This is a genomic window from Streptomyces sp. NBC_00433 (genome assembly GCA_036015235.1).
Lineage (GTDB): Bacteria > Actinomycetota > Actinomycetes > Streptomycetales > Streptomycetaceae > Actinacidiphila.
Window position 1 is genome coordinate 5,966,936 of the sequence record CP107926.1, and the last position, 165,565, is coordinate 6,132,500.

Here is a 165,565-nt window from a genome sequence, read left to right on the forward strand (position 1 = left end):
TGGCGGCGCCGTGCGGCAGGCGCACGGTGCGGCGGTACGCGCCCGCACGCCATTCCTCGACGCCGGGGACCGCGGTCGCCGCGAGGTGGCCGAACAGGTTGTCCGGGGTGAGCGGGCGGCGGAAGGGCAGCCGCAGCGCGATGGAGCCCGCCGTGGCCGCCGGACGGCCCTTGGCGACCCTGGCGCGCAGGTCGCCCGGCGCCAGGGCGAAGACTTCGCGGACCGTGTCGTTGAAGGTGCGGATGCTGGAGAAGCCGGCCGCGAAGGCGATCTCTCCCATCGGCATGGTGGTGGTCTCGATGAGCAGCCGGGCAGTCTGAGCGCGCTGGGCGCGGGCCAGGGCGAGGGGGCCGGCGCCCAGTTCGGCGAGCAGCTGGCGCTCGACCTGGCGGGCGCTGTAGCCGAGCCGGGTGGCGAGTCCGGGAACGCCGTCGCGGTCCACCACGCCGTCGGCGATCAGCCGCATGGCACGGGCGACCAGGTCGGCGCGCTCGTTCCACTGCGGTGAGCCGGGGCTGGCGTCGGGGCGGCACCTCTTGCAGGCGCGGAAGCCTGCCTGCTGCGCCGCGGCGGCGCTCGGGTAGAAGGTCATGTTCTCGACCTTCGGGGGCACGACCGGGCAGCTCGGCCGGCAATAGATGCGGGTGGTCAGCACCGCCGTGAAGAACCACCCGTCGAATCGGGCGTCCTTCGACTGGACGGCGCGAACGCAGGCGTCGAAGTCCGTATGCACCCCTCCAGCATCGTCCCTCGTCATGGTCCTGGTCTGGCGAGAAAACGACATCGAGGTCGGGGTGCCGACCGGACCCCTGCCAGGGCCCGGCAACGGCGGTGGTCAGTCGGAGACGCTGCTCTCCGGTACGAACTGCAGGTCGTCGTATTCCGGGTGCCTGGTGAGCCATCCGGCGATGAACGGGCAGATCGCCAGTACGCGCAGCCCCTGGGCGCGGGCGTCGTCCAGGGCGGTACGGGCCAGTGCCGAGCCGATTCCGCGGCCCTCGTGGGCGTCGTCCACCTCCGTGTGGATGAAGGCGATCACCTCGGGTGTGCGGATGTACGAGGCCGTACCGGCCAGCTCATCGCCGAGCTTGGCCTCGTAGCGGCGGGCCTGCGGGGCGTCGGCGACGGTCACTGCCGCACCGTCGTCCATTGCGCCGGGATTCGTCACGACCTGTAGCCCTCCACCGTCGAGGACGGTCGGACCCGGGCGGCGCCGGGGTCCTCGCCGGCCTCCGACAGGGCGCGGCGCTGCCGCAGCAGGTCCCAGCACTGATCGAGTTCGTGTTCCAGCGCGGTCAGGCGCGCGCGTTCGTCCGAGCCTTCCGGTCCGGCGTCGGCGAGCAGGTCGCGTAGCACCTTCTCGTCGGCGACCATCTTGCTGATGCGGCCGAGTATGGCCTGCTCCGCACTGGCGTCGTGGGGCTGTTGCACGGGGGACACCTCCCAGGGGTCGCTGTCTTCCACTCTTGCAGGTCGCCGGGCGCGGCGCTCCCGGTACGGGACGCCGGCCGTCCTCAGCCGGCCGCTGCTGGTCCTGGCGGCACGTCCCGCGGCCCGGGGTGCGCCGCGCCGGCTCCGGGGCCCTGCGCGGCCGCCTGGCGGCGCAGCCAGGCGTCGATCTCGATACGCACCCGGCGCTCCATGGCCAGTGACATCTCGGCGTCGACGATGTCCTTGGCCAGGGGGCGGAGGCGCTGCATGGCGTCGGAGATGCGCTGGGCCTGCTCGGGGGGCACATCGTCCAGCGGCCCGAGTACGTGGTTCTTGACGACCTGGGTGAACAGTTCGGCAATGGCGTCGACGTGGCCGCGTACCTCCTTGCCCGCGGCAAGGACCGCGGCAAGCGGTACGCCTTCGTGCACGAGCGCGGCCGACACGTCGAGCAGGCGGCGGCTGGTGTGCAGGGCGCTCTCGCCCGCCACGGAGATGTAGCCGATCTCCAGCGCCGCGGTCAGGTTCTCCGGGCTGGCGTGCTCGCCGAAGTAGTCGGCCAGTTCCTGCGGGGTCAGGACGACCGGGGTCTCGTCGGACCAGGGGGCCGCGAGGGTGCCGCCGAGGCCGAGCAGCTCGGCGACGCCGTTCAGGGTGCGGCCGTTCTCCCACGCGGTGATCAGCTCCGCGATGCCGCCGAGGGTGTGGCCGCGCTCCAGCAGTGCGGCGATCGTCCGCAGCCGGGCGAGGTGGCTCTCGGAATACCAGGCGATACGGCCGTCGCGGCGCGGCGGCGGAAGGAGGCGGCGCTCGCGGTAGAAGCGCAGGGTCCTGACAGGTATGCCGGCCGCTTCCGCCAGTTCCTCCACCCGGTATTCGCGTGCGCCGGGTTGTCCGCCGGAGCGTGCGCCGGCGTCATCCGCTGAGCTGCTGTCGTCCACGCGGTCGTTCACCCGCCCAGCCTATGTGCTGGCGTAAGGGGCTTCATCCTGGTGCGGCGCTCCTTACCCTGCATCAGACCGCGTTTCCTCGGGCGGGCGGCGCACATTGACGGCCCGTGCGCCGTGCGTGCCCGGCGCATTCGCGGGCGCGTGCCTCGCATCGCCGGCCGGCGGGACCGGGCACGGACCGGGCGCGGTCCGGCCGGCGGGACCGGGCCGACCCCTACCGCAGGTAACCTGCCGTGCCCTACAGTCCCAACGGTGCCAGTGATTAATGGCAAGGTGTGCTGCGGTACGAGGGGGACCGGTCGCGGCCCCCGGCCGCGGACGGCCGGCGGAAGGAAAGGCGGTGCCATGGACGACGACAACCGCGAACACGTGCGGGTAGCGGTGATCGGGTCCGGATTCGGCGGTCTGGGAGCCGCCGTACGGCTGCGGCGCGAGGGGATCACCGACTTCGTGATCCTGGAGCGTGCCGATGCCGTCGGCGGCACCTGGCGCGACAACAGCTACCCGGGCTGCGCCTGCGACGTGCCCTCGCACCTCTACTCGTTCTCCTTCGCCCCCAACCCGGACTGGCCGCGCGCCTTCTCCGGGCAGCAGCACATCCGGGCGTATCTGGAGCGGGTCACGGACACCTTCGGGCTGCGTCCGCACGTGCGTTTCGGCGCGGAGGTGCTGCAGGCGCGCTGGGACGCCGCCACGCGCCGCTGGGAGGTGACCACGGCGGCCGGCGAGCTGACCGCGGACGTCCTGGTGTCGGCGACCGGCCCGCTGTCCGATCCGAAGATCCCCGACATCCCCGGTATCCAGGACTTCCCCGGGCGGGTCTTCCACTCCTCGCGCTGGGACCACGACTACGACCTCAAGGGCAAGCGCGTCGCCATGGTCGGCACCGGGGCGTCGGCGATCCAGATCGTGCCGTCCATCCAGCCCGAGGTCGGCAGCCTGACCGTCATCCAGCGCACCCCGCCGTGGGTGATGCCGCGCGTCGACCGCGCGGTCAGCGGTGCGGAACGCTGGCTGCACGGCAATGTGCCGAGCACCGCCAAGGCCAGGCGCGGGCTGCTGTGGCTGATCAGGGAATTCCAGGTCGGCGCCTTCGTCAAGCGGCCCCGGTTGATGAAGGCCGCGGAGCGCATCGCCCGCAGCCATCTGCGGCGGTCGGTCAAGGACCCCGCACTGCGCGCCCGGCTCACCCCGGACTACACGATCGGCTGCAAGCGGATCCTGCTGTCCAACACCTACTATCCGGCGCTCGCGCAGCCCAACACGGAGGTCGTCACCGCCGCGCTCACCGAAGTGCGCGGTTCCTCGGTGGTCACCGCCGACGGAACCGAGCGCGAGGTCGACGCGATCATCTTCGGCACCGGCTTCCACGTCACCGACATGCCGATCGGCGACCGTGTCATCGGCGCCGACGGGCGCACCTTGGGCGACCACTGGAAGGAGGGGATGGCGGCGCTGCGGGGCTGCACGGTCGACGGCTTCCCGAACCTGCTGCTCATCATCGGCCCCAACACCGGCCTCGGTAACAGCTCGATGATCCTGATGATCGAATCATCGCTCAACTACGTCGCCGACTACATGCGCGCCCTGGAGCGCACCGGCGCCGCGGCGATGGACGCCAAACCCGCCGCAGTGGCCGCGTGGAACGCGGAGATGCAGCGCCGCGCCGCGCGCACGGTCTGGAACACCGGCGGATGCAAGAGCTGGTATCTGGACGCGAACGGGCGCAACACCACGGCCTGGCCGGGCACCACCGCGGAATTCCGCCGTGCGACCAGGCAGTTGAAAATCTCCGAATACGATCTGATCGCACCCGCCGCGGGTGACGATTCGCCGGTGGGCGACGATCGTACGATCCGGGCGGAGGCCGTGTCATGACGCTCCCTTACGAAGCGGTGGCCGCGCGACGCACCCTTCAGGTGGTGTCGGCCGACGGAACCCGTATCCATGTCGAGGAATTCGGCCGCGCCGACGGTCCGGCCGTCGTCCTGGCGCACGGCTGGACGTGCTCGATCCTCTTCTGGGCGCCGGTCGTACGGCTGCTCTCGTCCGACTTCCGGGTGATCGCCTACGACCAGCGCGGTCACGGCCGCAGCGCGGCGCCGCTCACCCGCACGGGTTACGGCACCGGCGTACTGGCCGATGACCTGGAAGCCGTACTGGAAGCGGTGCTGCCCGCGGGCGAACGGGCGGTGCTGGCCGGGCACTCCATGGGCGGTATGACGATCATGGCGGCGTCCGGGCGGGCCGCCGTCACCAGCCGTACGGCCGCGGTGCTGCTGGCGAGCACCGGCAGCGGTCGGCTGCTCGGTACGACCGAGGTGCTGCCGCCGCGGTTCTCGCCCCGTTGGTTGCGGCGGTTCTTCCACCGGCAGTTGCTGACCTCCCGGCTGCCGCTCGGGCCGATCACCCCGATGTCGCGCGGGGCGTTCGCCTACGGCGTCCTGGGGGCCGCTCCGACCAGGGAGCAGGCGGCCTTCACCGCGCGGATCGTGCACGCCTGCAAGACCAGGCAGCGGGCCGCGTGGGGGCGGGTGCTGTCCGTTCTCGACCTGGACGTGGAGATCGCCGCGCTGGACGCGCCCACCGCCGTGCTGGTGGGCACCCACGACAAGCTCACGCCGAAAGCGCACGCCCGCGGCATGGCGAAGGCGCTGCCGCGCTGCGTCGGCCTGACCGAACTGCCCGGGCTCGGCCACATGACGCCGATCGAGGCCCCGGACGCCGTCGCGTCCGCCATACGTGAGCTGGCCGCCGCCCACGCGGCGCCGTCTTCCGAGGCTGACGCGGATGTCGACACCGTCACCGGACAGGGTGACCCCGTAGTCGAGGAGAAGAGCGCATGAGCCGATCATCGGTGCGGGGTCAGGTCGTCGTGGTGACCGGTGCCGCCCGCGGGGTGGGTGAGCTGCTGGCCCGCAAACTCGCCGCGCGCGGCGCCCGGCTGGCGCTGGTCGGGCTGGAGCCGGACGAACTCAAGCAGGTCACCGCGTCTTTGGGCGGCGACGCCGCCTGCTGGACCGCGGACGTCACCGACCGGGCCGCCATGGCCCGGGTCGCCGGTGAAGTGGCCGCGCACTTCGGCCGGATCGACGTCGTCGTGGCCAACGCCGGTGTGGCGACGGGCGGTCCGTTCCTCGAATCCGACCCCGACGCCTTCGACCGCGTCATCCAGGTCAACCTGCTGGGCAGTATCGCCACCGCCCGCGCCTTCCTGCCCGCGCTGCTCGAATCCCGCGGCTATCTGCTGCAGATCGCCTCGCTCGCCGCGATCACGCCCGCGCCCATGATGGCGGCCTACTGCGCGAGCAAGTCGGGCGTGGAGGCCTTCGCGCACAGCCTGCGCGCGGAAGTCGGCCACCACGGCGTCGCAGTGGGCGTCGGATATCTCAGCTGGACCGACACCGACATGGTACGCGGCGCCGACGAGGACGACGTGCTGCGGGAGTTGCGCGCACGGCTCCCGTGGCCGGCCAACTGCACCTATCCGCTGGAGCCGGCGGTGGAGCGCATCGCCGCGGGTATCGCGCGCCGTTCGCCGCATGTCTATGCGCAGTGGTGGCTGCGCGGCATGCAGTCGGTACGGGGCGCGCTGCCGTCGGTCGTCGGCGGGGCCCTCGGGCGGCGCGAAATGCGGCGGGCGGCGCCCGCGCTGGCCCGCAACGCGGGAACGCACCGGGGTCTTGTCGGGCGGGGAGGATCCGCTGACGAGTCGGCCCGCGCCGCCGGCCATCACGTTCCGTAACAGCAAAGTGCCCCTGACCTGGGGCGATTGGCAGTTGATTGCCCCAGGATGCGCTGGTTGTTCCCCCATGTAAGTCTGGTCGAGGCCGCATCCCCACACACACTCCAGGAGGAGTAATCATGGGCGGTATGGACGACATCAGGAACAAGGCGAGCGAGTACGCCGACAAGGCCAAGACGGCCCGCCGTCAGGGCTCTGAGCAGGCCGACGAGGGCATGCAGCGCGCGGGGCGGGAAGCCTCCGAGCGCTCCGGCGGCCGTCTCGACGAGCCGGCCCAGCCCGGCCAGGAGCGGGCTCGTCGCATGGGCGAGGACTCGAACGACGAGCCCCAGGACGACTGGAGCTGACGTCGCGCCTTGAGATATTCGCGCGAATACCGTGACACAGGGAAGGGGCGCCCCTCGGGGCGCCCCTTCTCCGCTGCCAGGACCGGCCCGTGACGCCTAGAGCGCGATCGTGCGCAGGCGTTCTCGGCTGAGGTGATCGGCCCTGCGGGTGGTTTCCGGAAGCCGGTATCGGGGCGCGAGCCGGAGGGTATGGGCGCAGGCGTGGTCCAGGCCGATCGCATGGCCCACCGAGACGAACACCGGTTTGACGCCCGGCTGCGTCCGCAGCGCCCGGCCGACGACCTCACCGTCGTCCGACGTCAACGCGGCCCCGGCGCCGCGCTCTTCGCCGACCTCCTGGTGGCCGAAGACGAACGGGGTCTTCGCGACGCCGAAGCACGGAAGTCCGGTCAGCACCCCCATATGCACCGCCAGGCCGGCCCGGCGGGGATGTGCGACGCCGTAGCCGTCGCACACCAGGAGATCCGGTCTGCACGTCAGCTTCTCCAGCGCCGCCATGACCGGGGGCAGTTCACGGAACGCCAGCAGTCCCGGTACGTACGGGAAGGTCACCGTCCCCTCCACCAGGGCGACCTCGACGGTCTCCAGCGTCGTCGCGTCCAGCACCACGGCCGCCGCCACGAGGGCGTCGCCCCGCGTGGCATAGGAGACGTCCACGCCCGCAACCAGCCGTACATTGCCGGGCGCAGGGCCCGGCGACGTCAGATCCGCAAGGCCGCGCATCCGCTCCTGCTCGGCCAGGGCCTCGTCCACCGACCGCGGCCAGGCCGCCCGCGCACCGCCGCTGCTGTGAGTGTCCATTGCCGGGAGGCTGCCACGTTCGCGGTCCGGCCGGCCGGCCGGGGCGCCGGAGGGGCCTCAGCGCGGCGTCGCGGGCGGGCGCGGGGGGAGCGGCGGGCGGGCGCGGTCGGGGCGGGTGGAGAGGTCGGGAGGGGTGGCCGCGGGGTGCTGGGAGAGCAGCGCCAGGGCGGTGCGTACGGCGACGTCGAGTTGGCCGTGGCGGCCCTCCGCCCAGTCCAGGGGCGTACGGAGGCACTCGATGTCGGGTGCGACGCCCTGGTTCTCCACCGACCAGCCGTAGGCGTCGAACCAGGCGGCGTTCATCGGCACGGTGATCACGGTGCCGTCGCCCAGGCGGTGCCGGCCGGTCATGCCGACCACGCCGCCCCAGGTGCGCAGGCCCACCACCGGGCCGAGGCCGAGGAGTTTGAACGCCGCGGTGATCATGTCGCCGTCGGAGGAGGTCGCTTCGTCGGCGATGGCGACGACCGGGCCGCGCGGTGCGTTGCCGGCGTACGAGACGGGTTGGGCATTGCGGGTGAGGTCCCAGCCCAGGACGGTGCGGGTGAGCTTCTCGATGACCAGTTCGCTGATGTTGCCGCCCGCATTGCCGCGGACGTCCACCAGCAGGGCGTCGTAGGCGACTTCCTTGCGCAGGTCGCGGTTGAACTGCGCCCAGCCCGAGCCGCCCAGGTCCGGGATGTGCAGATAACCGCACCGGCCGCCGCTGAGCCGGCGTACGACCTTGCGGCGTTTGGCGACCCAGTGCTGGTAGCGCAGCGGGCGGTCGTCGATGAGCGGGACGATCGCCACACGGCGGGGTGCGCCGCGGCCGCCCGGCGGGCGGAAGGTCAGCTCCACGGTGGTGCCGCCGGCGCCCGCGAGCAGCGGGAAGGGGCCCGCGTGCGGGTCCACCGGGCGGCCGTCGACGTGGGTGAGGACGGCGCCCTCGCGGATGCCGGTGCCCGCCAGCGGGGAGCGGGCCTTGGAGTCCGACGACTCGCCCGGCAGGATGCGGATCACCGTCCAGGTGCCGTCCTTGTTGTGCTGGAAGTCGGCGCCGAGCAGGCCGATGGGGCGCTGGTAGTGCGGCGGGCCCTCGTTGCGGCGGGCGGCGGCGACATAGGCGTGGGAAGTGCCCAGCTCGCCCAGCACCTCGCGGAGCAGGTCGGCGAACTCGTCGGGCGTGGCGACCCGGTCCACCAGCGGGTGGTACTGGTCGAGGACGGCCGGCCAGTCCACGCCGCACATGTCCGGCGCCCAGAAGTAGTCGCGGATCAGGCGGCCCGCCTCGGCATAGGACTGCTGCCATTCGGCACCGGGATCGACCTCGTGCAGGATGCGGCGCATGTCGACATAGACGGTGGTGTCGTCGTCGCCGCGTTCGTTGGCGGGCAGTACCGCGAGTTCGGCTTCGTCATATACCGCGAGGCGGCGGCCGTCGCCGCTGACGGCGTACCAGTCCATGTGGTGGACCAGTTCGGTCTTCTTGGACTTGGCCAGGTTGAAGAACTCCAGGCTCGGGCGGGAGGAGGGGTCGGTGGGGTTGACGAACGTCTCGCCCAGGGCGCCGGAGATCGGCCAGCGCATCCAGACCAGGCCGCCCTGCACCGGTTCGAGCGACGAGTACTTCGACGCGGGTACGGGGAAGGGCGTCACCCGGCTGGGCAGGCCCTCCGCCTCGACGACGACCGGGCCGTCGCTGTCGCCGCCGCTCTCGCCCGGGTCCAGGCCGCTGCCGCTGGCGCTGCCGACCGGGCCGCCGTCGACGGGCAGGGCGAAGGGCGACGGTGTGGCCGAGTTGAGCGGCACGAGATACGGGCGGCAGCCGAGCGGGAACGACAGGTCGCCGGTATGGACGTCGTACACCGGGTCGAAACCGCGCCAGGACAGGAACGCCAGATAGCGGCCGTCGCGGGTGAAGACCGGCTGCTCGTCCTCGAAGCGGCCGTTGGTGACGTCGATGATCGTGTGGTCGGACAGTCGGGCGATCTTGACCGAGCGCAGGGAGCGGCCGACGCCGGGGTGGGACCAGGTCAGCCACGCAGAGTCGGGGGAGAAGGCGAGGTCGCGGACCGGGCCGTTGGTGGAGCGGACCAGTTCCTTCACCGTGCCGGGTGGGTTCCGGTCGTCGACGTCGACGTCCGCCGTGGCGGAGTCGGTGTCGTCGTAGCGGGTCGCGCCGCCGTCGGAGCTGGTGTCGGTGGCCACTCCGGTGGTGACCAGCAGCAGGCCGCCGTCGTTCGAGGCGACCGCCAGGGTGCCGCCGTCGGGTGACGACACCAGTTCCAGCACGCGGCCGAGGCGGCCCACGGCCAGACGGGTGACCGCGTCGGAGGTGTCGCCGGGCGGCGGGCCGCTGTCGTTGCCGCCGGCCGCGTCGAGGCTGATGGCGCCGTCGACGTAGGCCACCCGGGTGGAGCCGGTTCTGACCGTGTGATCATCGCCCGGCGCAATACGATGATCGCCCGCTTTCGTACGATCGTCGCCCGCCGGAATACGATCATCGCCCCCCGCCGTACGCGACTGCGCGCCGCCCACCGGCACCGTGTCCGGCGCCGCGTCCGCCGGGGTGTCGGACGGCTCGGCGATGTCCAGGGCGGCTTCCACGGCGACAGCGGTTTCGGCCGCCTCGGCGGCCGTCTCGGGGCCGCGGCTCAGGGCGCGGGAGGCGCGGCCGGGGAGGGGCGCCAGCTCGATGCCGTCCTCGCCCCCGGCGTCGGTGACGTAGCCGACCAGGCCGGTGTCGCCCAGCATCGCGGGCAGCCGCACGCGGGCGCCCGCGGCGTCGGCGATGGTGCGGGCCGGCCCGTCGCGGTGGGTGAGCCAGTACAGGCTGCCGCGTACGCACACGGCGCTGGCGCGGCCGCTCGGGTGGATGGCCAGGCCGTCGACGTTGGAGGCGGCCGGCACCTGGTACGGGCGGCGGCCGCTGCGGGCGCCGCCCAGGCGCATGTCGAGGCGGCGCGGGACGGCGTCGGGCGAGGCCAGGTCCTCGGCCAGCCACAGGTCGCCCGCGCACTGGTAGACGACCCGCTCGCCGTCGGTGGCGGCATTGCGGGCGTAGAAGTCGGCGTGGTCGGTGTGGCGGCGCAGGCCGGTGCCGTCGGGGAGGCAGGAGTAGAGGTTGCCGACGCCCTCGTGGTCGGACAGGAAGGCGATCCGGCCGGCCACGAACATCGGCGACGCGAGGTGCCCGTCGATGTCCGGCACCAGGCGCTCGCCGTGCAGCCACAGCCGCCCGGTCGCGCCGCCGCGGTAGCGCTTCCACGCGTGCGGTTCGTGCGGCGGCGTGCCCGTCAGCAGCAGGGTGCGGCGCTCGCCGCCGGCTTCGCCGGAATCGTCGTCGTCGCGCACGGCGATGTCCGACACCGGCCCCCAGGGCAGCGGTCCGCCCGGGCCGCATTCGACCGGCACGCTGTGCGCCCAGGTGTAGTACGAGAACGGCTGCCCGTAGGAGGAGACCGCCAGGACGTGGCCGTCGGGAGTCCATGAGCACACCCGGGTGTCGGCGCCGCCCCAGTACGTCAGCCGGCGTGCGGTGCCGCCGTCGGACGGCACCAGGTACACCTCGGGGTCCAGGCTCCGCCAGGTCGTGAAGGCGATCGTCGCACCGTCGGGCGACAGCCGCGGCGGCCCGACCCGCGTACGGTCGGCCGTCACCCGCCACGCGCGCCCGGGCGAGCCGCCTGGCGGCCCCAGCGGAGCCACCCAGATGTCGTCCTCCGCCGCGAAGCAGAGCATGCCGCCGTGCAGGTGCGGAAACCGTAGGTACGCGCCGTCGCTCACCCCACCCATGTTTCGGGGCGCCCGCACCGCCAGCAACTTTTCACTCACGTGCGCCCCCGAAGTGCCTCAGCGCACCCCGCCGGCCGCCGGGGCGTACGGTCCCGTGGAGGCCCGGGCGATCGGCGGCGGGCCCGTGTCCGGGAGGCGGGGTGCGGGGAGTGGAAGCTGAGGTCATCGCGACGCGGCGGCTGACGCTGCTGCCGTTGGCGGCGCAATATGCCGAGGAAATGGCCGAGGTGCTGGGCGACTGGGACCTGCACGCCTTCATCGGCGGCATGCCGATGACCGCGGAGGAATTGCGGGCGCGGTACGAGCGGCTGGTCGCGGGGCCGGGGGACGCCGGGGTGTCGTGGTGCAACTGGGTGGTGCGGCTGCGTTCCGCGGACTGTCTGACCGGGACGGTGCAGGCGACGGTCACCGGTGGCCAGGCGGAGATCGCGTGGGTGGTGGGCATCCCGTGGCAAGGGCGGGGGATCGCGATCGAGGCCGCGCGCGGGCTGGTCGGGTGGCTCGGCGGGCAGGGGGTGACGACGGTGGTCGCGCACGTCCACCCCGACCATCGGGCGTCCGCCGCGGTGGCCGCGGCGGCGGGGCTCACCGCCACGGACGAATGGCACGACGGTGAGATGAGATGGCAGCTGATCGTCGGATGAGTCGGGAATGTGCCGGCTGCGGCAGCCCCGGAGCAGGGTGCGGGGGCGCTGACCTGGCGGGGGTGGCTCGCGTAACGTGCATTACCACCGAGTAGGTCGTGGCAGTGGGCGCGGGAGCAGGAGGCGGGCGGATGGCACTGGACGCGGACGTCGTCGTGGTGGGTGCGGGTCTCGCGGGGCTGGTGGCCACCGCCGAGCTGGCGGATGCCGGGCGGAAGGTGATCCTGGTGGACCAGGAGCCGGAGGCATCGCTCGGGGGGCAGGCCTTCTGGTCGTTCGGCGGGCTGTTCTTCGTGGACTCGCCCGAGCAGCGCCGGATGCGCATCAAGGACACCACCGAGCTGGCGCTCCAGGACTGGCTGGGAACAGCCGGTTTCGACCGGCCCGAGGACCACTGGCCGCGGCGATGGGCACAGGCTTACGTCGACTTCGCCTCCGGCGAGAAGCGCGCATGGCTGCGCGAGCGGGGGCTGCGGCTCTTCCCGGTGGTCGGCTGGGCCGAGCGCGGCGGTTTCCTGGCGACCGGTCCCGGCAATTCGGTGCCGCGTTTCCACATCACGTGGGGTACGGGTCCCGGGGTGGTCGAGCCGTTCGAGCGGCGGGTGCGGGAGGCGGTCGCCCGGGGGCGCGTCGAACTGCGCTTCCGGCACCGGGTGACCGGGCTGAGCGCGACCGGCGGCGCCGTCGACGGTGTGACCGGTGAGGTGCTGGTGGCCAGCGACGCGGAGCGCGGGACGGCCAGTTCGCGGGAGGTCGCGGGTGGATTCGCGCTCAAGGCGCAGGCCGTCATCGTCACCAGCGGCGGTATCGGCGGCAATCACGACCTGGTGCGCGCGGCCTGGCCGGAGCGGCTCGGCATACCCCCGAAGAAGCTGCTGTCCGGTGTGCCCGCGCATGTCGACGGGCTGATGCTCGGTGTCGCGGAGTCGGCGGGCGCCTCGGCTGTCAACGGCGACCGTATGTGGCACTACACCGAGGGCATCGAGAACTGGAACCCGATCTGGGCCAGGCACGGAATCCGCATTCTGCCCGGCCCCTCGTCGCTGTGGCTCGACGCGACCGGAAAACGGCTGCCCGTACCCTATTTTCCCGGCTTCGACACGCTTGGCACACTAGAACACATCATGCGCACCGGGCACGAATACACGTGGTTCGTCCTCACGCAGAAGATCATCGAGAAGGAGTTCGCCCTTTCGGGCTCCGAGCAGAATCCCGACCTCACCGGGCGCAGTGTGCGGGAGGTTCTCAAACGCGCGCTGCCAGGGGCTCCCGGGCCGGTCGAGGCCTTCAAGCGCAACGGGGTCGACTTCGTCGTGGAGAGCGAACTCGGCGCACTTGTGCGGGGCATGAACGCGCTTACCGGGGAGGGCCTGGTCGACGAGGGCGCGCTGCGGCGCGAAATCGAGGCGAGGGACCGGGAGATCGCGAATACGTACACCAAGGATCTGCAGGTCACCGCGATTCGCGGGGCGCGGAACTATATCGGGGACAAGCTCATCCGTACGGCGTCGCCGCATCGGCTGCTCGATCCGAAGGCCGGGCCGCTCATCGCCGTGCGGCTGAACATTCTGACGCGGAAGTCATTGGGCGGCCTGGAGACGGACCTCGAAGGGCGGGTGCTCGCGCCTCCCGAGGCCGGCCCGGGATCGGGCGCCGGGCGCGGTGAGCCGCTGGGCGGGCTTTACGCGGCCGGGGAGGCGGCCGGCTTCGGCGGCGGCGGGATGCACGGCTACCGCTCGCTGGAGGGGACCTTCCTCGGCGGGTGCATATTCTCCGGGCGGCAGGCGGGGAGGGCCGCGGCGGCAGCCACCGCATAGCCGTGCGCCCGCGGGCGGCGGCGACCGGTCGGACGCCGCCCGCCGCTTCGGGGCGCGAAGCCGGGCGCGGTGGCGGCGGGCGGGGGCGTCGGATGGAGCGGGGCGCCAGTCCGCCGCGGACGGGCGTGACCTGCGGGGACGGTGGGGACCGGGGGTAACCCGGCCTGGCCCGGAGTGCCTTGTCGTGTTTCAAGCATTGACAGGAGCAGGAGGGCTCCGCACTATGGGAGCGCTCCCACGTTAAGAGCGTGTAACCGAACACTGAATCACCGCACCACCTCCCATGACCTCTCGAAGCCGATTCGAAGGCCCATCCCCCCAATGGAGGTTGTTCGCACATGGCAGTCCCGATAGTCCGACGCAGAACCGCGGCACTGGCCGCAGGCCTGATGGTCGTCGCGTCCGGCGGTGTGGCCGCTGCTCTCAGCACCACGTCCGCCTCTGCGGCCACCGCCGGGTGCTCGGTCACCTACAGCGTGAGCCAGTGGGACACCGGCTTCACCACACAGGTGACGTTCACCAACACCGGTGCGGCCCTGACCAGCTGGAAACTCGGCTGGAGCTTCGCCGGCAACCAGCAGATCACCCAGGCGTGGAACGCCACCGTCACCCAGAGCGGCAAGGCCGTCACCGCGGCCAACATGTCCTACAACGGTACGGTGGCGACCGGCGGGACGGCGACCTTCGGCTTCAACGGGTCGTACAGCGGCACCAACACCTCGCCGACGGCGTTCACTCTGAACGGTGTGGCATGTGGCGGTGGCAGCACGACCGGTGGCAGCACCACTGGCGGTAGCACGACCGGCGGCACCACCACGGGTGGCACCACGACCGGCGGCACCACGACCGGCGGCACCACGACCGGCGGCAGCACCACCGGAGGTAGCACGACCGGTGGCACCACCCCGCCGCCCGGCCAGAAGGTCGACAACCCGTACGTCGGGGCCAAGGGCTACGTCAACCCCGAGTGGTCCGCGCTCGCCGCCGGTGACGGCGGCCAGTCGATCTCCAAGCAGTCGACCGCGGTCTGGCTCGACCGGATCGCCGCGATCAACGGGGTGAACGGCGGGATGGGCCTCAAGGCCCACCTGGACGCGGCAGTGCAGCAGGCCGCGGGTCAGCCGCTGACCATCGAGCTGGTCATCTACGACCTGCCGGGCCGCGACTGCTCGGCGCTGGCCTCCAACGGCGAGCTGGGCCCGACGGACATCGGCCGCTACCAGAGCGAGTACATCGACCCGATCACCGCCCTTGAGGGCAGCTCCGCCTACTCGGGCCTGCGGATCGTCAACATCATCGAGCCCGACTCGCTGCCGAACCTGGTCACCAACGCGGGCGGCACGGACGGTTCGACTGCCGCGTGCGCGACGATGAAGGCCAACGGCAACTACGAGAAGGGCGTCAGCTACGCACTCGCGAAGCTGGGCGCGCTCGGCAACACGTACAACTACCTCGACGCCGGCCACCACGCCTGGCTCGGCTGGGACAGCAACCTCGGCCCCTCCGCGCAGGAGTTCTACAAGGTCGCCACGAGCAACGGCGCCAGCGTGGCCGACGTGCAGGGCTTCATCGTCAACACGGCGAACTACAGCGCCACCGTCGAGCCCAACTTCAAGGTGACCGACAACGTCAACGGCACGACGGTGCGGCAGTCGAAGTGGGTCGACTGGAACAACTACGTGGACGAGCAGTCCTACGCGGTCGGCCTGCGCAACCAGCTGGTCTCCGACGGGTTCTCGTCCAGCATCGGCATGCTGATCGACACCAGCCGCAACGGCTGGGGCGGCTCCTCGCGTCCCACCGGACCGGGCGCCACGACCAGCGTGGACACCTACGTGAACGGTGGCCGCATCGACCGCCGCATCCACGCGGGCAACTGGTGCAACCAGTCGGGTGCGGGCATCGGCGCACGGCCGACCGCCGCTCCCGCGTCGAGCATCGACGCCTACGTGTGGGTCAAGCCTCCGGGTGAGTCCGATGGTGCGAGCCAGGCCGTCAGCAACGACGAGGGCAAGGGCTTCGACCAGATGTGCGACCCGACATACGGCGGCAACGCACGGAACGGCAACAACCCGACAGGCGCCCTGGCCAACGCGCCGCTGGCGGGCCACTGGTTCTCGGCCCAGTTCCACCAGCTGATCGCCAACGCATACCCGCCGCTTTCGTAAGCACCTGAACAGCGGATCCCCCCACCGGGCCCGTTCGGGGCCGCGCCTGGGTCACCTCGACCCGGACCGCGGTCCCGTGACGGGCCCGCGGCATGTCCCGGGACCGTCCAGGACCCCGCCCCGCCCGGTTGTCGGACCCCTCGTGCACCATTGAGGTGGAAAGGTCGCGGCGGTCGGGGCGAAGGGAAGGGGGGCGGGTTCATGGACGTCACCGAGGTGTACGGAGCGGTGGAGCCGGGGTACGAGCCGGTCCGCGCCGCCTTCGCGGGGAATTTCGCGCGGCGCGGGGACAGGGGCGCGGCCGTCGCGGTCTACCGGGACGGGCGGAAGGTCGTCGACCTGTGGGGCGGCACGGCGGCGCCGGACGGGGGCGTGCCCTGGCGGGAGGACACCGCGCAGACCGTGCGGTCCGCGACGAAGGGCGTGGCCGCGGCCTGCCTGCTGCTGCTCCACCAGCGCGGGCAGCTGGACCTGGACGCGCCCGTCGGGGCGTACTGGCCGGAGTTCAAGGCCCGCGGCAAGGAGCGGGTGACGGTACGGGACGTGCTCGCGCACCGGGCCGGGGTGCCCGCGCTGGACGTGCCGCTCACCCCCGGGCAGGCGCTGGACGGGACGTCGGGGCCGCGGGCGGTGGCCGCGCAGCAGCCGCTCTTCCCGCCGGGCGCGGAGCACGGCTACCACGCGCAGACCTTCAGCTGGCTGGCCGGCGAGCTGGTGCTGCGCGCCTCGGGGCGGTCGGTCGGCCGCTTCGTGGCCGAGGAGATCACCCGGCCGCTGGGCCTGGACCTGTGGATAGGCCTGCCGGCCGAGCGGACGGGCCAGGTCGGCAGGATCGCCGACATCGAGGTGCCCGAGCCCGCGGTGTCCGGCGGGCTGCGCACCCGGGCCAAGCAGTCCGTCCACGACGCCTACGCGGACCCGGACTCGCTCACCCGGCGTGCCTTCGCCGCGATCACCCCGCTGCCCGACGAGAACGACCCCGCCTATCAGGCCGGGGAGCTGGCGGCTTCCGGCGGCATCGCCACCGCCCGGTCGCTCGCGCGCTTCTACGCGTCGCTGGTCGGCGAGGTGGCGGACGGCCCGCGGCTGTTCGCGCCCGCGACGGTGACCGCGGCCAGGACCCCGGAGTCGGACGGGCCGGACCGGGTGCTGGTGGTCAACACCCGCTTCGGACTCGGCTACATGCTGCACGGCCCGGCGTCGCCGCTGCTGGCACCCGGGTCGTTCGGGCACCCGGGCCGCGGCGGCAGCCTGGCCTTCGCCGATCCCGGTACGGCCGTCGGCTTCGGCTACGTCACCAACGGCATGCAGCGCAACGTCACGGCGGATCCGCGCGCCCAGGCCCTGGTCAGGGCGCTCAGGGAGTGCATACGCTGACGCGATGCGAGGACGCTTCGAGGACTTCGGTGTGATCGTCACGGGCGGGGCACGCGGTATCGGTGAGGCCACCGCGCGGCGGTTCGCCGCCGAGGGCGCCGGAGTGCTGATCGCCGACATCGACCAGGAAGGGGCCGAGCGGACCGCCGGGTCGATCCGGGCGGCCGGCGGCCGGGCCGAGGCGTGCGGCTGCGACGTCGCCGACCGCACGTCGGTGGACGCGGCCGTGGCGCGGGCGGTGGAGGCCTTCGGGACGCTCGACGTGCTGGTCAACAACGCCTACCGGTGCGGCGAGCACCGCCCCGACTTCACCGACGAGGACGACGAGGAGTGGCGGCTCGACCTCGACGTCACCCTGGTCGGCGCGGTGCGCTGCACCCGGGCCGCGCTGCCGCACCTGGCCGCGGCGCCCGACCGGCGGGGCGCGGTGGTCAACATCGGCTCGGTCAACGGCATCTCCTACTTCGGCAACCACTCCTACAGCGCGGCCAAGGCGGGCCTGATGTCGCTGACCCGCACTCTGGCGGTGCATGCCGCGCCGAGCGGAGTGCGCGTCAACCTCATCGCCCCGGGCACCATCCGCACACCGGCCTGGGAGGGCAAGGAGTCGGTCCTGACCGCGGCCGCGCCGCTCTACCCCCTCGGCCGGATCGGCGAGCCGGCCGACATCGCGGCCGCCGTCACCTTCCTCGCGTCCCGCGACGCGGCCTGGATCACCGGCGTGACGCTGCCCGTCGACGGCGGCATCCTGCTCAGCAACCCCGGCTTCGCGGACGCGGTCGAGGCGGTCACCGAACAGTAGCCGCGCTCGCGGGCATGCGCCCGTGACATCCACCCGGTCCGGGCTCGTAACGGCCCCTCGCCCGTAACCGCGCCCCGCCCGTAACAACACCCGGCGCCCGCGCCCGACGCACCCGCCGGGTGGCGTAATTGCGCCGCGCCCCCCGCCCGACGGCGGCGCCGCGTGCCGGCCGGTGCCGAGCGCCGGGGGCTCGGGCGGCAGGACGGGGGCGGGGAAGGCCGGGCGGGGCCCACGGGGAGCCGCACGACGACGCCTCCATGGGGTGACGGGACGTCACAACACCCTCACCAGAGGGCACTTGTCTCTCAGCCAGATGGCTAGGATGATCAGGAAATCCCTTCCCACGGCGGGTGCGCGCGTCGGGTTTCGACCACGCCGACCGCTGTGCGCATCCCGGCGCGCACGTATGTGTGCTTCCGGGATCCGATGGGCTGCCCCGGTCTGATCGGCCTCCCCGAATTCCTGAGGATCTGATGACGAGTCACATATCGGGAGCGGTGTTCTGGCCTGTCGCCGTCGTCGCGCTCGTGGCCCTGGTGTTGTGGGTCCGGCAGGCGGTCGCGACGGCCCGGCTCGGCAGACGGCTCGCCGCCGCCGAGCAGCAGGTGCGGGACCGCGAGGCGGAGGTGCGGATCCGTGACGCGGAGGTCGCGCATCTGATCGACGTGCGCCTGCCCGCCGTGGAGCTGGGCGGGCGGCGGCCCCAGCAGGGCCTGCGGGACGGCCGGCTGGCCGGGACGGTCTACGCCGACCGGATGGACCAGGTCGTGAACCGCTTCGTCGGCACCGTGGAGAAGGCCAGGGTGCGGGCCGACCAGTCCGCCAAGGCCACCCTCAAGGCGGCGATGCGCTCGGTCCAGGCGCTGGCCAACGAGCAGCAGCTGTCCATCTCCGACATGCAGGACCGGCACGACAGCCCGTACGTGCTCCAGGACCTCATGGAGATCGACCACGCCAACTCGCAGTTCGGCCGGCGCGCGCAGGCCATCGCGGTGCTCTGCGGGTCGTGGCCGGGGCGGCAGCGCGCGGCCTCGCCGCTGATCGACGTGCTGCGCGGCGCCAAGTCCCGTATCCGCGACTACCAGCGGGTCGAGATCGGCCAGAGCCCGGACGTCGACGTGGTCAGCCGGGCCGTGGAGCCGGTCGTGCTCGCGGTCGCCGAGCTGCTGGACAACGCCACCCGCCACTCGCAGCCGAACACCAGCGTCGAGGTCACCCTGCGGCCCGCACACAACGGCACCACGATCGTCATCGACGACGCCGGCGTCGGCATGGACGAGCTGGAGGTCTCGATCGCCGTCGAACGGCTCGACGGCGGCGAGAACCTGGACATCAACCGGCTCGGCGACCCGCCGCAGTTCGGCTTCGCGGTGATCGGCGTGCTCGCCGCCCGCTACGGCTTCTCGGTGTCGGTGGACACCAGGTCGCCCTACGGCGGGGTGCGGGCCGTGCTGTTCCTGCCCAAGGCGCTGCTGGCCACCGCGGGGACCGCAGCGGCCCCGGTGGCCGCCCGCGCGGCGGCGCACCTGCGCGCGTCGGCACCGGCCGAGCTGCCCGTACGCACACCGGTACGCGCCGCCGCCGTACCGGCCGCCGCAGGCCAGGCGCCCGCCGCCGAGCCCGCGCACGAGCGCGCGCCCGGCGACGACGACATACCCGAGACCCCGATCACCGGCGCCACCGCGGGCGGCCTGCCGAAGCGGCGCAGGCGTGAGGTCGGCGAGGACCAGCTCGCGGCCCGGCACGCCCGCACCGCGGAGCCCGCAGACGAGGACACCGGGCCGATCCGCACCCCCTACGAGACCGCATCCCGGATGGGTGCGTTCGCCCGTGGCACGCGCTCCGGGCGCGCGGAATCCGCCGACGACGAAGGGACGACTCAGGAATGAACGACCATATGGCCAACGAACTGGGCTGGATGCTCGACGAGGTCCTGAAGGTCCCGGAAGCGCGGCACGCCATCCTGCTGTCCGCGGACGGCATGCTCAGAGCCCACTCCAAGGGCATCGGCAGGGACGAGGCGGAACGCCAGGCCGCGGCCCTGTCGGGGCTCCAGTCCATCAGCCGAAGCACCGCGGAATTCTGCGGCAAGGACGGCTCGCCCTGGCAGCAGACCCTGGTGGAATTCGCCGACGGCTACGTCTTCCTGGTCGCGGCGGGCGCGGGAGCGTATCTGGCGGTCTCCGCCACGCAGGACGTGGACATGGAGATGGTCACCTACCGCATGCAGAAGCTCGTGGACAGGCTCGGCAAGGAGCTGACCAGCCCGCCCCGCCAGGACGCGGCGAACTTCCGGCCGGGCACCACCGTCCCGTCATGACCCCGCCGCGCAGGCGGGAGGAGGGGCTCGTGCGCGCCTACGTCGTCACCGACGGGCGCGCCCACCCGACACGCAACACCCTGGACATCGTCTCGCTGGTGAACGCCGTGCCCGGCCGCTCACTGGCCGGGCTCACCCCCGAGCGGCGTGCGGTGATGGAGCTGTGCCGGGGCGGAGCCCTGTCCGTCGCCGAGGTCGCCGGCTATCTCGCGCTGCCGATCAGCGTCACCAAGGTGCTGATCAGCGACCTCATCGACAGCGGCCACATCATCGCGCGGGCCGCCATTCCCAAGGCGCAACTCCCCGACGTCCAGCTTCTGCAGGAGGTGCTCAATGGGCTCCGCGCCCGCCTCTGACCGCGCCCTCGTCCCCCCGGGCGGCACACCCTCCTACGTGGCCGACTCGGTCAGGACCGCGGCCAAGATCCTCATCGTGGGGCACTTCGCGGTCGGCAAGACGACCTTCGTCGGGACCCTGTCCGAGATCAGGCCGCTGCGGACCGAGGAGCCGCTGTCGCAGGCCGGCGCGCACATCGACGACCTGGCCGGCGTCCCCGACAAGACCGCGACCACCGTGGCCATGGACTTCGGCCGGCTCACCCTCAGCGACAGCCTGGTGCTCTACCTCTTCGGAGCGCCCGGCCAGAAGCGCTTCACGCGGCTGTGGACCGACATGCTCCAGGGCGCGCTCGGCGCCCTGGTGCTCGCCGACACCCGGCGGCTCCACCAGTCCTTCGACGTGATGGGGCTGCTGGAGGAGTTCGGCATGCCGTACGCGGTCGCGGTCAACCAGTTCGACGGGGCGCCGCACTTCCCCGAGGAGGAGATACGCGAGGCGCTCGACCTGCTGCCCGACACGCCCCTGGTCGGCTGCGACGCCCGCGACACCGCCTCCTCCACCAAGGCGCTGATCGCCCTGGTGGAGCACCTCAAGGCCCGCCCCGCCCTCGCACACCAGGAGTCCTGACCAGGATGACGTCCCCCACCGCGCCAGAGTCCGTACCGAACCCGGAGACCGCCCCGGCCGGGCCGCCCTCCCCGCCGCCCGGCTGCCCCGCCCACGCGGGCGGCGCCAGGCGCCTCTACGGGCCGGAGCACGCGGCCGACCCCAAGGCGACCTTCGCGGCGCTGCGCGCCCAGGGCAGCGTCGCGCCCGTGGAGATAGCCCCCGGCGTCGACGCCACCCTCGTCCTGGGCTACCAGAGCGCGCTGGAGGTGCTGCGCAGCCCCGAGCGCTTCTCGAAGGACCCGCGCAACTGGCGGGCGCTGGCCGACGGCACGGTGCCGGGCGACAGCCCGGTGGTGCCGATGATGATGTACCGGCCCAACGCCCTGTGGTCCGACGGCGAGGCGCACGCCCGCTACCGCGGGGTGATCACCGACAGCCTCAGCCAGGTCGACTCCAACGCGCTGCGCGGCTACGTCGAGGAGAGCGCCGACATCCTCATCGACCGCATCGGCGCCCGCGGCCACGCCGACCTGCTCGGCGAATACGGCGCGCTGCTGCCGCTGCTGGTCTTCAACCGGCTCTTCGGCTGCCCCGCCGACATCGGCGACAAGCTGGTCGCCGGCATGTCCGGCATCTTCGACGCCGACGCCGACTCGGAGAAGGCGAACCGGATCCTCGGCGAGGGCATGGCCGAACTCGTCGCCCTCAAGCGCGGCGAGCCCGGCGCCGACGTCACGTCCTGGATGATGGCGCACCCGGCGCAGCTGACCGACGAGGAGATGCTGCACCAGCTCATCCTGCTGGTGGGCGCGGGCACCGAGCCCGAGCAGAACCTGATCTGCAACTCGCTGCTCCTGCTGCTGTCCGACGACCGCTTCGCCGGCGACCTCGCGGGCGGCAGCATGCCGGTCGACGAGGCATTCGACGAGGTGCTGTGGGCCGACCCGCCGCTGGCCAACTACGCGGTGCACTACGCGCTCCAGCACACCGAGGTCGACGGCGTCGGGCTGTCCCCCGGCAGCCCGATCCTGGTCAGCTTCACCGCCGCCAACACCGACCCCGTCCTCAGCGGCGAGCGGCGCGGCGGCAACCGCGCCCACCTGTCGTGGAGCGCGGGCCCGCACACCTGCCCCGCCAAGAGCCCGGCCCGGCTGATCGCGTCGGTCGCGGTGGAGAAACTGCTCGACCGGCTGCCGGACATCGAACTCGACTGCGAGGTGGAGCAGCTGGAGTGGCGGCAGGGGCCCTTCCACCGGGCCCTGGTCGCCCTGCCCGTCGTATACCCGCCGATCACCGTCACCGCGCCGGCCGCCGCGGAAGAGACCCCTGGAGCCACCGGATGGACAACCGAGCGCACCCCGCAGACCCCCTCGTCATCGACCCCGCAGGGCGTGACATCCACGGCGAGGGAGCCCGACTCCGCGAACGCGGCCCCGCGACGCTGGTGGAGCTTCCTGGCGGGGTCCAGGCGTGGGCGGTGACCGACCAGGCGCTGCTCAAGGAGCTGCTGACCGACCCGCGGGTCTCCAAGGACCCGCGGCAGCACTGGACGGCCTGGGCGAACGGCGAGATCACCCCTGACTGGCCGCTCTTCACCTGGGTCGCGGTCACCAACATGTTCACCGCCTACGGGGGCGACCACCGGCGGCTGCGCAAGCTGGTGTCGACGGCCTTCACCGCACGCCGCACCGAGGCGATGCGCCCCTGGATCGAGCAGCTGACCGCCGACCTGCTCGACGGCCTCGCCGCGACACCGGCCGGCGAGCCGGTCGACCTGCGGGAGGCGTACTGCTACCCGATCCCGATCCAGGTGATCAGCCGGCTCTTCGGCGTCGAGGACGAGGAGACCGGCAAGGAGCTGCGGCGGCTGGTCGACAACATCTTCAACACCGCCATCAGCGCGGAGGACGCCGCCGCCACCTTCGCCGGCATCCACCAGGTGCTCAGCGGCCTGGTCGCGCTCAAGCGGGAGACGCCGGGCGACGACCTCACCAGCGTGCTCATCTCCGCCCGCGAGGAGGACGGCTCCCGGCTGACCGAGGGCGAACTCGTCGACACCCTGATCCTGATGATCAGCGCGGGCCACGAGACCACCGTCAACCTGCTCGACAACGCTGTCCACGCCCTGCTCACCCACCCCGACCAGCTCGAACTGGTCAGGTCCGGCAAGGCGAACTGGAGCGACGTGATCGAGGAGACGCTACGGGCCGAGGCGCCGGTCGCCAGCCTCCCGCTGCGCTACGCGGTCGACGACGTCGAGGCCGGCGGGGTGCGCGTCAGGAAGGGCGAGGCGATCCTCGCGTCCTACTCGGCCGCCGGCCGCCACCCGGCCTACCACGGGCCGACCGCCGACCAGTTCGACGTCCTGCGGGTCGACAAGGAGCACCTGGCCTTCGGCTACGGCGTCCACCGCTGCCTGGGCGCCCCGCTGGCCCAGCTGGAGGCCGAGATAGCGCTGCCCGCGCTCTTCGCCCGCTTCCCGGGCCTGGCGCTGGCGGCGCCCGCGCAGGAGCTGGAGCCGGTCGCGTCGTTCATCTCGCACGGCCACCTGCGGCTGCCGGTGCTGCTGGGCTGAGCCCCCGGCATACGGGTGCCCCCGTCCGCGGTCGCCGCGGGCGGGGGCACTGCCGTGCCACGGCGGCTACGAGGCGCGCAGGACGTCCGCGACGATCGGGCCCGCGGACTTGTTGCCGTGGTCGCCCTCCATGACCATCGCGGCGGCCGCCACATGACCGCTGTAGGCGGTGAACCAGCCGGTCGGCAGGTCGTTCTCGTTCTCCTCGGCCGAGCCGGTCTTGGCGCCGTAGGGGCTCTTCACGCCGGTGAGCAGGCCCGCGGCGGTGCCGTCGGTCGCGGTCAGGTGCATCATCGACATCAGGTTCTGCCGGACGGCCGAGGGCAGCGGGGTGGCGCCGAGGTGCTGCCGGTTCTCTATCAGGCCGGTGTCCTGCAGGATCGACGGCTGGTGGAATGCGCCGTCCCGGACGGTGGCGGCGACCGACGCCATGTTCAGCGTGTTCATCAGCACCTGGCCCTGCCCGATCATCTCCGACGTCATCTCGTCGCCCGTGCCGCCGGGGATGCTGCCGTCGGTGGTGCCGGTGCCGGTGTACCAGGGGCGGGCGTCGCCGACGAGCCCGAAGTACTTCTTGCCGACGTCCGTCAGCGAATCCGGGGTCAGGTACTTCGAGAGCCGGATGAAGCCGGTGTTGCAGGACCGGGAGAAGTCCCAGGCCAGCGTGGCGTCCAGCTTGTCGCGCGTCACGTTGTGGTACGCCTTGCCGCCGGTGGCCGCGTATCCGTCGACGCACTGCGACTTCGACTGGGGCGTGAAGTGCTGCGGCGAGAGCATCAGCGCCGTCGCCGTCACGATCTTGAAGGTCGAGCCGGGCGGCTGGAGGGACAGCGCGTAGTTCGTACCCCCGGGCGGGTTGGCCGCCATGGCGAGGATCGAGCCGTCGCCGGTGTCCAGCGCGGTCACCCCCGACTGGCCGTACTTCTTGACCGCCTTCTCCGCCGCCGCCTGGATGCCGGCGTCCAGCGTCGTCTTGAGCTTGGCGTTCTTGCCGGGCGCGACCGAGTAGAGCGTCTTGACGAGGTTGCCGCCGTCGTCGGTCACATAGGTCTCGATGCCGGCGGTGCCGCCGAGCTTCGCGTTCGCGTACCGCTTGCGCAGGTCGGTGAAGACGTCGGTGAGGCCCGGATACTGCGCCGCGGTCATGGTCTTGCCGTGCCGGTCGACCAGGTCCAGGTCCGGCGACGTCGCGAGGCCCGTGACCAGGGACAGTCCGTCCTTGAGGTCGGGCTCCAGGACGCTGGGCGCCCACTTGACGGCCGGATCGCCCACCGTGTCGCGGCCGACGGCCAGGGTCGAGCCGTACGTCCAGACCTTCGGCGCCAGATTCTGGTAGGTGATGGTCGCCTGCACCGTGAACGACACGGTGGTGCCGGCCGCGCCCGCGGCCGCGGTCGAGTCGGTCGTGCTGTCCGTCGGTGTGGCCGTCGCCGTGACCTTGGTGATGCTCGCCTTGTCGCGGTATTCGGCCAGCGCCGTCGCCGCCGTCCCCGCGGAGTCCGTCAGCTTGGCGGCCTTCGCGTCGTCACCTGACGACCAGGCGGCCAGGAAGTCCGCCGCGGTGCCGGTGACGTCCTTCGTGCTGAGCGGCTCGTCCCTGCTGGTCGTGGCGGCCGGCTCGGTGCCGGTGCTGCTGCCGTCCAGACCCGTGTAGATGTTGTAGGCGCCGTAGCCCGCGACGCTCACCATGCAGATGAAGACCGCGCTGATGACGCCGGTCTTGACCCCCCGTGCCACAGGCACCGAGACCCCCTCTTCCCGCCCCCTGAACGCGTTCAAATGAGCGCGCTCCCAGCGGCACTCTACCCGGGTCCCCTGTGGGTTGCGGCGGGGTCACACCCAGGAGTCGAACCACATCCTGGCCTGCCAACCGCTGTAAGGGATGGTCATGCCGGTGTAGATGGGGAAGAAGTAGATGAAATTCCAGATGATCAGCAGGACCAGGGTGCCCGCGCCGACCGCGCCCCACATCCGGCGCCCCTCGCCGGTACCCGGCGGGCCGAGGAAGGCGCCCACCATCATCGCCACCGCCAGGCACAGGTACGGCACGAAGGCGACCGCGTAGAAGTAGAAGATCGTGCGGTCCTGGTAGTGGAACCACGGAAGCAGGCCCGCGCCCAGCGCGCCGAGGATGGCCCCGGCCCGCCAGTCGCGGCGCAGGATCCAGCGGTAGACCAGGTAGAGCAGCGCGAAGCAGGCCGACCACCACAGCAGCGGGGTGCCCAGCGCCAGGATCTCCTTGGAGCAGCCGCCCGCGCTGTGGCAGCCGTCCTGGCCGAGCTTGGGCGACTCGAAGTAGTACGACACCGGACGGCCCAGGACCAGCCAGCTCCACGGGTTGGACTGGTAGGGGTGGGGCGTGTGCAGCCCCACATTGAACTGGTAGACCTCGTATTCGTAGTGCCACAGGCTGCGCAGCGACCCCGGGATCCACGACCACGTGCCGCCGCGGCCGTCGGCCCAGTGCCGGTTGTAGGCCTTGTCGGACATGAACCAGCCGGTCCACGTCGCCAGGTAGGTGAGCAGCGTGACCGGGATCATGGTCAGCACCGACCAGCCGAAGTCCTTGCGCAGCATCGCCAGCCACGGCTGCCGGGCGCCCGCGACGCGGCGCGAGCCGATGTCCCAGGCCAGCGTCATGATCACGAAGAACGCCAGGAAGTAGAAGCCGTTCCACTTGCTCGACGCGGCAAGGCCGAGGCAGACCGCCGCGGCGATACGCCACGGGCGCCAGCCCATGCCGACCCGTCCGCCGACGTGCCGGTCGGGGCCCGCCCAGCCCGACTCGTCCACCGGCAGCGCCCGCGCCAGCCGCGCTCTGGACCAGTCGCGGTCCACCAGCAGGCAGCCGAAGGCGGCCAGGGCGAAGAACATGATCACCAGGTCGAGCAGCGCGATCCGGCTCATCACGAATTCCAGGCCGTCCACCGACATCAGCACCCCGGCCAGGCAGCCCAGCGCGGTGGAGCGGAAGAGCCGGCGCCCGATGCGGCAGAGCATCAGCACCGCCAGGGTGCCGAGCACGGCCATCATGAAGCGCCAGCCGAAGGGGTTCATCCCGAACATCCACTCGCCGACCGCGATCACCCACTTGCCGGCCGGCGGGTGCACCACGTAACCGGGGGCGTCGGACAGCGGGATCGTCTGGGGGTGCCCCAGCAGGTCCGGGTTGGTGATCTTGGCGTCCGGCCAGGTGCCCTCGTAGCCGAACTGGAGCAGCGACCAGGCGTCCTTGGCGTAGTACGTCTCGTCGAAGACGACCTCGCGGGGCGTGCCCAGGTGCCAGAAGCGCAGCGCGCCGGCGAAGACCGCCACCAGGACCGGGCCGAGCCAGCCCGAGATCCTGGCCAGCAGGTACGACAGCTCCTGGCCGGCGCCCAGCGAACGCCACAGCCGCGTCCCCGGCTCGGGGAAGGGCGGCACCAGGCGCTCGCGGGTGTCGGTGCGCGGCCTCTCCGCATAGCCGAACCTGCGCAGCCGTTGCGCCCAGGGGCTCGGATGCGGCTGTGCCAGAACAGCCTCGGCGGCCCGGTCCTGCGTCGCGGTCTCACTCGTCACCGGCCCATCGTAGGGAACGCCTCTGAAAATGTGATGAGGTCGGCGCCCGGCCGCCCCTGTTTGTCCGTAAACCCGTGCGCCGGCTGTGCGGCCCGCACGGGACGCCGCCAGGGGGAGACCGGGCGGCCGCAGCGAGTGGGAAGCTAGGGCGGTGACCACGCAAGCCGCAGGCGTCCTCGTACTGGCCGGAACCCCCATCGGCGACCCCGCGGACGCCCCGCCGCGGCTCGGCACCGAGCTGACCGGCGCCGACGTCATCGCCGCCGAGGACACCCGGCGGCTGCGCCGGCTCACCCAGGCGCTCGGTATCGAGCCGACCGGGCGGATCGTGTCCTACTTCGAGGGCAACGAGACGGGCCGCACACCGGAGCTGGTCGAGGCGCTGGCCGGCGGCGCGCGTGTGGTCCTTGTCACCGACGCCGGGATGCCCTCCGTCTCCGACCCCGGCTACCGGCTGGTCGCCGCCGCCGTCGAGCGCGGCATCACCGTCACGGCGGTTCCCGGGCCCTCCGCCGTCCTGACCGCGCTCGCCGTCTCCGGGCTGCCCGTCGACCGCTTCTGCTTCGAGGGCTTCCTGCCCCGCAAGGCGGGCGAGAGGCTGGCCCGGCTGCGCGAGGTCGCCGCGGACCGCAGGACGCTCGTCTACTTCGAGGCCACCCACCGTATCGACGACACGCTCGCCGCCATGGCCGAGGTCTTCGGCGCCGAACGGCGCGGCGCGGTGTGCCGCGAGCTGACCAAGACCTACGAGGAGGTCAGGCGCGGCCCGCTGGCCGAACTGGCCCGCTGGGCGGCGCAGGACGGTGTACGGGGCGAGATCACCGTCGTGGTCGAGGGCGCTCCGGCGCCCGGGCCCGCCGACCTCGACCAGGCCGAGATCGTCCGCAGGGTCGCGGCGCGCGAGGCCGCGGGTGAGCGCCGCAAGGAGGCCATCGCCGCGGTCGCCGCGGACGCGGGGCTGCCCAAGCGCGACGTCTTCGACGCGGTCGTCGCCGCCAAGCACGGCTCGGTATGAGGCCTACCCCCGGCCTGTCCGGCGGGTTCCGTACGGCTTCCGGGCTCCGTACGAGCCGAGTCGCGCGCCCTAAACCGCGCGCATGGCAAAGCGACACCGGCCAACTCCCACATAGACCCCAAATCTGGCTCAAGAGTCGGACACGGCTGCTGCGGCGGCTGCCTGCGGGGCGTTCGCTGGGGAGTGGAAGTCCCGATCCGGGCGCTGTGCCCGGAGGGCGCGCAGGAGCTGCACATGAGCGACACCATTGGTAGCGGACCGAAGCCGCCGGCCGCCGCCGACCCGGGCGCGAACGTCGTCCACGAGGCCTATTCGTTCGCCTGCATGAACTGCGGGCACGGCTGGGAGCAAGCCTACGAGATCGAGCACCACGTCGACACCTTCGGCCGCGGCTACGTCACCTACCTCGCGGACGGCACCCAGGTGCCGTCCCCGCTGACCCACCCCACGTGCGACAACTGCGACGGCCACCGGGTGCGCATCATGACCCCGGGGCGGGTCGCGGGCGTGGCAGCCGTACGGCCTGCCCCGCGCCGGGCGCCGGCCCCCGCGTCGCCGCACCACTGGTCCGCCCTGCACTTCCTGCACCGCAGGCACGAGCCCAAGGCCGACGAGGGGGGCAAGGCAGGGGAATGAGCCCCGCCGCCGGTACATTGCGGGCGGGTTCCTGGGCGGGTGCCTAGGCGCAGGCCCGCGGGACCGGGTCCCTAGGATCGGGGGCATGCCAGACAGGGACAGCAAGAAGCCGACCGCACCGCCCCCGGCGCCCGAGCCGCTGCGGGTGGCGGTCGCCGACTCCCACACCCACCTCGACATGCAGTCCGGCAGTGTCGCCGACGCCGTCGCCCAGGCCGCGGCGGTCGGCGTCGACACGCTCGTCCAGGTCGGCTGCGACCTCGCCGGGTCGCGCTGGGCCGCCGAGACGGCCGCCGCGTGGGACCGCATCTGGGCCACGGTGGCGCTGCACCCGAACGAGGCGCCGCGGGTGGCGGCCCGCGCCTCCGGGGGAGGCCGGGCCGGGCTCGACGCCGAGATCGACGCCATCGACGCGCTCGCCGCGCTGCCGCAGGTCCTCGGGGTCGGCGAGACCGGCCTCGACTACTTCCGCACGGGGCCCGAGGGGGTCGAGGACCAGCAGCACTCCTTCCGCCGGCACATCGCCATCGCCAAAAGCCACGGCAAGGCACTGGTCATCCACGACCGGGACGCGCACGCCGATGTGCTGCGCATCCTCGCGGAGGAGGGCGCGCCCGCCACCGTGGTCTTCCACTGCTACTCCGGCGACGCCGAGATGGCCAAGGTGTGCGCCGAGCACGGCTACTACATGTCCTTCGCCGGGACCGTCAGCTACAAGTCCGCGCAGAACCTGCGGGACGCGGCCGCCGTCGCCCCGCGCGAACTGCTGCTGGTCGAGACGGACGCGCCCTTCCTGACCCCCGTGCCGCACCGCGGGCGGCCCAACGCGCCTTACCTCATCCCGGTCACGCTGCGCGCGATGGCCGCGGCCAGGGGGGACGACGAGGACCTGCTCGCGGCGGCCGTCGCCGCCAACACCGCACGGGCGTTCGGTTACGACACGTGAGGTGAAATGCGGTGTTCTGCCGCTTTTAGGCTTTAAGGTCCGGCACCGTGAGCATTCACCTCGCCGGACACGCGCGCAGGCTCGTACCGCAGACACTCGTCGTGGCGGTGCTCGCCGGCAGCGCCGGGTCGTATGTCGTGGCCGACAAGACCGTACGGCTCAGCGTCGACGGCCGGGTGCGGACCGTCCACACCCTCGCCGCTGACGTCGCCGGCGTCCTGCGCCGCCAGCACATCGCGGTCGGCGGCCACGACATCGTGGCGCCCGCGCCCGGGACGCCCCTGCACGACGGCGACGCCGTCGCCGTACGCTACGGCCGCCCGCTGACCCTCACCTTCGACGGGCGCCGCCGCCGCGTCTGGACCACGGGGACCACCGTCGCCGCGGCCCTGCGGCAGCTCGGCGTCCGCGCCGACGACGCCTTCGTCGACGCCTCCCGCGGCGCCGCCATCGGGCGGCTCGGGCTCGCGCTGTCCGTCCGCACGCAGCGCCGCGTCACCGTCGTCGCGGACGGCCGCGCGCACATCGTGCGCACGCACGCGCTCACCGTCCGCAAGGCCGTCGCGGACGCCGGCCTCGTCCTCGGCCCCGAGGACACGGTGTCGCCTGCCATGGACGGCTTCCCGGCGGAAGGCCTCGCCGTGACCGTCGTACGCGTGCGGACCTCGCGGGCCACCCGCCGCGAGAGGGTGCCCTACCGCGTCGTACGCCGCCGCGACCCGTCCCTGCCCCGCGGGTCCACGGCGGTGTCCGTGCCGGGGCGCTCAGGGCTGCGCGAGGTCCGCTACGCCGTACGCACGGTCGACGGCGTGGCCCGCTCCACCCGCGTCCTGCGCACCGCGCTCGTCCGGGCGCCCGTCGCCGAGGTCCTCCGCGTCGGCACATCCGCGCCCACCCCCCGCCTGGACTGGCACGGGCTCGCCCTGTGCGAGTCCGGCGGGCGCGCGCACGCCGTCGACCCCACCGGGCGCTACGGCGGCCTCTACCAGTTCGACGTCCGCACCTGGCGCGGCCTCGGCGGCCGGGGGCTGCCCCAGAACGCGGACCCTGCGGAGCAGACGGCTCGCGCCAAGCGCCTCTACGCCTCGCGCGGCGCCTCACCCTGGCCGACGTGCGGCCCCCACCTCTTCCCGCGACGCGGCGCCTCCCCACGCACCAGGTGATCGCCCCTTGCGGTGTGCCTTCGCCTGGGGGTACCCCCACGCGCCCCCGGGGTGATTGGCACTTGCGGTGGCATTGCTTACTGCGCGCCTCTTCGAAGGGGCGCGCAGTTCCCCGCGCCCCTTCGGGCCTGCGCACTCCTACGCCCAGGCGTTGCCTCTGCCGCAGAGGGTGACCGTTTTTCAGGGGCGCGGGGGACTGCGCGCCCCGCCCCCACCGGACCGCAACGGTGAACGCGACAGGACGAGGCTGTCACCCAGGGGCGCGTGGGGGTACCCCCAGGCGAAGCGCTGGGGGAGAACTGCGAGACCAGCACCCACGCAGCGGCACCGTCGAGTCCGTGACAGCACCCCGCAGGGAGTGGTGCGGGCCGGTTGCCGGGGGAAGCGCGGGGTGGGGGAGCGATTAGCCTAGGGCGCGTGAGTGGGACTGGGAGCGACGCCCTTTTGGGCCCCGCGGACGTCAGGGAGCTGGCCGCGGCGCTCGGCGTGCGGCCGACGAAGCAGCGCGGGCAGAATTTCGTGATCGACGCGAACACCGTACGGAGAATCGTGCGGACCGCGGAGGTCGGGCCCGACGACACGGTCGTCGAGGTGGGCCCCGGGCTGGGCTCGCTGACGCTCGCGCTGCTGGAGGCGGCCGCGCATGTGACGGCGATCGAGATCGACGACGTGCTGGCGGCGGCGCTGCCCGCGACGGTGGCGGCCCGGCTGCCCGCCAGGGCGGACCGTTTCGACCTGGTCCACAGCGACGCCATGGCGGTGACCGAGCTCCCGGGCCCGCCGCCCACCGCCCTGGTGGCGAACCTGCCGTACAACGTGGCCGTGCCCGTGCTGCTGCACATGCTCGCGACCTTCCCCGGTATCGAGCGCACGCTCGTGATGGTGCAGTCCGAGGTCGCCGACCGGCTCGCCGCCGGGCCGGGCAACAAGGTCTACGGTGTGCCGTCGGTGAAGGCGAACTGGTACGCCGACGTCAAGCGGGCCGGGGCGATCGGGCGCAGCGTCTTCTGGCCCGCGCCCAACGTGGACTCGGGGCTGGTGGCGCTGGTGCGGCGCGACCCGCCGCGTACGTCGGCGAGCCGCCAGGAGGTCTTCGCGGTGGTCGACGCCGCTTTCGCGCAGCGCCGCAAGACGCTGCGGGCCGCGCTCGCGGGGTGGGCCGGGTCCGCCGCGGCCGCGGAGTCCGCGCTGGTCGCCGCCGGGGTGTCCCCGCAGGCCCGCGGTGAAGCACTGACGGTCGAGGAATTCGCCGCCGTCGCAGAACACAAGCCGTAGCCCGTCGCCGTAGATGAGGAGCCCCCGCCCGTGAGCGCCGTCACCGTCCGCGTGCCCGCCAAGGTCAACGTCCAGCTCTCGGTCGGCGGCCGCCGCCCCGACGGCTTCCACGACCTGGCCACCGTCTTCCTCGCGGTCGGACTGTACGACCATGTCAGCGCCGCGCCCGCGGAAGGGCTGCGGATCACCGCGGCCGGGCGGGACGTGGCCAGTGTGCCGCTGGACGCGACGAACCTCGCCGCACGGGCGGCGGTCGCGCTCGCCAAGCGCTACGGCGTCGAGCCGGATGTGCACCTGCACATCGACAAGGACATTCCGGTGGCCGGGGGCATGGCGGGCGGGTCCGCGGACGCGGCGGGCGCGCTGGTCGCGTGCGACGCGCTGTGGGGTCTCGGGGCGCCCCGCGAGGAGCTGCTCGCGCTGTGCGCGGAATTGGGCAGCGACGTGCCCTTCTCGCTGGTCGGGGGCGCCGCGCTCGGGACCGGGCGCGGGGAGATCCTCACCCCGCTGGAGGTCGGCGGCGAATTCCACTGGGTCTTCGCGGTCGCGGAAGGCGGGCTGTCGACGCCGGACGTCTACCGGGAGTGCGACCGCCTGCGGCGGGCCGGCGGGGGGAGCGACCTGGCCGCGGACCTTCCGGCGCCCGGCGCGGACCCGGCGCTGGTGGCCGCCCTGCGGGAGGGCTCGGCCGCCGCGCTGGCCGACGCGCTGTCCAACGACCTCCAGGCCGCGTCCGTCTCCCTGCGGCCCGCGCTCGCCGACACCCTCGCGGCCGGCCGCGAGGCCGGCGCCCTGGCGGCGCTCGTCTCGGGCTCCGGCCCGACGTGCGCCTTCCTCGCCCCCTCCCGGGCCGCGGCCGACGCCCTGGCCGCCGCTTTCCCCTCCGGGGCCCACCCGGCCCTCTCCCCGGCCCCGGGCGCCACCCTCCTGTGACCCCGGCCCTCGCCGGGGGATCGGGAGTGTGAAGGGGCCCGGGCCGCCGGGCGATTAGGGTGAGGGGGAGATGATTCCCTGCGCTTGGAGAGACCCGAAGTGGCCGTCAACCTGGTCAACGTCGAAGCCGTCGGCAAGACGTACGGCACGAGGGCGTTGCTGGACGCCGTGTCCCTGGGGGTGTCCGAGGGGGACCGGATCGGGGTCGTCGGGCGGAACGGGGACGGCAAGACGACGCTCGTGCGGATGCTCGCGAAGCTGGAGGAGCCGGACGCGGGACGCGTGACGCACCAGGGCGGGCTGCGGCTCGGGGTGCTGACGCAGCACGACAGCCTGGACCCGGCGGCGACCGTGCGGCACGAGGTCGTGGGGGACCGGGCGGACCACCAGTGGGCGGGCGACGCCCGGATCAGGGACGTGCTGACCGGGCTGTTCGGCGGGCTGGACCTGCCGGGCTTCCCGGCCGGGCTCGACACGGTGATCGGCCCGCTGTCGGGGGGTGAGCGCCGGCGTATCGCGCTGGCGAAGCTGCTGATCGACGAGCAGGACCTGATCGTGCTGGACGAGCCGACCAACCACCTGGACGTGGAGGGCATCGCCTGGCTCGCGGCGCATCTGCGGGCCCGCAGGTCCGCGCTGGTGGTCGTGACGCACGACCGCTGGTTCCTGGACCAGGTGTGCACCCGGATGTGGGATGTGCAGCGCGGCACGGTCTATGAGTACGAGGGCGGCTACAGCGACTACGTCTTCGCCCGCGCCGAGCGCGAGCGCATCGCGGCGACGGAGGAGACCAAGCGGCAGAACCTGGTCCGCAAGGAGCTGGCGTGGCTGCGCAGGGGCGCCCCGGCGCGTACGTCGAAGCCGCGGTTCAGGATCGAGGCGGCGAACGCCCTGATCGAGGACGTGCCGCCGCCGCGGGACAGCGCGGAGCTGATGAAGTTCGCCAACTCGCGGCTCGGCAAGACCGTTTTCGAGCTGGAGGACGTGACGGTCACGGCCGGCCCGAAGCAGTTGCTGCGGCACATCACCTGGCAGCTCGGCCCGGGTGACCGGGTCGGCCTGGTGGGGGTGAACGGCGCGGGCAAGACCTCGCTGCTCAAGGCGCTGGCCGACGCGGCGGTGAGCGACGGCGACAAGCAGCCGGCCGCGGGCCGGGTCGTGGTGGGCAAGACGGTGCGGCTGGCGTACCTGTCGCAGGAGGTCGCCGAGCTCGACCCGACCTGGCGGGTACTCCAGGCGGTGGAGGCGGTACGGCAGCGGGTCGACCTGGGCAAGGGCCGGGAGATGACCGCCGGGCAGCTGTGCGAGAAGTTCGGCTTCACCAAGGAGAAGCAGTGGACGCCGGTCGGCGACCTGTCCGGCGGTGAGCGGCGCCGGCTGCAACTGCTGCGCCTGCTGATGGACGAGCCGAACGTGCTCTTCCTCGACGAGCCGACCAACGACCTGGACATCGAGACGCTGACCCAGCTGGAGGACCTGCTGGACGGCTGGCCGGGGTCGATGGCCGTGATCAGCCACGACCGGTATTTCCTGGAGCGCACCACCGACCGCACCTTCGCGCTGCTCGGCGACCAGACGCTGCGGATGCTGCCGCGCGGCGTGGACGAGTATCTGGAGCGCCGTCAGGTGATCGCGGAGGCCGCCGCCCCGCCCGCGCCGCCGGCGAAGGAGAAGCCGGCCGGCGACACCAGGGCGGCGAAGAAGGAACTGCAGCGGATCGAGCGGCAGTTGGACAAGGTCGGCGACAAGGAGAAGGTGCTGCACGCGCGGATCACCGAGAATGCCACCGACTTCGCGAAGGTCGCCGAGATCGACGCGGAGCTGCGGGCCCTGCGCGAGGAGCGCGAGGACCTGGAGATGCGCTGGCTCGAACTCGCCGACGACGCAGGGCAGTAGGGGTGGGCTGACGGCGGGGGAGAACCTGTGGCAGGGCGGTAACGGAACAGCGGCGGCCCACGGGGGCAAGGGTGCCGGGGTGATAGAAATAATTTCCGCCAACCCGACCCCGAAGTCAGTTCGAAGAGGTCTCGCTCATGTCGCAGCCGCCCCCGCCGCCAGGCAACCCGCCCGAGTTCGGGAAGTCGTCCGACGGAGCGGTACCGCCCCCGCCGCCGCCCCCGCAGGCGCAGCAGCCGCAGACTCCGCTCCCGCCGCAGGGCTACGGCTACCCGGCGCAGACCCCGCCGCCGCCCCCGGGCGGCGGTTACGGCTACCCGGCGGCGGGCCCGCCGGCCGCCGCCGACAACCCGTACGCGCAGCCGGTGCCGCCGGCGCAGAATCCGTACGCGCAGCCGCCCGCCCAGGCGGCCTTCCCGCCCCAGGCGCCGCCGCAGGGCCCGCCGCCGCCCCCGCAGTACGCGGGCGCCCAGCCCCCGCCGCCCTATCCGGGCCAGCCGCAGTATCCGGGCCACCCGCAGTACGGCCAGGTGCCGCCGCAGGGGCCCTACGGCTACCCGGCCCCGCAGCAGTATCCGGGCGCTCCCGGCGGGCGGTCGAACAACAAGCTGCTGGTCGTCGTCGCGGCAGTGGTGGCCGCGGTGCTGGTGATCGGCGGCGGCGTCTACCTCGCCACCAAGGGCGGCGACGACCCCAAGCCGGGCCCCAAGCCGATCGCGCAGAGCAGCAGCGACGGCCCGACCACCGCGCCGCATTCCGGCCAGTTGCAGTTCGGCTGGGACAAGCCGGCCGACAAGGTCGCGGAGAAGGACAACCTCAAGACGGTCTTCGGGATCTGGTTCACCGACAAATACGTGGTGAAGCAGGAGATCGACAAGGTCGTCGCCTTCGATCTGGGCACCGGCGACCCCGCCTGGACACTGCCCGCCGCCTCCCGCGGCGACTGCGCGGCGGCCAAGGACACGTACCAGAACCTGGCGGCGGTCCAGTACGGCCCCAGCTGCAACCAGGTGATGGTCTTCGACCTGGCGACCGGTGTGCAGAAGTGGTCGGTGAACCTGCCGGGAGCGACCGGCGGCAAGACCGACTTCGACTACTCGCAGATGGCGATCAGCGGCGACACGGTCGGCGTCGACTGGCTCAGCGGGTCCATCGGCTACCGGCTGTCCACCCAGGCGGTGCTGTGGCAGGGCGGCAACGGCGACTGCGAGGACGACGGCTATGCGGGCGGCAGCCAGTTCGTGGTGATCGTCAACTGCGACTACAAGACCTACAAGGTCCAGGCCATCGACCCGGAGAACCACGGCAAGTCGAAGTGGTCGTGGGAGGCGCCGACCGGCACCGAGGTCAACGCGATCGTGTCCACCGACCCGGTCGTGGTGGTGCTCGGCACCGAGAACAGCAACAGCACCGACGTGGTCACCCTCGCAAACGGCCGCATGCAGTCCAGGATCTCGCTGGGCACCGACAAATACGACGTCTCCCTCGGCGACAACGGCGCCCAGGACGTGCACAACATCCTGGTCAGCAAGGACACCGTCTATCTGACGCTGCGCAGCCAGGGCGACAGCAAGGGCCAGGTGCTGAGCGGCATCGTCGCCTTCAACACCAGTGACGGCAAGCAGAAGTGGGTCGCCAAGCCGGCCGACAAGCAGGACATCGTCGGCCTGGACTTCGTGGACGGCCAGGTGCTCGCCCTGGAGCCGCCGGACTACGACGTGGCGGGACAGTTGGTCACCATCGACCCGGCGAACGGCGCGATGAAGAAATACGCGGGCTTCGCCGACGGCGCCTCGGACCATGTCGACATCTCCGACCTGGAGAACTACCCGTACTGGCACGCCGGCCACTTCTTCGTGGCGTGCCACACCGTCTACGAGGGCAACGACGACCAGAAGTACCTGGTCGAATTCCACTGACCGCCCCGCGGGTCCCGGTGATCCGCAGTTGAACGACCCGCGCGCCCCCTGTCGGCAGGCAGTCCGGAATTCCCGGAAATTTCTGCCCGGTTCGGGGCGCGCGCCCATGGGGCAAGCGTGTAACTTCGCGGCCTGGGCTCATACCGTTCGGGGGAGCGGTTGGGACCGGTTCGGGAGCGGTATGCACAGGGAACGGGGGCGGCGGCGGATCGGACCCCCGGGGGGATGGGGGATTGCCGACATGGGCGTACGCCTCGTCGTGGTCGATGACCACCGGCTGCTCGCCGAGGCGTTGGCCTCGGCGCTGAAGCTGCGCGGGCACCGGGTACTGGCCGCGTCCGCGCCCGCGGGCGGGGCGGCGGAGCTGGTGCTGACGCGGTCGCCCGAGGTGTGCCTGTTCGGTACGGCGGCGCCGGCGGAGCCCGGCGCCTTCGACGCGGTCGCCAGGATCAGGCGGGAGCGGCCCGCCGTCGCGGTGGTCGTGCTGGGCCCCGTCCCCGACCCGCGCGGCATCGCGGCGGCCTTCGCGGCCGGCGCGTCGGGCTACGTGCGCCACGACGAGCGTATCGAGGGTGTGGAACGCGCCATGGCCAAGGCGCGGGCCGGCGAGGTCGCGGTGGCGCAGCCGCTGCTCCAGGGCGCCTTCGCCGAGCTGCTCAACCCGGCGCGGCAGCCGGACGACGAGGGTATGCGGCTGCTCGAACTGCTGACCCCGCGCGAGGTCGAGGTGCTGGTGCGGGTCGCCGAGGGCGAGGACACCCGGCTGATCGCCGCCGGGATGCGGATAGCACCGAGCACCGCGCGTACGCATGTGCAGCGGGTGCTGATGAAGCTGGGGGTCGGCTCCCGGCTGGAGGCGGCCGCGCTGGCCGCCCGGACGGGCCTGCTGGACCGCGCGGCGGCCCCGGGACGGCGCTGAGCCCCCTTCCGGACGGTGCCGGGCCGCCCTTCCAGGGCGGCGTGACCCGGCCGGGACCGCGCTGACCGGGCCGCCGTCGGCCGTCATGTGACGTGCGGGACCGGTCCACTCAGTCATCTGTTCGGCTTTGTTTGGTTGTGCCCGAAACGGACACCGCGCCCCGTGCAGCTTATGAACTCAACTTCACCCGCCCTCGCGCATTGACTGCGCTGTTCTGTCATGATTCATTGTGTGCGGTTATGTTGGGTGATTGTGGTGTGAGGGGTCTGCAGGGTGAAGAAGACGACGACCCGGCTCGCGGACGGCCGCGAACTGATCTACTACGACGCTGACGAGACGGCCGACGCCGTCGTCCGCGACGCCGTCGACCGCCGTCCGCTGGAGCCCGTCGCCACCCACTCGGAACTGCGCCACGACCCGCTGCTCGGCGACACCGTGGCCATCGCCTCGCACCGCCAGGGCCGCACCTACCACCCGCCGGCCGACGAGTGCCCGCTGTGCCCGTCCAAGGAAGGGCGGCTCAGCGAGATACCCGACACCGACTACGAGGTCGTCGTCTTCGAGAACCGCTTCCCCTCGCTGGCCGGCGGCGCCGGGCGCTGCGAGGTGGTCTGCTTCACCTCCGACCACGACGCCTCCTTCGCCGACCTCACCGAGGCCCGCGCCCGCCTGGTGCTCGACGCCTGGATCGACCGCACCCGAGAGCTGTCCCAACTGCCCGGCGTCGTCCAGGTCTTCCCGTTCGAGAACCGCGGCAAGGAGATCGGCGTCACCCTCGGCCACCCGCACGGCCAGATCTACGCCTACCCCTTCGTCACCCCGCGCACCTCGCTGATGCTGCGCACGCTGGCAGAGCACCGGGAGCGCACCGGCCGCAACCTCTTCGACGACGTCCTCGCCGACGAGACCGCCGACGGCCGGCGGATCGTGCTGGCCGCCGAGCACTGGACCGCGTTCGTCCCGCACGCCGCCCACTGGCCCTACGAGGTGCACCTCTTCCCGCGCCGCCGGGTGCCCGACCTGCTCGCCCTCGACGAGGACGCGCGCGCCGAATTCCCGCGCGTCTACCTGGAGCTGCTGCGCCGCTTCGACCGCGTCTTCGGCCCCGGCCAGCCGCCCACGCCGTACATCTCCGGCTGGCACCAGGCGCCCTTCGACGCCCCCGCGCGACGCGACTTCGGACTGCATCTGGAGCTTTTCACGATTCGCCGCACATCGGGCAAGCTGAAGTATCTTGCGGGGTCCGAATCGGGCATGGGCGCCTTCATCAACGACGTGCCCCCGGAGGCCGCCGCGCAGCGACTGCGAGAGGTAGCGAGCCAGTGAGTAAGAGCCCCAGGAAGCTGCTGGTCACCGGCGGAGCCGGATACGTCGGTTCGGTGGTCGGCGCCCACCTGCTGGCCGCAGGGCACCGGGTGACCGTCCTCGACGACCTGTCCACGGGCTTCCGCGAGGCTGTGCCCGACGGCGCGGACTTCGTGGAGGGCCGGGTCCAGGACGCGGCCAAGGTGCTCGACGGCTCCTACGACGCGGTGCTGCACTTCGCCGCGTCCTCGCAGGTCGGCGAATCGGTCGCCGACCCGGCCAAATACTGGCGCAACAATGTCGGCGGCACCCTCGAACTGCTCGACGCCATGCGCGGGTCCGGGGTCCGCACGCTGGTCTTCTCCTCCACCGCCGCCACCTACGGCGAACCCGCGTCCATCCCCATCACCGAGGACGCCGTCACCGCCCCCACCAACCCCTACGGCGCCACCAAGCTCGCCGTCGACCACATGATCGGCGGCGAGTGCGCCGCCCACGGCCTGGCCGCGGTGTCGCTGCGGTATTTCAACGTGGCAGGCGCCTACGGCGCCTTCGGCGAGCGGCACCAGCCCGAGTCGCACCTGATCCCGCTGGTGCTCCAGGTCGCCCAGGGCCGGCGGGACGCCGTCGCGGTCTTCGGCGACGACTACCCCACGCCCGACGGCACCTGCCTGCGCGACTACATCCACGTCGCCGACCTCGCCGAGGCGCACCTGCTCGCGCTGGACCGCGCCGCCGCGGGCGAGCACCTGATCTGCAACCTCGGCAACGGGAGCGGATTCTCCGTCCGCGAGGTCATCGACACCGTCCGCCGGGTCACCGGGCACCCCATCCCCGAGACCGCGCGGCCGCGCAGGGCAGGCGACCCCGCCGCCCTGGTCGCCTCCGCGCAGCGGGCGCACGACCGGCTCGGCTGGCGGCCCACCCGCACCGACCTCGCGGACATCGTCCGCGACGCCTGGAACTTCGCCCAATCCCTCGGGGAGGACGCACGATGACGGACCTCGGCACAGCCTTCAAGGATGTCCACGGCCGCGCGCCGGAAGGCTGCTGGGCCGCGCCCGGCCGGGTGAACCTGATCGGCGAGCACACCGACTACAACGACGGCCATGTGCTGCCCTTCGCGATACCGCAGACCACCAGGGCCGCGGTCGCCCGCCGCGACGACGGCCTGCTGCGGGTGCACTCCGCCGACATGGACGGCGGTGTGGTCGAGCTGCGGATCGACGACCTCGCCCCCGGCGCCGCCGCCGGCTGGGCCACCTACCCGGCCGCCGTGCTGTGGACGCTGCGCGAGGCGGGGCACCCCGTCGGCGGCGCCGACATCCACTACGACAGCACCGTGCCCGTCGGCGGCGGCCTGTCGTCCTCCGCGGCCCTCCAGGTCGTCACCGCGCTCGCCCTCGGCGACCTGCACGGCGTCGAGATGAGCCGCCAGGAGACCGCGCTGCTCTGCCAGCGCTCGGAGAACGTGTACGTGGGCGCGCCCGTCGGCGTCATGGACCAGACCGCCTCCGCGTGCTGCGCCGAGGGGCACGCCCTGCACCTCGACGTACGCGGCCTCGAACAGCGCCAGGTGCCGCTCGACCTGGCCGGCCAGGACCTGACGCTGCTGGTCGCCGACACGCGCGTCAAGCACGCCCACGCGGACGGGGCCTACGCCTCGCTGCGGGCCGGCTGCGAAGCCGCCGCGGCCGCGCTCGGCCTGGCCGCGCTGCGCGACGTGCCCTACTCCGGCCTGAGCGCGGCGCTCGACGCCCTCCCCGACGAGCGGCTGCGGCGCCTCACCCGGCATGTCGTCACCGAGAACCGCCGCGTCGAGGACGTCATCGCCCTCCTGGACGCCGGGCGCATCCGCGACATCGGCCCCGTCCTGACCGCAGGCCACATGTCCCTGCGGGACGACTTCCAGGTGTCCTGCCCCGAACTGGACCTCGTGGTCGACACCGCGCTCGCCTGCGGCGCGCTCGGCGCCCGTATGACCGGCGGCGGCTTCGGGGGCTCCGCGATCGCCCTCGTCCCCACCCCGGAGGTCCCCGCGGTCACCGCCGCCGTCCAGTCCGCCCTTCCGGCGGCGCGCGTCTTCGCCTCCACTCCCTCCGGCGGTGCCCACCGCCTGTCCTGACGCGCGGTCAGCCGCACCAGGCCGCGCCTTGCCGAGCCGGCCCGGGTGAAGCTCCGGACCGCCTCTTCGGGCAGGTGGCGGCCCGTGCGCGGGCGGCGGCCGCCTCGTACGATTCCCCGCAGCCCAGGGGGACGCCGCCTCGTGCGGCGGGGCCGGCGTCCCGCGGCGAAGGGGCGCGGGTCCTGCCCGGACGGGCAAGTTCCGTCAAGACGGCGCCAATGTGCGGGGAAACCCCTACGCTTTTCCCACAGCGCCGGTGGGGGCCGGCGTTCATCAGGGGGCGAGACGCACGGGATTCGGCACCCGTGCCCGGGGCGGCGGCCTCGACGCGGGTGCCGGGTCCCAGGCGATGACGCCCCGCCACTGGGGGAGTGCCGTACAGCGGGAGTGGTGTCCGTGGGACGAATCCGCGTGCTCGTCGTCGATGACCATCGCATCTTCGCCGAGTCGCTCGCCGCCGCACTCGCGGCGGAATCCGACGTCGACGTGTCAGCAGCCGGCAGCGGGCCCGCCGCCCAGCGCTGCCTGGACCGGGCCGCGGTCGACGGACGGCGTTACGACGTACTGCTGGTCGACGCCGACCTGGGCACAGGTCCGCGGGACCGGCCGCAACTGGCGGCCGTGCCCTCGCTGTCCGAGCAGCGGCGGCCCGAGCCGCGCGACCCCGTCATCGACGGCCTCGCGCTGGTCGAGAGGGTCCGTGCCGAGCACCTGGGCACCCGTACGGTGGTGCTGGCCGAGCGCGACGACCCGCACCGCGCGGCCTGCGCGCTGCAGGCCGGGGCGTCCGGCTGGGTCGCCAAGGACTGCTCGCTGTCCCGGCTGCTCGCCGTGGTGCGCGGGGTGCTGCGGGACGAGACGCATCTGCCGCCCGCGCTGCTGACCGGTGTGCTGCGGGAGCTGACCGCGGCCCGCAGGCACCGCACCGAGAGCGAGCAGCTGGTCGAGTCGCTCACGCCGCGCGAGCAGGAGGTGCTGCGCTGCATGGTCGCGGGCCTGGGCCGCAAGGCGGTCGCCGAGCGGCTGTTCCTGTCCCCGCACACGGTCCGCACGCACATGCAGAACGTGCTGGGCAAGCTCGGCGTGCACTCGACGCTCGCGGCCGTGGCGCTGGCCCGGCGGGCCGGCGTGGGGCCGGTGGAGCTGGTCCCGTCAGGTGGGGACGTTGTCGAAAGGCGCGGTCAGCTGTCGTAGCAGCGCCGCGAGCTCTGCCCGCTGGGCCTGGCTCAGCTCGCCCAGGATCGCGCGCTCCTGGGCGAGCAGCCCGGCCAGCGCGCGGTCGGCGCGGTCTTGGCCGGCCGGGGTGAGCCTGACCAGCACCCCGCGCCGGTCCGAGGGGTCGGGGAGCCGCTCGACCAGCCGCTTCTCGGCGAGCCTGTCGATCCGGTTGGTCATCGTGCCCGAGGTGACCAGCGTCTGGGTGAGCAGCTGACCGGGCGAGAGCTGATACGGGGTGCCGGCCCGCCGCAGCGCGGTGAGCACGTCGAATTCCCACGGCTCCAGGCTGTGCTCCGAGAAGGCCAGCCGGCGGGCCCGGTCCAGGTGCCTGGCCAGCCTGCTCACCCGGCTGAGGACCTCAAGCGGTTCGACGTCGAGGTCGGGGCGCTCTCGGCGCCATGCAGCGACCAGCCGGTCGACCTCGTCCTCCATGGGATCAGTGTAATAGGTCTGTCGATATGAAGTCTCTTGACATCAAGATATCGATGGGTGGAGCCTTGAGACGGGGGGTAGAACCTCCCCCTCCGTTTCGGCAGCGGTTCCGTACCAGCCAGGGAGTACGAACGATGCACGCAGCACCGACGTGGGACCCGCACCAGTACCTCCGGCACGCCACCCACCGCACCCGGCCGTTCCTCGATCTCCTCGCCCGCATCACCGAGCTGCCGGGTGGCGGCTCACCCCGTATCGCCGACGTCGGCTGCGGACCCGGCAATGTCACCGCGCTGCTCGCCGGCAGATGGCCGGCGGCCCGTATCACCGGCCTGGACAGCTCCCGGGAGATGCTGGCCACGGCCGCGCAATATGCCGGGCCGACCCCCGGCGGCGGCACCATGGACTTCCGCCGGGCGGACGCCGCCGAATGGACGCCGGACGAGCCCTACGACCTGATCGTCTCCAACGCCGCGCTCCAGTGGGTGCCAGGACACGCCGACCGCTTCGGCGACTGGCTCGACCACGTCACCCCGGGCGGCATCCTCGCCTTCCAGGTGCCCGGCAACTTCACCGCGCCGAGCCACGCGCTGCTCGCCGAGCTGTGCGACACCCCGCAGTGGCGCGGCCGGCTCGACGGGCACGGCCGCCGCTATGTGCACATCCTCAGCCCCGCCGACTACCTGGAGCGCCTCACCGTGCTCGGCTGCGAGGTCGTGGACGTCTGGGAGTCCACCTATGTGCAGCTGCTCCAGGGCGAGGACCCGGTCCTGGAATGGACCAAGGGCACCGCCCTGCGCCCGGTGCTCACCGCGCTGGACGGCGACCCGGGCGCGACGCGGGAATTCGTCGCCCAATACCGCGACCTGCTGCGCAAGGCCTATCCGCCGGGCGCCCACGGCACGGTCTTCCCCTTCCGCCGGATATTCGCCGTCGCCCGCACCGCCACACCGGCGGCCGCGCGGTGATCACCGCCCTGGACCACGTCCTGCTCGCGGCCCCACCGGGCAGCGAGCCGCGACTGCGGGCGTATTACGCGGGGGTGCTCGGCATGACCGAGATCCCCAAGCCCCCGGGCCTGGCCGCCCGGGGCGGCTGCTGGTTCACCGCCGGCAGCGTCGTCCTGCACCTCGGCATCGAGGACCCGCACCGCCCGGCCCGCAAGGCCCATCCGGGCATACGCGTCACCGCCATCCACGCCTTCGCCGACCGCCTCACCGCGCACGGCGCCGCCGTCGTCTGGGACGACGGACTCCCCGGCCACACCCGCTTCTACTCCGACGACCCGGTGGGCAACCGCCTGGAGTTCCTCGAACCCGACCCGCCGCCTGCCGCGTGACCCCCGTGCCTGCCGCCGCGCCCGCCAGGGCCGGAGGCGGGCCTACAGGGTCAGGAAGGCGCCGGTCAGCAGGGCCGCGCCGAGGCCGGCGACGGTCCATGCGGTGCGGCGCATGCGCAGCCCGCCGGCCAGCACCACGGCCGCCAGCAGCAGGGCGCCGCCGAAGGGCACCCAGGCGAAGAGGACGCCGCCCCAGCCGGCCCTGACCACCTTGTCGGTGCCGGGCTCGACGGCGACGGGTATCTTCGCGCCGGTGGTGTGCCGGATCGGCAGGCTTATGGTGACCCGGGCGCGGGCGGTGGCGGTGCCCTCAGGGGCGAAGGGCCCCGTGCAGGTGGAGTCGTCGCAATTGACCAGGGCCATCGTGCCGTGCTCGCGGCCCTTGGTGAGCATCACGTGCTGCGCGGTCCGCCAGGAGTCCCACGCACCGGACACCAGCAGCAGCGCCACCGCGGCGGCCACGCCGACCACCCGGGCCAGCAGCACCAGCCCCCAAGCGCCTTCCGCCATCCGGCGGGAACGGCTCCGTTCGACCATGCGGGCGATCTTTGGCCATCGCGTGCCGTCCGGTCAAACCCGGCGGCCCGAGCCGGGGTCAGCTGTTGTACGTGCCCTGCGCGCGCTCCAGGCCGTCGGCGATCAGCGCCTCGACGGCGTCGGCCGCCCGGTCCACGAACCAGTCCAGCTCCTTGCGCTCGGCCGCCGAGAAGTCCTTGAGCACGAAGGCGGCCACGTCCATCCGCCCGGGCGGCCGGCCGATGCCGGCCCGTACGCGCAGATAGTTCGCGCCCAGCGACTTGGTCACGGACTTGAGCCCGTTGTGGCCGTTGTCGCCGCCGCCGAGCTTGAGCCGCAGCGCGGCGTACGGGATGTCCAGCTCGTCGTGCACGGCGATGATCTGCTCGGTCGGCACCTTGTAGAAGTCCTTGAGCGCGGTCACCGGGCCGCCGGACAGGTTCATGAACGTCATCGGCTTGGCCAGCACCACCCGGCGGCTCGCGGGCCCCGGGGGGCCGATCCGGCCCTCCACGACCTGGGCCTGCGCCTTGCCCGAGCGCTTGAAGTGCCCGCCGATCCGCTCGGCGAGCAGGTCGGCGACCATGAAGCCGATGTTGTGCCGGTTCGCCGCGTATTCGGGCCCCGGATTGCCCAGGCCGGCCACCAGCCAGGGCGCTGTGCTCTCGCTCATCCACGTCTCCAGGTCTCGGGGCCCACGCCCTCGCACGGTGAACGCAACTCCGCCGCCGCACCCCGAAGGGTACGGCGGCGGCCGGGAGTCGCCTGGCGGCGACGCCGGATCAGGCCTCCTCGGCGGCGGCTTCCTCGGCGGGAGCGGCCTCCTCGGCGCCTTCCTCTTCCTCGGTCTCCTCGACGGCCTCGGCCTGCGCGGCCACGACCTGGATCACGACGGCGTCCTCGTCGACGGCCAGCGTGGTGCCCTTCGGCAGCGCGATGTCCTTGGCGAGGATGGAGGCGCCGGCCTCCAGGCCCTCGACGCTGACCGTGACGCCCTCGGGGATGTGGGTGGCCTCGGCCTCGACCGGCAGGGTGTTGAGCACGTGCTCCAGCAGGTTGCCGCCGGGGGCCAGCTCGCCTTCGGTGTTGACCGGGATCTCGACGGTGACCTTCTCGCCGCGCTTGACCGACAGCAGGTCGACGTGCTCGATGAAGCCGCGCAGCGGGTCGCGCTGCACGGCCTTGGGGATGACCAGCTCGGACTTGCCGTCGATGTCCAGCGCGATCAGGACGTTCGCGGTGCGCAGCGCGAGCAGCAGCTCGTGGCCGGGGACCGAGACGTGCTTGGGGTCGGCGCCGTGGCCGTAGATGACGGCGGGCACCTGGTCGGCACGGCGGATACGGCGGGCGGCGCCCTTGCCGAACTCGGTGCGCTGCTGGGCGGCGATCTTGACCTCGGACATGAGGTTCACTCCTCGTGATGGCAGACGGTACGGTCGCCCGGCCCCGACGGGCCGATCCACGGTTCACGAGGAGCGCGTCGATAACGGAGCCGGGTCCGGACCGACAGACGTCCGGGGCCTCCCTCGCCGAGCAACGCGCACAGCGTAACCGGCGGGGAGGCCCCGGACGAAATCGATCTACGGCGCAGGACCGGCAGACGTACCGATTCTGCGGCGGACTCTAGAGCGAGTCCTCGAACAGGCTGGTCACCGAGCCGTCCTCGAAGACCTCGCGCACGGCGTTGGCGATGGTCGGCGCCATCGACAGCACGGTGATCTTGTCGAGGTTCAGCTCGCCGGGGGTCGGCAGGGTGTCGGTCAGGATGAACTCGCTGACCCTGGAGTTCTTCAGCCGGTCGGCGGCCGGACCGGACAGCACACCGTGGGTGGCGGTGACGATGACGTCCTCGGCGCCGTTGGCGAACAGCGCGTCGGCGGCGGCGCAGATCGTGCCGCCGGTGTCGATCATGTCGTCGACCAGGACGCAGACCCGGCCCTTGACGTCGCCGACGACCTCGTGGACCTTCACCTGGTTGGCGACGTCCGGGTCGCGGCGCTTGTGCACGATGGCCAGCGGGGCGCCCAGGCGGTCGCACCAGCGGTCGGCGACCCTGACCCGGCCGGCGTCCGGCGAGACGACGGTCAGCTTGTTGCGGTCGACCTTCGCGCCGACGTAGTCCGCCAGGATCGGCAGTGCGAACAGGTGGTCGACCGGGCCGTCGAAGAAGCCCTGGATCTGGTCGGTGTGCAGGTCGACGGTGAGGATGCGGTCGGCGCCCGCCGTCTTGAACAGGTCGGCGATCAGCCGGGCCGAGATCGGCTCGCGGCCGCGGTGCTTCTTGTCCTGCCGGGCGTAGCCGTAGAAGGGCACGATCACGGTGATGCTGCGTGCCGACGCCCTCTTCAGGGCGTCCAGCATGATCAGCTGCTCCATGATCCACTGGTTGATGGGGCGGGTGTGGCTCTGGATCAGAAAGCAGTCCGCGCCGCGCGCAGACTCCTGGAACCGCACATAGATTTCGCCGTTGGCGAAGTCGAAAGCCTTGGTCGGCACCAGCTCGACTCCGAGTTCCGTTGCCACCGCCTCCGCCAGATCGGGGTGGGCGCGGCCGGAGAAGAGCATCAACTTCTTCTCACCGGTCGTCTTGATCCCGGTCACTGCACCGTCTCCTTGGTGTTCGACTGGTGTTCGACACAGCGACGCCCAGAAGTGGGCGTGCTGGCGGAATTGTGTGCACCCCACACGGTACGCCCCCTCTGGCGCATCCGTGCACCTCGGAGGGGCCGATGAGACGGCCCTCACTCAGCCGTTCGCCGCGTCGCTCCCGGTCGGCTTGGCACGCTCCGCGGCCTGCGCCGCGGCGCTGCCCGGGCGCTTGCGGGCGACCCAGCCCTCGATGTTGCGCTGCTGCCCGCGGGCCACCGCGAGCGACCCGGCGGGCACGTCCTTGGTGATCACCGAGCCGGCCGCCGTGTAGGCGCCGTCGCCGACCACGACCGGTGCGACGAACATGTTGTCGGAACCGGTCTTGCAGTAACTGCCGATGGTGGTGTGGTGCTTGGCCTCGCCGTCGTAGTTGACGAAGACGCTGGCCGCGCCGATGTTGGTGTGCTCGCCGATGGTGGCGTCACCCACATAGCTCAGGTGCGGCACCTTGGTCCCGTCGCCGATCGAGGCGTTCTTCATCTCGACGTAGGTCCCGGCCTTGGCGCCCCGGCCGAGCTTGGCGCCGGGCCGCAGATACGCGTACGGTCCGACGTTCGCCTCCGGGCCGACCTCGGCCTCCTGGGCGACGGTGTTCGAGATCCGGGCGCCCGCCCCGACCACCGTGTCGGTGAGCGTGCAGTTCGGGCCGACCTCGGCGCCGGTCGCCACCGTGGTGCGGCCGAGCAGCTGGGTGTTGGGGTGGATCAAGGTGTCGGGTTCGAGCACCACGTCGGCGTCCAGCCAGGTGGACACCGGGTCCACGATGGTGGCGCCGTCCAGCATGGCGCGGTGCAGCAGCCGCTCGTTGAAGACCCGGCGGGCCTCGGCGAGCTGCACCCGGTTGTTCACCCCGGCGATCTCCCGGTGGTCCGCCGCCGTGTACGCGCCCACCCGGTGGCCGGCCTCGCGCAGGATCGCCAGGGTGTCGGTCAGGTACTCCTCGGCCTGCGAGTTGTCCGTGGTGATCCTGGTCAGCGCCTCGGCGAGCAGCGCGGCGTCGTAGGCGTAGACACCGGAGTTGACCTCGCTGATGGTCTGCTGGTCGGGGGAGGCGTCCTTCTGCTCGACGATCGCCTTGACCTGGCCGTCGGTCAGATCCCGCACGATCCGCCCGTAGCCGGTCGGGTCGGGGACCTTCGCGGTCAGCACCGTCACTGCGTTGCCGTCTGCCTGGTGGGCGGCCACCAGGGTGGCCAGTGTCGCCGTGGTCAGCAGTGGGGTGTCGCCGTAGGTCACCACGACCGTGCCGTCCAGCTTGGCGCCCTGCCTGGCGAGCTCTTCGAGGCCGACGCGGACCGCGTGCCCGGTGCCGTTCTGCTCCTCCTGCACGGCGGTCAGCGCGGCCGGGTCGGCCCCCGACAGGTGGTCGACGACCTGCTCGCGCCCGTGCCCGACGACCACGACCAGATGCTCGGGGTCCAGTTCGCGGGACGCGGCGACCACATGGCCGAGCAGGGAGCGGCCGCAGATCGGGTGCAGGACCTTGGGGGTGGCCGACTTCATGCGAGTGCCCTCACCCGCGGCGAGGACGACGACGGCGGCCGGGCGTGTGGCGCTCACGGGGGAGACTCCTGGGCTTCGAGTGCGGGACACCCGCAGGATACCGAGGGCTTCCCGCCCGTGAACCACGTGCTGCTCCGCCGCCAGGACTCGAACCCGGACTTAAGGCACCAAAAGCCCCAGTGCTGCCATTACACCACGGCGGATCAACTCGGCCTTCCCGATATCGGGTCGGGGAGACCGGTCGGTCGAACCCATCATGCCGTACCCGGCGGGGTGGACGCGACGGAGATCCGGGGTAGAGATCGTTCGGCGGGCGACCGACACGGTCCTGTCGTCCGCCGTGCGCCGCTGCAATACTTACGGCGGCGTAGGTTACGGACGTAACCGCAGATAACCGCCCCCCACTTCCATATCCGCGAGGGACAGACATGACCACACAGACGGACGTGATCACCGAGTCCCGGGAACCGGATCCCGGGACGTCAGGACAGGAACCGCAGTCCAGTGCCACCCGAGGTGGCGAGAGCAAGCGCTCGATCGAGCAGATCGCGCTGCTGCTCTTCATCTGCATCCCCTTCGTGGCGCTGGCCGCCGCAGTGCCGCTGGCCTGGGGGCGCGGCATGAGCTGGCTCGACCTCGGCCTGATGGTGGGGATGTACTACCTGGGCTGCCACGGCATCACCATCGGCTTCCACCGGCACTTCACCCACGGCTCCTTCAAGGCCAACAGGCCGCTGAAGATCGCGCTGGCCATCGCGGGCTCCATGGCCGTCGAGGGCCCGATCGTGCGCTGGGTCGCCGACCACCGCAGGCACCACAAGTTCAGCGACGCCGAGGGCGACCCGCACAGCCCGTGGCGCTTCGGCGAGACGCTGCCCGCGCTGATGAAGGGCCTGTGGTGGGCGCACATGGGCTGGCTCTTCGACGAGGAGCAGACCCCGCAGAACAAATACGCCCCCGACCTGATCGGGGACCCCGCGATCCGCCGCATCTCCCGCGACTTCTGGATGTGGACCGCGCTCTCGCTGCTGCTGCCGCCGCTGGTGGGCGGCCTGGCCACGATGTCGTGGTACGGCGCCTTCACGGCGTTCTTCTGGGGTTCGCTCGTTCGGGTGGCTCTGCTGCACCACGTGACCTGGTCGATCAACTCCATCTGCCACGCGGTCGGCAAGCGCCCCTTCAAGTCGCGCGACCGCTCCGGCAACGTGTGGTGGCTCGCGGTGCTCTCCTGCGGCGAGTCGTGGCACAACCTCCACCACGCCGACCCCACCTGTGCCAGGCACGGAGTGCTGCGCGGCCAGGTCGACTCCAGTGCCCGGATCATCCGCTGGTTCGAGATGGCGGGCTGGGCGACCGACGTCCGCTGGCCGACCCCGGAGCGGATCGCCGCCCGGCGCCGAGAAGACGTCAGTGAAGCGGCATGATTGATCCGTGAGCGACGGCAGAGACGACAGGGCGACGACGACCCCCAGGGCCCCCTCGGGAGCCACCGCGCGCCCCACGCGCCGGGTCCGTATGACCGGCAAGGAGCGCCGTGAGCAGCTGCTCGACATCGGTCGGACGCTGTTCGCGGAGCGCGGCTTCGAGGGGACGTCCGTCGAGGAGATCGCCCACAAGGCCGGCGTGTCCAAGCCGGTGGTCTACGAGCACTTCGGCGGCAAGGAGGGCCTCTACGCCGTCGTGGTCGACCGGGAGATGAGCCGGCTGCTCGACATGGTCACCGGCGCCCTCACCGGCGGCCACCCGCGCGAACTGCTCGAACAGGCCGCCTTCGCACTGCTGGACTACATCCAGCAGTACACCGACGGCTTCCGCATCCTGGTCCGCGACTCGCCGGTCACCCAGTCCACCGGCACCTTCGCCTCGCTCATCGGCGACATCGCCACCCAGGTCGAGGACATCCTCGGCCACGAGTTCAAGCAGCGCGGCTTCGACCCCAAGCTCGCCCCGATGTACGCCCAGGCCCTGGTCGGCATGGTCGCCCTGACCGGCCAGTGGTGGGTGGACACCCAGCACCCGGACAAGGCCGACGTCGTCGCCCACCTGGTCAACCTGTCGTGGAACGGCCTGTCGGGCCTGGAGCCCAAGCCGCGGCTGATCGGCCACCGCAAGAACTGACCGCCGTGCGGTACACCGCCGCCCCGGACCCCCCAGGGTCCGGGGCGGCGCCGTGCGCGGGGCCGGTGTCAGCCGGTGTTGCGCAGGCCCGCCGCCACGCCGTTGACCGTCAGCAGCAGGGCGCGGGACAGCAGTGGGTCCGGCTCCTCGCCCTTGGCGGCGGCCGCCCGCTGCCGGGCCAGCAGGGTGACCTGGAGGTAGGAGATCGGGTCGAGGTACTGGTCGCGGATGTGGAAGGTCTGCGCCAGGACCGGGCTCGCGGCCAGCAGCTCAGACTCGCCGGTCAGCCGCAGCACCTCGCGCACCGTCAGCTCGTGCTCGGCCTCGATCGCCTCGAAGACGTGCCGCAGCTCGTCGGGCACCAGTGTCTCGACGTAGTGCCGGGCGATCCGCAGGTCGGTCTTGGCCAGCGTCATCTCGACGTTGGACAGGAAGTTGCGGAAGAAGTGCCACTGGCCGTGCGCCTCTTCGAGCACCGAGTCCAGACCGGCCTCGCGGGCCGCCTTCAGGCCCGAGCCGACGCCGTACCAGCCGGGGACGATCTGCCGGGACTGCGTCCAGCCGAAGACCCACGGGATGGCCCGCAGGCCGTCAAGGCCCGCACCGGAGTCCGGGCGGCGGGACGGGCGCGAGCCGAGGTGCAGCTCGCCGAGCTGGTCGACGGGGGTGGAGGCGAAGAAGTACGGCGGCAGGTCGGGGTCCTCGACCAGCTTGCGGTAGGCGCCGTGCGCGGCCTCGGACACGATGTCCATCGCCGCGTCCCAGCGGGCCAGCGCCTCGTCGGACTGCCGGGGGGAGGTGTGCAGCGCCGACGCCTGGAGCGTGGCGGCGACCGTCAGCTCCAGGTTCTCCCGCGCCAGCGAGGGGATCAGGTACTTGTCGGAGATGACCTCGCCCTGCTCGGTCACCTTGATCTCGCCCTCCAGGGTGCCCCAGGGCTGGGCCAGGATCGCGGTGTGCGAGGGGCCGCCGCCCCGGCCGACGGTGCCGCCGCGGCCGTGGAAGAGCCGCAGCCGCACCCCGTGCCGGTGCGCCACGTCGCGCAGCCGGCGCTGGGCGCGGTGGATCTCCCACTGCGACGTGGTGATGCCGCCGAACTTCGAGGAGTCGGAGTAGCCGAGCATCACCTCCTGCACGTCGCCGCGCAGCGACACCAGCCGCCGGTAGGACGGGTCGGACAGCATCTCGTCCAGCAGCTTGTCGGCGATCTTCAGCTCGTCGGTGGTCTCCAGCAGCGGCACGATGCCGATCCTGGCGACCCCGGTGTGCAGGTCGATCAGACCCGCCTCGCGGGCCAGCACCGCCGCGGCGAAGACGTCGTCGGAGCCCAGGCACATCGAGATGATGTACGACTCCATGACCTCGGGCCCGAAGCGCTCGAAGGCCTCCCTGATGGTGTGGAAAACGCCGAGCGTCTTGGCGCCCGCCTCGTCCAGCGGCGCCGGGGTCGGCGCCAGCGGGCGGCGCGAGCGCAGCTCCTTGGCGAGCAGCTTGCGGCGGTAGTCGCGCGGCATGTCGGCGTACCGCCAGGACTCCTCGCCGAGCCGGTCGAAGAGCTGGCCCAGCGCGTGGTGGTGGGCCTCGGCGTGCTCGCGTACGTCCATCGTCGCCAGCTGCAGGCCGAACGCCGACAGCGTGCGGATCGTACGGTCCATCCGGCCGTCGGCGATCAGGCCGCCGCGGTGGGCGCGCAGCGAGGACTGGATCTGCTGGAGGTCGTCGAGCAGCCCCGAGGTGCCCAGGTAGTCGCGGCCCGGGATGTGCGGGGTGCCCGCGGCCAGCCGCTCGCGGGTGTTGATCAGCTTCTGCCGGATGCAGGTGGCCTTGAGCCGGTAGGGCTCCTCGGCGTTCAGCCGCTTGTAGCGCGGGCTGATCTCGGGCAGCGCCACCAGGTCGGTGGCGAGCGAGTCGAGCAGTTCGCTGCTCGCGCCGGAATTGCGGATCGAGTTGGACAGCGCGCCGCGCAGGAAGTCGACCAGCTCCAGCGCGTCGGTGATGCCGTGCTCGTGCTGCAGGATCAGCACGTCCCAGGTGACCTCGGGCGTCACGTTGGGATTGCCGTCCCGGTCGCCGCCGATCCAGGTGCCGAAGGTCAGCGGGCGGGTCTGCGGCGGCAGCGGCACACCGACCCGCTCCAGCTCTGCGGCCAGCTCCTCCAGGACGTCGCCGACCGCGCCCGCGTGCAGCTCGTCCAGGTAGTAGATGGCGTTGCGCGCCTCGTCGGCCGGCTCCGGGCGGACCACCCGCAGCTCGTCGGTCTGCCACAGCAGGTCGATGTTCTCGGCCAGCCGCAGGTCGGCGCGGCGGCGGTCGCCGGTGCTGCCCTCGCCGTGGCCGTCCTTCTCCAGCAGCTCGGCGATCCGCCGCAGCTTGTTCAGCACCGAGCGGCGGGCCGCCTCGGTGGGGTGCGCGGTGAAGACCGGCCGCACGTTGAGGTTGCGGACCGACTCGCGTACGTGCTCGGGGTCGCCCTCCTTGAGCAGGTCCGCGGTCTGGGCGAGCAGCCCGCCCTCGACGGCGCGGCGGGAGCGCAGCTCGCGGCCGCGGTGCACCTGCTCGGTCACGTTCGCCAGGTGGAAGTAGGTGGAGAAGGCCCGGACCAGCTTCGCGGCGGTCTCCAGGTCGGTGTCGCCGAGCAGTGCGGCGGCGGCCTCCCCGTCGCTGCGGGTCAGGGCGCGGACCTTCTCGACGAGGTCGAGCAGTTCCTGGCCCTCCTGGCGCACCAGGGTGCCGCCGAGCAGCTCTCCCAGGCGTCGGATGTCGGCACGCAGGGCGGTACTGCTTGCGGTACTGCTGTCCGGGGCGGTGTCGGCGCTGCTCACAGGTGCGGCTCCTTGTGCAGGGGAAGTGGACGGCGTACTCGCGGACCGCGCTGTCCGGCCGTCCAAGGATAGGTCGCGGTAGCTGCGGCGAGACGGCCAGCCCATCAGGCGGACAGCGCGTCCCGGCTGCGGGAGCCGGCCGGGCGGACGTCGGGCGACCTGCCGGTGGCGCCCCGGTGTCCGGCCGGTATGCGGCCGGTGCGCCGGTGCGGACACCGCATACGCTGGACGCCATGAGTACGACGGGGGCGCACGTACCGGACGACGGAGCCGGAGGAGCCGCGGCGGTCGCCGTCGCGGTGGCCGCGGCACGGCGGCCCGGCTGGTGGTGGTGGCAGCGGCGGCGCGGTTTCGTCCTGGACGTGGCGCTGGCCTCGGTCTCCGCGATCGAGTGCGCCTTCGAAGGTGCGACCTTCGCCGACCGCACCGGCATCCTCCCCAGCGCCGGGGCGCTGCTCGGTGTGCTCGTCGGCGCGGTCCTGGTGCTGCGGCGGCGCTGGCCGGTCGCGGTGGTGCTGGTCAGCATCGCCATGACGCCGGCCCAGATGGGCTTCCTGCTCTCCCTGGTCGGCCTCTACACCCTGGCCGCCTCCGAGGTGCCGCGCCGGATCACCGCCGCGCTGGCCGGGATGAACGGCTTCGGCACCATGCTCGTCGCCTTCCTCCAGTTCCAGGACAATCTGCGCGACCCCGACAGCAGCAGCTCCCTCCACATGCCGCTGACCCTGGTCGTCGCCGCCCTGATGGCCCTCGGCCTGACCGGCCCTCCGGTGCTGCTCGGCCTCTACGTACGCGCCAGGCGCCGCCTGGTGGAGAGCCTGCGGGAACGGGCCGACGGCCTGGAGCGCGAACTGGAGCTGCTCGCCGAGAAGGCCGCCGAGCGCGCCGAGCGCGCCAGGGCCGAGGAGCGCACCCGGATCGCCCGCGACATGCACGACGTCGTCGCGCACCGGGTGAGCCTGATGGTCGTGCACGCCGCGGCGCTCAAGGCGGTCGCGCTCAAGGACCCGCAGAAGGCGTCGGCCAGCGCGGAGATGCTCGGCGACATGGGGCGGCAGGCGCTCACCGAACTGCGCCAGATGCTCGGTGTGCTGCGCACCGCCTCCGCGCCCGCGCCGGTGCTTCCCGCGATGCGCGCCGAGCCCGACGCGGAAGGTCCGAGCCTGGACCGGCTCGCCGCGCTGGTCGAGGAGTCCCAAGCCGCGGGAATGGGCGTCGAACTGACCGTCGAGGGCTCCCAGCGGCCCTGCGGCGCCCGTATCGAGGCCACCGTCTACCGCGTGGTGCAGGAAGCCCTCACCAACGTCCACAAGCACGCGGCGGGGGCCGACGCGGTCGTACGCCTGGCCTACCGCGAGGCCGAGGTCGCGGTACTCATCACCAACGGCCCCTCCGACGGCACCCCGCAGGCCGCCCTCCCCAGCGGCGGCCACGGCCTGCTCGGCATGAAGGAACGCGTCACGGCCCACGGCGGCGGCTTCGCCGCGGGCCCCACCGCGGACGGCGGCTTCCGCGTCTCGGCGATGGTGCCGCTGCGCAGCGGCTGAGCCTTCCGCCCGGCCGGGCGGGGGGCGGTGTCAGTCCTCGGCCGGCGCCCCGCCCCGCCCGGTGAGCGAGGCCAGCGTCGCCCGCACATGCGCGAGGTGGGACCGGATCTCGTCGCGGTGCTCCTCGTGCTCGCGCAAGCACCGCTCGCTCTCCCGCCGCACCCGATCCTCGTGCACCCGCGCCTGCGCCAGCATCGAGGCGGCCCGCTCCTCGGCCTCGTCCTGCTGGGTGCGCAGCGCCTCCTCCGCGGCGGCCCGCTCCTTGTGCGCCGCGTCCAGCCGCCGCTCCGCGTCGGCGAGGAGGTCGCCGAGGCGGCTGTCGACGCCGGCGTCGCGCTCGCCCAGCTCGTGTTCGAGGGTGTCGAGGCGCTCCTGCCGCTCCTGGTCGGCCTCGGCCACGCTGCGTTCGACGTCCTGCCTCATCGCGTCGAGCGTCTGGCCGGCCTCGCCCCTGACGACCTCGGCCTCGGTGCGGGCCTGGCCGAGGATCTCGGCGGCGCGGCTGCACGCCTCGTCGAGCATCCGCTCGGCCTGGTCCTCCGCAGCGGCGAGCCGGGCCGAGGCGGCGGCGCGCGCCTCGTCCTGGAGGGTGCGGCGGGCGGTCTCCGCGGCGTCCCTGGCATATTGCGCCTCGACCTCGGCGCGCTCCCGCACGGCGGCGGCCTCTTCCTCGACCAGCCGCATCAACTCCTGGGCGCCGGGGCCGAGCTCGTCGAAACTCTCCGGCGGCAGGGCGCCGACCTGCTCGCGCAGGGCCGCGCACTCGGCGTCCATCTCGTTGGCGAGGACGGTGAGCCGGGCGGCCCGCTCCCAGGCGGCGTCGCGGTCCTCCGACAGCTCTTCGAGGAATCGGTCGACCTGGTCCGGGCGGTAGCCGTGGCTGCGCCCGCGCGCCTGTTCGAAGCCTGTTGACGATGCGGTCGTGTTGCTGCTCATCCGTCTGCCCCTTTTACCGCTGGCCTGCCGCTGCTGCCTCTCGCCGTTCCCTCGTATCTATTTATGGCTTATGACCGAATTGTACGAGCTACGACACTCCGAACTGTTCTCCTACCCGGAAAACGCCGGAGGGCCGGGCGCAGGGGATGTACACCCCTGCGCCCGGCCCTCCGCCTCTACGGCGTGAAACGGTCCGGTTGTTGCCGCCGTCGGTCGGACGGGACCGTCGGACAGGTCTCGGGCGTGTCCGACAAATCCCGTCCGGCTGGCGGCGCCTGGCACGCACGCCCTAGAGCAGCCCGTCCCACATCTGCTCGATCAGCACCGACCACCAGTTGTCGGGCGACGCGATCGCCGCCGGGTCCTGCGCGGCCAGCTCCGCCTGGAAGTCCACCGTCCAGTGCCCCGCCTGCTCGGGCGTGAGCCCGATCCGCAGCCGCCACATCCGGCCGAGCAGCGCCAGGCTGCGGGCGAATTCGGGCAGGCTGGAATTGACGAACTGCGGCGCCGCCGGCGGCGAACCGGCAGGACCCGCCTCCAGCGGCAGCGCCACGATGTGCGCGGTGCCGTACTGCACGCACAGCTGGCGCCCGAAGTCGTTGCCCATCACCAGGTACGAGCCCGCGTCCGCGGCCGGCTGCACACCGCGCGAGACGGCCAGCTCCGCCAGCGTCGGCACCGGCTGGCCGGGCTGCGCCTGCGCCCAGAAGAACGGCCCGAAGTCCACCGGCAGCCCCGCCCACATCAGGGTCTGCGCCACGATGTCCGGCACCCCCTGCCGGGAGACGGCCCGCTGCTCGAAGCGGAAGACACCGGGCGGCCCGAAGGCGCCGGCGAGCTCCTGCCCGATCACGTCGAGCCCGACCGGCGGCACCCGGAGCACCGTGTGCGGGTCCGGCATCGGCACCCGCTGCGGCTGCGGGCGGGCCGGGGCCCCCGCCACCTGGTGCAGCTCGCCCTGGTGCGTCAGCAGGTGCTGTACGCCCTGCCGGCGGCTCGCGTGGTCCCGCCCGTAGGGCGCGGTGTGGCTGATCCGCACCTGCGGCCAGGTCTCCCTGATCATCCGGGTGCAGTAACCGCCGGGCAGGTCGCAGGACTCCAGTTCGGTGTGCAGTTCGAGCACCTGCTCGGGGCGCACCCCGGCCGAGCGCAGCTCGTGCAGGATCTGCCACTCGGGATGCGGGGTGCCGGGCGCGGAGCGCCGGATGATCTGCTGCTCGCTGCCGTCCTGGCCGCGGTAGCGCAGCACCGCCATGTAGCCGGGCCCCACCGTCGGCACACCGCCAGGCGGCTGCGGATAGCCGTAGGCGGGCGCGGGCGGCGGCGGTGCGGCAGGACCGCCCGCATAGGGCGGCGGCGGGGGCTGGGGCGCACCGGCGAACGGGCCGGGCGGCGGGGGCGGCGGGCCGCCCGGACCCGGCCCGCCGACCGGGGGCCCGGCCATCATGGTGGCCGCGTAGTGCGGGTCGTTGGCCGCCGGGGGCGGCGGGGGCGTCGGACCGCCCGCGTAAGGCGGCGGGGGCGGGGGCTGGGGCATGCCGCCGCCGGGTGCTCCCGGGAAGGGCGCGGGCGGCGGGGTGCCGGGCCCGGCCATCATGGTCGCGGCGTAGTGCGGGTCATTGCCCGCCGGGGACGCGGGTGCGCCGGGTCCGCCGCCTGCGTAGGGCGGCGGCGGGGGCGGGGCGTCCTGGCCGCCCGCATAGGGCGGCGGGGGAGGCGTACCGCCGCCGGGCATCCCGGCGAAGGGCACGTGCGGCGGGGTGCCGCCGCCGGGGGCCGCGAGCATGGTCGCGGCGTAGTGCGGGTCGTTGGCCGCCGGGGGCGGCGGGGGCGTCGGACCGCCCGCGTAAGGCGGCGGTGGCGGGGGCTGGGGCGTACCGCCCTGCGAGGAAGGCGGAGCCGGCGGCACACTGCCGCGGACCGCCTTCGCCGTCTCCAGCCCCGAGATGTCCGCGGCGCCGCTCGGCATATTGCCGGCGCTCGCACCCGCGGGCGGCGGGGGGAGGGGGACACCGGGGCCGCTCGGCGGGGGATAGGCGGAGCCGCCCACCGTGTGCGGCACCCCGCCATGCGCCGGGAGAGGTGCCTGCCGGTCCTGCTGCTCGGACCGGGGCAGGCCGCTGCCGCCGGGCAGCAGCTTGGTGCGCGCCTCGGCGGAGTCGGGCTGCGGCGGCTCCTGGCGCAGTTCGGCGCCGCTGAGCGGCGGCGCGAAGACGGTGGCGGGAACCGGCACGGACTCGCCCTCGCCGGAGTCGCTGACCGTCTTGCCCGCCCAGCTGCCGCCGTCCTGCTGCCCGCTCTGCTCGGGCACGGCGGCGGGCCGGCGTACGTAGTCGACGCCGCCGGGACCCTCGGACGCGGCCGCGGGCTGCCGCCCCTCGGACTCCTGGGGCGTGCTCTGCGCGGCGGCGGGCCGCCGGTAGTCGATCCGGCCTACGGAATCCCCGGTGCCCGACGGGGTCGCCGCACTGTCCGAGCCGCTGTCGCCGTCACCCGCGCTGTCGGACCTGCGGTCCGGGATGCCCATCCGGTCGGCCGCGTCCTGCAGCCACTGCGGCGGGCTCAGCAGGAAGGACGTCGCCTCCAGATCGATGCGCTGGGGCGGTTCGGGCGCCGCGTCGTTCGGCACTGCGCCGTACTCCTCCTCGTAGCGGCGGATCAGCTCGCCGATGGGCAGGGCGGGCCACAAGGTCGCGTCCCCGCTGTCGCGGGCGATGACCACCCGTATGTCGCCGCCGTCGTCCGCCGACGGGCCGCCCTCGCGCGGCTCCGACCAGATGACGAAGCCGAGGTCGAACTCGCGGACCCGGACGTCGCGGTGCTCGTACGGCGGCACATCGCCGTTGATCCAGTGCTCCGCGCGCTCCTGCGCCTGAGCGAAAGTCACCATGTCCGGCTCACCCCTCCACCGCGGCGGCGGTGGCGAAACCACCGTCGACCATCAGGTTCGCGACCGTCTCCAGCTCCGGCGGATTGCCCGCGAGCCGCAGCAGGAAGGCGTCGATCGAATCGCCGCACGGCAGCAGCAGTTCGGCGACCCGGTCCGCCGGGCTGTCCCAGCGGTCGCCGTCGCGCGCGTCGTCGTAGGCGCAGAACCACACCGAGCCCGCGCCCGGACCCTTCACCCGCACCGCGAGCAGCCCGCCCTGGACGTAGCCGATCGCCAGGTAGTCCTTGGTGAGGTGGTCGCGCAGGCACTTGTTGACGTAGACCAGGTCGTTGGCCGCCGCGGTGTCGCGGACGGTGAAGAACGGCTGGTCGATCAGCAGCCCCAACTCCGGGTCGAGCGCCACCCCGCGCGGCGCGCAGCCGCCCGCCGCCTTCAGGAAGGCCCGGTAGGACCCCGGCAGCCGGTAGCCCAACTCCTCCTCGACGTCCCGCACCTGCGCCTCGCTGACCGCCACCGGGTCCTTCGGCAGCGCGAAATGCACCGGCCGGGTCTCCTGGAGCGGGCGGGTGCCGCGCTTGGCGTGGTCGGCGACGGACCCCGCGAGCCCGCCGTGGTGCCGCAGCAGCGCCTTGACCTCGGCCGGGACCAGTTCGAGCCGGCGGCCGCCCGCCACGTGGTGCCAGGTCCAGCCGTGCGGAGTGGCCACCGGGGGCAGGCTGCCCCACAGTTCGTGGCCCGCGGCGTGCAGCGCGGCATTCGCCGAGACGTAGTCGGTCAGCCGCAGTTCGTCGATACCGAAGCCCTCGGGGGGCTCGGCTATCTCGGCCGCGGCGCGGGCGTACGGCGAGAAGTCGGGGTGCCCCTCGTCGTCGATCCACACCCCCTGCGGGTGGCGGCCGGCCCGTAGCGGGTCGGGGAAGTGCACGACCTGCCCGGCGTAGGCCGCGTTCGGCGGCGCGGTCCGACCCCCCGCTCCGGGGCCGGGAGGCGCTGCCCCCAGCCCTTGCCGACCTGTCGTCATGACTGCTGCCCCCTGGTGCGTACGGGTGATGACGACAGCCTAGGGCCTGAGGTCATCAGCTGTCGCAAGTGCGCTGACCGGCGATTGTGCCGGTCCGCGCGGGCCTGTCAGTTGCCCTTGGCCGCGGTGCGGAGTTTGGCGACCTGCTCGACCGGGATCGTGCGGCGCAGGGACGCCGGCTTGTGGTCGGCGCGCACCGTCTCGAAGGCCGCCGTCGTGTCGCCGGCCCTGATCACGGTCACCAGCACCTGGCCCGCGGCGCCCTTGGCGGTGTCGCCGATCGTGTACGAGGCCTGCTGGTCGCCGAGCCCCGCGTCGGCGGCCGCGGGCTTCACCTCGAAGTGCGTGGTCACCCCGCCGCGCGTCACCGCGTAGTCGTGGCAGGCGGCGAGAGCCGCGGTCAGGTCGTCCAGGACCGCCTTCGCGTCGCCCACCTTGTACGAGGCGATGACGGTCAGCGAGATGGCCTTCGCGCCCTTGTCCGGGTCCGTGGTGTCGGTGACCATCGCGCCGGTGTAGACCTGCCGCGGGTGCTTGGGCTGGCTGGTCCACTGGTCGACCACCGGCTGGCAGGCCGGCACGTCGGCCTTCGCCGCGGCGCCGAGCAGCAGGTCCTTGCTGCCGGCCGGCAGCACCTGGACGTGCGGCAGGTCGGAGGAGGTCAGCAGGGCCGACGTCAGCTTGGCGATGGGCACGGCGCCGGAAGCCACCGGCCCCGGCTTGTCGCCGCCACCGCCGCCGCAGCCGGTCGCGAGCGCGAGGGCGGGCAGCAGCGCGGCGGCGGCCACGGCCCGTCTACCGGTCAGTAGGCGATGGTCTGCGCGTATCGGCATCGATGCGATCCCCTGTGTCGTGTCCGTCCCCGGCGTCCCCTGGGCGACGGCGATCCCACGGGCGGCGGCCCGTTGCCGCGCGACTTTACGGCAATCGGGCCGCCACATCCGCTGTGGGGCTGCTCACAGGTCCTGCGGTCTTCCGCCCCTGCTTCCTCGCCTGCTTCGCTGCCTCTTCCTGCCGCCCGTGCTACTTCCTCGCAGCGAGCGCCGCCTTGAGCTTCTCGCTCTGCTTGCGCACCACGTCGATCGGCAGCGGGCCCGCGCCGCCGCTGGACTTGACCGACAGGTACGCGGTCACCGTGTCGCCGGTCTGCACGACGGCCACCAGCGCGGCACCGGTCTTCTTGTCCGCCGCGTCGTTCATCAGATACGACACCGACTCGTCGCCGGTCGGCACCGCCGGGCCCTTGCTGACGGTGAACGGCGTCTTCGTGCCCGTGCTGTCGACGGCGGTGAAGCCCGTGCAGCCGGCGAGCGCGGTCTTGACCGAGTCGATGACCTTCTTCGCGTCGCCCGGCGCGTGGCTGGCCACCAGCATCTGGTTGATCACCTCGGGCGTCGCGCCGGTGGTCGCCGTGGTCTTGGCGAAGGCGGCGCCGATGAAGGCCATCCGGTGGATCTTCGGATTGCTGCTGGTGATGTCGGCCAGCGGCTGGCAGGCCGGCTTGTCCGCGGTCAGCGTGGAGGTGTCGGAGGAGTCGGCGGTCTGCGACGGCTGGATGGTCCAGCCGGGCACGTCGGAGTCCGTGACCAGGGCCTTGCTGAGCTGCTCGGTGGTCAGGGGCGCCTTGCCGCTGAGTATGTTCGACGTGCCGTCGGGGCCCTTCGAGGCGTCCGGTGAGGGGGAGTCGCCGGAGGAGGAGCAGGCGGCGGCGAGGAGCAGCGCGGGGAGCGCGGCGGCGGCCAGACGGAGCCGGGTCTTGTGCATCGAGGTCACATTCCCTGGTTCGGCGGTGTGGGGGGACCCGCGGGAGCGGGCCGACTGCCGATCCTCCCTGCCGCGGTGCCCCGCGTCCATGCCGGGCCCTGACGCTGTGTCCCGCCTGTGCGGCGCCTGCGGACGGCGGGCCCGCCGGCGTACATATGCGCGATATGCGCGAGACGCGGCAATGTACGCAGCCGACGGCGGGCGCCGCTGTGTACGGCGCCCGCGCGTTCATGCGCTTCGGATGTGCCGTTCATGTGTTCGCCGTGTACGCGCTGTGCCTGCTGTGTCGGCGTTCGGTCACCCGACGGTGACATGGCCCACACACAATGGGCGCGGCGCCGCGTTCCGCTTCCCCATCTCGTGGCCCGTTTGGCACTCTGATCAACGTACGGGGGATCGCCCGCCCCGGCGGGCGGACGGAGGGATGCACGTAAAACATGACAACTCAACTGCCGCCGGCAGGGGCCGCCGACCCCAGGCTGAACTGGAGCGCGCCCCGGCACCGCGAGGGACCGCCGCCGCTGCGGCACCGCAGGGACGGCATCCTGCCCGCGGTCGCCGCCGCGCTGTCCATCCGCGACGAGGTGCTCACCTGCACCGGAGCCAAGGGCGACCAGCCGCCCGTCCTGCACCCGATCGTGCAGGAGTTCCTGGACGCGCTGCCCGCCGTCCAGCGGGAGCGCTTCACCGGCCGCTGCGCGGAGCCGGTGCTCATTTCACGCCATCTCGCCGCGGTCGAGGCGCAGCGGGGCAAGCGGGCCTCGCGCCGCCCGCTGACCCAGAGCGAGGCGCGCAAGGCGCTGCGCGGGGCGAAGCTGACGGCCCGCCGGATACGCGAGGACGGCGACCCCGCGCACGGCGCGTACGCCGCCCCGTGCCGCTCCTGCGCACCGCTGCTCGCGCACTTCGGTGTGCGGGCCGTCGACCCGTCGGCAGAGGGGGAATGAACGACCCGATGGCAGTCAGTGTGCGTTTCCCGGTCGGCGTCGACGCCGCGCTGCGGGCCGGCGGCTGGGAGCCCGGCCGGTGGGACATCAAGCAGGCCGAGGAGTGGGCGGGCCTGCTGCGCGACCATGTGTCGCCCGGCGGGCACCGGCACGCCGTCTTCCCGGCGGCCGTCGAGGCGTGGGCCGAATTCGGCGGCCTGGCCTACCCGCCCGCCTCGGGCCCCGGCCGGCAGGTCGCGCCCAGCGCGGTCACCGTCGACCCGCTGGTGGGCCTGCACATGGCGCGTACGTTCGCCGACCTCGGCAGGGCGCTGGAGACCGAGGTCAGCCCGCTCGGCGAGGAGCCCGGCTCCGGCGCCCTGCTGGCCATCGACGCCGAGGGCCGGGTCTACAGCATCGACCACGCGGGTGACTGGTACGCCGGCCCCGACATCGACCTCGCGCTGGCCGCCCTGATCGGCGGCGGCCGCACCGTACGGCTCACCCTCGCGGCCGGCTGAGCCGCTCCCGCACCCGCGCTGAGCCGGGCGGCGACCCCCGCCCCTTACTCCGGTAGGAGCCGGGGCCGTTCGTCCCCTAGGGGGAGGCACCTACTTTCGGCGTCCCCAGGTTCGTACCGGCGGATGACGCTCCCGCCTTATGCGCTCCATACGGTCATAGGGCGGGGTGGGGATACCCCCACCGCAAGACGGAGACCTTCCCCATCGCCCCGCCCGGCCGGCTCCGGCAGGCTGGTGCCACAGCAGCAGCGCGACCCACGACACCACCGACGACACGCAATGACACACACGACACAGGAGACACAGTGACAACGGCAGTGACGATTCCCAAGTCCGGGGGCAACGGAGAACGTTCGGCTGTTGCCGCTGCGGGGCGCTCCGTGACGAAGTCCTACGGCGCGGGCGAGACCAAGGTCGTCGCGCTGGACGCGGTCGACGTCGACATCGCCCGCGGCCGCTTCACCGCGATCATGGGCCCCTCAGGATCCGGCAAGTCCACCCTCATGCACTGCCTCGCCGGACTCGACACGGTCACAGAAGGCCGGATCTGGGTCGGCGACAGCGAGATCACCGGCATGAAGGACAAGAAGCTCACCCAGCTGCGCCGGGACAAGATCGGCTTCATCTTCCAGTCCTTCAACCTGCTCCCGACCCTCAACGCGGCGGAGAACATCACGCTGCCGATGGACATCGCCGGCCGCAAGGTCGACCGCGAGTGGTTCGACCGGGTCGTGGAGACCGTCGGCCTGGCCGGCCGGCTCAAGCACCGCCCGACCCAGCTGTCCGGCGGCCAGCAGCAGCGCGTGGCCGTCGCCCGCGCCCTGGCCGCCCGCCCCGAGATCATCTTCGGCGACGAGCCGACCGGAAACCTCGACTCGCGGGCCGGCGCCGAAGTGCTCGGCTTCCTGCGCCGCTCGGTCGACGAACTCGGCCAGACCATCGTCATGGTCACCCACGACCCGGTCGCCGCCTCCTACGCCGACCGCGTCCTCTACCTGGCCGACGGCCGGATCGTGGACGAGATGGCCAACCCGACCGCCGAGTCGGTCCTGGAGCGCATGAAGTCCTTCGACGGTCGCGGGAGGACCTCATGACCGTCTTCAAGACCTCGGTGCGCAACTTCTTCGCGCACAAGGGAAGAATGGCCCTCTCGGCGATCGCCGTCATGCTCTCGGTGGCCTTCGTCTGCGGCACCCTGGTGTTCACCGACACCATGACCGCCACCTTCGACAAGCTCTTCGGCTCCACCGCCTCCGACGTCACCATCAGCGCCAAGAAGATCGACGACCGGCAGGCCACCGGGATGCCGGACGCCGTCCCCGCCTCGCTCCAGCAGAAGCTGGAGAAGGTGGCGGGCGTCGCGAAGTCCGACCCCGACGTCACCAGCGAGGACGTCACCGTCGCCGACGCGAACGACGACAAGATCAGCCCGTCGTCCGGCGCCCCGACCATCGTCAGCAACTGGGACCCGACCGAGACCAAGGCCGTCGAGGTCTCCTCCGGCCACATCCCGCAGGGCTCCGACCAGGCGGTGCTCGACGCCGACACCGCCAAGAAGCACGACCTGAAGATCGGCGACACGCTGCGGATCATCGCGGCCCCCGGCGACTTCAAGGTCACCATCTCCGGCATCGCGACCTTCAAGACCACCAACCCGGGCGCGGCCGTCGTCTACATCGACACCGCCACCGCCCAGGCCAAGCTGCTCGGCAACACGTCGGAATACACCGGCTTCGGCCTCACCGCCGCCTCCGGCACCACCGACGACCAGCTCAAGCAGAACGTCAAGGCGGCCATCGGCAGCGGCTACACCATCGACACCGCGGCCGAGACCAAGAAGAAGGACCAGGACGACCTCGGCGGCTTCCTGAACTTCATGAAATACGCGATGCTCGGCTTCGCCGGGATCGCCGTCCTGGTCGGCATCTTCCTGATCGTCAACACCTTCTCCATGCTGGTCGCCCAGCGCACCCGGGAGATCGGGCTGATGCGGGCGCTCGGCTCCAGCCGCCGGCAGGTCAACAGGTCGGTGCTGATCGAGGCGGTGCTGCTCGGCATCACCGGCTCGGTGCTCGGCATCGGCGGCGGCATCGGGCTGGCCATCGGGCTGATGAACCTGATGGGCAAGGTCGGGATGAAGCTCGACACCTCCGAGCTGACCATCAAGGCCACCACCCCGGTCGTCGGCCTGGCCATCGGCGTCATCGTCACCGTGGTCTCCGCCTACATCCCGGCCCGCCGGGCGGGCAAGATCTCCCCGATGGCCGCGCTGCGGGACGCCGGGACCCCGGCCGACGGCAGGGCCGGACGCATCCGCGCCGCGATCGGCATCCTGGTCTGCGCGGCCGGCGGGCTGGCCCTGATCGGCGCGGGACAGGCCGACAAGGCCTCCTCCGGGGGCAGCCTGCTGGGCCTGGGCGTGCTGCTCACCCTGGTCGGCTTCGTCATCGTCGGCCCGCTGCTCGCCGGCGTCATCGTCCGGGCGGTGAGCGCGGTGGTGCTGCGCTTCTTCGGCCCGATGGGACGCCTCGCCGAGCGCAACGCGCTGCGCAACCCGCGGCGTACCGGCGCCACCGCCTCCGCGCTGATGATCGGCCTGGCCCTGGTGGCCGGCATGTCGGTGGTCGGCTCGTCCATGGTGGCCTCCGCCAACGACCAGCTCGACAAGTCGGTCGGCGCGGACTTCATCGTCCAGGTCGGCAACAACGGCAACCAGACCCTCACCCCGGCCGCCGAGAAGGCGCTCAGCTCGACCAGGAACATCGAGCACTTCACCCACTACACCATCGTGAACGCCAAGCTCACGCTGCCGAACGGCAGCACCGTCAAGACCGACCTGAGCGCGGCCGACCCGACCTACCCGCAGGACCTGGAGCTCAAGACCGTCCAGGGCAAGCTCACCGACGCCTACGGCAAGGACGCGATGTCCGTGCCCGAGGGCTTCGCCAAGGACCACAAGGTCAAACTCGGCGACGAGCTGACCGTGCTCATGACCGGCGGCAGGCCCGCCCACCTCAAGGTCGCCGCGATCACCAGCGACGACACCAGCATCGAGCACGGGTCGATGTTCACCAACATCGCGACCGCCCGCAGCTACCTGCCCGCGGACAAGATGCCCGGCGACTTCATGATGTTCGCCAAGGCGGTGGACGGCAAGGAGAAGGAGGCTTACGCCTCGCTCAAGGCGTCCGTCAAGGCCTACCCGCAGATCGACGTCCGCGACCAGGCCGACTACAAGGACCTCATCCAGAGCCAGGTCAACCAGCTGCTCTACATGATCTACGCGCTGCTCGGCCTCGCGATCATCGTCGCCATCCTGGGCGTGGTGAACACCCTGGCCCTGTCGGTGGTCGAACGCACCCGGGAGATCGGCCTCATGCGGGCCATCGGCACCTCGCGGCGCCAGCTGCGCCGGATGATCCGACTGGAGTCGGTCGTCATCGCCCTCTTCGGCGCCCTCGTGGGCCTCGGCCTCGGCCTCGGCTGGGGCGCCACCGGCCAGCGGGTCCTGGCCTCCCAGGGCCTGGGCATCCTGCAGATCCCCTGGACGACGATCGTGGTCGTCTTCATCGGCTCCGCGGTGGTCGGCCTCCTCGCCGCCCTCCTCCCGGCCTTCCGGGCGGGCCGCATGAACGTCCTGAACGCCATCGCGACGGACTAGCGCCGCCGCACACCCCCGCACCCCCGTGCCCGCCTGGGCGCGGGGGTGCCTGTGCGTTCCGGCGCGCGCGGTTCCCCCGCGGCCGGCGCAAGGCCGCCGCCTTGCGCCGGTCCGGCGGTGAAGCCGGGCCGGAGGCCGTACGCTGGAGAGACCCCCGGCCCGTGACACGTGTCGGGCGGTTCGCGTTGCCTGCGGAAGCAAAGGGGGCGGCGCCCCCCTACGCACACCCCGGGACGGAACCCTGTATGAGTCTCAACGGTCTGGTCGACGCAGCCCTCGCCGACAGCGCCCTCGCTGAGGCGGTCCAGGCCGCGGTCTCCGGATCGCGGCCGCATGTGGACCTGGTCGGCCCGCCGGCCGCCCGCCCGCTGGCCGTCGCGGCACTCGCCGCCAAGGCGCACCGCACCGTGCTCGCCGTCACCGCCACCGGGCGTGAGACCGAGGACCTGGCCGCGGCACTGCGCTCGATGCTGCCGCCGGACACCGTGGTGGAGTATCCGGCGTGGGAGACGCTGCCGCACGAGCGGCTGTCGCCGCGCAGCGACACCGTCGGCCGCCGGCTCGCGGTGCTGCGCCGCCTCGCGCACCCGCGGGCCGACGACCCGTCGGCCGGCCCCGTGCAGGTCGTGGTCGCCCCGATCCGCTCGGTGCTGCAGCCGCAGGTCAAGGGCCTCGGCGACCTGGAGCCGGTCGCGCTGAGCAGCGGCGGCAGCGCCGACCTGGGCGCGGTCGTCGACGGCCTGGCGGCAGCCGCGTACGCCCGCGTGGAGCTGGTCGAGAAGCGCGGCGAGTTCGCGGTGCGCGGCGGCATCCTGGACGTCTTCCCGCCGACCGAGGAGCACCCGCTGCGGGTCGAGTTCTGGGGCGACGAGGTCGAGGAGATCCGCTACTTCAAGGTCGCCGACCAGCGGTCGCTGGAGGTCGCGGAACACGGGCTGTGGGCGCCGCCCTGCCGCGAGCTGCTGCTCACCGACGACGTCAGGGCGCGGGCCGCCGAGCTGGCCGTCCAGCACCCCGAGCTGCGCGAACTGCTGGACAAGATCGCCGAGGGCATCGCGGTCGAGGGCATGGAGTCGCTGGCCCCGGTGCTGGTGGACTCCATGGAGCTGCTGCTCGACGTGCTGCCCGCCGGGTCGATGACCGTGGTGTGCGACCCGGAGCGGGTGCGGACCCGGGCCGCCGACCTGGTGGCGACCTCGCAGGAATTCCTCGAGGCGTCCTGGGCGGCCTCGGCCGGCGGCGGCGAGGCGCCGATCGACCTCGGCGCCGCGTCGCTGTGGCCGATCGCCGATGTCCGCGAGCGGGCCCGCGAGCTGGGCGTGCCGTGGTGGTCGGTGAGCCCCTTCGCCGCCGACGAGGCCGGCGACCTGGACGGCGACACCCTCAAGCTGGGCATGCGCGCCCCCGAGCTCTACCGCGGCGACACCGCACGGGCGCTTGCCGACACCAAGGGCTGGATCGCCGACGGCTGGCGGACGGTCTACGTCACCGAGGGCCACGGCCCGGCCGCCCGGGTCGCCGAGGTGCTGGCGGGCGAGGGCATCGCGGCCAGGCTCGACATCGAGCTGACCGAGCTGGCGGCCTCCGTGGTGCAGGTCGCGACCGGTTCGATCGAGCACGGCTTCATCGACCCGGGGCTGCGGCTCGCGGTGCTGACCGAGACCGACCTGTCGGGGCAGCGGTCCTCCACCAAGGACATGGGCCGGATGCCGTCCCGGCGCCGCAAGACCATCGACCCGCTCACCCTGGTCGGCGGCGACTACATCGTGCACGAGCAGCACGGCGTCGGCCGCTACGTGGAGATGGTGCAGCGCACCGTCCAGGGCGCCACGCGCGAATACCTGGTCGTCGAATACGCCCCCGCCAAGCGCGGCCAGCCGGGCGACCGGCTGTTCGTGCCCACCGAGCAGCTGGAGCAGATCACCAAATACGTCGGCGGCGAGGCCCCGACGCTGCACCGGCTGGGCGGCGCCGACTGGACGAAGACCAAGGCGCGGGCGAAGAAGGCGGTCAAGGAGATCGCCGCCGACCTGATCAGGCTGTACTCCGCCCGGATGGCCGCGCCAGGCCACACCTTCGGGCCCGACACGCCCTGGCAGCGCGAGCTGGAGGACGCCTTCCCCTACGCGGAGACCCCCGACCAGCTCACCACCATCGCCGAGGTCAAGGAGGACATGGAGAAGTCCGTGCCCATGGACCGGCTGATCTGCGGCGACGTCGGCTACGGCAAGACCGAGATCGCGGTGCGGGCGGCCTTCAAGGCGGTGCAGGACGGCAAGCAGGTGGCCGTGCTGGTGCCCACGACGCTGCTGGTGCAGCAGCACTTCGGCACCTTCTCTGAGCGCTACGCGCAGTTCCCGGTCAACGTGCGGGCGCTGTCCCGCTTCCAGAGCGACTCCGAGGCCAAGGCGGTGCTCGAAGGGCTGCTCGACGGCTCTGTGGACATCGTCATCGGCACCCACCGGCTCTTCTCCGCCGAGACCCGCTTCAAGGACCTCGGCCTGGTCGTCGTGGACGAGGAGCAGCGCTTCGGCGTCGAGCACAAGGAGCAGCTCAAGAAGCTGCGCGCCAACGTCGACGTGCTGACCATGTCCGCCACCCCCATCCCGCGCACCCTGGAGATGGCGGTCACCGGCATCCGGGAGATGTCGACCATCACCACCCCGCCGGAGGAGCGGCACCCCGTGCTGACCTTCGTCGGACCGTACGAGGAGAAGCAGATCGGCGCCGCCATCCGGCGTGAACTGCTGCGCGAGGGCCAGGTCTTCTACATCCACAACCGGGTCGAGTCCATCGACCGGGCCGCCGCCCGGCTGCGCGAGATCGTGCCGGAGGCGCGGATCGCCACCGCCCACGGGCAGATGGGGGAGACCGCCCTGGAGTCGGTCGTGGTCGACTTCTGGGAGAAGCGCTTCGACGTGCTGGTCTCGACCACGATCGTGGAGTCCGGGATCGACATCCCCAACGCCAACACCCTGATCGTGGAACGCGGCGACACCTTCGGCCTGTCCCAGCTGCACCAGCTGCGAGGCCGGGTGGGCCGCTCCCGCGAACGCGGCTACGCCTACTTCCTCTACCCGCCCGAGAAGCCGCTCACCGAGACCGCGCACGAGCGGCTCGCCACCATCGCCCAGCACACCGAGATGGGCGCCGGCATGTACGTCGCCATGAAGGACCTGGAGATCCGCGGCGCGGGCAACCTCCTCGGCGGCGAGCAGTCCGGCCACATCGCGGGCGTCGGCTTCGACCTCTACGTGCGCATGGTGGGCGAGGCCGTCGCCGACTACCGCTCGGCCCTGGAGTCGGGCGGCGAGCCGGAGGAGACGCTGCTCGAGGTCAAGATCGAGCTGCCGGTCGACGCCCACGTCCCGCACGACTACGCCCCCGGCGAGCGGCTGCGCCTGCAGGCCTACCGCGCCATCGCCGCCGCCAACTCCGCTGAGGACGTCACCGCCGTCCGCGAGGAGCTGGTCGACCGTTACGGCCCGCTGCCCGAGCCGGTGGAGAACCTGCTGCTGGTGGCCGGCCTGCGGATGCTGGCCCGCAAGGTCGGCGTCACCGACATCACCCTCCAGGGCGCCAACGTCCGCTTCGGCCCGGTCGAGCTGCGCGAGTCGCAGGAGCTGCGGCTGTCCAGGCTCCACCCGCGTGCCGTACTCAAGCCCGCCACCCACCAGGTCCTGGTGCCCCGCCCGGCCACCGCCCGCATCGGCGGCAAGCCGGTGGTGGGCCGGGAACTGCTCGAGTGGACCGCGGACTTCCTGACCACCGTCCTCGGCACGTAACCCCCGCACATCCCTCTCCTCCCTTCCCTGCCCCGTCCCTGCCCTCTCGGACCTCGCCCCCGGCCGGCGACCGCCGCCCCGCCCGCGGTTACAGTGCGGGCGTGACGATCACCGGTGCGGGGACGAACGTACGGCCGCTGGCTCCCGGGCAGCGCGCCCGGCTGCTGGTCGGCGACATCGACGGCGGTGAGCCGCGCTTGGTGCACGAGACCGCGGACAGCGCCCTGGAAGCGCCGAACTGGTCTCCCGACGGCCGCTGGCTGGTCGTCAACCAGGACGGCCTGCTGCTGCGGATCCCCGCCGACGCCGCCCCCGGCGACGGTGTGCTGCCCGAGGTCATCGACACCGGCGGCATCACCGACGCCAACAACGACCATGTGCTCTCGCCGGACGGCGCCACCATCTACCTGTCGGCCGGCGACGGGCACATCCACGCGGTGCCCTTCACCGGCGGCCCGGCCCGCCGGGTCACCAACGACCGCGGCCCCGGCCCCTTCCGGCACTTCCTGCACGGCGTCTCACCGGACGGGCTGACCCTCTCCTACGTCGGCGTCGAGCCCTACGGCGGCGACGAATGGGGCTACCGCAACATCTTCACCCTCCCCTCTACAGGCGGCCCCGACACCCGGCTGACCGACACCCCGGCCCCCGCCGACGGCCCGGAATTCACCCCTGACGGCGACTGGATCCTCTTCAACTCCGAGCACGGCGCCGCCACCCCGGGCCACGCCCAGCTCTTCCGTATGCGCCCCGACGGCTCCGACCTGACCCGCCTGACGTCCGACGAACGCGTCAACTGGTTCCCCCATCCCTCCCCCGACGGACGGCACATCCTCTTCATCAGCTTCCCGCCGGGCACCGAGGGCCACCCCGCCGACCGCGACGTCGTCCTGCGTCTGCTGGGCCCCGACGGCGGCACCCCCCGCGACCTGCTCGCCTTCTTCGGCGGCCAGGGCAGCCTCAACGTCAACAGCTGGTCCCCCGACAGCCGCCACTTCGCCTACGTCGACTACCCGGTCGACCTCCCGCTCGACGGCGGTCCGGCCGGCACCCGGCCTGCCTAGTCCGCCTAGTTCCGGCGCAGGATCACGTAGCCGTCCTGGTTGGCTATCTCCGTGTAGGTCGCGCCGGGGTGCAGCGACGTGCCGTAGGTCATCGGGTCCGTCACCCACCCGCTGGAGTTGTCCAGCGCGATGTACTGCGGCACCACCCCGTTCGTGCCGCCGACCCAGTAGACGGTGGTGCGGTGCACCAGCCGGCTGAGCGGCCCGACGTTGGCCTCCACGGTGGCGCCGTCGGGTATCAGGTCGAGGACCTTCTCCACCGACTTGGTGCGCGCGTCGACCTTGTAGGTGTCGGTATGGCCCAGCGACGCCAGTGGCAGCGACAAGGTCAGCGCCATCGCGGCGCCGACCGCCGCGGCAGGCACCCCCGACGCGTACGACCGCAGCCACGGCCGCGGGCTCTGCCGGGACCGGTCCGCCGCGTCCACCAGGGCCAGGAAGATCACCGGCATCAGCACCGCGCTGTAGTGCCAGGCTGTGCCCCAGTTCTCCGGGTAGTGCGACAGGAAGCGCCACCCGATGGTCGGCAGCGCCGCCACGATCAGCGGTGACCGCAGCGCCAGCAGCCCGCTGGTCGGCAGCAGTATCCACAGCAGGGTCCGCAGCGCGGTGCCGGACGGGATGCGCCCGGTCATCGTGCCGTCGCCGTTGATGTGGTTGAACGCGTCGTAGCCGGGGCCGTGGAAGGCGGGGATCAGTACCCCGATGGCCAGCGCGGACGCCGCCACTCCGAAGCCCATCAGCCCGATCGCCCATGGCCCGTAACGCTCTGCGTCGCTCAGCGGCGCCTCCACCTGGTCACCTCCTTCCGGTGTGCTGCCCTGCTCGGTCCCGTCCGGTCCGACCCCGTCGCCCGCGGGTCGGCCGCCTGCGCTCTGCTCATCCGGCGCGGCCGCCTGCGCCGGGACGGACGCGTCCGGCTCCGCCGACTCCCTGGTGCGCCACCAGACGATCGCGCCGATCGTCGCGGCCGTGACGCCCATGTCCTCCTTGACCAGCACCAGCGGCAGCGCCCACCACATTGCCGCCGCCCAGCGCTTGCGGATCACCGCCTCCAGCGAGAAAGCCAGCAGCGGCATGGCGAAGGCGATCTCGTGGAAGTCGAAGTCGACGGCCCGCTGCACCCCCCACGACAACCCGTACGCCGCGCCCACCGCCAGCCCGCGCCCCCGCCCCAGCAGCAGCGCGGCGCCCCGGGTGACCGGGACCACCGACAGCGCGAAGAGCAGCGCCTGGGCGACCAGCAGCGTCGCCGGGGTCGGGAAGACCCGGTAGAAGGGCGCTATCAGCGCGGTGACCGGGCTGAAGTGGTCGCCGAGCGCGTTGAAGCCGGGGCCTTTCAGCTGAGTGGTCGGCGCGTGCAGGTGCGCGTAGCCCTTCACGGCCTCCTCGAAGATGCCCAGGTCCCAGGACATCGTCAGCATCCGGCGATACCGGACCAGCGACAGCAGAACGTACGCGACGAAGAAGACGGCACCCAGCAGATACGGGTCGAGCCGCGCCCCCGCGATCCGCAGTCGCAGCCCCGCGAGGCCGGTGGAGCCCGGCGAGGCGACACGCGGCGCGGCCTCGCCGCTCTTGTCCGGTATGACGGCCTCGGCCCTGTCCATCGTCGTCCTCCAGAGGAAGCGGGGTCGGGTCTGCGGGAAAAGATACGGGACGACGCTGTCCGCGCGGGACCCGTGGGACGGACGAGCCTGCCCGCCCCGAAACGGGCCCCCTCCCCGGCGCGGCCTCCGCCCCCGCCCACTCCGCCTCGCCCGCCCTGGTGGCTCCGGGGGCGGCGAAGTGGCGGCGGGGCGCGGCCGCAGGCTCAGCCGGTCTTCGTCCAGGTGCCGCAGTCGGCCGTCTTGAAGAAGGCGTCCTTGGCGGTGATGGTGACCACGGCCTGGCCCGTGACGTTGTCGTTCGCCGTGATCGAGTCCACGTCGTGCAGCGCGTCCTTGGTGCGCTCCCAGTAGCAGGTCTCGCCGCCCTTGGACTTGTAGGTGCCGGCGGCTATGTCCGTGCCCACCTTGTACATGCCGTCGCCCATCGACGTCTTGGGCGCGCTCGGCTTGTCCACCCCGGCCGGATACCAGTCCTTGCAGTCCGTCGAGGTGAAGACCTTGTCGGTCGGCTTGATCGTCACGTAGCTGCTGCCGGCGACCGTGTCGTTGGCCAGGATCGAGTCGGTGTCGTTCTTGGCGTCCTTGGCCCGCTCCCAGTAGCACATGCCGTCGTCGTCTCCGCTCGTCCGGTAGGTGCCGGGCTTGATGTCGGCGCCCACCTGGAAGGTGCCGTCGCCCTTGAAGGCCGGCTTGGCCGCGGGCTTGCCCTCCTTCTTCTTTGCGGGCGCGGACGCGGGGGCGGACGAGGCGGCGGCGGTCGCTTTGCCGCTGGTCGAGTCGGCCGAGGAGGCCGAGTCGTCCGCGGGACCGCAGGCCGCCGCGCCGATCGCGAGGACGGCGACGACGGTGCCCGCGGCGGCGAGGCGGACGAGAGAGATCGTGGACATGGGAATTCCCCCCTGTGCTCGGCGGGCCCGGTGGCCCTGTGAACCGTTGTCACCATGACAGCATTTCTCTGTGAACCGAGTCAACAGCAAAACTCGAATGAGTGATGTTCACGTCGTGAAGGGGTCCGCCCACGGTCGCTGGGTATGCTCGCCAACACGAACACAGAGATCGCGGACGAACCGGGGGAAGGAGAGGACCGTGCCCGAGCACGCGAGTGAGGTGACAGCGGCGGGAATCGCCAGGCTGGCCGGTGTCGGAAGGGCCGCCGTCAGCAACTGGCGCCGACGCCACGACGACTTCCCCAGGCCCGTCGGCGGGTCCGACACCAGTCCCACCTACGAGCTGTCCGCCGTCGAGCGCTGGCTCCGCGAGCAGGGCAAGCTCCCCTCGGTGCCGCTGCACGAGCGCCTCTGGCAGCGGGCCGACAGCCATCCCGACGGGGTGCCCGCCGCCCTGCGCATCGCGGGATCCCTGTTGATGATCATCCAGGGCGACCCCGCCATCTCCGTCAGCTACACCGCCGCGACAGACGACGAGCTCGCCGCCCGGCTGCCGGCCGAGATGGAGTCGGCCCTGGCCGCGCGATTCGGCCCCGAGCACCCCGTGCGGCTGCCCGACAGCCTCGACGACGCCGTGCCGCTGCTGCGCACGACCGCGAGGTTCGCCGAGGACACCGGCCCGGCGCAGACCTACGAGTTCCTGTTCGGCCGCTATCTGGACGCCAACCCGAGACAGTTCACCCTCACGCCGCAGGGCCCCGCCGAGCTGATGGCCGCGCTCGCCGGCGAAGGCCCCGGCCAGGTGCTCGACCCCGCCTGCGGCAGCGGGGCCCTGCTGCGCGCCTCGTCTCCCACCGAGTCCGTGCACGCGCAGGAGATCGACCCCGAGCTCGCCTCGCTCACCGCGCTGCGGCTCGCGATGTCCACCGACCCGGCCGTCGGCGTCCGGGTCAGATCGGGAGACAGCCTGCGGGACGACGCCTACCGCGAGCTGGCCGTCGACACCGTGCTCTGCCACCCGCCGTTCAACGACCGCAACTGGGGGCACGACGAGCTGGGTTACGACCCGCGCTGGGAGTACGGCTTCCCGGCGCGCACCGAATCGGAGCTGGCCTGGCTGCAGCACTCGCTGGCCCACGTGCGTGACGGCGGCACCGTCGTGATGCTCATGCCGCCCGCCGCCGCGTCCCGCCGTTCCGGCCGCCGGGTCCGTGCCGACCTGCTGCGCCGCGGTGCGCTGCGCGCGGTCGTGGCGCTGCCCGCCGGAGCCGCGCCGCCACACGGACTGCCGCTCCACCTGTGGGTGCTGCGCAAACCGGAGCCCGAACGGCGGCCCGCCGGGGAGCTGCTGGTGTTCGACGCGGCCGGAATACCGGGACACGGTGCGGAGAAGGCGCCCTGGTACGCCGTCAGTGCCGCGGTCCTCGACGCCTGGACGGCCTTCGACCGGTACGGATCGGTGCCCGACCGCCCCGGGGTCAACCGCACGCTCCCCGTCATCGAACTGCTCGACGACGACGTGGACGTGACGCCCGCACGGCATCTGCCGCCGCCCACCGCGGAAGGCGGCGCGGCCGCGCTGGAATCCGTGCGGGACCGGCTGGCGATGACCCTGCGGCGCACCGCGGAAATAGCCCCCGCCCCTCCGGCGGCCGGTGAGCCCGCCCGCTGGCCGACCACCACCGTCGGCGAACTGGCCCGGGCCGGCGCCCTGCTGATGCGGGCAGGCGGCGGAGGCACCGCCCGCGCGGACGGCTCGGCTGCCGCCCATGCCGTGCTGACCGAGCACGACGTGGTCGTCGGCAGCGGTCCGACGGGCCTGCTCCCGCCGGGCCGGCCGGACGGCTCCGCCGAGGAGCCGGCGCTCGTCGAGGAGGGCGACGTGGTGGTGCCGGTCCTCGGCGGCGGCGCGGTGGCCCGGGTGGTGGACGGTGCCTCGGCCGGCGCCGCCCTGGGACGCAACGTGTATCTGCTCCGCCCGGACGCCACCGCCCTCGACCCGTGGTTCCTGGCCGGATTCCTGCGCGGCACCGCCAACAACCGCCAGGCCAGCAGCTTCGCTTCGACGTCCACCCGGCTCGACGTGCGCCGCCTCCAGGTGCCGCGGCTGCCGCTGGCCGACCAGCGGCGGTACGGCGAGCGCTTCCGCACCCTGGCGGCCTTCGAGGAGACGCTGCGCCAGGCGACCCAGCTCGGCGACCAGCTCGTCCAGGGCCTCTACGACGGGCTGACCGATGGGACGGTGCGGCCCGGATAGTTGTCCACAGGCCGTCGACGAAGCGGCGCCGCCTGTCTGTTGTGGCCGATACGCTCTCGACTAGTCATCCGCTTCGACGACCAGGAGCACCAGATGTACGGCCCCGGCATCGCCCCGCCGCAGCCCCGCCCCTCCAGTCAGGCGGCGGCGATCTGGCTGCGCGTGCTCTTCACCGCGCTGCCGGTGCTGTCGATCGGCTTCCTCGCCTGGGGCTCGCTGCTGCGGCTGGCGATCGTGCGGCGGAACCCGCTGGACTGGGCGCTGATGGTGTTCGACATCGTCGCGATCATCGTCGGCTATCTCCTGGTCGGGCTGGCCGACGACAACACCGACAGCTGGCAGTCCAACGCGGGCACGCTCACCGTGCTGGTGTGCATGTTCGGCACCCCCGCCTATTTCCTCGTCATGGACATCAGGCGCGGGCACACCCGGCCGGCCGGCTACGCGGTGCCCACCGGCTATCCGCCGAATCCGTACGCGACCGGGTACGGCCCGATGCCCGGGCCGGTGCACACGGGTCCGGTGCACGGCGGCATAGCCCAGTCCACGCCGATGCCGAACCAGACCCCGAGGCCGAGCCAGACGCCCATGCCCTCGCAGACCCCAGCGCCCGCGCAGCCGCCGGCGCCGCGGATCGACCAGGTGCGGGCCGAGCTGGACGAGTTGAGTGACTACCTGCGCAAGGAGGAAGGCCGGTGATCGGTCGGCTCATCGCCGGCCGGTACGAACTGGCCACCGTCATCGGCCAGGGCGGTATGGGCCAGGTGTGGACCGCCTACGACCGGCGGCTGGATCGTCGGGTCGCGGTGAAGCTGCTGCGGCCCGACAAGGTCGCCGGCGGCGCGGACGCCGACGAGCTGCGCCGCCGGTTCGACCGGGAGTGCCGGGTCACCGCCCAGGTCGACCACCCGGGTCTGGTGACGGTCCATGACGCGGGGGCGGACGGCGACGAGCTGTATCTGGTGATGCAGTACGTGGAGGGCGCCGACCTCGGCGACCATCTCGCCGAGCACGAGCCGTACCCGTGGCCGTGGGCCGTGGCGGTGGCCGCGCAGCTGTGTGCCGTGCTGTCGGCGGTCCACGCGGTGCCGATAGTCCACCGCGACCTCAAGCCGCGCAATGTGATGATCCGGCCGGACGGCACGCTCACCGTGCTCGACCTGGGAGTGGCGTCGGTGATGGACACCGACACGACCCGGCTGACGCACACCGGTTCGCCGATCGGCAGCCCGGCCTACATGGCGCCTGAGCAGGCGATGGGCGGCGCGGTCGGGCCGCGCACCGACCTGTACGCGCTCGGGGTGCTGCTGCACGAACTGCTCAGCGGCAATGTCCCGTTCGCGGGCACCACGGCGCTCGGGGTGCTGCACCGGCACCTGTACGAGGCGCCCGTGCCGCTGCGCCAGCTGCGTCCCGAAGTGCCCGAGCCGCTGGAGTCGCTGGTGCTGCGGCTGCTCGCCAAGGACCCGCAGCACCGGCCCGCCGGCGCCCAGGACGTCTACCGCGAACTGGCCGCGCTGCTGCCGCCGCCGGGTTCCGCGCACCGGCCGCCGGGCCCGCTCGACCCGACGCGGCCCTTCCTGCGGCCCCAGGCGCCCTGGCCCGACCAGGTCGCGGCACCGGCCCCCGCCGTGCCCGCACCGCCGCCCCCGCGGCCGGCACACGCGCCGAAGGGCGCCGACCTGGCGATGGCCGTCGACGAGGTCAAGCGGCTGCTCGACGCGGGCCGGATCACCCAGGCCGTCGACCTGCTCGGCGGCATCATCCCGGCCGCCGCGGACAAGCACGGCGAGCACTCACCGGTCCTGCGCGCCCTGCGCAAGCAGTATGCGGCGACGCTGATGGAGGACGGGCAATATCGCCGGGCGCTGCCCGAACTGCGGCGGCTGTCGGACGAATTCGCCTCGCAGTACGGCGGCGCCGACCGCCAGGCGCTGCAGTTCCGCTACGAGGCTGCGCAGTGCCTGGAGCACCTCGGCGACCCCAGGGCCGCGCTGGCCGAATACCGGGTGCTGCTCCCGTACTTCGAGCGGTACGCCGCCACCAGCCCCGGCACGCCGCTGGACATCCGCCGCAGGACCGCCCACCTGCTGCTGTCCGTCGGCGACCGGGCCGCCGCCCGCGACGTCCTCACCCGGCTCCTCTACGACGCGGGCCGCGTGCACGGCCCGCACCACCCCTTCCCCGCCGAGATCCGCAGGACGCTGGCCTGGCTCGGCCAGGTCCAGGGCTAGGTCCGGTCCGGTCCAAGGCGTGGGTCCGGTCCGAGGGGGGCGGGGCGCGGGCAGAGCGCCGGTCACTCGCGGCGCAGCACCACATAGCCGCCGGCGTCGGCGACGAGCGAGTAGCGGGCCCGCGGATGCAGTTGGAGGGCGTAGCCGACCGGGTCCTGCAGCCAGCCCGAGCGGTTCTCGAAGGCCAGGTAGTCCGGTGCCAGGCTGCCGGTCTGGCCGACCCAGTAGACGGTGGTGCGCCGCACCAGGCGGCTGAGCGGGCCGACGTTCGCCTCCACGGTGGCCCCGTTCGGGATCTCGGCGAGCGCCCGCTTGGCCGCCCTGGTGGGGCCGTCGACCTGGTAGGCGGCCCGGTGGGTCAGTCCGGCCACCGGCAGTTGGGCGCTCAGGGCGAGCGCGGCGCCCAGCATCACCGCGGGCAGCGCGCGGACGGACGAGCGTAGCCACGGCGGCGTCCAGCGGCCGGGCCCGGCGGCGCCGATCGCTGCGGCGCGGTCCACCGCGGCGAGGAAGACCACCGGCATGAGCACGGCGTTGTAGTGCCATGCGGTGCCCCAGTTCTCCGGGTAGTACGACAGGAAGCGCCACCCGAGTGTCGGCAGCACGACCAGCAGCAGCGGTGAGCGCAGGGCGAGCAGTCCGCCGGCCGGCAGCAGGATCCACAGCAATGTGCGCAGCGCGGTGATGGGCGGGACGTGGGAGGTGAGCGTGCCGTCGCCGTTGATGTGGGTCAGCGCGTCGTAGCCGGCGCCGTGGAAGGCCGGGATGAGCCAGCTGACCTCCCACGCCGAGGCGACGGCCCCGAAGGCGGCGAGGCTCAGCGCCCAGGTGCGCACGGCGCCACCGCCCTTCGGGCCGCGCATCGTCTCGCGGCCGGCCCGCAGCCACACCACCGCGCCGATCATCGCGACCGCTGCGCCCATGTCCTCCTTGACCAGCACCAGCGGCACCGCCCAGCCCATGGCGGTGCGCCAGCGCCGCCGCAGCACGGCCGCCAGGGAGAAGGCGAGCAGCGGTACGGCGAAGGCGATCTCGTGGAAGTCGAAGTCGACCGCCCGCTGCACACCCCAGGACAGCCCGTACGCGGCCCCCAGCGCCAACCCGCGCCCGCGGCCCAGCAGGCGGCCCGCGGTGCGCGTGACGGGCACGACGGAGAGCGCGAAGAGCAGCGCCTGCGCCACCAGCAGGGTCACCGGGGTCGGGAAGAGCCGGTAGAGGGGCGCGATCAGTGCGGTGATCGGGCTGAAGTGGTCGCCGAGTTCGTTGAAGCCCGGCCCCTTGAGATCGGCGACGGGGGCGTGCAGACGGGCGTAGCCGCGTACGGCCTGCTCGAAGATGCCCAGGTCCCAGGACATCGTCTCCATGCGGCGGTAGCGCGACAGGGACAGTGCCGAGTAGAGGGCGAGGAAGCCCGTGGCGAGCAGCCACGGGTCGAGACGGGCCGGCAGCCGCAGCGGGCGTGCCGCCGCGACCGGCGCGGTCCGGCGCACAGGCGCGGGCGCGGCAATGTCCCGCGCCCCGGACTCCTGGGCCGGCAGTACGGCCTCCGCACTGTCCCTGTCGCCGTCCATGTGCGGCTCCTCCTTCGCGTCGGCCGCCCCGCCGCACTCCACGGCTTGACCGTTTCGCCCCGATTAGGGGTGTTGCCAGCTTGGCGATGACGACGGCCGGTGCCGGCCGCGGCACGCCGACAGCGGTCCGCTCGTCGCAGCCCGCGGCACGAGTGGCACCGCGGGAGCCGTACTCTCCGCCGATGGGGGAAGGCAGTTGACGAACTGTTCTTCCGCTCTTCGGACCGGCCCGCCGCCCCGGCGGGCCGGTCCGCCGACACCCGACCCGGCCCCGGGGCTCCCGGACGATCTTTGAGAGGCGCAGATGGCGCAGACGGCGTACAAGAACACCGGGACCGCCCGCACCCTGGTCTGCACGGCGGCCCTCGCGCTCGCCCTGGGCGGCACCCTGGCGGGCTGCAAGGACCCGACGGTCGGCGCGGGCACCAGCAGCGCCAACCCGCCCGGCGCGGGCGCCCCGAGCGGCCACGGCGGCGGCAAGGGCAGCGCACTGGCAGCGGTCGGCGGGCTGACGGTCAAGGGCCGGGCGCCCAAGACCGGTTATTCGCGGGACCGGTTCGGCCCGGCATGGGCCGACACCGACCACAACCACTGCGACACACGCGACGACATACTCAAACGCGATCTGCGCCAGACGTCGTTCCGCGACGGGGCCAAGAAGTGCATCGTGACCGGGGGCACCCTGGCCGACCCCTACACCGGCAAGCGGATCACCTACACCCGTGGTGCGAGCAAGGTCGACATCGACCACGCCGTCGCCCTGTCCGACGCCTGGCAGAAAGGCGCCGCGCAGTGGACGGACGACAAGCGGCGGGATTTCGCCAACGACCCGCTCAACCTGCTGGCGGTCGACTCGTCCACCAACCGCCGCAAGAGCGACGGCGACACCGCGACCTGGCTGCCGCCGAACACCGCATACCGCTGCGCCTATGTGGCCCGGCAGGTGGCGGTGAAGAAGAAGTACGGCGTATGGGTGACCTCCGCGGAGCGCGACGCCATGCGCAAGGTCCTCAACGGCTGCCCCGACGAGCCGCTGCCGACCGGCTGATCCGCTGCCCCGGCGCCTCCCCGGCCCGGCCGCCGGCGGCTCCGGCGGGGCTTCCCGCGGCAGCTGTGGGGATCCTGTTGGGCGTAGTGCTGGATATCGGCGGCCAAGGATCAATATCCTCGTGCTCGATCATCACATCAGCATCGCGAGGCTTGTTCCCTGCCGGGAGGCACCCATGGTCCGCCGCCGCACCGCCGTCTCGATCGCCGCAGCCGCGCTGCTGCTGGCATCGCCCGCCCTCACCGCGTGCGGGTCGGGGCCGGCGCAGCCAGGTGCCGCGGCGGTGGTCGGCGACCAGCGGATCACCGTGTCCACGCTGGAGAGCAAGGTCAACCAGGTGCGGGCGGCGCAGGCCGCCTCCCCGCAGGCGGACCAGCTGATCTCGGCGGGCGGCAAGCTGTCCTCCCAGACGCTGAGCATGCTGGTGCAGAACACCGTCATCGAGCGGGCCGCCTCCGACGCCGGGGTGACGGTCAGCGACGACGAGGTGCAGCAGCAGCACGCGGCCGCGCTGCAGCAGTTCGGCGGGAACGAGCAGGCGCTGGACGCGGCGCTCCTCCAGCAGTACGACATCGTGCCGTCCGGCGCCGACAGCTTCTTCCGTACGAACGCGCTGGTCGGCAAGCTGATCGTGAGCCTGGGCTTCCAGCCGGGCAGTGACGGCGGGCAGACGGCGGTCGTCGACGCCATCGCCAAGACCGCGGACCACCTGGGTGTGAAGATCAACCCGCGCTACGGCGCCTGGGACTCGAAGAAGGCCATCATCGGCGACGCCACCGACCCGTGGGTGGTCACCAGGACGCCGAGCGAGGCGGCGCCGGCGGCGTGACGCCGTTGTCCGACCGTCGCGGTACGTTCGAGGTGTGAACGACGTCGACGACACCGCGGGCGGCCCCGGCCGGCTGATCCTGCTCACCACCAGCCACCGGGTCGCGCCCGGCCAGCTGTCCTGGCCCGCGTGGCAGACGCTGCGCGACGCCGACCGGGTGCTGTGCGCGGACCCCGACCACCCTCAGCTGCCGTTCCTGCGTGAGGCGGGCGTGGGCGTGGAGGTGGCGGCGCCCACCGGCCGGGAGCTGGCCGAGGCGACAGCGGGCGGCCGTACGGTCGTCTACCTGCCCGCGGGCGGCGGCGAGGGCGACCGGGCCGTCACCGACGAGCTGGCCAGGCTCGGCGGCTCAGGGCGGGTCGCGATGCCCGACCTGGAGCTGCTGCCCGGGTCGTACGACCTGCCGGGCGCGCGGCTGCTCGACCTGGTGCAGGTGATGGACCGGATCAGGGCCGAGTGCCCGTGGAGCAGCCTGCGCACCCACCAGGACCTGGCCACATACGGCATCGAGGAGATGTACGAGCTGGTCGAGGCGATCGAGGAGGGAGACCGGGAGGCGGTGCGCGAGGAGTTGGGCGACGTCCTGCTCCAGGTGGCCTTCCACGCGGCGATCGCCGAGGGCGACCCGGACGAGCCGTTCGGGATCGACGACGTGGCCGCGGGCCTGGTCGCCAAGCTGGTCCACCGGCACCCGCACATCTTCGGCGACGAGGTGGCCGAGACTCCCGAGCAGGTGCAGGCCAACTGGATACGGCTCAAGGGCGTCGAGAAGGCCCGCGACTCGGTCACCGACGGCGTCCCGCCGGCCTCCCCGGCGCTGGCGCTGGCCGCCAAGCTCGCCGGCCGCGCGAGAGGGGCGGGCCTGCCGCTGCCGGTCGCCCCGCGGGCCCCGCTCTACGACGACGAGGCCGCCCTCGGCGACCACCTGCTGGCCGAGGCCGCCGCGGCCCAGGCGGCCGGCATCGACCCGGAAGCGGCGCTGCGGCACGCGGCACGCCGCTATCGCGCGGCCTTGCGCGAGGCGGAGGCGGGCGCCGGGACCGGTGGCGGCGGCGGGAGAGCGGCGGCCGGGGAGGACGAGCCGGAGCGGTAGGCCGGTTCACGTACGGTCGGGGGATGACCGACCCCGCCGCCATGCCCGAGCTGTTCACCTGGGAATTCGCCACCGACCCCTACCCGGCGTACGCCTGGCTGCGCGAGCACTCCCCGGTGCACCGTACGACGCTGCCGAGCGGAGTCGAGGCCTGGCTGGTCACGCGGTACGCGGACGCCCGTGAGGCGCTGGCGGACCCGCGGCTGAGCAAGAACCCGGTGCATCACGCGGAGTCGCCGGGAGCGCGCGGCAAGACCGGTATCCCGGGCGAGCGAAGCGCGGACCTGATGACGCATCTGCTCAACATCGACCCGCCGGACCACACCAGGCTGCGCCGCCTGGTGTCGAAGGCCTTCACCCCCCGCCGGGTGGCCGGCTTCGGGGTGCGGGTGCAGCAGCTGACGGACCGTTTCGTCGACGGCTTCGCGGCCCGCGGCGAGGCGGACCTGATCCACGAGTTCGCCTTTCCGCTGCCCATCTACGCGATCTGCGACCTGCTGGGGGTGCCGGCCGAGGACCAGGACGACTTCAGGGACTGGGCCGGGATGATGATCCGGCACGGCGGCGGCCCGCGCGGCGGCGTGGCGCGCTCGGTCAAGCGGATGCGCGCGTATCTGGTCGAGCTGATCCACCGTAAGCGCGCCGAGTTGGCCGCGGGCGGCGGCGCGGACGGCGAGGCGCCCGACGACCTGATCTCCGGCCTGATCAGGGCGAGCGACCACGGCGAGCACCTGACGGAGAACGAGGCCGCGGCGATGGCCTTCATCCTGCTCTTCGCCGGCTTCGAGACGACGGTCAACCTGATCGGCAACGGGATGCACACCCTGTTGACGCACCCGGGCCCGCGCGCCGACTTGCAGGCGTCCCTCGCCGGCGGCGAGACGGCCCTGCTGGAGACGGCCGTCGAGGAACTGCTGCGCCATGACGGCCCGGTGGAATTGGCGACCTGGCGCTACGCGACCACCGCGGTGACCGTGGGCGGTCAGCCGGTCGCGGCCGGGGACCCGGTCCTTGTGGTCCTGGCCGCGGCCGACCGCGATCCCGTGCGTTTCTCCGCGCCGGACTCCGTGAACCTCGCGCGGGCGGACAATCCGCATCTGGGCTACGGACACGGCATCCACTACTGCCTCGGTGCGCCGCTGGCCCGTCTGGAGGCGAGGACCGCGCTGGCGACGCTGCTCACCCGGCTGCCGGACCTGCGGCTCGCCGCCGATCCCGGCGATCTGCGGTGGCGCGGCGGCCTGATCATGCGGGGGCTGCGGACACTGCCGGTGGCCTTCACGCCCGAAGTGGCGCAAGCGAACTGACCGTGCGTCACCAACGTGACCCCGACGTGATGCGCGCTACATCGACTTGTGATCCACTGGCCAACACCGCTACGTTCTGCGGTCAACGCGGGGCACGTACGGCCCGCGGGACGCGCCGGACCCCACGGTGCGCGGCAGATGCCGGTGACGGCGGCCGCGCCGGGCGCGTAAGGCTGTGAAGAAAGGCGACCGCATGCTCTCGTCAGGGAACGGCAGGCACCGACGCCCCCGCCAGGCCCCCGCGGCCATGGTGACGGTCGCGGCGACCGGCGCCGGACTCGCGCTGCCCCTGCTGGGGGCGGGCGCGGGTGCCGCGCACGCCGCGGACGCCGGCACCTGGGACAGGGTCGCGATGTGCGAGACCGGCGGCATGTGGAGCGCCGACACGCACAACGGCTTCTACGGCGGCCTCGCCATCACCCAGGACACCTGGAGCCAGTACGGCGGCACGGCCTACGCCCCACGGCCCGACATGGCCACCAGGGCGCAGCAGATAACCGTGGCCGAGAACATCCTGGCCGACCTCGGCCCCGACGCCTGGCCCGGCTGCGACAAGGGCACGGGGCTGCTCTGGGACACCCGGAAGCCGGACGTCGACCCGGGCGCCACCGTGCCCACCACCGTCACGCCGGCGCCGACTGCCTCGACGGCTCCGGCGACGCCGACCACCCCGAGCGCGCCCACGGACGCCGGTGCGCCCACGGCCTCCCCGACGACTCCGGTGACGCCCGCCACTCCCGCCGTCCCCAGCTCGCCGACCACCGTGCCGTCGACCGTCGCCACGCCGACCGACCCCGGCACGGGCACGATGACGCCGCCCCCCGCCACCGCCGGCACGCCCACTCGGAGCGCCCCTCCCGCCGCCTCGACGGCCCCCGCGGCCCCCGGCACCCCCACGGAGGGCAGCGGCCGCCACGCGCGCCCCTACAGCCCCTCCGACGAGGAGCTGGCTGCGGCCGACCGGGCGACCCGTACCGAAACCACCGCGGTCACCGCGAACACCCTGGATGCCAACAGGCCTGGCAACAGCGGCAATACGGACACGAAGGCCGATACGGATCCGAGCACGTACAAGGTCGACGCGGGCGACTCCCTGTCCGGGATCGCGGCCGATCATGATGTCGCGGGTGGCTGGACCCGGCTCTACGACGCCAATCAGCACGTGATCGGCGACAATCCAAACCTCATCAAACCCGGACAGATTCTCGATCTGGGTTGAGCCCCGGCCGCCGGAGAGTCGAACGACCGTGTCGCGCAAGCCTGTCGACAAAACGGACGTACGGTATTTACGTGCCGCGCGGCGGTGTGACAAGGCTCTCGCCGGGGCTGTGACCGGCTGCTCGCTCCCTGCTGAAATCCGGCCGTCCGACCTGCGGGTTCTTCCACTCCCCGAATCCCGGACGGCAGTTGGCGCCCGAAACGCGAGTGTTTGTTCAACGGGGGTCGCTGTGCTTAACGTCTAACCGCTCGCCACAGCGGGCCCCGCCGGAGCGGAACGCCGAGTCCTGCCGCCGCGCCCGACGGGAACAGTCGACGCGAAAGCGCCGCAGGCAGGAGCGGGGGACCCACGGTCTTCCGCCGGATCAGAGGCATTGCGCCGCGCAGCGAACAGCACACCGCTGCCAGGTGTACGCCACCGGTCCGGCTCGGGGTGAAGCCGGGCATCCGCGTCCCCTTTCGCGGTGCCGGCCGGGCAACTCACGTCCGAACCCGACAGCTGACCTCGTAGGCGTCGGTGAGGGACACACACATGGGTAAGCACCGTCGCGCCTCAAAGATGGTCCGATTCGCCACATTCGCCGGTGTTGCCGGTACCGCCATCGCCATACCGCTGATCGGCGCCACGTCCTCCTCGGCCGCTTCCGTGGCCACCTGGGACGCCGTCGCCCAGTGCGAGTCCGGTGGCAACTGGTCGATCAACACCGGCAACGGCTACTACGGCGGCCTGCAGTTCTCGCAGTCCAGCTGGGAAGCGGCCGGCGGCCTGCAGTACGCCTCCCGCGCCGACCTGGCCACCAAGGACCAGCAGATCGCGGTCGCCGAGAAGCTGCTCGCCATCCAGGGCCCCGGCGCCTGGTCCTGCGCCTCGGCCGGCGGCCTGACCGCGGGCGGCCCGTCGCCCGACATCAACCCCGGCGGCTCCTCCTCGGCGAGCACCTCCACGCCCGCCAAGACCACCACCCCGGCGAAGAGCACCCCGGCCAAGCCCGCCGCCAAGCCCGCCAAGCACACCGCCTCTGACTGGCAGCGGCACACGGGCCGCAAGGGCGACTACACCGTCGTCTCCGGCGACACCCTGTCCGCCATCGCCAAGAGCCACCACGTGTCCGGCGGCTGGCACAAGCTCTTCCAGCTCAACAAGGACAGCGTCAAGGACGCCAACCTGATCTACCCGGGCCAGCACCTGCACCTCGGCTGACCGCCCGGCGGAACCTCACCGAACCGGCCGGCTACGCGGCTTGCCCCCGGGCGCCGCGTGCCCGGCCGGTTTTCCGTCTCAGGGGCCGGGCCGGGAACCGGCGCGGGGGTGTGAGGCGGTTAGGCTCGTCCCGGAAAAGACGAGAAGACATCATCTGAAGGAGACAACGTGCCGTCCATCGACGTCGTCGTAGCCCGGGAAATCCTCGACTCGCGAGGCAACCCCACCGTCGAGGTCGAGGTCGGCCTCGATGACGGCAGCACGGGCCGCGCTGCAGTGCCGTCCGGCGCTTCCACCGGCGCTTTCGAGGCCCTCGAACTCCGCGACGGCGACAAGAACCGCTACCAGGGCAAGGGAGTCGAGAAGGCCGTCCTCGCGGTCATCGAGCAGATCGGCCCCGAGCTGGTCGGCTACGACGCCACTGAGCAGCGGCTGATCGACCAGGCGATGTTCGACCTGGACGCCACCCCTGACAAGTCCTCGCTCGGCGCCAACGCCATCCTCGGCGTGTCGCTGGCGGTCGCGCACGCCGCCTCCGAGGCCTCCGACCTCCCGCTGTTCCGCTACCTCGGCGGACCGAACGCCCATGTGCTGCCGGTCCCCATGATGAACATCCTCAACGGCGGGTCGCACGCGGACTCCAACGTCGACATCCAGGAGTTCATGATCGCGCCGATCGGCGCGGAGTCCTTCTCCGAGGCGCTGCGCTGGGGCGCCGAGGTCTACCACACCCTCAAGGGCGTGCTCAAGACCCGCGGCCTGTCCACGGGTCTGGGCGACGAGGGCGGTTTCGCGCCGAATCTCGGCTCCAACCGCGACGCGCTCGACCTGATCATCGAAGCGATCAAGCAGGCCGGCTACACCCCCGGCCAGGACATCGCGCTCGCCCTGGACGTGGCCGCCTCCGAGTTCTACAAGGACGGCAAGTACCAGTTCGAGGGCGGCGAGAAGTCGGCCGCCGAGATGACCGAGTACTACGAGGAGCTGGTCGCCGCCTACCCGCTGGTCTCCATCGAGGACCCGCTGTTCGAGGACGACTGGGCCGGCTGGAAGGTGCTGACCGACAAGCTCGGCGCCAAGGTGCAGATCGTCGGCGACGACCTGTTCGTCACCAACCCGGAGCGCCTGCAGAAGGGCATCGACAATGCCACGGCCAACGCGCTGCTGGTGAAGGTCAACCAGATCGGCTCGCTGACCGAGACCCTGGACGCGGTCGAGCTGGCCCAGCGCAGCGGCTACAAGTGCATGATGTCGCACCGCTCCGGCGAGACCGAGGACGTCACCATCGCCGACCTGGCCGTCGCCACCAACTGCGGCCAGATCAAGACCGGCGCCCCGGCCCGCTCCGAGCGCGTCGCCAAGTACAACCAGCTGCTGCGCATCGAGGAGATTCTCGACGACGCGGCGGTCTACGCCGGCCGCAGCGCCTTCCCGCGCTTCAAGGGCTGACACCGCGGGCGAACGCCCTCAGCGTCCGTACGTCCCCGCACCCGGTTCCGCACCGTGGGCGGGGACGTACCGGCGTACGGGAGGGCGGGGCAGTATGTTCGGTTCCGCGGGGCGTACGTGCGTCCCGCAGGACGCACGAGGGGAGCGACGGCGTGGGGTCCGAACGGTTCTCCACCGCGGCCCGGCTCAAGGCCATCGGGCAGGAGGCGCACGCGCGGGTCTACCGTGCCGCCGCGGCCCGGCGCCCGGCCCGCCGCAACAGGCTCACCGGACGGGCGGCGCTGCTCGCCCTGGTGCTGTGCGCCCTGGTGGTCGCCCTCGCCTATCCGATGCGGCAGTACATCGCGCAGCGCTCCGACATCGCCGACCAGCGCCGCGAGGCGCAGCAGGCGAAGCAGAAGGTCGAGGAACTGCGCGAGCAGAAGGCCCGCTGGCAGGACCCGGAGTACGTCCGCACCCAGGCCCGCAAGCAGCTGCATTATGTGATGCCGGGTGAGAACGGCTACTCCGTGGCGAATCCCGCGCCCACCGCCGGCACCTCGGGCACCCGGCACAAGAGCGCCGGCAGCCCGGGTGACAGCGGCGGCCAGGCAGACGCGGCCGCCCACCGCCCCTGGTACGCGAACCTGTGGGACGGCGTGGACCATGCCGACGCGGCGGCACCGCCACGGCACTGACGCCTCCCGCGGACCCCGGCGGCCGCGCAGCCCGCGCACCGACCCCCACAGACGGCCAAGAGACACAGAACGGCACATGAACTCCTCCCAGCACAGTCCCGTCCCCGCCACCCCCGCGGAGGCCGCCGCCGTCAGGGCGCAGCTCGGCCGTCCGCCGCGGGGCCTGCGCGCGGTCGCGCACCGCTGTCCGTGCGGCAACCCCGACGTGGTCGAGACCCAGCCCCGGCTGGAGGACGGCACGCCCTTCCCGACGCTGTACTACCTGACGTGTCCGCGGGCCGCCTCCGCGATCGGCACGCTGGAGGCGGACGGGGTGATGAAGGCCATGACCGCGCGCCTGGCCGAGGACCCGGAGCTGGCCGCGGCCTACCGCGCCGCCCACGAGGACTACATCGCCCGCCGCGACGCCATCGAGGTGCTCGACGGCTTCCCCAGCGCGGGCGGCATGCCCGACCGGGTGAAGTGCCTGCACGTGCTGGTCGGCCACTCCCTGGCCGCCGGTCCCGGTGTCAACCCGCTGGGCGACGAGGCGCTGGCGATGCTGCCCGACTGGTGGGCGAAGGGGCCGTGCGTCCCGTTGCAGCAGGAGGCGGCGGGCTCCGACGCGGCCGACTCCGCCGATCCCGCCGGTGCGACCGGCCCGAGCGAGGAGACCTCATGACGACCCGCGTCGCCGCCGTCGACTGCGGCACCAACTCCATCCGGCTGCTGGTCGCGGACGTGGACCCGGCGACCGGTGAACTGAAGGACCTGGACCGGCGGATGCGGATCGTCCGGCTCGGCCAGGGCGTGGACCGCACCGGCCGGCTGGCGCCGGAGGCGCTGGAGCGCACCTTCGCCGCCTGCCGCGAATACGCCGAGGTGATCAGGCAGTACGGCGTCCCGGCGTCCCGCACCCGCTTCGTGGCCACGTCCGCGTCGCGCGACGCGGAGAATCGCGACGACTTCGTCCGGGGCGTGGTGGACCTGCTGGGCGTCGAGCCGGCGGTCATCACCGGCGACCAGGAGGCGGCGCTGTCCTTCAGCGGCGCCACCCGTGAACTCACCGGGGAACACGGCCTGCTGACGCCGTATCTGGTGGTCGACATCGGCGGGGGTTCGACCGAGTTCGTGCTCGGCTCCGACACGGTGACGGCGGCGCGGTCGGTCGACGTCGGCTGCGTCAGGATGACGGAGCGTCACATCGTGCGCGAAGACGGGCCGGTGGACCCGCCGACGCCCGAGATCGTCGCCGCGATGACCGCCGACATCGACGCGGCCCTTGCCGAGGCGTCCCGAACCGTGGCGATGGACCGCGCCCGTACGCTCGTCGGCCTGGCCGGCTCGGTCACCACGGTCGCGGCCGTCGCGCTGGAGCTGACCGCGTACGACCCGCTGGCGATCCACCACGCCAGGATCAGCCTCGCCCAGGTCAGAGCCGTCACCGAGCGGCTGCTCGCGGCCACCCGTGAGGAGCGCGCGGCCATCCCGGTCATGCACGAGGGCCGGGTCGACGTGATCGGCGCGGGCGCTCTGGTGCTGCTGCGGATCATGGAGTTCACGGGCGCGGAGGAGGTCGTCGTGAGCGAGCACGACATCCTCGACGGCATCGCTTTCGCCGCGGCGGACGGGTCCGCGGAAAAAGCTTTGTGAAACTCTTCACATGAAGTTCCCGATCTGCGGCCCAATTTTCCAAGGTGTGAGCCCGTGGGACCCCCACAATCCTTGGCCGCAGTGTGTTTCTCTGGTGTGACGAGGACCCCGTCGACCGCTGGACGCCGCACGATCCGCGCTGATCAGCGCCAGGTGCAAGGTTGTCGGGCGCATGGTGAGGGGTGCGGGTCACGTTGTGCCTGGTCGAGAAACCGCGCAGGGTAGCACAGGGTGTCCAGACCCTTGTGAAGGGGCTCACGAGGTACCCCCCTGCGGGTGCTGGATACTCGACGCATGAGCACCACGGAGCGTCCACGGATCCTCGTAGTAGGCGGCGGTTACGTCGGCCTGTACGCGGCGCGTCGCATCATGAAGAAGATGCGGTACGGCGAGGCGACCGTCACGGTCGTCGACCCGCGCTCGTACATGACGTACCAGCCCTTCCTTCCCGAGACGGCAGCAGGCAGCATCTCCCCGCGTCACGTCGTCGTCCCGCTGCGGCGCGTGCTGCCCGGGGCCGAAGTGCTGACCGGGCGGGTCGTCGACATCGACCAGGACCGCAAGGTCGCCACGGTCGAGCCGCTGGTCGGCGAGTCCTACCAGCTTCCCTTCGACTACCTGGTGATGGCGCTCGGCGCGGTCTCCCGGACCTTCCCGATCCCCGGCCTCGCCGAGAACGGCATCGGCATGAAGGGTGTCGAGGAGGCGATCGGCCTGCGCAACCACGTGCTCGAGCAGCTGGACAAGGCCGACTCCACGACCGACGAGGACATCCGCCGCAGGGCGCTGACCTTCGTCTTCGTCGGCGGCGGCTTCGCGGGCGCCGAGACCATCGGCGAGGTCGAGGACATGGCGCGCGACGCGGCCAAGTACTACCCGAACGTGAAGCGCGAGGACATGCGCTTCATCCTGGTCGACGCGGCCGACAAGATCCTTCCCGAGGTCGGGCCGCAGCTGGGCAAGTGGGGCCTGGAGCACCTCCAGGAGCGCGGTATCGAGGTCTACCTCAACACCTCGATGAAGTCCTGCGTGGACAAGCACGTGGTGCTCGCCAACGGCCTTGAGGTCGACGCCTCCACCATCGTGTGGACGGCGGGCGTGAAGCCGAACCCGGCGCTGGCGAAGTTCGGCCTGCCGCTCGGCCCGCGCGGCCACGTGGACACCGCCCCGACGCTCCAGGTGCGCGGCACCGACTACATCTGGGCCGCCGGCGACAACGCCCAGATCCCCGACCTCGCCGCGGGCGAGGGCGCCTGGTGCCCGCCGAACGCCCAGCACGCGCTGCGCCAGGCCAAGGTGCTCGGCGACAACGTGATCTCCGGGCTGCGCGGCTTCCCGCAGCAGCAGTACAAGCACGCCAACAAGGGCGCGGTCGCCGGGCTCGGACTGCACAAGGGCGTGGCGATGATCGTGGTCGGCAAGGCCAGGATCAAGGTCAAGGGCCGGCTGGCCTGGTACATGCACCGCGGCTACCACGGCCTGGCGGTGCCGACCTGGAACCGCAAGATCCGGGTCTTCGCCGACTGGACCCTGGGGATGTTCCTCAAGCGCGAGGTCGTCTCGCTCGGCGCCATCGAGAACCCCCGCGAGGAGTTCTACGAGGCCGCCCGCCCGGCCCCGGCTCCCGCGGTGGTCCAGCAGCCGAAGGCCGTCGAGACCGAGAAGGCCGGCGCGGCCTGACGCGCCACGCGGCGCAGGCCGCACCGTGCACGACGCCGTAAGGGCGCCCGCCATCCGTGGTGCGGGCGCCCTTACGGCGTCCCCGCACCCGGCGGCAACCGCCGTCCGGGCGAAGTGCGTGTATCCGCTATGTAGATTTACGGGTCAACGGCGGTTTTCAGTCGTAGGCTCAGAAGCATGGCTGACGCGGCTCATCGCATCTTCGAACTCGCCGAACACGCCCTCTCCAGACCGTTCCCGCTGCGCGTGCGGGCCTGGGACGGCAGTGAGGCCGGGCCGCCCGGCGCACCCGTCCTGGTCCTGCGCCGGCGCCGCGCCCTGCGCCGGCTGCTGTGGCGGCCCGGCGAGCTGGGCCTGGTCCGCGGCTGGGTGTCCGGCGACCTCACGGTGTCCGGCGACCTCTACGAGGCCCTCGACCAGCTGTCCGGGCTGCTGTGGGAGCGCGCCGAGCCCGACCCGGCGGCCGGCGGCACCCTGCGGACCGCCCGGCGCCTCGCGGACCTGGCGCGCGACCCCGGCAGCTACCGCCTGGTCCGCGAGGCGCTGGTGCTGGCCGGCCCGGGACTGCCGCCCGCGCCGCCGCCCGAGGAGGTCCGCCGACGCTCCGGCATCGCCCACACCAAGCGCCGCGACAAGGCGGCCATCGCCCACCACTACGACGTCGGCAACGACTTCTACGCGCTGCTGCTCGGCCCGAGCATGGTCTATTCGTGCGCTGTGTGGCCGGAAAAGGACACCACCCTTGAGGCCGCGCAATATGCCAAGCTCGACCTGGTCTGCCGCAAGCTGAGCCTGCGCGAGGGGCAGCGGCTGCTGGACGTCGGCTGCGGCTGGGGCTCGATGGTGCTGCACGCGGCCGAGCACTACGGCGTCCACGCCACCGGCATCACCCTGTCGGTGGAGCAGGCGGCCTACGCCCGCAAACGCGTCGCGGAGGCCGGGCTGACCGGCCGGATCGACATCCGGGTGCAGGACTACCGCGACGTCGCCGACGGCCCATACGACGCGATCTCGTCCATCGGCATGGCCGAGCACGTCGGCAGCGAGCAGTACCTGGAGTACGCGCGCACGCTGTACGGCCTGCTGCGGCCCGGTGGACGCCTGCTCAACCACCAGATCGCCCGGCGGCCCATGCGCGACGAGGAGGCGTACCGCATCGACGACTTCATCGACCGCTACGTCTTCCCCGACGGCGAACTCGCGCCGGTCGGCTCGACCGTCGCCCGGCTGGAGGAGGCGGGCTTCGAGGTGCGGGACGTGGAGGCGCTGCGCGAGCACTACGCGCGCACCCTGCGCGCGTGGGTGGCCAACCTGGAGGCGCACTGGGCCGCGGCCGCGCGCGCGACCACCGTCGGCAGGGCCAGGGTCTGGCGGCTGTACATGGCGGCGTCCGCGCTGTCCTTCGAGCGCAACCGGATCGGCGTCAACCAGGTGCTCGCGGTCCGCACGGACGCGGACGGCACGTCGGGCATGCCCCCTACCCGCGGCGGCTGGCTGTCCTAGTGCCGGACAGGCCCGGGAGCCGGCGCGTGGCCTGGACGCGCCACCGTGAGGGCTGTGTTGGCGCGTTTGTGGTAGTTGGGGGAGCGATTTCACGTCACTTGCGTGGGGCAACTGTGGACGCGGTGTTGACGGCCTGGACAGCCTGACTTGTCCTGTAGGACGACTGATGCGCTGTCAGTAACCCCTAAAATAAGACAACATGACAACTGAGGCGCCCTGTTCGGATCCGCCGTCCCCGATACGCTTTTCCCTGCGCCCCGCCGGCCCGGATGGTGGAACGCAGACACGGCGAGCTTAAACCTCGCTGCCCCGTCGTGGGCGTGCCGGTTCAAGTCCGGCTCCGGGCACCTCACCCCAGGGTGTTGGTCCGTGAGAAGGGCGGGAAGGGCGCGAAACGCCCCCGAACGCCGGGTGACGCGGGCACACCGTGGCAGTACCGGCTTTCCCGCACCATATGCACCGCGCGTACCGCACGGCGTCCTGTGGCGCCCGTGCTCCGGCATGCCACGGTCGGCCGTTCACGGCCGGCCGCACGGCCCCGCGGGCGGGTTGCCGAAGGCCTGTAGTGGGCACCGGGGGGAGCTTCCCCTTACATCCGCGTCATATGCCGAACGATCACGTGTAACGCCGCGCTGCGAAAGTCCCCTGCGCCAGTAGTGAAAGGGGACATGACAGATGACCCAGTTCAATCGACGTGCCTTCCTGCGTGCCGTCGGCGCGACAGGCGGGGCGGGCGCGATGCTCGCCACCATGGGGGCGCTCGGCCTCACCCCCACCGCCGAGGCGGCGGCGTCCCGCGAGGCGGCCTTCCGCGCCCCGCGCCGGGGCGACTTCCACCTCACCGGGAGGGCCGCCGCCAAGGTGGTCGTCCTCGGCGGCGGCATAGCGGGCCTGACCACCGCCTACGAACTCGGCAAGGCGGGCTATGACTGCACGATCCTGGAGGCGCGCGACCGGCCGGGCGGCCGCAACTTCACCGTCAGGGGCGGCGACAGCACCACCGACCTGTACGGCAACCACCAGACCGCGCGCTTCTCCGACGGCCAGTACATGAACGCCGGCCCCGCGCGCATCGCCCAGTGGATGATCACCCTCGACTACTGCCGTGAACTCGGCGTGCCCATCGAGGTCTTCACCAACGTCAACGCGGACACCTACCTCTACAACGAGTCGGCCGGCATGACCGCGCCGATGCGCTACCGCGCGGCCAAGGCCGACGTCTTCGGCTATGTGACCGAACTCCTGGCCAAGGCCTCCGACCAGGGCGCTCTCGACCAGGCGCTCACCGCGGCCGACCGGGAACGCCTGATGGAATTCCTCAAGGACTACGGAGACCTCGGCAATACGCTCGACTACACCGGCAGTTCGCGCCGCGGCTATTCCGTGTGGCCGGCCGCCGCCGGCACTCCGGGCGTGGTGAACGGCGATGTGCCCGGCGCGTCCGAGATCTTCGCCTCGGGAGTCGGTCGCTATTTCGCCTTCGAGTTCGAATTCGACCAGGCCATGCTGATGTTCCAGCCGGTCGGCGGCATGGACCGTATACCGCACGCGCTGGCCGGGGCGATCGGGAAGCACAAGGTGCGCACCGGCTGCGCCGTCACCCAGATCACCGACAAGGCGCACGGCGTCAGCGTGACCTACACCCAGGGCGGCCGGACGAGGGTCGTCGACGCCGACTACTGCGTGGCGGCCATGCCGCCGAACATCCTCGCCAAGGTCCCGCACAACCTCGGCCAGGACGTGCAGACCGCACTGACGGCCATCACGCCCTCCTCGGCAGGCAAGATCGGCCTGGAATACCGCTCCCGCTGGTGGGAGACCGACCACCGGATCTACGGCGGCATCACCGAGACCGACCTCGACGTCACCCACATCTGGCACCCGTCGTACGGCTTCCACGGCGAGCGCGGTGTGATGATCGGCTACTACAACACCGGTTCACACGCGGACTCCTACGCCGCGCTCAGCCCCAAGGACCGGGAGGCGCGCGCCGTGGCGGCGGGCGTGAAGATATACGGCGAGAAATACCGCAGCGAACTGGCCACGTCCTTCTCGCACCACTGGCGGCAGTTCCCCTACCAGGAGGCGGCCTGGCACAGCACTCCGGGCGGCCCCGACCACGTGCGGTACAAGCCGCTCAACGAGCCCACCGGGCACGTCTACTTCGCCGGTGACTGGCTCAGCTACATGGACGCCTGGCAGCACGGGGCGTTCAGCTCGGCGCGCAAGGCGGTGACCGCCCTGCACCAGCGCGTCCTGAGCTGACGGCGTCCGACGGCGCTTGACGGCGCCTGACGCCGGGCCGCCGGCAGCCGCCCCGCATCACCGGTGCGGGGCGGCACGCAGCCGTCCGGCCGACGCCACCGTGGCGGCGGCCTCGCGCTCGCTCAGGCCGGTGTGCACCGCCGCCGTCACCAGGGCGGGCGCCAGGGCGTCGCCAAGGCCGGCGTCGTAGGCGCGGCAGGCGGCCCAGAACAGCCGCCCGTTGCGCTCTCCTTCGTGTGAGTCCAGGACGAACCGCACCAGGGCCGCGGCCCGCTTCTCGGCGGGATGGCGCGGCCCTGCCGCGTGCCGGGGCTGCCGCTCGTACGGCGACGGCGGGGGAGCGGCGAGCCGCAGCAGCGCCGCAGGGGCCGCGGCCAGCGGGTGGTCGGCGGTCCCGGGGGCGAGCAGATAGCGGCCCGCGACCGTACGCGAACCCGGGCCGACCACGTAACCGCCCTCGCCGCGTATGTCGATGCCGGCGGCGAGCCTGCCGGCCGAGTTGGGCACCGGGCCCGGCGCTGTGAGCCACAGGTGGCGGCCGCCGCTGGGGGTGATCACGGTGACCGTGTCGGGCAGGGCGAAGCGGTGCGCCTCGGCCAGCGTGCGCAGCGCGCCTATGCCGTCGGCGCCGTGCTTGACGTCGAGGTCGAGGCCGATCAGGTGATGCGGCCCGCGCCCGCACGCGACCCCGTAGCCGGTGGCCCAGGGTGCCACGGCGAAGAGGGCGCGGATACGGACCGGGTCGGTGGTCGCGTCGTGGACGCCGTGCCCGGGTCTGCCGCACTCGCCGCGGCACATCGCCGCGGACCGCGGCTCGTCGCGGTGCGGGGAGCGGACAGCGGGCAGCTTCGTACGGGACAGCGGGATGACGGGCAGACCGCGGGCCGCGGTCAGCAGGGCCGCGTGCAGGGCGCGGGTGTGGTCGGGGCGTGGCATGGCCTGCTCCCTGATGTTCGAACGCATGTTCGTCTGCACTCTTCAGTGATACCGCGCCGGGGCGCCACCGTCCACCGTGAATCGCGCCAGACGTGTACGGGGCCGCGGTATGCCCGCGAGGGACCACCGGCACGGTGGGAGTGCGGATCGGCGTGCGGGGAAGATCACTACTCGGGGGCGGGCCGACTTTTTGCCAAGCCATTACCCTTGACGCAGAGCTGCAGGACGCGGCCATGGAGGAGTGAGATGAGGAGCAGCAACCCGGTCTTCTCCCGGCGGGGCTTCACCCGCGGGAATGAATACGCCGGCTTCGAGGCGCAGGGTGCCCGCGGCGCCCAGGGCGTGCCCGGCGGTATCCCGCAGGGCGGCAACCCCTATGCGCAGGCGCCGCGCAACCCCTACGACCAGCCGCTCACCGCCGAGGGCATGGAGCAGATGTACGCGGCGCCCGCCGCGGGCCCCGCCCAGACGGGCCGGATGACGATCGACGACGTCGTCACCCGTACGGGCATGACGCTGGGCACGGTCGTGGTCGGCGCGGTCCTCGGCTGGGTCGCACTGCCCGACAACACCGGCCTCGCCGTGGGCGCGGCGCTTGTCGCCTTCGTGCTTGCCATGATCCAGTCCTTCAAGCGCACGCCCGTACCCGCGCTGATCCTCGGCTATGCCGTCTTCGAGGGCGTCTTCCTCGGGGTGCTCAGCCGGGCCTACAACGAGGCATGGCAAGGCGCCCCAGTCCAGGCGGTGCTCGGCACCATGGCGATCTTCGCCGGCATGCTCCTCGCCTACAAGGCGCGGATCATCCGCGTCACCGCCCGCTACCAGCGGATCGGCCTGGCCGTCGCCATCGGCTTCGTCCTGGCGATGGTGGTCAACCTGCTCTTCGCCGCCTTCGGCAGCTCCGACGGCCTGGGGCTGCGCACCGGTCCCCTCGGCATCGTCTTCTGCCTGCTCGGCATCGCGCTGGGCGCCTTCTTCCTGTCCCTGGACTTCAAGCAGGTCGAGGACGGCATCAGGGGCGGCGCTCCGCGGCAGGAGTCCTGGCTGGCGGCCTTCGGACTGACGCTGTCGCTGGTGTGGATCTATCTGGAACTGCTGCGACTGATCGCGATCCTCCGCGACTGACCGCGGGGCGGATCGGCTGACGCTGCGACAGCCGGTCCACCGGACGGCTGAACGGGCTGCCGGGAAGCAATGCTTCCCGGCAGCCCGTTCGGCGTCGTGTGGGGGGAGGCGGGGTCAGAGCAGGTTGCGCGCGGCCCGCCGCAGGTCGTACTCGTGGACGATGGCCTTGGCGTGGCCGTAGGAGAGGTCGTGCTCCGAGCGGAGCCAGCTGACCTTCTCGTCGAAGCGGAAGAACGACGGCCCGTCGGCAAGGGCCGACAGCCACTCGTTGACCTCGCGGCCGGTGCAACTCGGGATGTGGTCGAGCAGATTCCGGTGGGTTTCCTCGGAGAAGTGCGTTTGGGACATCGGCGCCTCCGGTATGTGGTCCGGTCACCCCACCGTGCCCGAGAGGTCGGCCAATGGCAACCATCGTGGACGTGCGGATATGGGTGCGAGGCTGACTCCCGTACCCCGATAGGGTCGCGTCATGCCGGAGCGCAGCGATCAGAACGCCGACCCGCACACCGATCTGGGCGCCGCCGTGGAGCGGCTCGCGGGGCGCCTGCGGGCCCTTCCGCAGCGCAGGCTCCAGGCGGGCGCCGCGGCCATCGGGCTGGAACTGGCGCGCTGGCTGGACCGCGAGGCGCAGTCGCTGGAATTCCCCGGGCGCGAGCCCTACGCCATGCCGGACGACGGCGTTTTCGTGGTGGGCGACCAACTGGCTCTCGCCGGGCGGGAGCTGATCGCGGTGGCGAGGCTGCCCGAGCACCGCGACCTGCTGGCCGAGGCGCGCGAGCGGGTGGCACGGGCGGCCAGGGCGGTCGACTGAGCGGCGGGCGTGCGGCGTGAGGCTCCGCAGGGCAGGAGTTCCCGCGCGGCACAAGGCTCCACGGCGGGGCGGCGGCCCCGTCGGTCAGAGCGAGGCGACGACCCGGTCGGCGAGTACGTAGACGCTCTCCTCGCCGAAGGCGAAGGTCAGCGCGTAGGCGCCGGCTATCGCGGAACCGCCGCGCAGCACCGGGACGTCGCCGCGGTCCAGGGCGTCGCACAGCCGCAGCGCGGTCTCCCGGTGCCCCGGGGTCATGCACAGTGTGGTGCCGTCGGCGAAGACGTAGACGTCGAGGGTGCCCAGCGGACCCGGGCGGACGTCGGACAGCGGCACCCGGGCGTCGGCGAGGTCGGCGAGCCGCTCCGCGGTCTGGTCCTGCGAGGCGACGACCGGGGAGGGCGCGTAGTCGGGGCCCGACGGGTGCGGGATCACGCCCGGCGCGGGCAGTGTCGCCTCGGGCGCCTCCGCCGTGTCGGCTTCGAACCCGGCGTCATATGCGGCGTCGAGCCCGGCGAAGTCGGCCTGGCGGGGCAGGAAGGGCAGCACCGGCGGCACCTCGTAGTCGCCGCCGGACAGTGCGCCGTCAGCGGCGCTGCTGTAGAGGCCGCCGCGGAAGAGGGGGGTGTCGCCCGCGGTCTCGCGGGCCTCCTGCTCGGCCCAGAAGGCGCGCGCCTCGGCCAGTTCGCGCTCCCGCTCGTCCGCCAGTGCGTCGGCTACCGCGGTCCTGATGTCGCCGGCCGACGCGCGCTGCTCCGGCAGGCACAGACCGGCCAGGTCCTGGCGCAGCGCGGACAGCTCGCGGCGCATACCGCGGGCGGAGAGCAGGGCGGCGGAACCCGCCGCCACGGCGAGACCCGCGGCGACCAGCAGGACGGTGAAGTTGGCACTCACTGACGTTCTCCCGATTGACGCGACCCGAGCAATGCCCACCTGAACAGTGGACGAAACTTTCCCCTCACATCACTGTGCCGGTAAACCCCTGGCCCTCGCAGTGCGGAAAGTCATGAGTTGGGTGGGTCTGGGAGGCTGTCCAGTTTTTATATATACGGTCTGACCTGCAACAATGCACCGCCCCCGGGGGAAAATCACATCCCGGGGGCGATTTGATTGCGACTTACGTCACAACTCTGCATTACGGAGTCGGTCGACGGCGGAGTGTCACGAGAGCCGCTCGATCACCATGGCCATGCCCTGCCCGCCGCCGACGCACATGGTCTCCAGGCCGAACTGCTTGTCGTGGAATTGAAGGCTGTTGACCAGCGTCCCGGTGATGCGAGCGCCGGTCATGCCGAAGGGGTGGCCGACCGCGATGGCGCCGCCGTTGACGTTCAGCCGGTCCAGGTCGATGCCCAGGTCGCGGTAGGACGGGATGACCTGCGCCGCGAAGGCCTCGTTGATCTCGACCAGGTCGATGTCGCCGATGGACATCCCGGCCCGGCGCAGCGCCTGCTGCGAGGCCTCGACCGGGCCGTAGCCCATGATCTCGGGGGACAGCCCCGACACGCCGGTGGAGACCACCCGGGCCAGCGGGGTGACGCCCAGCTCGCGCGCCTTGGTGTCGGACATGACCACCAGCGCGGCGGCGCCGTCGTTGAGCGGGCAGCAGTTGCCCGCCGTCACGGTGCCGTCGGGCCTGAAGACCGGCTTGAGGCCCTGAACGCCCTCCAGGGTCACTCCTGCCCGGGGACCGTCGTCGGCGGCCACCACGGTGCCGTCAGGCAGCGTCACGGGGGTGATCTCGCGCTCCCAGAAGCCGTTCCCCAGCGCCTTCTCGGCCAGGTTCTGCGACCGCACGCCGAATTCGTCCTGGTCCTGCCGGGTGACGCCCTTGAGCGCCGCCAGGTTCTCCGCCGTCTGCCCCATCGCGATGTACGCGTCCGGCACCAGGCCGTCCTCGCGCGGGTCGTGCCAGCCGGCCCCGCTCTCCTCCGCCCGCGCGGCCGTGCGGGCGACGGCGTCGCCGAACAGCGGGTTCATCGTGTCGGGCAGGGAGTCGGAATTGCCCTTGGTGAACCGCGACACCATCTCGACGCCCGCCGAGATGAAGACGTCGCCCTCGCCCGCCTTGATGGCGTGCAGCGCCATCCGGGTGGTCTGCAGCGACGAGGAGCAGTAGCGGGTGACGGTGCAGCCCGGCAGGTGGTCCATGCCCATCCGCACCGCGACGATCCGGCCCAGGTTGAAGCCCTGCTCGCCGCCCGGCAGGCCGCAGCCCAGCATCAGGTCGTCGATGTCGTGCGGGTCGAGCTGCGGCACCTTGGCGAGCGCCGTGCTGATGATCGTGGCGGCCAGGTCGTCGGGTCGCAGGTCCTTGAGCGACCCCTTGAAGGCGCGACCGATGGGCGAACGGGCGGCTGAGACGATGACGGCTTCTGGCATCGCGACACTCCTCGGCGAGCTGCGGGCGGGCGGGTGCTTGGTGCGGCGGATCTGCGGCGCCGACGGTGTCCCCGCGGCCTGGCCGCCGGTACGTGGCCGCGGACTCTCTGGAAAGTTACCCGCACGTATCGCAGCGAGTCACCAGCCGGACGCTGTGATGCGGGCTACTTTCTGAGCGCTTGCTCACCCGGTGATGCTACGCCCGTACCCCGCCCCGGCGGGAGCTACGCCGAGCGGTGCGCGGCGCTCTCCTCGTCCGTCGCGTCCCCGGAGTCCTGCTCCGGGTGCTCCTCCGACAGCAGCCGCCTCCTGCGCCGCTTGATGAGCACCCAGCGCCCGCGCGGGCCCGACACCGCGTCCCGCGCCGCGGTGACCTCGGTGCCGCCCTCCGCGGCCGCCTCGGCCGCCGCCTGGGCGACCGGCAGGAAGCCCTCGCCGCGCCGCACGTCCGGCCGCTCGTCGGCCTGCGGCCACACGCCGAGCGCGGCGCACAGCGTCGGCAGGACGGCCATGGCGGCCGTCGCGTACCCCTCGGCCGAGGGGTGGAAGTTGTCAGGACCGAACAGCTCGCGCGGCCTGGCCTCGAACTCGGGGCCCAGCAGGTCGCCGAGCGAGACCGTGCGCCCGCCCACCCCCACCACGGCGATGGTCTGCGCCGCGGCCAGCTGCCGGCTCATCCGCCGGGCCAGCCAGCGCAGCGGCTGGTAGACCGGTTCGACCGAGCCCAGGTCGGGGCAGGTGCCGACGATCACCTCCACGCCGGCCGCGCGCAGCCGGCGTACCGCGTCCGACAGCAGCCGTACCGAGGTGGCGGGCGGCATGCGGTGGGTGACGTCGTTGGCGCCGATCATGATCACCGCCACGTCGGGCGGCCCCGCCGCGGGGTCGAGGACCAGCGCCACCTGGCGCGGCAGGTCGTCGGACTGGGCGCCGGGCTGCGCGACATTGACGAGCTTCACCGGCCGCTCGGCGACCGCCGCCAGCCCCGAGGCGAGCAGCGCGCCGGGGGTCTCCCTCGCCCGGTGCACGCCCTGCCCCGCCGCCGTGGAGTCGCCGAGGAAGACCAGCCGCAGCGGCGGCTCGCCGGTGCGGTGCGCGAACGCGGACCCGTACCGGCCGTCGGCTCGCGGCGGCACGTCCCCCGAGCCGCCGACCACCCGTTTGGCCAGCCGGACCTCCGCCAGCACCAGGCCGACCGCCGCCCCGCTCAGCAGGCTGATCCCGCCACCCCCGAACGCCGCCGCGGTCGCGATCCGCCGTGCCACCCTCGCCCTCGACATCGAGCCCGCTCACCTCCTGTGTACTAGCCGGTACAAGAACCTGTTGCCCAGAAGAGCACGCCCGGCAACGTCGACGCTGTCCGCGTCGTCCGCGTTTCGCCGCGGTCCGCGTGGGAGCACCTAGGCTGAACCCACCAACACGGAGAACCCGGAGACACTACGGTGCAGTTTCACGACTCGATGATCAGCCTCGTCGGCAACACCCCGCTGGTGAGGCTCAACAGTGTGACCGAGGGCATCCAGGCGACCGTCCTGGCCAAGGTCGAATACTTCAACCCCGGCGGTTCTGTGAAGGACCGCATCGCACTGCGCATGATCGAGGCCGCGGAACGCAGCGGCGAGCTGAAGCCCGGCGGCACCATCGTCGAGCCCACCTCCGGAAATACCGGTGTGGGCCTGGCCATGGTCGCCCAGCGCAAGGGCTACCACTGCATCTTCGTCTGCCCGGACAAGGTCTCCATGGACAAGATCAACGTCCTGCGGGCCTACGGTGCCGAGGTCGTCGTCTGCCCGACGGCCGTCGACCCCGAGCACCCGGACTCGTACTACAACGTGTCCGACCGCCTGGTGCACGAGACCCCGAACGCCTGGAAGCCCGACCAGTACAGCAACCCCAACAACCCGCTGTCCCACTACGAGTCCACCGGACCCGAGCTGTGGCAGCAGACAGACGGGCGGATCACCCACTTCGTGGCGGGCGTCGGCACCGGCGGCACCATCTCCGGCACCGGCCGCTACCTCAAGGACGTCAGCGAGGGCCGGGTCCAGGTCGTCGGCGCCGACCCGGAGGGCTCGGTCTACAGCGGCGGCTCCGGGCGGCCGTATCTGGTCGAGGGCGTCGGCGAGGACTTCTGGCCGACCGCCTACGACCGGGACATCGCCGACGAGATCGTGGCCGTCTCCGACAAGGACTCCTTCCAGATGACCCGGCGGCTGGCCCGCGAGGAGGGCCTGCTGGTGGGCGGCTCCTGCGGGATGGCGGTCGTGGCCGCGCTCAGGGTCGCCGAGCGGCTCGGCCCCGACGACGTGGTCGTCGTCCTGCTGCCCGACAGCGGCCGCGGCTACCTGTCGAAGATCTTCAGCGACGTGTGGATGAGCTCGCACGGCTTCCTCGACGAGGGTGAGGGCGAGGCGCGGGTCTCCGACGTCCTCGCGCACAAGGACGGCGGGATGCCGCAACTGGTCCACATGCACCCGGACGAGACGGTCGGACAGGCGATCGAGGTGCTGCGCGAATACGGCGTGTCGCAGATGCCGGTGGTCAAGCCGGGCGCCGGCCACCCCGACGTGATGGCCGCCGAGGTGATCGGCTCGATCGTGGAGCGAGAACTGCTGCACGCGCTGTTCACCAAGCGCGCCACCCTGGAGGACCCGCTCGAGAAGCACCTCTGCCCGCCGCTGCCGCAGGTCGGCTCCGGCGAGCCGGTCGCCGGCCTGATGACCGTGCTGGAGGGCGCCGACGCGGCGATCGTGCTGGTCGAGGGCAAGCCGACCGGTGTCGTCAGCCGCCAGGACCTGCTGGCCTTCCTGGCCGGGCACGGCGCGGCCTGACCGGCGGTTCCGGTGCCCCGCACCTCCCGCGGCCTGCGCGGGAGCGGCGGGGATTCGCGGAACTGGTACACCCGCGACACGTACGCGCAGCACGGGCTTAACAAGCGTCCGGCAGATTGGGCGATGTCGAAAGGGCAGGCGATTCACCGGCCCGAACGACACGCGAACGGCGCCAAGGACCTCCGGAGCGGCTCCCGGATTCCATGGTGACCCGGACGCGCCGGCCTGGTCCTGACCCGGCCCGCGTCCCTCGCGGGGACCGCCGTCGTCCCGCCCTCCGGACTCGCTCCGGGGGTGCGGCGGTCCCCGCGACCAATCCCTTCCCGCCCGTCAGTCCTCGTCCTGGCGGGACTTCGACCAGGCGCTGCTCAGCCCCTGCGCGAGATTCACCCCCACGATGCCCGCCCAGCTGATGAACAGCCCGGCTGTGCCGGCGTTCACCGCGCCGATGGCCGACAGCGGGATCGCCAGGATCATGCTGAAGCCGGCGAATCCGTAGCGGGCGAAACGCGCGCCGGCCTGCGGCGGCCCGATGGGGCGGCGGTCGGCGCGGGCGAAGGATGTCTGCTGCTGCGCGAGTTCGCGGCGCACCCGCTGCTCGACACGGCTGTCGAGCCGCTCTGTCACCTTCTCCATGAACGAGTCGATGAGTTCAGACTCGTACTCCGCTCCGAGATCCTTGCGGGCCTGCAAGGTGGCGGAGAGTTCTCTGCTGAGTTCCGGGTCGCGGGCGTCCATACGCCCACCGTAGAGAGCGGGGACCGTGGGCGACACTGGGGTTAGCCCCCGACTTGCCCGGGGGCCAGCCGTCCCGTAGGAGGACCACGCCATGGCCGACGTACCGCTGCTGACCGCCCTTCACGGGGGAACGGACCGGGCGGACGCGCTGACCGTCGACGGGCGGAGCTGCGGTTATGAGGACCTGCTGGGCGCGGCAGGAGCGGTCGCCCGCCGGGTGGCGGGGGCCGAGGCGTTCGCGGTCAGGGCCACGGCGTCCCTGGAGACGGTGGCCGCGGTGGTCGGCGGGCTGCTCGCCGGGGTGCCCGTGGTGCCGCTGGCGCCCGACGCGGGTCCCGCGGAGAGCGAGCACATCCTGCGGGATTCCGGCGCCGAGGTCGTGGCGGTGGACTTCGCCGAACGCGCGGACTTCCGGGCGCCCGCGCGGGCGGCGGATACGGACCCGGCTCGGGGGCGTACTGACGAGGCGTCGTACAAGGGCGCGGCCTTGGTGCTCTACACCTCGGGCACCACCGGGCCGCCGAAGGGCGTCCTGGTGTCGCGGGCGGCCATCGCCGCCGATCTCGACGCCCTTGCGCAGGCGTGGCAATGGACCGCGGACGACACCCTGGTCCACGGCTTGCCTCTCTTCCATGTGCACGGCCTGGTGCTCGGGGTGCTGGGCGCGCTGCGTACCGGCAGCCGGCTGGTGCACACCGGCAGGCCCACCCCGCGGGCTTACGCGGCGGCGGGCGGCAGCCTCTACTTCGGGGTGCCCACCGTCTGGCACCGGGTGGTGCGCGACGAGGCCGCGGCAAGGGCGCTGGCCGCCGCCAGGCTGCTGGTGTCGGGCAGCGCGCCGCTGCCCGCGCCGGTCTTCCGCGACCTGCGGGCGCTGACCGGGCATGAGCCGGTGGAGCGATACGGCATGACGGAGACGCTGATCACGGTGAGCGCGCGGGCCGACGGCGAGCGCAGGCCCGGCGCGGTCGGCACCGCGCTGCCCGGGATCTCCACCCGGATCGCCGATTCCGCCGACGGCGTCGGTGAGCTCCAGTTGAAGGGCCCCACCCTCTTCGACGGCTACCTGGGCCGGTCGGAGGCGACGGCGGCGTCGTACACCGCGGACGGCTGGTTCCGTACCGGCGACATCGCGGCGGTCGAGGCGGACGGCACCCACCGGATCGTCGGCCGGGCCTCGACCGACCTGATCAAGTCGGGCGGATACCGGATCGGCGCGGGGGAGGTGGAGAACGCGCTGCTCGACCATCCGGCGGTACGGGAGGCGGCCGTCGTCGGCGCACCGCACCCGGACCTGGGGCAGGAGATCGTCGCCTATGTGGTGGCGGACGGCGTGAGCGCGGCGGAGTTGACGGACTTCGTGGCGGCGCGGCTGTCGGTGCACAAGCGGCCGCGTACCGTCCGCTTCCTCGCCGAGCTGCCGCGCAATGCCATGGGCAAGCCGCAAAAGCGGTTGCTGCCTCCCGTCTGACCGGGATAGGGGTAGGGGATGGGCCTGTGCGTGCGGGCCGCTCCGGACCGCTGGGGTCGCCCCACCCCGCGGTGGTTCCTAGCCGGGCGGCAAGTAAGCTCAGGCCTGAGATAACGATGCCCGCACCAACCGGGTGGCCCACCCAGGCCGCCCGGGTCGCCGATACCCCGGTCCCGCTCCGAAGGGTGGCGGTGATACGTCCTGCCATGGAGGCAGCACCGCATGTTCCACCGCATAGGACGCACAGTCGTCCGCCATCCCGTATGGACCATCGTCGCGTGGCTGATCGCGGCGGTCGCGATCATCGCGACCGCGCCCAGCCTGCCGTCCAACAGCGACGAGAGCAGCTTCCTGCCCAGCAGCTACGAGTCCATCAAGGCCATGGACCTGCAGGAGAAGGCCTTCCCCTCGGCCTTCACCCCGTCCGCGATCGTCTTCTACCAGCGCGCCGACCAGGGCAAGCTGACGGCGACCGACAAGGCCGACATCGCCAGGATCACCAAGGAACTCGGTCAGAAGAAGATCGACCAGGTCCAGAAGGTGACCGACGGCTCGCTGTCCAAGGACGGCAAGTACGACACCGCGCTGGTCCAGATGGACAAGAAGTCGGCGGGCCAGCCGAAACAGGCCGACGCGGCGAAGGCGCTGCGCACCGACTCCACGGCGCTGGCCAAGGGCACCGCGCTGAAGGTGCAGGTCGGCGGTCAGGCCGCACAGAACCTGGACCAGCAGGACGCGGGCAAGACCTCGGACGCGGTGGCGCTGATCGGCTCGCTGCTGATCATCATCATCACGCTGTCGATCATCTTCAGATCCCCGCTGATCGCCGTGATGCCGCTGATCCTGCTGCTCGGCGTGGTCTTCACGGTCTCCAACGCGCTCATCGCCGACGCGACCAAGGTCTTCGGACTCCAGGCCAACAGCTCGATCTCCGCTCTGCTGATCGTGGTGGTGCTCGGCGTCGGCACCGACTACTTCCTCTTCCTGATGTTCCGCTACCGGGAACGGCTGCGGGCGGGTGACGAACCCAAGGAAGCGATGATCAACAGCGTCACCAGGGTCGGCGAGGCGATCGCCTCGGCGGCCGGCGCGGTCATCATCGCCTTCTGCGCGCTGGCGCTGTCCACCCTGGGCTTCCTCACCCAGCTCGGCCCGGCGCTGGCGATCCTGGTCGCGGTCACCCTGGTGGCAGGTCTGACGCTCTTCCCGGCGATCTGCTCGGTGATCCCGCCGCGCGTCCTGTTCTGGCCCGGCAAGAAGTGGCACCAGGAGCCCACCGGCACCCGCTTCGCCGCCATCGGCCGGCTGGTCGGCCGCAGGTCCGGGATGGTGGCGATCGTCTCCGGCCTGGTGATGGTGCTGCTCGCGCTGGGCACCCTCGGCTACAAGGCGTCCTACGACCTGGCGTCCGGCTCGATCCCGAAGACCAAGGAGTCGATGGTCGTCCAGGACACCCTGGCCAAGGCCTACTCCGCCGGTGCCGCCGAGCCGACCGACGTCTACCTCACCAGCACCGACGGCAAGCCGCTGACCGCCGACTTCACCGCCTACGCGAACAAGCTGCACGGGGCGGACGGCGTCGCGGACGTCACCTTCGACCGGAAGACCGACCTGAACAAGGCCGGGACCACGGCCGACTTCACCGTGACGCTCAAATTCGAGGCCGCGACCGACCAGGCCATCAAGGCGGTCGGCGACGTCAGGACGGTCGCGCACGAGAACGCGCCGCCCGGCAGCGAGGCCTTCGTCGGAGGCTCCTCGTCGGTCTTCAAGGACATCAACGCGGCCGTCAACCACGACTACCGCACGGTCTTCCCGGTCGCCGCGGTGCTCATCATGCTGATCCTGGGCCTGCTGCTGCGCAGCGTGATCGCGCCCTGGTACCTGATCGCCTCGGTCGGCCTCGGCTTCGGCGCGACCCTCGGCACGACGGTGCTGATCTTCGGCCGTGGTGACGGACTGATCTTCCTGCTGCCGATCATCATGTATCTGTTCGTGGTCGCCATCGGCACGGACTACAACATCCTGATGATCGCGCGGCTCAGGGAAGAGGCCAAGGCGGGCCGCGACCCGCGGGAGGCGGCCAGCATGGCGCTGCGGCACGCCGGTCCGACGATCGGCGCGGCCGGGGTGATCCTGGCGGCGACCTTCGCGACGCTGATGCTGTCGGGCAACGCCTTCCTGACCCAGATGGGCTTCGCGGTCGCCTTCGGCATCGTGATGGCGGCCTTCGTGATGGCGATGTTCTTCACGCCGAGCCTCACCGCGCTGATCGGTCACGCGGCGTGGTGGCCGGGGCATGCCGACCGGGCCACCGAGCCCGCGGCGACCGGGTCGCCGACCGCCGGCGGCGTCGGCGGCGGCGGTGGCCAGGGCGGTCCCGGCGGGGCCCGCGACGCGGAGCTGGATGATTCGCAGGCGCGCTGAGCTGCGGATTCTTCGGCGGTAACCGAGTTATCCACAGGGCCGGACAGGTGTCGATCACCTGTCCGGCCCTTTCGGTTACGCTGAGACAGCAGTGAGTGACCGGCGGCCCGGGAGGCGGCGGCCGGTCGGCGGGGGACGGGGAAAGAGGGGGCGTGGGGCGGGTATGGGCGATCTGACGGGCCTCGCCATGGGCGGGGCGGACGCGGGCGGTAGGGCGGGGGGCGCGGCGGCGCGGGTGCGGCGGCCGCCGCCGGGGAGTGAGTGGCGGCGGCGGGCGCTGGCGGTGCCGGGCCTGGTGCTGCTGGGCGCGCTGGTACTCGTCGGCGCGGCGCTGCTGCTGAACCGGCGCGGCAAGCGGGCGGACGCGCTGTGCCACCAGCTGCCGGTGCCGTGGTCGCTGTTCGCGCTGACCTACGCGGCGCTGGTGTGCGGGGTGGCGGCGCTGGCGGTGTGCGGGCTGCTGTTCAGGGCGGCGCGGCGGGAGGGGCGGCGCGGGGTGGACTCCTGGCAGGGCAGCCTCGCGCTGGTCATATCCGTGCCCGGTGCGCTCGCGGTGCTGTTCGAGGCGACGGCCGTGTACGCGGTGCACGCCCAGGCCGGCGTGGGCTACTGGAGTTGCGCCGGCGCCCGGGTGCTGCCCGGGGCGCAAGGCCTGGCGGCGCTGCTCCAGTGACGCGGACGGGCGATGTCGCGACTCTTGCCGGAATTGCATACCGTCATGCAGAGTCTTGGGCTAGTGAATAAGTGCCGGTGGGCGGGTTCAGGGAGGGGCGGCGATGAGTAACGCGGCCGGGGGCGATAACGGGACCTCGGGCGCGGCCGGCGGTGCCGCGGGCCGGCTCCTGAAGCTCTTCGAGGCGCACCGGCTGACCCCGACCCAGCGCAGGATCGCGCACTGCCTGGTGCGCAGGGCCGCCGACGCGCCCTTCCTGTCCAGCGTGGAGGTGGCCGAGCTCGCCGGGGTGAGCCAGCCGTCGGTGACCCGGTTCGCGGTGGCGCTCGGCTTCGACGGGTATCCGGCGCTGCGCAGGCATCTGCGCGAGGTGGCGCCCTCGTCGGCGGCGCCGGAGGCGGGCTGCAACGAATACCAGCAGGCGGTGCTCGCCGAGATCGAGAACCTGCGGCATCTCGCGGCGCTGCTCGCCGACTCCGGGCCGGTCGCCCGGGCCGGCGCGGTGCTCGCTGGATCGGTGCCGCTGCCGGTGCTCGGGCTGCGGGCGGCCGGGGCGCAGGCGCGCGGCTTCGCGTACTTCGCGGCGAAGGTCCACCCGGACGTGCGGTTGCTGGACGAGGGCGGCACGATGCTCGCCGACCGGATCGACGCGGCCGCGCGGGCGGGGGCCAGCGCCCTGCTGTGCTTCGCGCTGCCCCGGCATCCGCGGGAGGTGGTCGAGGCGCTGGTCCATGCGCGGGAGGCGGGGCTGACCGTGGTCACCGTGGCGGACAGCGCGTTCGCGCCGGTCGCCGCGCACAGCGACCTGCTGCTGCCGGCCGCGGTCGGGACCGGGCTGGCGTTCGACACCGCGTGCGCGCCGATGCTGCTCAGCCGGGTGCTGCTGGAGTCGATGTGCGACGAACTGCCCGACGCGCAGGCGCGGCTGGAGGAGTTCGACGCGCAGGCCGCGGCGCGCGGGGTCTTCGTGGAGTGAAACGGACGCCGGCCGAAATCGTACGTCTTAACGAAAATCTGAGAATTCCGAAGTAACCTCCCGAGCACTTGTCAGGCGAAGCCGTGCGATGGACGCGGCGGCGGAGGAGGAGGCGCGACGTGGTGCGCGGGGCCTACACATTGACGCGGGTGGCGGTGCCGGTGCGGACGGCGGGGACCTGGCTGTGGTGGCTGGGCGTCGTCGCGGCGGTGCCGGGGACGGCGGTGACGTTCAGTCCCACCGGGCGGCGGATCGGGGTCATGGCCGGTGCGGCGCTGTTCGTCATCGCGGCGGTGGCCGTCTTCCTGATACGCGGCGGCCGGCAGAGCGCCCGCGCCGGGGCGGCGACCAAGGCGGCGAAGTCGGTCTACCTCCAGGACCGCAAGGTGACCGCTCGCGCCTGGACGCGGCGGCGCCGGTGGTGGCTGGTCGCGGCCTTCGTCGTGGCGGCGGCGTCCTCGCCGGCGCTGCCCTGCGCGGGCGGCATGCTCCTCGGCGGTGTCGGCGCGGGGCTGTTCGCCAGGTCGTTGCGGCTGGCCCGGATCGAACGCGGCAAGGACGCGCTGCTGTGGGTGCGCCCTGACGGCGACCCGGCCGCGTACCAGTTCACCGGCATAGCCGCCGGTGACGCCGCGCCCGGCGGCGGCCGCCGCCGGCGCTGAAGCCGGCGGTCCCAGGCGGTGTCCTACGGGGTGAGCGGGGGAAGGCCGGCGCCGCTCTCGGTGAGGAGGTCGGCGAGGGACTGGGCCCGGCGGACCGGGGAGAAGGCGGGCGCGGAGCCGGGGGCGCCGGTGTAGGCCCAGACGGCAGGGCGGGGCAGCGAGTTGTAGGCGAAGTGCGTCGAGAAGTAGTAGGCGCCGGTGTCCAGCAGCGCGACATGGTCGCCGGCGTCCAGGCGCGGCAGCGTACGGCCGCGGGCGACCAGGTCGCCGGCGAAGCAGCAGGGCCCCGCCACGTCCTGGACGACCGGGTCGCCGCTCTTGGGCCGGCCCTTGGGGTCCAGGGCGAGGACCCGCAGCGGCCAGGCGTCCGGGGCGAAGACGGTGCGGGTGGCGACCTGGGCGCCCGCGTGGGTCACGGCGATCGCCCGCCCTCCGGCGGACTTGGCGTATTCGACCCGGGCGAGGACCGTGCCGTGCTTGGCGAGCAGCGCGCGGCCGAATTCGGTGACGATGCCGTAGCGCCCGTCGAAGAGGCCGGGGACCTCGGAGCGCAGCAGGTCGGCGTATTCGCCGAAGGTGGGGGTGACGTCGTCGGAGCCGAAGTTGACGGGCAGTCCGCCGCCGATGTCCAGGACGGTGACCTGCCGGCGGCCGGCGGCGGCGTTGATCCGTTCCGCCAGGTCGTAGGCGGCCCGCACACCGGCGGCCATCAGCCGCAGCGGCACGCCCTGGGAACCGGTGTGGGTGTGCAGGCGGTTCAGCCAGGGCCGCTCGGCATAGGTGCGCAGCACCCATTCCTCGGCGCCCGGGTCGCGCAGCGCCACGCCGAATTTGGAGGTGGCGGTCGCGGTGCTCATCGCGTCGATGCTGCCGCCGCCGACCTGCGGGTTGACCCGCAGCCCGATGGGGGAGGCGGAGGGGGCGACGGCCAGCAGGGCGTCGATCCTGGCGATCTCCTGCGGATTGTCGGCGTTGACGGCGATACCGAGGGCCAGGGCCTCGCGCAGTTCCGCGGTGGTCTTGGCGGGGGAGTCGAGCACGGTGCGCTCCGGCGGGATGCCGGCGGCGCGGGCCAGGGCCAGTTCGCCGGGGCTGGCCACTTCCGCGCCGAGCCCGTACTGCCCGAGCAGCGCCAGGACGGGCACCAGGGAGGCGGCCTTCACCGCGAAGGTGTGCTCGACGGCGACACCGGGGGTGGCGAAGGCGGCGTGCAGCGAGGTCGCCGACTGCCGGATGCCGGCGATGTCCAGCAGCCCGACGACCGGTTCCGCCTCGCTCACCAGGCCGGAGTCCACCGCTGAGCGCAGCGCCTGGTCCCGGCGTACCGCCGCGTCGTCCGTCATGGACGCCATCCCACCATCCCGGCCTGCCGCGACGCCAGCGCGCCCTGGCCGCGGCGAGCGCTGGGCGGGGCCTTGTTGACTAGAGCTATTCAGCTGGTCAGGATGTGAATATTCAATGCCATGACGAGGAGGCCGCACCGATGACGGGACCGAGGCCGGTACGCGCGCCGCGCGGTACGGAACTGAGCGCCCTGGGCTGGCAGCAGGAAGCCGCGCTGCGCATGCTGCAGAACAACCTCGACCCCGAGGTGGCCGAGCACCCCGACAAGCTCGTCGTCTACGGCGGCACCGGCAAGGCCGCCCGCGACTGGAAATCCTTCGACGCGATGGTCCGCACCCTGCGCGGCCTGAAGCAGGACGAGACGATGCTCGTCCAGTCCGGCCGGCCGGTGGGCGTCATGCAGACCCACGAGTGGGCCCCCCGCGTGCTGATCGCCAACTCCAACCTGGTCGGCGACTGGGCCACCTGGGAGGAATTCCGCCGCCTCGAAGCGCTGGGCCTGACGATGTACGGCCAGATGACCGCGGGTTCGTGGATCTACATCGGCACCCAGGGCATCCTCCAGGGCACCTACGAGACCTTCGCCGCGGTCGCCGCCAAGCGCTTCGGCGGCTCGCTCGCCGGCACGATCACCCTCACCGCGGGCCTCGGCGGCATGGGCGGCGCCCAGCCGCTCGCCGTCACCATGAACGGCGGCGTGGCCCTGTGCGTCGACGCCGACCCGCGGGCCATCGAGCGCCGCATCGAGCACCGCTACCTCGATGTGCGCGCCGACTCCCTCGACCACGCCCTGCGGCTGGCCACCGAGGCCCGCGACGCGCGCCGCCCGCTGTCCATCGGCGTGCTGGGCAACGCGGCGGAGCTGGTGCCGCAACTGCTGGCCATGCAGGCGCCCGTCGACATCGTCACCGACCAGACGTCGGCCCACGACCCGCTGGCCTACCTCCCGCTCGGCGTCGAGCACGCCGACATGGCCGACTACGCGGCCGCCGAGCCCGCCGAATTCACCCGGCGCGCCCGGGAGTCGATGGCCCGGCACGTCGAGGCGATGGTCGGCTTCCAGGACGCCGGCGCCGAGGTCTTCGACTACGGCAACTCCATCCGCGGCGAGGCGCAGCTCGCCGGCTACGAGCGGGCCTTCGCCTTCCCCGGCTTCGTCCCCGCCTACATCCGCCCGCTGTTCTGCGAGGGCAAGGGCCCCTTCCGCTGGGCGGCGCTGTCCGGCGACCCCGCCGACATCCACCGCACCGACCGCGCCATCCTCGACCTCTTCCCGGAGAACGAGTCGCTGGCCCGCTGGATCAAGCTGGCCGGTGAGCGCGTCCACTTCCAGGGCCTGCCGGCCCGGATCTGCTGGCTCGGCTACGGGGAGCGCGACCGGGCGGGCGAGCGCTTCAACGAGATGGTCGCCGACGGCACGCTCAAGGCCCCCATCGTGATCGGCCGCGACCACCTCGACTGCGGCTCGGTGGCCTCCCCCTACCGCGAGACCGAGGCCATGCTCGACGGCTCCGACGCGATCGCCGACTGGCCGCTGCTCAACGCCATGGTCAACGTGGCCTCCGGCGCGTCCTGGGTGTCGATCCACCACGGCGGCGGCGTCGGCATCGGGCGCAGCATCCACGCCGGCCAGGTCACCGTCGCCGACGGCACCGCGCTCGCCGGCGAGAAGATCCGCCGGGTGCTCACCAACGACCCGGGCATGGGCGTGATCCGCCATGTCGACGCCGGCTACGACCGGGCCGGCGAGATCGCCGTGGAGCGCGACGTCCGGGTGCCGATGCGGGAATCGTCGTGACGTCCACCACCGGTTTCACCGCCATGTGGCAGGAGCTGGCCGCGGTCGGCAGGCACGCGGGAAGCGGCGGCTACCGGCGCTACGCCTGGACGCCGGCGGACGCCGACTGCCGGGAGTGGTTCCGGGCACAGGCCGAGGACCGGGGCCTGGCCTACGAGACGGACCGCAACGGCAACCAGTGGGCCTGGCTCGGCGATCCCGCGGCTGGCGACGCGGTCGTCACCGGCTCCCACCTGGACTCCGTGCCCGACGGCGGCGCCTTCGACGGGCCGCTCGGCGTCGTCTCGTCCTTCGCGGCCCTCGACCAGCTGCGCGGCCGCGGCGCCCGGCCGCGGCGGCCGCTGGCCGTCGTCAACTTCGTGGACGAGGAGGGCGCCCGCTTCGGAGTGGCCTGCGTCGGCTCCCGGCTGACCGCGGGCCGACTCGCACCGCAGGACGCCAGGGACCTGGTCGACGCCGACGGCGTCAGCCTCGCGCAGGCCATGGAGCAGGCCGGGCAGGACCCGGCCGCGATCGGCCCCGACCCCGAGCGCCTGGCCCTTGTCGGCGCCTTCGTCGAGCTGCACGTGGAGCAGGGCCGCGCGCTCGACCTGCTCGGCCGGCCGGTCGGTGTCGCCTCGGCGATCTGGCCGCACGGCCGCTGGCGCTTCGACTTCCGCGGCGAGGCCAACCACGCGGGCACCACCCGGCTCGTGGACCGCCGCGACCCGATGCTGACCTACGCCACCACGGTGCTCGCCGCCAGGAAGAAGGCCCGCCTCGCGGGCGCGCTGGCGACCTTCGGCAAGGTCGTCGTCGAGCCGGGCGGCGTCAACGCGATCGCCTCACAGGTCCGCGGCTGGCTGGATTCGCGGGCCGCCGACGAGGAGACGCTCGCCGAGGTGGTGGCCGCGATCGAGCACGCGGCCAGGGAGCGCGGCGCCCGGGACGGCGTCGAGGTGAGCGTCGTACGGGAGTCGTTCACCCCGGTGGTCGAATTCGCCCACGACCTGCGCGATCGGCTTGCCGCCCTGCTCGGAGCGGGTGCGCCGGCACCCGTTCTGCCGACCGGGGCGGGACACGACGCCGGAATCCTCTCGGCGGCCGTCCCGACCGCCATGCTGTTCGTACGCAACCCCACCGGCGTCTCCCACTCCCCGGCAGAAAGCGCGGCCGAGGACGACTGTCTCGCCGGAGTGTCCGCGCTCGCCGACGTATTGGAAGGTCTCGCGTGCAGGTGACGTACTGGCTGGAAAACGCCTGGCTCGGCACACACGCCGAACCGGGCATCGCCCTGACCGTGGCCGACGACCGGATCGCCGAGGTCCGCACCGGAGTCGAACGCCCGCCCGCCGGCGCTGCCGTGCTGCGCGGCCTGACCCTGCCGGGTCTGGCCAACGCCCACAGCCACGCCTTCCACCGGGCCCTGCGCGGCACCGCGCAGATCAGCTCGGGGGCCGGGGGGCAGGCGCCCGGCGGCGGCCGGCTGTCGGCGCCGACGTCCTTCTGGAGCTGGCGGGACGTCATGTACGACGTCGCGCGGGCCCTCGACCCGGACAGCTACTTCACTCTCGCCCGCGCCGTCTACGCCGAGATGGCGCTGGCCGGCATCACCTGCGTCGGCGAATTCCACTACCTGCACCACCAGGGCGACGGCACGCCCTACGGCAACCCCAACGCCATGGGCGAGGCGCTGATCGCCGCCGCCGCCGAGGCGGGCATCAGGATCACACTGCTGGACACCGCCTATCTGCACGGCGGTTTCACCCGCACCGCCTACCGCCCGCTGGAAGGCCCGCAGCTGCGCTTCGGCGACGGCAGCGCCGACGGCTGGTACGACCGCTGGTCGCAGCTCAAGGGCGAGGGCCACGCGAAGATCGGCGCCGCCGTGCACTCGGTGCGGGCCTTCTCCGACCACGACGGCTACCGGGTCTTCGCCGAGCGCACCGCCGAGGTGCCCACCCACGTCCACCTGTCGGAGCAGACCGCGGAGAACGACGCCTGCCTCGCGCTGCACGGCCGCACCCCGACGCGGCTGCTGGCCGACTCGGGCTTCTGGCGGCGCAACACGACCGCCGTGCACGCCACCCACCTCACCGCAGGCGACGTCGCCCTGCTCGGCGCCGCGGGGAGCACCGTGTGCATGTGCCCCACCACCGAGCGGGACCTGGCAGACGGCATCGGCCCGGCGCCGCAACTGCGCCGCGCCGGCAGCCCGATGAGCCTGGGCAGCGACAGCCACGCGGTCATCGACCTCTTCGAGGAGGCGCGGGCGGTGGAGCTGAACGAGCGGCTGCGGGCCAGGACCCGCGGCCACTGGACCGCGGCCCAGCTGCTGCGCGCGGCGACCGAGGACGGCCACACGAGCCTCGGCTGGCCCGACGCGGGCAAGCTGGAGGCGGGCGCCCTCGCCGACTTCACCACGATCGCGCTGGACTCCGTACGCACCGCGGGGCCGCCGGCCCGGCTGGCAGGCGAGACCGCCGTATTCGCGGCGACCGCGGCCGACGTACGCCACACGGTGGTGGGGGGCCGGCAGATCGTCCGCGACGGGCAGCACCTGCTGGTCCAGGACGTGCCGGCCGCGCTGGCCGACGCGATCGGCGCCCTCCGCGGCTGACCCGCGCCCCCGGGCCGCCCCCGACGCCGGGTGCGGCCCGCCGGGCGACCCCGACCAGCACCCACCGGCCAGCGAAAGCACGGATGATGACGACGACCGCCAACGCGGCAGGCAAGGCGACCAGCACGGTCATCACCAACATCGGCAGCCTGGTCACCAACGATCCCTCCCTCTCCGCGTCCGGCAGCGGCGGCAGCCGCGACCCCCTCGGGCTGGTCCCGGGCCCCGCGGCCGTCGTCATCGACGGCGACCGCGTCGCCTGGGTCGGTTCCTCCAGCAAAGCACCCGCCACCGACAACCGGCTCGACGCCGGCGGCCGCGCGCTGCTGCCCGGCTTCGTCGACTCCCACTCGCACCTGCTCTTCGCCGGCGAGCGCGGCGCCGAATTCGCCGCCCGGATGTCCGGCAGGCCCTACACGGCGGGCGGCATCCGCACCACGGTCGCCGCCACCCGCGCCGCCGGCGACGCGGAGATCGCCGCGAACCTCACCCGTTTCCTGGCCGAGGCGCTCCGGCAGGGCACGACCACCCAGGAGACCAAGTCGGGTTACGGCCTCACCGTCCACGACGAGGCCCGCGCCCTGGAGATCGCCGCCCGGCACACCGACGAGGTCACCTACCTCGGCGCCCATGTCGTCCCACCCGAGTTCGCCGACGACCCGGCCGGCTACGTGGGCCTGGTCACCGGCGCGATGCTGGACGCCTGCGCCCCGCACGCCCGCTGGGTCGACGTCTTCTGTGAGCGCGGCGCCTTCGACGGCGACCAGGCCCGCGCCGTCCTGACCGCGGGAATGTCCCGCGGGCTGACCCCGCGGGTGCACGCCAACCAGCTCGGCCCCGGCCCCGGCGTCCAGCTCGCCGTCGAGCTGGGCGCGGCCTCCGCCGACCACTGCACACACCTGGCCGACGCCGATGTCGACGCGCTCGCGAGCGCCGCCGACACCACCGTGGCGACGCTGCTGCCGGGCGCGGAGTTCTCCACCCGCGCCCGCTACCCCGACGCCCGCAGGCTGCTGGACGCGGGCGCCACGGTCGCGCTGTCCACCGACTGCAACCCGGGCTCGTCCTTCACCACGTCCATGCCCTTCTGCGTCGCCGTCGCCGTCCGGGACATGGGTATGACCCCCGACGAGGCGGTGCACGCAGCGACCCTCGGCGGCGCGCGCGCCCTGCGGCGCGGCGACATCGGCAGGATCACCCCGGGCGCCCGCGCCGACCTGCTGCTGCTCGACGCGCCCAGCCATGTGCACCTGGCCTACCGCCCGGGTGTGCCCCTGGCGGCGGCGGTGTGGAAGGACGGTGTGCTGCGCGTCCCGCGGGGGGCCGGCGGCCTACTCCTCGACGAGCAGTCCGCGGCGCAGCTTTGACAGCGTCCTGGTGAGCAGCCGCGACACGTGCATCTGCGAGATGCCCAGCTCGTCGCCGATCTCGGCCTGCGTCAGGTTGCCGACGAAGCGCAGCGACAGGATGGCCCGGTCGCGCTGCGGCAGCCTCGCGATCAGCGGCTTGAGGGATTCGACGTACTCGACGCCTTCGAGGTCGTGGTCCTCGTAGCCGATCCGGTCGGCCAGCGCGCCCTCCGGGTCGTCCTCGGCGGGCTGGGCGTCCAGCGAGCTGGCCGTGTAGGCGTTGCTCGCCGCCATGCCCTCGATGACCTCGTCCTCCGGCAGGTCGAGCCGGGCGGCCAGCTCGCGCACGGTCGGCGTGCGGTCCAGCTGCTGCGCCAGCTCGTCGCCGGCCTTCGCCAGGTCCAGCCGCAGCTCCTGCAGCCGCCGGGGCACCCGGACCGACCAGCTGGTGTCGCGGAAGAAGCGCTTGATCTCACCGACGATCGTCGGCATCGCGAAGGTCGGGAATTCCACCCCGCGGCTCAGCTCGAACCGGTCGATGGCCTTTATCAGGCCGATCGTGCCGACCTGGATGATGTCCTCCATCGGCTCGCTGCGGGTGCGGAACCGGGACGCGGCGAATTTCACCAGGGCGAGGTTCAGCTCGACCAGGGTGTTGCGGACGTACGCGTACTCCTCGGTCCCCTCCTCCAGCCCGTGCAGGCGGGCGAAGAGCGTCTTGGACAGGGCACGCGCGTCGACCGGCCCGATCTCGTCGTACGGGGGGATCTCCGGGAGCCCCTCAAGCCCCTCGAACTGCTCCAGCGCATGGTCCTCGTGATCCAGGCCGAGCCGGGGTGCCATGTGGTCCTCCCTTTCTTGCGGCGGTCGGCAGTGCCTATGCCGTATCTCCACCCCTACGCCTGTTGCCGGGGGCGTCGCAAGTTCTGGGGGCGTCTTGCGAGTTTTGCCCGGTCTGGACCTTCACTCACCGTGCCTGCCGCGTTATCGTACGTGAGTACGACCCGGGGTCGCTCTGGTTGCGTCATGATGACGACTACCGCCGCACCAGCGGAACGCGTAGGGTCTGGAATCGCGTCGTCACGAAGGGCGAAGGAGTGCGAATGGACCGCGAAGCGGTCGACACAGCGGGTCTCGGCCGGCTGCATGTCGAGGTCGCGCAGCATGGCCACACCGCGGTCTTCACTCCGGCAGGTGAGCTGGATCACCACACTGCCGATCTGCTGAGTGAACCGCTCGGCGCGGCCATGGACGCCGGCGTGAGCCGGCTGGTGGTCGACTGCTCGCAGCTGGAGTTCTGCGACTCGACGGGCCTCAATGTCCTGTTGAGCGCACGGCTGCGGGCGGAGGCGGACGGCGGCGCCGTCCACCTGGTCGCGATGCGGCCGACTGTCGCCCGGGTGCTGGAGATCACCGGCGCCGAGGCGGTCTTCACCTTGCACGACACCCTCGACCAGGCTCTCAGGGAGTAGCCGGATGCTGAGGGGGGCGGAAGGCGCGAAGGGTGCCGCAATGCATCCCAGGTTTCGTGGTCTCCCGGACGTGTTCCGGGAGATCCTTCGGGCAGAAGAAGGTCGGACCCAGACGTACATCCGTGAGGTGAGGCCTAGATGAGCACCACCCGGCCGTTCGCCGCGGATGACCCTGAGCCGGATTCGGGCGACCCCGCCGAGATCGGCGAGACGCAATCCCGTGAGGCGGAGTCCGATCGGCGGCTCCAGCTCACCGGTGAGAGCGGCATCGTGCCGCGGGCCAGGGACTTCACCCGGCAGGCGCTGCGCGACTGGGGGTGGCTGCCCGCCGCCACCGCCGATCGCAGAGCCGCCGCCGAGGACGTCCTGCTCGTGGTCTCCGAGCTGGTCACCAACGCGTGCCTGCACGCAGGCGGTCCGGAGGAGCTGCTGCTGCGCCGCAGCCCCAAGTCGCTGCGCCTCGAAGTCGTCGACAGCGGCCCCGGCGAGCCCGCCCCCCGCACCCCGCACCGGGCGGGACGCCCCGGCGGCCACGGGATGTTCATAGTCCAGCGCCTGTGCCTCGACTGGGGTGTCATCCGCAACGGCGACCAGCCGGGCAAGACGGTCTGGGCGGAGCTCGCGGCGCCGTCCTGAACGGCCGGTGAGCCCCCGGGCCGCCGGCAATGCGCCACGCCGTTGATACGTCCTCGGGTCCGTGGCAGTGTGCGGCGCTTTTGTCCTTACGCGGGCCCGTCGACTGCTGTGTGCCGAGCTTTTCTCCTTACGCAGGCCGGTCCGTGGCAATGTGCCGCGTCTTCGCCCGTACGCCCGCCGGCCGCGCCCTCATGGCCGCAGTACCCGCGTCAGTGCGGCGAGTGCCGCCGGGTAACCGCCCTCCCCGGGGGTGCCATAGCCGATGATCAGGCCCTGCGGGCGGCCGGGGGACGGGCTGGTGGTGCCGTCCGCGGTGTGCCAGTGCTCGCCCAGGGAGCCGACGGCGAGCCCCTCGGCCGCGGCCCGGCGCAGCGTCGCCGCCTCGTCGGGGCCGTCCTGCGGCAGGTTGACCAGCGCGTGCAGCCCGGCCGCGATGCCCCGCACCTCGACGCCCGGACGCACCGCGGCGGCTTCTAAACGCTCGACCAGCAGGTCGCGGCGGCGCCGGTAGCGCAGCCGGGCGGCGCGGACATGCCGGTCGTAGGCGTGGTCGGCGATCAGGTCGGCCAGTGCCAACTGGCCCACGGCGCCGGTGTGGTAGTCGCTGTAGAGCTTGGCCTCGGCGACCGGCTGCACCAGGTGCGGCGGCAGCACCATCCAGCCGAGCCGCAGCGCCGGCCCCAGCGTCTTGGACGCGGTGCCGAGGTAGACGACCTGGTCGGGAGCGGTGCCCTGGAGCGCGCCCACCGGCTGCCTGTCGTAGCGGAATTCGCCGTCGTAGTCGTCCTCGATCAGGAGGCCGCCGCTCTCCCGCGCCCAGTCGGTGAGCGCGTGCCTGCGGGCCGGGTGGAGGGTGACGCCGGTCGGGTACTGGTGGGCCGGGGTGACCACCACCGCGTCCATCGGCCGCAGGTCCCCGCCCGCGCCGTGCCCGTCGACCGGCAGCGGCACCACCCGGCCGCCGGCCCGCCGCACGACCTCGCGGTGGAAGGGCAGCCCCGGGTCCTCCATGCCGACCACGGGACCGCCCAGCACCCCGGTCAGCAGCGAGAGGCCCTGCACGTAGCCGGAGACGACCACGATCCGGTCGGGCTCCGCGACCACCCCGCGGGTCCTGCCGAGGTATTCGGCCAGGGCCGCCCGCAGCTCGGCCTTGCCGCGCGGGTCGCCGTAGTCGTAGGCCGCGGACGGCACGGCGGCCAGCGCGCGGCGGGTGGCGCGCAGCCAGGCGGAGGTGGGGAAGGACGTGACGTCGGGGCTGCCGGGCCGCAGGTCGTGGCGCGGCGGGCGGGCGGCCGCCGATCTGCCCGGCGCCTGCGGGGGCGGTCCCTGCGGGCGGTCGGCGACGACCGTGCCCGAGCCCTGGCGGGCGGTCAGGTAGCCCTCGGCGGTGAGCTGGTCGTAGGCCGCCTTGACCGTGCCGCGGGACAGCCCCGTCTGCCCGGCCAGCCGGCGGCTGGACGGCAGCCGGCTGCCGGGGGCGAGCCGCCCGCGGCGCACAGCGTCGCGCAGCGCCCGCTCAAGGGCCGCCCTGCGCCCGTACGAGGCGCCGGGCGGCAGGTCGAGGCGCAGGTCGAGATGCAGGTCCACACCGGTCTCCCGGTGCTCGCCCACCGATGAAGTGGGCCAGGAATCGTCCATGAAAGTGGACCTTACCCAGGATCCACCCGGTCGGTAGGTTCAGTGTCATGAGCACTGAGACCTCCACCGCCGCGAGCGCCCCCACCACCGGGCAGGACTTCGTGGTCCCCGCCGTCCGCCTCGCCGTGGACACCCTCGTCCCGCACGTCAACCGGGCCATGAACGCGCTGGACGCCGCGGCCCGCGACATCAGCGTCGAAGCGCCGCTGCTCGAACTGGTCAGGGCCCACGCCTCGCAGTTGAACGGCTGCGCCTACTGCGTCGACACCCACAGCAAGGACGCCCGCGAGGGCGGCGAGAGCGAGCGCCGCCTCTACGCGCTGCCGGTGTGGCGGGAGACCCCCTTCTTCACCGCACGCGAGCGGGCGGCCCTGGAGCTGACCGAGGCCGTCACACGGCTCACCGACGGGCATGTCAGCGACGAGGTCTTCGCCCGCGCCGCCGCCCAGTTCGAGGACAGGGAACTGGCCGAACTCATCTGGGCGATCACCGTCATCAACGCCTGGAACAGGCTGGGCGCCACCGCCCGCCCCTGGGCGTTGTCCTGACCGCTCCGCGGCCGGCACGGGGCGGCCGCGGGGGGCGTGAGCGGACAGCGGCGTACCACCACCTCGCGCCCGCGGGGTGCGGACTACCATCAAGCCCATGACCCGCGTACTTCTGGCCGAGGACGACGCATCCATCTCGGAACCGCTCGCGCGCGCTCTGCGCCGCGAGGGTTACGAGGTCGAGGTGCGCGAGGACGGACCCACCGCGCTGGAGGCGGCGCTGCTGGGTTCCGTCGACCTGGTGGTGCTCGACCTGGGCCTGCCCGGGATGGACGGCCTCGACGTGTGCCGGCGGATCCGCACCGAGGGCCACACCTTCCCGGTGCTGGTGCTGACCGCCCGCGCGGACGAGGTCGACACGGTCGTCGGCCTGGACGCCGGCGCGGACGACTACGTCACCAAGCCCTTCCGGCTCGCCGAACTGCTGGCCCGGGTGCGCGCCCTGCTGCGGCGCGGCACCACCGAGCCCGCGCAGCCGTCCACCCACGGGGTGCGGATCGACGTCGAGTCGCACCGCGCCTGGATGGGCGACGACGAACTGCAGCTCACCGCGAAGGAATTCGACCTGCTCCGGGTGCTGGTACGGGACGCAGGCCGGGTCGTCACCCGCGAGCAGTTGATGCGCGAGGTGTGGGACACCACCTGGTGGTCGTCCACCAAGACCCTCGACATGCACATCTCCTGGCTGCGCAAGAAACTCGGCGACGACGCGGCCAACCCGCGGTATATCTCCACGGTTCGCGGAGTCGGTTTCCGGTTCGAGAAGAACTGACCCGCCACCGCCGTGCGCCGCCGTCTCATCTCCTCCACGCTTGCCGTGGTGCTCGTCGTCATCGCCGTCTTCGGGCTGTCCCTGATCTTCGTGGAGACCAGGACCATCGAGAGCAGCGCGCGCGACGGCGTCGAGTCCGAGGCGGTGCGGCTGGTCGGCATCGTGGAGAACCGCATCCTTGCCGGCGAGAGCATCGACGCCAAGGGCCTGGACCGGCAGATCGCCGCCGACCGCTTCGCCGTGGTGCAGGTGCCCGGCCGCCCGCAGGTCACCCTCGGCAGCCGCCCCAAGGGCAAGGTCATCACCTCCACCCAGCGCGGCGACCACGGCGAGTCCGTCACCGTGGAGCAGCCGCGGTCCACCGTCAGCGAGGAGATCGGCCGCAATCTGCTGGTGATCCTGGCCGTCGCGCTGCTCGCCGTGATGGCCGCGGTGGGCCTCGCCGTACGCCAGGCCAAGCGGTTGGCCAGCCCGCTCAGCGACCTCGCGGCGACCGCCGAGCGCCTCGGCTCCGGCGACCCGCGCCCCCGGCACCGCCGCTACGGCGTGCCCGAGCTGGACCGGATCGCCGACGTGCTGGACGCCAGCGCCGAGCGGATCGGGCGGATGCTCACCGCCGAGCGCCGGCTCGCCTCCGACGCCTCGCACCAGCTGCGGACCCCGCTGACCGCGCTGTCGATGCGGCTGGAGGAGATCGTGGCCACCGACGACCAGGAGACGGTCAAGGAGGAGGCGACGATCGCGCTCGGCCAGGTCGAGCGGCTCACCGACGTGGTGCAGCGGCTGCTGACCAACGCGCGCGACCCGCGGACCGGCTCCGCGGTCTACTTCGACCTCGACGAGGTGATCAAGCAGCAGGTCGAGGAGTGGCGCCCGGCCTACCAGAACGAGGGCCGGGCCATCGTCCGCTCCGGCACCCCCGCGCTGCGGGCGGTCGGCACCCCGGGCGCGGTCGCGCAGGTCCTGGCCACGCTGATCGAGAACTCCCTGATGCACGGCTCGGGCACGGTGGGGCTGCGCACCAGGGTGACCGGCAACCAGGCGGTGGTCGAGGTGACCGACGAGGGCCGCGGGGTGCCCTCCGACCTGGGTGCGCGGGTCTTCGAGCGCACGGTCAGCGGCCGCAATTCGACCGGGCTCGGCCTGGCGCTCGCCCGTGACCTCGCCGAGGCCGACGGCGGGCGGCTCGAACTGCTCCAGCAGCACCCGCCGGTCTTCGCGCTCTTCCTCGCCAGGGAGATGCAGCCCCCGCCGCCCCGCGAGGACATCGTCAGCTGAAGGAGCGCGGACGCGGGCCGGTCAGACGCGGCGGTTCGCGCCGGCCCTCCGCCGCTTGCGCCGGTCCTCCGACACGCCCGTCGCGCCGCCGCCCGCCGCCAGGAAGGACTCGGCCTGCTCCACCGCGTCCCGCGCGGGGATCGCCCGGAAGACCCAGGTGCGGTACGACCAGAAGCGGAAGAGCGTCGCCACACCGATGCCGAGGAATTTGAAGATGTTGCTCTGCAGCTGGCTGTCCCAGTCGAAGCCGTACGTGGCCACGAACAGCACGCCGTTCTCGATCACCAGGCCGATGCAGCTGAAGAGCAGGAAGAGCCCCAGCTCCTTGGTGCGGCCGGCCTTGTCGCGGTCCCGGTAGGTGAAATAGCGGAAGCCCACGTAGTTGAAGGCGATGGACACCAGCGTCGCCAGCACACTGGCGCGGACCGTCTGCAGCCCGGTGTTGTGCCGCACCAGGTTGAAGACCCCGATGTTGACCAGGACGCCCGCGCCGCCCACCGCCCCGAACTTCGCGATCTCGCGGTACATCAGGGCCAGCTTGCCGCGCAGGGCGCTGAATCCGGTCATGGTGATCGCTCGGGCCCTGTCTGTGGGGGGTAGGTCGATGCCGCCGGCCGGCGGGGAGGATTTCGGTGTCCCTCATGCTAACCGCCCCCGTGAAGTCCGCCGCGGAGCCGTCCGTCGTTCGTGCGGCCGTACGGCGGATACGCTGGTAGGGCCATCAGCGGGGGACCGGCCCCCGTGCACCACCGGCAGGAATCAACGTGACATTCCCCGTAGTCGGCATGGTCGGCGGCGGCCAGCTCGCCCGTATGACCCACGAGGCGGGCATCCCGCTCGGCATCAGGTTCAGGATTCTCAGCGACACCGCACAGGACTCGGCCGCGCAGGTCGCCGCGGACGTCACCGTCGGCGACTACCGCGACCTCGACACGCTGCGTGCCTTCGCACAGGGCTGCGACGTGATCACCTTCGACCACGAGCACGTGCCGGCCGAGCACCTGCGCGCCCTGGAGGCGGAGGGCGTCGTCGTACGCCCGGGGTCCGAGGCGCTGCTGCACGCGCACGACAAGGGCGTCATGCGGGCCAGGCTCGCCGAGCTCGGCGTGCCCTGCCCGCGCAACCGGATCGTCGCCGACCCGGCGGACGTCAGCCGCTTCGCCGCCGAGACCGCGGGATACCCGCTGGTCCTGAAGACCGTGCGCGGCGGCTACGACGGCAAGGGCGTGTGGTTCGTCCGCGCCGAGGCGGACGCGGCAGACGCCTTCCGCGCCGGTGTGCCGGTGCTCGCCGAGGAGAAGGTCGACTTCGTGCGCGAGCTGGCCGCGAATGTCGTGCGCTCGCCGCACGGCCAGGCGGTGGCCTATCCGGTGGTGGAGTCCGTGCAGGTCAACGGGGTGTGCGACACGGTGATCGCGCCCGCGCCCGGCCTGTCCGACGCGCTCTCCGCGCGGGCCCAGCGCCTCGCGCTGACGGTGGCCCGAGAGCTGGGCGTGGTGGGCCACCTCGCGGTCGAGCTGTTCGAGACCGCCGACGGCCGCATCCTGGTCAACGAGCTGGCGATGCGCCCGCACAACAGCGGCCACTGGACCATGGACGGCGCCGCCACCTCGCAGTTCGCCAACCACCTGCGGGCCGTCCTCGACCTGCCGCTCGGCGACCCGCGCCCGCGGGCCCGCTGGACGGTGATGGCCAACGTGCTCGGCGGCGACTACCCCGACATGTACGCCGGCTATCTGCACTGCATGGCCCGCGACCCCGGGTTGAAGATCCACATGTACGGCAAGGACGTGAAGCCCGGCCGCAAGGTCGGCCACGTCAACACCTACGGCGACGACCTGGACGACGTGCGCGAGCGCGCCCGTCACGCGGCCGACTACCTGCGAGGGACGATCGATGAGTGAAGCGCGCGAGACGACCGCGCCCGCGGTGGGCATCGTCATGGGCTCCGACTCCGACTGGCCGGTGATGGAGGCCGCGGCCCACGCGCTGCAGGAGTTCGACGTCACCTTCGAGGTCGACGTCGTCTCGGCCCACCGCATGCCGCACGAGATGATCGCCTACGGGGAGCAGGCCGCGGGCCGCGGGATCCAGGCGGTCATCGCGGGCGCCGGCGGCGCCGCGCACCTGCCCGGCATGCTCGCCTCGGTCACCCCCCTGCCGGTCATCGGGGTACCGGTGCCGCTGAAGTACCTGGACGGCATGGACTCGCTGCTGTCCATCGTGCAGATGCCGGCCGGTGTGCCGGTCGCCACGGTCTCGGTGGGCGGCGCGCGCAATGCGGGGCTGCTCGCGGTCCGCATCCTGGCCGCGCACGACCAGGTGCTGCAGGCGCGGATGCGGGACTTCCAGGTGTCGCTCAACGAGCAGGCCACCGAGAAGGGCCGCAGGCTGCGCGCCAAGGTGACCGGGGCGGCGGGCTTCGGCTTCGCCAAGTAGGGCGCCGGGCACGGCCGTGTGCGGTGGCGGCGCAATGTACGCCGCCGCATAGGCTGGCCTGCATGGACCTCCTCGCCCGCGCCCGTGACCTGCTCGCCGCCCACCCTGTCGTCGACGGGCACAACGACCTGCCGTGGGCGCTGCGCAAGCAGGTCTCCTACGACCTCGACCGGCTGGACATCGCGGCCGACCAGAGCGACCGGCTGCACACCGACATCCCGCGGCTGCGGGCCGGCGGCGTCGGCGGGCAGTTCTGGTCGGTCTACGTGTCGGTGGAGCTGGCCGGCGCGGACGCGGTCACCGCGACCCTGGAGCAGATCGACGTCGTCCACCGGATGACCGAGCGCTACCCCGACGACCTGGCGCTCGCCCTGACCGCCGACGACATCGAGGAAGCCCGTGGCAGGGGCCGCATCGCGTCGCTGATGGGCGCCGAGGGCGGCCACAGCATCGACTGCTCCCTGGCCGTCCTGCGGGCCTTCTACGCGCTCGGCGTGCGCTACATGACGCTCACGCACAACGACAACACCCCGTGGGCGGACTCCGCGACCGACGAGCCCGCCGCCGGGGGCCTGACCGCCTTCGGCGAGGAGGTCGTCAGGGAGATGAACCGGCTCGGCATGCTGGTGGACCTCTCGCACGTCTCCGCCGACACCATGCGCGCCGCCCTGCGGGTGGCCGAGGCGCCGGTGCTCTTCTCGCACTCCTCGGCCCGCGCGGTCTGCGACCACGTGCGCAACATCCCCGACGACGTACTCGCCCAGCTGCCCGCCAACGGGGGCGTGGCCATGGCCACCTTCGTACCGAAATTCATCCTGCCCGCCGCCATCGAGTGGACCGCGGCGGCCGACGGGAACATGCGCGCGCACGGCCTGCACCCGCTGGACACCACTCCGGCGGGCATGGCCGTCCAGCGGGCGTACGAGGCGGAGCACCCGCGCCCGGCCGCCACCGCGGCGACCGTCGCCGACCACCTCGACCACATGCGCGAGGTGGCCGGCGTCGACCACATCGGCATCGGCGGCGACTACGACGGCACCGCTTTCACGCCCGAGGGCCTGACCGACGTGGCCGGCTATCCGAACCTGGTCGCCGAGCTGCTGCGCCGCGGCTGGTCGGACGCCGACCTGGCAAAGCTGACCTGGCACAACGCGGTGCGGGTGCTGCGTGACGCGGAGTCCGCGGCGGCCGTGCTCCGGGTGAAGCGCGGCCCGTCGACCATGGCGGAGCCGGTCGGCTGACCCGGTCCGGCCCCGGTCAGGGCCGCGCCGCCCGCCTCAGCAGGCGCACAGGCAGAAGGGGTGTCCCGCCGGGTCGGCGTAGACCCGCCAGTTGCGGGTGCCGTCGAGGTCGCCCTCGAGCAGGGTCGCGCCCAGCGCGAGGACCCGCTTCTCCGCGTCGTCCAGCTCCGGGCGCGGCACCGCGATGTCCGTGTGGAACTGCTGCGGGCGCTCCGGGTCGGGCCACTGCGGCGCCCGGTGTCCGGGGGCGAGCTGGAAGGACAGCGCGGGACCTTCCTCCCGCTTGAGGTCCACCCACGTCTCGTCCTCGGCCTCGACGGTGCCGCCCACCAGCTCGGCGTAGAACGCGGCAAGGGCTGCGGGGTCGGGACAGTCGAGGACGACGGCGCTCAGCCGGCCGATCATGGCGGGTCCTTTCGTCGGACGGTGTTACCGGCTATGGCCATGTACCGGTAACCGTTACTTCATGATGGCGGTGCGGCGGTAACGTGGCAAGGGTGGAGCAGCCCGGAGTACGCGATCCCGCGCCCGATCCGCTGCGGCTCGTGCAGGACCTGGTCAACACCGCGGACCTGGAGGGCGGCAGCGAGGAGCTGCGCACCGCGCAGGAGGCCGCGGCCTGGGCGCGCGGGAGGGGCCTGTCGGGGCGCGGCTACGACGCGGACGCCCTCGCCGACGTCCTGACGCTGCGGGAGGCCCTGCGGGACGTCTGCGCGGCCCACGCGGGCACCGACGTCCCCGCCGCCACCGCGGCCGCCCTGGATCGGCTGCTGGCCCGCGCGCCCCTGCGGCTGGCCGTCGACACCGAGGGCCGCGCGACCGTACGCCCCGCCGACGGGCTCACCGGCGCCGGCGAGATGGCCGCCGCGGTCGCCGCGGCCGTCGTGCGGGCGACCGCCGACGGCACCTGGCCGCGGCTCAAGGCCTGCGCCGCCGACACCTGCCGCTGGGTCTACTACGACCGCAGCCCGGCGGGCCGCAGCCGCTGGTGCACGATGGCGATCTGCGGCAGCCGGGCCAAGATGCGGACCTACCGGAAGAACAGCAGGCCGGAAGCGGGCTGACCCGCACGGCCCGCCCGGACCCGGGCTCCTTACGCCTGCGGGCGGCCCATCGCGCGATAGGTCCAGCCGGCCTTCCGCCACACCGCCGGGTCAAGCGCGTTGCGGCCGTCGAGCACCGCGCGGCCGCGCGCCACGTCGGCCAGCTCGCCCGGGTCGAGCTCGCGGAATTCCCGCCACTCGGTCAGGTGCAGCACTATGTCGGCGCCGCGGACCGCGTCCAGCGCGGTCGGGGCGTAGCCGAGGGTGGGGAAGAGCGAGCGGGCGTTGTCCATGCCCTTGGGGTCGTAGACGGTCACCTGGCCGCCCTGCAGCTGGATCTGGCCGGCCACATTGAGCGCGGGGGAGTCCCGTACGTCGTCGGAGTCGGGCTTGAAGGTCGCGCCGAGCACCGCGACCCGGCGGCCGAGGAAGCCGCCGCCCAGTGCCTCGCGGGCCATCTCCACCATGTGGGTGCGGCGCCGCATGTTGATCGAGTCGACCTCGCGCAGGAAGGTCAGCGCCTGGTCGGCGCCCAGCTCGCCGGCCCTGGCCATGAAGGCGCGGATGTCCTTGGGCAGGCAGCCGCCGCCGAAGCCGATGCCGGCCCGCAGGAATTTGCGGCCGATCCGGTCGTCGTGGCCGATGGCCTCGGCGAGCTTGGCCACGTCGCCGCCGGCCGCCTCGCTGACCTCGGCCATGGCGTTGATGAAGGAGATCTTCGTGGCGAGGAAGGCGTTCGCCGCGGTCTTGACCAGCTCGGCCGTCGGATAGTCGGTGGCGATGAAAGGCGTGCCTTCTGCGACGGGCTTGGCGTAAACCTCCCGCAGGAGGGATTCGGCGCGCTCGCTTGTCACGCCCACCACGATCCGGTCCGGGTGCAGGGTGTCCTGCACCGCGAAGCCCTCGCGCAGGAACTCCGGATTCCACGCCAGCTCAGCGCCCGCGCCCGCCGGTGCCAGCTCGGCCAGCAGCGCCGCCAGCCGGGCCGCGCTGCCCACCGGCACGGTGGACTTGCCGACCACCAGCGCGGGCCGCCGCAGGTGCGGGGCCAGCATCGAGAAGGCGCGGTCCACGTAGCTCATGTCGCAGGCGTATTCGCCCTGCTTCTGCGGGGTGTTGACGCACACGAAGTGCACGTCGCCGAATTCGGCGACCTCCTCCCACGAAAGGGTGAAGCGCAGCCGCCCGCTGGAGCCCTCGATCCCGGCCACGTGCTGGGCGAGCAGCTCTTCGAGCCCCGGCTCGAACATCGGCACCCGGCCCTGCGACAGCATCTCGATCTTGCGCGGTTCGATGTCGAGGGCGAGCACGTCGAAGCCGAGTTCGGCCATGGCGGCGGCGTGGGTGGCGCCGAGGTAGCCGGTACCGATGACGGTGAGCTTGAGAGGCATGGGCCAGAGCATAGTCGGCACCGGGTGGGCCAAAAGGGGGGTGCGCGCAGGTCGGCGGGTCCACAATGCGGTGACTGGTCCGAAGGGGTGGGAATCCGGGGTGGGGGGCCGATCGTGGCTGGTGGCGACGACGACAGAGCCGGCGCGGCGGGGGGCAGCGGAGCCGCCCGCCGCACCCGCGGCCGAAGGCGTGGCGGAATCGGGTGACAAGGCCGAGCCGGGGCACATACCCGAGCCGGGCGGTGCACCGGAGGCTGCTGAGCCGTCCGAGTGGTTGTCGGAGCCGCCGGGAGGAATCGAGCCGCCCTCCGAGCCGCCGGGTAGACCCGAGCCGCCCGCGCACCGCCGCGCCCGGATCCGCCGCCGCACCCGCCGCGTGCTGTACGGATCGCTCGTCCTGCTGTGCACCGGCGCCCTGCTGATCGCCGGCACCGGCTACTGGGCCTACGAGCACTACACCGGCCGCGTCCAGCGCATCCCGCACGCCTTCCCCACCGATCTGCCGGCCGGCGCGCTCCCGCCGCCGTCGAGGAGCGGCAGCCAGACCTTCCTGCTGGTCGGTGTGGACTCCCGCTCCGACCTGCCCACCACCGGCAAGGACGCCGAGGCGCCGGAATGGAGGCGGGGCGCCCAGCGCAGCGACACGGTGATGCTGGTGCACCTGCCCGCCGACCACAAGCACGCCTACGTCGTCTCGCTGCCCCGCGACTCCTGGGTGGACATCCCCGGCCACGGCATGGCCAAGCTGAACGCCGCCTTCTCCTGGGGCGGCCCACCGCTGCTGATCGACACGGTGCAGCGGCTGACGAAGGTCAGGGTCGACCACCTGGCGGTCATCGACTGGAGCGGCTTCAAGAAGCTCACCGACGCGGTCGGCGGCGTCGATGTCACCGTCGACAGCACGGTCTCGCGCCGCAACGGCCCCGGCGGGGTGTGGACCGCGGGCCGGCACCACATGAACGGCGACGACGCGCTGGACTACGTACGCGAGCGCTACGGCCTGCCCAACGGCGACCTCGACCGCACCCACCGGCAGCAGAACTTCCTGCGGGCGGTGCTGTCGAAGACGCTCTCCGGCGGCACGGCGGCCAATCCGCTCAAGCTCAAGCGCACCCTGGACCAGGTCACCTCCGTGGTGAGCGTGGACGACCGGCTGTCCGACGGCGCGCTGCGCGACCTGGCGTGGGACATGCGCTCGGTGCGCGCCTCGGACATGGCCTTCATGAACGCGCCCGTCGCGGGCTTCGACACCATCGACAAGCAGTCCGTCGTCCTGCTCGACGGCAACGGCGGCGCCGAGCTGTGGGAGGCGATGCGCAACGACACCCTGGCGGGTTTCATGGCCACCCACAGCCTCGACACGCTCGGCACCCGGGTGTCGTGAAGGCGCGCGCGTACGGCGGGCCCCTGTCGGGAAGGTCACGTAGGCCTGATCATGGACGCGGCCCTAGGATTGTACGGTTACTTAACGGTAGTTAGCATCGGGAGTGAGACTCTGTGGCCGGATCCTCCGACTTCGACCTTTTCCGGACCTCCGAAGAGCACGACATGCTGCGGGACGCCGTGCGTTCCCTCGCCGAGGCGAAGATCGCCCCCTTCGCCGCCGAGGTGGACGAGCAGGGCCGCTTCCCGCAGGAGGCGCGAGAAGCGCTGGAGGCCAACGACCTGCACGCGGTGCACGTCCCCGAGGCGTACGACGGATCGGGCGCCGACGCGCTGTCCACCGTCATCGTGATCGAGGAGATCGCCCGGGTCTGCGCGTCCTCCTCGCTCATCCCCGCGGTCAACAAGCTCGGCTCGCTCCCGGTGCAGCTGTCCGGCTCGGAGGAGCTGAAGACGAAGTATCTCGGCGCCCTCGCCCGCAAGGAGGGGATGTTCTCCTACGCCCTGTCGGAGCCCGAGGCCGGCTCGGACGCGGCGGGCATGAAGACCCGGGCCATACGCGACGGCGACTTCTACGTGCTCAACGGCGTCAAGCGCTGGATCACCAACGCCGGGGTGTCCGACTTCTACACCGTCATGGCGGTGACCGACCCCGACAAGCGCTCCAAGGGCATCTCGGCCTTCGTGGTGGAGAAGGGCGACGAGGGCGTCTCCTTCGGCGCCCCGGAGAAGAAGCTCGGCATCAAGGGCTCGCCGACCCGCGAGGTCTACTTCGACAACGTCCGCATCCCCGCCGACCGCATCATCGGCGAGGAGGGCACCGGCTTCGCCACCGCGATGAAGACCCTGGACCACACCCGCGTCACCATCGCCGCCCAGGCCCTCGGCATCGCCCAGGGCGCGCTGGACTACGCCAGGGGATATGTGGCCGAGCGCAGGCAGTTCGGCAAGGCCATCGCCGAATTCCAGGGCATCCAGTTCATGCTGGCCGACATGGCCATGAAGCTGGAGGCCGCCCGCCAGCTCACCTACGCCGCCGCGGCCAGGTCGGAGCGCTCCGACTCCGACCTCACCTTCTTCGGCGCCGCCGCCAAGTGCTACGCCTCGGACGTGGCCATGTCGGTCACCACCGACGCCGTCCAACTCCTCGGCGGATACGGGTACACACGCGACTATCCGGTCGAGCGGATGATGCGCGACGCCAAGATCACCCAGATCTACGAGGGCACCAACCAGGTCCAGCGGATCGTCATGGCGCGCAACCTGCCCGCGTAGCAACTCTGTAACAGCCGCCCCACGAAGAGCACCCCAACCGGGTGCTCTTTGTGGGTTTGGGGTCGAGTTGTGGTCGGTTTGCGCTCAATTGACAAGCGTGCACGGGGGCTTGTAGAGGTGTGGGGGCCATCAGCGGGGCGGGGGGCCGCACGGTTCGCTGACCGGCTTTTTCCGCGCTTGTGATCCGATCCCGTGAAGGGAAGACGTGTCCATAAACCGCCGCACCGCAATAGCGGTGCGTTCCATCGGCGTTGCCTCCGTCGCAGCTGCGCTCGCGCTGGGCGTTGCAGGCAACGCGTTCGCATGCAAGATCGGTGACTTCTCCGCCGTCGCCAACTGTGACAAGACGAACGGCAAGGCCACCATCGACGTCACGGACGCCGACAGTTCGGGTACGCCCGCGACGGTCACGATCCTCGACAACGGTGTCCAGGTCGCGTCCGGCACCATCGACCACCCGACCGCCGATGGCGTCACGGTCTCGATCCCGCTCGCCTGGGCGCCCAGCAAGACGTACACCGTGCACGTCACGGCCGGTCAGCCGGGCAAGAAGGTGCTCGTCGACGAGGACATCAAGGGCGGCGTGACCACGCCGAGCGAGGCGTGCACCGCCCCGGTCGACAACCCGCCGCCGCCCGTCGACAACCCGCCGCCGGCTGACAACCCGCCGCCGAAGGACACGAAGTCGCCCACGCCGACGGCGACCACCACCGCGCCCGCCGCGGCTGTGGCCGACACCAACGCGCCGTCGCCGGCCGGTGGCACGTCCAACCTCGCCGAGACCGGTGGCGGCAGCAACACCGGCATGATCGCCGGTGTTGCCGCGGTGCTTGTCGCGGCCGGTGGCGGCACGGTCTTCATGCTGCGCCGTCGCAACCCGGCCGGCCGTCACTGACGTCCGCTCCCCGGCAGATGGCGTAACACGCCGGACGGCCCCGGCTCCCACCGCGTGATCGCGGGGGAGCCGGGGCCGTCCGGCGTGTCAGGACGCGGGCCGGTGCGGCTACTTGGTCACGGTGACCTTGTCGTCGTCGATCAGCTCGCCGAAGAGCGTCTTCGCCTTCGTCATGTCCCACTTGACGGCGTCGCCGTCGTTGGAGGTCTGGTAGTTGGCGTTGGCTATCGGCACGGTGATGGAGTTTCCGCTGCCGCCGGTGACGCCCTTCATGGCCCAGAACATCGACAGGAGATTGCGCAGGCTCATGTTCTTGTCCACGACGAGCGTGTCGAGGCCCGAGCCGATCACCGGGTAGAGCTTGAAGGGGTTCAGCACCGTCGAGGGCGACGCCGCCTGGTGGGCGAGGGTCGACAGGAACTTCTGCTGGTTGCGCATCCGGCCGAGGTCCTGGTCGGCCTCCTGGTGGCGCTGCCGGACGAAGGCGAGCGACTGCTGGCCGTTCATCTTCTGGCAGCCGGCGGCGAAGTCCGCGCCCGACGCCTTGTCGTGCAGCGGCTTGTCCAGGCACATGTTCACACCGCCGAGCGCGTTGACCAGGTTGACGAAGCCGGCGAAGCCGATCTCGGCGTAGTGGTCGATGTGGATGCCGGTGTTGTACTCGATGGTCCTGGTCAGCAGCTCGGGGCCGCCGTCGGCGTACGCGCGGTTCAGCTTGTGCGTGGATGCCGCGTACCGCTTGTGCGACTGCTGGCCGGTGAAGGCCGGGATGGTGACGTAGGAGTCGCGCGGCAGGCTCATCATCGTGGTGCCGTTGCTGCCGGTGTGCAGGATCATCATCGAGTCCGTGCGCTGGCCCGCCGCGGCACCGGTGTGCAGGTCCTTCTCGTCCTGCTTGGTCAGCCCCTCACGGCTGTCCGAGCCGACGATCAGATAGTTGGTGCCCTTGCCGGCCGCCGGGCGGTCCTCGACCTTGCTCAGGTCGACCTCGCGCCGCACCTTGGAGTCGGCCCAGAAGTACGTCGACACGGACACCACGAGCAGCACCACGACGAGGCCGAGGGCCGTGTAGCCGACCTTCCTGCGGGTGCTCCAGCGGGGGGTCCGCGGGGTGTGCGGTCCGGCGCTGCCGGGTCCGCCGGTGGTCGGCGGGCCGTAGCCGTCGCCTCCGCTGCCGGGCTGCGGGATCGCGCCGGCCGGCAGCCGGTCGCCCTGCGCGGGGCGGCGAGTAGGCTGCGGCGGGACCCCGCCCGAGGCAGCGGCGGCCCGGCGCGGCGACAGTTCTGGGGGCAGCGGAGGCTCGGAGAGCCTGCGCTGCTCGGTGTCATCGCTCCAACCGTTCATGTCCGTCAGTGTGCCCGGCTGCGGCGTGGGACCTTGAATCCAGGGCGGTTCTGTAGCAGATCCGATGCATTCGGCCACGGGCCGCAGCGGTTTCGTAACGGACATAAAGTGGCTGTCATGATCGAATCATCCGCAGGCTCCGGCACCCCGGGAGATCCTGCCGCCTCCCAGGTCCACCAAGCGCCGGACATCGCGCGGGTCCCGGTGATCCCGGGCAAGCCGACGTCCGCCGCCCGGATCACGCTCTCGCACATCATGAGCGCCCACGACACCAACCTGCTGGGCACGGTCCACGGCGGCGTGGTGATGAAACTGGTCGACGACGCCGCGGGAGCGGTCGCCGGGCGGCACTCCGAGGGACCCGCGGTGACCGGAGCGATGGACGAGATGGCCTTCCTCGAACCGGTCAGGGTCGGCGACCTGCTCCAGGTGAAAGCCCAGGTCAACTGGACCGGGAAGACCTCCATGGAGGTCGGCGTCCGGGTCGTCGCCGAGCGCTGGAACGAGGCGGGGCGGCCCGCCAAGCAGGTCGCGAGCGCCTATCTGGTCTTCGTCGCCGTGGACGCCGAGGGCCACCCGCGCCGGGTGCCGCCGGTCCTGCCGGAGACCGCGCAGGACCGGCGCCGCTGGCAGGAGGCGCAGATCCGCCGCACGCACCGGCTGGCCCGCCGCCGGGCGATCCTGGAGCTGCGCAGGGAGCGGGCGGCCGAGGGCCTGGACGACTGACGCCGGCGGCGCACGCTGCCCGGTCCGGGCGTCAGCGGCAGCCCACCTGGTCGCCGGTGAGAGCGCCCTGATCCGGCTGCGTGCCCGGGTCGGGCAGCGGCGCGGTGACCGGCTTCACCCTGGCCATGGCGAAGTCCGGGCCGAGCGTGACCCGCATCACCGGCCCCTGCTTGGCCGCGGGCACCAGTTGCGCGCCCGGCAGGGCGACGGCCAGCGCCTTCGCCGAGTCGTCCCAGCGCGGGTCGTAGCGGATGACGGTGTGCGGCACGTGCTGGCGCGCGGTGGCCGGTACGCCGGTGGTGGCGAAGCCGGTGGCGCGCAGCGCCTGCTGGGTGCTGCCGGCCAGCCCGCCGACCCCGGTGCCGTTCTCGACCCTCACCCGGATCTTCGCCGGGTCGACCGCGACCTGTACGCCCGCGGGCGTGCTGCTGCCGCCGGGGGTCGGGCGCGGGGCGGTGAGCGGCTTGTCGGCGCGGACGGTCGCCCACAGCCGGCCCGCCTTGAGCGCGTCCCACTTCACGGTGGAGCCGATGCCGGGGACGTTGAAGCTGGTCACGCTCAGCGGCACCGAGGTGAATTCCGACGAGGCGGGCGAGAAGCCCTTCATGGCGCGGGCGAGGCCGATCATGTCGTGGCTGTCCAGGCCCTGGTCGGCGCGGACCGAGCCGAGCACGGTCGAGGCGGCCTTGCCGAGCCGCAGCGGGTCCGAGAGCGTGCTGCCGCTGGTGACCTTGTGGATGACCTGGGCGAGGAATCGCTGCTGGCGCTGCATCCGCCCGAGGTCGGCGGCCGGGTCCAGATGCCGGGAGCGTACGTACTGCAGCGCCTGGCCGCCGTTCAGGGTCGTGGTGCCCACCGGCAGGTCCAGGCCCGAGTAGGGGTCCTTGAGCGGGCGGGAGGTGCAGACGGGGACGCCGCCGATGACGTCGACGGTCTTCATGAAGCTGGTGAAGTCCACCTCCAGGTAGTGGTCGATGTGGACACCGGTCAGCTGCTCGACCGTCTGCACGGTGAGCCGGGGGCCGCCCAGGGCGTAGGCCTGGTTGAGCTTGGCCGGCTTGGTGGCGGGGGTGGGCGCCGCGGCGGGCTTCCCGCGGTTCCCGCCGTTCCCGCCGTTCCCGCCGTTCTTGGCGTCCTTCGCGTCTTTTGCGGCGGGCTTCGTATCGGCCTTCCGGGCGGCCGTCGCGGGCTTGGTGGGCAGCAGGACGTAGGTGTCGCGCGGGATGCTGACCACGCTGGCCCGGGAGCGGTCCTGCGACAGGTGCACCAGCATGATCGTGTCGGTGCAGTGGCAGGGCGCGCCGCCCAGGTGGTAAAGCTTCTTCTCGTCCGGCGTGAGGTTGTCCCGGCCGTCCGTCCCCACCAGCAGGAAATTCGTGCCCTTGCCGCCGTCGGGGCGGCCCTGCATGCCGCTGAAGGCGTCGACCCGGCCGATCGCCCCGTTCACCCCGGTCACCACCGCGTGGCCGATGCCGCTCGCGGTGATCACCAGCAGCGCGACCCCGCCGACGATCCTGGTGCTCAGCCGGATGGGCGGCCGCCGCCCCGACGCCGGCCGTCGCCCTGGCTGCGGCCGTTGTGGGCGGACTGGACGTCGACTGGTCGGCAGCACGGGATCCCCTCCGCGGTGGACAGACAGGAAGACCCGTTCAGGCTAGGGACAAATAGGACTGTCAGCCTTGCCCCCACGCGCTGGTGTCCCCCATTGGCGGTAACGTTTGCCGCAATGAACGCCGCCACTGACCCCGCGCTCCCGGCCGTCTCCGTGATCATGCCGGTGCTCAACGAGGAGCGCCACCTGCGTAACTCCGTCCGGCACATCCTGGAACAGGACTATCCGGGCGAGCTGGAAGTCGTCATCGCGCTCGGTCCCTCGAAGGACCGCACCGACGCGATCGCGGCCGAGCTGGTCGCCGAGGACCCCCGGGTCCATACGGTGCCCAACCCCACCGGGCGCACGCCCGCCGCGCTGAACGCCGCGATCAAGGCCTCCCGCCACCCGGTCGTGGTGCGCGTCGACGGCCACGGCATGCTCTCGCCCGACTACATCGCCACCGCCGTACGCCTGCTGGACGAGACGGGCGCGGCCAATGTCGGCGGCATCATGCACGCCGAGGGCGAGAACGCGTGGGAGGAAGCCGTCGCCGCGGCCATGACCGCGAAGATCGGCGTCGGCAATGCCGCCTTCCACACCGGTGGCGCCGCCGCCCCGGCCGACACCGTCTATCTCGGCGTCTTCCGCCGCGAGGTGCTCGAGCAGCAGGACGGCTACAACGTGGAATTCATCCGCGCCCAGGACTGGGAGCTGAACTACCGCATACGCGAGGCCGGCCACCTCATCTGGTTCTCGCCGGAGCTGAGGGTCTCCTACCGGCCGCGGCCGAGCGTGCGCACTCTCGCCAAGCAGTACAAGGACTACGGCCGGTGGCGCCGGGTGGTGACCCGCTACCACCGCGGCTCGGTCAACCTGCGGTATCTGGCGGCGCCCGGCGCCGTGCTGGCCAATGCCGCGGGCATCGTCGTCGGCGCCGCGCTGACGCCGTGGGCGCTGCTGGTGCCCGCGGCCTACCTCGCGGCCATCACCGTCGGCTCGCTCCCGGCCGGCCGCGGCCTGGGCGCCGGCGCCCGGCTGCGCATACCGCTCGCGCTGGCCACCATGCACATGTGCTGGGGCTACGGCTTCCTGACCAGCCCGCGCTCGCTGGCCCGCACGGTCATCGCCAGCCGCCGCCCCGCCGTCACCGCACGCGCCGAGGAGTCGGCCCGGGCCGACGCGTGACCGTACGCCCGTAATCACGCCTGCCTGTACGGGAGAGGGGTCCGCCGGAAGCTCCGGCGGACCCCTCTCCCGTACGCGGTGCGGCCCGGTCAGCCCGCCCAGCGGTAGATCGGCTGGATCGGCATGCAGCCCGTGGTGTCGGCGCCGTTGACGACGTCCGCGGTCTTCGGGACGCCGCCCGCCTTGGGCAGCGTCGCGCTGTAGTCGGTGCCCTGCTTCCAGTCGGCGCCGACCGTCAGGGTGATGGCCTGCGCGGTGGTGGACGGCTTCACATTGCTCACCGGGATCTTGAGCGCCTTCGCCACCGAGGTCGCGTCCGCCTTGCCCTGGTCACCGGCGGCCGTCGGATAGACCACGCTGGTGCCGGGGCTGGGGACGGAGGTCTGGCTCGGCTCGGCCTTGGTGAAGCCCGCGGTCTTCAGCGCCGTCGCGATGTCCGTGGCACGGTGTCCGACGGCCTGCTTTTCCGCCGTCCCCGCCGTGCCGTTGACCACGGTGACCGGGATCGCCGCGGGGGCCGCGGCGGGCGGGCCCGTCGGGGCGCTCGGCTTGGGCGTCGCGCCCGCCGCCCCCGGGACCATCGCCTTGCCGCCCGCGTCCATTGCCACGTCGTTGCGCAGCAGCGACCACACGGTGGTGGCGTCCTCAGCCGGTATGTAGTGCGCCTTCGGTGCCTCCGGGTCCGCATCGTGCGGCATGGTCAGCATCGTCATCCGGGACGGCGAGATGCTCTTCAGCTCCATGCCGAGGTCGTAGAGCTTCTTCGGGGTGCCGATCTCCGCGGAGACCTCGAAGGCGCCCATCGCGGTGGTGGCGATCTTGTTCAGCCGGGCCGGGTTGGTGAAGAGGTTCTGGCTGCGCAATGTGCGGATGAGCGAGCTCATGTACATGTGCTGGGCCTTGGCGCGGCCCGAGTCGTCACCGAAGGCGTCACGGGTGCGCAGCCACTGCAGCGCCTGCTTGTCCTTGATGATGCTCTTGCCCTTGGGCAGCTTCAGCCCGGACCCGCCGTGCTTGATGTACTTGGTGGGACGGTCCCAGACGCTGTGCTCGACGCACACCTGCACGCCGCCGAGCACGTCGGCCATCTTGACCACACCCGAGAAGTCGATCATCAGCCAGTGGTCGATGTAGACGTTGGTGAGGTTCTGCACGGTCGCGAGCGTGCAGCCGGGGCCGCCGCGGCCGAGCGAGGAGTTGATGATGTTGTTGGTCTTGGGATAGACGTGGTGGGTCTTGGGGTCCTCGCACTCGGGAATGTCCACCCGGGTGTCGCGGGGAATGCTGACCACCGACATGTTGCTGCGGTCCGCGGACAGGTGGGCGATCATGATCACGTCCGCCCGGGCGCCCGCGCTGTCCGCGGCGCCGCCGAGCTTCTGGTCGTCCGCGCTGAGCCGGCTGTCGGAGCCGAGGATCAGGATGTTCATCGCCGCGGTGCCGTTGGCGTTGGCCTTCGGCTTGGCCACGGTCGTCTTGCCGCTGACCCGCTCACCCTTGCGGATCTTGCCGGACAGGTACTCGTAGTAGCCGAACGCGGCCCCCGCCGTGCCCAGCACGCCCACCGCGGCCACGATCGCAACCCAGCGCAGCGCCTTGCGCTTGCGGCTGCGCTGCCGCCGCGGCCCGCCCCTGCGGTGCCCGCCGCCCTGGCCCGGACCCTGGCCCGCGGCACGGCTCCTGCCGTGGCCGCCGCCGTGCCCCCCGGTGCTGCTTTCGGCGCCGCCCGCGCCAGGTCCGCCGGGTATCGCGTCGGGGCCGTCACCGCCGCTGTGCGGGCTTCTCGGGCCCGGCACCTGGCCGCCCTTGTGATCCGTACTCCCCGGGGCGTACGAGGGCGCGTCGTCCCCGTAGAGGCCGTCGTCCCAGCCGAAGTCGCCGTGGTTCGACGCGGCACCCTGGCCCCCCGTTGCCCCGTCCCGCATCAAGAACCCTCCCCAGCTCCGGCCGTATCTCGGTCGTCCTCCTGTCAGACGGCCGTCGGCCGCACTGAGTTGCAATCCAGGGGCCCTGACTTAACACGACGCGGGTCACGGGGAGGTTTCGTGAATCAGCTCACGCAGGAAGAATTGTCGGCTTCTGTCCGGTCCAGGCCGTCGGGGGCCGCATCGGGGTCCGCGACCGGGACGCCGGCCCGGGTGAAGTCGGCGCCCAGGGTGAGCGCCATGGCCCCCGTGTCGGCTGTGCCCCCCGGGCCCGTGGCCGCCGTGCTGCCTGCTCCCGGCGACGGCCTGAGGGCCGAGCCCGGCAGCCCGAGCATCGCGGCCAGTGCCCGGGCCTGGTCGGCCTGCTCCGGGGCGTAGATCAGGGTGGTGCGCGCCGCCGGGGCAGGGGCGTTGCCGCCGTTGGCGGGGCTGCCGACGCCCTCGGTGCCGTGCAGCCAGGCCACCGTGCCGCGGGCCGCGCCGAGGATGCCGCTGCCGTTGTAGACCCGCACCCGGACGTCGGCGGGCGCGGCCCTCGGGCCGCGCAGCAGGGCGTCGCTGCGCGGCCGCTTCCTGCGCCCGCTGAGCGGGACGTCGTCCTTGATCATGGTGAACAGCCGCTGCGCCCTGGCCTGGTCGACCACGACCGTGGCATGGACCTTCTCGTTGGGGTTGTCGACCACCGGCAGGGTGGTGAAGGTGATGTGCTTGGCGTCGACCTTGCTGAGGTCCTTGGCCAGGCTGGTCAGCTTCGAGACGCTGCCGATCGCGCTGTCCACGGTGAGCGCCCGGGTGGCCACGTCGGCCAGCGAGAAGAGCTTCCCCGGATTGGTCAGGGTGCCGCTGGACTTGATCTTGCGGATCATCGCGCCGAGGAAGCGCTGCTGCAGCTTGATCCGGTCCAGGTCGCTCTGGTTGCGCAGCGCGTGCCGGGTCCTGACGAACTGCAGCGCCTGCTCGCCCTCGATCCGGTGCGGCCCCGCGCTCAGGTCGAGATGCGACTTGGGGTCGACCAGCGGCCTGGCCAGGCACACGTCGACCCCGCCGACCGCCGTCGACAGCTCCTTGACCGCCTCGAAGTCCACCATCATGAAGTGGTCCACCGGGATCCCGGTCAGCGCGGTCACCGCCCGCATGGTGCAGCCCGGGTCGCGCCCGCCGACGCCCAGGCTCTCGTTGAACTTCGGCGTGGTCAGTCCGGCGGGGATGCCGGGGATCGTGGTCGTGGTGCCGTCCTGCTGCCTGGTCGGGCAGGCCGGGATGCTCGTGACGATGTCGCGCGGGATGCTCATCGCCGTGGCATTGCCGCGGTCGGCCGACACATGGAAGAGGATTGTGGTGTCGGCATGCCCGACGTTGTCCGCGTCGCCATAGGCGTCGCCCATGCCCTGGCGGCTGTCGGTGCCGATGACCAGCAGGTTGAGCGGGCCGTCGCCGAGGACGTCCTTGCTGCCCGCGTCGCCGACGTCCACGGTGGTGAGATTGCCGTTGAAGTGCTCGTAGACCAGGTAGCCGCCGACGCCGACGGCGACCAGGACCAGGCCCATGGAGCCCGCCGTCCACAGCAGCGCCTTCCTGCGCCGGGACGGCCCCCTGCCCGGCGGCCGCCCCTTCCTGCGCGCCGCGGGACCTTCCGCACCGGGTGTACGGGGGGTCCTGGGCGGCGGCACGGTCGCGGGGGCGGCGGGAGCGGGGCCGGCCTGCCGCGGCAGGCCGGCCCTCCGCGCCGGGTCCTTCTCCGGTTGCCGGCGCAGCCGGTAGGCGCCGGTCGCCGGGTCGATGACCCACTGGTCTGCCGGATCGATGTCGTCTCGGCCTTGCGTGTCCACGGTCCCTCGGGCCCTCCGTCCGGTAACCGCCGAATCGCTTACAGTAGTCGCCCGAGGCGGCAGGGAGGGGTGATCCCGGTGGATTCACCCTCCTTGCAAGCGGACAAAGAGCCGCGACTCCCACCGGAATTGACGGGGTTTTTCAGCGGCTTTTCACCGTACTTTGCCGCCGGTACCCAAATCCGCACGTTTGTACGCGTGCGCTGCGGCGGGTCAGCAGCGGACGCCGGAGGCGGGTGTCAGTGCCACGCCCTTGGGCGGCGCGGTGGGCGGCCCCACCCGGACGCCGGGCGCGGTGAAGTCCGCGCCCAAGGTGAGCGTCATGTTCGCCCTGGGCGCCGCGTCCATCGTGCCGGGGATCAGCGCGGACGCGGGCAGGCCCATCATCGCGGCCAGCGAGCGGGCCTGGTCGGCCTGGTTCGGCGCATATCGCAGAGTCGTCTTCGGCGCCCTGCCATGGGCGTCGCCGCCGTTGGTCGACCGGTTGACGCCCTGGCTGTTCTGCAGCCAGGTGAGCACGTCCTGCGAGGCGCCGAAGACCCCCGTGCCGTTGTAGACCTCCACCCGGGTGTTGTGCGGGGTCGCCTTCGGGCCGACCAGCTTCGGATCGGCCGCGGGCGGGTGGTCGGGCGACAGATTCACGTCGTTCGCCATCAGGGCGTAGAGCTGCGAGGCCTTCGCCCGGTCGGCCACCGGCACCGTCACAAAGGTGACGTGCTTCGGATCGGCCGCGCCCATCGCGTCGGCCAGCGCGCCCAACGCCTCCACGCTGCCCAGCGGGGCGTCGGTGGTGAGCGCGGCAGGGGCGGTACGAGCCAGCGCCGTCAGCGTCCGCGGGTCGGCCAGCGTGCGGTCGACACACAGGTCCGCCGCCCCGACCTCCGCCGAAGCGGCCCGCGCCGCCGCGTAGTCGACCATCACGACATGGTCCACGGGCAGCCCGGTCAGCTGCTTGGCCACTCGCAGCGCACAGCCCGGGCCGCGCCCGGCCAGCGCGGCGGAGAACGGCTGCTCCTTCGTGCCCTTCACCGTGCCGCCCCCGGCGGGGCAGTCCGGGATGTCCGTCACCAGCGCCGGCGGAATGCCCAGCGCCGTGGAGTTGCCGCGGTCCGCGGCGAGGTGCAGCAGCACGGCGGTGTCCGTCGGCTTGCTGCTGAGCACCAGGATGTTCATCGCACCGGTGTGGACCGGGTCCTTGCTGCCGGCCGCGCCGATGTCCACGGTGTGGATGGTCGGCCCGTCGCCCTGCCGCAGCACGGCGATCCCCGCGATCACACCGGCGACCAGCACGGCGCAGGTCGCGCCCACTGCCCACACCAGGGCGGGCGGCCTGCGCGGCTTGGCCTTGCGGCGGCGCGACCCCGCCGCGGGAGCGGCGGCCCGCCGCCCGCCGTGGCCCCCGCGGCCGGCCGGAGCACGTACCGCGGCGGACCGGGCGGGCCTGTGCGCCACGGGCTCGGCCGGCGCGGGCGCAGCGACCGGCACCGGCTCCGACGGCGCGTCAAGGCGCAGCTCGTACAGTCCGGTTACCGGGTCGAGCACCCACTGGTCAGCCGGGTCGACGTACCCGGGCTCCTCCGCGTCCACGGTCGATCGGGTCCTCCATCCACGGCCGGCCGACCGCTCACCTTAGTTCATCAGGCTTTGCCGCAGATGTCGGCATCAGCGGTCGTCCCCCGGTAGACGGGCGCCGGACTGCTCGGCCCGCCGTTCCCGGTGGGCGTGCCGCCCGGGGCCGGAGTGCCGGTCGAACCAGGCTTCCCGCTGTCCGGCTTCCCGTCCGGCGTCACCGTGACCTGCACGTCGTCACGCAGCGCCGCGAAGAGCCGGTCCGCCTCGGGCTGCACCAGCTGGTCACGGTTGCGGTCCAGCGTGTACTGCTCGCGCGGCACCGTCAGGAAGCGCAGCTGCCCCGCGGGTATCCGCTGGATGTCACGCGCCAGGGCGTACAGCTCGCTGAGCGAGTCCAGGCCGGGATCCGCGGTCAGCGACGACGTCGCGGCCGACAGCACCGGGTAGACCTTCGTCGGGTTGAGCAGCACGCCGTTGCTGCTGACCTTGGAGAACAGCGAGCCCAGGAAGCCCTGCTGGCGGTCCATCCGCTCCGTGTCGCTGCCGTCGCCGAAGCCGTGCCTGGCCCGCACATAGCCCAGTGCCTGCTCGCCGTTCAGCGTCTGCCGCCCCGCCGGCAGGTCGAGATGCGCCTTCGTGTCGTGCACCGGCTCCGCCAGGCACACGTCGACGCCGTTGATCGCGTTCACGATCTTCTTGAACCCCGAGAAGTCCACGATCAGGTGGTGGTCGATCCGGATCCCGGTCATGTTCTCGACCGTACGGATCGTGCACGCGGCTCCGCCGAACTGGAAGGCCCAGTTGAACTGCTCCAGCTTCGCCTCGGTCTTGCCACCGTTCGGCTTGTCGCAGCTCGGCACATGAGCCATCAGGTCGCGCGGAATACTCATCGCCGTCGCACTGTGCCGGTCCGCGGCCAGGTGCAGCAGGATCGCGGTGTCCGAACGCTGCGTGCCGCTGTCCTCGCCGTACTTCTCGTTGCCGTCGCCGCGGTTGTCCGAGCCGAGCAGCAGGATGTTCTCCGCCGACGTCGGGCCCTGCGTCGGCCGCTCAGACGCGTGCACCTTCAGCTGCGTCTCGGTCGCCGTGTCCGTGGTGATGTTCCCGTCCAGCCGCTGGTACAGGTACCAGATGCCGCCGGCGAGAGCCAGCACCACCAGGGCGGTGACCGCCGCCAGCACCTTGAGCCACCGGTAATTCCGGCGCGGCGGCGCCGGATCCGTACGGTCCTCCTCCGGAGGCTCTGTTGACGTCACGTCTCCGCCCATCCCTCATCCCTGCGCACCCCCGGGCTCGTGTGCCCGTACGCCACTCGTTCAGACAGTCGAATCCGCCGCTTGGTTGCCTCTCCCCCGCGGGGCGCTGTTACGGACTCCACAGTTGCGCTGTGTGGGTGGCTTCTCGCTCCGTTCTCCCCCAGCGCTTCGCCTGGGGGTACCCCCAGGCGCCCCTGGGTGATTGCCCCTTGCGGTGCGTTGCTTTCTTCCCCGCCTCTCCGGCGGGGCGCGCGGTTCCCCGCGCCCCTGAAAAACGCGTGCCCTCCTGCGCAGAAGGGCACGCCCCTGGCAGGGGCGAACGCTGGGCGTAGGAGGACGCAGGCTAAAAGGGGCGCGGGGAACTGCGCGCCCCGCCACGGCGGGGCCGCAACTGTGAACGCAACAGGGAGGGCACCCGCCCGGGGTGCGGGTCAGAGGGTCAGGGTGACCCGTTCTGTCGCCTCGCGCGCAGCGAGTTGTTCCGGGCTCAAAGCGGCGGCGTTACGGCAGAGGACGACGGACCCCCCGACGGCGAGCGGCGCGAGGAGGCCGGCCGCCAGGCCGGGCCACGCGTCGAAGGACAGCCGCGACAGCACCCGCGCCCCCGGCGCGAGCCCGTACTCCTCGGCGGAGGCGACGGCCCGCTCCACGACCGCCCCGCCGGTCAAGGCGCCCTCGCCGGGGAGCCTGATCGCCGGCGAGCCCGCGCCGACGGGCGCGTACGGCACGAAGCGGTCGCCCTGCCCAGGCACCTCGACGGCGTAGTCGACGAAGCCGGCGGGCGCCTGCGGGAAGCGACCGCCGAGCGGGCGCAGCGCCAGCGCCACGCGCTCGCCGCCGCAGACCAGCGCCTGCTCCAGCGTGTCGGGCCCGCTGACGACGAGGTCGGCGCCGGCGGGGTCGCCGCCCGGTTCGGCCACCACGCCGGTGGAGAAGCAGGCCAGCAGCCACACCGCCGTCTGCCAGTGGGCGGGCAGCAGCAGCGCGAGCCGGTCGCCGGGCTGCGCCCCCAACTCGTCCTGGAGCAGGTTCGAGGTCTTGGCGACCCAGTTCGCGACGGTGGCCACCGACAGCTCGACGCGTTCGCCCGTGGCGTCGTCGTAGAAGGTGATCAGCGGCCGCCCGGGGTCGGCGCGCAGGGCGGTGGCGAGCAGGCCGGCGGGGGTGTCCTGGGCGGGTGAGGTCACGCCGGCCAGGCTACCGGCCGTGCTGCGGCCCCGCGGCGGCTACCCTCGGGCGGGTGCCCTCACCCCGACCGCTGCCCACCGGCGCAGTCCCCGCCCCCAGGCCGGAGCGGGGGCGTATCCGCACCTGGACCCCGCGGGGCCCGCTCGACGTCCGCCGGACGCTCCTGCCGCTGCGCCGGGGCCCGGGCGACCCGGCGTTCCGTATCGACGCCGACGGCACGGTGTGGCGGGCCAGCCGTACGCCCGACGGCGCCGGCACACTGCGGCTGCGGGGCAGCGCGGCGGCTCTGGAGGCCGAGGCGTGGGGGCCCGGTGCGCAGTGGCTGCTCGACGCGCTGCCCGCGCTGATGGGCGGTGACGACGACCCGTCGGCCTTCACCCCGCGGCACCGGGTCGTGCACGAGGCGCACCGGCGCCATCCGGGCCTGCGGCTGACCAGGACCGGGCTCGTACTGGAGTCGCTGATCCCGTCGGTGCTCGAACAGAAGGTGACCACGGCGGAGGCGTACCGCGCGTGGCGGTTGCTGCTGCTCCAGCACGGGGAGCCGGCGCCGGGGCCCGCGGGGCGTATGCGGGTGATGCCGGACGCGCGCGGCTGGGCGCGGGTGCCGTCGTGGGACTGGCACTGCGCCGGGGTGGACGACAAGCGGGCGTCCACGGTCATGCGGGCGGTACGCCTCGGCGGCAGGCTCGACGCGCTGGCGTCGCTGCCCGCGCAGGAGGCCGGCACCCGGCTGCAGAGCGTGCCCGGCATCGGCCCGTGGACGGCCGCGGAGACGCTCCAGCGCAGCCACGGCGCCCCGGACGCGGTCACGGTCGGCGATCTGCACCTGCCGCACCACGTCGGCTACGCGCTGACCGGCGCCCGGCGCTCCGACGACGCCACGATGCTCGACCTGCTCGCCCCGTACGCGGGCCAGCGCCACCGGGCCACCCGGCTGATCCTGCTGGCCGCCCCGAGCCCGCCCCGCCGCGGCCCCCGGCTGGCCCCGAACCCGCCGACGCGCCACTCCTGAGGGCTGTCCCGCAGTCGCGGGGCGGAGGGTCGTCCGCAGCCGTCGCTGCCCGCCCCCCGTGGCCTGCGCCGGGACCCGCGGCGCCGCCCCGAAGGGCTACCGCACCGCGATGAAGGCCTCCGCCCCGCGCGGGGGGCGGGCCGGGGGAGTGGCGGATGGGCGGCCGATGGCGACCGCGCCCATGGGGTCCCAGTTCGCCGGGAGGTCGAGGACCGAGCGGACCTCGTCGCGGCAGAACATCGTGGACGACACCCAGGCGGAGCCGAGCTGCTCGCCGGCCAGTGCGACGAGGAAGTTCTGCACGCCGGCGCCGGTGGCGACGACGAACATCTCGCGTTCCGCCGCGGCCCGCCGGGCGTCGGGGTAGGGGTGGGCGCCGTCGGCGACCAGGCAGGGCACGGCGAGGTAGGGCGCCTTGCGCAGGACGTCGCCGCGCCGCAGCCGCTTGGCGACGCTCTCCTCGGAGAAGCCGTCCCGCCGCAGGTCCGCCGCCCAGGCGTCGCGCATGGCGTCGAGCAGCCGCTCGCGCACCGCGGGCGTCTCCAGCAGCACGAAGCGCCACGGCGTGGTGTGGTGCGGCGCCGGCGCGGTCACCGCGAGGGCGACCGCCCGCCGTACGGCCGCGGGGTCCACCGGCTCGTCGGTGAAGTCGCGCACCGTTCGCCGCAGCGACACCGCCTCCCTTACGGCCTCCGACGTGCCGAGCCGGAACATGTCGTCGGCGGCCCTGCGCAACAGGGGTCTGGCCCCGCTGTCGGCCGCCTCGCCGGCGTCCGGCGGGAGGACCAGGCCGGGCAGGCCGCGGACGACCGCGACCGGACGGCCGGCGGCTTTGCCCTTGGCGAGGTCGCCGGCCGCGGCCAGCTCGTCGGCCGTGGCGGTCACCGTCACGTTCAGCGGGTTGCCGTGCGAGTCCTGGCCGCCGCGCAGGTCGTCGAGGACGTGGACGCCCGCGGCGCCGATCGCCACGTCGGTGAGCCCTTCGCGCCAGGGCCGCCCGAAGGTGTCGGTGACGACGACCCCGACGTTGACGCCGAGGTCCTGGCGCAGCCCGGCCCTGATCCTGCGGGCGGAGGCGTCGGGGTCCTCGGGGAGAAGCAGCACGGTGCCGGGCGCGGTGTTGGAGGCGTCCACGCCGGCCGCGGCCATGACGAAGCCGTGCCGGGTCTCGACGATCCTCGTCGGCCCGCGACGCGCCACCAGCCGTACGGCCTCGGCGTCGATCGCGGCCTCCCGGTCGTCGGCGTGCACGAGGCGGCCCTCGGCCTTGCTGACTATCTTGGACGTGACCAGCAGCACGTCGCCGTCGGCCAGTTCGACCCCGGTGGCGGCGATCAGCTTGGCGATGTCCGCGCCGGGCTGGACCTCGCCGATGCCCTCCGGGGCGAAGACCTCGAAGCGTGCCCCGCTCATGCCCGTACCTCTTCCGCGAGCGCCAGCGCCTCTCGCGCCATCCGCGTGGTGGCGTCCAGGTCGGTCATCAGCAGCGGGACGGCCCGGCAGCGGATGCCGGCCGCCTCGATCTGCGTGACGGCGCCCTCGTCGACGGTGTCGACCAGCCAGCCGTCCAGCAGGCCCGAGCCGTAGTGCGCGGCGACCGCGGCGGCCGTGGACTCCACGCCGACCGCGGCGAGCACCTTGTCCGCCATACCGCGCACGGGCGCGTCGCCGATGATCGGCGACAGTCCGACCACCGGCACCCCGGCCTCGGCGATGGCCTCGCGCACCCCGGGCACGGCCAGGATCGTGCCGATGCTCACCACCGGGTTGGACGGCGGGAAGACGATGACATCGGCCGCGCCGATCGCTTCGAGGACCCCGGGCGCGGGCTTGGCCGCCTCGGCCCCGACGGGCACGACGGCATGCGCGGGGACCGCGGCGCGCAGCCGCACCCAGTACTCCTGGAAGTGGATCGCCTTGCGCTCGCCGTCGGTCTCGACCAGGACGTGGGTCTCGACCCGGTCGTCCGACATCGGGATCAGCCGGACGCCCGGCTTCCAGCGGGCGCACAGCGCCTCGGTGACGGCGCTGAGCGGATAGCCGGCGGCGAGCATCTGGGTGCGCACGATGTGGGTCGCGAAGTCCCGGTCGCCCAGACCGAACCACTCGGGTCCCACGCCGTACGCGGCCAGCTCCTCCTTCACGGTGAAGGTCTCGTCTGACCGGCCCCAGCCCTGCTCCTCGTGGATGCCGCCGCCCAGGGTGTACATCACGGTGTCGAGGTCGGGGCAGACCTTCAAGCCGAACAGATGGATGTCGTCTCCGGTGTTGCCGATGACGGTGATCTCCGCCTCCGGCGCCGCTGCCAGCAGGCCGCGCAGAAAGCGCGCCCCGCCGATTCCTCCGGCCAGAACCACGATTCGCATGGGTCCCAGTCTGTCAGCCCGCCGAAGCGGCCCGTACGGCCGTGTCTACGGCTGCGTCGCGGCCTGGGCCGGGGCCTGGGCGGGGGAGGCCGCCATGACGCCGGCCGGCGTCATCTCGGTGAGGCCGGGGAAGTAGATGTGCACGCTGACCGCCGGCTCCAGGCTGTCGTTGACGACCTCGTGCACATAGCCGGGCGCGAAGGCACGCTGGGCGCCGCCGGCCAGCGCGCGGACGGACTCGCCGTGCCGGCCGAGCACGCGCTCGCGCAGCGCGCCCTGCACGACGGTGAGCACGCCGGACGAACCGCCGTGGTCGTGCAGCCCGCTGCCCTGGCCCGGGAGCCAGCTGAGCAGCCACACCTCGTAGCCGGGGCCGGTCTGCAGGCGGGCATACCAGCGGGTGGTGGCGTCGTAGCGCACCAGCGGGGCCCATCGCCCGCGGTCGGCGGCGATGGAGCGGGCGAGTCCGGCGAACTCCGCCACGGTGCCGGGGTGCTGCGGCACCGGGGGGAGGAGGTGGGGCAGGGCGAGCGGGTCACCGGCGATGGAGACGTCGGAGTACATGAAGGTGTGTCCCTGGGGGTGTGCGCGAGTGGCGGGCGGTGCCAGGGCCGGGAATACGGGTCCTGGGCAGGGGGCTCAGCGACAGCGGCAGGGACAACAACAGTTCTGCGCGAGCGCGACGCAGCAGGACTCGCGGCGGCGGGTCCGGTAGGGCGCGTGGTGCTCGGCAGGCATGCACACAAGGAGACCGGTTCGGACAACCCACTGTCAACTCAATGTCCGTTATGTCGTCCTTCTTTCACCTGATCCGGCACTGTGAGTTGCTGAAAGGTTTGTGCGTAGACGTGTGCGGATAGGTGGTGCGACATCCGTGCAACCGCAGTATTCCGGTTACCGGACGCGCTGATCTGGGAAACCCGCGCGCCGCGCAGTCCGGCGTCGCGCACTTGTCCGACCATTCCCCGAGACGTGTGTTTCTGTGATCGAAATGTGATCCACAACGCTTCATCCGTACGGGCGGAACGTGGCGCGTTGCCGCAGCGTCTGACGAGGTGTGAGTGGTGGAGCGACCGGACCGCGGTTGACGGATCCAGGCTTTTGGCCCGATAACAACACTTTCTGTCACGCCTTGGTTCAGCGGAGTGAATAACGGACCCAATAGCAGATCCCGGCTTGACTGGCCTGGATCGGCGCACTTGTAATTTCACTCGTGTCGTTCAGCCGCACATGGTGACGGCCCACATCACGGGGAAGCACGACAGACGAGGGGCGCGCATGACCGAGCAGTTCCAGTTGCTGCTGGCCGAAGAGGCCGACGAGGAACTCGGCTGGCAGGAGCGCGCGCTGTGTGCGCAGACCGACCCCGAGTCGTTCTTCCCCGAAAAGGGCGGTTCCACACGTGAGGCGAAGAAGGTCTGCCTCGCCTGCGAAGTCCGTTCCGACTGCCTCGAATACGCCCTCGCCAACGACGAACGCTTCGGTATCTGGGGCGGCCTGTCGGAAAGGGAGCGCCGCCGCCTGAAGAAGGGCGTCGTCTGACCCGCACGCCGCCCGCCCGGCCCCCGGCCCGCCCCCGTGAGCAGCGGCGGGCCGCCCGCCGGCCGGGCCCCGCGCACCCGCCCCGCAGCCCGCCCGCCGCGTCCCCGGACGCGACCGGCGGGCTGCTGTTGTTCTCACACTGTGCTCACGTCAGGGCGGTGGTGTCCGCGTAAGCCGTTAGTGTGGGGGGCCGTCCGAGATGCAACCCCGCCGCGAGCGGGCGCCAGCGTCCACCGCAGTCCAGCGAACCGGGGCCCGAACCTCGATGTCCGTGAACAGCACAGCACCGGCCGCTCACCCGGCCGGCATCCCTGAGTTCCCGCGCCATGTCGTGACCGCCGTGCTGGTAGCGCACGACGGCGCGCGCTGGCTGCCCAAGGCCCTCGCGGGCCTGCTCGCCCAGGACCGCCCGGTCCAGGACGTCATCGCCGCCGACACCGGCAGCGCCGACGACTCCGCCCGGCTGCTCGCCGAGTCGCTCGGCGACCAGCGTGTACTGCACCTGGCCCGGCGCACGACCTTCGGCGCCGCGGTCGAGGAGGCCGCGCGCACCGCCGCGCCGCTCACCGCCGAGCAGCTGCCGTACCTGACCCGCCGCAGCGGCTGGGACCCCGTCAGCCGCAGCTGGAACGACGACGCCTACGACGAGCCCGACCAGCCGCACGGCGAGCCCGTCCAGTGGCTGTGGCTGCTGCACGACGACTGCGAGCCCGACCCCGGCGCCCTCGCCGGGCTGCTGCGGGTCGCCGACACCTCGCCGTCCGCCGCGGTCATCGGCCCCAAACTGCGCAGCTGGTACGACCGCAGGCAGCTGCTCGAAGTCGGCGTCAGCATCGCCCGCAGCGGCCGCCGCTGGACCGCGCTGGAACGCCGCGAGCAGGACCAGGGCCAGCACGACCAGGTGCGCCCGGTGCTTTCCGTGTCGTCCGCCGGCATGCTGATCCGCCGCGACGTGTGGGAGGAACTGGGCGGCTTCGACCGCCGGCTGCCCCTGATGCGCGACGACGTCGACTTCTGCTGGCGTGCCCAGGCCGCCGGCCACACCGTCCTCGTCGCCCCCGACGCCGTGCTCTGGCATGCCGAGGCCGCCTCCCGCGAGCGCCGCCCGGTGGACTGCGCCGGCCGCTCCGCCGTCAACCCGCACCGTGTCGACAAGGCCGGCGCCGTCTACACGCTGCTCGCCAACACCCGCGGCCCGCTGCTGCCGTATGTGGCGCTGCGCATAGTCCTCGGCACCTTGCTGCGCACCCTGGCCTACCTCGTCGGCAAGGTGCCAGGACAGGCCGTCGACGAGATCGTCGGCCTGCTCGGCGTCCTGCTGCGCCCGGGGCGCCTGCTCGGCGCCCGCCACCAGCGCGGCAGGGGCGTCGTCCCCCCCTCGGAACTGCGCCCGCTCTTCCCGCCGCCCGGCGCGACCGTACGCGCCACCGTCGACCAGGTCGTCAGCAATATCGCCGGCCGCGCCGACGCCTCCTCCGCCGCGGCGGGACGACACGGCGGCGCTGTCGAGTCCGGGCCCGGCGACGACGACGGCGGCGAATTCCTGGAGATCGAGCAGTTCGCCCGCCTCAAGCGGATCGCCCGCAAACCGGGCCCCGTGCTCTTCGCGGTGCTGCTCGTCGTCTCGCTCGCCGCCTGCCGCTCGCTGCTCGGCGGCGGCTCGCTGGCCGGCGGCACCCTGCTGCCCGCCGACCCCGGAGCCTCCGACCTGTGGCACAGCTATGCCGGGTCCTGGCACGCACTCGGCACCGGCGGCACCCAGTCCGCGCCGCCCTACCTCGCGGTGCTCGGCCTGTTCTCGACCGTGCTGTTCGGCTCCACCGGCCTCACCCTGACGCTGCTGCTGGTCGCGTCGGTGCCGCTGGCCGGATTCACCGCCTACTTCGCGTCCCGGCCGCTGGTCGAGTCCCGGCTGCTGCGCGCCTGGGCCTCGGTCGCCTACGCCTTCCTGCCGGCCACGACCGGCGCCCTGGCGACCGGCAGGCTCGGCACCGCCGTGCTCGCCATCCTGCTGCCGCTGATGGCACGCGCCGCGGTCGCCTCCGCCGGGCTCCAACTCGGCGGCGCCGCACTGGACCGCGGCGCGCGCCCCAGCTGGCGCGCGACCTGGGCGCTGGCCCTGATGCTCACCTTCACCACCGCCTTCACGCCGATCACCTGGCCCATCGCGATGGTGCTCGCCGCCGCGACCATCGCCTGGCGGCTGGCCACCGGCCGCGGCGCGCTGCTCGTACCGCACCTGCTGCGCTTCGCCGCGCTGATCGTCACCCCGATCGTCCTGCTCGCCCCCTGGTCGCTGACGCTGCTGTCGCACCCCGGGCGGCTGCTGCACGAGGTGGGCCTGCCCTACGGCACCAAGGGCGCGTCCGGCGTCGACCTGCTGCTGCTCAGCCCCGGCGGCCCCAAGGCCTCCGGCGGGCTGCTGCTGGTCGGCCTGGTGCTGGCCGCGCTCGCCGCGCTGCTGCGCGACACCCGCCGCACCGCGATCACCGCGGCCTGGGCCGTCGCCGCTACCGGCCTGCTCTTCGCCGGCATCGAGAACGGCAAGGCGTGGGCGGGACCGGCCACGCTCGTCTACGGCCTCGCGCTGCTCGCGGCCGCCGCGGTCGGCGCGGAAGGCGCCAACGAGCGGATCGCCGCCAGCGGCTTCGGCTGGCGGCAGCCCGTCGCCGGCCTGATCGCGCTCGCCGCCGCCGCCGCGCCGCTGCTGGCCGCCTTCACCTGGGTCGCGCACGGCGCCGACGGCCCGCTCGACCGCCGCGATCCGCAGCAGGTGCCCGCCTTCGTCGCCGAGGAGAGCACCAGCGGCGACCAGGCCCGCACCCTGGTCCTCAGCGGTACGGAAGGCCATGTCGCCTACGCCCTGGTGCGGGGCGCGGGCGTCCGCATCGGCGACGCGGAGCTGGCCGCACAGGCCCCGCAGGACGCCGCCCTCGACACCCTCGTCGCCAACCTGGTGGCCGGCTCGGGCGCGGACCAGGGCAGCCGGCTCGCCGGATACGCGGTGCGCTACGTCCTCGCGCAGAAGGGCGCCCCCCGGGCGCTCGGCCGCGTCATGGACAGCACCCCGGGCCTGTCCCGGGTCAGCCAGGCCGACGGCAGCGCATTGTGGCGGGTCGACACGACCGTCTCCCGCATCACCATCACCGCCAAGGGCGCCAAGCCCGTCGCGGTCCCCTCGGGCCGCGTCGAGGCGCACAGCAAGCTGCCATCGGGCCCGCAGGGCCGCATCCTGCGGCTCGCCGACTCCGCGTCGGAGGACTGGCAGGCCACCCTCGACGGCGCCCCGCTGGCGCCCACCACCGTCGACGGCTGGGCGCAGGGCTTCCAGCTGCCCGCCTCCGGCGGACGGCTCGACGTCACCTTCAAGGAGCCGGTCACCCACATCGGCTGGCTGGGCGCGCAGGCCTTCCTGCTGCTCGTCATGATCGTGCTCGCCCTGCCCGGCCGCCGCCGCGAGGTCGACGACGACCTCCCGGAGGCCGAGGGAGACGTGGTCGCCGACATCCCCGGCCAGTCCGGCGGCGAGGGCCGCAGGGCCCGCCGCCTGCAGGCCGCCGCGGAGGCCGAGGCCGTCGCGAACGGCACCCAGGACGACGGCGGGCAGGACGCCCCCGACGGCGACCCGGGGCACCGGCAGCAGCCCGACCCGTACGAACCGGTGGGAGCGCTCTACGAGCAGGCCGAGGCCGGCTACGACCCCGCGGAGGCCGGCTACGACCCCTACGCGGTCCAGGCCCCCGACGCCGCCCAGACCACGGACCCGTACTACGCGCCCTACCCCGACCAGCAGTGGGAGCAGCCGCCCTATCCGGCAGGACAGGGCGGCGGCTACGAGCAGCAGGGCGGCTACGGCGACCAGTACGGCTACGTCCCGCAGCAGCCCGGCTACGACCCCTACGCACAGCAGGGCCGTCAGCAGCCGCAGGACGGGACGGTGAGCGGCTACGGCGACCAGGCGCCCTACCCCGACCAGGGCGGCTACGCCGACCCCGCCGCATATGGCGACGCCGGGCCGTACTACGCAGAAGGCGACCAGCGCCGTGACGGGAGCGACCACCAGTGAACCGCAGCACCCTCTCCCTGGGCGGCGCCGTCGTCGTGCTCGCCGTCCTGACCGGCGCCGCGTCCCTGAGCGGCGGCAGCGACTCGGCCGCCGCCCCCAAGGGCGCGGTGGCCACGCTGCCCGTGCAGCGCAGCACCGTGGTGTGCCCGGCGCCTTCCCCGTCGGAATTCGCCGACACCGTCTACACGTCGTTCACCCCTTCGACGACGGCCACCGGCACCGGCGGCACCGGCAGCGCCCAACTGGTTCCCGCCCTCGACAAGGCCAAGCCGCTCGCGCCGCTCAAGCAGACCGGCAAGGCGGTCACCGCCACCACGGACAAGCCCGAGGCACCCGCCCTGATCGGCACCGCCGACGGGCCGCTGGCGCCCGGCTGGTCGGTCCAGCAGACCACCGTGGTGGACGCGGGACCCGGCCGCGGGCTGCTCGGCACCTCCTGCATCACCCCGGACAGCGAGTTCTGGTTCCCCGGCGCCAGCACCGCGACCAACCGCAAGGACTACCTGCACCTGGTGGACCCCGACGAGGCCCCCGCCGTCGTCGATGTCGAGCTGTACGGCAAGGACGGCCTGCTCAAGGCGTCGACCGGCGACGGCATCACCGTCCCCGGCAAGAGCGCCAAGCCGGTGCTGCTGTCCACCCTGGTCGCCGACAAGGTCGCCGACCTGACCGTGCACGTCGTCGTACGCAGCGGCCGGGTCGGCGCTGCCGTCCAGGCCACCGACAGCAAGGCGGGCACGGACTGGCTGGCGCCCGCAGCGGATCCGGCGACCTCGCTCGTCATGCCGGGCATCCCGGCCGACGCCACCTCGGTGCACCTGGTGGCCTACGCGACCGGCACCGACGACGCCGACCTGACGCTCAAGCTCGCCACCTCCACCGGCCTGATCTCCCCGGCCGGCCATGAGACGCTGCACGTCAAGGCCGGGATGACCGCCACAGCCGACCTGGGGAACATCACCAGGGGCGACCCGGGCTCGCTGGTCATCGGATCGAGCACGGTGCACACCCCCGTGCCGGTCGTGGCGGGGCTGCGCATCACCCGCGGCAAGGGCGCCAAGCAGGAGCTGGCCTTCCTGCCCGCGACCCCGGCGATCAGCACCAGGGCCACCGTCGCGGACAACCGCGCCAAGGGCTCCACGCTGGGCCTGATCGCCATCGGCAAGGACGCCGACGTGAAGATCACCTCGTCGCCCGGCCCGTCCGGCGGCACGACGGTGACCAAGACCGTCATCCTCAAGGCCGGCACCACGATGTCCCTGCAACCGCAGCCGCCGTCCCAGAGCAAGGGCGGCTACGCCGTGACCGTCGAGCGGCTCTCCGGCGGCACCGTCTACGCCTCACGGATGCTGGCGCTGCCGCTGGGCGGGGTGCCGATGTTCACGATCCAGCCGCTGCCCGACGACCGGGGCATGGTCCAGGTGCCGCAGGCCGGTTCCGACCTGGCCATCCTCGACAAATAGCGGGCGGCGAACAGCCGTGCGGACAGCGAAGGGGGCGGGGACGGGCGCCGGGAGGTGTCAGTCCTCGCCGTACTTCGGATCGACATTCTCCGGCGACAGGCCGAGCAGCTCGGCGACCTGCTCCACCACCACCTCGTGGACCAGCAGCGCCCGCTCGTCGCGGCTCTTGGCCCGGATCTCGACGGGCCGCCGGTAGACCACGATCCGGCTCGGCCGCCCCTTGGCCGCCCCGACCAGCCGCCCCAGCGGCACGGCGTCGCCGTCGGCCGTACCGTCCTGCGGCCAGGGCACCTCCTGCACCGCGAATTCCACGTCGGCCAGCTGCGGCCAGCGCCTTTCGAGGCGGTCGGCGGCATCCCTGACCAGGTCGTCGAAGGCGTCGGCGCGGCTGAGCGCGAGCGGCACCTGCGGCGGCGCGATGGGGCCGCGCATGCCGCGACCGTGCCGGTCGCGGTGCCGCGGACGCGGGTCGGAGGGAGGTGGCGCCGAACTGTCCATCAGCGTGAGCCTAGCTCCCGCCCCGCGCCGTGTCGCGACCCGAGTGGACGCGGCCCCTTTATCGTCATCCCGCGCCGAGTTTCAGACCGCATCAGGCCACAGAAGTGGTGGAAACGCGCCACCTGGCGATCGAACCCGTCACGTGCCGCCGTCATGACCGCTCACCCGCATTGGTACGTACCTCCGACGGCCCCGGCATCACCGCAGGTCGACGCCGCGACGGCGGCCAACTCCCGGAAAGCCGCGCCGCGGCGACACGACCGGGTGAGCCTGCGGAGAGTCGTCGCGGCCCGCTCAAGAGTGCGGTACCGTCCAACCTCGTGAGCCCTGTACGTCGCTGTTCGCGCACCGCTTGCGGCCGCCCCGCCGTCGCGACGCTGACGTACGTCTACGCGGACTCCACGGCCGTCCTCGGCCCCCTCGCGACCTATGCCGAGCCGCACTGCTACGACCTGTGCTCCGAGCACTCGGAGCGGCTGACCGCGCCCCGCGGCTGGGAAGTCGTCAGGCTCGCCGTCGACACCGGCCCCGTGCGGCCCAGCGGCGACGACCTGGAAGCACTGGCCAACGCGGTACGCGAAGCCGCCCGCCCCCAGGACCGCACCCGGCCCGGCACCCGCGACATCGACCCGCTGGAAGTCGCCCGACGCGGCCATCTGCGGGTCCTGCGCTCACCCGAGTAGGACCCGCCCCCGCCGCCCCTGCTCCGCGCGGAACGCGCCTCTTCCCGTCCGGGGTAGGTTGTGGCCGGAACCGCGGCATATTGCCGCGCCGCAACGTCCGATCCCGCGACCCCGTACAGCAGAGGTGTGCAGTGGCCGATTTGTCACAGCTGGTCAAGGCCTACGACGTACGCGGAGTCGTACCCGATCAGTGGGACATCCCGCTCGCCGAGATCTTCGGCGCGGCCTTCGCCACGGTCACCGGCGCCGACGCCATCGTCATCGGGCACGACATGCGGCCCTCGTCCCCCGGCCTGTCCGACGCCTTCGCCCGCGGCGCCGCCTCCCGGGGAGCCGACGTCACCCGCATCGGGCTGTGCTCCACCGACGAGCTGTACTTCGCCAGCGGGCGGCTCGGCCTTCCCGGCGCGATGTTCACCGCGAGCCACAACCCTGCGCAATACAACGGCATCAAGCTGTGCCGGGCAGGCGCCGCACCCGTCGGCCAGGACACCGGCCTCGCCGACATCCGCGCGCTCGCCGAGAAATGGCTGGAGACCGGCATCCCGGCCGGCGCGGCAGTCACCGGCACCATCGGCGACCGCGACGTACTCGGCGACTACGCCGCCTGCCTGCGCTCGCTGGTCGACCTGTCCGGGATGCGGCCGCTGAAGGTCGTCGTCGACGCGGGCAACGGCATGGGCGGCCACACCGTCCCGACCGTGCTGGCCGGCCTGCCGGTCGACCTGGTGCCGATGTACTTCGACCTCGACGGCACCTTCCCCAACCACGAGGCCAACCCGCTCGACCCGAAGAACCTGGTCGACCTCCAGGCCCGGGTCCGCGAGACCGGCGCCGACCTCGGCCTGGCCTTCGACGGCGACGCCGACCGCTGCTTCGCCGTCGACGAACGCGGCGAAGGCGTACCGCCGTCCGCCGTCACCGCCCTGGTCGCCGCCCGCGAACTGGCCGCCAATCCCGGCGCCACGATCATCCACAACCTCATCACCTCCCGCTCCGTGCCCGAAGTCGTCAGGGAGCACGGCGGCAACCCGGTACGCACCCGGGTCGGCCACTCCTTCATCAAGCAGGAGATGGCCGCCACCGGCGCGGTCTTCGGCGGCGAGCACTCCGCGCACTACTACTTCCGCGACTTCTGGAACGCCGACACGGGCATGCTCGCCGCCCTGCACCTGCTGGCCGCCCTCGGCGGCCAGGAAGGGCCGCTGTCCGCACTCGTCGCCGGCTACGACCGCTACGCCTCCTCCGGCGAGATCAACAGCACCGTCGCCGACCAGGCCGGGCGCACCGCGGCGGTGCGCGCCGCCTTCACCGGCCAGGACGGCGTGGACTTCGACGAACTCGACGGACTCACCGTCAGCGCCGCCGGCTGGTGGTTCAACCTGCGGGCCTCCAACACCGAACCGCTGCTGCGGCTCAACGTCGAGGCCGCGGACGACGCCGCCGTCGCCCGCATCCGCGACCAGGTGCTCGCCATCGTCCGCGGCTGAGCCCCGCCACCGCCGGACGGACCACCGGATCCAAGGCACCTGACCAGCACCGCTGGACCACCGCCCGGGGCCGGCACTGCCACGAAGCGTGCGGCGATAGGCTGGTCGGCACAGGCCGGGGCCGCCGGCCCGCACAATGCCAGGAGGACACCCCGCATGCCGCTCGTCGAAGACAGCCTTCTGGACATCCTCGCCTGCCCGGCCTGCCACGCCGCACTCCGCGCGGACGAGGACGCCGCGGAGCTGGTCTGCACCTCGGACAGCTGCGGCCTGGCCTACCCCGTCAGGGACGACATCCCGGTCCTGCTGGTGGACGAGGCCCGCCGCCCCGGCTGACCCGACGCCCACACCACCGCGCTCGGACTCCGTCCGACCGCGTCACGACACCACGCCCCGGAGGTCGCATTGCTCGACGAGTCGCTGCTGGAGGACCCCGAAGGCCTCGCCCGCGCCGACACCCGCGGACTGCTCCGCGGAGTCGCCGCCTCCGGCGCCCGGGTCCGCACCGCACTGCGGCTCGCCGAAGAAGCGGGCGTGACCGCGCTGCAGCCCGACGGCCGGCCCCGTACGGTCCTGGTGGCAGGCAGCGGGCCCGACGCCGCCGCGGTCGCCGACCTGCTGACCGCCCTCGGCTCCGGCAGCTGCCCCGTCGAGGCGCTCACCCCGACCGGCCCCACCCCCCAGCAGGCCCGCTGGACCCTGCCCGGCTGGGCCGGATCCCTCGACCTGCTGCTGCTGATCTCCCCGCAGGGCACCGAGCAGGGCCTCACCGACCTGGTCGAGCAGGCCTACCGCCGCGGCTGCACCGCCGCGGCCGTCACCCCCGCCAAGGCGCCGCTGGCCGAAGCCGTCGCGCAGGTACACGGCCTCGCCCTGCCCTTCGCCGCCCCCGAAGACAACGGCCGGACCGACACCCCGGCCGACGCCGCCGACACCGGCGCCTTCTGGGCACTGCTCACCCCGCTGCTCGCCCTGGCCGACCGGCTCGGCCTGATCACCGCGCCGACCCGCGAACTCCAGGCACTCGCCGACACCCTGGACGAAGTGGCCGCCCGCTGCGGCCCCGCCGTCGCCACCTACACCAACCCCGCCAAGACCCTCGCCGCCGAACTCGACGACGCCCTCCCGCTGCTGTGGAGCCAGGGCCCGATCGCCGGCGCCGGCGCCCGCCGCTTCGCCACCGCCCTAGCCGCCCGGGCCGGCCGGCCCGCGCTGAGCGCGGAACTGCCCGCCGCCCTCACCGCCCACGGCCCGCTCCAGGCCGGCGTGCACGCGCTCTCCGCCGACCCCGACGACTTCTTCCGCGACCGCGTCGAGGAATCCGACGGACTGCGGATGCGCGTCGTGCTGCTCCAGGAAGCCCCCGACCAGCCCGGCTCCGCGGCGCCCGCCGCCCGCGAACAGGCCTACGCGCACGACACCCCGCTCAGCGAGATCGCCGCCTCCGGCGGCAGCGATCTGCACATCGCGGCGGAAGTCTTCGCCCTGACCGATTTCGCCGCCGTATACCTGGCCGTCGCCTCGACCGAGAGACCATGACCGGCATGAACCGCCTCCTCAACACCGTCCGCCCCTACGCCTGGGGCTCCACCACCGCCATCCCCGAACTCCTCGGCACCCCGAGCACCGGCGAACCCCAGGCCGAACTGTGGATGGGCGCCCACCCCGGCGCACCCTCCCGCGTCGACCGCGGCGCGGGACCCGTACCGCTCGACACCCTCATCGACGCCGACCCCACGTCCGAACTCGGCGACGCCACCGTCAAGCGCTTCGGGCCCAGGCTCCCCTTCCTCTTCAAGGTGCTCGCCGCCGGCGCACCACTGTCCGTCCAGGTCCACCCCGACCTCGCCCAGGCGAAGGCCGGATACGCCGACGAGGAAGCCCGCGGCATCCCGCTCGACGCCCCGCACCGCAACTACAAGGACGCCAACCACAAGCCCGAGATGCTCGTCGCGCTGTCCCCCTTCGACGGACTGTGCGGCTTCCGCCGGCCCACCGAGGCCGCCGACCTCATCGACGCCCTCGGCGTCGGCGCGCTGGCCCCCTACGCCGACATCCTCCGCGCCCACCCCGAGGACCGGGCGCTGCGCGAAGTCCTCGCCGCCGTCCTCGGCGCCGACCCCGACGCGACGGCCGAGACCGTCCACGCCGCCACCGAGGCCGCCGCCCGCCTGGCCGCCACCCCCGGCACCCCGCACGCCGCGGACTACGCCGCCTACGCCAAAGCCGCCCACAGCTTCCCCGGTGACCGCGGCGTGATCGCCGCGATGCTGCTCAACTACGTACGCCTGCAGCCCGGCGAAGCCCTCTACCTCGGCGCCGGAGTCCCGCACGCCTACCTCGACGGCCTCGGCGTCGAGATCATGGCCAATTCCGACAACGTGCTGCGCTGCGGCCTCACCCCCAAACACATCGACGTGCCCGAACTCCTGCGCGTCGTCCGCTTCGAAGCCGGCGACCCCGGAGTGCTCCGCCCCGAGGCCGCCCCCGACGGTGAGGAGCTGTACGCCGCCCCCATCGACGAATTCCGGCTCTCCCGGTACGTACTCGCCCCCGGCTCCGACCCCCGCACCCTCGACCAGGGCACCCCGCAGATCCTGCTCTGCACCGCCGGGCAGGCCTCGCTGCGCGCCCACGACGGCAGGGTGCTGACCCTCGACCGCGGTGAGTCCTGCTGGATCCCGGCCGGCGAACGCACCGAACTCAGCGGCGACGGCGCCGTCTTCCGCGCCACCGTGGCGGCCTGACACATCGACCGCGACACGGACTGCAACAATGTCCGTCCGCAACGCCCGTCACGGCGAGGCAGCCGCCAGGGCCGAGGAAGGGACACCCCGTACATATGAGCGCCTCAGGCGGAACCAGGGCGATCGTCGCGGCACTGAGCGCCAACCTCGCCATCGCCGCGGCGAAGTTCGTGGCCTTCGCATTCAGCGGATCCTCCTCGATGCTCGCCGAAGGCGTCCACTCCCTCGCCGACTCGGGCAACCAGGGACTGCTCCTCATCGGAGGCAAGAAGGCCAAGCAGGCGGCCAGCGAGGAACACCCCTTCGGCTACGGCAGGGAACGCTACATCTATGCCTTCCTCGTCTCGATCGTCCTCTTCTCCGTCGGCGGCATGTTCGCCCTCTACGAGGGCTATGAGAAGGTCCGCCACCCGCACGCCATCGATCACTGGTACTGGCCGGTGGGCGTCCTGATCTTCGCCATCGCCGCCGAGGGCTTCTCCTTCCGCACCGCCATCAAGGAGTCCAACCACACGCGCGGCACGATGTCCTGGACCGAATTCATCCGCCGCGCCAAGGCGCCGGAGCTCCCGATCGTGCTGCTGGAGGACTTCGGCGCGCTCATCGGCCTCGTCCTCGCCCTGCTCGGCGTCGGTATCGCCCTGGCCACCGACAGCGGGGTCTGGGACGGCATCGGCACCCTGTGCATCGGCACCCTGCTCATCTGCATCGCCCTCGTCCTGGCCGCCGAGACGAAGTCCCTGCTGCTCGGCGAAGGCGCGGGAGCCGAGTCCCTCGACCGCATCCGCGCGGCCACCGTCGACGGCGACACCGTCATCGGCATCATCCACATGCGCACCCTCCACCTCGGCCCGGAAGAACTCCTGGTCGCGGCCAAGATCGCCGTCAAGCACGACGACACCGCGGCCGAGATCGCCCGCGCCATCGACGCCGCGGAAGCCCGCATCCGGGCCGCCGAACCCTTCGCCCGCGTCATCTACCTCGAACCCGACATCTACAGCGATGCCGCCGCCGCGGCGGGCCCCGACCCCGACCAGTCGCCCGGCGGCCGGTGACCCGAGGGACTGCGGACGGTCCGCAGACCGGTGTAGATTCGTATCCAGCCAGACGTCGCTGCTGATGGCGGTCGGGCGGTCGCCCCACGGTGACCGGCCGAGGGAGAGAGGGCCTCCGACGGATTGCGCTGCCGCAAGGGGACAGGTGTGCCCGCAGCAGGCCGCACCCGCACCCGCCCTGTGGCCGCGCCACATTCCCGTCCACCTCGATCGCACCGAGGAGCAGCCCGCATGACAACTACCGCCACCGACTTCAAGGTCGCGGACCTCTCCCTTGCCGCCTTCGGCCGCAAGGAGATCACCCTCGCCGAGCACGAGATGCCCGGCCTGATGTCCCTGCGCACCGAATACGCCGCCACGCAGCCGCTGGCCGGCGCCCGCGTCACCGGCTCCCTGCACATGACCGTGCAGACCGCCGTCCTCATCGAGACCCTGGTGGCCCTCGGCGCCGAGGTCCGCTGGGCGTCCTGCAACATCTTCTCCACCCAGGACCACGCGGCGGCGGCCATCGCCGTCGGCCCCGAGGGCACCCCGGACAACCCCAGGGGCGTCCCGGTCTTCGCCTGGAAGGGCGAAAGCCTCGAAGAATACTGGTGGTGCACCGAGCAGGCCCTGACCTGGCCCAACACCCCCACCGGCGGCCCGAACATGATCCTGGACGACGGTGGCGACGCCACCCTGCTCCTCCACAAGGGCGTCGAGTTCGAGAAGGCCGGCGCCGTACCGGCCGGCACCGAGCAGGACCCCGAGGAATACGGCTACATCCTCGCCCTGCTGCGCCGCACCCTCGCCGCGAGCCCGCAGAAGTGGACCCAGCTCGCCTCCGAGATCCGCGGGGTCACCGAGGAGACCACCACCGGCGTCCACCGCCTCTACGAGATGCAGCAGGAAGGCACGCTGCTCTTCCCGGCGATCAACGTCAACGACGCGGTGACCAAGTCGAAGTTCGACAACAAATACGGCTGCCGGCACTCCCTCATCGACGGCATCAACCGCGCCACCGACGTCCTGATCGGCGGCAAGGTCGCCGTCGTCTGCGGCTACGGCGACGTCGGCAAAGGCTGCGCCGAGTCCCTGCGCGGGCAGGGCGCCCGCGTCGTCATCACCGAGATCGACCCGATCTGCGCGCTCCAGGCGGCCATGGACGGCTACCAGGTCGCCACCCTGGACGACGTGGTCGAGACGGCCGACATCTTCGTCACCACCACCGGCAACCGGGACATCATCATGGCCTCCGACATGGCCAGGATGAAGCACCAGGCGATCGTCGGGAACATCGGCCACTTCGACAACGAGATCGACATGGCCGGCCTCGCGAAGATC

Annotated in this window: 137 protein-coding genes, 2 tRNA genes, 2 pseudogenes and 1 riboswitch (2 of these 142 cut by a window edge); of the genes and pseudogenes, 94 read left to right on the forward strand and 47 right to left on the reverse strand. The window is 72.6% G+C overall.

Going from position 1 to position 165,565, the window contains the following annotated elements; all coding sequences use genetic code 11:
• From OG900_25525 to OG900_25540, 4 genes are all read right to left on the reverse strand, one after another.
• Nucleotides 1-733, reverse strand: the start of a protein-coding gene (locus OG900_25525; protein WUH95918.1) for a helix-turn-helix domain-containing protein. 767 nt of this gene lie to the left of the window's left edge; 733 of the gene's 1,500 nt are visible here — the first part of the coding sequence; it begins with the start codon at nucleotides 731-733; the stop codon falls past the left edge of the window.
• A gap of 102 nt (nucleotides 734-835) precedes the next feature.
• Complete coding sequence (locus OG900_25530; GenBank protein ID WUH95919.1) at nucleotides 836-1,150, reverse strand: N-acetyltransferase; 315 nt, start codon at nucleotides 1,148-1,150, stop codon at nucleotides 836-838.
• 14 nt (nucleotides 1,151-1,164) lie between these two features.
• A complete protein-coding gene (locus OG900_25535; protein ID WUH93144.1) occupies nucleotides 1,165-1,431 on the reverse strand; it encodes a DUF2630 family protein in 267 nt (88 codons plus the stop codon).
• Nucleotides 1,432-1,514: 83 nt separating this feature from the next.
• Nucleotides 1,515-2,300, reverse strand: coding sequence for a MerR family transcriptional regulator (locus OG900_25540; protein WUH95920.1), 786 nt, complete (start codon nucleotides 2,298-2,300; stop codon nucleotides 1,515-1,517).
• A 426-nt stretch (nucleotides 2,301-2,726) separates the two neighbouring features.
• On the opposite strand from OG900_25540, the gene OG900_25545 reads away from it, so the two are divergent.
• The 4 genes from OG900_25545 to OG900_25560 all read left to right on the forward strand — a co-directional run bounded on the left by OG900_25545 (nucleotide 2,727) and on the right by OG900_25560 (nucleotide 6,473).
• Nucleotides 2,727-4,259 carry an NAD(P)/FAD-dependent oxidoreductase gene (locus tag OG900_25545; GenBank protein ID WUH93145.1) on the forward strand — a complete coding sequence of 511 codons (1,533 nt, stop codon included), beginning with the start codon at nucleotides 2,727-2,729 and terminating at the stop codon, nucleotides 4,257-4,259.
• Entirely contained in the window at nucleotides 4,256-5,227 is a 972-nt protein-coding gene (locus OG900_25550) for an alpha/beta hydrolase (GenBank protein WUH93146.1), read from the forward strand. The genes OG900_25545 and OG900_25550 overlap by 4 nt, the downstream gene beginning before the upstream one ends.
• Nucleotides 5,224-6,126, forward strand: coding sequence for an SDR family oxidoreductase (locus OG900_25555; GenBank protein WUH93147.1), 903 nt, complete (start codon nucleotides 5,224-5,226; stop codon nucleotides 6,124-6,126). Before OG900_25550 ends, OG900_25555 begins: the two co-directional genes overlap by 4 nt.
• A 119-nt stretch (nucleotides 6,127-6,245) precedes the next feature.
• Nucleotides 6,246-6,473 carry a hypothetical protein gene (locus OG900_25560; protein ID WUH93148.1) on the forward strand — a complete coding sequence of 76 codons (228 nt, stop codon included), beginning with the start codon at nucleotides 6,246-6,248 and terminating at the stop codon, nucleotides 6,471-6,473.
• 96 nt (nucleotides 6,474-6,569) lie between these two features.
• Here the strand turns inward: OG900_25560 and OG900_25565 are convergent, their stop codons facing one another.
• Entirely contained in the window at nucleotides 6,570-7,274 is a 705-nt protein-coding gene (locus OG900_25565) for an endonuclease V (GenBank protein ID WUH93149.1), read from the reverse strand.
• Between the two features lie 57 nt (nucleotides 7,275-7,331).
• Complete coding sequence (locus tag OG900_25570; GenBank protein ID WUH95921.1) at nucleotides 7,332-11,051, reverse strand: PDZ domain-containing protein; 3,720 nt, start codon at nucleotides 11,049-11,051, stop codon at nucleotides 7,332-7,334.
• A gap of 140 nt (nucleotides 11,052-11,191) precedes the next feature.
• On the opposite strand from OG900_25570, the gene OG900_25575 reads away from it, so the two are divergent.
• The 11 genes from OG900_25575 to OG900_25625 all read left to right on the forward strand — a co-directional run bounded on the left by OG900_25575 (nucleotide 11,192) and on the right by OG900_25625 (nucleotide 23,702).
• The gene (locus tag OG900_25575) at nucleotides 11,192-11,695 is read left to right on the forward strand and encodes a GNAT family N-acetyltransferase (protein WUH93150.1); all 504 of its coding nucleotides are present in this window, start codon (nucleotides 11,192-11,194) and stop codon (nucleotides 11,693-11,695) included.
• Nucleotides 11,696-11,826: 131 nt separating this feature from the next.
• Complete coding sequence (locus tag OG900_25580; protein WUH93151.1) at nucleotides 11,827-13,512, forward strand: FAD-binding dehydrogenase; 1,686 nt, start codon at nucleotides 11,827-11,829, stop codon at nucleotides 13,510-13,512.
• A 350-nt stretch (nucleotides 13,513-13,862) separates the two neighbouring features.
• Nucleotides 13,863-15,680: a glycoside hydrolase family 6 protein gene (locus OG900_25585; GenBank protein WUH95922.1), complete on the forward strand. Its 1,818-nt coding sequence runs from the start codon at nucleotides 13,863-13,865 to the stop codon at nucleotides 15,678-15,680.
• A gap of 201 nt (nucleotides 15,681-15,881) precedes the next feature.
• The gene (locus OG900_25590; protein ID WUH93152.1) at nucleotides 15,882-17,057 is read left to right on the forward strand and encodes a beta-lactamase family protein; all 1,176 of its coding nucleotides are present in this window, start codon (nucleotides 15,882-15,884) and stop codon (nucleotides 17,055-17,057) included.
• Nucleotides 17,058-17,061: 4 nt separating this feature from the next.
• A complete protein-coding gene (locus OG900_25595) occupies nucleotides 17,062-17,859 on the forward strand; it encodes an SDR family oxidoreductase (protein ID WUH93153.1) in 798 nt (265 codons plus the stop codon).
• A 473-nt stretch (nucleotides 17,860-18,332) separates the two neighbouring features.
• Nucleotides 18,333-19,748, forward strand: coding sequence for an ATP-binding protein (locus tag OG900_25600; GenBank protein WUH93154.1), 1,416 nt, complete (start codon nucleotides 18,333-18,335; stop codon nucleotides 19,746-19,748).
• A complete protein-coding gene (locus OG900_25605; protein ID WUH93155.1) occupies nucleotides 19,745-20,179 on the forward strand; it encodes a roadblock/LC7 domain-containing protein in 435 nt (144 codons plus the stop codon). Before OG900_25600 ends, OG900_25605 begins: the two co-directional genes overlap by 4 nt.
• Nucleotides 20,176-20,535 carry a DUF742 domain-containing protein gene (locus tag OG900_25610; protein WUH93156.1) on the forward strand — a complete coding sequence of 120 codons (360 nt, stop codon included), beginning with the start codon at nucleotides 20,176-20,178 and terminating at the stop codon, nucleotides 20,533-20,535. Before OG900_25605 ends, OG900_25610 begins: the two co-directional genes overlap by 4 nt.
• Nucleotides 20,513-21,145 (forward strand): ATP/GTP-binding protein, encoded by a 633-nt coding sequence (locus OG900_25615; protein ID WUH93157.1) that lies wholly within the window; start codon nucleotides 20,513-20,515, stop codon nucleotides 21,143-21,145. Before OG900_25610 ends, OG900_25615 begins: the two co-directional genes overlap by 23 nt.
• Before the next feature lie 5 nt (nucleotides 21,146-21,150).
• Nucleotides 21,151-22,608 carry a cytochrome P450 gene (locus OG900_25620; GenBank protein WUH93158.1) on the forward strand — a complete coding sequence of 486 codons (1,458 nt, stop codon included), beginning with the start codon at nucleotides 21,151-21,153 and terminating at the stop codon, nucleotides 22,606-22,608.
• The gene (locus tag OG900_25625; protein WUH93159.1) at nucleotides 22,605-23,702 is read left to right on the forward strand and encodes a cytochrome P450; all 1,098 of its coding nucleotides are present in this window, start codon (nucleotides 22,605-22,607) and stop codon (nucleotides 23,700-23,702) included. The genes OG900_25620 and OG900_25625 overlap by 4 nt, the downstream gene beginning before the upstream one ends.
• Nucleotides 23,703-23,768: 66 nt before the next feature.
• Here the strand turns inward: OG900_25625 and OG900_25630 are convergent, their stop codons facing one another.
• Nucleotides 23,769-25,445, reverse strand: coding sequence for a penicillin-binding transpeptidase domain-containing protein (locus OG900_25630; protein ID WUH93160.1), 1,677 nt, complete (start codon nucleotides 25,443-25,445; stop codon nucleotides 23,769-23,771).
• A gap of 90 nt (nucleotides 25,446-25,535) precedes the next feature.
• Nucleotides 25,536-27,260 (reverse strand): phospholipid carrier-dependent glycosyltransferase, encoded by a 1,725-nt coding sequence (locus OG900_25635; GenBank protein ID WUH93161.1) that lies wholly within the window; start codon nucleotides 27,258-27,260, stop codon nucleotides 25,536-25,538.
• A 151-nt stretch (nucleotides 27,261-27,411) separates the two neighbouring features.
• Between OG900_25635 and rsmI the strand changes: the two genes are divergently transcribed.
• From rsmI to OG900_25700, 13 genes are all read left to right on the forward strand, one after another.
• Entirely contained in the window at nucleotides 27,412-28,275 is an 864-nt protein-coding gene (gene rsmI / locus OG900_25640; protein WUH93162.1) for a 16S rRNA (cytidine(1402)-2'-O)-methyltransferase, read from the forward strand.
• A gap of 234 nt (nucleotides 28,276-28,509) precedes the next feature.
• Entirely contained in the window at nucleotides 28,510-28,911 is a 402-nt protein-coding gene (locus tag OG900_25645) for a hypothetical protein (protein WUH93163.1), read from the forward strand.
• A gap of 85 nt (nucleotides 28,912-28,996) precedes the next feature.
• Complete coding sequence (locus OG900_25650; protein ID WUH93164.1) at nucleotides 28,997-29,857, forward strand: TatD family hydrolase; 861 nt, start codon at nucleotides 28,997-28,999, stop codon at nucleotides 29,855-29,857.
• A 47-nt stretch (nucleotides 29,858-29,904) separates the two neighbouring features.
• Nucleotides 29,905-31,020 (forward strand): ubiquitin-like domain-containing protein, encoded by a 1,116-nt coding sequence (locus OG900_25655; GenBank protein WUH93165.1) that lies wholly within the window; start codon nucleotides 29,905-29,907, stop codon nucleotides 31,018-31,020.
• Between the two features lie 417 nt (nucleotides 31,021-31,437).
• Nucleotides 31,438-32,295, forward strand: coding sequence for a 16S rRNA (adenine(1518)-N(6)/adenine(1519)-N(6))-dimethyltransferase RsmA (gene rsmA / locus OG900_25660; protein WUH93166.1), 858 nt, complete (start codon nucleotides 31,438-31,440; stop codon nucleotides 32,293-32,295).
• A 30-nt stretch (nucleotides 32,296-32,325) separates the two neighbouring features.
• Entirely contained in the window at nucleotides 32,326-33,228 is a 903-nt protein-coding gene (locus OG900_25665) for a 4-(cytidine 5'-diphospho)-2-C-methyl-D-erythritol kinase (protein WUH93167.1), read from the forward strand.
• Nucleotides 33,229-33,327: 99 nt separating this feature from the next.
• A complete protein-coding gene (locus OG900_25670) occupies nucleotides 33,328-35,124 on the forward strand; it encodes an ABC-F family ATP-binding cassette domain-containing protein (GenBank protein WUH95923.1) in 1,797 nt (598 codons plus the stop codon).
• A 137-nt stretch (nucleotides 35,125-35,261) separates the two neighbouring features.
• A complete protein-coding gene (locus tag OG900_25675) occupies nucleotides 35,262-37,043 on the forward strand; it encodes a PQQ-like beta-propeller repeat protein (protein WUH93168.1) in 1,782 nt (593 codons plus the stop codon).
• A 241-nt stretch (nucleotides 37,044-37,284) separates the two neighbouring features.
• Nucleotides 37,285-37,962: a LuxR C-terminal-related transcriptional regulator gene (locus tag OG900_25680; GenBank protein ID WUH93169.1), complete on the forward strand. Its 678-nt coding sequence runs from the start codon at nucleotides 37,285-37,287 to the stop codon at nucleotides 37,960-37,962.
• 273 nt (nucleotides 37,963-38,235) lie between these two features.
• On the forward strand, nucleotides 38,236-39,288 hold the full coding sequence (galT, locus tag OG900_25685) for a galactose-1-phosphate uridylyltransferase (GenBank protein ID WUH93170.1): 1,053 nt from the start codon (nucleotides 38,236-38,238) through the stop codon (nucleotides 39,286-39,288).
• Nucleotides 39,285-40,265: a UDP-glucose 4-epimerase GalE gene (gene galE, locus OG900_25690; protein WUH93171.1), complete on the forward strand. Its 981-nt coding sequence runs from the start codon at nucleotides 39,285-39,287 to the stop codon at nucleotides 40,263-40,265. Before galT ends, galE begins: the two co-directional genes overlap by 4 nt.
• Nucleotides 40,262-41,392: a galactokinase gene (galK, locus tag OG900_25695; GenBank protein ID WUH93172.1), complete on the forward strand. Its 1,131-nt coding sequence runs from the start codon at nucleotides 40,262-40,264 to the stop codon at nucleotides 41,390-41,392. Before galE ends, galK begins: the two co-directional genes overlap by 4 nt.
• Before the next feature lie 396 nt (nucleotides 41,393-41,788).
• Nucleotides 41,789-42,586, forward strand: coding sequence for a response regulator transcription factor (locus OG900_25700; GenBank protein ID WUH93173.1), 798 nt, complete (start codon nucleotides 41,789-41,791; stop codon nucleotides 42,584-42,586).
• On the opposite strand, the gene OG900_25705 is transcribed toward OG900_25700, so the two are convergent.
• Nucleotides 42,545-43,042 (reverse strand): MarR family transcriptional regulator, encoded by a 498-nt coding sequence (locus OG900_25705; GenBank protein WUH93174.1) that lies wholly within the window; start codon nucleotides 43,040-43,042, stop codon nucleotides 42,545-42,547. The genes OG900_25700 and OG900_25705 overlap by 42 nt on opposite strands.
• Nucleotides 43,043-43,176: 134 nt before the next feature.
• Here OG900_25705 and OG900_25710 point away from each other — a divergent pair, with 134 nt between their 5' ends.
• Together OG900_25710 and OG900_25715 are read left to right on the forward strand one after the other, a co-directional pair.
• Nucleotides 43,177-44,010 (forward strand): trans-aconitate 2-methyltransferase, encoded by an 834-nt coding sequence (locus tag OG900_25710; GenBank protein WUH93175.1) that lies wholly within the window; start codon nucleotides 43,177-43,179, stop codon nucleotides 44,008-44,010.
• Nucleotides 44,007-44,381 (forward strand): glyoxalase, encoded by a 375-nt coding sequence (locus tag OG900_25715; protein WUH93176.1) that lies wholly within the window; start codon nucleotides 44,007-44,009, stop codon nucleotides 44,379-44,381. The genes OG900_25710 and OG900_25715 overlap by 4 nt, the downstream gene beginning before the upstream one ends.
• Nucleotides 44,382-44,423: 42 nt before the next feature.
• On the opposite strand, the gene OG900_25720 is transcribed toward OG900_25715, so the two are convergent.
• The 6 genes from OG900_25720 to OG900_25745 all read right to left on the reverse strand — a co-directional run bounded on the left by OG900_25720 (nucleotide 44,424) and on the right by OG900_25745 (nucleotide 49,252).
• Nucleotides 44,424-44,891: a hypothetical protein gene (locus OG900_25720; GenBank protein WUH93177.1), complete on the reverse strand. Its 468-nt coding sequence runs from the start codon at nucleotides 44,889-44,891 to the stop codon at nucleotides 44,424-44,426.
• An 85-nt stretch (nucleotides 44,892-44,976) separates the two neighbouring features.
• On the reverse strand, nucleotides 44,977-45,570 hold the full coding sequence (gene pth / locus OG900_25725) for an aminoacyl-tRNA hydrolase (GenBank protein WUH93178.1): 594 nt from the start codon (nucleotides 45,568-45,570) through the stop codon (nucleotides 44,977-44,979).
• 109 nt (nucleotides 45,571-45,679) lie between these two features.
• Nucleotides 45,680-46,300 (reverse strand): 50S ribosomal protein L25/general stress protein Ctc, encoded by a 621-nt coding sequence (locus OG900_25730; protein WUH93179.1) that lies wholly within the window; start codon nucleotides 46,298-46,300, stop codon nucleotides 45,680-45,682.
• A gap of 220 nt (nucleotides 46,301-46,520) precedes the next feature.
• Nucleotides 46,521-47,498 carry a ribose-phosphate diphosphokinase gene (locus OG900_25735; protein ID WUH93180.1) on the reverse strand — a complete coding sequence of 326 codons (978 nt, stop codon included), beginning with the start codon at nucleotides 47,496-47,498 and terminating at the stop codon, nucleotides 46,521-46,523.
• Nucleotides 47,499-47,642: 144 nt separating this feature from the next.
• Complete coding sequence (gene glmU, locus OG900_25740; protein WUH93181.1) at nucleotides 47,643-49,106, reverse strand: bifunctional UDP-N-acetylglucosamine diphosphorylase/glucosamine-1-phosphate N-acetyltransferase GlmU; 1,464 nt, start codon at nucleotides 49,104-49,106, stop codon at nucleotides 47,643-47,645.
• Between the two features lie 75 nt (nucleotides 49,107-49,181).
• A tRNA-Gln gene (locus tag OG900_25745) sits at nucleotides 49,182-49,252 on the reverse strand.
• Nucleotides 49,253-49,477: 225 nt separating this feature from the next.
• Between OG900_25745 and OG900_25750 the strand changes: the two genes are divergently transcribed.
• A complete protein-coding gene (locus tag OG900_25750; GenBank protein WUH93182.1) occupies nucleotides 49,478-50,473 on the forward strand; it encodes an acyl-CoA desaturase in 996 nt (331 codons plus the stop codon).
• A 7-nt stretch (nucleotides 50,474-50,480) separates the two neighbouring features.
• Complete coding sequence (locus OG900_25755; protein WUH93183.1) at nucleotides 50,481-51,167, forward strand: TetR/AcrR family transcriptional regulator; 687 nt, start codon at nucleotides 50,481-50,483, stop codon at nucleotides 51,165-51,167.
• Between the two features lie 68 nt (nucleotides 51,168-51,235).
• Here OG900_25755 and ppc read toward each other — a convergent pair whose 3' ends face one another.
• Entirely contained in the window at nucleotides 51,236-53,989 is a 2,754-nt protein-coding gene (gene ppc / locus OG900_25760; protein ID WUH93184.1) for a phosphoenolpyruvate carboxylase, read from the reverse strand.
• 233 nt (nucleotides 53,990-54,222) lie between these two features.
• On the opposite strand from ppc, the gene OG900_25765 reads away from it, so the two are divergent.
• The gene (locus OG900_25765; protein WUH93185.1) at nucleotides 54,223-55,536 is read left to right on the forward strand and encodes a histidine kinase; all 1,314 of its coding nucleotides are present in this window, start codon (nucleotides 54,223-54,225) and stop codon (nucleotides 55,534-55,536) included.
• 30 nt (nucleotides 55,537-55,566) lie between these two features.
• Here OG900_25765 and OG900_25770 read toward each other — a convergent pair whose 3' ends face one another.
• The 5 genes from OG900_25770 to OG900_25790 form a co-directional block, all read right to left on the reverse strand.
• Nucleotides 55,567-56,472: a cellulose-binding protein gene (locus OG900_25770; protein WUH93186.1), complete on the reverse strand. Its 906-nt coding sequence runs from the start codon at nucleotides 56,470-56,472 to the stop codon at nucleotides 55,567-55,569.
• A gap of 289 nt (nucleotides 56,473-56,761) precedes the next feature.
• Nucleotides 56,762-59,362: an SUKH-4 family immunity protein gene (locus OG900_25775; protein ID WUH93187.1), complete on the reverse strand. Its 2,601-nt coding sequence runs from the start codon at nucleotides 59,360-59,362 to the stop codon at nucleotides 56,762-56,764.
• Nucleotides 59,363-59,369: 7 nt separating this feature from the next.
• On the reverse strand, nucleotides 59,370-60,383 hold the full coding sequence (locus tag OG900_25780) for an SMI1/KNR4 family protein (protein ID WUH93188.1): 1,014 nt from the start codon (nucleotides 60,381-60,383) through the stop codon (nucleotides 59,370-59,372).
• A gap of 107 nt (nucleotides 60,384-60,490) precedes the next feature.
• On the reverse strand, nucleotides 60,491-61,171 hold the full coding sequence (locus tag OG900_25785; protein WUH93189.1) for a hypothetical protein: 681 nt from the start codon (nucleotides 61,169-61,171) through the stop codon (nucleotides 60,491-60,493).
• Nucleotides 61,172-61,406: 235 nt separating this feature from the next.
• Complete coding sequence (locus OG900_25790) at nucleotides 61,407-62,147, reverse strand: sensor domain-containing protein (protein WUH93190.1); 741 nt, start codon at nucleotides 62,145-62,147, stop codon at nucleotides 61,407-61,409.
• A 437-nt stretch (nucleotides 62,148-62,584) separates the two neighbouring features.
• On the opposite strand from OG900_25790, the gene OG900_25795 reads away from it, so the two are divergent.
• The 6 genes from OG900_25795 (at nucleotide 62,585) to OG900_25820 (ending at nucleotide 72,104) form a co-directional block, all read left to right on the forward strand.
• Complete coding sequence (locus tag OG900_25795) at nucleotides 62,585-63,094, forward strand: YwqJ-related putative deaminase (GenBank protein WUH93191.1); 510 nt, start codon at nucleotides 62,585-62,587, stop codon at nucleotides 63,092-63,094.
• Between the two features lie 8 nt (nucleotides 63,095-63,102).
• Nucleotides 63,103-63,594 (forward strand): SUKH-3 domain-containing protein, encoded by a 492-nt coding sequence (locus tag OG900_25800; GenBank protein WUH93192.1) that lies wholly within the window; start codon nucleotides 63,103-63,105, stop codon nucleotides 63,592-63,594.
• A gap of 305 nt (nucleotides 63,595-63,899) precedes the next feature.
• Complete coding sequence (locus OG900_25805) at nucleotides 63,900-64,688, forward strand: ABC transporter ATP-binding protein (GenBank protein WUH93193.1); 789 nt, start codon at nucleotides 63,900-63,902, stop codon at nucleotides 64,686-64,688.
• Nucleotides 64,685-67,255 carry an ABC transporter permease gene (locus OG900_25810; GenBank protein ID WUH93194.1) on the forward strand — a complete coding sequence of 857 codons (2,571 nt, stop codon included), beginning with the start codon at nucleotides 64,685-64,687 and terminating at the stop codon, nucleotides 67,253-67,255. Before OG900_25805 ends, OG900_25810 begins: the two co-directional genes overlap by 4 nt.
• 245 nt (nucleotides 67,256-67,500) lie before the next feature.
• Complete coding sequence (mfd, locus tag OG900_25815) at nucleotides 67,501-71,040, forward strand: transcription-repair coupling factor (GenBank protein ID WUH93195.1); 3,540 nt, start codon at nucleotides 67,501-67,503, stop codon at nucleotides 71,038-71,040.
• A gap of 101 nt (nucleotides 71,041-71,141) precedes the next feature.
• Nucleotides 71,142-72,104 (forward strand): hypothetical protein, encoded by a 963-nt coding sequence (locus OG900_25820; GenBank protein WUH93196.1) that lies wholly within the window; start codon nucleotides 71,142-71,144, stop codon nucleotides 72,102-72,104.
• Nucleotides 72,105-72,109: 5 nt separating this feature from the next.
• On the opposite strand, the gene OG900_25825 is transcribed toward OG900_25820, so the two are convergent.
• Together OG900_25825 and OG900_25830 are read right to left on the reverse strand one after the other, a co-directional pair.
• Nucleotides 72,110-73,714, reverse strand: a complete 1,605-nt coding sequence (locus OG900_25825; GenBank protein ID WUH93197.1) for a DUF2079 domain-containing protein — start codon at nucleotides 73,712-73,714, stop codon at nucleotides 72,110-72,112.
• A gap of 203 nt (nucleotides 73,715-73,917) precedes the next feature.
• The gene (locus tag OG900_25830; protein ID WUH93198.1) at nucleotides 73,918-74,601 is read right to left on the reverse strand and encodes a hypothetical protein; all 684 of its coding nucleotides are present in this window, start codon (nucleotides 74,599-74,601) and stop codon (nucleotides 73,918-73,920) included.
• A gap of 199 nt (nucleotides 74,602-74,800) precedes the next feature.
• Between OG900_25830 and OG900_25835 the strand changes: the two genes are divergently transcribed.
• The 3 genes from OG900_25835 to OG900_25845 all read left to right on the forward strand — a co-directional run bounded on the left by OG900_25835 (nucleotide 74,801) and on the right by OG900_25845 (nucleotide 79,092).
• Nucleotides 74,801-76,858 carry an N-6 DNA methylase gene (locus OG900_25835; protein WUH93199.1) on the forward strand — a complete coding sequence of 686 codons (2,058 nt, stop codon included), beginning with the start codon at nucleotides 74,801-74,803 and terminating at the stop codon, nucleotides 76,856-76,858.
• Between the two features lie 93 nt (nucleotides 76,859-76,951).
• On the forward strand, nucleotides 76,952-77,557 hold the full coding sequence (locus tag OG900_25840) for a hypothetical protein (GenBank protein ID WUH93200.1): 606 nt from the start codon (nucleotides 76,952-76,954) through the stop codon (nucleotides 77,555-77,557).
• Nucleotides 77,554-79,092, forward strand: coding sequence for a serine/threonine protein kinase (locus OG900_25845; GenBank protein ID WUH93201.1), 1,539 nt, complete (start codon nucleotides 77,554-77,556; stop codon nucleotides 79,090-79,092). Before OG900_25840 ends, OG900_25845 begins: the two co-directional genes overlap by 4 nt.
• Before the next feature lie 62 nt (nucleotides 79,093-79,154).
• Here the strand turns inward: OG900_25845 and OG900_25850 are convergent, their stop codons facing one another.
• Complete coding sequence (locus OG900_25850; GenBank protein WUH93202.1) at nucleotides 79,155-80,663, reverse strand: DUF2079 domain-containing protein; 1,509 nt, start codon at nucleotides 80,661-80,663, stop codon at nucleotides 79,155-79,157.
• 304 nt (nucleotides 80,664-80,967) lie between these two features.
• Here OG900_25850 and OG900_25855 point away from each other — a divergent pair, with 304 nt between their 5' ends.
• The 15 genes and pseudogenes from OG900_25855 (at nucleotide 80,968) to OG900_25925 (ending at nucleotide 96,565) form a co-directional block, all read left to right on the forward strand.
• A complete protein-coding gene (locus OG900_25855; GenBank protein ID WUH93203.1) occupies nucleotides 80,968-81,711 on the forward strand; it encodes an HNH endonuclease family protein in 744 nt (247 codons plus the stop codon).
• Between the two features lie 175 nt (nucleotides 81,712-81,886).
• Complete coding sequence (locus OG900_25860) at nucleotides 81,887-82,540, forward strand: SurA N-terminal domain-containing protein (protein ID WUH93204.1); 654 nt, start codon at nucleotides 81,887-81,889, stop codon at nucleotides 82,538-82,540.
• 34 nt (nucleotides 82,541-82,574) lie between these two features.
• Complete coding sequence (locus tag OG900_25865; protein WUH93205.1) at nucleotides 82,575-83,633, forward strand: nucleoside triphosphate pyrophosphohydrolase; 1,059 nt, start codon at nucleotides 82,575-82,577, stop codon at nucleotides 83,631-83,633.
• A 23-nt stretch (nucleotides 83,634-83,656) separates the two neighbouring features.
• Nucleotides 83,657-84,940 (forward strand): cytochrome P450, encoded by a 1,284-nt coding sequence (locus tag OG900_25870; protein WUH93206.1) that lies wholly within the window; start codon nucleotides 83,657-83,659, stop codon nucleotides 84,938-84,940.
• Nucleotides 84,941-85,187: 247 nt separating this feature from the next.
• Nucleotides 85,188-85,478, forward strand: a pseudogene (locus tag OG900_25875) (transglycosylase family protein).
• Between the two features lie 270 nt (nucleotides 85,479-85,748).
• A pseudogene (locus OG900_25880) lies at nucleotides 85,749-86,153 on the forward strand (LysM peptidoglycan-binding domain-containing protein).
• A 319-nt stretch (nucleotides 86,154-86,472) separates the two neighbouring features.
• A riboswitch (cyclic di-AMP (ydaO/yuaA leader) is annotated at nucleotides 86,473-86,687 on the forward strand.
• Between the two features lie 3 nt (nucleotides 86,688-86,690).
• A complete protein-coding gene (locus OG900_25885) occupies nucleotides 86,691-87,359 on the forward strand; it encodes a transglycosylase family protein (GenBank protein WUH93207.1) in 669 nt (222 codons plus the stop codon).
• A 168-nt stretch (nucleotides 87,360-87,527) separates the two neighbouring features.
• The gene (gene eno, locus OG900_25890; protein WUH93208.1) at nucleotides 87,528-88,808 is read left to right on the forward strand and encodes a phosphopyruvate hydratase; all 1,281 of its coding nucleotides are present in this window, start codon (nucleotides 87,528-87,530) and stop codon (nucleotides 88,806-88,808) included.
• Nucleotides 88,809-88,960: 152 nt separating this feature from the next.
• A complete protein-coding gene (locus tag OG900_25895) occupies nucleotides 88,961-89,485 on the forward strand; it encodes a septum formation initiator family protein (GenBank protein WUH93209.1) in 525 nt (174 codons plus the stop codon).
• A gap of 76 nt (nucleotides 89,486-89,561) precedes the next feature.
• Nucleotides 89,562-90,146, forward strand: coding sequence for a DUF501 domain-containing protein (locus OG900_25900; GenBank protein WUH93210.1), 585 nt, complete (start codon nucleotides 89,562-89,564; stop codon nucleotides 90,144-90,146).
• Complete coding sequence (locus tag OG900_25905; GenBank protein ID WUH93211.1) at nucleotides 90,143-91,117, forward strand: Ppx/GppA family phosphatase; 975 nt, start codon at nucleotides 90,143-90,145, stop codon at nucleotides 91,115-91,117. The genes OG900_25900 and OG900_25905 overlap by 4 nt, the downstream gene beginning before the upstream one ends.
• A gap of 294 nt (nucleotides 91,118-91,411) precedes the next feature.
• Nucleotides 91,412-92,797 carry an NAD(P)/FAD-dependent oxidoreductase gene (locus OG900_25910; protein WUH93212.1) on the forward strand — a complete coding sequence of 462 codons (1,386 nt, stop codon included), beginning with the start codon at nucleotides 91,412-91,414 and terminating at the stop codon, nucleotides 92,795-92,797.
• 177 nt (nucleotides 92,798-92,974) lie between these two features.
• A complete protein-coding gene (locus OG900_25915) occupies nucleotides 92,975-94,300 on the forward strand; it encodes a cyclopropane-fatty-acyl-phospholipid synthase family protein (protein ID WUH93213.1) in 1,326 nt (441 codons plus the stop codon).
• 263 nt (nucleotides 94,301-94,563) lie between these two features.
• Nucleotides 94,564-94,647 (forward strand) — tRNA-Leu (locus OG900_25920).
• Nucleotides 94,648-95,038: 391 nt separating this feature from the next.
• Nucleotides 95,039-96,565 (forward strand): FAD-dependent oxidoreductase, encoded by a 1,527-nt coding sequence (locus tag OG900_25925; GenBank protein WUH95924.1) that lies wholly within the window; start codon nucleotides 95,039-95,041, stop codon nucleotides 96,563-96,565.
• Between the two features lie 57 nt (nucleotides 96,566-96,622).
• Here OG900_25925 and OG900_25930 read toward each other — a convergent pair whose 3' ends face one another.
• Nucleotides 96,623-97,501 (reverse strand): bifunctional DNA primase/polymerase, encoded by an 879-nt coding sequence (locus OG900_25930; GenBank protein WUH93214.1) that lies wholly within the window; start codon nucleotides 97,499-97,501, stop codon nucleotides 96,623-96,625.
• 246 nt (nucleotides 97,502-97,747) lie between these two features.
• Here OG900_25930 and OG900_25935 point away from each other — a divergent pair, with 246 nt between their 5' ends.
• On the forward strand, nucleotides 97,748-98,626 hold the full coding sequence (locus tag OG900_25935; protein ID WUH93215.1) for a Bax inhibitor-1/YccA family protein: 879 nt from the start codon (nucleotides 97,748-97,750) through the stop codon (nucleotides 98,624-98,626).
• Nucleotides 98,627-98,740: 114 nt separating this feature from the next.
• Here OG900_25935 and OG900_25940 read toward each other — a convergent pair whose 3' ends face one another.
• Nucleotides 98,741-98,974 carry a DUF4287 domain-containing protein gene (locus OG900_25940; GenBank protein ID WUH93216.1) on the reverse strand — a complete coding sequence of 78 codons (234 nt, stop codon included), beginning with the start codon at nucleotides 98,972-98,974 and terminating at the stop codon, nucleotides 98,741-98,743.
• Between the two features lie 121 nt (nucleotides 98,975-99,095).
• On the opposite strand from OG900_25940, the gene OG900_25945 reads away from it, so the two are divergent.
• On the forward strand, nucleotides 99,096-99,437 hold the full coding sequence (locus tag OG900_25945) for a hypothetical protein (GenBank protein ID WUH93217.1): 342 nt from the start codon (nucleotides 99,096-99,098) through the stop codon (nucleotides 99,435-99,437).
• A gap of 84 nt (nucleotides 99,438-99,521) precedes the next feature.
• On the opposite strand, the gene OG900_25950 is transcribed toward OG900_25945, so the two are convergent.
• The 3 genes from OG900_25950 to OG900_25960 all read right to left on the reverse strand — a co-directional run bounded on the left by OG900_25950 (nucleotide 99,522) and on the right by OG900_25960 (nucleotide 103,096).
• Complete coding sequence (locus OG900_25950) at nucleotides 99,522-100,244, reverse strand: hypothetical protein (GenBank protein ID WUH95925.1); 723 nt, start codon at nucleotides 100,242-100,244, stop codon at nucleotides 99,522-99,524.
• Nucleotides 100,245-100,595: 351 nt separating this feature from the next.
• A complete protein-coding gene (locus OG900_25955) occupies nucleotides 100,596-101,816 on the reverse strand; it encodes an acetyl-CoA C-acetyltransferase (GenBank protein ID WUH93218.1) in 1,221 nt (406 codons plus the stop codon).
• A gap of 224 nt (nucleotides 101,817-102,040) precedes the next feature.
• Nucleotides 102,041-103,096 (reverse strand): SGNH/GDSL hydrolase family protein, encoded by a 1,056-nt coding sequence (locus OG900_25960; GenBank protein ID WUH93219.1) that lies wholly within the window; start codon nucleotides 103,094-103,096, stop codon nucleotides 102,041-102,043.
• Nucleotides 103,097-103,258: 162 nt separating this feature from the next.
• Here OG900_25960 and OG900_25965 point away from each other — a divergent pair, with 162 nt between their 5' ends.
• Entirely contained in the window at nucleotides 103,259-104,647 is a 1,389-nt protein-coding gene (locus tag OG900_25965) for a cystathionine beta-synthase (protein WUH93220.1), read from the forward strand.
• A 330-nt stretch (nucleotides 104,648-104,977) separates the two neighbouring features.
• On the opposite strand, the gene OG900_25970 is transcribed toward OG900_25965, so the two are convergent.
• On the reverse strand, nucleotides 104,978-105,385 hold the full coding sequence (locus OG900_25970; GenBank protein ID WUH93221.1) for a hypothetical protein: 408 nt from the start codon (nucleotides 105,383-105,385) through the stop codon (nucleotides 104,978-104,980).
• A gap of 91 nt (nucleotides 105,386-105,476) precedes the next feature.
• Here OG900_25970 and OG900_25975 point away from each other — a divergent pair, with 91 nt between their 5' ends.
• From OG900_25975 to OG900_25995, 5 genes are all read left to right on the forward strand, one after another.
• Nucleotides 105,477-106,856 carry an AMP-binding protein gene (locus tag OG900_25975; protein WUH93222.1) on the forward strand — a complete coding sequence of 460 codons (1,380 nt, stop codon included), beginning with the start codon at nucleotides 105,477-105,479 and terminating at the stop codon, nucleotides 106,854-106,856.
• Between the two features lie 222 nt (nucleotides 106,857-107,078).
• Complete coding sequence (locus tag OG900_25980) at nucleotides 107,079-109,283, forward strand: MMPL family transporter (GenBank protein WUH93223.1); 2,205 nt, start codon at nucleotides 107,079-107,081, stop codon at nucleotides 109,281-109,283.
• A gap of 163 nt (nucleotides 109,284-109,446) precedes the next feature.
• On the forward strand, nucleotides 109,447-109,956 hold the full coding sequence (locus OG900_25985; GenBank protein ID WUH93224.1) for a hypothetical protein: 510 nt from the start codon (nucleotides 109,447-109,449) through the stop codon (nucleotides 109,954-109,956).
• Nucleotides 109,957-110,059: 103 nt separating this feature from the next.
• A complete protein-coding gene (locus OG900_25990; protein ID WUH93225.1) occupies nucleotides 110,060-110,932 on the forward strand; it encodes a MurR/RpiR family transcriptional regulator in 873 nt (290 codons plus the stop codon).
• A 119-nt stretch (nucleotides 110,933-111,051) separates the two neighbouring features.
• Complete coding sequence (locus OG900_25995) at nucleotides 111,052-111,594, forward strand: hypothetical protein (protein ID WUH93226.1); 543 nt, start codon at nucleotides 111,052-111,054, stop codon at nucleotides 111,592-111,594.
• Nucleotides 111,595-111,617: 23 nt separating this feature from the next.
• Here the strand turns inward: OG900_25995 and OG900_26000 are convergent, their stop codons facing one another.
• Entirely contained in the window at nucleotides 111,618-112,937 is a 1,320-nt protein-coding gene (locus OG900_26000; protein ID WUH93227.1) for a diaminopimelate decarboxylase, read from the reverse strand.
• 140 nt (nucleotides 112,938-113,077) lie between these two features.
• Between OG900_26000 and hutU the strand changes: the two genes are divergently transcribed.
• The 4 genes from hutU (at nucleotide 113,078) to hutI (ending at nucleotide 118,702) form a co-directional block, all read left to right on the forward strand.
• Complete coding sequence (gene hutU / locus OG900_26005; GenBank protein ID WUH93228.1) at nucleotides 113,078-114,736, forward strand: urocanate hydratase; 1,659 nt, start codon at nucleotides 113,078-113,080, stop codon at nucleotides 114,734-114,736.
• A 23-nt stretch (nucleotides 114,737-114,759) separates the two neighbouring features.
• Complete coding sequence (locus OG900_26010; GenBank protein ID WUH95926.1) at nucleotides 114,760-115,956, forward strand: allantoate amidohydrolase; 1,197 nt, start codon at nucleotides 114,760-114,762, stop codon at nucleotides 115,954-115,956.
• Nucleotides 115,947-117,335 (forward strand): formimidoylglutamate deiminase, encoded by a 1,389-nt coding sequence (locus OG900_26015; protein WUH93229.1) that lies wholly within the window; start codon nucleotides 115,947-115,949, stop codon nucleotides 117,333-117,335. The genes OG900_26010 and OG900_26015 overlap by 10 nt, the downstream gene beginning before the upstream one ends.
• Before the next feature lie 86 nt (nucleotides 117,336-117,421).
• The gene (gene hutI / locus OG900_26020; protein ID WUH95927.1) at nucleotides 117,422-118,702 is read left to right on the forward strand and encodes an imidazolonepropionase; all 1,281 of its coding nucleotides are present in this window, start codon (nucleotides 117,422-117,424) and stop codon (nucleotides 118,700-118,702) included.
• On the opposite strand, the gene OG900_26025 is transcribed toward hutI, so the two are convergent.
• The gene (locus tag OG900_26025; protein WUH93230.1) at nucleotides 118,667-119,527 is read right to left on the reverse strand and encodes an RNA polymerase sigma factor SigF; all 861 of its coding nucleotides are present in this window, start codon (nucleotides 119,525-119,527) and stop codon (nucleotides 118,667-118,669) included. The two genes, hutI and OG900_26025, sit on opposite strands and share 36 nt — an antisense overlap.
• Nucleotides 119,528-119,787: 260 nt before the next feature.
• Between OG900_26025 and OG900_26030 the strand changes: the two genes are divergently transcribed.
• Both OG900_26030 and OG900_26035 read left to right on the forward strand, forming a co-directional pair.
• On the forward strand, nucleotides 119,788-120,156 hold the full coding sequence (locus OG900_26030) for an STAS domain-containing protein (GenBank protein WUH93231.1): 369 nt from the start codon (nucleotides 119,788-119,790) through the stop codon (nucleotides 120,154-120,156).
• A 138-nt stretch (nucleotides 120,157-120,294) separates the two neighbouring features.
• On the forward strand, nucleotides 120,295-120,792 hold the full coding sequence (locus OG900_26035) for an ATP-binding protein (GenBank protein WUH93232.1): 498 nt from the start codon (nucleotides 120,295-120,297) through the stop codon (nucleotides 120,790-120,792).
• Between the two features lie 189 nt (nucleotides 120,793-120,981).
• Here the strand turns inward: OG900_26035 and OG900_26040 are convergent, their stop codons facing one another.
• Nucleotides 120,982-122,433 (reverse strand): PLP-dependent aminotransferase family protein, encoded by a 1,452-nt coding sequence (locus OG900_26040; GenBank protein WUH93233.1) that lies wholly within the window; start codon nucleotides 122,431-122,433, stop codon nucleotides 120,982-120,984.
• A gap of 47 nt (nucleotides 122,434-122,480) precedes the next feature.
• Here OG900_26040 and OG900_26045 point away from each other — a divergent pair, with 47 nt between their 5' ends.
• The 3 genes from OG900_26045 (at nucleotide 122,481) to OG900_26055 (ending at nucleotide 125,031) form a co-directional block, all read left to right on the forward strand.
• The gene (locus OG900_26045) at nucleotides 122,481-122,981 is read left to right on the forward strand and encodes a carboxymuconolactone decarboxylase family protein (GenBank protein ID WUH93234.1); all 501 of its coding nucleotides are present in this window, start codon (nucleotides 122,481-122,483) and stop codon (nucleotides 122,979-122,981) included.
• Between the two features lie 97 nt (nucleotides 122,982-123,078).
• On the forward strand, nucleotides 123,079-123,753 hold the full coding sequence (locus OG900_26050) for a response regulator transcription factor (GenBank protein WUH93235.1): 675 nt from the start codon (nucleotides 123,079-123,081) through the stop codon (nucleotides 123,751-123,753).
• 12 nt (nucleotides 123,754-123,765) lie between these two features.
• Nucleotides 123,766-125,031: an ATP-binding protein gene (locus tag OG900_26055; GenBank protein ID WUH93236.1), complete on the forward strand. Its 1,266-nt coding sequence runs from the start codon at nucleotides 123,766-123,768 to the stop codon at nucleotides 125,029-125,031.
• A 21-nt stretch (nucleotides 125,032-125,052) separates the two neighbouring features.
• Here OG900_26055 and OG900_26060 read toward each other — a convergent pair whose 3' ends face one another.
• A complete protein-coding gene (locus OG900_26060) occupies nucleotides 125,053-125,598 on the reverse strand; it encodes a GtrA family protein (GenBank protein WUH93237.1) in 546 nt (181 codons plus the stop codon).
• A gap of 197 nt (nucleotides 125,599-125,795) precedes the next feature.
• Between OG900_26060 and OG900_26065 the strand changes: the two genes are divergently transcribed.
• From OG900_26065 to OG900_26075, 3 genes are all read left to right on the forward strand, one after another.
• A complete protein-coding gene (locus OG900_26065) occupies nucleotides 125,796-126,935 on the forward strand; it encodes a 5-(carboxyamino)imidazole ribonucleotide synthase (GenBank protein ID WUH93238.1) in 1,140 nt (379 codons plus the stop codon).
• Entirely contained in the window at nucleotides 126,928-127,470 is a 543-nt protein-coding gene (gene purE / locus OG900_26070) for a 5-(carboxyamino)imidazole ribonucleotide mutase (GenBank protein ID WUH93239.1), read from the forward strand. Before OG900_26065 ends, purE begins: the two co-directional genes overlap by 8 nt.
• Nucleotides 127,471-127,532: 62 nt before the next feature.
• Nucleotides 127,533-128,711 carry a dipeptidase gene (locus OG900_26075; protein ID WUH93240.1) on the forward strand — a complete coding sequence of 393 codons (1,179 nt, stop codon included), beginning with the start codon at nucleotides 127,533-127,535 and terminating at the stop codon, nucleotides 128,709-128,711.
• Nucleotides 128,712-128,747: 36 nt separating this feature from the next.
• On the opposite strand, the gene OG900_26080 is transcribed toward OG900_26075, so the two are convergent.
• On the reverse strand, nucleotides 128,748-129,116 hold the full coding sequence (locus OG900_26080) for a VOC family protein (protein WUH93241.1): 369 nt from the start codon (nucleotides 129,114-129,116) through the stop codon (nucleotides 128,748-128,750).
• Nucleotides 129,117-129,208: 92 nt separating this feature from the next.
• On the opposite strand from OG900_26080, the gene OG900_26085 reads away from it, so the two are divergent.
• Nucleotides 129,209-129,775 carry a CGNR zinc finger domain-containing protein gene (locus OG900_26085; GenBank protein ID WUH93242.1) on the forward strand — a complete coding sequence of 189 codons (567 nt, stop codon included), beginning with the start codon at nucleotides 129,209-129,211 and terminating at the stop codon, nucleotides 129,773-129,775.
• Nucleotides 129,776-129,804: 29 nt separating this feature from the next.
• Here the strand turns inward: OG900_26085 and OG900_26090 are convergent, their stop codons facing one another.
• Nucleotides 129,805-131,145, reverse strand: a complete 1,341-nt coding sequence (locus OG900_26090; GenBank protein ID WUH93243.1) for a UDP-glucose/GDP-mannose dehydrogenase family protein — start codon at nucleotides 131,143-131,145, stop codon at nucleotides 129,805-129,807.
• A gap of 376 nt (nucleotides 131,146-131,521) precedes the next feature.
• Here OG900_26090 and OG900_26095 point away from each other — a divergent pair, with 376 nt between their 5' ends.
• From OG900_26095 to OG900_26105, 3 genes are all read left to right on the forward strand, one after another.
• The gene (locus tag OG900_26095; protein ID WUH93244.1) at nucleotides 131,522-132,529 is read left to right on the forward strand and encodes an LCP family protein; all 1,008 of its coding nucleotides are present in this window, start codon (nucleotides 131,522-131,524) and stop codon (nucleotides 132,527-132,529) included.
• A gap of 113 nt (nucleotides 132,530-132,642) precedes the next feature.
• On the forward strand, nucleotides 132,643-133,803 hold the full coding sequence (locus OG900_26100) for an acyl-CoA dehydrogenase family protein (GenBank protein ID WUH93245.1): 1,161 nt from the start codon (nucleotides 132,643-132,645) through the stop codon (nucleotides 133,801-133,803).
• A gap of 235 nt (nucleotides 133,804-134,038) precedes the next feature.
• Nucleotides 134,039-134,698: a hypothetical protein gene (locus tag OG900_26105; GenBank protein ID WUH93246.1), complete on the forward strand. Its 660-nt coding sequence runs from the start codon at nucleotides 134,039-134,041 to the stop codon at nucleotides 134,696-134,698.
• 108 nt (nucleotides 134,699-134,806) lie between these two features.
• Here the strand turns inward: OG900_26105 and OG900_26110 are convergent, their stop codons facing one another.
• Nucleotides 134,807-136,042, reverse strand: coding sequence for an LCP family protein (locus OG900_26110; protein WUH93247.1), 1,236 nt, complete (start codon nucleotides 136,040-136,042; stop codon nucleotides 134,807-134,809).
• A 255-nt stretch (nucleotides 136,043-136,297) separates the two neighbouring features.
• Between OG900_26110 and OG900_26115 the strand changes: the two genes are divergently transcribed.
• Entirely contained in the window at nucleotides 136,298-136,768 is a 471-nt protein-coding gene (locus OG900_26115) for an acyl-CoA thioesterase (GenBank protein ID WUH95928.1), read from the forward strand.
• A gap of 31 nt (nucleotides 136,769-136,799) precedes the next feature.
• On the opposite strand, the gene OG900_26120 is transcribed toward OG900_26115, so the two are convergent.
• Nucleotides 136,800-138,293: an LCP family protein gene (locus OG900_26120; protein ID WUH95929.1), complete on the reverse strand. Its 1,494-nt coding sequence runs from the start codon at nucleotides 138,291-138,293 to the stop codon at nucleotides 136,800-136,802.
• Between the two features lie 201 nt (nucleotides 138,294-138,494).
• Here OG900_26120 and OG900_26125 point away from each other — a divergent pair, with 201 nt between their 5' ends.
• The gene (locus tag OG900_26125) at nucleotides 138,495-139,547 is read left to right on the forward strand and encodes a glycosyltransferase family 2 protein (GenBank protein ID WUH93248.1); all 1,053 of its coding nucleotides are present in this window, start codon (nucleotides 138,495-138,497) and stop codon (nucleotides 139,545-139,547) included.
• Between the two features lie 89 nt (nucleotides 139,548-139,636).
• Here OG900_26125 and OG900_26130 read toward each other — a convergent pair whose 3' ends face one another.
• From OG900_26130 to OG900_26150, 5 genes are all read right to left on the reverse strand, one after another.
• The gene (locus tag OG900_26130) at nucleotides 139,637-141,472 is read right to left on the reverse strand and encodes an LCP family protein (protein ID WUH93249.1); all 1,836 of its coding nucleotides are present in this window, start codon (nucleotides 141,470-141,472) and stop codon (nucleotides 139,637-139,639) included.
• Between the two features lie 125 nt (nucleotides 141,473-141,597).
• On the reverse strand, nucleotides 141,598-143,301 hold the full coding sequence (locus OG900_26135; GenBank protein WUH93250.1) for an LCP family protein: 1,704 nt from the start codon (nucleotides 143,299-143,301) through the stop codon (nucleotides 141,598-141,600).
• A gap of 213 nt (nucleotides 143,302-143,514) precedes the next feature.
• Nucleotides 143,515-144,888 (reverse strand): LCP family protein, encoded by a 1,374-nt coding sequence (locus tag OG900_26140; GenBank protein ID WUH93251.1) that lies wholly within the window; start codon nucleotides 144,886-144,888, stop codon nucleotides 143,515-143,517.
• A gap of 50 nt (nucleotides 144,889-144,938) precedes the next feature.
• Nucleotides 144,939-146,129, reverse strand: coding sequence for an LCP family protein (locus tag OG900_26145; protein ID WUH93252.1), 1,191 nt, complete (start codon nucleotides 146,127-146,129; stop codon nucleotides 144,939-144,941).
• A 431-nt stretch (nucleotides 146,130-146,560) separates the two neighbouring features.
• On the reverse strand, nucleotides 146,561-147,316 hold the full coding sequence (locus OG900_26150; protein WUH93253.1) for a TIGR03089 family protein: 756 nt from the start codon (nucleotides 147,314-147,316) through the stop codon (nucleotides 146,561-146,563).
• Nucleotides 147,317-147,432: 116 nt separating this feature from the next.
• Here OG900_26150 and OG900_26155 point away from each other — a divergent pair, with 116 nt between their 5' ends.
• Complete coding sequence (locus tag OG900_26155; protein ID WUH95930.1) at nucleotides 147,433-148,332, forward strand: DNA-3-methyladenine glycosylase 2 family protein; 900 nt, start codon at nucleotides 147,433-147,435, stop codon at nucleotides 148,330-148,332.
• A gap of 96 nt (nucleotides 148,333-148,428) precedes the next feature.
• Here the strand turns inward: OG900_26155 and OG900_26160 are convergent, their stop codons facing one another.
• The 3 genes from OG900_26160 to OG900_26170 are packed head-to-tail and all read right to left on the reverse strand — an operon-like array spanning nucleotide 148,429 to nucleotide 151,262.
• Nucleotides 148,429-149,745: a coenzyme F420-0:L-glutamate ligase gene (locus OG900_26160; GenBank protein ID WUH93254.1), complete on the reverse strand. Its 1,317-nt coding sequence runs from the start codon at nucleotides 149,743-149,745 to the stop codon at nucleotides 148,429-148,431.
• Nucleotides 149,742-150,698, reverse strand: a complete 957-nt coding sequence (gene cofD / locus OG900_26165) for a 2-phospho-L-lactate transferase (protein WUH93255.1) — start codon at nucleotides 150,696-150,698, stop codon at nucleotides 149,742-149,744. The genes OG900_26160 and cofD overlap by 4 nt, the downstream gene beginning before the upstream one ends.
• A gap of 45 nt (nucleotides 150,699-150,743) precedes the next feature.
• Nucleotides 150,744-151,262, reverse strand: coding sequence for a cysteine dioxygenase family protein (locus tag OG900_26170; GenBank protein WUH93256.1), 519 nt, complete (start codon nucleotides 151,260-151,262; stop codon nucleotides 150,744-150,746).
• A gap of 714 nt (nucleotides 151,263-151,976) precedes the next feature.
• Between OG900_26170 and OG900_26175 the strand changes: the two genes are divergently transcribed.
• The 3 genes from OG900_26175 to OG900_26185 all read left to right on the forward strand — a co-directional run bounded on the left by OG900_26175 (nucleotide 151,977) and on the right by OG900_26185 (nucleotide 157,769).
• Nucleotides 151,977-152,240, forward strand: a complete 264-nt coding sequence (locus tag OG900_26175) for a WhiB family transcriptional regulator (GenBank protein WUH93257.1) — start codon at nucleotides 151,977-151,979, stop codon at nucleotides 152,238-152,240.
• A gap of 265 nt (nucleotides 152,241-152,505) precedes the next feature.
• On the forward strand, nucleotides 152,506-156,306 hold the full coding sequence (locus OG900_26180) for a glycosyltransferase (GenBank protein WUH93258.1): 3,801 nt from the start codon (nucleotides 152,506-152,508) through the stop codon (nucleotides 156,304-156,306).
• Nucleotides 156,303-157,769 (forward strand): DUF5719 family protein, encoded by a 1,467-nt coding sequence (locus OG900_26185; GenBank protein ID WUH93259.1) that lies wholly within the window; start codon nucleotides 156,303-156,305, stop codon nucleotides 157,767-157,769. Before OG900_26180 ends, OG900_26185 begins: the two co-directional genes overlap by 4 nt.
• 57 nt (nucleotides 157,770-157,826) lie before the next feature.
• On the opposite strand, the gene OG900_26190 is transcribed toward OG900_26185, so the two are convergent.
• Nucleotides 157,827-158,267, reverse strand: coding sequence for a metallopeptidase family protein (locus OG900_26190; GenBank protein ID WUH93260.1), 441 nt, complete (start codon nucleotides 158,265-158,267; stop codon nucleotides 157,827-157,829).
• Between the two features lie 320 nt (nucleotides 158,268-158,587).
• On the opposite strand from OG900_26190, the gene OG900_26195 reads away from it, so the two are divergent.
• The 7 genes from OG900_26195 to ahcY form a co-directional block, all read left to right on the forward strand.
• The gene (locus OG900_26195; GenBank protein WUH93261.1) at nucleotides 158,588-158,950 is read left to right on the forward strand and encodes a DUF3499 domain-containing protein; all 363 of its coding nucleotides are present in this window, start codon (nucleotides 158,588-158,590) and stop codon (nucleotides 158,948-158,950) included.
• 131 nt (nucleotides 158,951-159,081) lie between these two features.
• The gene (locus OG900_26200) at nucleotides 159,082-160,440 is read left to right on the forward strand and encodes a phosphomannomutase/phosphoglucomutase (GenBank protein WUH93262.1); all 1,359 of its coding nucleotides are present in this window, start codon (nucleotides 159,082-159,084) and stop codon (nucleotides 160,438-160,440) included.
• Between the two features lie 156 nt (nucleotides 160,441-160,596).
• Nucleotides 160,597-160,776, forward strand: a complete 180-nt coding sequence (locus tag OG900_26205; protein WUH93263.1) for a Trm112 family protein — start codon at nucleotides 160,597-160,599, stop codon at nucleotides 160,774-160,776.
• 69 nt (nucleotides 160,777-160,845) lie between these two features.
• The gene (locus OG900_26210) at nucleotides 160,846-161,979 is read left to right on the forward strand and encodes a mannose-6-phosphate isomerase (protein ID WUH93264.1); all 1,134 of its coding nucleotides are present in this window, start codon (nucleotides 160,846-160,848) and stop codon (nucleotides 161,977-161,979) included.
• A 5-nt stretch (nucleotides 161,980-161,984) separates the two neighbouring features.
• Nucleotides 161,985-163,187, forward strand: a complete 1,203-nt coding sequence (manA, locus tag OG900_26215) for a mannose-6-phosphate isomerase, class I (GenBank protein ID WUH95931.1) — start codon at nucleotides 161,985-161,987, stop codon at nucleotides 163,185-163,187.
• A gap of 95 nt (nucleotides 163,188-163,282) precedes the next feature.
• Nucleotides 163,283-164,242, forward strand: coding sequence for a cation diffusion facilitator family transporter (locus OG900_26220; protein ID WUH93265.1), 960 nt, complete (start codon nucleotides 163,283-163,285; stop codon nucleotides 164,240-164,242).
• 231 nt (nucleotides 164,243-164,473) lie between these two features.
• Nucleotides 164,474-165,565 carry the 5' portion of an adenosylhomocysteinase gene (gene ahcY, locus OG900_26225; GenBank protein ID WUH93266.1) on the forward strand. Its footprint extends 360 nt past the window's final position, so the window shows 1,092 of its 1,452 coding nt (coding positions 1-1,092); its start codon is at nucleotides 164,474-164,476; its stop codon lies off the right edge, out of view.

What these genes read in the sequence shown, in the direction of transcription:
- OG900_26025 (WUH93230.1), bottom strand. Translation starts at nt 119,527, where the DNA reads ATGGCACCCCGGCTCGGCCTGGATCACGAGGACCATGCGCTGGAGCAG.
- OG900_25565 (WUH93149.1), bottom strand. Translation starts at nt 7,274, where the DNA reads ATGGACACTCACAGCAGCGGCGGTGCGCGGGCGGCCTGGCCGCGGTCG.
- OG900_25930 (WUH93214.1), bottom strand. Translation starts at nt 97,501, where the DNA reads ATGCCACGCCCCGACCACACCCGCGCCCTGCACGCGGCCCTGCTGACC.
- OG900_26000 (WUH93227.1), bottom strand. Translation starts at nt 112,937, where the DNA reads ATGACGGACGACGCGGCGGTACGCCGGGACCAGGCGCTGCGCTCAGCG.
- OG900_25620 (WUH93158.1), top strand. Translation starts at nt 21,151, where the DNA reads ATGACGTCCCCCACCGCGCCAGAGTCCGTACCGAACCCGGAGACCGCC.
- OG900_25765 (WUH93185.1), top strand. Translation starts at nt 54,223, where the DNA reads ATGAGTACGACGGGGGCGCACGTACCGGACGACGGAGCCGGAGGAGCC.
- OG900_26205 (WUH93263.1), top strand. Translation starts at nt 160,597, where the DNA reads ATGCCGCTCGTCGAAGACAGCCTTCTGGACATCCTCGCCTGCCCGGCC.
- purE (WUH93239.1), top strand. Translation starts at nt 126,928, where the DNA reads ATGAGTGAAGCGCGCGAGACGACCGCGCCCGCGGTGGGCATCGTCATG.
- OG900_26160 (WUH93254.1), bottom strand. Translation starts at nt 149,745, where the DNA reads ATGAGCGGGGCACGCTTCGAGGTCTTCGCCCCGGAGGGCATCGGCGAG.
- mfd (WUH93195.1), top strand. Translation starts at nt 67,501, where the DNA reads ATGAGTCTCAACGGTCTGGTCGACGCAGCCCTCGCCGACAGCGCCCTC.
- OG900_26045 (WUH93234.1), top strand. Translation starts at nt 122,481, where the DNA reads ATGAGCACTGAGACCTCCACCGCCGCGAGCGCCCCCACCACCGGGCAG.
- OG900_26075 (WUH93240.1), top strand. Translation starts at nt 127,533, where the DNA reads ATGGACCTCCTCGCCCGCGCCCGTGACCTGCTCGCCGCCCACCCTGTC.
- OG900_25970 (WUH93221.1), bottom strand. Translation starts at nt 105,385, where the DNA reads ATGGACGCCCGCGACCCGGAACTCAGCAGAGAACTCTCCGCCACCTTG.
- OG900_25925 (WUH95924.1), top strand. Translation starts at nt 95,039, where the DNA reads ATGCTCGCCACCATGGGGGCGCTCGGCCTCACCCCCACCGCCGAGGCG.
- OG900_25885 (WUH93207.1), top strand. Translation starts at nt 86,691, where the DNA reads ATGGGTAAGCACCGTCGCGCCTCAAAGATGGTCCGATTCGCCACATTC.
- OG900_25650 (WUH93164.1), top strand. Translation starts at nt 28,997, where the DNA reads ATGCCAGACAGGGACAGCAAGAAGCCGACCGCACCGCCCCCGGCGCCC.
- OG900_26040 (WUH93233.1), bottom strand. Translation starts at nt 122,433, where the DNA reads ATGGACGATTCCTGGCCCACTTCATCGGTGGGCGAGCACCGGGAGACC.
- OG900_25855 (WUH93203.1), top strand. Translation starts at nt 80,968, where the DNA reads ATGGCGCAGACGGCGTACAAGAACACCGGGACCGCCCGCACCCTGGTC.
- OG900_26030 (WUH93231.1), top strand. Translation starts at nt 119,788, where the DNA reads ATGGACCGCGAAGCGGTCGACACAGCGGGTCTCGGCCGGCTGCATGTC.
- OG900_25720 (WUH93177.1), bottom strand. Translation starts at nt 44,891, where the DNA reads ATGGCGGAAGGCGCTTGGGGGCTGGTGCTGCTGGCCCGGGTGGTCGGC.
- OG900_25590 (WUH93152.1), top strand. Translation starts at nt 15,882, where the DNA reads ATGGACGTCACCGAGGTGTACGGAGCGGTGGAGCCGGGGTACGAGCCG.
- OG900_25610 (WUH93156.1), top strand. Translation starts at nt 20,176, where the DNA reads ATGACCCCGCCGCGCAGGCGGGAGGAGGGGCTCGTGCGCGCCTACGTC.
- OG900_25955 (WUH93218.1), bottom strand. Translation starts at nt 101,816, where the DNA reads ATGCCAGAAGCCGTCATCGTCTCAGCCGCCCGTTCGCCCATCGGTCGC.
- OG900_26130 (WUH93249.1), bottom strand. Translation starts at nt 141,472, where the DNA reads ATGCGGGACGGGGCAACGGGGGGCCAGGGTGCCGCGTCGAACCACGGC.
- OG900_25615 (WUH93157.1), top strand. Translation starts at nt 20,513, where the DNA reads ATGGGCTCCGCGCCCGCCTCTGACCGCGCCCTCGTCCCCCCGGGCGGC.
- OG900_25975 (WUH93222.1), top strand. Translation starts at nt 105,477, where the DNA reads ATGGCCGACGTACCGCTGCTGACCGCCCTTCACGGGGGAACGGACCGG.
- OG900_25870 (WUH93206.1), top strand. Translation starts at nt 83,657, where the DNA reads ATGACCGACCCCGCCGCCATGCCCGAGCTGTTCACCTGGGAATTCGCC.
- OG900_25950 (WUH95925.1), bottom strand. Translation starts at nt 100,244, where the DNA reads ATGCGCCGCGAGCTGTCCGCGCTGCGCCAGGACCTGGCCGGTCTGTGC.
- OG900_26090 (WUH93243.1), bottom strand. Translation starts at nt 131,145, where the DNA reads ATGCCTCTCAAGCTCACCGTCATCGGTACCGGCTACCTCGGCGCCACC.
- OG900_25795 (WUH93191.1), top strand. Translation starts at nt 62,585, where the DNA reads ATGACAACTCAACTGCCGCCGGCAGGGGCCGCCGACCCCAGGCTGAAC.
- OG900_25900 (WUH93210.1), top strand. Translation starts at nt 89,562, where the DNA reads ATGAACTCCTCCCAGCACAGTCCCGTCCCCGCCACCCCCGCGGAGGCC.
- OG900_25790 (WUH93190.1), bottom strand. Translation starts at nt 62,147, where the DNA reads ATGCACAAGACCCGGCTCCGTCTGGCCGCCGCCGCGCTCCCCGCGCTG.
- OG900_25800 (WUH93192.1), top strand. Translation starts at nt 63,103, where the DNA reads ATGGCAGTCAGTGTGCGTTTCCCGGTCGGCGTCGACGCCGCGCTGCGG.
- OG900_25595 (WUH93153.1), top strand. Translation starts at nt 17,062, where the DNA reads ATGCGAGGACGCTTCGAGGACTTCGGTGTGATCGTCACGGGCGGGGCA.
- OG900_25775 (WUH93187.1), bottom strand. Translation starts at nt 59,362, where the DNA reads ATGGTGACTTTCGCTCAGGCGCAGGAGCGCGCGGAGCACTGGATCAAC.
- OG900_25935 (WUH93215.1), top strand. Translation starts at nt 97,748, where the DNA reads ATGAGGAGCAGCAACCCGGTCTTCTCCCGGCGGGGCTTCACCCGCGGG.
- cofD (WUH93255.1), bottom strand. Translation starts at nt 150,698, where the DNA reads ATGCGAATCGTGGTTCTGGCCGGAGGAATCGGCGGGGCGCGCTTTCTG.
- OG900_26050 (WUH93235.1), top strand. Translation starts at nt 123,079, where the DNA reads ATGACCCGCGTACTTCTGGCCGAGGACGACGCATCCATCTCGGAACCG.
- OG900_25945 (WUH93217.1), top strand. Translation starts at nt 99,096, where the DNA reads ATGCCGGAGCGCAGCGATCAGAACGCCGACCCGCACACCGATCTGGGC.
- OG900_26010 (WUH95926.1), top strand. Translation starts at nt 114,760, where the DNA reads ATGTGGCAGGAGCTGGCCGCGGTCGGCAGGCACGCGGGAAGCGGCGGC.
- OG900_25940 (WUH93216.1), bottom strand. Translation starts at nt 98,974, where the DNA reads ATGTCCCAAACGCACTTCTCCGAGGAAACCCACCGGAATCTGCTCGAC.
- OG900_26060 (WUH93237.1), bottom strand. Translation starts at nt 125,598, where the DNA reads ATGACCGGATTCAGCGCCCTGCGCGGCAAGCTGGCCCTGATGTACCGC.
- OG900_25750 (WUH93182.1), top strand. Translation starts at nt 49,478, where the DNA reads ATGACCACACAGACGGACGTGATCACCGAGTCCCGGGAACCGGATCCC.
- OG900_25675 (WUH93168.1), top strand. Translation starts at nt 35,262, where the DNA reads ATGTCGCAGCCGCCCCCGCCGCCAGGCAACCCGCCCGAGTTCGGGAAG.
- OG900_25770 (WUH93186.1), bottom strand. Translation starts at nt 56,472, where the DNA reads ATGAGCAGCAACACGACCGCATCGTCAACAGGCTTCGAACAGGCGCGC.
- OG900_25985 (WUH93224.1), top strand. Translation starts at nt 109,447, where the DNA reads ATGGGCGATCTGACGGGCCTCGCCATGGGCGGGGCGGACGCGGGCGGT.
- OG900_25980 (WUH93223.1), top strand. Translation starts at nt 107,079, where the DNA reads ATGTTCCACCGCATAGGACGCACAGTCGTCCGCCATCCCGTATGGACC.
- OG900_25850 (WUH93202.1), bottom strand. Translation starts at nt 80,663, where the DNA reads ATGGACGGCGACAGGGACAGTGCGGAGGCCGTACTGCCGGCCCAGGAG.
- OG900_25605 (WUH93155.1), top strand. Translation starts at nt 19,745, where the DNA reads ATGAACGACCATATGGCCAACGAACTGGGCTGGATGCTCGACGAGGTC.
- galK (WUH93172.1), top strand. Translation starts at nt 40,262, where the DNA reads ATGACGGACCTCGGCACAGCCTTCAAGGATGTCCACGGCCGCGCGCCG.
- manA (WUH95931.1), top strand. Translation starts at nt 161,985, where the DNA reads ATGAACCGCCTCCTCAACACCGTCCGCCCCTACGCCTGGGGCTCCACC.
- OG900_25860 (WUH93204.1), top strand. Translation starts at nt 81,887, where the DNA reads ATGGTCCGCCGCCGCACCGCCGTCTCGATCGCCGCAGCCGCGCTGCTG.
- OG900_25830 (WUH93198.1), bottom strand. Translation starts at nt 74,601, where the DNA reads ATGTCCACGATCTCTCTCGTCCGCCTCGCCGCCGCGGGCACCGTCGTC.
- OG900_25705 (WUH93174.1), bottom strand. Translation starts at nt 43,042, where the DNA reads ATGGAGGACGAGGTCGACCGGCTGGTCGCTGCATGGCGCCGAGAGCGC.
- OG900_26190 (WUH93260.1), bottom strand. Translation starts at nt 158,267, where the DNA reads ATGGACAGTTCGGCGCCACCTCCCTCCGACCCGCGTCCGCGGCACCGC.
- OG900_25600 (WUH93154.1), top strand. Translation starts at nt 18,333, where the DNA reads ATGACGAGTCACATATCGGGAGCGGTGTTCTGGCCTGTCGCCGTCGTC.
- OG900_25570 (WUH95921.1), bottom strand. Translation starts at nt 11,051, where the DNA reads ATGGGTGGGGTGAGCGACGGCGCGTACCTACGGTTTCCGCACCTGCAC.
- pth (WUH93178.1), bottom strand. Translation starts at nt 45,570, where the DNA reads ATGAGCGAGAGCACAGCGCCCTGGCTGGTGGCCGGCCTGGGCAATCCG.
- OG900_25645 (WUH93163.1), top strand. Translation starts at nt 28,510, where the DNA reads ATGAGCGACACCATTGGTAGCGGACCGAAGCCGCCGGCCGCCGCCGAC.
- OG900_25910 (WUH93212.1), top strand. Translation starts at nt 91,412, where the DNA reads ATGAGCACCACGGAGCGTCCACGGATCCTCGTAGTAGGCGGCGGTTAC.
- OG900_25710 (WUH93175.1), top strand. Translation starts at nt 43,177, where the DNA reads ATGCACGCAGCACCGACGTGGGACCCGCACCAGTACCTCCGGCACGCC.
- OG900_25680 (WUH93169.1), top strand. Translation starts at nt 37,285, where the DNA reads ATGGGCGTACGCCTCGTCGTGGTCGATGACCACCGGCTGCTCGCCGAG.
- OG900_25580 (WUH93151.1), top strand. Translation starts at nt 11,827, where the DNA reads ATGGCACTGGACGCGGACGTCGTCGTGGTGGGTGCGGGTCTCGCGGGG.
- hutU (WUH93228.1), top strand. Translation starts at nt 113,078, where the DNA reads ATGACGGGACCGAGGCCGGTACGCGCGCCGCGCGGTACGGAACTGAGC.
- OG900_25560 (WUH93148.1), top strand. Translation starts at nt 6,246, where the DNA reads ATGGGCGGTATGGACGACATCAGGAACAAGGCGAGCGAGTACGCCGAC.
- OG900_25840 (WUH93200.1), top strand. Translation starts at nt 76,952, where the DNA reads ATGTACGGCCCCGGCATCGCCCCGCCGCAGCCCCGCCCCTCCAGTCAG.
- OG900_26180 (WUH93258.1), top strand. Translation starts at nt 152,506, where the DNA reads ATGTCCGTGAACAGCACAGCACCGGCCGCTCACCCGGCCGGCATCCCT.
- OG900_25990 (WUH93225.1), top strand. Translation starts at nt 110,060, where the DNA reads ATGAGTAACGCGGCCGGGGGCGATAACGGGACCTCGGGCGCGGCCGGC.
- OG900_25545 (WUH93145.1), top strand. Translation starts at nt 2,727, where the DNA reads ATGGACGACGACAACCGCGAACACGTGCGGGTAGCGGTGATCGGGTCC.
- OG900_26170 (WUH93256.1), bottom strand. Translation starts at nt 151,262, where the DNA reads ATGTACTCCGACGTCTCCATCGCCGGTGACCCGCTCGCCCTGCCCCAC.
- OG900_25730 (WUH93179.1), bottom strand. Translation starts at nt 46,300, where the DNA reads ATGTCCGAGGTCAAGATCGCCGCCCAGCAGCGCACCGAGTTCGGCAAG.
- OG900_25550 (WUH93146.1), top strand. Translation starts at nt 4,256, where the DNA reads ATGACGCTCCCTTACGAAGCGGTGGCCGCGCGACGCACCCTTCAGGTG.
- OG900_25780 (WUH93188.1), bottom strand. Translation starts at nt 60,383, where the DNA reads ATGACGACAGGTCGGCAAGGGCTGGGGGCAGCGCCTCCCGGCCCCGGA.
- OG900_26125 (WUH93248.1), top strand. Translation starts at nt 138,495, where the DNA reads ATGAACGCCGCCACTGACCCCGCGCTCCCGGCCGTCTCCGTGATCATG.
- OG900_25810 (WUH93194.1), top strand. Translation starts at nt 64,685, where the DNA reads ATGACCGTCTTCAAGACCTCGGTGCGCAACTTCTTCGCGCACAAGGGA.
- OG900_26220 (WUH93265.1), top strand. Translation starts at nt 163,283, where the DNA reads ATGAGCGCCTCAGGCGGAACCAGGGCGATCGTCGCGGCACTGAGCGCC.
- OG900_25915 (WUH93213.1), top strand. Translation starts at nt 92,975, where the DNA reads ATGGCTGACGCGGCTCATCGCATCTTCGAACTCGCCGAACACGCCCTC.
- OG900_25905 (WUH93211.1), top strand. Translation starts at nt 90,143, where the DNA reads ATGACGACCCGCGTCGCCGCCGTCGACTGCGGCACCAACTCCATCCGG.
- OG900_26115 (WUH95928.1), top strand. Translation starts at nt 136,298, where the DNA reads ATGAGCGCCCACGACACCAACCTGCTGGGCACGGTCCACGGCGGCGTG.
- OG900_25555 (WUH93147.1), top strand. Translation starts at nt 5,224, where the DNA reads ATGAGCCGATCATCGGTGCGGGGTCAGGTCGTCGTGGTGACCGGTGCC.
- OG900_26080 (WUH93241.1), bottom strand. Translation starts at nt 129,116, where the DNA reads ATGATCGGCCGGCTGAGCGCCGTCGTCCTCGACTGTCCCGACCCCGCA.
- OG900_26035 (WUH93232.1), top strand. Translation starts at nt 120,295, where the DNA reads ATGAGCACCACCCGGCCGTTCGCCGCGGATGACCCTGAGCCGGATTCG.
- OG900_25530 (WUH95919.1), bottom strand. Translation starts at nt 1,150, where the DNA reads ATGGACGACGGTGCGGCAGTGACCGTCGCCGACGCCCCGCAGGCCCGC.
- OG900_26110 (WUH93247.1), bottom strand. Translation starts at nt 136,042, where the DNA reads ATGAACGGTTGGAGCGATGACACCGAGCAGCGCAGGCTCTCCGAGCCT.
- hutI (WUH95927.1), top strand. Translation starts at nt 117,422, where the DNA reads ATGACGACGACCGCCAACGCGGCAGGCAAGGCGACCAGCACGGTCATC.
- OG900_25960 (WUH93219.1), bottom strand. Translation starts at nt 103,096, where the DNA reads ATGTCGAGGGCGAGGGTGGCACGGCGGATCGCGACCGCGGCGGCGTTC.
- OG900_26175 (WUH93257.1), top strand. Translation starts at nt 151,977, where the DNA reads ATGACCGAGCAGTTCCAGTTGCTGCTGGCCGAAGAGGCCGACGAGGAA.
- OG900_25825 (WUH93197.1), bottom strand. Translation starts at nt 73,714, where the DNA reads ATGGACAGGGCCGAGGCCGTCATACCGGACAAGAGCGGCGAGGCCGCG.